Annotated in this window: 209 protein-coding genes, 1 tRNA gene and 2 pseudogenes (1 of these 212 cut by a window edge); 99 read left to right on the forward strand and 113 right to left on the reverse strand. The window is 71.4% G+C overall.

Annotated elements, in window-relative coordinates; translation table 11 throughout:
* Nucleotides 1–171, reverse strand: a pseudogene (locus O7629_RS01395) (betaine-aldehyde dehydrogenase); the annotation flags it as partial.
* A gap of 5 nt (nucleotides 172–176) precedes the next feature.
* The gene (gene deoC, locus O7629_RS01400) at nucleotides 177–1142 is read right to left on the reverse strand and encodes a deoxyribose-phosphate aldolase (protein ID WP_278166973.1); all 966 of its coding nucleotides are present in this window, start codon (nucleotides 1140–1142) and stop codon (nucleotides 177–179) included.
* 142 nt (nucleotides 1143–1284) lie between these two features.
* On the opposite strand from deoC, the gene O7629_RS01405 reads away from it, so the two are divergent.
* Entirely contained in the window at nucleotides 1285–2586 is a 1302-nt protein-coding gene (locus tag O7629_RS01405) for a glycosyltransferase (protein ID WP_278166972.1), read from the forward strand.
* Nucleotides 2587–3040: 454 nt separating this feature from the next.
* On the opposite strand, the gene O7629_RS01410 is transcribed toward O7629_RS01405, so the two are convergent.
* Both O7629_RS01410 and O7629_RS01415 read right to left on the reverse strand, forming a co-directional pair.
* Complete coding sequence (locus O7629_RS01410) at nucleotides 3041–3379, reverse strand: hypothetical protein (RefSeq protein WP_278166971.1); 339 nt, start codon at nucleotides 3377–3379, stop codon at nucleotides 3041–3043.
* A 5-nt stretch (nucleotides 3380–3384) separates the two neighbouring features.
* The gene (locus O7629_RS01415) at nucleotides 3385–4149 is read right to left on the reverse strand and encodes a GntR family transcriptional regulator (protein WP_278166970.1); all 765 of its coding nucleotides are present in this window, start codon (nucleotides 4147–4149) and stop codon (nucleotides 3385–3387) included.
* A 237-nt stretch (nucleotides 4150–4386) separates the two neighbouring features.
* On the opposite strand from O7629_RS01415, the gene O7629_RS01420 reads away from it, so the two are divergent.
* From O7629_RS01420 to O7629_RS01440, 5 genes are all read left to right on the forward strand, one after another.
* A complete protein-coding gene (locus O7629_RS01420) occupies nucleotides 4387–4560 on the forward strand; it encodes a hypothetical protein (protein ID WP_278166968.1) in 174 nt (57 codons plus the stop codon).
* Nucleotides 4557–4838 (forward strand): hypothetical protein, encoded by a 282-nt coding sequence (locus O7629_RS01425; RefSeq protein WP_278166967.1) that lies wholly within the window; start codon nucleotides 4557–4559, stop codon nucleotides 4836–4838. Before O7629_RS01420 ends, O7629_RS01425 begins: the two co-directional genes overlap by 4 nt.
* Nucleotides 4835–5026, forward strand: coding sequence for a hypothetical protein (locus O7629_RS01430; protein ID WP_278166965.1), 192 nt, complete (start codon nucleotides 4835–4837; stop codon nucleotides 5024–5026). The genes O7629_RS01425 and O7629_RS01430 overlap by 4 nt, the downstream gene beginning before the upstream one ends.
* 190 nt (nucleotides 5027–5216) lie before the next feature.
* Complete coding sequence (locus tag O7629_RS01435; RefSeq protein WP_278166964.1) at nucleotides 5217–5426, forward strand: hypothetical protein; 210 nt, start codon at nucleotides 5217–5219, stop codon at nucleotides 5424–5426.
* A 175-nt stretch (nucleotides 5427–5601) separates the two neighbouring features.
* Entirely contained in the window at nucleotides 5602–6027 is a 426-nt protein-coding gene (locus O7629_RS01440; protein WP_278166963.1) for a hypothetical protein, read from the forward strand.
* Nucleotides 6028–6085: 58 nt separating this feature from the next.
* Here the strand turns inward: O7629_RS01440 and O7629_RS01445 are convergent, their stop codons facing one another.
* From O7629_RS01445 to O7629_RS01645, 41 genes are all read right to left on the reverse strand, one after another.
* A complete protein-coding gene (locus O7629_RS01445; protein WP_278127510.1) occupies nucleotides 6086–6352 on the reverse strand; it encodes a hypothetical protein in 267 nt (88 codons plus the stop codon).
* A gap of 2 nt (nucleotides 6353–6354) precedes the next feature.
* Nucleotides 6355–6654 carry a hypothetical protein gene (locus O7629_RS01450; RefSeq protein WP_278127511.1) on the reverse strand — a complete coding sequence of 100 codons (300 nt, stop codon included), beginning with the start codon at nucleotides 6652–6654 and terminating at the stop codon, nucleotides 6355–6357.
* Nucleotides 6655–6679: 25 nt separating this feature from the next.
* Complete coding sequence (locus O7629_RS01455) at nucleotides 6680–7174, reverse strand: hypothetical protein (protein ID WP_278127512.1); 495 nt, start codon at nucleotides 7172–7174, stop codon at nucleotides 6680–6682.
* A complete protein-coding gene (locus O7629_RS01460; protein ID WP_278166962.1) occupies nucleotides 7174–8034 on the reverse strand; it encodes a peptidoglycan recognition family protein in 861 nt (286 codons plus the stop codon). Before O7629_RS01460 ends, O7629_RS01455 begins: the two co-directional genes overlap by 1 nt.
* A 117-nt stretch (nucleotides 8035–8151) precedes the next feature.
* A complete protein-coding gene (locus tag O7629_RS01465; RefSeq protein WP_278127514.1) occupies nucleotides 8152–8640 on the reverse strand; it encodes a hypothetical protein in 489 nt (162 codons plus the stop codon).
* Nucleotides 8637–11294, reverse strand: coding sequence for a hypothetical protein (locus O7629_RS01470; protein WP_278127515.1), 2658 nt, complete (start codon nucleotides 11292–11294; stop codon nucleotides 8637–8639). The genes O7629_RS01465 and O7629_RS01470 overlap by 4 nt, the downstream gene beginning before the upstream one ends.
* The gene (locus O7629_RS01475) at nucleotides 11291–13339 is read right to left on the reverse strand and encodes a phage tail tape measure protein (RefSeq protein ID WP_278166999.1); all 2049 of its coding nucleotides are present in this window, start codon (nucleotides 13337–13339) and stop codon (nucleotides 11291–11293) included. Before O7629_RS01475 ends, O7629_RS01470 begins: the two co-directional genes overlap by 4 nt.
* Entirely contained in the window at nucleotides 13284–13616 is a 333-nt protein-coding gene (locus O7629_RS01480; RefSeq protein WP_278166998.1) for a DUF4035 domain-containing protein, read from the reverse strand. The genes O7629_RS01475 and O7629_RS01480 overlap by 56 nt, the downstream gene beginning before the upstream one ends.
* Nucleotides 13617–13657: 41 nt before the next feature.
* Complete coding sequence (locus tag O7629_RS01485) at nucleotides 13658–14053, reverse strand: hypothetical protein (RefSeq protein ID WP_278148128.1); 396 nt, start codon at nucleotides 14051–14053, stop codon at nucleotides 13658–13660.
* 6 nt (nucleotides 14054–14059) lie between these two features.
* Nucleotides 14060–14497, reverse strand: coding sequence for a phage tail tube protein (locus tag O7629_RS01490; RefSeq protein ID WP_278148127.1), 438 nt, complete (start codon nucleotides 14495–14497; stop codon nucleotides 14060–14062).
* Nucleotides 14498–14501: 4 nt separating this feature from the next.
* Nucleotides 14502–15671, reverse strand: a complete 1170-nt coding sequence (locus tag O7629_RS01495) for a DUF4082 domain-containing protein (protein WP_278148126.1) — start codon at nucleotides 15669–15671, stop codon at nucleotides 14502–14504.
* A complete protein-coding gene (locus O7629_RS01500; RefSeq protein WP_278167006.1) occupies nucleotides 15671–16045 on the reverse strand; it encodes an HK97-gp10 family putative phage morphogenesis protein in 375 nt (124 codons plus the stop codon). The genes O7629_RS01495 and O7629_RS01500 overlap by 1 nt, the downstream gene beginning before the upstream one ends.
* Nucleotides 16035–16361, reverse strand: coding sequence for a hypothetical protein (locus tag O7629_RS01505; protein WP_278167005.1), 327 nt, complete (start codon nucleotides 16359–16361; stop codon nucleotides 16035–16037). Before O7629_RS01505 ends, O7629_RS01500 begins: the two co-directional genes overlap by 11 nt.
* 45 nt (nucleotides 16362–16406) lie before the next feature.
* Nucleotides 16407–16997, reverse strand: a complete 591-nt coding sequence (locus tag O7629_RS01510; protein WP_278167036.1) for a histone-like nucleoid-structuring protein Lsr2 — start codon at nucleotides 16995–16997, stop codon at nucleotides 16407–16409.
* Between the two features lie 5 nt (nucleotides 16998–17002).
* Nucleotides 17003–17353, reverse strand: a complete 351-nt coding sequence (locus O7629_RS01515) for a head-tail adaptor protein (protein ID WP_278167037.1) — start codon at nucleotides 17351–17353, stop codon at nucleotides 17003–17005.
* Nucleotides 17350–17796 carry a hypothetical protein gene (locus O7629_RS01520; protein ID WP_278167038.1) on the reverse strand — a complete coding sequence of 149 codons (447 nt, stop codon included), beginning with the start codon at nucleotides 17794–17796 and terminating at the stop codon, nucleotides 17350–17352. Before O7629_RS01520 ends, O7629_RS01515 begins: the two co-directional genes overlap by 4 nt.
* Nucleotides 17789–18505 (reverse strand): hypothetical protein, encoded by a 717-nt coding sequence (locus tag O7629_RS01525; protein ID WP_278167040.1) that lies wholly within the window; start codon nucleotides 18503–18505, stop codon nucleotides 17789–17791. Before O7629_RS01525 ends, O7629_RS01520 begins: the two co-directional genes overlap by 8 nt.
* Complete coding sequence (locus O7629_RS01530) at nucleotides 18505–19047, reverse strand: nitroreductase family protein (RefSeq protein ID WP_278167042.1); 543 nt, start codon at nucleotides 19045–19047, stop codon at nucleotides 18505–18507. The genes O7629_RS01525 and O7629_RS01530 overlap by 1 nt, the downstream gene beginning before the upstream one ends.
* Nucleotides 19047–19928: a phage capsid protein gene (locus O7629_RS01535; RefSeq protein WP_278167043.1), complete on the reverse strand. Its 882-nt coding sequence runs from the start codon at nucleotides 19926–19928 to the stop codon at nucleotides 19047–19049. Before O7629_RS01535 ends, O7629_RS01530 begins: the two co-directional genes overlap by 1 nt.
* Before the next feature lie 47 nt (nucleotides 19929–19975).
* Nucleotides 19976–20584, reverse strand: coding sequence for a hypothetical protein (locus tag O7629_RS01540; RefSeq protein ID WP_278148122.1), 609 nt, complete (start codon nucleotides 20582–20584; stop codon nucleotides 19976–19978).
* Between the two features lie 5 nt (nucleotides 20585–20589).
* Nucleotides 20590–21378, reverse strand: coding sequence for a hypothetical protein (locus O7629_RS01545; protein WP_278167024.1), 789 nt, complete (start codon nucleotides 21376–21378; stop codon nucleotides 20590–20592).
* Nucleotides 21362–22771 (reverse strand): phage portal protein, encoded by a 1410-nt coding sequence (locus O7629_RS01550; protein ID WP_278167026.1) that lies wholly within the window; start codon nucleotides 22769–22771, stop codon nucleotides 21362–21364. Before O7629_RS01550 ends, O7629_RS01545 begins: the two co-directional genes overlap by 17 nt.
* The gene (locus tag O7629_RS01555) at nucleotides 22772–24541 is read right to left on the reverse strand and encodes a hypothetical protein (protein ID WP_278167028.1); all 1770 of its coding nucleotides are present in this window, start codon (nucleotides 24539–24541) and stop codon (nucleotides 22772–22774) included. It abuts the gene before it with no gap.
* Nucleotides 24525–24962 (reverse strand): hypothetical protein, encoded by a 438-nt coding sequence (locus tag O7629_RS01560; protein ID WP_278167030.1) that lies wholly within the window; start codon nucleotides 24960–24962, stop codon nucleotides 24525–24527. Before O7629_RS01560 ends, O7629_RS01555 begins: the two co-directional genes overlap by 17 nt.
* 546 nt (nucleotides 24963–25508) lie before the next feature.
* Nucleotides 25509–25811, reverse strand: a complete 303-nt coding sequence (locus O7629_RS01565; RefSeq protein ID WP_278166992.1) for a hypothetical protein — start codon at nucleotides 25809–25811, stop codon at nucleotides 25509–25511.
* On the reverse strand, nucleotides 25808–26614 hold the full coding sequence (locus O7629_RS01570) for a hypothetical protein (protein WP_278166990.1): 807 nt from the start codon (nucleotides 26612–26614) through the stop codon (nucleotides 25808–25810). Before O7629_RS01570 ends, O7629_RS01565 begins: the two co-directional genes overlap by 4 nt.
* Complete coding sequence (locus O7629_RS01575) at nucleotides 26607–27764, reverse strand: hypothetical protein (RefSeq protein ID WP_278166989.1); 1158 nt, start codon at nucleotides 27762–27764, stop codon at nucleotides 26607–26609. The genes O7629_RS01570 and O7629_RS01575 overlap by 8 nt, the downstream gene beginning before the upstream one ends.
* Nucleotides 27765–27882: 118 nt before the next feature.
* Entirely contained in the window at nucleotides 27883–28203 is a 321-nt protein-coding gene (locus O7629_RS01580; RefSeq protein WP_278166988.1) for a hypothetical protein, read from the reverse strand.
* Entirely contained in the window at nucleotides 28204–28512 is a 309-nt protein-coding gene (locus O7629_RS01585) for a hypothetical protein (protein WP_278166987.1), read from the reverse strand.
* Entirely contained in the window at nucleotides 28505–28732 is a 228-nt protein-coding gene (locus O7629_RS01590; protein ID WP_278166986.1) for a hypothetical protein, read from the reverse strand. Before O7629_RS01590 ends, O7629_RS01585 begins: the two co-directional genes overlap by 8 nt.
* Entirely contained in the window at nucleotides 28725–29120 is a 396-nt protein-coding gene (locus O7629_RS01595) for a hypothetical protein (RefSeq protein WP_278166985.1), read from the reverse strand. Before O7629_RS01595 ends, O7629_RS01590 begins: the two co-directional genes overlap by 8 nt.
* The gene (locus tag O7629_RS01600; RefSeq protein WP_278166984.1) at nucleotides 29110–29343 is read right to left on the reverse strand and encodes a hypothetical protein; all 234 of its coding nucleotides are present in this window, start codon (nucleotides 29341–29343) and stop codon (nucleotides 29110–29112) included. Before O7629_RS01600 ends, O7629_RS01595 begins: the two co-directional genes overlap by 11 nt.
* Entirely contained in the window at nucleotides 29340–29606 is a 267-nt protein-coding gene (locus O7629_RS01605) for a DUF6011 domain-containing protein (protein ID WP_278166983.1), read from the reverse strand. The genes O7629_RS01600 and O7629_RS01605 overlap by 4 nt, the downstream gene beginning before the upstream one ends.
* Nucleotides 29603–30094, reverse strand: coding sequence for a hypothetical protein (locus tag O7629_RS01610; RefSeq protein WP_278166982.1), 492 nt, complete (start codon nucleotides 30092–30094; stop codon nucleotides 29603–29605). The genes O7629_RS01605 and O7629_RS01610 overlap by 4 nt, the downstream gene beginning before the upstream one ends.
* Entirely contained in the window at nucleotides 30091–31008 is a 918-nt protein-coding gene (locus O7629_RS01615; RefSeq protein WP_278166981.1) for a hypothetical protein, read from the reverse strand. The genes O7629_RS01610 and O7629_RS01615 overlap by 4 nt, the downstream gene beginning before the upstream one ends.
* On the reverse strand, nucleotides 31005–31319 hold the full coding sequence (locus O7629_RS01620) for a hypothetical protein (RefSeq protein WP_278166980.1): 315 nt from the start codon (nucleotides 31317–31319) through the stop codon (nucleotides 31005–31007). The genes O7629_RS01615 and O7629_RS01620 overlap by 4 nt, the downstream gene beginning before the upstream one ends.
* The gene (locus tag O7629_RS01625; protein ID WP_278166979.1) at nucleotides 31316–31735 is read right to left on the reverse strand and encodes a hypothetical protein; all 420 of its coding nucleotides are present in this window, start codon (nucleotides 31733–31735) and stop codon (nucleotides 31316–31318) included. The genes O7629_RS01620 and O7629_RS01625 overlap by 4 nt, the downstream gene beginning before the upstream one ends.
* Nucleotides 31732–32172 (reverse strand): hypothetical protein, encoded by a 441-nt coding sequence (locus O7629_RS01630; RefSeq protein ID WP_278166978.1) that lies wholly within the window; start codon nucleotides 32170–32172, stop codon nucleotides 31732–31734. Before O7629_RS01630 ends, O7629_RS01625 begins: the two co-directional genes overlap by 4 nt.
* Nucleotides 32169–32420 (reverse strand): hypothetical protein, encoded by a 252-nt coding sequence (locus tag O7629_RS01635; RefSeq protein ID WP_278166977.1) that lies wholly within the window; start codon nucleotides 32418–32420, stop codon nucleotides 32169–32171. The genes O7629_RS01630 and O7629_RS01635 overlap by 4 nt, the downstream gene beginning before the upstream one ends.
* The gene (locus O7629_RS01640) at nucleotides 32417–33112 is read right to left on the reverse strand and encodes a hypothetical protein (protein ID WP_278166976.1); all 696 of its coding nucleotides are present in this window, start codon (nucleotides 33110–33112) and stop codon (nucleotides 32417–32419) included. Before O7629_RS01640 ends, O7629_RS01635 begins: the two co-directional genes overlap by 4 nt.
* Entirely contained in the window at nucleotides 33109–34617 is a 1509-nt protein-coding gene (locus tag O7629_RS01645) for a hypothetical protein (protein WP_278166975.1), read from the reverse strand. Before O7629_RS01645 ends, O7629_RS01640 begins: the two co-directional genes overlap by 4 nt.
* Nucleotides 34618–34700: 83 nt before the next feature.
* Between O7629_RS01645 and O7629_RS01650 the strand changes: the two genes are divergently transcribed.
* On the forward strand, nucleotides 34701–34955 hold the full coding sequence (locus O7629_RS01650; protein WP_278166994.1) for a hypothetical protein: 255 nt from the start codon (nucleotides 34701–34703) through the stop codon (nucleotides 34953–34955).
* 194 nt (nucleotides 34956–35149) lie between these two features.
* On the opposite strand, the gene O7629_RS01655 is transcribed toward O7629_RS01650, so the two are convergent.
* Both O7629_RS01655 and O7629_RS01660 read right to left on the reverse strand, forming a co-directional pair.
* The gene (locus tag O7629_RS01655; protein WP_278167011.1) at nucleotides 35150–35341 is read right to left on the reverse strand and encodes a hypothetical protein; all 192 of its coding nucleotides are present in this window, start codon (nucleotides 35339–35341) and stop codon (nucleotides 35150–35152) included.
* Nucleotides 35338–35586 carry a helix-turn-helix transcriptional regulator gene (locus O7629_RS01660; protein WP_278167013.1) on the reverse strand — a complete coding sequence of 83 codons (249 nt, stop codon included), beginning with the start codon at nucleotides 35584–35586 and terminating at the stop codon, nucleotides 35338–35340. The genes O7629_RS01655 and O7629_RS01660 overlap by 4 nt, the downstream gene beginning before the upstream one ends.
* Nucleotides 35587–35729: 143 nt before the next feature.
* On the opposite strand from O7629_RS01660, the gene O7629_RS01665 reads away from it, so the two are divergent.
* On the forward strand, nucleotides 35730–36158 hold the full coding sequence (locus tag O7629_RS01665) for a helix-turn-helix domain-containing protein (protein WP_278167015.1): 429 nt from the start codon (nucleotides 35730–35732) through the stop codon (nucleotides 36156–36158).
* Here O7629_RS01665 and O7629_RS01670 read toward each other — a convergent pair.
* A complete protein-coding gene (locus O7629_RS01670) occupies nucleotides 36128–37570 on the reverse strand; it encodes a recombinase family protein (RefSeq protein WP_278167016.1) in 1443 nt (480 codons plus the stop codon). The genes O7629_RS01665 and O7629_RS01670 overlap by 31 nt on opposite strands.
* Nucleotides 37571–37586: 16 nt before the next feature.
* On the opposite strand from O7629_RS01670, the gene upp reads away from it, so the two are divergent.
* On the forward strand, nucleotides 37587–38222 hold the full coding sequence (gene upp, locus O7629_RS01675) for a uracil phosphoribosyltransferase (RefSeq protein ID WP_278167046.1): 636 nt from the start codon (nucleotides 37587–37589) through the stop codon (nucleotides 38220–38222).
* Nucleotides 38223–38232: 10 nt separating this feature from the next.
* Here upp and O7629_RS01680 read toward each other — a convergent pair whose 3' ends face one another.
* From O7629_RS01680 to O7629_RS01695, 4 genes are read right to left on the reverse strand one after another with little or no spacing between them, the layout of a single operon-like run.
* The gene (locus O7629_RS01680) at nucleotides 38233–38724 is read right to left on the reverse strand and encodes an 8-oxo-dGTP diphosphatase (RefSeq protein ID WP_278167049.1); all 492 of its coding nucleotides are present in this window, start codon (nucleotides 38722–38724) and stop codon (nucleotides 38233–38235) included.
* A gap of 28 nt (nucleotides 38725–38752) precedes the next feature.
* Nucleotides 38753–40699 (reverse strand): hypothetical protein, encoded by a 1947-nt coding sequence (locus O7629_RS01685; protein ID WP_278167050.1) that lies wholly within the window; start codon nucleotides 40697–40699, stop codon nucleotides 38753–38755.
* A gap of 56 nt (nucleotides 40700–40755) precedes the next feature.
* On the reverse strand, nucleotides 40756–42453 hold the full coding sequence (locus O7629_RS01690) for a phospho-sugar mutase (RefSeq protein ID WP_278167052.1): 1698 nt from the start codon (nucleotides 42451–42453) through the stop codon (nucleotides 40756–40758).
* A 3-nt stretch (nucleotides 42454–42456) separates the two neighbouring features.
* The gene (locus tag O7629_RS01695; RefSeq protein WP_278167054.1) at nucleotides 42457–44514 is read right to left on the reverse strand and encodes a serine/threonine-protein kinase; all 2058 of its coding nucleotides are present in this window, start codon (nucleotides 44512–44514) and stop codon (nucleotides 42457–42459) included.
* A 472-nt stretch (nucleotides 44515–44986) separates the two neighbouring features.
* Here O7629_RS01695 and O7629_RS01700 point away from each other — a divergent pair, with 472 nt between their 5' ends.
* The gene (locus O7629_RS01700; RefSeq protein ID WP_278167056.1) at nucleotides 44987–46246 is read left to right on the forward strand and encodes an amidohydrolase; all 1260 of its coding nucleotides are present in this window, start codon (nucleotides 44987–44989) and stop codon (nucleotides 46244–46246) included.
* An 8-nt stretch (nucleotides 46247–46254) separates the two neighbouring features.
* On the opposite strand, the gene O7629_RS01705 is transcribed toward O7629_RS01700, so the two are convergent.
* Nucleotides 46255–47418, reverse strand: a complete 1164-nt coding sequence (locus O7629_RS01705; RefSeq protein ID WP_278167058.1) for a DUF4349 domain-containing protein — start codon at nucleotides 47416–47418, stop codon at nucleotides 46255–46257.
* A 127-nt stretch (nucleotides 47419–47545) separates the two neighbouring features.
* On the opposite strand from O7629_RS01705, the gene O7629_RS01710 reads away from it, so the two are divergent.
* Genes O7629_RS01710 through O7629_RS01720 form a run of 3 tightly spaced genes read left to right on the forward strand, consistent with a single transcriptional unit; the run spans nucleotide 47546 to nucleotide 50014 of the window.
* Nucleotides 47546–48175: an MBL fold metallo-hydrolase gene (locus O7629_RS01710; protein ID WP_278167060.1), complete on the forward strand. Its 630-nt coding sequence runs from the start codon at nucleotides 47546–47548 to the stop codon at nucleotides 48173–48175.
* Nucleotides 48176–48186: 11 nt separating this feature from the next.
* Nucleotides 48187–49161, forward strand: coding sequence for a hypothetical protein (locus O7629_RS01715; protein WP_278167061.1), 975 nt, complete (start codon nucleotides 48187–48189; stop codon nucleotides 49159–49161).
* A gap of 55 nt (nucleotides 49162–49216) precedes the next feature.
* Nucleotides 49217–50014: a hypothetical protein gene (locus tag O7629_RS01720; RefSeq protein WP_278167062.1), complete on the forward strand. Its 798-nt coding sequence runs from the start codon at nucleotides 49217–49219 to the stop codon at nucleotides 50012–50014.
* Here O7629_RS01720 and O7629_RS01725 read toward each other — a convergent pair.
* Entirely contained in the window at nucleotides 49979–50434 is a 456-nt protein-coding gene (locus O7629_RS01725; protein ID WP_278167063.1) for a gamma-glutamylcyclotransferase family protein, read from the reverse strand. The two genes, O7629_RS01720 and O7629_RS01725, sit on opposite strands and share 36 nt — an antisense overlap.
* Nucleotides 50435–50567: 133 nt before the next feature.
* Between O7629_RS01725 and O7629_RS01730 the strand changes: the two genes are divergently transcribed.
* From O7629_RS01730 to O7629_RS01765, 8 genes are all read left to right on the forward strand, one after another.
* Nucleotides 50568–51971, forward strand: coding sequence for an NAD(P)H-quinone dehydrogenase (locus O7629_RS01730; RefSeq protein WP_278167064.1), 1404 nt, complete (start codon nucleotides 50568–50570; stop codon nucleotides 51969–51971).
* 426 nt (nucleotides 51972–52397) lie between these two features.
* On the forward strand, nucleotides 52398–53609 hold the full coding sequence (locus O7629_RS01735) for a helix-turn-helix transcriptional regulator (protein ID WP_278167065.1): 1212 nt from the start codon (nucleotides 52398–52400) through the stop codon (nucleotides 53607–53609).
* A 294-nt stretch (nucleotides 53610–53903) separates the two neighbouring features.
* Nucleotides 53904–54077, forward strand: coding sequence for a hypothetical protein (locus O7629_RS01740; protein ID WP_278167066.1), 174 nt, complete (start codon nucleotides 53904–53906; stop codon nucleotides 54075–54077).
* Nucleotides 54074–54337, forward strand: coding sequence for a hypothetical protein (locus O7629_RS01745; protein WP_278167067.1), 264 nt, complete (start codon nucleotides 54074–54076; stop codon nucleotides 54335–54337). The genes O7629_RS01740 and O7629_RS01745 overlap by 4 nt, the downstream gene beginning before the upstream one ends.
* A complete protein-coding gene (locus O7629_RS01750) occupies nucleotides 54301–54531 on the forward strand; it encodes a hypothetical protein (RefSeq protein ID WP_278167068.1) in 231 nt (76 codons plus the stop codon). The genes O7629_RS01745 and O7629_RS01750 overlap by 37 nt, the downstream gene beginning before the upstream one ends.
* A gap of 306 nt (nucleotides 54532–54837) precedes the next feature.
* Nucleotides 54838–56475 carry a circularly permuted type 2 ATP-grasp protein gene (locus O7629_RS01755; RefSeq protein WP_278167069.1) on the forward strand — a complete coding sequence of 546 codons (1638 nt, stop codon included), beginning with the start codon at nucleotides 54838–54840 and terminating at the stop codon, nucleotides 56473–56475.
* On the forward strand, nucleotides 56469–57422 hold the full coding sequence (locus O7629_RS01760) for an alpha-E domain-containing protein (RefSeq protein WP_278167070.1): 954 nt from the start codon (nucleotides 56469–56471) through the stop codon (nucleotides 57420–57422). Before O7629_RS01755 ends, O7629_RS01760 begins: the two co-directional genes overlap by 7 nt.
* Nucleotides 57419–58282 (forward strand): transglutaminase family protein, encoded by an 864-nt coding sequence (locus O7629_RS01765; RefSeq protein ID WP_278167071.1) that lies wholly within the window; start codon nucleotides 57419–57421, stop codon nucleotides 58280–58282. The genes O7629_RS01760 and O7629_RS01765 overlap by 4 nt, the downstream gene beginning before the upstream one ends.
* Nucleotides 58283–58318: 36 nt before the next feature.
* Here the strand turns inward: O7629_RS01765 and O7629_RS01770 are convergent, their stop codons facing one another.
* Nucleotides 58319–59755, reverse strand: coding sequence for a GuaB1 family IMP dehydrogenase-related protein (locus O7629_RS01770; RefSeq protein WP_278167072.1), 1437 nt, complete (start codon nucleotides 59753–59755; stop codon nucleotides 58319–58321).
* A 331-nt stretch (nucleotides 59756–60086) separates the two neighbouring features.
* On the opposite strand from O7629_RS01770, the gene O7629_RS01775 reads away from it, so the two are divergent.
* The 3 genes from O7629_RS01775 to O7629_RS01785 all read left to right on the forward strand — a co-directional run bounded on the left by O7629_RS01775 (nucleotide 60087) and on the right by O7629_RS01785 (nucleotide 82865).
* The gene (locus tag O7629_RS01775; RefSeq protein ID WP_278167073.1) at nucleotides 60087–71180 is read left to right on the forward strand and encodes a LamG-like jellyroll fold domain-containing protein; all 11094 of its coding nucleotides are present in this window, start codon (nucleotides 60087–60089) and stop codon (nucleotides 71178–71180) included.
* A 9-nt stretch (nucleotides 71181–71189) separates the two neighbouring features.
* A complete protein-coding gene (locus O7629_RS01780) occupies nucleotides 71190–71492 on the forward strand; it encodes a hypothetical protein (RefSeq protein WP_278167074.1) in 303 nt (100 codons plus the stop codon).
* A 204-nt stretch (nucleotides 71493–71696) separates the two neighbouring features.
* A complete protein-coding gene (locus O7629_RS01785; protein ID WP_278167075.1) occupies nucleotides 71697–82865 on the forward strand; it encodes a LamG-like jellyroll fold domain-containing protein in 11169 nt (3722 codons plus the stop codon).
* A gap of 99 nt (nucleotides 82866–82964) precedes the next feature.
* Here O7629_RS01785 and O7629_RS01790 read toward each other — a convergent pair whose 3' ends face one another.
* Nucleotides 82965–84716 carry a biotin carboxylase N-terminal domain-containing protein gene (locus O7629_RS01790; protein ID WP_278167076.1) on the reverse strand — a complete coding sequence of 584 codons (1752 nt, stop codon included), beginning with the start codon at nucleotides 84714–84716 and terminating at the stop codon, nucleotides 82965–82967.
* Nucleotides 84717–84823: 107 nt separating this feature from the next.
* On the opposite strand from O7629_RS01790, the gene O7629_RS01795 reads away from it, so the two are divergent.
* The 3 genes from O7629_RS01795 (at nucleotide 84824) to O7629_RS01805 (ending at nucleotide 87330) form a co-directional block, all read left to right on the forward strand.
* Nucleotides 84824–85471, forward strand: coding sequence for a PadR family transcriptional regulator (locus O7629_RS01795; RefSeq protein WP_278167077.1), 648 nt, complete (start codon nucleotides 84824–84826; stop codon nucleotides 85469–85471).
* 118 nt (nucleotides 85472–85589) lie between these two features.
* Complete coding sequence (locus tag O7629_RS01800; RefSeq protein ID WP_278167078.1) at nucleotides 85590–86549, forward strand: ATP-binding cassette domain-containing protein; 960 nt, start codon at nucleotides 85590–85592, stop codon at nucleotides 86547–86549.
* Nucleotides 86550–86565: 16 nt separating this feature from the next.
* Nucleotides 86566–87330, forward strand: coding sequence for an ABC transporter permease (locus tag O7629_RS01805; RefSeq protein ID WP_278167079.1), 765 nt, complete (start codon nucleotides 86566–86568; stop codon nucleotides 87328–87330).
* Nucleotides 87331–87450: 120 nt separating this feature from the next.
* Here the strand turns inward: O7629_RS01805 and O7629_RS01810 are convergent, their stop codons facing one another.
* Genes O7629_RS01810 through O7629_RS01820 form a run of 3 tightly spaced genes read right to left on the reverse strand, consistent with a single transcriptional unit; the run spans nucleotide 87451 to nucleotide 89030 of the window.
* Entirely contained in the window at nucleotides 87451–88104 is a 654-nt protein-coding gene (locus O7629_RS01810; RefSeq protein WP_278167081.1) for a class I SAM-dependent methyltransferase, read from the reverse strand.
* A 19-nt stretch (nucleotides 88105–88123) separates the two neighbouring features.
* Complete coding sequence (locus tag O7629_RS01815; RefSeq protein WP_278167083.1) at nucleotides 88124–88768, reverse strand: Maf family protein; 645 nt, start codon at nucleotides 88766–88768, stop codon at nucleotides 88124–88126.
* Between the two features lie 40 nt (nucleotides 88769–88808).
* Nucleotides 88809–89030, reverse strand: a complete 222-nt coding sequence (locus O7629_RS01820) for an acyl-CoA carboxylase subunit epsilon (RefSeq protein WP_278167084.1) — start codon at nucleotides 89028–89030, stop codon at nucleotides 88809–88811.
* A gap of 162 nt (nucleotides 89031–89192) precedes the next feature.
* Here O7629_RS01820 and O7629_RS33580 point away from each other — a divergent pair, with 162 nt between their 5' ends.
* From O7629_RS33580 to O7629_RS01840, 3 genes are all read left to right on the forward strand, one after another.
* Nucleotides 89193–91451 (forward strand): APA family fibronectin-binding glycoprotein, encoded by a 2259-nt coding sequence (locus tag O7629_RS33580; RefSeq protein WP_347403653.1) that lies wholly within the window; start codon nucleotides 89193–89195, stop codon nucleotides 91449–91451.
* Nucleotides 91452–91521: 70 nt separating this feature from the next.
* Complete coding sequence (locus O7629_RS01835; RefSeq protein WP_278167086.1) at nucleotides 91522–91767, forward strand: hypothetical protein; 246 nt, start codon at nucleotides 91522–91524, stop codon at nucleotides 91765–91767.
* 39 nt (nucleotides 91768–91806) lie between these two features.
* Nucleotides 91807–92535 carry a M50 family metallopeptidase gene (locus tag O7629_RS01840; protein ID WP_278167087.1) on the forward strand — a complete coding sequence of 243 codons (729 nt, stop codon included), beginning with the start codon at nucleotides 91807–91809 and terminating at the stop codon, nucleotides 92533–92535.
* Nucleotides 92536–92575: 40 nt separating this feature from the next.
* Here the strand turns inward: O7629_RS01840 and O7629_RS01845 are convergent, their stop codons facing one another.
* A complete protein-coding gene (locus tag O7629_RS01845; protein WP_278174361.1) occupies nucleotides 92576–94168 on the reverse strand; it encodes an acyl-CoA carboxylase subunit beta in 1593 nt (530 codons plus the stop codon).
* 154 nt (nucleotides 94169–94322) lie between these two features.
* Here O7629_RS01845 and O7629_RS01850 point away from each other — a divergent pair, with 154 nt between their 5' ends.
* From O7629_RS01850 to O7629_RS01860, 3 genes are all read left to right on the forward strand, one after another.
* The gene (locus O7629_RS01850; RefSeq protein ID WP_278167088.1) at nucleotides 94323–94868 is read left to right on the forward strand and encodes a hypothetical protein; all 546 of its coding nucleotides are present in this window, start codon (nucleotides 94323–94325) and stop codon (nucleotides 94866–94868) included.
* Between the two features lie 19 nt (nucleotides 94869–94887).
* Nucleotides 94888–95790 (forward strand): biotin--[acetyl-CoA-carboxylase] ligase, encoded by a 903-nt coding sequence (locus O7629_RS01855; RefSeq protein WP_278167089.1) that lies wholly within the window; start codon nucleotides 94888–94890, stop codon nucleotides 95788–95790.
* A gap of 95 nt (nucleotides 95791–95885) precedes the next feature.
* Complete coding sequence (locus tag O7629_RS01860; RefSeq protein ID WP_278167090.1) at nucleotides 95886–96482, forward strand: PH domain-containing protein; 597 nt, start codon at nucleotides 95886–95888, stop codon at nucleotides 96480–96482.
* 55 nt (nucleotides 96483–96537) lie between these two features.
* Here O7629_RS01860 and O7629_RS01865 read toward each other — a convergent pair whose 3' ends face one another.
* The 3 genes from O7629_RS01865 to O7629_RS01875 all read right to left on the reverse strand — a co-directional run bounded on the left by O7629_RS01865 (nucleotide 96538) and on the right by O7629_RS01875 (nucleotide 98357).
* Entirely contained in the window at nucleotides 96538–97035 is a 498-nt protein-coding gene (locus O7629_RS01865; RefSeq protein WP_278167091.1) for a MaoC/PaaZ C-terminal domain-containing protein, read from the reverse strand.
* Between the two features lie 9 nt (nucleotides 97036–97044).
* Complete coding sequence (locus O7629_RS01870) at nucleotides 97045–97752, reverse strand: GtrA family protein (protein WP_278167092.1); 708 nt, start codon at nucleotides 97750–97752, stop codon at nucleotides 97045–97047.
* A 68-nt stretch (nucleotides 97753–97820) separates the two neighbouring features.
* Nucleotides 97821–98357 carry a GtrA family protein gene (locus O7629_RS01875; protein ID WP_278167093.1) on the reverse strand — a complete coding sequence of 179 codons (537 nt, stop codon included), beginning with the start codon at nucleotides 98355–98357 and terminating at the stop codon, nucleotides 97821–97823.
* Between the two features lie 351 nt (nucleotides 98358–98708).
* Here O7629_RS01875 and O7629_RS01880 point away from each other — a divergent pair, with 351 nt between their 5' ends.
* The 4 genes from O7629_RS01880 to O7629_RS01895 are packed head-to-tail and all read left to right on the forward strand — an operon-like array spanning nucleotide 98709 to nucleotide 103502.
* The gene (locus O7629_RS01880) at nucleotides 98709–100556 is read left to right on the forward strand and encodes a phosphoenolpyruvate carboxykinase (GTP) (protein WP_278167095.1); all 1848 of its coding nucleotides are present in this window, start codon (nucleotides 98709–98711) and stop codon (nucleotides 100554–100556) included.
* A 20-nt stretch (nucleotides 100557–100576) separates the two neighbouring features.
* A complete protein-coding gene (locus tag O7629_RS01885) occupies nucleotides 100577–101536 on the forward strand; it encodes a hypothetical protein (RefSeq protein WP_278167097.1) in 960 nt (319 codons plus the stop codon).
* 12 nt (nucleotides 101537–101548) lie between these two features.
* Complete coding sequence (locus tag O7629_RS01890) at nucleotides 101549–102721, forward strand: geranylgeranyl reductase family protein (protein WP_278167099.1); 1173 nt, start codon at nucleotides 101549–101551, stop codon at nucleotides 102719–102721.
* A gap of 10 nt (nucleotides 102722–102731) precedes the next feature.
* Nucleotides 102732–103502, forward strand: coding sequence for an isoprenyl transferase (locus O7629_RS01895; RefSeq protein ID WP_278167100.1), 771 nt, complete (start codon nucleotides 102732–102734; stop codon nucleotides 103500–103502).
* A 38-nt stretch (nucleotides 103503–103540) separates the two neighbouring features.
* Here O7629_RS01895 and otsB read toward each other — a convergent pair whose 3' ends face one another.
* The 3 genes from otsB to O7629_RS01910 all read right to left on the reverse strand — a co-directional run bounded on the left by otsB (nucleotide 103541) and on the right by O7629_RS01910 (nucleotide 105458).
* Nucleotides 103541–104365, reverse strand: coding sequence for a trehalose-phosphatase (otsB, locus tag O7629_RS01900; protein WP_278167101.1), 825 nt, complete (start codon nucleotides 104363–104365; stop codon nucleotides 103541–103543).
* A gap of 104 nt (nucleotides 104366–104469) precedes the next feature.
* Complete coding sequence (locus O7629_RS01905; protein WP_278167102.1) at nucleotides 104470–104844, reverse strand: hypothetical protein; 375 nt, start codon at nucleotides 104842–104844, stop codon at nucleotides 104470–104472.
* 173 nt (nucleotides 104845–105017) lie between these two features.
* Complete coding sequence (locus tag O7629_RS01910; RefSeq protein WP_278167104.1) at nucleotides 105018–105458, reverse strand: XRE family transcriptional regulator; 441 nt, start codon at nucleotides 105456–105458, stop codon at nucleotides 105018–105020.
* Nucleotides 105459–105722: 264 nt separating this feature from the next.
* Here O7629_RS01910 and O7629_RS01915 point away from each other — a divergent pair, with 264 nt between their 5' ends.
* From O7629_RS01915 to O7629_RS01935, 5 genes are all read left to right on the forward strand, one after another.
* The gene (locus O7629_RS01915) at nucleotides 105723–106067 is read left to right on the forward strand and encodes a hypothetical protein (RefSeq protein ID WP_278167105.1); all 345 of its coding nucleotides are present in this window, start codon (nucleotides 105723–105725) and stop codon (nucleotides 106065–106067) included.
* Nucleotides 106068–106089: 22 nt separating this feature from the next.
* A complete protein-coding gene (locus O7629_RS01920) occupies nucleotides 106090–106533 on the forward strand; it encodes a hypothetical protein (RefSeq protein ID WP_278167106.1) in 444 nt (147 codons plus the stop codon).
* A 443-nt stretch (nucleotides 106534–106976) separates the two neighbouring features.
* Complete coding sequence (locus tag O7629_RS01925) at nucleotides 106977–108419, forward strand: PhoH family protein (RefSeq protein WP_278167109.1); 1443 nt, start codon at nucleotides 106977–106979, stop codon at nucleotides 108417–108419.
* Between the two features lie 380 nt (nucleotides 108420–108799).
* A complete protein-coding gene (locus O7629_RS01930; RefSeq protein ID WP_278167111.1) occupies nucleotides 108800–109480 on the forward strand; it encodes a transglycosylase SLT domain-containing protein in 681 nt (226 codons plus the stop codon).
* A gap of 146 nt (nucleotides 109481–109626) precedes the next feature.
* Nucleotides 109627–110274 (forward strand): rhomboid family intramembrane serine protease, encoded by a 648-nt coding sequence (locus tag O7629_RS01935; RefSeq protein WP_123605391.1) that lies wholly within the window; start codon nucleotides 109627–109629, stop codon nucleotides 110272–110274.
* Nucleotides 110275–110286: 12 nt separating this feature from the next.
* Here the strand turns inward: O7629_RS01935 and glpX are convergent, their stop codons facing one another.
* A complete protein-coding gene (glpX, locus tag O7629_RS01940; protein ID WP_278167114.1) occupies nucleotides 110287–111321 on the reverse strand; it encodes a class II fructose-bisphosphatase in 1035 nt (344 codons plus the stop codon).
* A 200-nt stretch (nucleotides 111322–111521) separates the two neighbouring features.
* On the opposite strand from glpX, the gene O7629_RS01945 reads away from it, so the two are divergent.
* The 5 genes from O7629_RS01945 (at nucleotide 111522) to hpxZ (ending at nucleotide 114703) form a co-directional block, all read left to right on the forward strand.
* A complete protein-coding gene (locus tag O7629_RS01945) occupies nucleotides 111522–112076 on the forward strand; it encodes a DUF4245 domain-containing protein (RefSeq protein WP_278167116.1) in 555 nt (184 codons plus the stop codon).
* Nucleotides 112077–112159: 83 nt separating this feature from the next.
* Complete coding sequence (locus O7629_RS01950) at nucleotides 112160–112825, forward strand: GntR family transcriptional regulator (RefSeq protein WP_278167118.1); 666 nt, start codon at nucleotides 112160–112162, stop codon at nucleotides 112823–112825.
* Nucleotides 112826–112914: 89 nt separating this feature from the next.
* Nucleotides 112915–113604: an isochorismatase family cysteine hydrolase gene (locus O7629_RS01955; protein WP_278167119.1), complete on the forward strand. Its 690-nt coding sequence runs from the start codon at nucleotides 112915–112917 to the stop codon at nucleotides 113602–113604.
* The gene (locus tag O7629_RS01960; protein WP_278167121.1) at nucleotides 113601–114299 is read left to right on the forward strand and encodes a cysteine hydrolase; all 699 of its coding nucleotides are present in this window, start codon (nucleotides 113601–113603) and stop codon (nucleotides 114297–114299) included. Before O7629_RS01955 ends, O7629_RS01960 begins: the two co-directional genes overlap by 4 nt.
* Nucleotides 114296–114703: an oxalurate catabolism protein HpxZ gene (hpxZ, locus tag O7629_RS01965; protein WP_278167123.1), complete on the forward strand. Its 408-nt coding sequence runs from the start codon at nucleotides 114296–114298 to the stop codon at nucleotides 114701–114703. The genes O7629_RS01960 and hpxZ overlap by 4 nt, the downstream gene beginning before the upstream one ends.
* A 117-nt stretch (nucleotides 114704–114820) precedes the next feature.
* Here the strand turns inward: hpxZ and O7629_RS01970 are convergent, their stop codons facing one another.
* The 3 genes from O7629_RS01970 to xseA all read right to left on the reverse strand — a co-directional run bounded on the left by O7629_RS01970 (nucleotide 114821) and on the right by xseA (nucleotide 118394).
* On the reverse strand, nucleotides 114821–116389 hold the full coding sequence (locus O7629_RS01970; RefSeq protein ID WP_278167124.1) for a pectate lyase: 1569 nt from the start codon (nucleotides 116387–116389) through the stop codon (nucleotides 114821–114823).
* A 451-nt stretch (nucleotides 116390–116840) separates the two neighbouring features.
* On the reverse strand, nucleotides 116841–117047 hold the full coding sequence (locus O7629_RS01975) for an exodeoxyribonuclease VII small subunit (RefSeq protein ID WP_278174362.1): 207 nt from the start codon (nucleotides 117045–117047) through the stop codon (nucleotides 116841–116843).
* Nucleotides 117048–117164: 117 nt separating this feature from the next.
* On the reverse strand, nucleotides 117165–118394 hold the full coding sequence (xseA, locus tag O7629_RS01980; protein WP_278167125.1) for an exodeoxyribonuclease VII large subunit: 1230 nt from the start codon (nucleotides 118392–118394) through the stop codon (nucleotides 117165–117167).
* A gap of 142 nt (nucleotides 118395–118536) precedes the next feature.
* On the opposite strand from xseA, the gene O7629_RS01985 reads away from it, so the two are divergent.
* Together O7629_RS01985 and O7629_RS01990 are read left to right on the forward strand one after the other, a co-directional pair.
* Nucleotides 118537–119544 (forward strand): 4-hydroxy-3-methylbut-2-enyl diphosphate reductase, encoded by a 1008-nt coding sequence (locus tag O7629_RS01985; RefSeq protein WP_278167126.1) that lies wholly within the window; start codon nucleotides 118537–118539, stop codon nucleotides 119542–119544.
* Nucleotides 119545–119549: 5 nt separating this feature from the next.
* Complete coding sequence (locus tag O7629_RS01990; protein ID WP_278167127.1) at nucleotides 119550–120014, forward strand: hypothetical protein; 465 nt, start codon at nucleotides 119550–119552, stop codon at nucleotides 120012–120014.
* 149 nt (nucleotides 120015–120163) lie between these two features.
* Here O7629_RS01990 and O7629_RS01995 read toward each other — a convergent pair whose 3' ends face one another.
* Nucleotides 120164–123421, reverse strand: coding sequence for a S8 family serine peptidase (locus O7629_RS01995; protein ID WP_278167129.1), 3258 nt, complete (start codon nucleotides 123419–123421; stop codon nucleotides 120164–120166).
* A gap of 192 nt (nucleotides 123422–123613) precedes the next feature.
* Nucleotides 123614–124813 carry a DNA recombination protein RmuC gene (locus tag O7629_RS02000; protein WP_278174363.1) on the reverse strand — a complete coding sequence of 400 codons (1200 nt, stop codon included), beginning with the start codon at nucleotides 124811–124813 and terminating at the stop codon, nucleotides 123614–123616.
* 89 nt (nucleotides 124814–124902) lie between these two features.
* Here O7629_RS02000 and O7629_RS02005 point away from each other — a divergent pair, with 89 nt between their 5' ends.
* On the forward strand, nucleotides 124903–125673 hold the full coding sequence (locus tag O7629_RS02005) for a hypothetical protein (RefSeq protein ID WP_278167130.1): 771 nt from the start codon (nucleotides 124903–124905) through the stop codon (nucleotides 125671–125673).
* Nucleotides 125674–125733: 60 nt separating this feature from the next.
* The gene (locus tag O7629_RS02010) at nucleotides 125734–126351 is read left to right on the forward strand and encodes a hypothetical protein (protein WP_278167132.1); all 618 of its coding nucleotides are present in this window, start codon (nucleotides 125734–125736) and stop codon (nucleotides 126349–126351) included.
* Nucleotides 126352–126392: 41 nt separating this feature from the next.
* Here O7629_RS02010 and O7629_RS02015 read toward each other — a convergent pair whose 3' ends face one another.
* Genes O7629_RS02015 through O7629_RS02025 form a run of 3 tightly spaced genes read right to left on the reverse strand, consistent with a single transcriptional unit; the run spans nucleotide 126393 to nucleotide 128498 of the window.
* On the reverse strand, nucleotides 126393–127151 hold the full coding sequence (locus tag O7629_RS02015) for an SDR family oxidoreductase (RefSeq protein WP_278167134.1): 759 nt from the start codon (nucleotides 127149–127151) through the stop codon (nucleotides 126393–126395).
* A gap of 7 nt (nucleotides 127152–127158) precedes the next feature.
* A complete protein-coding gene (locus O7629_RS02020) occupies nucleotides 127159–128160 on the reverse strand; it encodes an alpha/beta hydrolase (protein ID WP_278167136.1) in 1002 nt (333 codons plus the stop codon).
* A gap of 32 nt (nucleotides 128161–128192) precedes the next feature.
* Complete coding sequence (locus O7629_RS02025) at nucleotides 128193–128498, reverse strand: antibiotic biosynthesis monooxygenase (protein ID WP_278167138.1); 306 nt, start codon at nucleotides 128496–128498, stop codon at nucleotides 128193–128195.
* A 157-nt stretch (nucleotides 128499–128655) separates the two neighbouring features.
* Here O7629_RS02025 and O7629_RS02030 point away from each other — a divergent pair, with 157 nt between their 5' ends.
* Complete coding sequence (locus tag O7629_RS02030) at nucleotides 128656–129564, forward strand: AraC family transcriptional regulator (protein WP_278167139.1); 909 nt, start codon at nucleotides 128656–128658, stop codon at nucleotides 129562–129564.
* 60 nt (nucleotides 129565–129624) lie between these two features.
* On the opposite strand, the gene O7629_RS02035 is transcribed toward O7629_RS02030, so the two are convergent.
* Nucleotides 129625–130377: an SGNH/GDSL hydrolase family protein gene (locus O7629_RS02035; RefSeq protein WP_278167141.1), complete on the reverse strand. Its 753-nt coding sequence runs from the start codon at nucleotides 130375–130377 to the stop codon at nucleotides 129625–129627.
* Between the two features lie 369 nt (nucleotides 130378–130746).
* On the opposite strand from O7629_RS02035, the gene O7629_RS02040 reads away from it, so the two are divergent.
* Together O7629_RS02040 and O7629_RS02045 are read left to right on the forward strand one after the other, a co-directional pair.
* Nucleotides 130747–134676 carry an IPT/TIG domain-containing protein gene (locus tag O7629_RS02040; RefSeq protein ID WP_278167143.1) on the forward strand — a complete coding sequence of 1310 codons (3930 nt, stop codon included), beginning with the start codon at nucleotides 130747–130749 and terminating at the stop codon, nucleotides 134674–134676.
* Nucleotides 134677–134802: 126 nt separating this feature from the next.
* On the forward strand, nucleotides 134803–135630 hold the full coding sequence (locus tag O7629_RS02045) for a class I SAM-dependent methyltransferase (RefSeq protein WP_278167145.1): 828 nt from the start codon (nucleotides 134803–134805) through the stop codon (nucleotides 135628–135630).
* Here the strand turns inward: O7629_RS02045 and O7629_RS02050 are convergent.
* From O7629_RS02050 to O7629_RS02070, 5 genes are read right to left on the reverse strand one after another with little or no spacing between them, the layout of a single operon-like run.
* A complete protein-coding gene (locus O7629_RS02050) occupies nucleotides 135623–137584 on the reverse strand; it encodes an ABC transporter ATP-binding protein (RefSeq protein ID WP_278167146.1) in 1962 nt (653 codons plus the stop codon). The two genes, O7629_RS02045 and O7629_RS02050, sit on opposite strands and share 8 nt — an antisense overlap.
* Nucleotides 137581–139365, reverse strand: a complete 1785-nt coding sequence (locus tag O7629_RS02055; protein WP_278167147.1) for an ABC transporter ATP-binding protein — start codon at nucleotides 139363–139365, stop codon at nucleotides 137581–137583. Before O7629_RS02055 ends, O7629_RS02050 begins: the two co-directional genes overlap by 4 nt.
* Nucleotides 139366–139395: 30 nt before the next feature.
* On the reverse strand, nucleotides 139396–139920 hold the full coding sequence (locus O7629_RS02060; RefSeq protein ID WP_278167149.1) for a methylated-DNA--[protein]-cysteine S-methyltransferase: 525 nt from the start codon (nucleotides 139918–139920) through the stop codon (nucleotides 139396–139398).
* 4 nt (nucleotides 139921–139924) lie between these two features.
* Complete coding sequence (locus tag O7629_RS02065) at nucleotides 139925–141421, reverse strand: AlkA N-terminal domain-containing protein (RefSeq protein ID WP_278167151.1); 1497 nt, start codon at nucleotides 141419–141421, stop codon at nucleotides 139925–139927.
* Nucleotides 141422–141476: 55 nt separating this feature from the next.
* Complete coding sequence (locus O7629_RS02070; protein WP_278167152.1) at nucleotides 141477–142715, reverse strand: MFS transporter; 1239 nt, start codon at nucleotides 142713–142715, stop codon at nucleotides 141477–141479.
* Between the two features lie 319 nt (nucleotides 142716–143034).
* Between O7629_RS02070 and O7629_RS02075 the strand changes: the two genes are divergently transcribed.
* The 5 genes from O7629_RS02075 (at nucleotide 143035) to O7629_RS02095 (ending at nucleotide 145957) form a co-directional block, all read left to right on the forward strand.
* Nucleotides 143035–143505, forward strand: coding sequence for a hypothetical protein (locus O7629_RS02075; protein WP_278167153.1), 471 nt, complete (start codon nucleotides 143035–143037; stop codon nucleotides 143503–143505).
* A gap of 83 nt (nucleotides 143506–143588) precedes the next feature.
* Nucleotides 143589–144095, forward strand: coding sequence for a hypothetical protein (locus O7629_RS02080; RefSeq protein ID WP_278167155.1), 507 nt, complete (start codon nucleotides 143589–143591; stop codon nucleotides 144093–144095).
* Between the two features lie 33 nt (nucleotides 144096–144128).
* On the forward strand, nucleotides 144129–145214 hold the full coding sequence (ychF, locus tag O7629_RS02085) for a redox-regulated ATPase YchF (protein ID WP_278167156.1): 1086 nt from the start codon (nucleotides 144129–144131) through the stop codon (nucleotides 145212–145214).
* Nucleotides 145215–145325: 111 nt separating this feature from the next.
* Complete coding sequence (locus O7629_RS02090; protein ID WP_123605371.1) at nucleotides 145326–145565, forward strand: hypothetical protein; 240 nt, start codon at nucleotides 145326–145328, stop codon at nucleotides 145563–145565.
* The gene (locus O7629_RS02095) at nucleotides 145562–145957 is read left to right on the forward strand and encodes a PIN domain-containing protein (protein ID WP_278167157.1); all 396 of its coding nucleotides are present in this window, start codon (nucleotides 145562–145564) and stop codon (nucleotides 145955–145957) included. Before O7629_RS02090 ends, O7629_RS02095 begins: the two co-directional genes overlap by 4 nt.
* Before the next feature lie 54 nt (nucleotides 145958–146011).
* Here the strand turns inward: O7629_RS02095 and O7629_RS02100 are convergent, their stop codons facing one another.
* Both O7629_RS02100 and O7629_RS02105 read right to left on the reverse strand, forming a co-directional pair.
* Nucleotides 146012–146596 (reverse strand): Uma2 family endonuclease, encoded by a 585-nt coding sequence (locus O7629_RS02100; RefSeq protein ID WP_278167158.1) that lies wholly within the window; start codon nucleotides 146594–146596, stop codon nucleotides 146012–146014.
* A gap of 139 nt (nucleotides 146597–146735) precedes the next feature.
* On the reverse strand, nucleotides 146736–146915 hold the full coding sequence (locus O7629_RS02105) for a hypothetical protein (protein WP_278167159.1): 180 nt from the start codon (nucleotides 146913–146915) through the stop codon (nucleotides 146736–146738).
* 280 nt (nucleotides 146916–147195) lie between these two features.
* On the opposite strand from O7629_RS02105, the gene O7629_RS02110 reads away from it, so the two are divergent.
* Nucleotides 147196–147435, forward strand: coding sequence for a winged helix-turn-helix domain-containing protein (locus O7629_RS02110; protein ID WP_278174364.1), 240 nt, complete (start codon nucleotides 147196–147198; stop codon nucleotides 147433–147435).
* Nucleotides 147436–147767: 332 nt separating this feature from the next.
* Here the strand turns inward: O7629_RS02110 and O7629_RS02115 are convergent, their stop codons facing one another.
* Together O7629_RS02115 and O7629_RS02120 are read right to left on the reverse strand one after the other, a co-directional pair.
* Complete coding sequence (locus tag O7629_RS02115) at nucleotides 147768–148130, reverse strand: PH domain-containing protein (RefSeq protein WP_123605368.1); 363 nt, start codon at nucleotides 148128–148130, stop codon at nucleotides 147768–147770.
* A gap of 87 nt (nucleotides 148131–148217) precedes the next feature.
* The gene (locus O7629_RS02120; RefSeq protein ID WP_278167160.1) at nucleotides 148218–148529 is read right to left on the reverse strand and encodes a 4a-hydroxytetrahydrobiopterin dehydratase; all 312 of its coding nucleotides are present in this window, start codon (nucleotides 148527–148529) and stop codon (nucleotides 148218–148220) included.
* Between the two features lie 155 nt (nucleotides 148530–148684).
* On the opposite strand from O7629_RS02120, the gene O7629_RS02125 reads away from it, so the two are divergent.
* Nucleotides 148685–149146: a (deoxy)nucleoside triphosphate pyrophosphohydrolase gene (locus O7629_RS02125; protein WP_278167161.1), complete on the forward strand. Its 462-nt coding sequence runs from the start codon at nucleotides 148685–148687 to the stop codon at nucleotides 149144–149146.
* 19 nt (nucleotides 149147–149165) lie between these two features.
* Here the strand turns inward: O7629_RS02125 and O7629_RS02130 are convergent, their stop codons facing one another.
* Nucleotides 149166–150158 carry an AraC family transcriptional regulator gene (locus tag O7629_RS02130; protein WP_278167162.1) on the reverse strand — a complete coding sequence of 331 codons (993 nt, stop codon included), beginning with the start codon at nucleotides 150156–150158 and terminating at the stop codon, nucleotides 149166–149168.
* 119 nt (nucleotides 150159–150277) lie between these two features.
* On the opposite strand from O7629_RS02130, the gene O7629_RS02135 reads away from it, so the two are divergent.
* The gene (locus tag O7629_RS02135) at nucleotides 150278–150955 is read left to right on the forward strand and encodes an NAD(P)-binding oxidoreductase (protein ID WP_278167163.1); all 678 of its coding nucleotides are present in this window, start codon (nucleotides 150278–150280) and stop codon (nucleotides 150953–150955) included.
* Between the two features lie 35 nt (nucleotides 150956–150990).
* Here O7629_RS02135 and O7629_RS02140 read toward each other — a convergent pair whose 3' ends face one another.
* The 7 genes from O7629_RS02140 to O7629_RS02170 form a co-directional block, all read right to left on the reverse strand.
* Nucleotides 150991–151773 (reverse strand): hypothetical protein, encoded by a 783-nt coding sequence (locus O7629_RS02140; RefSeq protein ID WP_278167164.1) that lies wholly within the window; start codon nucleotides 151771–151773, stop codon nucleotides 150991–150993.
* 246 nt (nucleotides 151774–152019) lie between these two features.
* The gene (locus tag O7629_RS02145; protein ID WP_278167165.1) at nucleotides 152020–153072 is read right to left on the reverse strand and encodes a succinate dehydrogenase/fumarate reductase iron-sulfur subunit; all 1053 of its coding nucleotides are present in this window, start codon (nucleotides 153070–153072) and stop codon (nucleotides 152020–152022) included.
* Complete coding sequence (locus O7629_RS02150) at nucleotides 153072–155009, reverse strand: fumarate reductase/succinate dehydrogenase flavoprotein subunit (protein ID WP_278167166.1); 1938 nt, start codon at nucleotides 155007–155009, stop codon at nucleotides 153072–153074. The genes O7629_RS02145 and O7629_RS02150 overlap by 1 nt, the downstream gene beginning before the upstream one ends.
* Before the next feature lie 13 nt (nucleotides 155010–155022).
* Nucleotides 155023–155829, reverse strand: a complete 807-nt coding sequence (locus tag O7629_RS02155; RefSeq protein ID WP_278167167.1) for a hypothetical protein — start codon at nucleotides 155827–155829, stop codon at nucleotides 155023–155025.
* A 424-nt stretch (nucleotides 155830–156253) separates the two neighbouring features.
* Nucleotides 156254–157645 (reverse strand): metallopeptidase TldD-related protein, encoded by a 1392-nt coding sequence (locus O7629_RS02160; protein WP_278174365.1) that lies wholly within the window; start codon nucleotides 157643–157645, stop codon nucleotides 156254–156256.
* A gap of 14 nt (nucleotides 157646–157659) precedes the next feature.
* Nucleotides 157660–159096 carry a TldD/PmbA family protein gene (locus tag O7629_RS02165; protein WP_278167168.1) on the reverse strand — a complete coding sequence of 479 codons (1437 nt, stop codon included), beginning with the start codon at nucleotides 159094–159096 and terminating at the stop codon, nucleotides 157660–157662.
* A gap of 59 nt (nucleotides 159097–159155) precedes the next feature.
* Complete coding sequence (locus O7629_RS02170; RefSeq protein WP_278167169.1) at nucleotides 159156–161360, reverse strand: prolyl oligopeptidase family serine peptidase; 2205 nt, start codon at nucleotides 161358–161360, stop codon at nucleotides 159156–159158.
* Between the two features lie 78 nt (nucleotides 161361–161438).
* Between O7629_RS02170 and mshB the strand changes: the two genes are divergently transcribed.
* From mshB to O7629_RS02185, 3 genes are all read left to right on the forward strand, one after another.
* Nucleotides 161439–162332, forward strand: a complete 894-nt coding sequence (gene mshB / locus O7629_RS02175) for an N-acetyl-1-D-myo-inositol-2-amino-2-deoxy-alpha-D-glucopyranoside deacetylase (protein ID WP_278167170.1) — start codon at nucleotides 161439–161441, stop codon at nucleotides 162330–162332.
* Nucleotides 162329–162823 carry a hypothetical protein gene (locus tag O7629_RS02180; protein ID WP_278167171.1) on the forward strand — a complete coding sequence of 165 codons (495 nt, stop codon included), beginning with the start codon at nucleotides 162329–162331 and terminating at the stop codon, nucleotides 162821–162823. The genes mshB and O7629_RS02180 overlap by 4 nt, the downstream gene beginning before the upstream one ends.
* A 118-nt stretch (nucleotides 162824–162941) precedes the next feature.
* A complete protein-coding gene (locus O7629_RS02185; protein WP_278167172.1) occupies nucleotides 162942–163406 on the forward strand; it encodes a hypothetical protein in 465 nt (154 codons plus the stop codon).
* Here O7629_RS02185 and O7629_RS02190 read toward each other — a convergent pair.
* On the reverse strand, nucleotides 163375–164454 hold the full coding sequence (locus O7629_RS02190) for a GNAT family N-acetyltransferase (protein ID WP_278167173.1): 1080 nt from the start codon (nucleotides 164452–164454) through the stop codon (nucleotides 163375–163377). The genes O7629_RS02185 and O7629_RS02190 overlap by 32 nt on opposite strands.
* Before the next feature lie 80 nt (nucleotides 164455–164534).
* On the opposite strand from O7629_RS02190, the gene fdxA reads away from it, so the two are divergent.
* From fdxA to O7629_RS02215, 5 genes are all read left to right on the forward strand, one after another.
* Nucleotides 164535–164861: a ferredoxin gene (gene fdxA / locus O7629_RS02195; RefSeq protein ID WP_233606480.1), complete on the forward strand. Its 327-nt coding sequence runs from the start codon at nucleotides 164535–164537 to the stop codon at nucleotides 164859–164861.
* Nucleotides 164862–164878: 17 nt separating this feature from the next.
* Nucleotides 164879–166003: a succinyldiaminopimelate transaminase gene (dapC, locus tag O7629_RS02200; RefSeq protein ID WP_278167174.1), complete on the forward strand. Its 1125-nt coding sequence runs from the start codon at nucleotides 164879–164881 to the stop codon at nucleotides 166001–166003.
* Nucleotides 166004–166012: 9 nt separating this feature from the next.
* Nucleotides 166013–166675, forward strand: coding sequence for an SIMPL domain-containing protein (locus tag O7629_RS02205; RefSeq protein ID WP_278167175.1), 663 nt, complete (start codon nucleotides 166013–166015; stop codon nucleotides 166673–166675).
* A gap of 192 nt (nucleotides 166676–166867) precedes the next feature.
* Nucleotides 166868–169990: an EAL domain-containing protein gene (locus O7629_RS02210; protein WP_278167176.1), complete on the forward strand. Its 3123-nt coding sequence runs from the start codon at nucleotides 166868–166870 to the stop codon at nucleotides 169988–169990.
* Nucleotides 169991–170143: 153 nt separating this feature from the next.
* Nucleotides 170144–173587 (forward strand): S8 family serine peptidase, encoded by a 3444-nt coding sequence (locus O7629_RS02215; RefSeq protein WP_278167177.1) that lies wholly within the window; start codon nucleotides 170144–170146, stop codon nucleotides 173585–173587.
* A 100-nt stretch (nucleotides 173588–173687) separates the two neighbouring features.
* Here the strand turns inward: O7629_RS02215 and dapD are convergent, their stop codons facing one another.
* Nucleotides 173688–174644 carry a 2,3,4,5-tetrahydropyridine-2,6-dicarboxylate N-succinyltransferase gene (dapD, locus tag O7629_RS02220; RefSeq protein WP_278167178.1) on the reverse strand — a complete coding sequence of 319 codons (957 nt, stop codon included), beginning with the start codon at nucleotides 174642–174644 and terminating at the stop codon, nucleotides 173688–173690.
* Nucleotides 174645–174752: 108 nt separating this feature from the next.
* On the opposite strand from dapD, the gene dapE reads away from it, so the two are divergent.
* Entirely contained in the window at nucleotides 174753–175826 is a 1074-nt protein-coding gene (gene dapE / locus O7629_RS02225; protein ID WP_278167179.1) for a succinyl-diaminopimelate desuccinylase, read from the forward strand.
* A gap of 22 nt (nucleotides 175827–175848) precedes the next feature.
* Here dapE and O7629_RS02230 read toward each other — a convergent pair whose 3' ends face one another.
* Nucleotides 175849–175998 (reverse strand): hypothetical protein, encoded by a 150-nt coding sequence (locus O7629_RS02230; RefSeq protein WP_278167180.1) that lies wholly within the window; start codon nucleotides 175996–175998, stop codon nucleotides 175849–175851.
* A gap of 237 nt (nucleotides 175999–176235) precedes the next feature.
* Between O7629_RS02230 and O7629_RS02235 the strand changes: the two genes are divergently transcribed.
* From O7629_RS02235 to O7629_RS02260, 6 genes are all read left to right on the forward strand, one after another.
* A complete protein-coding gene (locus tag O7629_RS02235; protein ID WP_278167181.1) occupies nucleotides 176236–177156 on the forward strand; it encodes a TIGR00730 family Rossman fold protein in 921 nt (306 codons plus the stop codon).
* A 5-nt stretch (nucleotides 177157–177161) separates the two neighbouring features.
* The gene (locus tag O7629_RS02240; protein ID WP_278167182.1) at nucleotides 177162–177707 is read left to right on the forward strand and encodes a TIGR00730 family Rossman fold protein; all 546 of its coding nucleotides are present in this window, start codon (nucleotides 177162–177164) and stop codon (nucleotides 177705–177707) included.
* 82 nt (nucleotides 177708–177789) lie between these two features.
* Nucleotides 177790–181239 carry an ATP-dependent DNA helicase gene (locus tag O7629_RS02245; RefSeq protein ID WP_278167183.1) on the forward strand — a complete coding sequence of 1150 codons (3450 nt, stop codon included), beginning with the start codon at nucleotides 177790–177792 and terminating at the stop codon, nucleotides 181237–181239.
* Nucleotides 181236–184586, forward strand: coding sequence for a UvrD-helicase domain-containing protein (locus O7629_RS02250; protein WP_278167184.1), 3351 nt, complete (start codon nucleotides 181236–181238; stop codon nucleotides 184584–184586). The genes O7629_RS02245 and O7629_RS02250 overlap by 4 nt, the downstream gene beginning before the upstream one ends.
* Nucleotides 184587–184828: 242 nt before the next feature.
* Nucleotides 184829–185032: a cold-shock protein gene (locus O7629_RS02255; protein ID WP_123605346.1), complete on the forward strand. Its 204-nt coding sequence runs from the start codon at nucleotides 184829–184831 to the stop codon at nucleotides 185030–185032.
* 163 nt (nucleotides 185033–185195) lie between these two features.
* On the forward strand, nucleotides 185196–186533 hold the full coding sequence (locus tag O7629_RS02260; protein WP_278167185.1) for a DEAD/DEAH box helicase: 1338 nt from the start codon (nucleotides 185196–185198) through the stop codon (nucleotides 186531–186533).
* A gap of 82 nt (nucleotides 186534–186615) precedes the next feature.
* On the opposite strand, the gene O7629_RS02265 is transcribed toward O7629_RS02260, so the two are convergent.
* Nucleotides 186616–188016, reverse strand: a complete 1401-nt coding sequence (locus O7629_RS02265) for a glucose-6-phosphate dehydrogenase (RefSeq protein ID WP_278167186.1) — start codon at nucleotides 188014–188016, stop codon at nucleotides 186616–186618.
* Nucleotides 188013–189935 (reverse strand): glycoside hydrolase family 15 protein, encoded by a 1923-nt coding sequence (locus tag O7629_RS02270; protein ID WP_278167187.1) that lies wholly within the window; start codon nucleotides 189933–189935, stop codon nucleotides 188013–188015. Before O7629_RS02270 ends, O7629_RS02265 begins: the two co-directional genes overlap by 4 nt.
* A gap of 367 nt (nucleotides 189936–190302) precedes the next feature.
* On the opposite strand from O7629_RS02270, the gene O7629_RS02275 reads away from it, so the two are divergent.
* From O7629_RS02275 to nudC, 5 genes are all read left to right on the forward strand, one after another.
* A complete protein-coding gene (locus tag O7629_RS02275; RefSeq protein ID WP_278167188.1) occupies nucleotides 190303–190500 on the forward strand; it encodes a hypothetical protein in 198 nt (65 codons plus the stop codon).
* Between the two features lie 60 nt (nucleotides 190501–190560).
* Nucleotides 190561–191508: a hypothetical protein gene (locus O7629_RS02280; protein ID WP_278167189.1), complete on the forward strand. Its 948-nt coding sequence runs from the start codon at nucleotides 190561–190563 to the stop codon at nucleotides 191506–191508.
* A 46-nt stretch (nucleotides 191509–191554) separates the two neighbouring features.
* Complete coding sequence (locus tag O7629_RS02285) at nucleotides 191555–192862, forward strand: pitrilysin family protein (protein ID WP_278167190.1); 1308 nt, start codon at nucleotides 191555–191557, stop codon at nucleotides 192860–192862.
* A complete protein-coding gene (locus tag O7629_RS02290; protein WP_278167191.1) occupies nucleotides 192859–194241 on the forward strand; it encodes a pitrilysin family protein in 1383 nt (460 codons plus the stop codon). The genes O7629_RS02285 and O7629_RS02290 overlap by 4 nt, the downstream gene beginning before the upstream one ends.
* Nucleotides 194242–194311: 70 nt before the next feature.
* Nucleotides 194312–195295 (forward strand): NAD(+) diphosphatase, encoded by a 984-nt coding sequence (gene nudC / locus O7629_RS02295; protein WP_278174366.1) that lies wholly within the window; start codon nucleotides 194312–194314, stop codon nucleotides 195293–195295.
* Here nudC and O7629_RS02300 read toward each other — a convergent pair.
* From O7629_RS02300 to O7629_RS02315, 4 genes are all read right to left on the reverse strand, one after another.
* Complete coding sequence (locus O7629_RS02300; RefSeq protein ID WP_278167192.1) at nucleotides 195272–195511, reverse strand: hypothetical protein; 240 nt, start codon at nucleotides 195509–195511, stop codon at nucleotides 195272–195274. The genes nudC and O7629_RS02300 overlap by 24 nt on opposite strands.
* 250 nt (nucleotides 195512–195761) lie before the next feature.
* Entirely contained in the window at nucleotides 195762–195998 is a 237-nt protein-coding gene (locus O7629_RS02305) for a DUF397 domain-containing protein (protein ID WP_278167193.1), read from the reverse strand.
* 45 nt (nucleotides 195999–196043) lie between these two features.
* Entirely contained in the window at nucleotides 196044–197195 is a 1152-nt protein-coding gene (locus O7629_RS02310) for a helix-turn-helix transcriptional regulator (RefSeq protein ID WP_278167194.1), read from the reverse strand.
* A 161-nt stretch (nucleotides 197196–197356) separates the two neighbouring features.
* Nucleotides 197357–197602, reverse strand: coding sequence for a mycoredoxin (locus O7629_RS02315; RefSeq protein WP_278167195.1), 246 nt, complete (start codon nucleotides 197600–197602; stop codon nucleotides 197357–197359).
* 161 nt (nucleotides 197603–197763) lie between these two features.
* On the opposite strand from O7629_RS02315, the gene O7629_RS02320 reads away from it, so the two are divergent.
* The 4 genes from O7629_RS02320 (at nucleotide 197764) to O7629_RS02335 (ending at nucleotide 201217) form a co-directional block, all read left to right on the forward strand.
* Nucleotides 197764–199968 carry an ATP-dependent DNA helicase UvrD2 gene (locus tag O7629_RS02320; protein ID WP_278174367.1) on the forward strand — a complete coding sequence of 735 codons (2205 nt, stop codon included), beginning with the start codon at nucleotides 197764–197766 and terminating at the stop codon, nucleotides 199966–199968.
* Nucleotides 199969–200061: 93 nt separating this feature from the next.
* Nucleotides 200062–200445, forward strand: coding sequence for a hypothetical protein (locus tag O7629_RS02325; protein WP_278167196.1), 384 nt, complete (start codon nucleotides 200062–200064; stop codon nucleotides 200443–200445).
* Between the two features lie 138 nt (nucleotides 200446–200583).
* Entirely contained in the window at nucleotides 200584–200988 is a 405-nt protein-coding gene (locus tag O7629_RS02330) for a WhiB family transcriptional regulator (protein WP_278167197.1), read from the forward strand.
* Nucleotides 200989–201073: 85 nt separating this feature from the next.
* Nucleotides 201074–201217: a hypothetical protein gene (locus tag O7629_RS02335; RefSeq protein WP_199757942.1), complete on the forward strand. Its 144-nt coding sequence runs from the start codon at nucleotides 201074–201076 to the stop codon at nucleotides 201215–201217.
* 130 nt (nucleotides 201218–201347) lie between these two features.
* On the opposite strand, the gene O7629_RS02340 is transcribed toward O7629_RS02335, so the two are convergent.
* From O7629_RS02340 to O7629_RS02350, 3 genes are all read right to left on the reverse strand, one after another.
* The gene (locus O7629_RS02340) at nucleotides 201348–202676 is read right to left on the reverse strand and encodes an AarF/ABC1/UbiB kinase family protein (RefSeq protein WP_278167198.1); all 1329 of its coding nucleotides are present in this window, start codon (nucleotides 202674–202676) and stop codon (nucleotides 201348–201350) included.
* 10 nt (nucleotides 202677–202686) lie between these two features.
* Entirely contained in the window at nucleotides 202687–203793 is a 1107-nt protein-coding gene (locus O7629_RS02345) for a hypothetical protein (protein ID WP_278167199.1), read from the reverse strand.
* 258 nt (nucleotides 203794–204051) lie between these two features.
* Nucleotides 204052–204219: a DUF5679 domain-containing protein gene (locus O7629_RS02350; protein WP_233606684.1), complete on the reverse strand. Its 168-nt coding sequence runs from the start codon at nucleotides 204217–204219 to the stop codon at nucleotides 204052–204054.
* 484 nt (nucleotides 204220–204703) lie between these two features.
* Here O7629_RS02350 and O7629_RS02355 point away from each other — a divergent pair, with 484 nt between their 5' ends.
* Nucleotides 204704–205234 (forward strand): M48 family metallopeptidase, encoded by a 531-nt coding sequence (locus tag O7629_RS02355; protein ID WP_278167200.1) that lies wholly within the window; start codon nucleotides 204704–204706, stop codon nucleotides 205232–205234.
* Nucleotides 205235–205318: 84 nt separating this feature from the next.
* Nucleotides 205319–205915, forward strand: a complete 597-nt coding sequence (locus tag O7629_RS02360; RefSeq protein WP_278167202.1) for a hypothetical protein — start codon at nucleotides 205319–205321, stop codon at nucleotides 205913–205915.
* Between the two features lie 65 nt (nucleotides 205916–205980).
* Here the strand turns inward: O7629_RS02360 and O7629_RS02365 are convergent, their stop codons facing one another.
* A complete protein-coding gene (locus tag O7629_RS02365; RefSeq protein ID WP_278167203.1) occupies nucleotides 205981–207246 on the reverse strand; it encodes a zinc-dependent metalloprotease in 1266 nt (421 codons plus the stop codon).
* 104 nt (nucleotides 207247–207350) lie between these two features.
* Here O7629_RS02365 and O7629_RS02370 point away from each other — a divergent pair, with 104 nt between their 5' ends.
* The 3 genes from O7629_RS02370 (at nucleotide 207351) to O7629_RS02380 (ending at nucleotide 211709) form a co-directional block, all read left to right on the forward strand.
* Nucleotides 207351–208376: a PDZ domain-containing protein gene (locus tag O7629_RS02370; protein ID WP_278167204.1), complete on the forward strand. Its 1026-nt coding sequence runs from the start codon at nucleotides 207351–207353 to the stop codon at nucleotides 208374–208376.
* A gap of 109 nt (nucleotides 208377–208485) precedes the next feature.
* Nucleotides 208486–211482 (forward strand): UPF0182 family protein, encoded by a 2997-nt coding sequence (locus tag O7629_RS02375; RefSeq protein WP_278167205.1) that lies wholly within the window; start codon nucleotides 208486–208488, stop codon nucleotides 211480–211482.
* A gap of 150 nt (nucleotides 211483–211632) precedes the next feature.
* Nucleotides 211633–211709 (forward strand) — tRNA-Met (locus O7629_RS02380).
* 118 nt (nucleotides 211710–211827) lie between these two features.
* On the opposite strand, the gene O7629_RS02385 is transcribed toward O7629_RS02380, so the two are convergent.
* Entirely contained in the window at nucleotides 211828–215583 is a 3756-nt protein-coding gene (locus O7629_RS02385) for an RICIN domain-containing protein (RefSeq protein WP_278167206.1), read from the reverse strand.
* Between the two features lie 104 nt (nucleotides 215584–215687).
* Nucleotides 215688–217592, reverse strand: a complete 1905-nt coding sequence (locus O7629_RS02390; RefSeq protein ID WP_278167207.1) for a glycosyltransferase family 2 protein — start codon at nucleotides 217590–217592, stop codon at nucleotides 215688–215690.
* 144 nt (nucleotides 217593–217736) lie between these two features.
* Between O7629_RS02390 and O7629_RS02395 the strand changes: the two genes are divergently transcribed.
* Nucleotides 217737–218804 (forward strand): glycoside hydrolase family 6 protein, encoded by a 1068-nt coding sequence (locus O7629_RS02395; RefSeq protein ID WP_278167208.1) that lies wholly within the window; start codon nucleotides 217737–217739, stop codon nucleotides 218802–218804.
* Nucleotides 218805–218817: 13 nt separating this feature from the next.
* Here O7629_RS02395 and O7629_RS02400 read toward each other — a convergent pair whose 3' ends face one another.
* Both O7629_RS02400 and O7629_RS02405 read right to left on the reverse strand, forming a co-directional pair.
* Nucleotides 218818–220761 (reverse strand): galactose oxidase-like domain-containing protein, encoded by a 1944-nt coding sequence (locus tag O7629_RS02400; RefSeq protein ID WP_278167209.1) that lies wholly within the window; start codon nucleotides 220759–220761, stop codon nucleotides 218818–218820.
* 131 nt (nucleotides 220762–220892) lie between these two features.
* Nucleotides 220893–221753: a hypothetical protein gene (locus O7629_RS02405; RefSeq protein ID WP_278167210.1), complete on the reverse strand. Its 861-nt coding sequence runs from the start codon at nucleotides 221751–221753 to the stop codon at nucleotides 220893–220895.
* 199 nt (nucleotides 221754–221952) lie between these two features.
* Between O7629_RS02405 and O7629_RS02410 the strand changes: the two genes are divergently transcribed.
* The 4 genes and pseudogenes from O7629_RS02410 to O7629_RS02425 all read left to right on the forward strand — a co-directional run bounded on the left by O7629_RS02410 (nucleotide 221953) and on the right by O7629_RS02425 (nucleotide 226070).
* Nucleotides 221953–222768 (forward strand): hypothetical protein, encoded by an 816-nt coding sequence (locus O7629_RS02410; RefSeq protein ID WP_278167211.1) that lies wholly within the window; start codon nucleotides 221953–221955, stop codon nucleotides 222766–222768.
* A 268-nt stretch (nucleotides 222769–223036) separates the two neighbouring features.
* A pseudogene (locus tag O7629_RS02415) lies at nucleotides 223037–223666 on the forward strand (N-6 DNA methylase); the annotation flags it as partial.
* 181 nt (nucleotides 223667–223847) lie between these two features.
* Nucleotides 223848–224429: an N-6 DNA methylase gene (locus O7629_RS02420; protein WP_278167212.1), complete on the forward strand. Its 582-nt coding sequence runs from the start codon at nucleotides 223848–223850 to the stop codon at nucleotides 224427–224429.
* Between the two features lie 99 nt (nucleotides 224430–224528).
* Nucleotides 224529–226070, forward strand: coding sequence for a PIN-like domain-containing protein (locus O7629_RS02425; RefSeq protein ID WP_278167213.1), 1542 nt, complete (start codon nucleotides 224529–224531; stop codon nucleotides 226068–226070).
* 342 nt (nucleotides 226071–226412) lie between these two features.
* On the opposite strand, the gene O7629_RS02430 is transcribed toward O7629_RS02425, so the two are convergent.
* Together O7629_RS02430 and O7629_RS02435 are read right to left on the reverse strand one after the other, a co-directional pair.
* A complete protein-coding gene (locus O7629_RS02430; protein ID WP_278167214.1) occupies nucleotides 226413–227123 on the reverse strand; it encodes an SDR family NAD(P)-dependent oxidoreductase in 711 nt (236 codons plus the stop codon).
* A 4-nt stretch (nucleotides 227124–227127) separates the two neighbouring features.
* Entirely contained in the window at nucleotides 227128–228435 is a 1308-nt protein-coding gene (locus tag O7629_RS02435) for a transcriptional regulator (RefSeq protein WP_278174368.1), read from the reverse strand.
* 532 nt (nucleotides 228436–228967) lie between these two features.
* On the opposite strand from O7629_RS02435, the gene O7629_RS02440 reads away from it, so the two are divergent.
* Both O7629_RS02440 and O7629_RS02445 read left to right on the forward strand, forming a co-directional pair.
* Nucleotides 228968–229330, forward strand: a complete 363-nt coding sequence (locus O7629_RS02440) for a hypothetical protein (protein WP_278167215.1) — start codon at nucleotides 228968–228970, stop codon at nucleotides 229328–229330.
* Nucleotides 229324–229947, forward strand: coding sequence for a GNAT family N-acetyltransferase (locus O7629_RS02445; protein ID WP_278174369.1), 624 nt, complete (start codon nucleotides 229324–229326; stop codon nucleotides 229945–229947). The genes O7629_RS02440 and O7629_RS02445 overlap by 7 nt, the downstream gene beginning before the upstream one ends.
* A 42-nt stretch (nucleotides 229948–229989) precedes the next feature.
* Here O7629_RS02445 and O7629_RS02450 read toward each other — a convergent pair whose 3' ends face one another.
* Nucleotides 229990–230295: a helix-turn-helix transcriptional regulator gene (locus tag O7629_RS02450; protein ID WP_123605298.1), complete on the reverse strand. Its 306-nt coding sequence runs from the start codon at nucleotides 230293–230295 to the stop codon at nucleotides 229990–229992.
* A gap of 258 nt (nucleotides 230296–230553) precedes the next feature.
* On the opposite strand from O7629_RS02450, the gene O7629_RS02455 reads away from it, so the two are divergent.
* Nucleotides 230554–230686, forward strand: partial view of a DUF433 domain-containing protein gene (locus O7629_RS02455; protein WP_278167216.1) — the start only. It continues 530 nt past the right edge of the window; the window shows 133 of its 663 coding nt (coding positions 1–133); its start codon is at nucleotides 230554–230556; its stop codon lies beyond the right edge, outside the window.

The raw sequence follows: 230686 nt of genomic DNA on the forward strand, positions 1-230686 counted from the left end.
GCCGGGGCCGGCCTCGGCGACCTCGGCGAGGACCTCCTCGGTGGCCGGGTTGACGGTCTTGCGGGCCCCGCCGTCGGTCGGGTCGACGAACTCGCCGTCGATGAACAGGCCGTACGAGTCGCGGATGGTGACGACCGAGCGGGACTCGGGTGCCGGTGCGTAGTCGAACACGCTGATCAGTCCAGGGTGACGTAGTCGGGACCGGAGTAGACCCCGGTGTGCAGCTTCGACCGCTGCATCAGCAGGTCGTTGAGCAGGGTGGAAGCGCCGAACCGGAACAGGTCGGGGGTGAGCCACTCGTCGCCGGCGGTCTCGTTGACCAGCACCAGGTACTTGATCGCGTCCTTGGTGGTGCGGATGCCGCCGGCCGGCTTGACGCCGATCCGCCGCCCGGTGGCGGCGTAGAAGTCCCGTACCGCCTCCAGCATGATCAGGGTGACGGGCAGGGTCGCGGCGACCGGCACCTTGCCGGTGGAGGTCTTGATGAAGTCGCCGCCGGCCAGCATCGCCAGCCAGGAGGCGCGGCGCACGTTGTCGTAGGTGGCCAGCTCCCCGGTCTCCAGGATGACCTTGAGATGGGCGTCGCCGCAGGCCTGCTTGACCGCGACGATCTCGGCGTACACCTGCTCGTAGCGGCCGGCGAGGAACGCCCCCCGGTTGATCACCATGTCGATCTCGTCGGCGCCGGCGGCGACTGCCGCCCGGGTGTCGGCCAGCTTCACCTCCAGCGGCGCCTGCCCGGACGGGAAGGCGGTGGCCACGCTGGCCAGGTGCACGCCGGAGCCGGTGAGCGCCTCGGCGGCGGTCGGCACCATCGACGGGTAGACGCAGACCGCGGCGACCGGTGGGCAGTCCGGGTCGGTCGGGTCGGGGCGGCGGGCCTTGGCGCACAACGCGCGTACCTTGCCGGGGGTGTCGGCGCCTTCGAGGGTGGTCAGATCGACCATCCGGACGGCCAGGTCGATCGCCCACGCCTTGGCCGTCGTCTTGATCGACCGGGTGCCGAGCGTCGCGGCCCGCTGCCGCGCGCCGACCTCATCGACGCCGGGCAGCCCGTGCAGGAAGCTACGCAGGGTTGCCGCGTTCCGCCCCACCTCGGCCAGATCGTGGCGCGCGGGTGCCGGGGTGCTCACCGCTGCCATGCCGCGAGTCCTGTCATGCCCGCGAGTCTACGTCGCCAGCGAGTTCACGATCTTGGCCGTCGGCTGATCGGACGAGCAGACTTAACGGCGCTGTTGGCCTACCGTTACATCATGTTGGCCCCGGTGACCCACCGTGCCTGACGTGCGAGCAGTGCACTTCACCGACACGTACCTGCCCCGCCGCGACGGGGTGGTCACCTCGCTGCGGACTCTCGCGGCGGCGTCGGCCGCCGCCGGGCATCCCGGCCTGATCGTGGTGCCCCGGCACCCGGACCAGCCGACCGAGGCGGACGTGCTGCGGCTACGTGCGCTGCCCTGCGGAGTCGCCGACCTGCGGTTGTCGCCGTGGCTGCTGCGCGGCGCCGCCGCCACCGGCACCATCGCCGAGATCGCCGCCCACGCCCCGGACGTGGTGCACGTGCACACCCCCGGACCGGTCGGGCTGCTCGGCGTCCTCACCGCCCGCCGGCTCGGTCTGCCGCTGGTCCAGACCTACCACACCGACCTGCACGCGTACGCCGACGCGTACCGGGTGCCGGCCCGTGCGCTCAGCGCCGGCGTCCGGCTGTACGCCCGCCGGCTCGGCGTACCCCGCCCGGCGGCGGCACCGGCCGGCCACGCCCGTGACCACCGGCCGATGGCCAGCGGCGCCGTCGCCCGCCGCCGGGCCGCCATGGACGCCACCAACACCCTGCTGCTCGGCGGCGCCGACGCGGTGGTGGTGCCGACCCGGGCGGTGCTGGACCGAATCCACCTGCCGGTGCCCGCCGACCGGGTGCACCTGGTGCCGACCGGGGTCGCGGCCCGCCGCACCACCGCCGACGAGATCAACGCCTTCCGGTACGGCCACGGCATCACGCCCAGCGACCGGGTGGTCCTCTACGTGGGTCGGATCAACCGGGAGAAGGGCATCGACCTGCTGATCACCGCGTTCGAGCGGGTGCTGGTCGGCTGCCCGACCGCCCGGCTGGTGCTGGTCGGTGCCCTGTACGAGCCGCGCTGGCTGGCCGCGCTGCTGCGCACCATCGACCCTCGGGTGGCTGCCCGGATCACCCTCACCGGCCAGCAGGGTCCGGAGGTGGTGGCTGCGGCGTACGGGGCCGCCGAGGTGTTCGCGTTCGCCTCGCAGACCGACACCCAGGCATTGGTCCTGCAGGAAGCCGGCCTGGCCGGGGTGCCGGTGGTACTTGTCGACCGGGCGTTGCACGCGCACGGCGCGCTTGCCGGCGCCGCACTGCGCACCGAGCCGCAGCCGGGTGCGCTGGCCGGCGGGGTGCTGCGGCTGCTGCTCGACCCGGACACGGCCCGCCGGCAGGCGGCCGCGGCGGCGGCCCGCTGCGCCGAACACACCCCGGCCCGCTACGCCGAGGCGATCCGTGAGGTGTATGCGTCGGCCGCCGGGCTGGCGAGTAGGTTCAACGACCGTGGACGTACTCGTCGTTGATCAGTCGTCAACCATGACTGAGGGGCACCTAACTGGATGATCATCCGGTCGGACAGACGTATGACCCTCGCGTCCTGCTGGCTGGGATCCCGGCCGATCACCCGAGGTCAATGCCGTAGCGATCCACTTACGGTGAGATCTTCAAACGGGGACTCCACTGCCGGAGGCGCATCACCGATGATGCTCGAACGACTGTCCACACCGATTATCGCCGCCGCCGCGCTCGCGGCTGGCGTCGCGGCACACGCCGCGATCTCCCGCACCCGCAGCCGCGCCGTGGCACGCGCGTACGCGGATGGGTTCATGGACCGGCACCGCCTTGACCGGCACCGCCTTGGCCGGCCCGTCGTCCGATCTGGAGACTGAGCCGGGGCGGGGGGCGGGGGTGGGGCTGAACCCCTCATCGAGGACCCCCCCCCCCCCCGGCTCAATGTCAACTTTAGATCACTAGCAGTTACGTTGGGCCGGTGTGTGCAGGAGCTGCACCACAGTGCCGGGCGAGCGCCGCTGCGGCGGCCCGACCAGTGGAGAACGGGCCGAGCCGGTCTGACTCGTCCAGCCGTGCGGCTGTCCACCCGCCGAGCAGCCGCCCCGGCTCCGACCACAGGTACCCGAGCAGCACGCCGTCGCACGCCGCCACCCACCTGGTGGCCCGTTGGTCGACGGGCGCGTACCGCAGCCCTGGATGGGACATCACGGTGTCCAGCGCGGCAGCCGCCAGCATCTCAGCCTCGGCCTCGTCGACCGCCGTAGCGGCCGCGGTCAGCTTTTCCAACGCCTGGACCCGGTCCATGATGGTCACCTCTCGCCCCGTATCGGCAGATCGTCGTACACGTACGTCACCCGGCGGGCATCCGACACCACCTGCAACGCCTCCAGCGGCCGGCCGGTGACGTCTCGCGTCGTGCGCCACAGCTCAAGCACCCAGCCCACCGCCGCCAAGCCCAGGTCCGATTGCTCGGCCAACGCAGCAGGCCGCGCCGACAGCTCCTCGCTCGCGGTCGCCGGCCGCATGCCGGCAGCGGCCAACGCGGCGTACACGCCGCCGACCACCTTGCCCTGCCCGGCGAGCGCCGTGCCCGCCACCAGGTCACGCGGCATCCACGACTCATGCAGCTGGACGACACGGCCGTCCATCAAGTGGCGACGGCGGCGCAGCACCATTGAGGCGCCGGCAGGCAGAGCCAGCCGCGCGGCTACGCCGGGTGGTGCAGGTATGGCCTCCTCGACCGATACGACTTCCACCGACCCGTCGATGCCCTGGTCGGCGCAGGCGGTCTCCCACGGGCCGAGGTTCGCCCGAGTGCGGGCGGGGTCGGCGACGGCTGCGTACCGCGCCAGCGCCAGCCGCACCGGTGGCGCCGCGACTCGCGTTCCTGCGGCCCGGGCCGACTCGAGTACGCCGGCGGCGCGCAGTTCGGCCAGTGCCCGACGCACCGTCTCCCGTGACACGCCGTACCGCTCTGCCAGGGCGTGCTCGGTCGGGATCTGGGCGCCGGGCGCGTACTCGCCCGCCGCGATCGCCTCGCGGAGGTCCGCTGCGATCTCCCGATAGCCCGCCATGTGGCCCAGTTTAGGCGTACGCAAAGCCTTGACGTCGCGTCGTTACTGCGGTCACACTCAGTCCAACGCTTTGCGTACGCAAAGATGGGCGGGCCGCTCAGCCGCCCAGCCGGCCCGGTCCTGATCGGCATCCAGCGCGCGGATCCGCGGGGCCGGGCCACCCCGGATCGGCGGCGGTCCGGCCGGGTTCCCCCGTGCTCGCCGGGCCGCCGCCCCGCTGACTCGAGGAGCGCGAAGATGATCGGGAAGTGGTTCCTCCGCGACGCAGGCGTGGTCGACGTCGTCCGTCCGGTGCCCGGCCGCCGCCGGTGGGTCGACCAGCCCGCCCGGCCGACCGACACCCGGCCTGCGACCCGCACCGACCGTGCCGACCAGCGCGGCGGCAACGGCGGCCGCACCATCCTGCCGTGACCGGCACGTCCAGACCGGCCGCCCCGGCCGTCGAGCCGGCACACACCCCGCACCGGCCGACGTGGGACTGCGTCGTGTGCCCGGACGGTACGCCCTGGCCGTGTTCGCCGGCCCGCGTCCAGCTGGCGGAGGCGTACGCCAGCGAACCGCTCGCGCTGTCGGTCGACATCGGCGAGATGCTGACCGTCGCGGCTCGCGAGGCGGGTATCACCGACCCTGCCGAGCTGCACGAGCGGTTCGTGGCGTGGACCTGGATCGACGGGAGTCCAACGCGGTGACCGCGATGGACGACGGGCCGATCACCGATCAGGACATCGACGACGCGGCGGCCGGCGCCGTGCACGCACACGCCGCCGGCCACCGCTGTCACACCGACTGCCCCGGCACCGAGGACTGCCCGCAGCTGGTGTGGGCCCGTACCCGCCGGGCCATCGCCAAGTACCGCCTGGTGCGGCGATCCATATGACCGGGCCGATGGACGACGCCACGGCGGCGCGAATACTGGCCATCCACCACGGCCCGCCACCACCGGTCTGGCCACGATGCCCGGAGTGCGAGCCCGAGGGGTGCCCCGACCTGATCCGCGCGGTGCAGTGGCGCGCGGACCGACGGGATGAGCTGGACGATGCCGGCGTGGCCGACCATCCGCTGCTGTCGTGGCGGTGGCCACGCCGGACCACCCTGCTCTCAAGGCCATGGCGGTGCACCGTGCCGTCACGGCCGTGATCGTCGTCCGGGTCTACGGTCGGAGCGGGCAGCTGCTCTGCCTGGACGTGACCGCCGCCGCGCCGGGGGTGTGGCTGCGCGCCCAGACCGGTGAGCCGTGGTGGCCGGCGCGCTGGCGTGTCGTGGTGGAGTGGGCCTAGCCACGAGCATGCGGCGGTGCACCCGAGTCTCATCCCCGTAACGGTGGGTGTCGCCTGCCCGACGGTCCGATGGCGTGCTGCGGCCGCCGCTGGCACCGTGATCGCGCCCGCCCGTACCCCGACGGCCCCGCCCCGGCCGGCGACGGCGGGGCCCCACGAGAACCGAGGAGACGACGTGCGTAACAGAATGTTGGTGGCCGCGATCGTGGCGGCCGCCGTCACCGCTCTGGGCTGCGGTGCCGGCTCTGACGAGGACGCGGCCACGCCGGCCCCGACGTCGGCACCGGCGGACGACAGCCTTGCCTCCGCCGCTGCGGCCGCCGGGATCCCGCCTACCCCATCGCCTGAAGATTGGGCTGCCTACATCAGCGCGCTGAAGGACATCAACCCGGACATCGTCGGAGACAAGGACGAGAAGACGATCATCGACCGTGGCCGGAGCCAGTGCCAGTCAATCGGCAACGGCGAGGCAGACGAGGCAAAGCTCGTCCAGCTCACGAACTTGCGATTTTCGGCGCCGGGGTATCCGGACGGGTTCGGGGAGGAGACCGCCACCCAGATCCTGGCTGTGGTGCGGCAGTACATCTGTCCAGACTTCTGAGACATGGCGGAGCGGCCCCGCACCGGACTCGGTGCGGGGCCGCTGCTGTGTACGGAGGTCAGCGTCCAGGCGGGACCTCGTGTCGGGGTGCGGACGCCAGCCACGGCGCGTACCGCCGCATCCAGGCGTCGACGCCGGGGATGGCCATGACTCGGGTGATGGCGCCGGTGACCGCGACGACGCCGGCGACGGCCGGCACGGTGTCGATTCCGGCCTCGGTCGCGGCGAGCGGGATCAGCGGCAGCGCGGCGATCGCCGCGGCGACGGCCGTCCGGAGGGTGGCCCGCCACGGGTGGCGGGACTGGGTGGTGACAGGACTGGCCATGGTCATCGCTCCTCGTCGGTCGCGTCGACGGCCGCGCGGACAAGGCAGTCCTTCGCCTCGACCGCCCGGCGAATCGCGGTGGTCAGCTCCGGACCGTCCGGGAGGTCCGCGACGAGGTCGAGCACCGCGCTGCCGATGCGGGCAGATACGGCGGCCAGCGGTGGCGGCAGGTGCGACCAGGCAAGGTGCCGGGCGATCTGGACGGTCGACCGGTGTCGGCCGGTCAGCGCGGCCTCGATGCCGGCGCGGGTGCCGGCCGCCGCCTGCAGCGGATCGGCTGGATCGGTCGGGGTCTGTGGCACGAGGGTCTCCTATCTTTCACCGGCTCTATGCCGGCGATGGGCGGGCAAGGTGCAACTGTGCGGTCAGGTCCTCGACCTGGCCGCGCAGCTGCAGGATCGTGGCGTCGCGGGCGGCCAGGACCTCACGAAGCCGGTCCCGGTCGCCTTGGGTCCGGCGTAGCTCGTCGGCCAGGCCCGCCTCAGCGGTCGCCAGTTGCGCCAGCCGTGACTCCAGGTCGGTCACCCGCTGGCGAAGCCTCTCCTCTTCAGCACTGGTGAGCCGCAACGCCTCACGCAGGTCGGTGATCTGGCTCCGGGCCCGGTCCAGCGCGTCTCGCAGGTCACTTGTCAGCTGCTGGTAGACGTCCTGGCTGATCCGGGTCGTCTCGGCCTGCAGGTGCTTCGCCTGGGCGGCGGCGTGCTGGGCCTGGGCCTGGCGGAGCCGGCGGCCGACCATTGCGCCGGCGGCCGGCCCGCCGACCGCGGCGCCGAGCACCGCCGCGCCGGCGCCGACCAGCGCGGTGAGTAGGCCTGGGTCCATCAGTTGGTGGCGAGCAGCGCCCGGCCGAGCGCGGCGGCGCGCTCCTCGCCGAGGACCGCGACCAGGGCGGTCGCCGCTTCCTCCGGTGGCCGGGCGGCGAGCCCGGTCAGCACCCCGGCGATGATGGCGTCCTCGTCGACCCAGTCCCGGCCGAGCGCCTCCCGCACCTCCACCCGCAGGGTTGCGACGTCACGAACCGCTCTCGCGGCATCAGCGGCGGCACCACGGGCCGCCGTGTGCAGCGCCGGCCCATCCTTGGGGTAAATCCAGCCGTTGACCGCGATAGCGATCCTGCGGAGGTCTTCCTCACTGATCACGTCATCTCCTTCGACGATTTGCTTCGCCCTGGCCACGATCGCCGGCTTCTGGGCAACGATCGCCGGCCCCGGGCATTGGCTGTGTCCCCAGTCGTATCCGTTCTCGGCGCCCATGCTGTGGTGGCCGAGACCGCGGCCGTCAGGGGACGACGCGATCTGCAGCCGCACACCGTGCTCGGTGTGGGCACGGGCCAACAGCTGGGCGTTCGACTCCAGTTGCGGCGGGGTCAGCGGGTCCGGCAGGAAGCCTTCGTTCTCGATGCTGAGCCAGGTGCGGTTGCCGGCCCGCTGGGTCCATGCCCGGATGTCGGTGTCGACCATCTGTGCGATCCGGCCGTCCTTGGCCACGATGAAGTGCGACGACACCCGCGACGCCGGGTTGCGCTGCCAGGTGATGGTGCCGTCGAAGTATCCGGCGGCGATGTGCACCACGACGCCGTGATGCGCGTCCAGGCGGTCCGCCGGCTCGTCGGGTTTGCCGGTGCCGTTGCCGCTGTTCACGGTAGGGCCACGCCAGGTGGCGAGGTCTGTCCATCTGGCCAATTCAGGACACCTCCGGGAAGTCGTCGTCCCAGCCTGCTGCGTAGGCGAGCAGCCCGCCGACCAGGCCGACCAGCGCGGCGGCGGCGAGCACGATGAGCAGAGCCATGTCATTCCTCTCTACAGTGGCCGGCGGTAGTGGACATACAGCGCCGATGCCGCCTGGTTGGTGCCGGATTGCACGTCGAGCGGGGTGGCCGTGGCCTGCCGGACACGGACCTCCACGTAGTCGCCGGTCTCCATGCGCAGCAGCGGCGCGTGCGCCACCGACAGTGCCGTGTCCGACGTCGCCGGCCAGATGACTTCCCGCGAGCCGAGGACCGACACGCCGTTGAGCCACAGCCAGGCCAGGCGTCGGTCGGCGACGTACGGCTCCCACATGATGTGGCCGGAGACCTCGTACCAGCCGTCGACCTGGCACGTGTATCGGGTCGGCTCGCCGGAGTCCCAGCCGCCGTGCGTGTCCAGCTCCGCCACGTCCCATTCGACGCTCGTATCAGTGGACGCCAGGATCTCCTGCGCGGACGACATCCGCAGGACGGCGGCCGGCGGGTCGACCAGGGTCGCCAGGTCGTCGCCGGTGACGATCTGGCCGTCGGCGATGGTCATCGGGCGAGCCTCCACGGCGCTACGGGCCGGACCGGTGATCCGGCCAGGATGGTCTTGACCACGCCGTTGACCGGGGTGGCCGCGATGGTGAACGTCTGCCGGCCCGGCTCGAACAGTTCGGCGTCGTCGATGTAGGTCAGCACCCCCGACGTCGGGGTGCCGGTCAACCGGACCCGACCGGAGACCCGCGCCGCCGACGCCGGCGGGGACGAGGTCGCGGTGAGCTGGGTCCACGTGTCGGCGATGACGCCGGCCGTCACCGTGGTGGTGCCCAGCAGACCGCCGCCGTCGTCATACCACAGGATCTGCATGTCGATGACACGCGTCGACGCGCACCGCACCCACGCCGACCAGGTCCACGCGTACGCGCCGTCCAGGGCGTGCACCGGGATGACATCGGTGGCGGCGATCGCCTCGGCGCTGACCCCGTCGGGAGTCAGCAGCAGCGACGCCGACCCGGTGTGCGCCTGCGCGGTCGACCGGCCGACGGTGCCGCCGGTGCCGGACCAGCCCGACGCGTCAACCTCGAACGTTCCGTTGGGGTTGACGGGACCGGCCTGGGCGCAGCTGGTGGCGGTCAACCGCACCCCGGACACCAGCACCTCCATCGGGTAGTCCGGCGGCCGGACGGTCCACAGCGATCGGTTCCCGGCGGCTCTCGCCACCGGCAGCGCCGTGTCGACCCCGGCGTCGACGTCGGCGGTGGTCACCGATCCGCGGGTGCCCGTGCGGGTCGTTGACGCCAGCACACCGACCCGGTACAGCGCGGCGGGGCTCGTCGACCACGTGATCCGCAGCGACGACAGGTCGAACTCCTCCGCGTAGCCCTCGACGATCTGCTCGACCGGGTCCGGCGGCAGCCCGAACGCGTCCAGGCCCTGCAGCTGGACCAGGTCACCGACGTCGACGGCGGCGGCCGCGTCGCGGGCGGTGTCGTCCCACGCCAGCGACGTCAGATCCACCGGGATCTGCGGGAACCGGGTCTCGTCGATCGTGCCGGCCGACAGCATCCACCACGCCGCCGACTCCAGCTCGGCCGCGTCGGCGACGTTGCGGTCCAGCTCGACCGGCATCCGGCCGACCCCGTCCGGATCGTCCGTCGGATCCTGCACGTTCAGCGCACCTGTCTCCTGGACGATGCGTGTCTCGGCGCCGGCCGTGCTCCGCAGGGTGACGTCGTTGACGATCAGCTTGTCGTCGTCGACCGGCGTCAACGGGGACGCCAGCCGACCGGACCCGTGCGCCAGCACCAACGGCGTCTGGTTGTACAGGGTGGACCGCAGCCGCATCACCAGCGCCCGGGTGCCGCGCGCCTCGGTGAGGATCGCGTCGTCCGCGTCCGCGCACTCCTGCAGCAACTCCAGCACCGACAACCGCCGCTGCGGACCCATCGGCGCCGACGACGCGGCGTCACCGATCAGCGAGGAGCCGGGCACCGACTCCTCGGCGCAGAGCCGCTCGAACCGGTCCCCGGCGGTCTCGCCGGCGTGGCCGGTGGCAGCTGACACGGTGTCCGAGGTGCCCGGGACCGGTGACCAGATCGCGACGTGCCCCAGCGACGGCATCAGGTCGTCGCCGTTCTCCCGCTCACGCGGGTTGAGCACCCACTCCGTGACCTGCCCTACCGTGCCGGCAAGCGTGTCGCTGAAGCTGGCGACGGTCGCGGCCAGCAGGCCGTCCACCCAGACTCGGATCCGGATGTTGCCGCCGTCCTGGTCACCGTCGACCCGGTAGTGGTGCGGCAGCCCGTCGGCGATCGTGAACGCGGCCCAGCCCGACCCGAAGCTGGTCAACGCCCGACCATAGAAGACGGTGAGACCCTCAGGAGCGACGTTGGCCTCGTAGCGCATCGTCTCCTCGGACGGATGATCCGTGAACGCGTCGGTCGTCTCCCACCAGATCGGCGTCCGGGAGTCGGCCTGGTCCCGGGGCTGGGTCATCACCCACTCGACACGCCACCCGGACCCGCCCGCCGGCTGAGGCACCAGGCCCCGCAGGGTGCCGCCCCGGGACAGATCCACCACCGGCGCGGACCCCGGCCCGACATCACCGGTGCCGAACTCCGGCAGCCCGGCCGGAGGGATCGGCTCACCAGTGTTCGGCGCCTCGAACCGGGAGTAGCCGAACGGCCGCGCCGGCGGGCACCCGGGGATCGGTGACCGGGCCAGCGGCGCCCCCGCCGGATCCTCCAACGGCCAGTAGCCGGCCGGCCCGGTCGCCGGGATCGCACGCCGCAACGCGGACTGCAGCGGCGCGGCCGACACCGTGTGCCGCAGCCCGTACGCGGTGACCTCCACCCACCGCACCGACGCGGTCAGATCCCACTGCGCCGGCCACTCCAGCACATCGCCGACGAACCGCACCGGCGCGGTGGTCAGCTGCGGCACGGTGACCCGGATCGGCACCCGCCGACCGATCACCCCGAACAGATCCGAGCGCGGATTGCGCCGCGAATAGCGGCCCACCACGCCCGCCGCGACCCGCGACGCACCGTTGTTGATCATCAAAGTGCAGGTCGCCGCATCCGGCTCGCCGCCCTCGTTCTGCGTGCCCCGGGTGATCCGCACCTTCCGCTTGTTGAACACATCCGCCGAGATGTCATGCCACTCGCCGGCGTAGAACAGCTCAGTGACCGGCGTGAAACGGGTGCTCACCGGGCACCCCGCTGCCCGAACGCCAACTGCACGTTCCCGCGACCCTTGACCCGCACCAGCTCCCGGATGATCTCCAACAACAGGGCCATCAGTCGGCTGCCGTCGCCCTCGAACAGGACCGTCGTGTCCCCGCCGCCACCGTCCAGGTCGCGGGCACCGCGCGGCAACGGCACCACCGCCTCGTCGTACCGGCCCTCACCGATCACCGCCAGCCGGCCACCCGGCGTCGCCGGCACGATCCCACCATCGGCCAGGTACGGGATGTTCGGCGTCGACAGGGTCACCGACGGGATGTCCAGGCCGAGGACCGACCCACCACCCAACGTCAGCGAGAAGTTGTTCCACCGGGCGATCAGCCAGTTCAGGGCAGTGCGGAACGCCGTCTTCAGCCCGTCGAACATGCCCCGCGCGCCGCGCGACAATTTGCCGGGGAGTCCTTTGAAGAATGCAACGAACCGGTCGATCCTCGACTGGATCTCGTTCCACATCGCGACCGCGATCCGGCCGACACCCTTCCAAAAGCCGGAGAAGATGCCCCACCACGTCTTAAACAAGGCGATAAAGAACTTCCCGATCGTGATCCAAACGGTGGAGAAGACCGTCCACCACAGCTTGGCGAGGGTGATCACGGTATCGAACAGCCACGTCCAGCCCGTGACGATCCAGTCGACCGCCCACTTCACGACCGCCACGATCGCCGTCCAGATGACCGACCACAGGTCCTGGAACCACGTCGTCTGCGTCGCGATCCACACGATCACTGCGACCAACAGAGCGACACCGGCGATGATCAGCAGGACGGGGCCGAGGGTCGTCGCCATCACGATGCCCCACGCGGTCTGCACCGCCGTCCAAATCTTGACCGCGATAACAACGAGCGCGATCGCCGTAGCGAGAATGCCGAGGCCGGTCGCCAACGGCACCACCCAGTCCGAGTTTTTCTGCAGCCAGCCGAAGGTGGCTTCGATGTACGGCACGGCATCGGCCAGCGTGGTGACCAGGGCCAGTTCGGCCTTCCGGCGGAAGTTGTCGAGTCGCTGGCTGGCCGAGCCCTCCAGCGCGGCACCGGCCGAGTCGCTCGCCCCGGCCACGGTCTCCAGGCCGTCACCCACCGACGCCATCGACTGCAGAAACTGCGGGATGTCCGACTTGTTGAGGTCCTCCAACGGCGCGCCGAACAGCGCGATCGCCTGCTCTGCCTGGCTGGTCGGGTCCTTGATGGACGCCAGTCCGCCGACGATCTTCTGAAACGCGGCCTGGGCGCGGTCACCACCGGCCAACAGGTCGTTCGACATCTTGTGCGCGTCGAGCCCGATCGACTCGTACGCGGTCTTCGTCGAGTCGGACATCTCGGTGGCCAGGAGCGTCATCTCTTTGATGGCGTCGCCGGTCTTGTCCAGACCCCACTTGCCCTTGGTCGCGGCGTCGGTCAGCAGCGCGAACGTCTGCTCACCGCTGAACCCGACCGCACGGAAGAACTGGCTGTACTCGTCGGCGACCTCCAACACGTCCGGCACCAGTGCCTCCGGTACGCGCCGGCTCGCCGCGGTGATGAGGTCCAGGGCGTGCGTCGCGTCCCGCGCCAGCCCGGACCCGATCAACGTGGAGGCGTACTGCGCGGCCGCTGCGACGTCGACGCCCCACGCCGTCGCGTACGCCTGGGTCCGTACGGTCAGGTCCTCCAGCTTCGCGGCGTCCCCGTCCGGCACCAGTCCGGACGACAGCACGGCCCTGGTCGCGGCCATCGCGTCGGCAGCGCTGGCCGCGAAGCCTCTCCCGTAGACCTCGCCGGCGACATCACCCACCTTCGCCGCGAGCACCGGATCACCCAGCCGGGCCTCCAGCTGTGCGCGGGCCCGGTCCAGGTCCATCGCGCCGGCGATGCCGACGGCGAGGGTGGCGCCGATCGCGACCGCGCCGATCGCAGCGGACTTCTTGACCGCCTGCCACGTCCGGTTGAACGTCGACCGGATCGCTTTGGTGCCTTTCTCAACGCCGCCGGCGTCGACGCCGATCTTGACCATGAGGTCCGCCAGAGTCGCCACCCGGGTCACCTCCTCGACGTGTACGGCCGCCCATCTGGGCGTTGAGTTGTTTGATCAGCCGCAGGTGGTCGTGCTCGTCCTGCGGGCCGGCGGCCGCCTCCGGGCGGTCCCATTCCGGAATGAAGTCCTCCGGCCGGTACCGCTTCCCGCGTTTGCCCCGGTTCGAGTTCGCGATGGTCGACGCCACGATGGCGGCCTGGATGTCGCCGCGGGCCGGGCCGAGCGGCCCGGTCACCCGCTCGTACGCCATCCACCCGGCGACCTCGCGCGAGTCCATCGCCGCGAGCATCACCCCGACCGGCATGCCCAGGGCGAGCGCTAGTCGGTAGCGGAACTGTCGCTCTGGGCGCTGTCGAAATCCGCCGTGAGCTCGTCGACGTCGTCGTCGGACAGGCCCGCGATCCGCTGGCATGCGTCGTAGATCCGGTCCAACGGCTTCGCGTTCTTCCGCGACAAGGCGGCGATGTCGTCCTCGGTGAACATCTTCCGCCCGGTGCCGTCGACCGCACACAACACGATCAGCTTCGCGCGGGCGTTGCGCATGTTGACCTTGCGGTCCCGGCCCCGCTGCTGCAGCAGCGACTGCTCGAAGCTGTCCCGCTCGGCACCACTGATGCTGCGGATGCGGACGGTGCCGCCCCACTCCGGCACGGGCACCTCGTCGAAGGTGCGGTCGGACGCGCCGAGGATCTGGTCACGGCTCAGGAAAGTCATCGGTCGTCAGCTCCCGGTCGGGGTGAGGGTCGGCTTGCCGCTGATCTTGACGGTCAGACTGCGGCCCATCTTGTCGTCGTACGGGAACTCGTCGCCCAGCTCGGTGAGGATGCCGGCGAGGTCCCACGTGTGTTCGTCTGCCGTGTCCGGCAGGATCACGATCTGGTAGTTCCGCGGCTGGTCGTCGTCGAAGTCGTCGTCCAGGTCGTGCGTCGCCTCGGTCGGGTCGTAGTTGATCTCAAGGCTGACCTCGCCGCCGTCCTTGAGGCTGCCGACGAACTGCATCCACCCGTCCGGGCTGTCGTGGGCGGTGACGTCGATCGTCTCCCGCGTCCGCGCCGGCCCGGAAATGCTGGTCACGTTGGCGATGGCGGTGAACGCCTCGGTCGGCGTGGCACCGTCCCCGCGCTTGAACTGGGTGCCGAACGCGTCAAGTCCAGACACGCTGCTACTCCTCTACCTGCGATGTGATGATCCGGAACCGGATCACGTGATGACGCACCTGCGGGTCCGTGGTCGGCACCGCCTGGTCGAACTCGTTGCGGATCGACACCACCCGGTGCCCGGTCACCGTCAGCTCACGCGGCCGGTGATCCAGCAGCACCCCGATCCGCCGGGCGATCGCCTGCCCATCGGCGTTACCCCGCGCCTCGGTCCACACGTGCACGGTGACGGTGATGTTCCGGCCGAACCCGCCATGGTCGTTGTCCGGGATGGACAGGTGGTCACCGATCCGCACGTACGGCTTCACCGCCGGCTCGGGGACCTGGTCCCACACGCCGGTGACCATGCCCATCAGCGTGTTGTCGCCGGTCAGCCGGGCGTGGATCGCGGCCTGCACCGGGTGGATCGGCGACTGCGACCCGTCCCCGGGTGCGGCCTGCACGTCGACGGCGGCCGCCGCGTACCCGGACAGCCCACCGGCGTCGGTGACCCGGGCCAGGATCGCCTTCACGCCAAACGTGGCGTAGGCGTGCGTGAGGATCGGGGTCGACCCGGACGTGGTGGTGCCGTCGCCCCAGTCGACCCGGTAGGTGGCGTCGTCCAGGCCGTCCGGGTCGGTCGCGGTGATCGTCACCTCGACCTGCAGACCGTCCGACGCCACGTCCACCGCGGTGATCGTCGGCGCCGTCCCCGACGCCACACCCAGGTCGTACGCGACGTCGACGCCGTACCAGTTCCCGACCGACAGCGACGGGAACGATCCCGGGTTTTCGTTGTAGACACCGTTCGGCACCGCAGCGCTGGACAGCGTCGTCACGGCACCGTCGGCCGACACCACGGCGTCGTCCAGGGCGTCGACGAGTACCCCGTAATTCCCACCTGTCGGGTAGGACACCACGTACTGTTCGCCGGCGAGGCGCTCCACCGGTGACGACAGTTCGTGCGTCGACCAGCCCACCGGGAGACTGGTCGGCATCACCGCCGAGGCGAGGAGCACCCCGCTCGTGGTCCAGATCTTGCCGACCCGGCCGGGGTAGTCGATCTCGTTCTCGCCGGCCCACACCCGCACGTGCGTCAGGGTGATCGGCTCGTTCGCCTGCTGCCTGCTGCCGAGCTCGTAGTCTTCCGGGTCGGCGGCCTCCTGCGGGTCGGCGCCGGACCAGCCGACCGCCATCAGCGGGCCAGCTTCCGCAGCGACACGCCCGTCTCCTTCTTCACCCTGCGCGGGAACCGCCGCCGGGCCCGCTCGGCGGCCGGCTGCGCGAACGGCTGTTCCGGGGTGTCCTCGGTGCCGTGCTCGACGAACGTCGCATGCCGTGCCGTGGCCACCGCCCGGCCGGTCAGCCCGCCGGCGTCGATCTCCTCCTGCACCGACTCGGCCAGGGCGCCGGTGTCCCGGGGCGCGCCCTCACGCATGTCGTCGGCCGTCTCCCGCGTCTCCCCGATAACCGCCCGCCGGGCACCCTCCTGCACCGCTGCCGGCATCCGGTCCAGGCGGCGGCCGAGCAGATCCATCCCGGCGACCGACACCGTCGTGTCACGCGCCACCCGCATCCCCCTCCAGATCTGGTGACTCGAGTTCAGCGGCCGCGGACCGCAGCGCCAGCGCCAGCACCCGGCGCAGCAGACCGCCGTCGACGGACGCTGCCACCTCGTCGCGGTCGACGGTCACCGTGCCGATCTCGGTCTCCGCCGACCCGCCGATCCGGATGTAGACCGGCAACGACACCGACGCCATCAGCGGCGGCCCGGTCTGGGCGACGTCAGGTGGCGGCGGATAGCGGCCAGGTCGGCGGCGATGGCCAGCAGCGACCACGCCACCGACCCGGCCGGGTCCGACCCGTTCGCGCACTCCTCCGCCCATGCACGCGCCTGGCCGGGCTCGACCTGCGGCCGCCGGTGCGGCGGGCTATCCACTGTGCGCCTGCCGGTACGCGTCGACCAGGTCGGCCGGGATCTTCCCCCGCCGGGGCACCGGCAGACCCTGCCCGGTGGCCCACGCCCGGATCTTGGCCCGGTCGGCGGCGGTCAGCTCCGACCCGGCCAGGTCCGGGGCGGCCGGCTCGGCGGCGGCCGCCTCGTCCCGGGTGCCGTCGTCGGTTGCCGGGTCGGGCTGGCCGGCACCGGCCGGGCCTGGCTCCGGCGGTGTGCCGACCGCGTACGCGTCAGGGTCGTGGCGCAGCACCTCGTCGACCCGGTCCACCGCGTCGGCCACCTCGGCGGGCAGGCCGTCGCGGTGGCCGACGGCAGCCTCGACCAGGGTGGCCGCGACCGCCGCCAGGTGGTCCCGCATCAGCAGCACCGTCCGGGCGTACGCGCGGACCCGGTCCACCTCGGCCGCCGGGTCACCGCCGGCGGCCGGGTAGTCCACGGTCAGCGGGCCCCACAGTTTCGGGTGTTCGGCCACGATCGGATGGGCCTGGTGGGCGGTGTGCTGCCCTCGGCGGACCATCCGCCGGCTCCCGCCGATCGTCACGGTGCCGGTCCGCACCGCGATCATGATCGTCACGACGTCTCCTCACTCGGTGGCTCTGACTGGACCCACTCGCAGTCCGCGCGTAGGTACGCGGGCTCGGACGGGACGACGGTCGACGTCACCCGCCACACCTGGCCGCCGCCGCGCAGCTCGTCACCCCGGGCCACGTCGGCGTCCGGCCGCAGATACAGCGGTGTGGTGTGCCCCGCGCCGGCCTGCGCGGCCGCGACCCGCTCGGCCGTCGACGGCTGCGGCACCCGCGCCCACACCACACCCACCTGCGCATGGGTGACGGTCTGCCCGCCGGCGCCGTCGTCGACCAGCTGCGGCCGCCACACCGCCAGCTGACGGGGCAGGTCGTGCGTGCCGATCGGGATCACGAGCCGAGCAGACTCTCTGTGGTGTCGTCACCCGAGTACGGGGACACGAGGGTGACCGACCGGAACGACGACGCGGCCGCCGCCCGGCGCACGGACTTCTTCTCGGCGTCGGTCAGGTACACGGCGTCGCCGCCGTGGACCCGCGCCCGGTCGTACGACTGGTTCAGGTCCGCGATCGTCTTCTGTACCAGCGCCTTCGGGTTGTCGAACGCCCTGTACGCCACGGCCAGGCAGATCTTCTCCACCCGGCGGGGGACGTCGACCAGGGCGGTGCCGGCGTCGTTGACCCAGTCTTTCTCCGCCGCGTCGCGGATCAGCTCCGACGCCTCCTGCAGCAGCGCCAGCGCCCGGTCTTCCTCGGCCTGGGTCGGGTACGCCGCGTCCGGGTATCCGATCTTCGTGGCCAGCTGGGTGACGCTGGCCAGCGGCGGCAGATCAGCCACGCCGGCCCCCTTCCTCGTAGCGGGACGGGACCGGGAACCGTTTCCGTATCCACCGGCCGACCGTGCCCTGCCGAAACGAATAGTCCGACGTGGACACGAACGGTAGTTCGGCGGACGGGATCGCCCGGAAGTCGCGGATCTTCACGTCCTCGACCTGCGTACCGCCGATCCGCGCGTAGTTGCCGTACAAGGTCCTCTTACCGACCGGCTCCATCCGCACGGTGCGCACCTGCTCGGCGAGGGCGATGACGTCGCGCATCGCCGCCCGGTCGACCAGCAGCGGCACGTGCAACTCGTAGTCGAGCCGGCCCGGTACGCCGATCGCGTCGAGCAGCTCGTCGACGCCCAACCTCCGGTTCAACATCCGCCGGTTCCCGGTCCGGCGGTGGTTCGCGACCTGCCCGGCGATCGGACCCCGATGCCACACCGGCGGCCGGTCCATCCGGTGCAGCACGAAGAAGTCGTCATTCATCAACACGAACTGCGGCGACACCTCGGGGTGGTGGGCGGCAGTACGCAGGTTCGCCCACGTGCTGAAGTGCTTGCCGGGCCGGGGTGGCTGGACCGGGATGTGCAGGTCCGGCCGGCACCACACCGGCCGGTGCCCGACCACCACCAGCCGGTCCACACACCCCAACAGGGCCAGCGACCGCAGGCTGTACCGCAGCTCATCGGTCGACGCCGGGCCGACCAGGTACACGGCGTCCATCAGGATGTGTCTCCCACCCAGTCCGGCGGCGGCACGTGCGGCCAGCCGACCGCGAGCGCCCCGCAGAAGATCCCGGCGCCGAACCGGAACGCGAAGTGCTCCCGGTCGACCGGCCGCACGTTGGGGTTGACGTAGCAGGCGGCCAGCCCGCCGGCGGCCGCCGCCAGCCACAGGTGACCGACCATCACGCCGGCGTCCAGGTACGGCATGAACACCGCCTCACCGGCCGCCTTGTACGCCAGCGGGTCGCCGTACAGCAGCAGCACCACCGGCGCCCGATGCACCCAGCCGACCCCGCCCACGAGCAGCCCGCCCAGCAGGGCCTTGTCGTCCCGGTCCCGGACCACCGTCACACCCACCCCACGCCGGTCACACGACGACGGGGCACGCTCGGCGGCGGCCAGAACCGGGTCCAACTCGGCGGCCGTGACGTCCCGGTCCGCGAACCGGCGCGTCGAGTGCCGCTCGGCCAGGACCTCGGCGAGGACCCCGGCCTTACGGCGCTGATGCGCCAGATAACGGGCCTGGTACGGGTCCGTCATCAGGACTCGGCGGTGTCCATCACGACAACCCGGGGCGTGGTCTCCCCGGACTCGGCGTCCGTCACGACCGCCGCGCCGGCGAACGTCGAGATCACGCTGGCATCGCTGAGCTTGTCGGGCACGTACTGGAAGATCTGCCGCATCCCGACCCCGCCGGACTGCGCGGTCGCCGAGCTGGTCACACCCCGGGGCACCACCGGCACCCGGTTCGCGAACGCGAACCCGGACCGGTGGTACGCGACAGCCTTGCCCGCGTCCAGCCCGGTCGACTCGACCACGTTGAACCCGCGCCAGCGGGCGATGATCGCGTTGCGCAGCGCGTTGGTGTCGCCCGACGCGTCGACCCGCGACACCTCGTCCAGCGCCAGGATGAACGTGGCGACCTCCGGCGACACGGCCAGGTACCGGCCGTCCAGCGGCGCCTCCGCCCGGCCGAGCATCTCCCGGGCCTGCAGCACGATCGCGTCGATGTTGCCGCCGTCGGCGTCGATCGTCAGATCGGCCGGGAGGCCGTTCATGACCGTCGCCATCTGGTTCTCGGCGCCGGTGGCCACCGCCGCCACCTGCACCCGGGTGATCTGCCGCCCGAAGTCGGCCAGGTCCAGGCTCAGCTCCTGATCCGAGACGAGCTTGGCGTGGTACAGGTGCGACAGGGACACGTCGACCGGCACCTCGTCGACGTCGTCATAGGTGATCGTCGCACCCGGCGACGACTGGGTCCGCGCCGTCGACGGCTGCGGCACCCGCACCGTGATCGTGTCCCCGTTCGACCCGCTGAACTCCGCGCCCGGGATCCGCGACGCCGTCATCGGCAGAACGAGGGTGCGCGTCAGCAGCTCGATGGCGAGGGACGAGATGCCTTGCGCGGTCAGCACAGCCACTGCGCTACTCCTTTGCTAGTGACCCGACCACGGCGCGGACGCCGTGGTCAGAAGTCGGACTTGAGAATCGCCTCGGCCATCTCGGCCGGGCTCTTGTCGGCGGCCGCCGCCGGCACCGCGCCGGACGTCAGCCGCTCCTTCGGCCTGGTGGCCGTGCTCGCCGTACCGGCCGGCGGCATCCGGCCGCCGTCGCTGTCGCCACCGTCGCCGTTGCCGCTGTCGGATGCCTTGCCGTCACCGGCGGCACCGTCCTTGCCCGCGTCGCCGCTCGTACCGTCCTTGCCGGCCGGTTTGAACGACTCCAGCAGCTCGTCGGCATCCGCCAACAGGTCGTCCCGGGTGTCCCCGCGCAGGCGTGCCGCCTGCTTCGCGGTGAGACCCTTCTCCGCGGCGATGTCGGCGATCAGCGCCCGCCGTTCGGCGTCGCCCGCCCGCTTCTCCATCTCGGCCAGCTTCTCCATCACCTTGTCCATGTCGGACTTGGTGCTGTCGCTGGCCGCCTTCAGCCTCTCCAGTTCGGCGTGGTTGGCCTTGGCCTGGTCCTCGTGCTTACGCGCGAGGGCCTTCCACTTCTCGGCTTCCGCTTCCCAGTCCTTGCCGCCCGTGCCGGCCGGCTTGGCGGTCTGGTCGGTGGTGCCGGTGTTGTCGTCCGCCATCGCGGTCACTCCCGTGTCGGGTCGGTCCGGCCCGTGTCGGGCCGGAGGGTCTGATCACCGGCGAGGTACCGGCGGAACGCGTTCAACGCGTCGTTGCTGGTGCCCCGGCTCAGTTCGCCGGACTCGCGGGCCTGCCGCTGCGCGGCTTCCCATGCCCGGCGTAGCCGTTCGTTGCCGGGCACCGGCCGCGACCCCTCGTAGAACGGCTCGGCGGTGCAGGCGCAGTGGTCGTGGGCCTGGAACCGGGCACCGCGCTGCGACTTGAACGCCGGCCCCCGCGAGGCGATCATGGCGCAGAACGCGCACGGCGACCCCGACGTGACCCGCTGCCAGCCGGCCGCCTGCCGGTCCGCCCGCACCGAGTCGGTGACCGTACGCCGGCCGCCGCCGAGCACCATCCACACCGCCGACCCCGACGCCCGCACCAGGCCGGTCCGCGCCGCCGCCTGCGCCGACTGGCCGGCCGCCGCCGCCGACCGCATCCCGGCCAGCCCGGTCGCCCGCAGCACCGCCCGCACCGCCGGCGCGTCCGGTGCCTCGGCCAGCCGCGCCGTCGCCGACCCGGCCACACCCTCGGCCGTCCGGAACCGCTCGAAGTACGCGGCCGCCAGACCGGCCGAGTCGCCGTGCCGCTGCCGGATCAGGATCTCCGCCGCCACCGCGAACCGCTCGAAGTCGCCCGGCCCGATCAGCGACCACAGCTGCACCAGGTCCCGCAGCACATCCGCCCGCAACGTCAGCTGCGCCTGCCGGTGCGCCCGGGTCAACGCGGCGCCCTCAACCGTCAGCGCCACCAGCGCCACCCGGATCATCCGGGTCCCCGTCGTCGGGGCCGGTGGCCTGCCGGTCCAGCAGCGACGTCAGGTTGGCCAACGCGTCGCCCTGGGCGGCGGCCGCCTTGAACCGGCGGATGTCCTGCTGGGTGACACCCGGGATCCGGTCCCACAACTCCTGCGCGGGAACGCCGAGCATCTGCGCCAGCTTGCCCAGCCCGTCGACGACCGCGGCGAACGCGGCCGCCGACGTGTCCCGCCACACCACCTCGGCGTCGTCGGGCACCGGCACACCCATCAACGCGCCGACGACCTGGAACGACTGCTCGTGCGACTCGCCCATGCCGGTCTTACGCTCGTCGACCTTGCGGTCCCGGCCGGCCTCGGCCGCCGCCAACGCCTCCGCGGACAGGTTGACCAGCTCGCCGATCAGCTCATGCACCGGCGTCTGCGACAGCGTCGCCACGAACTTCGACGTCGACTCCCGCGACGCCAGATACCCGCTCAACTCCGTCTGCGAGAACTCACCCAGCCGCATCTCATCGGGCATCGCGTCGAACGTCCAGAACTGCGACGCGGCGGACCGCATCTTCGCGTCGCGGTCCTCCGGCGTCCACCCGATCGCCCACCGCTGCCGGAACGCGCTGTACCACTCCGCGCCCTTGAGCGAGAACGAGGTGAGGTCGAGCTGGTCCTGCATCGGCATCAGCGGCGCGACCTGCCCGACCACCACCCGGCACTGCGCACTCAACCCGCCGGAGAGCAACTCCGGCTCGGCGTCGTCGTCGGCGTCCAGGTCCTCCGCGTCGCGGTAGCGCACCACCGGCGGCCGGTCGAACCCGTGCTCATCCGCGCTGACCGCATCCAGCCGGCCGCCCCGCTCGACCAGCCCGTACACCACGGTGTTGTCGTAGAGCCGCCACCGGCCCGGCACCGGCAGCTTCTCCAGCGCGATCTCCGCCCAGTCCGGATCCTCGCCGTACATCGCCGTCACCTGCCGGGGCGACCGCGGCCGCATCACCGGATACGGATCACCGGGGGTGATCACCAGGTATCCGGTGCCGTACGCCACCGTCGCCCGGTGCAGACCGGCCTGATGCTTGTTCATCCGGTTCGCCAGCCACGCCGACCACACCGGCGGCGTCACATCGTCACCGGACTGCGGATCACGGGCCCGCAGCCCGTCGACGAACAACGCCTGCGTCAGGCTGTTGACCACGATGTCGATCACGTTCACCCGGGAGATCCGGGCCATCTCCCGCACCTCACGCGGCGCGTCGGACGGGATCACCGCCGGCAGCCGCTGCTTGCCCGTCCAGTAGCGGCGCAGCACGTCGAGCTCGGCACGCTCCGACTCGTGCGTGCGCCGCAGCTCACCCGCCCGGGTCGCGGCAGCCTCAGCCGTCAGCGCCAATCAGAACACCGCCTTCCCCGCCCCCGCGCGTCGTACGCGCACCTTGCCGCTGTTGAGCGCCAGCCTCCGACCCATCCGGGCCCCGACCATGCACACCGCCAGGTCGACCAACTTGGTCGAGTCGCGGGTGATCTTCCCCAGGCTCACGCCCCACGGGTTCGGCCGCCGGCGGGCCGCGTGCACGTGCATCCGCAGCGCCGCCTTGCCGTCATGGGTGAGCGTGCCGTGCTCGTCGATGTCCGCCGCGCACTGCATCGCCGACTGGGTGAACAGCCGGTTCCGTTCGACCGCGCCCGGTGTCTTGATCCGCATGTCGAACAGCACCGAATGACCGCGGGTGCCCGGGGTTGCCCAGACCGGCAGCTTGCGCCGGAAGTCCCGGTGCAGGCCGTCAATCATCTCCATCCAGTACAGCGACTCGTCCTCGTCGTCGCGGGCCGGCGACGGGTCGATCCCGCACCACACCACCCGGTACCGGTCGAACGCGGCCCGCACCGCCGCGTCGACCTCATGCCGGGGTGCCAGCCAGCCCTTCCCGCGATCGCCGTGCGGCCGCTGCCACACCCCCAACGTGATCACGTGCCCGTCGGAGATCCGGGCCCCCACCAGCCCGGTCGCGTCCGTACTTTTCGAGCAGTCCAGGAACAGGGCCAGCTGTTCCCGGTCGGCCACCACCAGGCCCGGCCGCGCCAACTCGTCGAACCGGCGCGGATCGATCCACGCGTCCTCCGCCGTCGCCAGACCCGACAGGTAGTAGCGGATGCTGTCCGCCTCCGACGTCGACGGGTCGAGCATCTCGTCGGACAACCGCTCCAGATCCGCCCACGGAGCGTCCATGTACGCGGCCCGCAGCCCGGCCATCCGCGACGCGTCGTCGTACAGGTCCGTCGTCGGCGGGGCCTCGATGCTGTCGTAGAGGATGTCGCGGCGTTTCGCCTGCCCGGACACCTGCTTCTGCCACGCCTCGTACGACCGTTCCGCCTCGGAGTCGCCGCCCTGCTGGTGAGCGTTCGTCATCTCACACAGCCGCGCCTGCAGATCCTTCGGCGACTTGCCGACGTTACGGCGGGCCACCGCCGCGACCTTGTGACCGCCGGAGCTTTCGGTCATGTGGTGCGACTCGTTGAGCAGCACGAACGTCGCCGGGTCACCTTCGGCGGTCTTCTCACTCGCGGTCAGGATCTCCAGCCGCCCACCCGACTCCTTCAGGATCGTGCGGGTCTCACCACAGTCGATACCGAAGAAATCGCGTGTCTCCTGGCACAGCATCGCGTTCGCCACCCGAAGCACGTCCTTCGACTGCGCTTCGCTGTTGCTGGCGATCTGGACCAGCGGCATCCGGTGCCGGACCCCGACCCACCGGCCGTCCCGGTTCACCAGCCGCGTCGGACCGATCAGCTCCGCATCGCACAGCGACGCCCCGAACGGGTCCTTGCCGGTGCCCTTGGCGCCCCTCTTGACCGCCCGCCGGTACAGCCACCGGCCCGTCCGCGGGTCGTACGCGTACCAGACGTGCATGTACCTGCGCTGACCCGGCGTGTACACCCAGCGGCGGCCGGTCTGGTGGTCGACCAGCCCCGGCACGCCGGTCCGGTCGTACGTCCGCCACTCCGCCCAGCCGATGATCTGCGGGCCGAGACTCGGCGGCAGATCCGCCAGGTCCTCCGGCCACGGCAACGTGCACCACGCCCCGGTCCCACGCCAGCGGTCCAGGTAGTACCCCGGCGGCAGCTCGACCAGGTCGTCAGTCAGCTCACCCGTAAAGGTCACGGTAGTCGTCGAGCTGGACGACGCCGGACTCGTCGCCCCCGCCGGCCGGCCCGGACGGCGGGTCGACGTACCGGATCCGCAGATCCCGCCGAGCGTTCAGCGTGGTGCCGAGCAGCTTCTCCCGGATCCGCAGCTCAGTCGCCGACGTCTCACCCGCCGCCCACCTCGCGTGCACCTCGGCCGTGTCGATCGCGAACTGCCAGTCCGACGACGTCCACAACCGGCAGTGCGGCATCGTCGACACCGTCTCCCACCACCGCCTGGTCGCGGCCGGCCACGACCCGCGCCGCGTCTCCCACGCCGGCGGCTTGTCGTCGACCTGGACCCGCACCATCCGCGTCGGCAGCGACGGACGGTCACCGTCGTAGGGGAGGTCCGGCACCTCCACCCAGTCATGCACCGCCGGTACGCGGTGCCGCACCTGGCTACGATCCGTCTTCGGTTTCCGACCCGCAACGGCCACGCTCAGCACCTCCCACCAGGGCAGATAGATTTGAGTTCTATACAGTGGCCGAGCCGCTAACCCCCACCGCTGAAGGCCCCCCGCCCCGGGGGGCACCCCCCACCCCTACCGTCACCGTCAGTGACAATCAGGCCAGGATGGGCGCCTCGATCCGGCCGCCGCCTCGTCGGCCGCGCCGCGTTGCTCGCTGCCGCGCCCTGCTGCCCGGTCCGATGCGCGTGACACCGCGAGCACACCCCGCGAAGGTTGTGGTCGCCGTGATCCTCCGGGTCGCCGATGTGGTCGACCTCGGTGGACTGTGCGCCCCTGCAATGCGTGCGCAACGTGCACGTGCGGTCGCGGCGCAGGATCCGCGGGACGATCCGGGTCCGCCACCCCCGGGGCAACGGGGCGGTACGCCACTGGCTGGGGGTCTTGCGGGGGCGGGGATCCATCACGCCGCACTTCCCGATCGTGGGCAGACTCCTGGCGCTGCACCAATGATGAGATTGGAACGCGATCTTGTCAAAGTGCCCTCCGTCGCCCTGGCCGGCCCGCGCGTCCGGTATGTGCCTCGACGTTCAACAACTGCTCAGCCTGATAGCCGTACACCCGGCCACGGCGTGCCGGCGGGTCGACGTGAGGGAACGCGGCCGCGTCGGGCGGGCAGGCCGGGCAGTCCGCCGGATCGGCACCGGCGACATGCCCGGCAGCACGGGACCTGCGCACCCAATCACCCAGGCAGTGGCGGGCCACCTGCAGCTGCAGCACGGCGTACGAGGTGGTCCACCACTGCCGGCCCTGCCCGTCGACGACCACCCCGCTCACCGTACGGTCCGCCGATCCGACCAGCCGCCATGCCCGGCCGCCGCCGAACCGGTCACCGGCCGCCCTTGCCGGGCGACCCGGTCCGCGATCGCCACCGCCTGCGCCAGCGTTGGCAGCTCCGCCCGAGTCCAGACGTGGGCGAGGCCCTGACGGCGGTCCCGCCGCAGACACCCGCACCCGGCACCCGCGCACCGGCAGGCCCGTCGGACACACGAGATGGTCCACAGCGACTTGTCCGCGCCCGGGTGGGCCAGCTGCAGCGACGGCGACCCGCAGGCCGGGCAGCGCCACGCCACCGGCCGCACCGGCTCTGCCACCACCCCGGCCGCCTGCCGGGCGGACGCGACGGCGGTCGCCAGCTCGTCGACGAGCCAGCTGAGTCGTCGGCGGTCGCGTAGCTCGTCGACGACCGCCGGCCGGCCCGGCCCGGCCTCGTCGAGCCAGGACAGCACCTGGTCGACGTCGGGCCCGCCGACCCAGCTGGCGTGCTGCCAGGCGGCCACCCGGTGCGCGATGTCCAGCACCCGCCGGCGTACGGAGGCCTGCGCGTCGACCACCGTGACCGAGGCGGCCGCCGGCGACGGGGGCAGAGCCGACAGGCCACGGGAGATGTTCCACTGCCGGTACGCGCGATCCGCCCGGCCCTGCGCCTCCAGCCGCTCCGCCTGGGCGTCATCGACCGGCCGGCCCGGCCGGCGCTCCCGGCCCGGCTCGACCAGCAGGGCCAGCCACGAGTAGGCCTCCCGCAGCGCCTCGATCTGCCCGCGCACCGCGTCCGGCGTCGGGTCGGTCTGGTTAGCCACCGGTGGGTTCCTCTCCGGGCGGACGGGTGGGCACCGACCCGGCGGGCCAGCGGTAGTCCGGTGGGCCGGGGTCGGGGATCGCTGGGTGGTCGGCTGGTGGTGGTGCGGTTGGTCTGGCAGGTCCGCGGCTGCGTCGGTGGTAGATGTCCGGGTACTCCTGGGACCTCACTGGCTGGCCGGTCCAGGCTGCGGCGGGCGGGGGTGGCGGTGCTGATGAGCGCGGTGGCCCGCCCCGACCCAGCCCGGACCCTTCCGGGCGCTGTTCCCTCATCGGGCCGTCGCTGGTCGGTGCTGGTGTTGGGTGCAGTGGTGGCGTGTGATCGTCGTTCGCATCACTGTCGGGACCGGTGATCGGTTCGTCATCGCGATCACTGGTCGGTTTTTGTTCGTGTTCGTGGTTCGTCGTTGATTGGTCGCTGATCGGTCGGTGATCCGCCGGGGCGGCCGGGATGGCGCTGGCCGGCGGCGGGTCGAGCACGACGGGGCCGCGCGCGTGCCACGCGGCGGCCTCCTCCGGGGTGGGCGGGGGCAGCAGCACCATGTCCGCCTCGTCGGGCGTCCTGTGCCCCTTGGACTCGTTGCACCGGCCACACGCCACGACGAGGTTGCGTCCCTCGGGGCCGGCCGGCGCGTCTGGGTCGACGTGGTCGTACTGCAGACGCTTGCGTGCGTCCTTCGCGCGGCCGCTCTTGGGGTTAAGTGGCCCGCTGTGGCAGAAGCGGCAGCAGCCGCCGTCGCGGCCGTACACCAGTGCCTTCAGCCTGCTGTCGCGCAAATCAGCCTTCTGCGCGCGGTTGCGGTTGTACTCCTTGCGCGACGGGTTCCGCTTTGAGAACGCATGGACGCGGTAGGCGTAGCCGTCGATCCACACGCCGTCGCCGAGGCACTCGCACTCATCACCACGCCGGTGGAGCAAGGGCGGCCGGTCCAGCACCGCCGTCGCCAGCAGCGCCAGGACCTTGGGCCGGCCCCGGCACTGAGTCAACGCGGCCTGCTCGGTGAGGTAGCCGTCCGCGAGCACGCCGGCGGTCGTGCTCTTGCATCGGACGTACGCGGACTGCAGCCGGTCCGCCATGTCGACGTTCCCTGCGCTGAGCACATCCCACACCGGCCAGTTCGGGAAGGCGTCGTCTTCGAGCCAGTAGGGCATTACCGCCCCCCGTAGATGATCATCAACGTCTATGGATTCCTGTGGATGCGATGCGGCCCGGCCCGCCGTTTCGGCAGGCCGGGCCACGGAGAACAGCAGCTGGGCAAGGGCGATGGACTCAGTCGGGCGGCGGGTCGTCGGCAGACGCCTCGGCCAGTTGCCGCCGCCAGCCCTCGGCCACGGCGAGCAGCAGGAACGGCCCGCCAAGTTGCCCGCCGCACCTGTCGAGGATCTGCTGGCATAGCCGGATAAGGGCGGTCCGCTGCTCAGTCAGGCGGGCGACCTGCGCGCGCAGCGCCTCCACCTCGTTGGCGGCGGCCGCCGTGCCGGGCATCACCGGCACCGGCACGCCGACCCGGCGGAGCGCCTGAACGGCGTCGCAGGCGAGGCGGCCGAGCTCGGCCCGGACCGCCGCCTCCACATCCTGCTGACTCGTCACTCAGCCCACTCCCGTCTCGATGTCGTCCAGTCGCACCGGCTGCGCGCCGGCGCAGGCCTCGCACAGCGAGCCCGGCTCGCCGACGTGCGGCCGGTAGCAGCCCGCGCAGGACACCAGTTCGTCCAGCACCGGCGGCCGGGCCGGCCGAGGCCCGGCGGTCGCCTGCGGTGGGTCCGGGACCGGTTCGCCGGCGAGCGCCCGCCGCACCAGCGCGGCACCACGGTGGGCACGCTCGGCGGCCTCGGCCGGTGTCCGGGCCCGCCGGGCGGCCAAGTCCTGCTGCACACGCCGGAGGTCGCGGTTACGCACCGCCGCCTCCGGTCAGGTGGTAGCGGCCGTGCCAGGAGTACCGGCCCTTGCTGATGAGCTGCGGATCGACCGGTGCTGGCTTGCCAGCCTTGGTGGTCGGCACGACGAGGAGGCCGATCAGCCCTAGGTGGTCGCGGACCCTGATGAGGTGGTCCCACGTGCTGTGCACCCAGACCTCAGTCCCCAGCTCCTGTCGCGCGGGCTTGGTCGGGTCACCCATCGGTCACCTGCGTCAGCAGGATCTGCGCGACCCGGGCAGCGCGGTCACACGCCGTCGCCCAGCGCCACGCGTGGCCGGTGACGGTGTGCTCGTCGCCGGACGGAGTGATCACCGTGGCGTGCCACCGCCAGCGCCGGCCGAGCCAACCCGCGCGCTCGACGCCCGTCGACGCCACGGCGGCCGCCGGCGACGCTGGCGCCGGTTCGGCGACGGCCGGCCGGGCCACCGGCTTGACGGGGGCGGGCCGGACCGGTGCCGGCGTCCGGAGGGCGGGCCGCCGGGCCTGGCCGAGTGACCTGCGGACGTCGTCCGGGTAGACGGCCTGACCCGGCCGGGCAGCCATCGCGGCCCGGTACGCCGTCTCGAACTCGTCATCCTCAATCGGCATCTCGTTCTCCCAAGATCGCGGCGTCCCGAGCCGCCGCAGCGGCGGCGAGGACCGGGGACACCGGGGTGGTTGGCAGGGTGATCGGGTGGTGCGCGTCGCCCGGCTCGCCGAGCAGCCCGCACACGACACAGACCCGGCGGCCACGGTGGTCCGCCGGCAGATCTCGTGTGGCCTGGTGGAGGTGCGGCGGTACCCGCGACCGGGCCGGGGTGCGGCGGGTCACCGGGATGCCTCCTCGATGACGCCGGCCGGGTCGACGAGCGTTGGTCCGTCGTGGCCGGCGTCGCGGCCGCCACGCACCCGCACCGGGTCGGGGAGCACCGAGGCGGCCGCCGCCTGTTCCTGGCGGCGGGCCTCGGCCCGCCGGCGCCGCCAGCACAGCGATCCGACCCGACGCGCCCGCGCTTTGGGGTCGGTGAGCGGCGTCGCGCAGTCCAGGCACAGCACCGGAGGCAGGTCCGGCCGGGCCGGCGGGCGCGCGGTCACGCCAGTCCCTGGGCTCTGAGCCGCAGCATCCGGTCCGCCTCGGCCGTCAGCAGGGCGGCGGCACGCACGAGGTCGGCGACGCGGTCACCGTGCTCCGGATAGCCATCGACGTACGGCCAGTCGAGCCAGGTCGACTCCGGATCGGCCCACCAGCACGCCATCTGCCACAGCTGGCCGGACGTGCGCTGGTCATCGTGGACGGCGTCGTACCGCTTGCGTTCGATCTGCCGGAGCCGTTCCTCCGCGACGCGCAGCAGGGCCGGCGACTGGCAGGACCGGGGCGCGGCCTCCGGCACCATCCGGGCCCGCAGCACATCGCGGACCCGACCAGCGGCGGCGACCGCCCGCGACCAGCGGCTCTCACCCGCTGCTGCGGCGTCCGCCGACTCGATCGCGGCCGCCAGGTCGACCAGCAACTCCGGTGACTCGAGCGCCGTCCGGGTCTCCGGCGGCACCCGCCACAGCGCCGGCTGGGTCTGCCCGGTCACTGGCTGACTCCCCGAACCGGTGAGGCGGCCATCCGGCGCAGCGTGTCGACGATCCAGTCGACTTCCTCCACCGGGCCGCCCGGCGGCCGCGACTGGTCGACCACGCCGGCCGACCCGATGTGTCCGCACCACTGGCTGTACTGGTGGCTCATCGCCCGCAGACGCGGCAGGTAGATCAGCCGCGTCCCCGGCCGGGGTGGCTGGACTCCGGCGTCCCGCAGGTCCCAGTCCAGGGCGGAGACCTCCCACTCCGACCAGGCCACGACCCGCCGACCGGTCACCCAGGCCGCCACGCCCGGCGCGGCGGCCTCGACGAGCCGGCCGCCGGCCGGCAGGTCCCGCTTGCGTTTCGGCCGCCGGTCCGGGATCAACGTGATGTGCAGCCGGTCCACCGCCGGATCGGCGAGCGACACGACGACGAGTTCGGCGACGGCGGTCCGCTTCACCGTCTGCCCCGGCCCGGCGGGGGCCAGGTCGATCGACCGGGTCGCCACCACCATGGCGGTCGGGTCAGCGAGTGCCTCGGCGGCCCAGGCGGAGGCCTCGGACCGCTGCTGGGCGCGCCAGGCGCGGACTTGGTCGTAGCGGTCCTCGGCGTCGCAGGCCGGGCACCGGTGCGCGCCACGGCCGTTCGACGGCAGCGGCCCGCCGGCGTCCCACCCGCACACCTCGCAGTGCCGGGGGTAGACGCGGCTGGCCTCGGCCGCCGCCCGCTGCCGGGCGGTCAGCGGCCGCATCGCCACGGTGTCGGCGACCGTGAACAGGTGCGTGGTGTCCTTGCCGCGGCTGTAGCGGAGGATGCCGGCCGGGGCCTGGTCGGGTGCGGGCTTGCGGCGCATCCGGCGCAGCATCGTCACCGTGGCCAGGCCGTCCGGGATCTCCCGCACGCCGTACACCGGCAGGTTGGCCGTCATCGGCTCACCTCTGTCTGTGTCTGGGGTGATGGCCAGCAGTGCGGGCACCAGGCCGCGCGGTAGCGCTCGGCGACCACGGCGGCCGCGAGCACCTGGCCCTGCTCCCGCTCGGCGGAGCTGACGAACCGGCCGCACACCGTCCGGCGCTGCTTGTCGTCGGTCGTCGGCCGGATCTTGTGGGCGGTGACACCGGCACGGGCGACCGCGATCCACACCTGTGCGCGTGCGCCGGCCGCGCCGGCGAGCTCCGCCGGTGGGGCCGGGGCCCGGGTGGCCGCACGGCGCGGCCACCCGGGCGTACCGGCGGTCACCACGACCCGCCCCGGGCCGTCGACCTGGCCACGTGCTGCGCGAACCACGGATTGACGCCTGCTGTGGCTGGGTTCGCGGCGGCCCACTGGCCGGTGCCGTCGTCCGGCGGCTCCGCCCGGCGCCGGCCCGTGTCCACGACGGGCACCGGAGCCGAGCGGTACACCCCGCCAGCGGGCGCCGTACGTCCGGTCACGGGCTCCGGCCAGCGTTCGCCGTCGACCGGCTCCGGCCACGGCAGGGCTGAGGCGGGCAGGTCCTGCGTCAGCTCGACGCGCAGCGCCGACAACTCCCCGGTGTGCATGTCCCAGCCCTCGTGCCGGTCCTCGGCGGCGGCGGTGCTGAGGAGGCCCCGGCGCACGGCGGCCGCGAGCGCGGCGACCACCAGGCAGGCTGCCGCGACGATCAGCAGAATCATTGCTGCTGTCCTCTCTGCTCGGTCTGGTCGTGGGCGGTGGTGCTGGGGCGGGCGAGGTCCAGGGCGTCGCGGACGTCGCGGGTCAGGCCCGCCACGCGGGCGGCACGGGCCCAGGGGTCGCCCCGGCCCGCACCGGCCACGGTGACCGCGATCAGCGCCACCACCGCGCCGATCACCGCGCTGACCGGTACCGACACCGCCACGGTGATCGCGACGACCGCCCAGGTCGACAGGTCGTGATGGCGCGGCCGGACGGCGAGGGCGGCGGTCACGGACGCCCAGTGCTCGTTCAGGCGGCGGGTCCGCCGGCGGCGCACCACCACGGCGGCCCGGAGCGCGCCCGCGAACAGCAGCAGCGCGGCCGCCAGCCACAGCGGGTGGATCGGCGCCGTCCACCATCCGGACCCGGCCCAGAAATGCGAGGCGAACACCTTCATCGGCGCGCACCTCCCGCCGGCTGGTGCTCGTCGAGCAGCGCGGCCAGGCGGTCGTGCCACGCCCGGTCGGCAGCGGCCCGCCGCGCCTGCCGGGCCGCCACCCGGGCCGCCCGATCAGCCCGCCGGGCGGCGGCCGCACGGCGTGCCCGACCGGCCAGCACCCGCACCGCGTGCCCGCCAGCGACGATCAGCGCCATGATCAGCAGCCCGCCGGCCTCGGGCAGCGCGGCTGCGATCCCCGTGGTCACCGGCGATCACCGCCCAGGGCGGTCCGGATCGCGCCGAGCACCAGGCCGGCCGTGTCCGGGGTCTCCCACATGCCCCACAGGGCTTGGCGGAGGCAGGCCGGGAGCAGTCCGCGGCTGCCCAGGCTGCAGGCCAGGGACAGAAGGTGGTGCTGGGCGTCGGTGATGTCGTCGCCCAGGGCGTCATCCAGTGCGGCCAGGTGCAGGGCGTTCCATCCGACGACGCCGGGTGAGGTGATGCGTCGGGTCACGGCCGGGTGGTCGAGCAGGCCGGCGCCGGCCAGCAGTTCGACGGCGGCGGCCTCGCACGGGTCGGTTGCCTCGGCCAGCAGCGCGGCGGTGACGTCGGCCGGCTGGCCCGGTGCCGGGGTGGCCGGGGGGCGTGGCGGGTCCTGCGCCAGCGGTGCCGGGCCGGCGGCCCGGCCGGCGGCGTGCGCCCGCGCCAGGAGGCCGATCACGACCTGCACGGTCGCGGTCTCCCAGCTGGCCAGCCAGGCGAGCACCCGGTGGTCCAGGTCGCCCAGCTCGACGCCGGCGTCGACGGCGGCGGCGATCAGGGCTGCCCGGCGCGTGCCCTCGGCCGTGCCGTCACCGGGCCGGATGCGGCCGGTGGTGTGCAGTTCGGCCAGTTGCCGGGGCAGTGGCGCGGCCAACGCCTCGTCCTCGCTGTTGTACGGTCCGATCTTGGCGGTCACAGGTCACCCCCGGTCGGCTGTGCCGGCACCACCACGGCGGCGGTTCCCCGCGCAGGCGGGGCCGGCTGGTCGGCGGGGTCGGCGTCGTTGTAGACGTACATCTCGATCGACAGCGGCGCGGACGACCCGCCGAGGTCATCGGCCGGACCGCCGCCGGTCAGCAGCTCGGCGACCAGGCGCTCACCGACCGGGACCACGTCGGAGCCGAGCTCGGCGGCGAACGCCTGCAGACCGGCGAGGTTGGCGGCGCGGCCGGTCACCTGCAGCCGGTCGACCGGCAGGATCGACGGGTCCCGCTCGGCGGCCGCGACCAGGGCGCGCAGCCCGTCCAGCATCAGCTGACGGCGGGTCCGCACACGCAGCGCCTCGGCAGCGGCGGCCACCGTCTCCTCGTCGACCAGCGGCACCAGGTCGTCGGCGTGGTGCTCGGCGTACTCCGGGCCGGCCAGGAGCACCCCGACCAGTCCGGCGGCGCCAACCTCGACGGCGCGGACCTCGACACCGGGCACGTCGTCCCGGCCGGTCGCCACCCACATCCCCGGCCGCAGCTCGGTGGCACGCACCGACGGAATCGCGTCGTCTGGGGCCCGGCCGGCGTCGACGGCGGTGACGTTCGCAGCTGCGAGCACCGCCAGGCGCGGCCACGCGCCGGCCGGCACGTCGGCCAGGTCAACTCCCTCGGCGGAGATCTCGCCGCACCGCACCCGCTCCGGAGCGCCGACCAGCCCGGTGTCCAGCCCGCCGGTCCGGGCCTGTTCCGTCACCACGTCCTCGTGCCCGGCGCAAACCCAGATGGTGCCCGCGTACGTCCGTGGGCCGGTCCAGCGCAGCGGGTGTGGCTGCGTCGCCACACCGGCCACCGCCGGCCGGCCGCACCGCTGGACGACGTCGACGGCGACGTCAGCGGCCGGGGACACCGGCACGTCCTCCGGCGAGTCGGCGGTGGTGGCGCCGGCGATGTGCTCGTCCAGCAGCGCCAGCGCCGGAGCCATGCTGTCGAATCCGTCCACGGCCAGCCCGCAGAGGCACCTGGCGCCGCAGCCGGCCGGGCCGGACCAGCCGCCCGCCACCCCGTGCCCGCCGGCGTCACCGGCCGGGTCGGGGTCGGGGGTCGGGTCGACCGGTGCGGTCTCCGGACCGGGGCCGGTGCCCGCCGCCGCCCGCTGCAGCGCCTGGTGCTCCGGTCCGCCGTCGGGGGTGAGCACCGAGTCGGCGGCGACCCGCCAGATCTCGCCGCACACCGCCGCCGTCGGGATGATCGGCGCGAACACATCGACCACGAGGCCGGCGGCGCGCAGGCCGGCGGTGGCCTGGTCGACGTGCGCATCGCACGTCGAGACGGTGCCGGCGTACGCCCCGGTCCGGATCACACCCGGGCGGATCGGGGTCGGCTGGCCGGAGTCGTCGTTGGTGGTGGCCACCACGGTGTTGACGGCCGGCTGGCCGCAGATGTCGGACCTGGTCGGTACGGTGTCCGGTTGGTTTTCGGTACTCTCGTGTTCCACGTCGACCTCTCACGTCGATGGTTGGGATGGGTGGCCCTTGCCGATGTCGCGGCGAGGGCCGCTGCCGTTTGTGGATGGGGTGCGTGCGCCGGCCCTCCCCGGCACGGCGCACGCACCCGACGACGCCCGGACCGCCGTGGGGAAGACCGGCGGACCGGGGCGGTGGCGGCGAACAGCACCAGGGCGCCGGCGGCGGCCAGGGCGGCCGGGTCGACCAGCCCGCGCGTCAGCAGCTCGGCGCCGCCGACCGCGACCAGGCCGACCAGCGCGCCCAGCACGAGGGCCACGCCGAGCAGCAGGCGCAGCGCACGAAGTGCTCCCCGGCCGGCCGGTCGTAGCGACCGCTGGAGTCGGCCCGTGGGGACCACTCCAGGTCCCGGCCGGCCGGGGAAGACCGGGGTTACCCGGCCGGCGGCGGCGCCCTCCCAAGCAGCCGCCGCCGGCCGAGCTGGACCAGCCACCAGGAGGGCCGGTCCATCCACCAGGGCGGAACGTGAGACAGCGCCCCTGGTGGCCGTCTTGTGGATGGTGATCATGCCGCGCCCCTGCCCCGCCAGCCCGAGGCGGCCGGCGAACCGAGGACGCGGGTCGCGGGCCGAGCCAGCGGCCGGGACTCACCGAGGACGGGCGGCAGCAGCAGCCGGATCTGGGCGAGCTGATCGGCGGTCGGCTGCGGCGCACTGGCGACGGCGGCCGACACGAACTGGCGCAGGTCGACGGTCATGACCGGGCCGGCGGCATCAGGTCGCTGGCGGGCACGCCGAGGGCTTCCGCGAGCGCGACGAGGGTGCGCGGGCCGGCGTTGCGGGTGTTGTTCTCCAGCTCGGCCAGGTGGCTCGGCGAGATGCCGGCAGCCTTGGCAAGAGCAGGGCGGGACAGCCCGGACGCGACCCGGTGCCGCCGGAGGGCCTCCGGGCTGTGGTCGCGGGGCAGGCGACCCCGTGAGCGTGTCGGGTGCGTAGCTGTCATGCGTAGGACGCTACGCCGCTACGCAGCACTACGCAAGGCTACGCACGATAAACGCGCAGCGTGGCGTAGCGCCTATCTGACAGTGACCATTCATACACGAGCACGATTGCGTAAGATTGCGCAATCGTGCGTACGATGCCGGCATGACCAACCGGCTCACCGAGTTCGGCCATCACGTCGAACTGGCGCGCGGCCAAATGGGCCTATCCGGCCGCAAAGCCGCCGCACGGGCAGGCATCAGTGAAGGACGCTGGAGACAGATCGTCACCGGCCACGGCGGCAAAGACTTACCACCCGCCAAGACGGCGGCCGCCATGCTCGCCGCCGTCGACCTCGACCCCGCCACCGACCTACCCCGCTGGTACGGAGCCGACGACGTCAGCCGCGCGCTCCGGCTCCTCGCCGCCGACCACCCCGATACAGCAGCCGACACCAGCCTCCGCGACCGGGTCGCCCGCATCCGAGCCCTCGACATCGACCCGCAGACGCGAATGGAACTCCTCGACGCGCTACTCGACGCGCACGAACAGCTCCACGGCGATCAGGACGGCAAGCCGGCCTCACGCCAGTAGTCGCCCCACGTCCGACCATCTACGTCGCCGACCCACCTCGACGGACCCAGCCGCCACGGATCGAACCGACGCGCACCACCACGCCGCCCCGCAGCGAACCGCACATCCGCAACCGTCCGGATCACCACCCGCTGCGGCGGTATCCCCGCCGCAGCCCACCGGGCAGCCACATCCTCACCTGGTGCCAGCAGGTCACGCAGCTCCGGCGGCAGACCCGCCGCCAGGGTCCGAGACTCCGCCGCGCGGATCCGGTCAGTCAGGCCGGCCTCGATCACTGCCAAGCTCTCCGGCGACGTCCGGCCGGCGATCGCCGACCGCCGCCACCCGTCCAGCTCGCCCCGCAGCCGAGCGGCCTCCGCCTCCGCCTCGATCACCTCGGCATCACTGATCGCCGTCGCCGACCGTAGCCGCTCGTGCACGTCCGGCCGGGCCAACCAACCCAGCACCACCGCCTCCACGAACGCGTCCGTGGCGGGCTGGACGATGGTCGCCCCGCAGCCCTCGCACCGGTAGCGGCCGCGCGCAACGCACGGAGGACCCTCGCACTGGTCGCAGCGCATCAGGTAGGACAGCAGGTGCCGCCACCGGCCCGGCCGTGACGTGCGCCGGGTCGGGTCGGACAGGATCCGCTGTGCAGCCCACCACGACGTTTCACTCACGATCGGCGGCCAAGCCGCCGCTGTGGTGCTGCCGTGGTGCCGGCGGAGTCCGACGTACGCCGGGTTGCTCGCGATGTCCCGCACCCGCACCCGATGCCACCGGCCGCCGCCCGGGGCCGCGATCGCCGCAGCGTTGAGCCGATCGGCGATCGTGGAGATTGGGGTGCCGGCGGCGACCTGGTCGACGATGTCGGCGACGATCGGGGCGGTGTCCGGGTCTGCGACCTGCCCGGCGAGCCTGCCCGTGTCGGGGTCGTAGACGCGCCGGTATCCGTACTGCGTTCGGCCCGGAGTCGGCCGGCCGGCGGCGGCCGCGCCGGCTTGGCCACGGCGTGCCCGCAGCGATGTCTTGTCCGACTCGTAGGCGGAGTCGATGCCGTCCTCGGCGAGGGTGCGCCAGTCGCGGGGGTTTTCGAGCCGGTAGGTCCGCTCGTGGGTGACGACATGGATGCGTACCCCGGACTCACGGCACGAGCTGAGGAACGCGAACCACGTCTCCGGCGTACGGTCGCCGCGTGAGCTCTCCCAGAGAATGAGGACGTCGATCCGCCGAGCGGCGATGTCGTCGAGGACCTTCGGCCATCCGTCGCGGGCCTTCCGAGCGAACCGGCTGGCACTCGCGCCGTCGGAGTATTCAGCGACGATGGTCCAGCCTTCGTCGGCGGCCGCCGTCCGGATCTCTTCGGTCTGCTCGGTGATGCTCTTGTGCTTCGCGGCAGACTGGCGGGCGTAGCTACCTGCGCGGGTGGGCATCTGGTTAGATTACCGGGTGCGTAACGTTCTAGTCGTTGATCACCCTCTCGCCCAGTCCCGGCTGACCGCGATGCGCGACGCCCGGACCGACTCGGCGGCGTTCCGCGCCGCGCTGCACGAACTCACCACCATGTTGGTGTACGAGGCGGCCCGATCCTTCCCGGTGGAGTCCTTCCCGGTGACCACCCCGGTGGCGCCGACCGACGGGACCCGGCTGGCCAACCCGCCGCTGCTGGTGCCGGTGCTGCGCGCCGGGCTCGGGATGGCCGACTCGGCGTTGGCGCTGCTGCCGGAGTCGTCGATGGGCTTCGTCGGGCTGGCCCGCGACGAGGAGACCTACGAGCCCCGGGCCTACCTGGAGTCGCTGCCGGTCGACCTGGCCGGCATCCCGGTGCTGGTGCTCGACCCGATGCTGGCCACCGGCGGCTCGCTGGAGCACTGCTGCCGGCTGCTCGCCGACCGGGGCGCCACCGAGATCACCGTGCTGTGCGTGCTCGCCGCGCCGGCCGGAATCGACCGGCTGGACCGCTCCGGCCTGCCGTTGCGACTGGTGACCGCGTCGATCGACGAACGGCTCAACGAGAAGATGTTCATCGTGCCGGGGCTCGGTGACGCCGGTGACCGCCAGTTCGGCGGGATGCCGCGCTTCTGACGGGTACCGGTCAGCTGGCGGCGGTCCAGCTCCAGCTGGTCGCCACGCCGTCGGTGAACGGCATCACGCCGTGGAAGACGGTCGGCTGCTCGGCGAAGACCAGCGGCAGGAAGTGCCGGTCGCTGGGCCACATCGGCACCCGGCCGGCGAGGACGTCGGCCAGGTCGGTCCAGACCAGGGTGCCTTCCGGGCAGTCCGGCCGGGGCTCGCCGGACCAGGTCGGCACCCGGAACAGGAATCCGAACCAGTTCTCGCTGTGCCGGCCGAAGCCTGGCCAGGAGATGGTCCCGGCCAGCTCCACCCGCCCGCACTCCAACCCGGACTCCTCCCTGATCTCCCGGCGCATGCCGGCGATGACGTCCTCGCCCGGCTCCAGCTTGCCGCCCAACCCGTTGTAGTAGCCGTAGTGGATGTCGTCCGGCCGGGTGTCGCGGCGCAGCATCAGCACCTGACGTCCGTCGGGGGAGAGTACGTAGCCGAGGGTCGCGATGATCGCCTGCACCTGGTCACCATAGGTACCCGGTGGCCGGTCAGCCGCAGCGGTGTCCCACCAGCACCTCGGTGGCCGGGACCGGGTCGGCCGCAGACAGCGGGTCCGGCTGTGCGGGATACCCGGTGTCGCGGTGGCGGGCCTGCTGCGGCGCGCCGGCCTGCTGCGGCGCGTCGGCCTGCTGTAGCTGCGGTCCGGCCGGGAACCGACCGACCGGCGGGCGCAGCAGGCGCTGCGCCAGCTCGGTGGCGGTGAACGGAGCGCGGGCCGCTGCGGTCTCCGCGTCGACCTCGAACGGTGACGGGGTCGGGAAGTAGCGGTTGAGGAACTCGACCCGCAGCCGGCGGGCGACGGAGTCGACCGCGTCGGCGAGCTCGGTGTCCAGCCCGAACGTGTCCACGTCACGCCGGTCGAGCAGTCGGTGTAGCCGCAGCGCGGCCTCGGGAGCGGCCGGGTCGACGCGGTGCCGGCGCAGCGACCCGGGGATCGCGGTGCCCCGCAGGTACGACCAGTGCGGGTGCAGCGAGCGGATCAGTGACACGTCGTCCGGTTGCCGGATCTGGTGACCGCGAATCCGGGCGACCATCTCGGGACTGCTGGCGCAGATCTCGGCCAGTGTGGAGCGACGCACCGGCAACGGTACGCCGAGCGGGGTGCCTGAGTCGACGAGGCGGTCGAACTGGTCGGCGAAAACGCGCCGCGCGGCGGCCACCGCCGAGGTGTCACCCGGATCGAGCAGCACCTTCGGGATCCCGTTGGCCTCGAAGAACGTGGTCCGGTCGACCGGCCGGCCGAAGAAGACGTTGCCGGGCAGGTAGAAGAACCGTTCCGCCAGACCGTCGATTTCGTGCACCGCGGATTCGACGGCGTACGGGTTGAAGGTGGGCAGCACGGTGTGGCCACCGAGCAGGTCGCGGTGGTCGACCACGGTCAACCGTGGATCGTCCACGTCGAGCCAGCCCGGCACCTGGTCTGCGGTGATCAGGAAGATCCGCCGGATCCAGGGCGCGTGCAGGTGCACCGAGCGGAGCAGGTGACGCAGTTCTTCGCTGCCGTCCCAGCCGACCCATTCGTCGCCGGCGTGCCCCGCCGGGCCGGCACCGCCGGCACCGCCGCTGCGGCGGTGCCGGTCGGCGCGCCGGGCTCGTGGCACCGGCCCGGCGGTGCGGGCGATGGCCCGCTGCCGGCGGGACCGCCACCGCGGGTCGGTCGGGTCGGTCCAGCAGCAGACCAGGTCGACCGGAAAGTCGGGCCAGGTCGCCGGCCGACGGGTGAACGGGGTACGGGTCACGTGCCGAGCGATCCGGTCCTCCGGCGCGAAGGAGCAGGCCTCGGCTTCGGTCAGCCGTACCGGGGCCGACCGGGCCGGGACCACGGCGGTGACGTCGTTGCTCCGGGGCGCGTGCAGCCGGTCACCGTCGACGGTCCAGAACTCGATCTCGCAAGCAGCCTGCCCGCCGTAGGTCAGCTGACCGTCGACGCTGGTCACCGGCTGGAAGATCCGGATCACCGGGGTCCGGCGCAGCCGCCAGCCGGGCCGGGCCGGCAGTCGTCGGTGCCGGTGTCCGGCGCGCGCCACGGCCAGGCCACCGACGCGGCCGAGGGCCCGCAGCGCGGCGGTACGCTCGCCGGCCGGCACCCCGACCCGGCTGCTGAGCCCGGATGCAGCCGGGATGACGAAATGGTCCACCCCGGCCCGGGCCAGCGCGTCGGTGACGAGGTGCAGGTTGCGCCGGTGGGCGTTGAGCGGGCTGATCGTGTCGTCGACGACGGCCAGGATGGGGCGCCCGTCCAGTACGGACCATCGCCGGGGGAGACCGGCGGCGGTTGGTCGGGCCGGCCGCAGACGTCGGGCCAGCCAGCATCGGGCGACCTGGCCGGGCCGCCGGGCCAGCCGGAACAGGGCGGTCTGCCGGTGGAAGGGGAGCAGCGCGTACCGCCGGTGCGTCGCGGCGGTCAGGTAGGCGAAGCAGCGGCTAGCCAGCATAACCAGCTAAACGAGCAGCAATATGAATTGGTCGCGCCTAAAGGGCTAACCGGACATCATTTGATGTTCAGGGCGGCCGATGTCTCCGTCCGCAGCCGTGCCAACGCCCGGTCAGCCCGTTCGCGGGCCGCGGCCGGGTCGCCGTCGCGTACCGGCTGGACCACCTCCAGGTACGCCTTGAGCTTCGGCTCCGTACCGGAAGGACGGACCACGACCCGGGCGGTGCCGGTACGCAGGATCACCACGTCGGCGTCGGGCAGCAGATCCTGCGTCGCGGTGACCGGCTCGCCGAGCAGCGTCGTCGGCAGGTTCGCCCGCAGGTACGCCGTCGCGGCGGCAATCTCACTCAGCTCGTCGACCCGCACCGCAAGCTGGTCGGTCTGGTACACCCCGAACTCGGCGGCCAGTTCGTCGAGCCGGTCGGTCAGGCCCTGACCGGCCGCCTTGAGCTCGGCCGCCAGCTCGGCGAGGAGCAGCGCGGCGGTGATGCCGTCCTTGTCGCGTACCTGGTCGGGCGCCACGCAGTAGCCGAGCGCCTCCTCGTAGCCGTAGACCAGCGGCACCTCGGCGGTGTCCGCGTGGTCGCTGCCGGCCCGGACGATCCACTTGAAGCCGGTGAGGGTCTCGGCGTACGGCTCGCCGCGCGCCGCGCACAGTGCACCGAGCAGCGACGACGAGACGATGGTGGTGGCGTAGCGGCCGTGCCGGCCCCGCCGGATCAGCTGATCGGCGAGCAGCACCCCCAGCTCGTCGCCGCGCAGCATCCGCCACCCGTCGTCGCCGTGCGGCACCGCGACCGCGCACCGGTCGGCGTCCGGGTCGTTGGCGATCGCCAGGTCGGCTCCTTGTGCCCGGGCCAGCGCGACGACCCGGTCCATCGCGCCCGGCTCCTCCGGGTTGGGAAACGCCACGGTCGGGAACTGCGGATCCGGCTCGGCCTGCTCGGCGACGACCAGCGGTGCCGGGAATCCGGCACCGACGAACGCCTCCCGCAGCACCGCCCCACCGACGCCGTGCAGCGGCGTGTACGCCACGGTCAGCGCCCGGGGGGTGGCCGGGTCCACCACCGCCACGGCGGTCCGTAGGTAGCCGGCGACGATCTCGTCGTCCAGCGTCTTGCCGGGGCCGCCGAGCGGCACGTCGACCAGCTTTCCGACCGCCCGGATCGCCGCCTCGATCTGTTGGTCGGCCGGCGGCGCGATCTGCGCGCCGGCACCGGCCGGTCCGCCGAGCTGAGCGCCGAGATAGACCTTGTAGCCGTTGTCCTGCGGTGGGTTGTGGCTGGCGGTGACCATCACTCCCGCCACCGCGTCGAGGGCGCGGATCGCGTACGCCAGCACCGGGGTGGGCAGCGGGCGGGGCAGCAGGTAGGCGTCCCGCCCGGCGCCGGTGACCACCTCGGCGGTGCGCACCGCGAAGGCCCGTGACCCGTGCCGGGCGTCGTAGCCGATCACCACCGGCCCGGTGCCGCCCTGCTCGGCCAACCAGCTCACCAGCCCGGCGGCGGCCCTGGTGACGACCTGCAGGTTCATGCCGTTCGGGCCGGCCCGCAGCGGGCCGCGCAGCCCGGCGGTGCCGAACGTCAACGGCCCGGCGAACCGGTCGGCCAGCTCGTCGGCGCTGCCCGGCAGCTGGTCCAGCAGCGTCAGCAGCTCGGCGCGGGCGGCCGGGTCCGGCTCGTCGCCGAGCCAGGCCGCCACCCGCGCCGGCAACGTCGCCGGGTCGCCGGCTGCCGCCGGCTGGTCGATGGGCATCGGTCAGCCGGCCTCGGCGAGCTGGAAGGTCCGGACCATCTCCTCGAAGACCGGCAGGCTCTCCTCGAACCGCGCGTCCGGGGTGGTGAGGAAGAACGAGTACGCCTTGCCGTTGGCCACGACCGCCCGCCACACGCCGTGCCGCTTGTTGTCGCCGTCACCGCAGGTGTACTCGAACTGGGCAGCCTGCCGACCGGCCAGCTCGATGTCGGTGGCCATGTCGAGCTGGGCGTACGGCCGGGCGCAGGACTGTGATTCCGGCCGCTTCAGGCCGTTCTCGGCGACCTCGGCCCAGCGCTGCACCGACGAACCGAACGGCTCGACCACGATGCGGACCTTCCGGCCCGCGTCGTCCGGGTCGGTGAAGTCGGTGTACAGCCCGCCACTGGCCTTCTCCCAGTTTTCCGGCACGTCGACGGTGACGCCGCGCTCGTTGACGGTCTTCGTCGGGATGGCCGGCGCGGGCTCCTCGGTGATCTGCGGCGCGGTCAGCGTCGGCTGCTGGGGATCGCCGGAGCCGCTGTTGAACAGCACGGTGGAGATCAGCAGGATCAGCAGGGTGGCACCGGCCGCCGCGCCGATCTGCACCTTCCGGTCCCAGCTCTTCACCTTCTCGACGGCGCTGCCGGTGCCCTGCCGGAGCCCGGCGATCGCCTTGTCCAGCATCGCCCCGGCGGTGGTGGCACCTCCCGGTGCCGGCCGACCGGCCGCCGGTTGATCCCAGCCCGGCTGCCCGTCGCTCCAGCTCGGCGCCGGCATCGCCCCGGTCGGGCTGAGCAGCGCGTCGCCCTGACTGTTCTGCTGGCCCTGGCCGCCTTGCTGGCCGTGACCGCTCTGCTGGCCTTGGCCGTGCCGGCCCGGCTGCTGCCCACGCGGACCGGGTACGCCGGCCTGGCTGATCGGCATCGCGGCGGTCGCTCCGGCCGCCGGCGAGGTCGGGTTGGCGTTGTCCAGCCCGGCGGCGGACCACTGCGCCGCGCTCGGCATCTGCCGGCCGGCCTTGCGCAGCTCGGCGAGGCGGTCGGTGAGCGACTCGTCCGGGCCGATCATCGCCCGGCCACCGATCTTGCCACTCGGCTGGGGCTGCGCCGGTGGCGCCGGTCGGGCCTGCTGCTGCCAACTGGGCGGTCGCTGCACCGAGACCACCGCGTACGGGTCGGTGACCAGGTTGGCCGGGGCCTTGCTGGCCAGCGGCCCGGCGAGCAGTTCGCGCAGCATGCTCCGGGCGGTCGGTACGTCGAAGCGTCGCGCCGGGTCCTTCTCCAGCAGGCCGAAGAGCACCTCGGTGAGCGGGCCGGAGCGCACCGGGACGGCGGGCGGGTCCTCGACGACGGCGTGCATGGTCTCGATCGGGTCGCCCTTGTCGAAGGGCGGGCGCCCCTCGACGGCGGTGTAGAGCGTGACGCCGAGGGAGAACAGATCGCTCGGCGGCCCGAAGTCCTGACCCATGGCCCGCTCGGGGGAGATGAAGTGCGGCGAGCCGAGCACCATCCCGGGCGTGGTGAGCTGGACGTCGGTGGGCATCCGGGCGACACCGAAATCGGTGAGTACGCAGCGACCGTCGGTGCAGATCAGCACGTTGGCCGGCTTGACGTCGCGGTGCAGCACGCCGATGGCGTGAGCGACCTCCAACGCGCCGAGCAGCGCGATGCCGATCTTGGCGACCGCGCGCTGGGCGACCGGGCCGTCCTCGATGACCATGTCGGCGAGGCTGCGGGCGTCCAGCAGCTCCATCACGATCCACGGTCGGCCACCCTCGGTGACCACGTCGTAGACCTGGACCACGGCGGGGTGTTGCAATGCGGCCGCCGCGCGGGCCTCCCGCAGGGTGCGTTCGTACATCGCGTCGCGGTCGCTGGGGGCCAGCCCTGGGGGGAGGACGACCTCCTTGACCGCCACGTCGCGTCGGAGCAGGGTGTCGGTGGCGCGCCAGACGGTGCCCATGCCACCGTGCCCGACCGCGGCACGCAGCGAGTACCGGCCACCGATGGTGGTGCCGGGTGCCGCCCGTGCGCTGGTAGAGCTGACTGGTCCGCCACTCCACGTCGGAATCTGAGTCACAGGAAATGCCGCCGAGAGAAATTGAGGGGCCGGGGAACCAACCCCTCTATCTTGCTGGGTCGCTCGGCGGAACGAAAGCTACGCGCCGAGGTTGGTGAGAAGTCCACTCTGTGTCGTTGTGTGGTAGCCCAATGTACACCGGATCGGACTCTAGGTGCGCAACCCGTCACGGTGTCGTTATCAGATGGCAGGCCCGGACCGGGGGGTGTCGCGACAGTCAGATATCTGTCAGTTTTTGGCCGAACCGGCAGCCGGGTCGCTGCGTGGCTCGTTACTCGGCGTAGGAGGTGTGGGACCCATGGCTGCCTACGATGGTGACATTCGGGGCGGACCGCAGTGGTCCGATCGCCTCTACCAGGCATTCCATGACAATACGCGATGCGGTCACTACCCGAATGACGTTGCGCAGCGTTACCGTCCCCGGTCTAGGCTGTCGGAGTCCCATCCCATCCACAGTGATCGAGAATCTGACGTGACGAGTGCGTTGACGTTGCCCACCGGCAGCGAGATGGCGTCGTCCTGGCCCGATCCACTGCCAGGTGCCCACCCCCTGCCGGCCGGGCTGGACCAGTTGCTCGATGTCCGCGGGCGGCAGTTGACCGCGATCCGGCGGCACCTGCACGCCCACCCGGAGCTGTCCGGCCACGAGTTCGAGACCGCCGCGTTCATCGCCAACCAGCTCACCAGGATGGGGCTCACCGCCCGGCTGTTGCCCAAGGGCAACGGCGTCATCTGCGACATCGACGCCGGCCCCGCCGACGGCCCGGTGGTCGCGCTGCGCGCCGACATCGACGCGCTGCCGCTGGCCGACGTCAAGGACGTGCCGTACCGGTCGACCGTGCCGGGCGTCTGCCACGCCTGCGGGCACGACGTGCACACGACTGTACTGCTCGGCGTGGCGATGCTGCTCGCCCAGCTCGCCGACCGCGGCGAACTGCGCCAGCGGGTCCGGCTGATCTTCCAACCGGCGGAGGAGATCCTGCCCTGCGGCTCGCTGGAGGTCATCGCGGCCGGCGGGCTCGAGGACGTCACCCAGATCTTCGCGCTGCACTGCGATCCGAACCTGCCGGTCGGCCGGGTCGGGCTGCGGGTCGGCCCGATCACCGCGGCGGCGGACAACATCAGCGTGCGGCTGACCGGGCCGGGCGGTCACACCGCCCGCCCGCACCTGACCGTCGACCTGGTCAACGCCCTGGGCCGGCTGGTCACCGAGGTGCCCGCGCTGGTCAACCGGCGGGTGCCGGCCAACGCCGGCCTGCTGCTGGTCTTCGGCCAGGCGTCCGCCGGCACCCAGTACAACGTGATCCCCAACGAGGCGAGCGCCGCCGGCACCCTGCGGGTGCTCGACCGGCCGACCTGGGACGCCGCACCGGACATCGTCACCCAGATCATCCGGGAAGTGGTCGCCCCGACCGGCGCGACGGTCGACATCGAGTACCTGCGCGGTCGACCACCGGTGATCAACGATGCCGCCGCGATCGGCGCGCTCACCGCCGCCACCGCAGCGGCCCTCGGCCCCGCCGCCGTCGCCGACACCCCGCAGAGCATGGGCGGCGAGGACTTCTCCTGGTACCTGGAGTACGTGCCGGGTGCCCTGGCCCGCCTCGGCGTCGGCCGCGCCGAGGCCGGCAGCGACCTGCACCGCGCCTCGTTCGACGTGGACGAGCGGGCGATCGCCGTCGGCGTCCGCCTGCTCGTCCACACCGTGCTGCAGCTGGCCGAGGCCGGCTGACCGGCGAATCAGCTGGCCGTCGGGTCGCCGCCGATCCGGCCGCCGACCGCGCGGTCACCGTCCGCGTCGTTGCCGTCCGCGCTGTTGCCATCCGTGCTGTCGTCGTCACGTCGCGGTGCTGGCACCGGGCCGCCGGCCGCCGCTGCCGCCGGTGCGCCGCCGGCCGGCGCGGTGGCGGCCGGGACCGGCCGGGACCGGCCCCGCTTCGTTCGGATCAGCCAGAACACCCCGAACGCGGGTACGCCGAGAGCGATCAGCCACGGCAGCAGCGCGCCGAGCACGGTGACCAGTACCTGCATGGATCCGACGAATGCCCGCCAACCGGCCCCCAGCCCGGCCAGGAAACCCAGCTCCGACTCATCGTCGACCGGTGGCGTCGCGTCCGGGCCGACCAGCTCGACGGTGATCCGCGACAGTGTCACCAGGTCGTCCAGGCCACGTTTGCGGGCCTCCAGCGACGCCAGGTCCGCCTCCCGTTTGGCCAGCTCCGACTCCAGCATCACCAGGTCGGCCAGGGTCTCCGCCTCGGCCAGCAGGGCCCGCCCGCTGCGCACCCGGGCCTGCTGGGTGGTGATCCGGGCGTCCAGGTCGAGCACCTCCTCGGTGACGTCCTGGGTGGTCAACTCCCGGCTGATCTCCTCGCCGAGGCGGGACAGCCGGTCGACGACCTGGTCGAACTGCTCCGCCGGCACCCGTAGCTCCAGCGTGGCCCGGCCGTACGACTCGTACTCGGAGCGCTGGTCGCGCCCGACGAACCCGCCGACCGAGGTGGCGATCGTCGCCGCCTCACCGGCCTTCGCCGGCACGTCGGTCACCCGCACGGTGATCGACCCGGAGTAGATGATCGACCGGTTACCCACCGCCAGGTCGACCGGCGAGGTCCCGTCCGGCCGGTCAACCTGGCCGCCCCGCTCGCCACCGCCGGCCGCGTCCGCACCGGCCGCCTCCTCGCCGCCCGCGTCGTCCCCGCCGGTCAGCCCGCCGTCGCCCGGGGCACCACCCTCCGGCGCCGGCTCGGCCCGCTGCGGCATGTCGGCGGTGCTGCTGACACCGGAGTCATCCGACCCCGAGCAGCCGGTCAGGATCAGCAGGGCGGCGAGCAGGGCAGCCGTACCGGTCGACGCGCCGCGCCGGCCAGGTAGGCGCCACCGGCCTCGTCTTGCGTTGTTCATAGTCAAGGGGTGCTCCTCGGAATCGTCATACGCTTTCACCAGGTGTCGTTCAGACGCGCGGCGCGAGCCGGCTGGTTCCGGCAGACTGCGAGGCGGCAGATCACGATTCGGCTCACAGGGGGTCACGGTGCGACTGACCAAGTTCGGGCATTCCTGCGTACGGGTGGAACACGACGGCGCGGTACTGGTGATCGACCCGGGCGCGTTCAGCGAGCCGGCCGCGCTCGACGGCGTAGACGCGGTCCTCGTCACCCACGAGCACTTCGACCACCTCGACGTCGGCCAGTTGACCGACGCGCTCGCCCGACGACCCTCGGTGACCATCCACACTCATCCCTCGGTGGTGTCCAAGCTGGGCGATCTCGGCGAGGTGGCGACCGCCGTCGAGTCCGGGGAGCGCTTCGAGGCCGCCGGCATCCCGGTCCGGGCGTACGGGGGATGGCACGCCGAGATCCACCCCGACCTGCCCCGGGTGCCCAACCTCGGCTTCCTGATCGCCGACTCGGTCTACCATCCGGGTGACTCGTTCGACGTGCCGACCGACGCCGAGGTGGACACCCTGTTCGTGCCGGTCTCCGCGCCCTGGCTGAAGCTCTCCGAGGCGGTCGAGTTCGTCCGCGCGGTGGCCCCGCGCCGGGCGCTCGCCCTGCACGACGGGCTGCTCAACGACGCCGGGCACAAGGTCACCGACGGCAACATGACCAAGCTGGCCGGCTGCGACTACGCCCGGCTGCCGGCCGGCACCTCGGTACGCTGAGCCGGGCCGCCGTGACCGGCAGCGCAGTGCCCGCCGAGGTGGTGCGACAGCTGTACGCGGTACCGCCCGTGCGGTTCGTCGCGGCCCGTGCCGAGGCCGTCTCGGCCGCCCGGGGCAGAGACCCGGACACCGCCCGGGCCATCGGCAAGCTCCGCAAACCGACAGTGGCCGCCTGGCTGGTCAACCTGCTCGCGCTGCGCCGCGCCGACCTGCTCGACGGCCTGGTGGAGCTGTCCGGGCAGTTGCGCGCCGCCCAGCGGGAGCTGCGGGGTCCCGCCCTGCGGGAGCTGTCGACCCGGCGGCGGGCGTTGGTCGACGGGCTGGTGGCCGAGTGCCGGGAGCTGGCTGTCGCGGAGGACCCGGCGGTGGCGTCGACGAAGCTGCCGTTGGGCGAGGTCGAGGCGACCCTGTCCGCCGCCCTCGCCGACGAGGAGATCGCCGCCCAGGTGCGGTCCGGCCGGCTGGTCCGTGCGGTCGACTACGCCGGTTTCGGTGAGGTCCCGCGGCCCCGGTTGCGGCTGGTCGGCCCGGACGACGAGGTGGTTGTCGCCGATCAGCCGACCCGGGCGGCCGAGCCCGCGCGGGCGGCCGATTCCGCGCGGTCGGCGGACTCTTCGCAGACGGCGGATTCTTCGCGGGCGGCGCAGCGGGAGCGCGAGCGGGCGGCGGACAAGGCTGCTCGCGCGCTGGCCGCCCGCCGGCAGCGGTTGGTCGACGAGCTGGACAAAGCCGAGGCCGGCCAGCGGGCCGCCCGCGCCGAACTCGACCGTGCCGTCGCCGCCGAGCAGGCCGCGGCCGACGCCGTCGCCGAGGCGCAGCGTCAACTGGCCGAATGGGAACGGCGACGCTCAGCAGCCGAGCGGGAGCATGTCCGTCGTAAGGTGGCGCGCAAGACTGCGGAACGGGCAGCCGTCGCCGCCCGACGGTACGCCGGCGACGTGGCAGCCGCGCTGGAGGACCTGCCCGGGCCGCAGACCGACCGCTGACCGGAAAGTCGGTGGCGGTGACCGGCCGGGCGGGTGGGCGAAAGGCGATGACGCGGTGATTCCCGATCAGGCGGCCGGCGCGTGCCGGCGCAGCCTGCACGAGTTGAGTACGGCCTACCAGGAGTGCCCGCGCACGTTGAGCCGGGCGCGCCAACTGGGGCTCAGCGGCTGGGCGTTCCACATCGCCGGCCGGGCCGGGGTGCTCGGCGGCGTACCGGCCGAAACGGTCGCGGCCGTGCTCGGGTTCATCGCCGCCGACGCGGTGGCCGACGGCTGGCAGGCCGCCAGCGCGGTGACCGACCCGTCCGAGGTGGCGACGGTGAGCATGGCCGAATGCTGCCGGTGGGGTGTCGAGCAGCTCGGCGACTGCCCGCAGGTGGACCGGCTGGTCGAGCTGGCCGAGGCGGTGGTGGGGGCGGCGGACGCAACCGCGATGCCGCTGTTCGCCGCCTGGCGGGCGATGTCCCGGCCGGACGACACGGCCGGGGCGCGGGCCGCCGTCGCGGTGCGGCTGCTCGCCGAGCACCGCTCCGGGGCACACCTGATGGCGGTACGGGTGGCCGGGCTGACGCCGGTGGAGGCGCTGCTGGGCGGCCCGGACGGGACGAAGGCCGCGGTTGCGGCCGGGTGGTCGCCGCCGTGGCCGCCGGTCGGCCCGCTGATCCGCCGCCGGTTGTGGGCGGACCGGGTGACCAACCGGATCACCGGTCAGGCGTTCGCCGCGCTGCGCGCGGAGCACCGGCGTGAACTCGTCGAGTTGCTGCACGCTGCGCTGTCCCACGTACGGCCGGCGACCGGTCGGCCGGTGGAAGGCAGGTCAGGCGGTGGCGGTACGGGTGGGTCGCTTCCGTAGCTCGGCGACGTAGTCGTCCGGCGCGCCGGCCTTCTCGGCGGCATTGGCGATCTCCGACAGGTACCAGGCGGTGGGCAGCCCGCCCTCGTACCCGTCGAAGACGTAGACCCAGGCGGTGACCGCACCGTCCAGGGTGACCGCCCGGACGGTCAGCCGCCGGTAGGTGCCGGACAACGCGCCCTCGACCTCGTCGAGCTGCGCGGCGTCCCACGGGTGCACGTCGTAGAGTGCGACGAAGACCCGGTCGCCGGGCGACTCCACGATGGTGGTGACCGCTCCCTCCCAGCCGATCACCCCCTCACCGGCGAAGGTGAGCCGCCAGCCTTCCAGCCAGCCGGTGCCCACCATCGGCGAATGCGGACAGTAAGCACGCATCCGAGCAGGGTCGAGGTTTGAGCCATACGCGGCGTAGTGACGCACGGCGATGACGATAGCCCGGCAGAGGGGTGGGGGAGAATACGAGTGAGCGTGTCGCGTGTCGGGCAACCGGTCGGCGGCCGTAGTCAGCCGGGTGGTTCGTCAGCATAAGTTCAAGTTTGGGGAGAGAGTCGTTTTGAAGCGGATAGTGATAATCGGCGGTGGCCCGGCCGGCTACGAGGCGGCGTTGGTCGCGGCGCAGCTGCGGGCTGACGTCACGGTGGTCGAGGCGGACGGGGCGGGCGGCGCCTGCGTACTGTCCGACTGCGTCCCGTCCAAGACCTTCATCGCCAGCTCAGAGGTGGTCACCGGGTACCGGGACACCGAGGAGTTCGGCATCGACTCCGACGGGCTGGACGCGGTCACCGTCGACGCGACCGCGGTGCACGCCCGGGTCAAGCGGCTCGCGCTGGCCCAGTCGGCCGACGTGCACAGCAAACTCGTCAAAGCTGGTGTGACATTCGTCGCCGGCAGCGCCCGACTCGGTGAGGACACGCTCGGTCACACCCACCGGGTACTCGTCAGCCCCGACAACGGTGACGCTGAGTACCCGATCGAGGCGTCGACCGTACTGGTCGCCACCGGCGCCACGCCCCGGCAGCTGCCCACCGCCGTGCCCGACGGCGAACGCATCCTGACCTGGCGGCAGGTGTACGACCTGCCGGCCCTGCCCGAGCACCTGGTGGTGGTCGGCTCCGGGGTGACCGGTGCCGAGTTCGCCAGCGCGTACCTGGCGATGGGGGTGCCGGTGACCCTCGTCTCCAGCCGGGACCGGGTGATGCCGCACGAGGACGCCGACGCGGCGATGGCGATCGAGCAGGTGTTCCGGGCCCGGGGCATGACGATTCTGAACAACTCGCGCGCCGACGCGGTCACCCGGGTCGGCGACGGCGTCGAGGTGCGGCTCAGCGACGGCCGTACGGTGACCGCCTCGCACGCGTTGATCGCGGTCGGCTCGGTGCCGAACACGGCGGACCTGGGGCTCGCCGAGTACGGGGTGACCGTCGCGGACAGTGGGCACGTGCCGGTGGACCGGGTGTCGCGTACCAATGTGCCGGGCATCTACGCGGCCGGCGACTGCACCGGCGTGCTGCCGCTGGCCAGCGTCGCGGCGATGCAGGGCCGGATCGCGATGTGGCACGCGCTCGGCGAGGCGGTGGTGCCGCTGCGGCTGCGTACCGTCGCGGCGAACGTTTTCACCGATCCGGAGCTGGCCACCGTCGGGGTGTCCCAGGACGAGGTGGACGACGGGCGGGTGCAGGCCCGGCAGGTGATGCTGCCGCTGGCCGGCAACGCCCGGGCGAAGATGGCCGACCTGCGGGACGGCTTCGTCAAGCTGTTCTGCCGCCCGGCCAGCGGGCAGATCATCGGCGGGGTGGTGGTGGCCCCCAAGGCCAGCGAGTTGATCATGCCGATCACCGTCGCGGTGGAGAACCACATGACGGTGAGCCAGTTGGCGCACACAATCACAATTTATCCTTCGTTGTCCGGATCAATCGCTGAAGCCGCACGTCAGCTCATGTGGCATGACGAAGAGTGATTGATTAGGAACTTTCGGGGGCGGCGCGGATCGGCCAGGAAGGCGTACGGTTGACACGGCAACATCTGCTACCCCCGGATCCCCCGTTCCCGGCGGTCGCGGACGACGCCCGGGCTGCCGGCAGGTCCCGTGCCGGCAGCCCGCCTCCGCTTCGCGGTGCTGGTCGAACTGGCGAGGGCGAGCCTGCGTCGCGTGGCCATATGCCGAGGGAACCCACATTGTTGTCTCGGGCCCGTTTTGACGACAATGACGGTTCCCTCGACGGCCCGAATCAACTGGCGAGCACGCAGACGAGACGGTGGGGCCGGTGTGCAGGCCGACCCCTGCCGAGCAGCGTAGCGGCGGTGGTCGGTCCGGCGTACCGTCGCGATGAGAGCGCTGGTCGGTGCGGTCGCCAGCCATCAACCCTCGTGCGGGAGGGCGACGATGAACATCGGGGAGGCTCTGGCTCGGAAGCGTCGACGGGCTGGATTCACTCAGGAGGGCCTCGCGGAACGGAGCGGCGTCAGCACCTCCGTGATTCGCAAGCTGGAACGCGGCGACCGGGACTCCGCCTCGCTTCCGACCCTGCGCCGCCTCGCCGCCGCACTCGGTGTGACCACAGTCGACCTGTTCCACCCCGGACCGGTCCAGATGCAACCGCCGACCGACGACCGTGACGAGCTCTACCAGATCCGCCGAATGTTGCAGCCAGCCAGAACTGCCACCGGTGACCTGGTTGCCCTGGCAGACGATGCTCCGCCGAGCCTCGACGATGTCGTTGATTCCGTGCGCGAGATCAACGGCATGTTCCGAGACAGCGACTACGCCGGTGCTGTGGCGGCACTTCCCATGGCCATCAGTCATGCCCGCACTGGTGTGGCCGAGGCTGATGAACAGCAGAAGCACAGCATGTGGGGCCAGCTTGCGCAGGTCTACCAGACCGGCGCTCTGGTGCTGACCCAGCTGCGGAAGGACGATCTCGCCTATCACGCGCTCGGGCTGGCGATGGACGCTGGCCGCCGCGCTGGCGACGATGTCCTGACAGCCTCCGTCGTGTGCAGCGAGGGGTGGCTACTGACCCGCCAGGCTCGGTTCGACGACGCCGAACGCGCCGCGCTCGACACTGCGGAACAGATCGAACCGAGTCTGACGAAGTCACCGGCGAGCCAGGTCGCGGTGTGGGGGTGGCTGAACCTCGGTGCGGCGGCTGCCGCCACCCGCAACAACCGGATGGATGTGGCCGCAGACGCCCTTCGCCGTGCGCACGCGGCCGCGCACGTCGCCGCTGGTTACATCTCGCCGCACGTCGCGCACTGGACCACGTTCGCGCCGGCGGTTGTGGCCATGCGTGAGGTCGAGCTGGCGATGGTGACCGGGGACGCCGGCCGCGCGACCCGGGTTGCGCGCACCGTTCCACCAGGTGCGCGGCCGGCCGTGACGTATCAGCGGTTCCGCTTGGACGTCGCCGCTGCCGCGATCGATCGCCGTGACCGGGACGAGGCTTTGGCGATTCTCCTGCAACTGCGTGAAACGGCGCCGGAGTGGCTGCGCTATCAGCGGTACGCCCATCGCCTGACTGATCGTCTGCTGCATGCCAACTCCAGAACTGTGCCGCGCAAACTGCGCGACCTAGCGGACTTCCTGGACATCACCTGACCAGGACCGCTGCCCCGTAACGGGTCAGTTCACGTTTGAGCGTCCGTCGAATTGTCCCTTCCTGTACATGTCGCTACTGGTCGTGCGGTGACAGTGTGTGTGGAGCGCATCCATGCGTGGTCCGAGAGGTAGGTGGGGCCGGTCCGCGCAGCGCCCGTACGGCCCGGTCCTGCCCGGTACCCCGCGAATGCCCTCGCGTGGGATCCGCGGGGCCGGGCCCCAGATCGGCGGCGGTCTGGCCGGGTCCCCCCGTGCCCGCTGGGCCGCCGCCCCCGCTGACAGAGGAGCGCGAAGATGATCGGCAAGTGGTTTCTCCGGGTCGACGCCGTGGTCGACGTCGTCCGTCCGGTGCCCGGCCGTCGCCGGTACGCCGACCAGCCGACCCGGCCCGGGACCGGTCGGCCGGCGACCCGTACCGACCGAGCTGACCGGCGGGGCGGCAACGGCGGCCGGTACTACCTGTCGTGACCGGCCGACCCGGGCCGGTGCACACTCCGCAACGCCCGGCGTGGACGTGCGCGGTCTGCCCGGTGGACACCCCGTGGCCGTGTCCACCGGCCCGTGTTCAGCTGGCCGAGGCGTACGCCGGTGAGCCGCTCGCGTTGTCGGTCGACCTCGGCGGGATGCTGCCGCTCGCCGCCGCCGAGGCGGGTATCACCGATCCGCGCGAACTGTACGAGCGGTTCGTGGCATGGACCTGGATCGACTCGGCGAGGGCCGGTCGGTGACCGCGATGGACGACGGGCCGGTCACCGACCGGGACCTCGACGAGGCGGCGGCGAGCGCGGTGCAGGCCCACGACGCCGGCCGCCGCTGCCACACCGGCTGCCCCGGCACCACCGACTGCCGGCAGTTGTCGTGGGCGCGTACCCGCCGGGCCGCTGCCGACTACCGCCACACCCATGGTGCTTTTCAAGGCTGATGCCACAGGTGCATCAAGATGCACCTGTGGCATCAAGGTCAGTCGGACACCCCGACCAGACGAGGCAACGCCATGTAACTCGTTGGTTCCCGGAGCCAGCTGCGGGCACCGGAATCGCGCGGGACCGGCGGCCCGTTCCCTCACCGGGCGTCCGGTCGCGTTACTCGTACGCAACGAGCCCGGCGTACCGTGCGGGGACCGTGAAGATGCAGGCTGCCGCGCTCCATGGTGTGATGCAGGCAGGTGTGATAACCATCGGGGACAGGGAGCGGACCGCAGTCGTCGGATGAAGGGCGGGGCTGGCCGATGGCCGATCTGTTCGAGGACTACCACCTCGGCCCCGGCTGGGACGAGATGTTCGGCGAGCCGGGCATGCCCCGCCATACCTACGAGGCGTTGCACGCCACCCTGCAGCCCTTGTCCAGCGCCGAGCTGGAGGTACGGGCCGACGTCCTCGCCCGGGCCTTTCTTGACCAGGGCATCACCTTCGCGCTCAAGGGCGTCGAGCGGCCGTTCCCGCTGGACATCGTGCCCCGGATCATCGCCGCCGACCAGTGGCGCACCGTGTCGGCCGGCGTCGCCCAGCGGGTACGCGCGTTGGAGGCGTTCCTCGCCGACATCTACGGCCCGGCCCGGGTGCTCGCAGACGGCGTGGTGCCCCGCCGGCTGGTGGTGACCAGCGCCCACTTCCACCGGGAGGCGGCCGGCATCGTGCCGCACAACGGGGTGCGCATCCACGTCGCCGGAGTCGACCTGATCCGTGACGAGCAGGGCACCTTCCGGGTCCTGGAGGACAACGTACGGGTGCCGTCCGGGGTCAGCTACGTGATGGAGAACCGGCGGGCGATGGCCCACGTACTGCCGGAGGTCTTCGCCTCGACCCGGATCCAGCCGGTGGAGTCCTACCCGGCGCAACTGCTGCGGGCGCTGCGGGCCGCCGCACCGGCCGGCGTCGTCGACCCGACGGTGGTGGTGCTCACCCCCGGGGTGCACAACTCGGCCTACTTCGAGCACGCGCTGCTGGCCCGGGAGATGGGCGTCGAGCTGGTCGAGGGGCGCGATCTGGTCTGCGTCGGCAACGAGGTGGCGATGCGTACCACCGGCGGCGAGCAGCGGGTCGATGTGATCTACCGGCGGATCGACGACGACTTCCTCGACCCGGTGCACTTCCGGGCCGACTCGGTGCTCGGCGTCGCCGGGCTGCTCAACGCGGCCCGCGCCGGCCGGGTCACCATCGCCAACGCGGTCGGCAACGGCGTCGCCGACGACAAGCTGCTCTACACGTACGTGCCGGAGCTGATCCGCTACTACCTGGCCGAGGAACCGATCCTGCCGAACGTCGAGACGTACCGCCTCGATGACGGCCCGGACGTGCTCGACCACGTCCTCGACCGGCTCGATCAGCTGGTGCTCAAGCCGGTCGACGGCTCCGGTGGCGCCGGCATCGTGATCGGCTCGCAGGCCAGTGACGAGCAGCTGGCTCAGGTCCGCGAGCGGATCCTGATCGACCCCCGCGGCTGGATCGCCCAGCGCGAGGTGGCCCTGTCGATGGTGCCGACGCTGATCGGTAACCGGCTGCGGGCCAGGCATGTCGATCTGCGTCCGTTCGCGGTCAACGACGGCGACCGGGTCTGGGTGCTGCCCGGTGGCCTGACCCGGGTGGCGTTGCCCGAAGGCGCCCTGGTGGTCAACTCCAGCCAGGGCGGTGGCTCCAAGGACACCTGGGTGCTGGCGTCGCCGACCGCAACGCCGCACCCGGACGACGCGCCGGTGCTCGCCGACCTGACCGTCGGGGGTGTCGACCAGTCGCCGGCCGCGCCGACCCCGGACCCCGGCCCCGGCATCGCCGAGACCTCCGCCCGACAGCAACAGCAGCAACAACAACAGCAACAACAACAGCAGGAACAAGGACCACAGGTACGCGGGGAGGGTGGTCGATGCTGAGCAGGATCGCCGAGTCGCTCTACTGGATCGGCCGGTACGTGGAGCGGGCCGAGGACACCTCCCGCATCCTCGACGTACACCTGCACCGGATCATCTCCGATCCGTGGGTGGCCGAGGAGACCGCCTGCCGGTCGCTGCTCGGCGTGATGGGCGTCGACGTCGATGACCAGCCGGTGTCGTCGGCGCGGCTGGTCGGCCTGCTCGGTCTCGACGGACGTAACGCCAGCTCGGTCGTCGGGTCGCTGGCCGCCGCCCGGGAGAACGCCCGTGGTGCCCGGGAGACGATCTCATCGGAGATGTGGGAGTGCCTCAACGCCACCTGGCACGGGCTGCCCGACGCCCGTCGTCGGGTCGAGCAGCAGGGGGTGCACGCATTTTTCCGCTGGACCCGGGAACGCTGCGCATTGATGGCAGGGCTCACCGACGCCACCATGAGCCGCGACGAGGGCTGGCTGTTCCTGGTGCTCGGCCGCAACATCGAACGGGTCGACATGACCGCCCGGCTGCTCTCCACCCACGTGCGGGCCGGCGGCAGCATCCCGTCCTGGCTGACCCTGCTGCGCTCCTGCGGTGCCTGGGAGACCTTCCTGCGCACCTACCGTGGCTCCCTGGACGACCAGCACGCCGCCGAGTTCCTGCTGCTGGACCGGCTCTTCCCCCGGTCGGTGTTCGCCGCATTGACCGCCGCCGAGTCGTGCCTGGCGGAGCTGGAGCGGACCGCCGGCTCCGGGGCGACCGGCCGGTCCGGGGCGGTCACCGACGCGCAGCGGATCATCGGGCGGGCCCGGACCAACCTGGAGTTCCGCGGCGCCGACGAACTCCTCACCGACCTGGCCGCCGTACTGGCCAGCCTGGAGCGCACCTGTTCGCACCTCAACGAGGCGGTGTCCCGGCGGTACTTCCGGCAGACCGCGGCGGTGCTCTGGCTCCCGGAGGCGGTGGCGTGAGCGTGCACTCCTGGCGGCTGAAGGTGGAGCACCGCACCGGGTTCAGCTACGCCGGTCCGGTCGGGTCGTCGTACAACGAGGCCCGGATGTCGCCGCGCAACGAGGCCCGCCAGGCGGTGCTGGAGGCCCGCGTCGAGGTCTTCCCGCCGGCCCGCACCTACCGGTACGAGGACTACTGGGGCACCGGGGTGACCGCCTTCGACGTGCACTCCCCGCACGACGCGCTGGAGGTCGCCGCGATCTCCACGGTGGAGACCCTGCCGCCGGGTGACCTGCTCGACGCGGCAGACTCGGCCGGCTGGACCGATCTCGCCCGACCGGAGCAGGTGGACCAGTGGCACGAGTTCCTGCTGCCCACTCCGCGTACCGCCGTGGACGAGGAGCTGACCGGGTTGGCCGAGTCGGTGCGGGCCGCCCACCCGACCCCGCACGCCGCCGCGTTGGCTGTCTGCGAGCAGGTCCGTGAGCAGGTCGCCTACACCACCGGTTCGACCGGGGTGCAGACCGACGCGGTGCACGCCTGGCGGCAACGCAAAGGTGTCTGCCAGGACATCAGCCACCTGGTGGTCGGGCTGCTGCGGGTCGTCGGCACGCCGGCCCGGTACGTCTCCGGCTACCTGCACCCCAGCCCGGACGCGGCGATCGGTGAACGGGTCGTCGGGCAGAGCCACGCCTGGGTGGAGTGGTGGGCCGGCCGGTGGACGGCGTTCGACCCGACCAACGGGATCCCGGTCGGCGAGCGGCACGTGGTGGTCGGCCGGGGCCGGGAGTACGGCGACGTGCCCCCGCTCAAAGGGGTGTACGCCGGCCCGGCGAACACCGGTCAGGGCGTCGAGGTGGCGATCACCCGGCTTCGCTGAACCGGCCCGCTGCCGAGCCCGACCGCCGTACTACGGTCACCAGCTGCCGGCTACCGGCAGTCCTTCCGTGTAGCCGGCGGTGCTCTGCACCCCGACGACCGCCCGGTCGTGGAACTCGGCCAGGGTCGCCGCCCCGACGTAGGTGCAGGCACTGCGTACCCCGGCGACGATCTCGTCGATCAGGTCCTCGACGCCGGGCCGGGCCGGGTCGAGGAACATCCGCGCCGACGAGATCCCTTCCTCGAAGACCGCCTTGCGGGCCCGCTCGAACGGGCTGTCGTCGGCGGTGCGGGCGCTGACCGCCCGAGCCGACGCCATGCCGAAACTTTCCTTGTAGCGGCGGCCGTCCGGGTCGGTGTACATGTCGCCGGGCGACTCGTAGGTGCCGGCGAACCAGGACCCGATCATCACGTTGGCCGCACCGGCGGCCAGGGCGAGCGCCACGTCGCGCGGGTGCCGCACCCCGCCGTCGGCCCAGACGTGCTGCCCGCGTCGGCGGGCCGCCGCCGCGCATTCCAGTACGGCGGAGAACTGCGGTCGGCCGACCCCGGTCATCATCCGGGTGGTGCACATCGCGCCCGGTCCGACGCCGACCTTGACGATGTCGGCACCGGCGTCGATCAGGTCGTCGACCCCGGCGGCGGTGACCACGTTGCCGGCCACCACCGGCACCGCCGGGTCCAGTTTGCGCACCGCGCGTACCGCGGCCAGCATCCGTTCCTGATGGCCGTGCGCGGTGTCCACCACGATGGTGTCCACCCCGGCGGCGAGCAGCGCGGTGGCCTTGCCGGTGACGTCGCCGTTGATGCCCACGGCGGCGGCCACCCGCAACCGGCCGGCGGCGTCGACTGCCGGCCGGTACAGGGTGGCGCGCAGCGCGCCGGCCCGGGTCAGCACCCCGACCAGCCGACCGGCGTCGTCGACCACCGGTGCGGCCCGCCGCCGGCCCTGCGCCATCAGGTCGAATCCGGTACGCGGGTCGGTGGTCTCCGGCACGGTCAACGGCTCGCGTGACATCACGTCGTGTAGCTGGGCGAAGCGGTCGACGCCGGCGCAGTCGGACTCGGTGACGATGCCGACCGGACGCCCGGCCTCGACCACGATCACCGCGCCGTGGGACCGCTTGGGTAGCAGATGGATCGCGTCGCCGACGGTGTCGGTGGGAGCCAGGGTCAACGCCGTGTCGTGCACCAGGTGCCGTCGCTTGACCCAGGCGACCACCTCGGCGATCACCTCGATCGGGATGTCCTGCGGGATCACCGCCAGGCCGCCCCGCCGGGCGACGGTCTCGGCCATCCGCCGGCCGGCCACCGCGGTCATGTTGGCGGCGACGATCGGGACGGTGGTGCCGGTGCCGTCCGTGGTGGCCAGATCGACGTCGAGGCGGGACGCCACGTCGGAACGGTTGGGCACCAGGAAGACGTCGTTGTAGGTGAGCTCGTGCCCGCCGGGCACGTCGGAAGTGAACCGCACCCGGCCATCATGCCCTCCCGGGCGGCCCGGCGCGGCGGTTCCGGAGCCGATCGCGAGCACAGCAGGTCCAGGTCATGCCCTGGCGATCAAGAGTCGGAGACGTTTCCTCAGAACTTCTGAAAGCGAACCCCCAGGCGATCCTCAGCATTCCCTCAAGTTCCGGCATCGTCCTCCGTAGATGATTCCTGACGGTCGACCGCTGTGCGACCGAATGTTTCGAGGTGGGAAGAGGTAGCCGCTGATGTCTGCGAGTCGTGCTGTTCACCGTCGGCGTCGCTTGAGGACAGCGGGGACGTTCGTTCGGTGGCGGCGGTGGGCTGGTGGGGTCGCGGTGGTGGTCGCGGCGCTGGTGGGGTTGTCGTCGTCGGTGCCGCCGGGTGCGGTGCCGGCGGACGGTGAGTTCCCGGTGGGGTGGTTGTCGTCGTGGTTCACCGGTCGGTCGGGGTGGTTGCCGTGGGGCGGGCCGGCGGTGGAGTTGCCGGCGGCGCGGGTCGGTGACGGTGCCGGTTCGGGTGGGTATGTGGGGTCGGCGGCGACGCGGGCGTCGGGTGGGGCGGGTTCGGCGCAGCGGTTGGTGAACGGTCTGTCGGGGTATGCCGGGGAGCCGGTGGTGGGCGAGTCGGTGTCGCCGGTGACGGTGGGCCGGTTCGATCCGGAGTCGAGTGTGCGGGACGCGGTGGCGTCGGGGGCGAATGCCGACGTGTACGCCAATGCGGATGGTTCGACGACGGCGGAGTTGAGTACGGGGCGGGTCAACTACGAGGCGGCGGATGGTTCGTGGCGGCCGGTGGATTCGACTCTGGTGCGTCGGGGTGACCGGTGGGTGGTGACGGAGAACTCGCTGGGTGTGTCGCTGGCGGAGACTTCTGTAGGCGGCTCGTTGGTGGAGTTGTCGTTGCCGGGTGGCGGTTCGGTGGGCTGGGGTCTGGCTGGTGCGGCGGCGGTGGTGCCGGCGGTCGACGGCAGGACGGCCACGTATCCGGAGGTGTTCGCGGACACCGATCTGGAGGTGGTGGCGCGGCCGGACGGGGTGAAGCAGGGGCTGGTGCTGGCGTCGCCGCAGGCCGGGTCGGAGTGGGTGTTTCCGCTGACGCTGGACGGTGTGTCGGTCCGGTCCGGTGACGGTGGGTCGGTCGATGTGGTCGACGACGCCGGGTCGGTGGTGGCGTCGATCCCGCCGGCGGTCATGCAGGATTCGTCGGTCGATCCGGAAACAGGGCTGCCGGCGCGGTCGCCGGCGGTGGCGATGGAGCTGGTGGAGGTCGACGGTGCCCCGGCGCTGAAGCTGGTGGCCGACCGGGAGTGGTTGACGGATCCGGCGCGGGTGTTCCCGGCGCGGGCGGACGTGGGCGCGCTGATCTCGACGAGCGGGGACGTGTTCGTCGACACCGATCCGGACACCGGCCCGGCCGTGCAGAACGGTGACCGTCTCGCGATCGGTAACCGGGACGGCGTCCTGTCCCGGACGTTTCTCAAGTTCACCATCCCAGCGGAGTTTGCGAAGTCGGGCTGGTTCATCTCCTCGGCGAACCTGCGGCTGTACCTGAACTACCGGGCGAGGTGTGACGTCCAGCGGGTCAAGGTCGGGCTGGTCGAGGAGGAGTGGACGGTCGGTGATCTGCGGACCGCAGCCCATCCGGGGCCGAAGATCGATCTGGGGCCGAACCACTACAGGTACTACACCGACAACGGGCGGGCGTGTGAGAACCCGAACGCGAATCCGTCCGTCGGCCAGTGGGTCGAGGTCGACGTCCGGGACCTGATCTCGGGCTGGGCGCTCGGTCAGCCGAATCTTGGTCTGGCGCTGTTGGACGAGGAGGACTTGTCTGCGGCGGCGGCGGCCTTGTTCGCCTCGGCGAACTATGCCGGTGGTGACTACGCGCCGCGGTTGCAGCTGACCTTGTCGAACAATCTGCCGCCGCAGGTGGACCAGCGAGCGCCGGCCCACGGTGCGGTGGTGTCGACGTTGACACCCCGGTTGTATGTGCGCGGCCGCGATTTCGACGAGTCCGGCACCGTGCGCTACAAGGTCTGGATCTACGACAGCGCCGGGACCCTCATCCACGTCAACGAGGGCACCAAGTCGTACTACGACGTCCCGGTCGGGTTGTTGGAGACGAACAAGCAGTACTCGTGGGCGGTTCAGCCGTTCGACGGGGCTGTCTACGGCGCCCGCTATCCGAAGTACGTGTTCTACACGCGGATGTCGCAGCCGGCGTTGGGGTCACGGCTGGTGCAGAACCCAGGGGTGGGCTATCACCCGGAGATCGGCAACTACACGTCGGCGGTGACGGACGCGCAGGTGGCGGGGGTGGGGCCGGCGTTGGAGATCGCCCGGTCGTACAACACTCTGGACACCCGGCGGTCGGGGGCGTTCGGGCAGGGCTGGTCGAGTCTGTTGGACGCGCGGGTGACCGAGCGGACGAACTCGGCGGGTGCGGTGCTGGGTGTGGTGGTGCGGTATCCGGACGGGTCGGAGGCGGTGTTCGGGCCGGGGTCGGACGGGTCGTTCGTGGCGCCGTCGGGGCGGTACGAGGTGCTGACCGCAGTGAAGTCCGGTTCGTCGGTGACCGGGTACCGGTTGACCGTCAAGCACGGGACGACGTACGTGTTCTCCCGCGCGGCCGGGGGTGGCGCGTTCAAGGTCACGTCGGTGACGGACGCCAACGACCAGACCTTGACGTTGACGTACAACGGCAGTGGGCTGGTGTCGAAGTTGACCAGCGCGTCGGGGCGGTCGTTGGCGTTGACCTGGGCGGGGACGGCGAGTCCGTCGGTCGGGTCGCATGTGACGAAGGTGACGACGGACGCGCCGACCGCCGGTGGCAGTGGCTACGTGTGGACGTACACGTACGGCAACCATGACCGGTTGACTAAGGTGTGTCCGCCGACGGCGTCGTGTACCACGTACACCTGGGGTAACAGCGCCAACCAGGGGGCGAACGCGGTGCTGAATCATGCGCCGTCGTCGTTCTGGCGGTTGAACGAACCTTCCGGGTCGACCCTGGCGGCCAGCAGCGTGCTGGACAACGGCGGCACCGACGTGGCGTTCTACGAGGGTACGACGCCGGGCCCGACACCGGGGGCGTGGCCGGGATCGACGTCGACGTCGACGGCCTTCGACGGCACGTCGTCGCGGGTGCGGCTGCCCAGCGGGCTGGTCAACGACAGCGCGTACCAGTCGGTCAGTCTGTGGTTCCGGACGGGGACGGCGTCCCAGGCGGGGGTGTTGTTCTCGTACCAGCATGATCCGATCTCGGACGGTACGACGTCGCGCAACTACACGCCGTCGATCTATGTCGGGTCGAGTGGGAAGTTGCACGCGAAGTTCTATGACGGCAACTCGACGACGATGCAGTCGTCCGGTCGGGTGGACGACGGGCAGTGGCATCACGTGGTGCTGGCCGGGGCCGGCTCGAGTCAGTCGCTGTATGTGGACGGGCTCCGGCACGCGGGCCGCAACGGCCTGATCGAGATGTTCGACGCGGGTGGGTCGGCGCATGAGTACGTGGGTGCCGGTTTCGTCGGCGGGAACTGGCCGGACCAGCCGCATCATGGTTCGCCGAACTACCACGGGCATGCGAACTTCTTCGACGGGCAGATCGCCGATGTGGCGTTCTTCGACCGGACGTTGACCTCGGCCGAGGTCACTGAGATCAACGCGACGGCGCGGGGTCAGAGCCGGCAGTTGTCGAAGGTGACCAGCCAGGAAGGTCGGGTACTGGCGTCGTTGTCGATGGATTCGGTGACGGGGAAGCTGGCGTCGGTGACCGACAGCAACGGTGGGACCTGGGCGTTGGGGACGCCGCGGGTGGCGGGGACGAGCGGGGTGTACGCGGCGGCGGTGCTGGGGTCCGCGCCGACGGACTACTGGCGGTTGCGGGATGAGGCCGGTGTTCAGGCGGTCAACGAGACCTGGCAGACCACCGCGACGTTCAGTTCGGTGACGTTGGGGGCGGCGGGTCCGTTCGCGGACGGCACGGCGGTGTCGTTCGACGGGTCATCGTCGCTGGTGTCGGTGCCGGGGGAGCGGTTGGCGCCGGCCGGGACGCGGTCGCAGGAGCTGTGGTTCAGGACCACTGGTACCGGCGATGTGCTGGCGGGAGCGCAGGACGCGGCGGTGGACGGGACGCCGTCGGTGGGATCGCCGGTGTTGTGGATCGACTCCGACGGCCGGTTGCGGGGGCTGTCGGCGTCGGTGGATCCGACCGGGCCGTTGACGTCGGGGCTCGCCGGCAAGTGTGCGGAGTTGGCGGCCAACGGCACGAAGGTGCAACTGAGCACCTGCGACGGTGCGACGGCGCAGAGCTGGCGCTACGTCGGCAGCAGCCGGCAGCTGCGTCGAGGTGACAAGTGTCTGGGCCTGGCAGGTCAGGCGACCAGCAACGGCACCCTGGTCCAGGCGCAGACCTGTTCGAGCAGCGCGAACCAGAAGTGGGAACCGTCCGGGAACGGTTGGCGCAACTCGGGGGCGGGCCGGTGCCTGGAGGTGCCCGGCTCGTCGGCCACGGACGGTACCCAGTTGGCGATCCGCAACTGCAACGACCAGGCCAATCAGTGGTGGGCGTTGGCGTTGGTGTCGGCGGCGCCGGTCAATGACGGCAAGTGGCACCACGCGGTGCTGACCAAGACCGCCGCCGGCGACGACACCGTCCAGGCGTTGTACCTGGACGGTGTGCGGGTGCAGTCCAGCACCGGTGCCCTGGCCGGCGGGGTCGAAAGGCTCAGTCACGGGTATCTGGGCGCGGGGTACACGGGCAACGGTTGGCCGGGGCTGCCCTCGGAATCGACGGCGTACTACGCGGGTTCGTTGGCGGAGGTCGCGCTCTACGACCGGACGTTGAGCGCGGACGAGGTGGCGTTGCACTACCAGTCGGTGGGTCGGACCGTGCCGTTGGTGGTGACCGCGGCGGGTGACGGGGCTGCCGAAGCCCGGTTGTCGGAGACAGCGGCGGGTGGGTTGCCGGTCGAGGTGTTGCCGCCGGGTGCGGTGCAGGTCGACGAGGCGGCGGAGCACGTGCAGACGACGACGGTGTCGACCCCGGTGAAGATCGTGTCGGTGACCGATCCGGGTGGCAACGAGGTGTCGTACTCGTACGACCTGGTGTCGGGGCGGAAGGTGTCGCAGACCGACGCGTTGGGTCAGACGACGTTGTACGGCTATGACACGGGTGGGTTCACGAGTCTGGTGTACGACCCGAACGGGATTGTGACCCGGTCGGTGCAGGACGAGCGGGGCAACACGGTCCAAGAGGTGACCTGCCAGGACCAGGCCGCCGACAAGTGCTCCAGCAGCTACTACACCTACACCTTGTACAGCAGCGACCCGACGCACCCGAAGAGCGACCGGCTGACCCACGTGCGGGGGCCGGGCTCGCAGAGCGCCCAGGACGACACCTACCTGACGACGTACGCCTACGACAACTACGCGGGCAACCTGCGCAGCGTGACGGACCCGCTCGGCCGGGAGACAGAGATCGAATACACCGACGGTACGGATGTGCCTGCGGTCGACGGCGGGTACGCCCCGGCCGGTCTGCCGTGGAATGTGTTGGATCCGTCGAAGGGGTGGATGGCAATCACGTACACCTCGGCGGGTGACGTGGCGACGGTGTCGGACGCGGCGGGGGCGGAGACGACGTTCACGTACGACCGGTTGGGTCGGACGTTGACGGAGACGGTGGTGACGTCGTCGTATCCGCAGGGGCGGACGACGTCGTACACGTACGACTCGGTGGGTCGGGTGGTCACGCGGACGGGTCCGGCGGTGACGGACCGGGTGTCCGGTGCGGTGCATCGGGCGGTGACGCGTTACTCGTACAGCGTGGACGGGTTCCTGGTGGAGGAGCGGGTCAGTGACGCGTCGGGTGGGGATGTGGCCCGGGTCAGTACCTGGTCGTACGACGGGCATGGTCGTCGGTCGGCGTCGGTGGACGCCGAGGGCGCGGTGACCGGCTACGGCTATGACGTGTACGGGCACCTGGTGGAGCAGACCGATCCGGACGGGGTGGTGAACGCCTACGAGGCGGATGTCAACGGGAATGTGTTGTCGCGGACGGTGAAGGGGTTCACCGGGGATCCGAACGATCCGACGGATCCGGTGGATCTGGTGGTGGAGTCGAACGTGTACGACCCGGCGGGTCGGTTGGCGTCGAGCACCGACGCGATGGGCTACGTCACGAGTTACACGTACACCGACGACGGGCGGACCGCGTCGGTGACCCGCACGGACGGTGACAACTCGTTTCTGTTGGAGAGCAACGGCTACGACGAGGCGGGGAACCTGGTTGAGCAGGTCACCGACAACGGTGCGACGGTGACGGCGTTCGAGTACGACGCTGCGGGTCGGCAGGTGCGGAGTGTGCTGGATCCGGGCGGCCTGGAGCGGGTGACCGAGGTGGCGTTGTCGCCGGCCGACCGGGTGTTGTCGCGGGTGGATCGCGACGCTGCGGGGGAGGCGTTGTCGGTCGTCGACTACGCGTATGACGTGTTGGGTCGTCCGCTGTCGCAGACGGGTTACCTGTCGGCGGACCGGTCGGTGACGCCGGTGGCGCGGTGGCGGTTGGACGAGACGGGTGGGACGACGGCCGCTGACTCGGCGGGTAACAGTCCGGGTACGGCCACGGACGTGACCTGGGCGTCGGATCCCGAGCGGGGTCGGGTCGCGTCGTTCGATGGTTCGTCGTCGTTGATCACGACCGATGCACCGGTGGTGGACACCACCCGGCCGTACACGGTCGCCGTCTGGGTGCGATTGGACGATCTGCGAGCGCCCGTCTCGGTGCTGGCGATGCCCGGCCGCGCCCGGACGAGCGTGTCCGGGTGGGGCGGACCGGCGTTCGCGCTCAACTACGACCACACCGACGACGCATGGCGGGCGCTGACGAACGAGCAACTCGTGTTCAAAGGCGGCGGCGTGCTACAACGCCGCCGCACCTTCGGGCAGGGCTCGACACAGGCGGGCAAGTGGCAGCACCTGGCGGTGGGCGTGGACCCGCAGGCCGGCCGGTGGATTGTGTTCCTCGACGGCGAGAAAGTCGACGACTTCACCGGCAGCAGCTTCCACAGCGTGGCGGCTGGCGGGGTGCGGATCGGCTCGGGCCTCGAGGGGGCAATCTCTGATCTGCAGGTGTATCAGGGGGTGCCGGACGACGCCGGCTGGGTTGCCGGGGTGATGGCGGGTGCGGTGCCGGCGGCGGACGCGGGGGTGTCGCGGACCAGTTACGTGGTCGATGAGGCGGGTCTGGCGACGTCGGTGATCGATCCGTTGGGTCAGGCGACGTTCGTGGAGTACGACGAGGCCGACCGGGCGGTGGTGACGACGGGTCCGGCGGTGCAGTCGGAGACGGGTGAGTTGGACGGTCCGGTGGTGACGGCCCGGCCGGTGGAGCGGGTTGGTTACAACACGTTCGGTGAGGTGGTTGCGGAGTCGGATCCGAACGGGGCGGTGACGACGTTCGGGGTGGACCGGGTGGGTCGGCCGGTGGAGGTCCGGCTGCCGAGCTACACGCCGCCGGGTGGGTCGTCGGCGGTGACGCCGGTGGCGTCGGCGAGCTACGACAGCCTGGGTCAGGTGGTGTCGCAGACCGACCCGCTCGGACGGTCGACCACCTTCACCTACGACCAGTTGGGCCGGGTGGTGACCCGGGTGGCGCCGGACGGTGGCACGTCGACGGCGCGCTACGACCTGATGGGCAACCTGTTGGCGACGACGGATCCGACGGGTGCGGTGACCGGTAGCGGTTACGACTTCCTGGGTCGGGTCACGAGTGTGAGTGAGGCGGTGCGGCAGACCGGTCAGGTGCACACCACGACGGTGGGCTACGACTCCGCCGGTCGATTGTCGTCGGTGCGGTCGCCGGCGGGGGTGACGACCGGGTACGGGTACAACGCGGCCGGTGAGGTGACCGGTGTGGTCGACGGTGCCGGGCAGACCAGCGGTGTCGTCTACGACGGTCTGGGCCGGCCGGTGAAGCAGGTCAGTCCGGACGGAACCTACACCACCACGGGTTACGACATGTTGTCCCGGCCGACCTCGACGGCGGCGTTCCGGGCGTCCGGTGGGGCGGCGTTGGCGACGGCTGCCTCGACCTATGACGCGGCGGGCAACACGGTGTCGGTGACGGACGCGCGGGGCACCGTGACGCGGTTCGGCTACGACGCGACGGGGTTGTTGCGGACGCAGCGGGAGCCGGTCGACGGTGACACGGTCATCGAGTCGTCGTTCGGTTATGACCTGGCGGGGAATCCGACCCGGTTCACCGATGGGGAGGGGCGGGCGTTCCGGTCGACGTACAACGTGTGGGGGTTGCCGCAGTCGCGGATCGAGCCGGTGACGGCGGCGTATCCGGATGCTGCGGACCGGACGTTCACGACGGTGTACGACGTGGCCGGGCAGCCGGTGTCGCAGCGGGTGCCGGGTGGGGTGGCGCGGACCCTGGTCTACGACGACGCGGGCCGGTTGGTGCGTCAGTCCGGGTCGGGCGCGGAGGCGGCCACGGCGGATCGGACGTACGGGTACGACGCCGCGGGTCGGTTGGTGGAGTTCTCCGCGCCGGGTGGCACCAATCAGGTCGTGTACGACGATCGGGGGTTGCCGTTGTCGGTGACCGGTCCGTCGGGGAACGCGGTGTTCACCTACACGGCGGACGGGTTGATGGCGTCGCGGGACGACGCGGCGGGGTTGACGCAGTACGGGTATGACGGTGCGGGCCGGCTTGCGTCGGTGGACAACGCCGACATGGGTACCGCCATCGGCTACACGTACGACGTGATGTCGGCGGTGTCGTCGATGACGTTCGGGACGTCGGGGAACCGGCGGGTGTTCGCCTATGACGATCTGCACCGGTTGACCAGTGACCGGTTGGTGTCGTCGGGTGGGTCGACGATCGCGTCGATCACCTACGGCTGGGACGCCAACGGCAACGAGACCAGCAAGACCGTCACCCGTGGCTCGTCGACGGTCCGCAACACGTACAGCTACGATCTGGCGGACCGGTTGACGTCGTGGGACGACGGGAACACGACGGTCGGTTACCGCTACGACAAGGCGGGCAACCGGACCGGGGTCGGGGACGTCGACTACGTCTACGACGCCCGTAACCGGCTGATCTCGGACAGCACCGGTGTCGGTTACCAGTACACGGCGCGGGGCACCCGCAGCGCGGCCGGTGCGGCGAGGACGGTGTCGGACGCGTTCGACCAGGCGGTCGAGCACACCCCGGCCGGCGGTAACGCCCGGGTGTTCGACTACGACGCGTTGGGTCGGGCGTTCCGGGACGGCTGGGAGTACACCGGTCTCGGTAACCACCTCGCCCGGGACAGTTCCAACGCGTTCTTCACCCGGGATCCGGGTGGTGGTGTGGTCGGGGCGCGGCACAACAACACGCGCCGGTTGGTGTGGACGGATCTGCACGGTGACGTGGTTGCCCAGATGAACCCGGCCGGGGCGACGGTGACCGGCAGCCGCACCTATTCGCCGTTGGGCGAGGTGACCGCGGACAGCGGCATGCTCGGTGACCTCGGCTACCAGTCGGAGTGGACCGACATTCGTAGTGGGCAGGTCAACATGCACTCCCGCTGGTACGACCCGGTAACCGCCCAGTTCGGTGCCCGGGACAGCCTGACTGTCAGCCCGGTGCCGGATTCGATCCGGGCCAACCGCTACCAGTACGGCGACGGGAACCCGTTGACGGTGGTCGACCCCACCGGCCACTTCGGAGAACGGTTCGCGAATGCGTGGGACGACGTCACCGACTGGGTCGGCGACCGGTACGAAGACATCGAGGACGCTTACCACGACACCGTCGACTGGTTCGGCGACCGGTTCGAAGACTTCACCGACTGGGTCGGCGACGGCCTGGGGGCGGTCACCAGGTGGACGCAGGAGCAGCTCGTCGAGGCGGCCAACGTCATCAAGCAGACGGTGGAGCAGAACTATCAGGATCTGATCAAGGCCGGTGAGGCGCTGAAAGCCGCCGCCGAACAGGTGGGCCAGTGGGCCCGTACGGCCAGGGACTGGATCGTCGAACACAAGGCCGAGATCGTCGGCGCGATCGTCGGCATGGTCGTCGAGGCCGGCTGCCTGGTCGCGATCGGCTGGACCGGTGTCGGCGTGGTCGCCTGCGGCATGGTCGGCGGTATCACCGGTGCCCTGGTCACCGGCGGCATGCAGGGCAAGACCGGCATGGATCTGCTGCAGGACGCGGTGATCGGCGGCCTGGCCGGTGGTCTCGGCGCTGCCCTACCGATGATGGGCCCGGTCGCCGGCAAGGCGTTGAGCAAGGCCGCCTCCACCGGGGCGAAGAAGCTCGCCGGCACGAGCCTCGGCAAGGCCGCCGCCCGGGTCGGCGCGAAGGCCGTCGCCGGGGCCCGGTCGTTCAGCCGGGCGGTCACCCGCAAGGCCGACGACGCGTCCCGGGCGGTGTCCCGCGGCACCAACCGGTCCACCCGGGAGGCCGCCGAACGCGCCGACGACGCCGCCCGGGCCGGCGGGAGCCGGGCCGACGGGGCCGCCAGCTGTGTGCGGCACAGTTTCGCCCCGGACACCCGGGTACGGATGGCCGACGGCACCACCAAGCCGATCGCCGATGTCGAGCTCGGCGACGAGGTGCTGGCCACTGACCCGCAGACGGGGCGGAGCTCCGCGCGGGCGGTACGGGTGCTGCACGGCCACGCCGACCGGGAGTTGACCGATGTCACGGTCACCGACACCGTCACCGGTGAGAGCACGGTGGTCGAGACGACCGCGCACCACCCGTTCTGGAACGCCGACACCGGGCGGTGGACCGACGCCGCCGATCTGCGTCCCGGTGACCGGTTGCGCAGCCCGGACGGCGAGACCACCCAGCAGGTCACCGCGGTTCGGGTCTGGACCGGCCTGAAGTGGATGCACGACCTCACCGTCGCCGGCGTCCACACCTACTACGTGGTGGCGGCCGACCGGCCGGTGCTGGTGCACAACTGCGGCGGTTACACGGATCTGTACCACGGGACGAGCCGGCAGGCGGCGGACAACATCCGGGCCAACGGCGTGGACCCGAGCTTCTCCACCCGGTCGCGAATGGACTTCGGCAAGGGTTTCTACACCACTCGTTCCCAACAGCAGGCACAGAAATGGGCCAGCAAGCGATTCGGCGCGGACGGGATGGTTCTTCACTTCAAGGTGCCGAACGCGAGACTCAACGCCATGCTCACGAAGACGTTCAACCGGCGCGGTGGCCGAGACCTGGCCGCCACCGTACGCCGCTACCGCACCGGTGCCGGAGGAAACCTGTCAAATAATTACAGTGTGGTCGAGGGGCCCATGCTCATGAACGTCGACGGGTTTCTGAGGTTGGGGGCGCCGCCCCGCTGGTCCGGCAACCAGGTCGTCTTCTACGGCAGGGACGCCGGCCAGGTCCTCACCGACGCCCTACAGCCGTAGGAGAAGATGATGGACGTCTATCAGATGGATCTGTCGGCCGAGGTCCGGGAGTTACTGGACGCGACGGCGGCCGAGATGGTCGAGTTGTTCGACATCTCGCGTGCCGAAGCCGTCGCCCGGATCAACGAGCAGTGGCACGGGCAGGACTTCTCCGGCGACGACGAGATCGTCCTGCACGAGGACCGGCGCTACTGGGCGATGATCATCTACTTCGGCGAGGTTCCGGACTGGAGCGACGACGCGGACCGATCGGGCTGGGTCGCCCGGCCGGCACCGGCCCGCGACTCCGGGCACTGGACCGTCCCGGGGTGATCAGGTCGGGCGCGGGTGCGCGCCGGTGATGAGCTGCACTCTGTCCATCATGCCCGGCCGGCTGCCGGCGCGCTCAGCGCTTCCCTGGTATTCCCCAACGTCTTCCTCAGATTTCCCTCATTACTCGGCGGCCCCGAGCCGGCACGATCTGTGTTTGGTCCTAACTGGGCGAACGGCGTATCGCAGCGAGAAAGGCCGCCACCGATGGGAACGATTCAGGATCCGCACCGCCGTCGTCGAACAGGGACCACCCGGACGTTCGCCCGGTGGCGGCGGTGCGCCGGTGGGGTCGCGGTGGTGGCTGCAGCGCTGGTGGGGTTGTCATCGTCGGTGCCGCCGGGGGCGGTGCCCGCCGACGGTGAGTTTCCGGTGGGTTGGCTGACGTCGTGGATCACCGATCGGCCGGGCTGGTTGCCATGGGGCGGCCCGGCGACGGCTGAGCTCCCGGTGTCGCCGGTCGGCGACGGTGCCGGCCCCGGCGGGTACTCCTCGGCGGCGGCAACCCGGGCCGCCGGCGGGGCGGGCGCACCGCAGCGGCTGGTCGACGGGTTGCCGGGGTACACCGGTCAGCCGGCGGTGGACGAATCGGTGACACCGGTGACGGCGGCGCGCCACGACCCGGCGACGAGCCGCCGCGACGCCCGGTCGTCGCGGTCGACCATGACGGTGTACGACAACGCCGACGGTTCGACGACGGCGCAGCTGAGCACCGGTCAGGTCAACTACCGGGCGGCGGACGGGTCGTGGCGGCCGATCGATCCGACCCTGGTGCGTCGGGGTGACCGGTGGGGGGTCACCGACAACCCGATGGGGGTGTCACTGGGGTCGACATCCGGTACGGCTGCGGCGTCCGGGGCGGGGGCAGCGGCATCCGACATGGCAGCGGGGGAGCCGCTGGTCGAGTTGCCGCTGCCCGGCGGTGGCGTACTCGGGTGGAGCCTGGCCGACGCGGCGGCGGTGACCCCGGAGGTCGACGGCGCGACGGCAACGTACCGGCAGGTGCTGCCCGGCACGGACCTGGAGCTGGTGGCCCGGCCGGACGGGGTGAAGGAGACGCTGATCCTGGCGTCGCCGCAGGCCGGGTCGGCGTGGGTGTTCCCGCTGACCCTGCGGGGGGTGACGGCCCGCATCTCCTCGGCCGGGTCGGTCGAGCTGGTCGACGACGCGGGCACCGTCGTGGCGTCGATCCCGCCGGCGTACATGGAAGACTCGTCGGTGGACGCGAAGACCGGGCTGCCGGCGCGGTCGGCGGCCGTCGCGATGGAGCTGACCGAGGTCGACGGCGGGCCGGCACTGAAGCTGATCGCCGACCGGTCCTGGCTCGCCGACCCGGCACGGGTCTTCCCGGTACGGGTGGATCCGACGGTCACCACCGGCCCCGACGGGGACGTGTTCGTCGACTCCGACCCGGCCACCGGCGCGACCGTGCAGAACGGCAACCACCTGCAGGTCGGCTACAACGGGGGAGTTGGTTCCCGGACCTTCCTCAACTTCGACATCTCGTCCGCGCTGACCGACGCCAAGCCGATCATCGCCTCGGCGTACCTGCGGCTGTTTCTGAACCACCGGGTGCGCTGCGACGTCAAGGACCTGCAGGTCGGCCTGGTCGAGCAGGAGTGGACGGTCGGTGAGTTGGCGACCGCCGCGCTGCCCGGGCCGGACCTTGAACCCGGCTCGGTGCGGTACCGCTACTACACCGACAACGGGCAGGCGTGCGCCAACCCGTCGGCGGGGCCGACGTCCGGCCAGTGGGTGCAGGTCGACGTCCGTGAGCTGATCTCGGGGTGGGCGATCGGGCAGCGCAACCTCGGTCTCGCGCTGATCGACGACGAGCAGGTCCTGGCCGCGGGGGCGAGGTTCACCTCGGCGAACTACGGCAACGGGGCGTACGCGCCCCGGCTGGAACTGACCATGACGGCCAACCTGCCGCCGCAGGTGAGCCAGCGGTCCCCGGTGCACGGCGCGGTCGTGTCGACGCTGACCCCCCGGTTGTACGTGCGCGGCCACGACCCGGACAACTCCGGGACGGTGAGCTACAAGCTCTGGCTGCACGACGACGCCGGCACGGTCCTGCACGTCACCGAGGGCACCGGCTCCTACTACGACGTCCCCGCCGGCCTGCTGCGCTCGAACAAGCAGTACTCGTGGGTGGTGCAGCCGTTCGACGGTGCCGTCTACGGGGCCCGGTATCCGAGGTACACGTTCTACACCCGGGTACCGCAGCCGGCGTTGGGATCCCGGCTGGCGCAGAACCCGGGGGTGGGCTACAACCCGGAGATCGGCAACTACACGACCACGGTGACCGACGCTCAGGTGGCCGGGGTAGGCCCGGAGCTGGCGATCACCCGGTCGTACAACACGCTGGACACCCGGCGGTCGGGGGCGTTCGGGCAGGGCTGGTCGAGTCTGCTGGACGCCCAGGTGACCGGGCGGACCAGCACGAACGACGCGCTGCGTAGTGCCGTGGTGACGTACCCGGACGGTTCGGAGGCCGGGTTCGGCCCCACCTCGGACGGATCGTTCGTGCCGCCACCAGGGCGGTACGAGGTGCTGACCGAGGTCAGGTCCGGCACGTCGATCACCGGGTACCGGCTGACCGTCAAACACGGCACGACGTACGTGTTCGGCCGGTCCGCCGGCAGCGGGGTCTTCCGGCTCACGGCGGTGACCGACGCCAACGACCGGACCCTGACGGCGACCTACAACGGCAGCGGACTGATCTCGAAGCTGACCAACGCCTCAGGTCGGTCGCTGACGCTGACCTGGGCGGGCACCGCCAGCCCGTCGGTCGGGTCGCACGTGACCAAGGTGACGACGGACGCGCCCACCGCCGGCGGCAGCGGCTACGTGTGGCAGTACACCTACGGCAGCCACGACCGCCTGACGAAGGCGTGTACGCCGACGTCGGCGTGTACCACGTACGGCTGGGGCAACAACGTCAATCAGGGGGCGAACGCGGTACGCAACCACGCGCCGTCGTCGTACTGGCGGTTGAACGAGCCCGCCGGGTCCACCTGGGCCGCCAGTGACGTGCTGGAACGCGGCGGCACCGACGTGGCGTTCTACGAGGGTACGACGCCGGGCGCGACGCCGACGGTGTGGCCGGGGTCGACGTCGACGTCGACCGCGTTCGACGGCACCTCGTCACGGGTGCGGCTGCCCAGCGGGCTGGTCAACGACAGCGCGTACCAGTCGGTCAGCATGTGGTTCCGCACCGGCGCGTCGTCGCGGGCCGGGGTGCTGTTCTCCTACCAGCACGACCCGATCTCGGACGGCACGACGTCGCGCAACTACACGCCGGCGATCTACGTCGGGACGAGTGGGAAGCTGCACGCGAAGTTCTACGACGGCTTCGCCGGCACCACCATGCAGTCGTCCGGTCGGGTGGACGACGGCCAGTGGCATCACGTGGTGCTGGCCGGGGCGGGGGCCAGCCAGGCCCTCTACCTGGACGGCACCCGGCAGGCGACCCGCGACGGCCTGATCGAGATGTTCGACATCGGCGGGTCGGCGTACGAGTACGTGGGTGCCGGGTTCGTCGGTGGGAACTGGCCGGACCAGCCGCACCAGGGCTCAGCCAACAACACCGGGCACGCGAACTTCTTCACCGGCCAGATCGCCGACGTGGCGTTCTTCGACCGGACGTTGGCCGCCGCCGACGTCACCGAGATCAACGGTACGGCGCGCGCGCAGAGCTGGCAGTTGTCCACGGTGACCAGTGCCGAAGGGCGGCCCCTGGCGTCGCTGTCGATGGACCCGGTCACCGGCAAGCTGTCGGAGCTGACCGACAGCAACGGTGGGACCTGGACGATGGGCACGCCACGGGTGGCCGGCACCAGCGCCCTGTACGCGGCGGCCGTGCTGGGCTCGGCACCGACCGACTACTGGCGGCTGCGTGACGCCGCCGGTGTCGACGCGGTCAACGAGACGTGGCAGGAGACGGCGACGTTCAGCGCGGTGACCCTGGGCGCGGCGGGTCCGTTCGCCGACGGCACCGCGGTGTCGTTCGACGGGACGTCGTCACTGGCGTCGGTGCCCGGCGGCCGGGTCGCGCCGACCGGCGCGAAGTCGCAGGAGCTGTGGTTCAGGACCACCGCGACGGCCGGGGTGCTGGTGGGCACGCAGGACGCGGCGGTGGGCGGTACGCCGTCGGCGGGATCGCCGGTGCTGTGGATCGACGCCGACGGTCGGCTGCGCGGCCTGGCCCCGTCGACCGAGCCGACCGGGCCGTTGACGTCAGGGCTCGCCGGCAAATGCGCCGAGCTCGCCACCAACGGCACCAAGGTGCAGGTCGGCACCTGCGCCGCCACGTCCGCCCAGAGCTGGCGGTACGTCGGCGGCAGTGGACAGCTGCGGCGCGGTGACAAGTGTCTGGGCCTGACCGGTCAGGCCACCGGCAACGGCACCCTGGTCCAGGCGCAGACCTGCTCGACCAGCGCCAACCAGAAGTGGACGCCGCACCAGGGCGGCTGGCGCAACACCGGGTCGGGCCGCTGCCTGGAGGTGCCGGGCTCGTCCACCACGGACGGCACCGCGCTGGCCATCCGCAGCTGCGCCACCGGCCAGGCCAAGCAGCGGTGGGCGTTGGCGCTGACGTCGCCGTCGCCGGTCAACGACGGCGCGTGGCACCACGCCGTACTGACCACGACCGACGCCGCCGACGCCACGACGCAGGTGCTGTACCTCGACGGGGTGCCGGTGCAGTCGAGCACCGGGGCGCTGCCGGCGGCCGGACCGCAGGGCCAGGGGTACCTGGGTGCGGGGTACACCGGCAACGGCTGGTCGGGGCTGGCGGCCGGGGCGACGGCGTACTACGCGGGGTCGCTGGCGGAGGTGGCGTTCTACCACCGGGCGTTGGGCGCCGACGAGGTGACGTTGCACCACGGGTCGGTCGGGCAGACGGTGCCATTGGTGGTCACCGCCGCGACCGGCGGCGGTACCGACACACCGTCCCTGTCGGAGACAGCAGCCGGCCAGTTGCCGTCGGACACCCTGCCGCCCGGCGCGACGCAGGTCGACACGGCGGCGCAGGACACGCAGACCACGACGGTGGCCAACCCGGTGACGATCGTGTCGGTCACCGACCCGGGCGGGCATCAGGTGTCGTACTCCTACGACCTGGTCTCCGGGCGGAAGGTGTCGCAGACCGACGCGCTGGGCCGCACCACCCTGTACGGGTACGACACCGGCGGGTTCACCAGTCTGGAGTACGACCCGAACGGGATCGTCACCCGGTCGGTGCAGGACGAGCGCGGCAACACCATCCAGGAGGTGACCTGCCAGGACCAGGCCGCCGACAAGTGCTCCAGCAGCTTCTCCACCTACACCTTCTACAGCAGCGACCCGACGCATCCGAAGAGCGACCGGCTGACGGCGGTACGCGGGCCGGGCTCGCTCAGCGCGCAGGACGACACCTACCGGACGCAGTACTTCTACGACAGCTCCAACGGCAACCTGCGCAGCACGGTGGATCCGCTCGGCCGGCGTACGGAGATCGCCTACACCACCGGCGGGAGCGTTCCGGCCGGGCTGCCCACGCATGTGCTGGACCCGTCGAAGGGCTGGCAGCTGATCACGTACACCTCGGCCGGTGACGTGGCGACGGTGGTCGACCCGGCAGGCGCGACCACCACGTACACGTACGACCGGTTGGGTCGGGAACTGACCGAGACGGTGGTGACGCCGTCGTTCCCGCAGGGGCGGACCACCACCTACACGTACGACGCGATGGGGCGGGTGGCGACCCGTACCGATCCGGCGGTGACCGACCGGGTGACCGGCGCGGTGCACACGGCGGTGACGCAGCACTCGTACAGCCCGGACGGGTTCCTGACCGAGCAGCGAGTCAGCGACGCCACCGGTGGGGACGTGGCCCGGGTCAGCGAATGGTCCTACGACGGCCACGGCCGCCGGTCGCAGGCCGTCGACCCGATGGGTGCCACCACCGGCTACCGCTACGACGTCTACGGGCACGTGGTGGAGCAGACCGATCCGGACGGGACGGTCAACGCCTACCAGGTGGACGTCAACGGCGACTTGCTGTCGCGCACGCTGAAGGGCTACACCGGGGACCCGAACGACCCGACTCCTGCTGCGGATCTGGTGGTGGAGTCGAACTCCTACGACCCGGCGGGCCGGCTGGCGTCGACCACCGACGCGATGGGGCACGTCACGGAGTACACGTACACCGACGACGGGCGGCCCGCGACGGTGACCCGCACCGACGGGGACAGTTCGTTCCTGCTGGAGGCCAACAGCTACGACGCGGCCGGGAACCTGGTCGAGCAGCGCACCGACAACGGGCAGACCGTCACGACGTACGCCTACGACGCGGCGGGCCGGCAGACCCGCAGCGTGCTCGACCCCGACGGGCTGCACCGGGTCACCGAGACCACGCTGTCGCCGGGTGACCAGGTGCTGTCCAGCGTCGCCCGGGACGGCTCCGGCGCGACGCTGGCTGTCACCGACCACGCGTACGACATCCTCGGCCGGGAGGTCTCGCAGACCCGGTACCGGTCGACGGACCGGACGACGACGCCGGTGGCCCGCTGGCGGCTGGACGAGACCGGCGGTACGGCGGCCGCCGACTCGGCCGGCAACAGCCCCGCTACGGCCACCGGCGTGACCTGGGAGAACGACGCCGAGCGGGGGCGGGTCGCGGCGTTCACCGGTGCGTCGTCGTCGCAGATCACCACGGCCGCCCCGGCGGTGGACACCACCCGGCCGTACACCGTGGCCGCCTGGGTGCGGGTCGACAACGACGGCAAGTCCGGCGCGGTGCTGACCGTGCCCGGTGCCGCGCGGGTGAGTGCGTCCCCCGCAAACCGCGACTTCGCCTTCCAGCTCCGGTTCGACCACACCATCGACGGATGGCGGGTGGCCACGAACGAGCAGCAGATGGGCTCGATCATCCGGTGCGAGTGCCCCTTCGGGGAAGGCACGGTGCAGGAGGAGCAGTGGCAGCACCTGGCTGTCGGCGTCGACCCGCAGGCCGACCGGTTCACCGTGTTCCTCGACGGTGACAAGGTCGACGAATTCACCGGCGCGCGCTATCACAGCATGGCGATGGGCGGGCTGCGGATCGGCTCCGGGCTCGACGGGGCCATCTCCGACCTGCAGCTGTACCAGGGCGTGTCGACCGACGCCGGCTGGGCCGACCGGGTGGTCGCCGGCACCGTACCGGCGGCCGACGCCACGGTGTCGCGCACCAGCTACGTGCTCGACGACGGTGGTCTGGCCACGGCGGTGCTGGATCCGCTGGGCAACACCACGAACGTGGCCCACGACGAGGCCGACCGGCCGGCGGTGTCGACCGGCCCGCAGGTGCAGGCCGAGACCGGTGAACTCGACGGTCCGGTGGTCACGGCGCGGCCGGTGGAGCGGATCGGCTACAACACGTTCGGTGAGGTCACCGCGGAGTCCGACCCGAACGGCAACGTGACCCGGTACGCGTTCGACCGGGCCGGCCGGCCCTACGAGACCCGGCTGCCCGCGTACACCCCGCCGGGCGGGTCGACCCCGGTCGTCCCGGTCTTCACGGCGGCGTACGACAGCCTCGGCCAGGTCGTGTCGCAGACCGACCCGCTGGGTCGGGTCACCGGGTTCACCTACGACCAGCTGGGCCGGGTGGTGACCCAGGTGGCGCCGGACGGTGCCACCACGACCGCCCGCTACGACCTGGCCGGCAACCTGCTGGCGGTGACCGACCCCACCGGGGCGGTGACCGGCAGCACGTACGACCTGCTGGGCCGGACCACCAGCGTCAGCGAGGCGGTCCGCCAGACCGGCCAGACGCACACCACCACGATGGCCTACGACACCGCCGGTCGCCTGTCGACGGTGGTCACGCCGGCCGGGGTGACCACCGGGTACGGCTACACCGCCGCCGGTGAGCTGGCCAGCGTCGTCGACGGTGCCGGGCAGACCAGCAGCGTCGACCACGACGCCCTGGGCCGGCCGGTGAAACAGACCAACCCGGACGGCACCTACACCACCACCACGTACGACCCGCTGTCCCAGCCGACCGCGACGGCGGCGTACCGGGCGACCGGCGGGGCCGCCCTGGCTACCTCGGCCTGGACCTACGACGCCGCCGGCAACATGGTGGCGGCGACGGACGCGCGGGGCAGCACGACCCGGTTGAGCTACGACGCGACCGGGCTGCCGCGCACCCAGTCCGAGCCGGTGGCTGCCGGCACCACCATCGAGTCGTCGTTCGGGTATGACCTGGCGGGGAATCCGACGCGGTTCACCGACGGGCGCGGGCAGGCGTTCCGGACGACGTACAACGTGTGGGGGTTGCCGCAGTCGCGGATCGAGCCGGCGACGGCGGCGTACCCGAACGCGGCGGACCGCACGTACACCACGGTGTACGACGTGGCCGGTCAGCCGGTGTCGCAGCGTGCCCCGGGCGGGGTGACCCGGACCCTGATCTACGACGACGCCGGTCGGCTGGAGCGCCAGTCCGGGTCGGGTGCCGAGGCCGCGACCCAGGACCGGACGTACGGCTACGACCCGGCCGGTCGGCTGGTGGAGTTCTCCGCACCGGGGGGCACCAACCGGGTCGTCTACGACGACCGAGGGTTGCCGTTGTCGGTGACCGGCCCGTCCGGCGACGCGGCGTTCACGTACACCCCGGACGGGTCGATGGCCTCGCGGGACGACGCGGCCGGGCTGACTCAGTACGGCTACGACAGCGCCGGCCGGCTGGCGTCGCTGAGCAACAGCAGCGCCGGGGTGTCGGTCGGCTACTCCTACGACGAGATGTCGGCGGTGTCGTCGATGTCCTACGGCGGCACCAACAACCGGCGGGTGTTCGCCTACGACGATCTGCACCGGTTGACCAGTGACCGGTTGGTGCGGTCCAACGGGCAGGTCCTCGGGACGATCACCTACGGGTGGGACGCCAACGGCAACGAGACCAGCAAGACGGTCACCCGTGGCTCGTCGACGGTCAGCAACACCTACACCTACGACCTGGCCGACCGGCTCACCTCCTGGGACGACGGCAACACCACGGTCGGCTACCGGTACGACGCGGCCGGCAACCGGACCGGGGTCGGCGACGTCGACTACGTGTATGACGCCCGTAACCGGCTCGTCTCCGACAGCACCGGCACCACCTACCGGTACACGGCCCGGGGCACCCGTAAGCAGACCGTCACCGGTGGCACCACGGCGGTCGGGGTCGCGGACGCGTTCGACCAGATCGTCAGCCAGCAGCCGACCGGTGGTGGCAACGCCCGGGAGTACACCTACGACGCGTTGGGCCGGGCGCTGCGCAGCGACTTCCGGTACTCCGGCCTGAGCAACGACCTCGCCATGGACGGCGCGGCGAAGTACCTGCGGGATCCGGACGGCGGCGCCGTCGCGGTCCGGGACGGCAGCACCAGCCGGATGCTCTGGACCGACCTGCACGACGACATCGTCGCCCAGTTCAACACCGCCGGTACGTCGGTGACCGGTCACCGTACCTACTCGCCGTTGGGCGAGGTGACCGCCGCCAGCGGCATGGAGGGCAATCTCGGCTACCAGTCGGAGTGGACCGATCCCCGGTCGGGTCGGGTCAACATGCACGCCCGCTGGTACGACCCGGCCGTCGGTCGGTTCGACAGCCGCGACAGCGTCACCGTCAGCCCGGTGCCGGACTCGATCCGGGCCAACCGCTACCAGTACGGCGACGGCAACTCGCTGACCGTCACCGACCCGACCGGGCACTTCGGCAAGCGGCTGCGCAACGCCTGGAAGAAGGTCTCCTCCGGCGTGCAGAAGGCCTGGAACACGGTCAAGGCCGGGGTGCGGCAGGCGTGGGAGCAGGTCTCCGAGTGGGCGCAGGCGGCCCGCGAACAGATCGCCGAGAAGATCAACGACGTCAAGCAGGCCATGTCGAAGGCCTACCAGAAGATGGCCGAGGCGATCAAAGGGGCCGTCGACCAGGTCGGCCAGTGGGCCCGGACGGCCAGGGACTGGATCGTCGAACACAAGGCCGACATCGTCGGCGCACTGGTCGGGTTCGTCGTCGAGGCCGCCTGCATGGTCGCGATCGGCTGGACCGGGGTCGGCGCGGTCGCCTGCGGGGTGGCTTCCGGCGTGACCGGTGCCCTGGTCACCGGTGCCATGCAGGGCCAGACCGGCGTCGAGCTGCTGCGCACCGCCGTACTGGGTGGTGTCGCCGGTGGTCTGGGCACGGCGCTGCCGATGATGGGCCCGGCAGCGGGTAAGGCGTTGAGCAAGGCCGGGTCCGCCGGGGCGAAGAAGGTCGCCGGCACCAGCGTTGGCAAGGCTGCGGCGTCGGCCGGCAAGGCAGCGGCGTCGGCCGGTAAGGCGGTCGGGCGCAAGGTCGACGACCTGTCGCGGGCGGTGTCCCGCGGCTCCAGCCGGGCCACCCGGGAAGCGGCCGACTACGCCGACGACGCCGCCCGGGCCGGCGGCAGCCGGGTCGACGACGTCGCCGGCGCGGCCGCCAGCTGTGCGCGGCACAGTTTCGTTCCGGACACCCGGGTGCGGATGGCCGACGGCAGCAGCAAGCCGATCGCCGAGGTCGAACTCGGCGACGAGGTGCTGGCCACCGACCCGCAGACGGGGCAGAGCACCGCCCGGCCGGTGCGGCTGCTGCACGGCCACGCCGACCGGGAGTTGACCGACGTCACGGTCACCGACACCACGACCGGCGAGAGCACGGTCATCGAGACGACCGCGCACCACCCGATCTGGAACGCCACCACCGGGCGGTGGACCGACGCCGAAGACCTGCGCCCCGGCGACCGGCTGCGCAGCCCGGACGGCGAAACCACCCAGCAGGTCACCGCGGTCCGGGTCTGGACCGGCCTGACATGGATGAACGACCTCACCGTCGCCGGCGACCACACCTACTACGTGGTGGCGGCCGACCGGCCGGTCCTGGTGCACAACTGCGGCGGCTACACGGACCTGTACCACGGGACGAGCCGGCAGGCGGCGGACAACATCCGGGCCAACGGCGTGGACACCGGATTCTCGTCACGGTCTAAGATGGACTTCGGAAAGGGGTTCTACACCACCCGGTCGCGGCAGCAGGCGGCCGACTGGGCGGGGAGTCCGCGGTTCGGTGGGGACGGCGTGGTCCTGCACTTCAAGGTGCCGAACGCGAAGCTCGACGCCCTGGCGACGAAGAAGTTCACCGCGACCAGTCCCGATCTGGCCGACGTCGTGAAGCACTACCGCACCGGTGCCCGGGGCAACCCGCTCGGCCGGCATCAGGTGGTGGAAGGGCCGATGCTGATGAACGTCGACAAGTTCGTCCGGCAGGGACTCCCCGCGCACTGGAAGGGCAACCAGGTCGTCTTCTACGGCAAGGACGCCGGTCGGATACTGACTGCGGCCCTGCAGCCGTAGGAGAGTGACGTGAACGTGCACTACTGGGCGCTGTTCGTCTACCACGACGGCAAGAGGCTCCGGGCACTGGACCGTCCCGGGGTGATCACACCGGGACGGTCAGCTGATCAGGCAGATCGTCGCGCCGGCGGTGACCACCGCGCCGGCCTCGGCGGCCAATCCGCTGACCGTACCGGCCTTGGGCGCGTTGATCGGCTGTTCCATCTTCATCGCCTCCAGCACCACGATCAGGTCGCCCTCGGCGACCTGATCGCCGTCGGTGACGGCGATCTTGATGATGGTGCCCTGCATCGGCGAGACCAGCGCGTCACCGCTGGCGGCGGCCGCCGCGCTGGCACCGCCGCGGCGGCGGGCCGGCTGCCGGGCGGCGGTCGGCGCGGCGGGCGTACCGCCGCCGAAGCCGGCGGGGAGGCTGACCTCCAGCCGCTTGCCGCCGACCTCGACCACGACGGTCTCGCGGGCCTCGGCCGGCGCGTCGGCCGCCGCCGGCGGGGTGAACGCCGGCACGGTGTTGTCGAACTCGGTCTCGATCCACCGGGTGTGTACGGCGAACGGCTCGCTGGTGAACGCCGGATCCCGAACCACCAGGCGGTGGAACGGCAGGGCGGTGGCCATCCCGTCGACCACCATCTCGTCCAGTGCCCGCCGGCCGCGTTCCAGTGCTTCGGCGCGGGTCTCGCCGGTGACGATCAGTTTGGCCAGCAGCGAGTCGAAGTTGCCGCTGACGACGTCACCCGCGACGACGCCGGTGTCCACCCGTACGCCGGGGCCGGTCGGCAGCCGCAGCGCGGTGATGGCACCGGGCGCGGGCAGGAAGTTGCGGCCCGGGTCCTCGCCGTTGATCCGGAACTCGATGGAGTGCCCGCGTGGGGTCGGATCCTCGGTGAACCGCAGCGGCTCGCCGTCCGCGATCCGGAACTGCTCGCGGACCAGGTCGATGCCGGCGGTCTCCTCGGTGACCGGGTGCTCCACCTGCAGCCGGGTGTTGACCTCCAGGAAGGAGATGGTGCCGTCGACGCCGACCAGGTATTCGACGGTGCCGGCACCGTGGTAGCCGGCCTCGCGGCAGATCGCCTTGGCGCTGGCGTGGATCTCGGCACGCTGGGCGTCGGTGAGGAACGGCGCCGGTGCTTCCTCGACGAGCTTCTGGTGGCGGCGTTGCAGCGAGCAGTCCCGGGTGCCGACCACGATCACGTTGCCGTGCTGGTCGGCGAGGACCTGCGCCTCGACGTGCCGGGGGCGGTCCAGGTAGCGCTCGACGAAGCATTCGCCGCGACCGAACGCGGCGACCGCCTCACGGGTGGCCGACTCGAACAGGTCGGCGATCTCGGCCATCTCGCGGGCGACCTTCAGCCCGCGTCCGCCGCCGCCGAACGCAGCCTTGATCGCTACCGGCAGGCCGTACTGCTCGGCGAAGGCGGTCACCTCGTCCGGGCCGGCGACCGGATCGGCCGTGCCAGGGACCAAGGGCGCGCCGGCCCGCTGGGCGATGTGCCGGGCGGTGACCTTGTCGCCGAGGTCGCGGATCGCCTGCGGGCTGGGCCCGATCCAGGTCAGCCCGGCGTCGATGACCGCGGCGGCGAAGTCGGCGTTCTCGGAGAGGAACCCGTAGCCGGGGTGGACGGCGTCGGCGCCGGACCGGGCGGCGACGTCGAGCAGTTTGTCGATCCGCAGGTACGTGTCGGCGGCGGTCTCCCCGCCGAGGGCGTACGCCTCGTCGGCCAGCCCGGCGTGCACCGCCGAGCGGTCCGGGTCGGCGTACACGGCGACGCTGGCCAGCCCGGCGTCCCGGCAGGCGCGGATCACCCGGACCGCGATTTCGCCCCGGTTTGCGACGAGAACTTTGCGCACGCCCTGTTCTCCTTTGCTCACGGATCAAGCCGGAGTCTAACGGCCTGCTTGATCAACTGAACCGGCGCTCAGTGTGGGATGACACACTGGCGATTAGGCTCCCGGATGTGTCTGCCACCCGGATGATGATTCTCGGTCTGGTCAAATGGATGCAACCGGTGCACGGCTACGACGTGCGCCGTGAGCTGCTCAGTTGGCGGGCGGACAGCTGGGCCAACATCGCACCGGGGTCGATATATCACGCGTTGCGCAAGCTCGCCGAGGAAGGGCTGCTCCGCCAGGTCGGCACCGCCCAGGTGGGTGCCCGGCCGGCCCGGACCAGCTACGAGATCACCCCCACCGGGGTCGACGAGTTCGACTCGTTGCTGCGGCAGCACTGGCGCGACTGTCGGCCGTCGGCCGATCCGTTCCTCAGCGCATTCGCCTTTCTGCCGGCGCTGCCCCGCGCGGAGGCGGTCGCGGCGTTGCGGGGTCGGGCCGCGATGCTGCGGGCCGGCAACGCGGTGGCCCGTGACGACCTGGCCGCCGGATGGTTGCGGCAGAAACCGTCGTACGTCGGCTGGATGCTGGAGCTGACCATCGCCCGGGTCGACGGGGAGATCGCGTGGTGTGACCGGATCGCCGCGCTGATCGAGTCGGGGGCGTCGTATCACCCGGCGGAGGAGCCGGCTGACGGCACCTGGGCCGGGTGGCAGGCTGACCTGGACGCCGCCGACCGGGAGTCGGTTAGATCACCCGGTAATAATCAACGTTGACTAGCTTGATCGCCGGGGTCTAGCGTGCCAGACGCAGCGTGGGGAGCTGGGCGGCCCGGCCTGCCCACGGGGGAGAGCGGCCGGCGGCCGGCCGGCTCGGCAAGCCAGGAGACACTTCATGATCGAGACCAAAGGGCTGCGGAAGTCGTTCCGTTCCCGACAGGGGCGCGGCGCCAAGACCGTGGACGCGGTCCGAGGCGTCGACATGCTGGTCGAGCAGGGGGAGATCTTTGGCTTCCTCGGCCCCAACGGCGCCGGCAAGACCACCACGCTGCGGATGCTCGCCACGCTGATCGAGCCGGACGGCGGGGAGGCGGTGATCGCGGGGGCCGACCTGCTGCGCGACCCCGGCGAGGTACGCCGGCGGATCGGCTACGTGGCCCAGGGCGGCAGCACCTGGGACGAGGTCACCGGCCGCGAGGAGCTGGTGATGCACGCCCGGATGTACGGCATCGGCAAGGCCGAGGCGCAACGTCGGGCCACCCGGGCGCTCGCCGCCTTCCAGCTGACCGAGTACGCCGACCGCAAGTGCAAGACGTACTCCGGCGGTCAGCGCCGCCGGGTCGAGATCGCGCTGGGCATCATCCACGAGCCGAAGGTGGTCTTCCTCGACGAGCCGACCACCGGGCTGGACCCGCAGAGCCGGGCACACATGTGGGACGAGATCCGCCGGCTGCGTGCCGAAGGCATGACCGTCTTCATCACCACCCACTACCTCGACGAGGCGGACGCGCTCTGCGACCGGATCGCGATCATGGACCACGGCGAGATCGTCACCGAGGGCACCCCGGCCGCGCTCAAGCGCGAGGTCGCCGGCGAGGTGGTCACCGTCGGGCTGCGTCCGGACGAGTCGGCCGCCGCCGCGCAACTGCTCGACAGCCAGCCGTACGTCAGCAAGCTGGAGACTCCCGACGACGGCGGCGTACGGCTCTTCGTCGACGACGGCGCCACCGCCATCCCGCAGATCCTGCGCACCATCGACGGCGCCGGTCTCGAACTCGGCTCGATCGAGCTGCACCGGCCCAGCCTCGACGACGTGTTCCTCACCAAGACCGGCCGTTCGCTGCGTGAGAGCTGACCATGGAGACCGCACGATGAAGTTCTTCCGCGACACCTGGCTGATCTTCCAACGGCAGGCGTTGCTGCTGCTGCGCAACCCTGTCTGGATCTTCGTCGGGGTGTTCCAGCCGATCATGTACCTGGTGCTGTTCGCCCCGCTGCTCAAGCCCGCCCTGGCCCCGATGGGGGCGACCACCAACGCAGAGGTCTACCGCCTCTTCGTCCCCGGCCTGCTGGTGCTGCTGGCCATCTTCGGCGGGTTGTTCCAGGGCTTCGGCCTGATCGCCGAGCTGCGCGCCGGGGTGATCGAGCGCTCCCGGGTCACCCCGGTCAGCCGGCTCGCCCTGCTGCTCGGCCGCAGCCTGCGCGACGTGGTGTCCCTGCTGCTGCAGGCCGTCATCATCACGGTGCTGGCGATCCCGTTCGGGCTCACGGTGCACCTCGGTTACCTGCTGCTGGCGTACCTGCTGCTCGCCCTGATCGCGCTGATGACCTCGGCGGTGTCGTACGGCGTGGCGTTGCTGGTGCGCAGCGAGGACGCGCTCGCCCCGCTGATGAACACGGTGGCCCAGCCGGTGCTGCTGCTCTCCGGCATCCTGCTGCCGCTGGCCTTCGCGCCGCTGTGGCTGCAGCGGGTGGCGCAGTGGAACCCGTTCTCCTGGGCGGTCGACGGCACCCGGGCGCTGTTCGCCGGCAACCTCGGCGACGACGCGGTCTGGCAGGGTCTGCTGATCACCCTGGCACTGGCCAGTCTCGCGGTCACCTGGGCGGCCCGCGCCTTCGCCCGCAGCGTCCGGTAGTCCCGCTCTTCGATAGCCGGGCACGGGGCTGCCCTCTGCGCACGGCAACGGCACAGAGGGCAGCCGCTCCAGGCTACCGCCGTCCCGGCCGGCCCGCTGTCACCTGCGCCGACCCGGCTGTCACCTGCGTCGGGCCAGGGTCAGCCCGTCGGCGATCGCCAGCATCACCACGTCCACCCGGTCGTCGGCGGCCACCTGCTGGTTGAAGGCGACCATCGCCTCGTCCTCTTCGCTCTGCGGGGCCAGCACCCGACCGTGCCGCAGCACGTTGTCGATCACGATCAGCCCGCCGGGCCGCATCCGGGGCACCAGCTCACCCCAGTAGACCGGGTAGCTGATCTTGTCGGCGTCGATGAATGCCAGGTCGAGGTGCGGCTCGCCCGGCAACGCCCGCAGCGAGTCGGCCGCCGGACCGATCCGCAGGTCGATCCGGCCGTCGACCCCGGCCCGCTGCCAGTAGCGCCGGGCCACCGCGGTGAACTCCTCCGACACGTCCAGACAGATCAACTGTCCGTCCGCCGGCAGACCACGGGCGATGGCCAGCGCGGACAGCCCGGTGAAGGTGCCGACCTCCACCGCCCGGCGGGCGTTCACCAGCCGGGTCAGCAGGGTCATCAGCGCCGCCTGCTCCGGCGCGACCTGCATCTGCGCGTTCTCCGGCAGGGTGCTGGCGGTCTCGGCGATGAGGTCACTGACGATCTCGTCCGGCGGGGTGCCGTGGGCGATGACGTACGCCTGCAGGGCGTCGGTCATCGGCAAGGTCTTGGTGGTCATGGGCATGACGCTAGTCCGGCTACCGCCCGGTGTCGGGCTCGCCCCACAGATCCGTGATCCGGTAGCCGACCTCGGTGACCAGCCGGCGCAGCAGCGGCAGCGACAACCCCACCACCGTGCCGTGGTCGCCTTCGATCCGCTCCAGGAACGGCCCGCCCAATCCGTCGATGGTGAACGATCCGGCCACCTGTAGCGGTTCGCCGGTCGCCACGTACGCCGCGATCTCGTCGTCGGTGACCTCGGCGAAGTGCACCACGGTCGCGGCGGCGGCCCCGGCGTACCCGCCGGTGGCCAGACTGGTCAGCGCGTGGCCGGTGTACAACACCCCGGACCGCCCGCGCATCCGCCGCCACCGCGCGGTCGCGTCGGCGGCGTCGGCCGGCTTGCCGAGGATCTCCCCGTCGAAGTCGAGCACCGAGTCGCAGCCGAGGACCAGCAGGTCGGTGCCGTCGTCGGCGAGGTCGGGCCGGAGCCGATCGGCGACGGCGGCCATCTTGCGCCGGGCCAGCTCCAAACACAGCTCGTCGGCGCGGTCCAGCGTCACCGCCTCCTCGTCGACGCCGCTCACCAGCACCTGAGGAGTGATTCCGGCGGCCTGCAGCAGTTTGTGCCGGGCCGGGCTCGCCGAGGCGAGCACCAGACGCGGACGCAGGGAGGTAGCCACGGGTGGTCAGGCTACCGGCCGCAGCATGCGGTACCGATGATCAGTGGGGCAGAGCGCTGGCGCGCCAGGCGTCCGGGCCGAGCCGGCCGGGGAAACCCGGCGTGGGTCGGGCGCTGCGGGCCCACCGCGACGGTGCCGACCGGTCGGTGCCACTGTCGGCAATCGGACGGGTACGGGCGACGAGCACGCCCACCAGCGCCGCCAACTCCTCGGGGGTCGGGGTGCCCCGGACGATCCGCCAGGCCGGCTCCGCGTCGCTCATCGGCCGAGCGTACGTGCCGACCAGGCCGGCCGGCGAGTGGTGATCATTACTGGCGCGCTACCGTCGGCGTCAGGTTGCCACCCCGGTACCATATGACGCGCGGCTCACACCGGCCGCGTGCCGATCGTGTGGCACCCAAACCTTCCGGGTACGGTCATTTGGATGTCCGCTGTGCCCCCGCAACTAGTTGCAGACCGTTACCGGCTGGTCGAGCCGCTCGGTCAGGGCGGCATGGGCCGGGTCTGGAAGGCCCGCGACGAGGTGCTGCACCGGGACGTGGCGATCAAAGAGCTGGTGCCGCCGCCGGGCCTCACCGACCAGGAACGCCGCGAGATGCGGGAGCGCTCGCTGCGCGAGGCGCGGGCGATCGCCCGACTCAACCACACCAACGTGGTACGCGTCTTCGACGTGCTGCGCACCGACGGCGACCCGTGGATCGTGATGGAGTACGTGCCGTCCCGGTCGCTGCAGGACGTGCTCGCCCAGAACGGCCCGGTCCCGGCGACCCGGGCCGCGGAGATCGGCCTCGGCGTGCTCGGCGCGCTCCGGTCCGCCCACCTGTCCGGGGTGATGCACCGGGACGTCAAGCCCGGCAACGTACTGCTCGGCCACGACGGCCGGGTAGTGCTCACCGACTTCGGCCTGGCCACCGTGCCGGGCGACCCCAACGTCACCCGTACCGGGCTGGTGCTGGGCTCACCGGCGTACATCGCCCCGGAGCGGGCCCGTACCGGCAGTGCCGGGCCGGAAGGCGACCTGTGGTCGCTCGGCGCGACGCTGTACGCGGCCGTCGAGGGGCAGTCGCCGTACGCCCGGCAGACCGCCATCGCGACGCTTTCCGCGCTGGCCACCGAGCCGCCGCCGCCCGCCCGCCGGGCCGGTCCACTCAAGCCGGTGCTGGCCGGGCTGCTGCGCAAGGACCCGTACACCCGGATGAAGGCCGACGAGGCGGAGCGGCTACTGACCCGCGCCGCCGGGCGCGGTCCGCGTCGCGGTCGCTCACTGCTCGACGGGGTACGCCGACCCAGCCCGTACGGCAGCCGGGAGGTCCGCCCCGGCGAGTCCCGGTCGGGGATCGTGCCCGGTCCGCGCGGCGGCACGCCGCGCACCCCGGTCCCGTCGGAGCCGGTGTCGCCGCCGGTGGCCCCGTTGCCGACCGCGTTGCCGGTGGTCCCCGGCCCGGCCAAGTACGGCCCGCCGGTCACCCGGCCGAGCAACTCGGCGGACCCGACCAGGGTGGTGCCGCCGACCGACCAACCCGCCGGCGCGGCGACCGCAGCTGCGGGCGCAGCCGAGACGAGTGTGTTGCCGACCAAATCCGGTGAGCCGCCGTCGGAGACCACCGTGCTGCCCCAGGCAGAGCGCACCCAGGTGGTGCCGGGTCGCAAGGAGACGGCGCCGAGCCGTAAGCCGGCCGAGCGGGCACCGGCCGCCGAGCCTGCCGAGCAGCCAGCGGTTGAGCAGCCGGCGGCGGCCAAGGCGGCTGAGCAGCCGACGGCGACGGCCAAGGCGGCTGAGCAGCCGACGGCGACGAAGCAGCCGACGGTCGCCGAGCCCGCCGAGCGGCCACCGGTCCAGGAACAACCCGAGTCGGTGCCGGCCGCCACCGCGTCGGACCGGCGAAACTGGTCCATCCCGGCCCTGCTGCTCGACCGCGCCGCGCGGGCTGTCCGGTCCGTCACCAAGCTGCCCCGTACCTGGCTGATCGGCGGTGTGGCCGCTGTCGTCGTACTGGCGCTGCTGGTGACCGTCGCGCTGCTTGCCACCGGCGACGAGGACGAGCCCGACGGGCAGCTTGGCACCGGTCCGGCCGCCTCGGCCACGCCGTCGGCCCCGGCCCCGGCCCCGACCTCCGGCGCGCCGAGCGCCGAGCCGAGTGTCGAACCGAGTTCACCGGCGGCCGAGACGTCGCCCGAGGTGCCGGCGGTGCCGCCGCAGAACGGCGAGTCGCCCCAGCCGCCGGACCCGCAGTCGCCGTTGCCCGACGGCTGGCGGCTGCACGAGGACCAGACCGGGTTCTCGGTGCCGGTGCCGGAAGGCTGGTCGGTCAGCCGCGAAAGAACCCGGGTGGAGTTCCGGGAGAACGGTGGACTCGGTCGCCTGATCATCATCGACCAGACCGACAACCCGAAGCCGGATCCGGTCGCCGACTGGCAGAACCAGGAGCAGAACCGGCGGGGCACCTACAACGACTACGAGCGGGTGCGGATCGAAGCCGTCGACTACTTCCTCGACGCCGCCGACTGGGAGTTCCGCTACACCAGCAACCAGGGCAACCGACTGCAGGTGCGCAACCGGGGGTTCGTCACCGCACCGGACAAGGCGTACTCCATCTACTGGTCGACCACGGCCGAACGCTGGCAGCAGGACCTGGTCTACTTCGAGCTGATGGCGAGCAGATTCCAGCCCGCCGGGAGCTGAGCCACGGCTCAACCGCATGAACTTCCGATCTTCCGGGTACAACCGGAGCGCGACGGAAGGAGAGTGCGACATGGTCAACCGTCGACGGATCGCCAAACCGAGCGTGGCACTGTGGATGCTGGTGGCCCTGGCCGATGCGGCCCTGCTGGTCGCCAGCGTCGGTCTGATACCCGTACTGCTGGTGCTGTCCGGCGGTGCGGCCGTGACAGTCGCCGCCGTGGCCGCGTACCGCGTGACCGTCAGTGACCGGGCCGGCGCCGAACCTACGGTCCTGCCGGCCGGCGGACGGTGGTCTGGTGGGCGTGGCGAGCGGTGAGTAGGCTCGCTGGCTGTGTCGATCACCGGGCTGACGGAAATGTGGGACCGCCTTTTCACGGCCCAGACCGACCCGCCGCCACTGCTCGTGCTCATCACCGCCGCCGTAGCGCTCGTCGCGGTGCTCACCCGGCTGCCCTGGCGGATCGGCCGCAACGCGATCACCATCGCCCACGAAGGCGGGCACGCGCTGATCGCCCTGCTCACCGGCCGCAAGCTCAAGGGGATCCGGCTGCACTCGGACACCTCCGGGCTGACCCTGTCCGCCGGCCGGCCGACCGGGCTGGGCATGATCCTCACCCTGCTGGCGGGCTACGTCGCGCCGTCGCTGGTCGGGCTGGCCGGGGCCCTGCTGCTCGGCGGCAACCGGATCACCCTGCTGCTCTGGATCGCCGTGGCGCTGCTGCTCGCCATGCTGGTGATGATCCGCAATCTCTTCGGGATCGTGTCCATCCTGGTCACCGGCGGTGTGGTCTTCGCCGTCTCGTGGTTCGCCGGCCCGGACGTGCAGGCCGCGTTCGCGTACACCGGGGTGTGGTTCCTGCTGATCGGCGGGGTGCGGCCGGTCGGTGAGCTGCAGCGGCTGCGGGCCCAGGGCCGCTCGCCGGAGTCGGACGCCGACCAGCTCGCCTGGCTGACCCGGGTGCCCGGCCTGGTCTGGGTGGGGTTCTTCGGCCTGATCAACCTCGCCGCGCTGTTCCTCGGAGCACTGCTGCTCGCCAGCCCGTGGCTGGCCGACCTGGACCTGCCGACGCCGCCGGGCGGGTGACCCGTACCGCTGCGACTGGTACCCCTGCGACCCGTACCGGTCAGAGCGGTATGTTGCCGTGCTTCTTCGGCGGCAGGGTCTCCCGCTTGCCACGCAGCATCCGCAGCCCGCGCGCCACCTGCACCCGGGTCTGCGACGGTGCGATGACCGAGTCGACGTAGCCGCGCTCGGCGGCGACGTACGGGTTGGCCAGCCGCTCCTCGTACTCGGCGATGCGCTGCGCCCGGGCCGCCGCCGGGTCGTCGGCGGCGGCCAGCTCGGCACGGTAGAGGATGTTCACCGCGCCCTGTGCGCCCATCACCGCGATCTGCGCGGTCGGCCAGGCGAAGTTCAGGTCCGCGCCGAGATGCTTCGACCCCATCACGTCGTACGCGCCGCCGTACGCCTTGCGGGTGATGACGGTGACCTTCGGGACGGTCGCCTCGGCGTACGCGTAGATCAGCTTCGCGCCGCGCCGAATGATGCCGTCCCACTCCTGGTCGGTGCCGGGCAGGAAACCGGGCACGTCGACGAAGGTCAGCACCGGGACGTTGAACGCGTCGCAGGTGCGCACGAACCGGGCGGCCTTCTCCGAGGCCCCGATGTCCAGGCAGCCGGCGAAGTGCATCGGCTGGTTGGCGACCACCCCGACCGGCCGGCCCTCGATGCGGCCGAAGCCGACCACGATGTTCTGCGCGTACAGCGGCTGGACCTCCAGGAACTCGCCGTCGTCCAGGACGTGTTCGATCACGCGGTGCATGTCGTACGGGTGGTTGGCCGAGTCGGGGACGATGGTGTCCAGCTCACGGTCGGTCTCGGTGACCGCCGGCTCCGCCTCGGTCGGCAACGCCGGTGGTTCGTCCAGGTTGTTGCTCGGCAGGTACGCCAGCAGCGCCTTGACGTAGTCGACGGCGTCCTCTTCGTCGGTCGCCAGGTAGTGGGCGTTTCCGCTGGTGGCGTTGTGGGTGCGGGCGCCACCGAGCTCCTCCATGCCGACGTCCTCGCCGGTGACCGTCTTGATCACGTCCGGGCCGGTGATGAACATGTGCGACGTCTGGTCGACCATGATGGTGAAGTCGGTGACCGCCGGGGAGTACACCGCACCACCCGCGCACGGCCCCATCACCAGGGAGATCTGCGGGATGACGCCGGAGGCGCGGACGTTGCGGAAGAAGATGTCGCCGTACAGCCCGAGGCTGACCACGCCCTCCTGGATGCGCGCGCCGCCGGAGTCGTTGATCCCGATCACCGGGCAGCCGATCTTCATCGCCAGGTCCATCACCTTGACGATCTTTTCGCCGAAGACCTCGCCGAGCGAGCCGCCGAAGACGGTGAAGTCCTGCGCGAAGACGCACACCTGCCGGCCGTCGACGGTGCCGTAGCCGGTCACCACCCCGTCGCCGTACGGGCGGGTGCGCTCCAGCCCGAAGTTGGTCGACCGGTGCCGGGCCAGCTCGTCCAGCTCGACAAAGGAACCCTCGTCGAGCAGCATCGCGATCCGTTCCCGGGCGGTCTTCTTCCCCCGGGCATGCTGTTTCTCGACCGCGCGGGCCGAGCCGGCATGCACCGCCTCGTCGACCCGGCGCTCCAGGTCCGCCAGCTTGCCGGCGGTGCTGTGGAGGTCGGTTCCGGTCCCGGACTGCTCGCTCGTCACGCCCACACCGCGGATGCTATCGACGTCGCGACCGCCGGTCAGGGGCCGACGGTGTGCGGTTTCCCTCAGTACGCCGTCGTCGGGCCGGCCCCGGCCCGGGTCGATCGACCCCGGGACGACGTTTCCTGCCTGTTGCCCGATTCGTTACCACCACGTGACAGTGTTGGGAGTTGCGCTGATCGCGTCCGGTCTGACGGTGCTGCTGGTGATGCGGCGGACGCTCTGGCCGGCGCGGGCGGCCACCGTCGGCAGCCGCAGGGCCGGAAGTCTGGACGCCGCGCCGCATCGGCGCCGTCGAGGGCGGGGGCGACGTCGGGCCACCCGCACCGGGCTGTTCCGTCGCCGGGCGACGCCCGGTGGACGCCACACGGTCGGCGTGACCGTGCCGCGTCAACGTCGGGGTGGCCGACCCGCCGTCGTGCTGCCGGAGCCGCCGGTGGCCGCTGTGCCGCCCGTCGTTGTGCCGCCGGTTGCCGCGCCGCCGGCTGCTGCTGCTGACGAGGATTTTGACTGGTTCGACCGGCCGACGGACGCCTACGCACAACCCGTACGAGCGTCGGACCGGGCCGTTCCCACGTCGGACTCGTCCGTCCCCGCGTCGGACCCGCCGGCAGCGGTGCCGGTGGTCGGTACGACCGTCACCGGGCACCCGTACCGTGGCGTGGCACCGGTGCCGCAGCGGTACGACCATCGGCAGTGAGCCGCCGTAGGGTGGGCGGATGGCCGGCTCACCGTACACCGATCTGGACCGTCCGCCGTTGGACGAGCGTGGGCTGCGTCGCGCGTTGATCGTTACCGACGGCCTGTGGACCGACGTGCAGGTCCGGGCGCAGACCGGCTCGACCAACGCGGACGTGCTCGCCGCCGCGCGAGCCGGTGCCACCGAAGGGCTGGTGATCGCGGCGGAGCAGCAGCACGCCGGGCGCGGGCGGCTCGGCCGCGACTGGACCTCGCCGCCGCGGGCCGGCCTCGCCGTCAGCGTGCTGCTGCAGCCGGCGGCGGCTCGGCCCGCCCGGTCGTGGCCGGCGGTGCCGGGGTCCCGGTACGGCTGGTTGCCGCTGCTGGCCGGCGTCGCGCTGGCCGAGGCGGTGGCCCGGCTCGCCGAGTTGCCGGCCGGGTTGAAGTGGCCCAACGATCTGTTGATCGACGAGGCGAAGTGCGCCGGGATCCTCGCCGAGGCGGCCCCGGACGGGGCGGCCGGCCCGGCCGTGGTGCTGGGCATCGGGCTCAACGTGACGCTGCGCGTCGACGAGCTGCCGCCGCCCGGCAGTGGCCTGCGGGCCACCTCGCTGCAGCTGGCCGGAGCGGCGGCGACCGACCGGGACCCGTTGCTGCGGGCCGTGCTGCGCGGGGTGGCCGACTGGTACGGGCGGTGGCGGGCCGCCGGTGGCGACCCGGTCGAGTCCGGTCTGCGGGCGGCGTACCTGCGGCACTGTGTGACGGTGGGCCGGCAGGTGCGGGTCTCGTTGCCGTCCGGCACGGCGCACACCGGGCTGGCCGACACGGTCGACGAGGACGGTCGCCTGGTGGTCCGTACGGCCGGCGGCGAACTGGCGGTCGCGGCAGGGGACGTGGTGCACGTGCGGTCCGGCGACGCGCCAGGAAACGGTACGCCCGGTTGACTGTCCGGGTGGCGGTCAACCGCTACGGTCACCCCGGCGGCCGGTGTACGGACCGCCGGCCGGGTCCCCCGCCCGGCCCGGGCTAGGAGGTTGCCGTGGCATTTCCCGAAGACATGCTCACCGCGGACGAGCATGTCGTGTTGCACCTGCACCCGCACTGGAAGGCGCTGGTCCGGCCGGTGGCGGTGACGGTGCTGGCGGTCGCCGCCGTGGTGGCCGGGTTCCTGCTGCTGCCGGAGAGCACCGCAGCCACCGTCGTGTGGTACGTGATCGTCGCGCTTGCGCTGGTCGCGGTGCTCTGGTTCGCCGTCCGGCCGTTCACGGTCTGGCGCAGTACGCACTACGTGTTCACCAACGAGCGGGTGGTGCTGCAGCACGGGGTGTTCTCCCGGGAGCGCCGGGACATCCCGTTGAACCGGGTCAACGACCACTCCATGACGCAGCGGTTCAGCGAGCGGCTGCTCGGCTGCGGGACGTTGACCATCGAGTCGGCCGGTGAACGCGGGCAGACCGTGCTGCCCGACCTTCCGGGGGTCAGTCAGGTGCAGACGCAGCTCTACGAGCTGGTCGAGGCGCACCACGATCTGCACAGCCTGGGCGACGGTGAGCTGCGGGAAATTCTCGACGAGGCACGCACCGGGCCGGACCAGGCGGCCCCGGCGCGACCGGACAACGCCTCGCCCGGCCGCTGACCGGGCGACGGCTGGCCAGCACTGCCAGGCGGGCCTGGCCCGCTGGCCAGCCGGGTCAGGTCGTCGGCCCGGCGCCGCGTAGCGCGAACCAGCCACGGAACCGGGTGCGCAGCACCTCGCGCTCCGGCCGGTCGTAGGTGTCGAGCCGGGTCAACGACCCCAGCAGGGTGACCGTGCCCAGGCCGGGCCGGGCGTCGGACAGCTTCCTGGTGAGCACGTCCAGCCGCCCGGCGAGCCGGTCACCGGCGTACACCGGGGCCAGCCAGCGCAGCTCCTCCAGGCCGGGGGAGGTGTCGGCGGCGGCCCGGGACAGCACGGCGTCCACGTACGCCCGCATGAACAGGCTGACGGTGAAGAATCCGCTGGCGATCACGGTGCCGTACGGGCTGGCCTGGGCGAGGTCCGGCTCGACGTGGTACCACTGCGGGTCGAAGCGTTCGGCGAAGCTGACCATTTCGACGCCGTCCACGGTGGTGATGCCGAGGTCGAAGGAACCGCCCGGGGCGAGATCCTCGAAGAACAGGTCGGCGTCAGCACCGGTGCCGGAGCGCACGGTCGTCGGTCAGCGCCTGGCCGGGCGGGTCGCTGCGGCGATCTCCGCGTCCAGTTCGGCGATGATCTTCGCGTCGATCTCGGCGGCGAGTTCGGCGTCGAGCTGGTCGGCCAGAGGTGCCGTGCTGTCGAGGGCCTGCATCGACTGGCCGGTCGGTGGCTGCCCGTCCCGCTGGATCTGCTGCGGGACCGGGCCGCCCGCCGCCGGTTCGGTCCCGGCCCCGGGTTCGGCCCCGGGTTCGGCCCCGGTGGTCGGGCCGGTCCCGGTGGTCGGGTGGGCGGCGGGTGCCGGGCGGAAGACGAACGTGCGGTACGCCCAGAAGCGGAAGATGGTGCCGAGCACCAGTCCGATGATCTTGACGATGTTCAGGGCCAGCAGCCCGCTGATGCCGAAGCCGTACTTGGCCAGCCCCAGCACCCCGACCTCGATCGCCAGGCCGGTGAGGTTGAACAGGAAGAACAGTACGTACTCCCGCCGGATGGCCGACTTCGGCCGGTCGCGGTAGGTCCAGTGGCGGTTCATGAAGTACGAGCTGGTGGTCGCCACCAGCGCGGCGACGACGGTCGCCTTCAGCTGACCGTCGGCGAGCACGGTCAGTGCCAGAGCGTTGAACACCGCGAAGTTGACCGCGGTGTTGATGCCACCGACGGTGCCGAACTTCAGCGCCTCGCGGATGAACCTCTGCCAGCGCTCGGGCAGAAGGCGAAGTATTCGCATCAGATCACCATACGGCAGGTCGACGGGCCGTTCGGGTTGACTGGCGGGTAGGGCGGCACCGGGTGGGGCTAGTCACGGTCGCTGGCGGCGGCCGCCACCACGGCGGGTGCCGCGACGGTGAACACGAACCTGCGGTACGCCCAGAACCGGAACAGGGTGCCGACCGCCACGCCGACGATGTTGGCCGCGATGTTGTCGGCGAGCAGTGTCTGGAACACCCCCGGCCAGATGCTGCCCAGCCCGTAGTGGCTGATCCCCAGGCAGGCCAGGCCGATGCCCAGGCCCACGGCGTTGAAGAAGAAATAGAGGCCGTACTCGCGGGCCAGCCCGGACCTGACCGAGTGCCGCCAGGTCCAGAAGCGGTTGCCCACGAAGGCCACCGAGGCAGCGATCACCGTCGACAGCGTCTTCGCGCTGAGCGGGCCCATCCCGAGCACGCCTGAAGCGATGTTGAACAGGGTGATGTCGACGATGAAGGCGATCCCGCCGACCACCCCGAACTTGCCGATCTCGCGGACCAGCAGACCGAACCGGTCCCGGAGCCGGCGGATCAACCCCGGACTGGAGGCGGGCGCGGACGGCTCGCCGGCGGCGTGGACGGGCACGTGGTCGAGCGTAGCGGGTTCCCGCCCGCCGATGTGTCGGCACCGCCCGAGTTTCCGGCCGCGCCACGCTTTCGCCACTCGAGTCGCGAACACGCAGAGTGACTGAGGTGGGGGTTGGTCGAGCGCCGGAAGATCTTGCGTACAACTGCGCGTGAGAGCGAGAAACAGCTCGTCAGATTGCATGCGTCGACAACTTGTGCACTTCTTCACAAGCTCCTCGGCTGCCCTGAACGATCAATCGGTTTACCCTGAGTCCAACTCCCGGACTTGTATCCCGGCGGGTGGGCCCGACCATCCGCCGGTGCCGTGCACTCCAGGAACGAGGTCAGCGCCGACCACGAGGAGATCGCCATGACTGCAACGGCCACCGCGTCCGTACCGTCGAACGTCCCCGGCCCCGCCCCGACCAGCCACGCCCGCCTGCTCGACTGGGTCCGTCAGATCGCCAACCTCACCACACCGGACCGGGTCGTCTGGGCCGACGGTTCGCTCGCCGAATGGCACCGGCTCACCGACGAACTCGTCGACTCCGGCACCCTGGTCCGGCTGGACAGCGAACGCCGTCCCAACTCGTTCTGGGCCCGCACCGACCCGACCGACGTGGCCCGGGTCGAGGAACGTACCTTCATCTGCTCACCCGACGAGTCCGACGCCGGCCCGACCAACAACTGGGTGGACCCCGCCGAGATGAAGCGGGTGATGACCGAGCTGTACCGGGGGTGCATGCGCGGCCGGACCATGTACGTGGTCCCGTTCTGCATGGGCCCGTTGGACGCCCCGGAGCCGATGTTCGGGGTGGAGATCACCGACAGCGCGTACGTCGTCGCCTCGATGCGGATCATGACCCGGATGGGCGCAGAGGTGCTCGCCGCGATGGGCGACGACGCCGCGTTCGTACCGGCCCTGCACTCGGTCGGCACCCCGCTCGCGCCGGGCCAGGCCGACGTGCCGTGGCCGGCCAACGAGACCAAGTACATCTCGCACTTCCCGCAGACCCGGGAGATCTGGTCGTACGGATCCGGCTACGGCGGCAACTCGCTGCTCGGCAAGAAGTGCTACGCGCTGCGGATCGCCAGCGTGATGGCCCGCGACGAGGGCTGGCTGGCCGAACACATGCTGATCCTCAAGCTGACCGCGCCGGACGGGCGGGTCCGCTACGTCGCCGGCGCGTTCCCGTCCGCCTGCGGCAAGACCAATTTGGCCATGCTGGAGCCGACCATCCCCGGTTGGAAGGTCGAGACCATCGGCGACGACATCGCCTGGATGCGGTTCGGCGACGACGGCCGGCTGTACGCGGTCAACCCCGAGTACGGGCTCTTCGGCGTCGCCCCCGGCACCGACTGGCGGACCAACGCCAACGCGATGCGGACCCTCGACCGGGGCAACTCCATCTTCACCAACGTCGCGCTGACCGACGACCGCGACGTGTGGTGGGAGGGGATGGGCGAGCCACCGGCGCACCTGACCGACTGGCGGGGCGAGGACTGGAACCCCGACCGGGGTACCGACGCCGCCCACCCGAACAGCCGGTTCTGCACCCCGATCACCCAGTGCCCGATCCTGGCCGACGAGTACCACGACCCGCGCGGCGTACCGATCGACGCGATCCTGTTCGGTGGCCGGCGACGCACCACGGTGCCGCTGGTCACCGAGGCCCGCGACTGGGTGCACGGCGTCTACCTGGGCGCCACCCTCTCCTCGGAGACGACCGCTGCGGCGGCCGGCAAGGTCGGGGTGGTCCGGCGGGATCCGATGGCGATGCTGCCGTTCATCGGCTACCACGCCGGTGACTACTTCCGGCACTGGATCGAGATGGGCAAGGGCACTGACGGCGACGCCGCCAAGCTGCCCCGGATCTTCTACGTCAACTGGTTCCGCCGCGACGACGACGGCCGGTTCCTCTGGCCCGGCTTCGGGGAGAACTCCCGGGTGCTCAAATGGATCGTCGAGCGGCTGGACGGCACCGGCGCGGCGGTGGAGACCCCGATCGGCAACGTACCGACCGTTGACGCGCTCGACCTGTCCGGCCTGGACGCCGACCCGGCCGACGTGGCCGCCGCGCTCGCCGTCGACCCGGCGCAGTGGCGCGCGGAGCTGCCGCAGATCACCGAATGGTTCGAGCGGTTCGGCGACAAACTGCCCGGGGTGCTCTGGGCGGAGCTGGACGCGCTACGGGCCCGGTTGGACGCCGCCGACTGACCGTTGGATAGCCTGCGCCGGTGGCGGCAGTCGATCCCGGTGCGGGCCGCGCCGGACCGGTCCGCCCGGCAGCGCTCCGCCTGCCGCCGCCGGTCCGCCGGCTGGTCGGGTTGCTCGCCGTCACCGCCGCTGCCACCGTCGTGGTCGACCTGCTCAACTGGTGGTACGCCCCGGAGCGGGACGTCGGTGTGGCGGTCCGCTCCGGCTGGGCGCTGCTGCGGGCGTTCGGGTTCCTGGTCCTGATCCGGCAGGTACGCCGGGGCCGGGCCGGGGCCCGACCGTTCGGGCTGATCCTGGCGGTCACCACCGTCTTCGCGCTCGGCCGGCTGGTGGTGCCGCGCTCCGGCGTACCGCCGCTGCCCGGGGTGGTCGGGTTCGCCCTGCTCGCCGGGCTCTGCCTGGCCGTGGTGTGGCTGCTGTACCGGTCCCCGGCGGTCGGTGCGCAGCTGACCCGACACCCGGCCCGGCTGGTCCGCGACGGCCGGCGGCTGACCTGGCGCGAGGCCCCGCCCCGGCGGCCGCCGGTCGCCGCCTGGCTGCTCGTCGCCCGGGTCTCGGCCTTCACCTACCCACCGTTGATGCTGGTGCCGGCGCTGGTCTCGATCGGGGTGCTGCTCGACGGCCGGCTGGTCGCCACCCCGGCGGTGGTGGCCTGGATCGCGGTCGCCACCGCCACCAGCTGGCTGGTGCTGCTGGTGTCGTTCTTCATGCTGCGCGGCCGACGCTGGGCACGCTGGCTGCTGGTCCTGGTCAGCCTCGGGGTGCTCGCCGTCGACCTGCCGCTGTGCTGGTGGCTGCTCGGCGTGGACGGTCTGGTCCGCGACGGCGCGCCGCTGGTGGTGGCGGTGGCGCTGGCCTTCTACGGTGTGTGGCGGGCCGGTCGCGTCGAGCGTGGCCGGGAGGCGGGCAGCGCCGAGCCCGGCCGGGGGACCGTCGGTGCCGGGCCCGGCCGGACGGCAGCCGGCACCGAACCGGCCTGACGGGAGGTCCAGGTGGACGGTACGTCGGTCGTCGACGTCGCGGTGGTCGGTGCCGGGCCGGCCGGTGCCGCCGCCGCGATCGCCGCCCGCCGGGCCGGTGCCCGGGTGCTGCTGCTGGACCGGGCCGACTTTCCCCGCGACAAGCCGTGCGGCGACGGCATCGCACCGCACGCCCTCGACGTACTGGCCGGGCTGGCCGTGCCCGACCCGGTCGACGGGTTCGCCCCGGTCGGCCGGCTCCGGCTGGTCGCCCCGCACGGCGGGCAGGTCGCCGCCGAGCTGGTCCGTCCGGCGTACACGGTGCCCCGGGCCGTCTTCGACGCCCGGCTGGTCGCCGCCGCGGTCGCCGGCGGCGTGCGGCTGCGGCGGCACACCGTACGGCGGGTCACGGTCCGCGACGACCTGGTGCTGCTCGACGGCGAGATCGCGGCGCGGGCGGTGGTCGGCGCGGACGGCGCGGGATCGGTGGTACGCCGGGCGTTGGGCCACGGCGCCAACCCGGACGGACATCTGGCCCTGGCGATTCGCGGCTACGCGCCGGTCGGGGCCGTCACCAGCCCCGGCGAACAGCGGATCGTCACCACGGCGGCCGGTTGGCCGGCGTACGCCTGGGCTTTTCCGATCGGTGACGGGCGGGCGAACATCGGGTACGGGGAGGTGCTGCGCGGCCGGCCGTTGACCCGGGCCCGGCTGCTGGACCGGTTGTGCGCGCTGCTGCCCGGCACCGACCTGGCGCAGGTCACCGATCTGCGGGCGCATCATCTACCGCTGTCCACCCGGCGGCCGCCGGTGGGTGCGGGTCGGCTGGTGCTGGCTGGCGACGCGCTGTCGCTGATCAACCCGTTCACCGGCGAGGGCATCTTCTACGCGGTGCTGTCCGGTGCGCTGGCCGGTGCGGCGGCGGCCGGTACGCCGGCGGCCGCCGCCCGCCGCTACCGGCAGGCGCTGCGCCGACGCCTCGGTGGGCACCTGCGGCACAGTGCCCTCGGCGCCTGGCTGGCCCGGCGGCCGACGACGGTGGACGCCGCCGTCGCGGCGGCGGCGCGGGACCGGCGCGTCTTCGACACCATCGTCGAACTCGGTCTCGGCGACGGCCGGCTGGACGCGGTCACGGTGCGCCGGCTCGCCGCACAACTGACGATCCGCCGGGCGGCCGATACCGCGCGACGGCGCTCCGGTCGCTAGTCTGCTTCTGATGACTCTGCGGGAGCTGCTCTACTCGGTCTATGAGCGACGGCTCATGGCGAGACTGGCGGGCAAGCCGGTGCCCGGCCACGTGGGCGTGATGTGCGACGGTAACCGCCGGTGGGCCCGGGAGATGGGGTTCGTGGATCCCAACGACGGGCACCGGGTTGGCGCAGCGAAGATCAAACATCTGTTGAACTGGTGTGACCAGGCCGGTATCGGTCACGTCACGCTGTACCTGCTGGCCACCGACAACCTGCGTCGGCCGGCCCGCGAGCTGGATCCGCTGCTGAGCATCATCGAGGATCTGGTCACCGAGCTGGCCGAGGAGGGCAACCCCTGGCGGCTGCGCATCGTCGGTGCGCTGGACCTGCTGCCGGATTCCACCGCGACGGCGTTGAAGGCCGCGCAGGAGCGTACCCAGACCCGATCCGAGGGCGCGCAGGTGAACATCGCGGTCGGCTACGGTGGCCGCCGGGAGATCGCCGACGCGGTCCGCTCGCTGTTGCACGAGCACGCCAAGTCCGGCGGCACCCTGGAGGAGCTGGCCGAGGTGCTCGACGTCGACCACATCGCCGAGCATCTCTACACCCGCGGCCAGCCGGACCCGGACCTGGTCATCCGGACCAGCGGTGAGCAGCGACTCTCCGGCTTCCTGCTGTGGCAGTCGGCGCACTCGGAGTTCTACTTCTGCGACGTGAACTGGCCCGACTTCCGTCGGGTGGACTTCCTGCGGGCGTTGCGGTCGTACGCGAACCGGCAACGCCGGTATGGCGCCTGACGACCGGCCCTCGCCGGGGCCGTCCCTACCGGGTGGCGTCAGTCCAGGGCGTGCACGGCGGAGGTCAAGAAGTCGCCGAGCGCTTCCGGCGAGTCGATGGTGAGGTCGGCGGCCGCTGACACATCGTGCCCGGTCTCGGCGTTGGCCACCGCCACGCAGACGCCGAAGAAGTCAGGGTTGGCGCTGGCGTGTGCCCGGAGAGCGGCGAACGCCTTGATGTCGGAGACGTCGTCACCGAAGTACCAGGCGCAGCCGGCGGTGCCGACCGCGTCGCCGATGACCATGCCTTTGTCCCGGTCGACCGGCGGCTTGATCTCGATCACCATCCGCCCGCTCTGCACCCGCAGGCCGAGCTGTTCGGCCTGGGCCTGCCCCCACGATTCGACGGTCTCGGCGAGCTCGGGCGCGGTCCGGTAGTGCAGCGCGACGGACAGCCGTTTGTACTCGACCAGTGCGCCGGCGGGCAGCTCGGCGCGGGCCCGGTCGGCCAGCTCCTGCATCGCCGGGACCCAGGGCAGCGCGGCCGGCTCGGTGACCGTCGGTCCGGATCCGTGGCTGTGCTCCAGCCCGTACAGCCCGTACAGGTCGACCTCGCTGATCGTGGCGAACTGGGCTCGGAGGAAGTCGACCGGTCGGGCCGACACGATCGCTATCCGCTGCACCACCCCGGCGAGTGACTCGATCGCCGCCAGCACCTTGGGCGCGGGCTGCACCGACGTGGGATCGTCACCGACCGGGGCGAGGGTGCCGTCGAAGTCGAAGAACAGCACGCACCGGTCGGCGCGATCGATGGTGGCTCGCCATGCCTGCTCCGCGGTCAGCGGACGGGCCAAGCGCTGGTTTCCTACCTCGAACGGCCGCACGGGCGTCAGCGTACCTGCTGCCGCCGCAGGTGCCAGACCTCTCGGCGGATGAACGTTCGGGGACGTCGGCGCTGGTGACTACGGTCCGCGAACCACCCGGCGGGTCAGTCGTCACCGCCGCTCATCAGTCGCCGACCGTGCATCCGCGGTGGAAATTGCACGACTGCCGCGTCGTGTTGCTGCCCCTGCCGGAGCAAATAGCCCTCGACGAAGCCGGAGTTGCGGTCTGCGACGTGTGAATCGACTTCATTGAGCCGGGCGACGAGGAATTCGGTGAGCGCGGTCAGCCGTCCCTGCTGTCGGTCGTTGAGGTGCGCGATGACCGCCACCAGCGTGGCGACGGACGCGCAGGCGATGACGAACAGGTTCACCACCGCTGGCACCTCGCCGCTACTCAGGACGGCGACCACGATATTCGTGGTGCCGTAAAGCGTGATCGCGACGGCCGCGATCACGACTGCCGACCATTTGAGGGTCATCGGGTATCGACCCTCCCTCCTGTCCCGCAGGGCTGTGTCCGGGCTGTGTCCGGCCTTGTCCCGTCCCCGTGGATGACGAGCCCAAGCAGTACGGAGAGGAACGCTATCGTGACTCAGCGTGCAAGTGGGACAGAACCGGGCCGCTTGATCGGCTTTCTTTCGCCATCTGAGAACTACCCTGCCCGCTTGGGTCCTTTGCGAGGTTCGGCCGGCAGTGGGGGCCGATAGGCGAGATAGCGGATCGTCTCCCTGATGTGAAATTTCTCCGCATCTGAAACGTTTGGGTCGACCAGCCGGCGGAGCAGTGCCTCCACGTCCGGGTCCATCGGCGGCGCCGAGGGTGCGGGCCGGGCGCTGGTGGCGCGATCCCAGCCGAGGACGCCGAACGCGATCGTCGGGCTGATCCCCAGTCCCTCGCAGAACGAGACCACCCGCTCGGCCTCCGGATCACTGGACCACTCGCCGCGTACCCACCGGTTGATGGTCTGGCGGGACACGCCGGTGCGCCGGGAGACCTCCGAGCCGGTCCAGGCGCGGGTCGCGCGCGCGTCGGCGAGCGCCTTGCGTACGAAGGCGGCGAAGGCGATCTTTCGCGCGGCGGAGCTGTCCGGCACCGGCCGACGGTACGGCGAATCACCGCTTTTCCTGGGGGCAGGAAGCCTTCTGTACTGCGTTTGTGACAGAGCTTTGTGAATCTCTGTCGGGAAATCTTCCCTTGTCACGAGGGGTGCCACGGGTGCAGTCTAAGGACGAAGTGGGGTGGCGCTAATCACCCGAAAAGACGATGCTGTCACTTGCGCGTGACGCTTTACTCTACGTCACGTGCTTGAGACGCTGAGTGAGTGGAGTTGTCGCTTACACGTGACGGAGACGGTGCGGTGACCGAACTCGCTACCCGGGCCCAGGCCTTCGGCCTGATCGCGGACGCCGTCGCCGGCGGCTTGACCGCGCCGTGGCGGCTGTACCTGGCCCGGGGGTGTCGTCACCTGTCGCTCAACGTGGGGGACCGATCCGAGTGGAACGCGTGGCGGGCGCACCTCGGCTGTCCGGAGTTGAGTGTGCGGGTCTACGACGCCGGAGGGGAGATCCGGCGGGCCTCGGTGGCCGAGGTGGTGCTGGGCGGTTGCCGGATCAGCGTCGAACTGGTCGAAGAGGTGAGGACCGACGACATCGATCGGCTGCTCACCGACGACCCGACGTCGTTCGAGTCGGAGGAGACATGATCCCAGAGATCGGGGCGACCGGATGAGCTCGTTCTTCGCGGTCTTCCTGGTGTTGCTGCTGGCCTCGGCCAGTTACGCCGCCGGCCGGCTGCACGGCCAGCTCAGCTACCGGATCGGCTACCGGTTCGGCTACCGGCAGGGGTACTTCGACGGTGACCGCGGGGCGTGGACCCGGCGGCGCCGGGAGACCCGGGCCGCGATCGCGTCGGTGTTGCCGGAACCAGCCCGTCCGGAGACCCGTCCGGTGGCCACCGGAGTCGACCTGGCGGTCCGTCCGGTGGCCCGTCCGGTGGCTGCCGGAGTCGACCTGGCGGTCCGTCCGGGCACCACCTACACCGGCGCGGCCTTCGTCGGTGGGCCTGACCTCGGTGGGCCTGACCTCGGTGGGCCAGGCCTTGGTGGGCCTGACCTCGGTGGGACCGGTGGCCGGCACTCGACGGAACTGCTGGCCGGCCGACATCCCTGACCGGCCGCGGCCGCAGCCATCCGGCCGCAGCGATGAGCTTTCCCCGAGTGCGGTGTCGTGTTGAGGCGGACGCGACACCGCCTGGGAACCCCGGCGTCACCGCGCCGGAGTTCCTCCCGGCCGGGATGCGTGCAGGGGGTGCGCATCCCGGCCGGCCGCCTGCGCGGCTCGGATGTGTCCGTCGCGTGACCGGAGTGTGTCGGACCTGGGTACGGATCGCCATTTGCCCCGCTCACCTCCGGTGTGTGGGCCGAAGATCGGCTCTGACGCCTAGCCGAGGTCGGGATCCGGCGGCTAGCGTCTAGTCATGGTCCGGGGTCGTCCCGGGCCAGCCGGACGGTCCGGACCTGCAGTCGCATGGGTTCCGCATCCGACCCGTGCCTTCGGGCCCCGGTGGAGCCGGATCGCGGGCGGATCGGGTGCACGCCCGACGGAGCAGGCCTGTGACGAGTCGACGTACCACCCCCCGGGCCGATCAGAGCCCGACCGCCGCCGCTGTCCCGTCCAGCCGTAGCCGGACCCGCCGAGCCCCGGACGCCGCCGCGTCCGAGTCGGCCGACCGGTCCGCCGGCCCAGCCCAACCGGAGCCGCCAATCACCGCCCGCGCGTACGTCCTGGACACCTCGGTCCTGCTGTCCGACCCAGGGGCGTTCCACCGGTTCGCCGAGCACGAGGTGGTGATCCCGCTGGTGGTGATCTCCGAGCTGGAAGGCAAGCGGCACCATCCGGAGCTCGGCTGGTTCGCCAGGCAGTCCCTGCGGATGCTGGACGAACTCCGGGTCCGCCATGGCCGGTTGGACCAGCCGGTGCCGGCCAACGAGTCGGGCGGCACGTTGCGGGTCGAGCTCAACCACGCCGACACCGACGTACTGCCGCCGGGGTTCCGCAACGAGTCCAACGACACCCGGATCCTGTCGGTCGCGCTCAGCATGGGCGCGGAGGGCCGGGACGTGGTGCTGGTCAGCAAGGACATGCCGCTGCGGGTCAAGGCCGCCTCGGTCGGTCTGGTCGCCGACGAGTACCGGCACGGCCAGGCCAGCGACCCGACCTGGACCGGAATGGCCGAGCTGGAGTCCACCGACGAGCAGGTCAAGCAGTTGTACGCGGGCGAGGCCGTCGACCTGGACAGCGCCGCCGGGCTGCCCTGCCACACCGGCCTGGTGCTGCACGGCACCGGCGGCGCCGCGCTCGGCCGGGTGATGGCCGACAAGACGGTACGGCTGGTACGCGGCGACCGGGAAGCGTTCGGGCTGCGTGGTCGCTCTGCCGAGCAGCGGATCGCGTTGGACCTGTTGCTCGACGAGTCGATCGGGATCGTCTCGCTGGGCGGTCGGGCCGGCACCGGCAAGTCGGCGCTGGCGCTGTGCGCCGGGCTGGAAGCGGTGATGGAACGGCGCCGGCACAAGAAGGTCGTCGTCTTCCGTCCGCTGTACGCCGTCGGCGGTCAGGAGCTCGGTTACCTGCCCGGGTCCGAGTCGGAGAAGATGTCGCCGTGGGCCCAGGCGGTCTTCGACACCCTCGGCGCGGTGGTGCACGAGAACGTGATGGAGGAGGTGCTCGCCCGCGGCATGCTGGAGGTGCTGCCGCTGACCCACATCCGGGGTCGCAGCCTGCACGACGCCTTCGTGATCGTGGACGAGGCCCAGTCGTTGGAACGCAACGTCCTGCTCACCGTGCTGTCCCGGATCGGACAGGGCTCCCGGGTGGTGCTCACCCACGACGTCGCGCAGCGGGACAACCTGCGGGTGGGTCGGCACGACGGGGTGACCGCGGTGATCGAGGCGCTGAAGGGGCATCCGCTGTTCGCCCATGTCACGCTGACCCGTTCGGAGCGTTCTCCCATCGCCGAAATGGTTACTGATCTGTTGGAGGACATCCCGCGCTGACTTCGCCCGGTGTGGGGCTATGCCCCACTTTAGGGTGAAAATTTGCGTGACCAGTATCACATTCAAAGTCCCGCGTTTCCCAATGGCCTCACCGTGAGCGATGGTGGTCGACGAGCGCGCGCACCGGCGACGACCGATATCCGGGTCGTCGGTGGTGGTGCGTCAGCCGACCACCATCGCGGCCGGCCGACGCGCGACCCACCCGGTCGGGCGCTCACGGCGTGCCCGAACCAGCCGCACCGCCGCACCGCACGTGACGGTCGCGCCGCACCTGGCGGCGGCCGTAGCGAGCCGCCGTTCAGCCGGCCGGCCACGCGGTCGCGAGCGGTGTCGACCGGCCCGGCCCGCCGTGCCCTTGCCCCCGACGAAGGGACCACTTCGTGAGTCGGCTGTGGAGCCGGTTCGGTGTCCGGGCACTCGCCGTCGGCCTGCTCGTGACAGGCGTCGCCGGCGGGTTCTACCTGGAGAGCGACCGGGAGACCCAGCAACGCATCAGCGACGCCCGCCTGGCCGCCGAGGCCGAGCAGGTCGAGCTCGAACTGCTGCGCCAGCGCCGGGCCGAACACCAGCGGATGACGGTGCAACGCCGTACCGCCGAACGGGAAGCCACGGAGAAGGCCCTCGCCACGGCCAAGGCCGAGGCGGCCAAGGCCAAGCGGGCGGAGCAGGTGACCCAGCAGAAGCAGCAGGAGGCGGCGGCCCGGCCGCCGGCGGCGACGGTGCCCTTCACCGGCGAGATCCCGGAGTCCTGCGACGAGTTCAGCGGCAACCGGGCGATCGGCTGCGCCCTCACCCTGGAAAGGGGGTGGGGTCTCGACCAGTTCGCCTGCCTGAACAAGCTGTGGAACAAGGAGAGCGGCTGGAACCACAAGGCCTACAACGCGGCGTCCGGTGCCACCGGTATCCCGCAGGCGGTGCCGGGCAACAAGATGTCCGCGGCCGGCGCCGACTGGCAGACGAACCCGGCGACCCAGATCAAGTGGGGCCTCGGGTACATCAAGAATCGCTACGACACCCCGTGTGGCGCGTGGCAGCAGTCACAGAACGCCGGCTGGTACTGATCCGGCCCGGACTGTCGGCAGCACCTGTCGCACTCGTCACCGGCGGCGGTACGGACCTGATCGTCCGTACCGCCGCCGGTGTTTTTGTATGGTTTTCGCCAGCTGTCGGCTGGCGTCGGTTGCGCGGACCTGATAGCTACTAGGAGATGGCGTACATGGGGACCTCCGGTGGTGACCCGAACCGGTTCGGCACCGAGGCCTTCTACGCCTCGCTGGGCCGGGCGTTCGTCGCGATGTGCGCGGTCGTCCCCGTGCTGTTCGTCATCGAGGCGTTCGACGTCTGGCTGAGCGCCGGCTTCGACCTGGCCGCCGGCATCATCCCCCGGCGCATCGACGGGCTGGACGGGGTGTTCTTCGCCCCGTTCCTGCACCACGGCTTCGACCACCTCTACAGCAACAGTGTCCCGCTGATCCTGCTCGGCACCTTCGTCCTGGCCGCCGGGGTCCGCCGGTTCCTCTACTCCACCCTGGTGATCATCCTGGTCAGCGGGCTCGGCGTGTGGTTCACCGGTGCCCCGAACACCGTGGTGGTCGGCGCCAGCGGGGTCGTCTTCGGCTACCTCGGTCTGGTGCTGATGCGCGGCATCGTCGAGCGCACCTGGTGGAACCTCGGCGTCGTTCTGCTGGTCGGCCTGCTCTACGGCTGGCAGCTGGTCGGCATCCTGCCGACCGACGCGTTGATCTCCTGGCAGGGCCACCTCTTCGGGTTCGTCGGCGGGGTGCTCGCCGCGATCCTGTTCCGCCGCCGACGCGACTACGACCCGTACGACCCGGATCCGCTCACCATGCCCTGACCGCGCCCCGGGTCAGAGGTCGAGCTCGGCGATCGGCCGGCCGTCGAAGTCGACCGCCGAGTAGAGCGCCAGCTTCTCCAACCGGTGATGCGAGTCGATCACCCGGATCGTGCCGCTCTTGGAGCGCATCACGATCGACTGGGTGTACGCCCCACCCGAGCGGTACCGCACCCCGTGCAGCAGGTCACCCGAGGTGACCCCGGTGGCGACGAAGAAGCAGTTGTCGCCGGTGACCAGGTCGTCGGTGCGCAGCACCCGGCCCAGGTCATGCCCGGCGGCGATGGCCTTGTCCCGCTCCGCGTCGTCGCGTGGCCAGAGTTTCGCCTGCATCGCGCCGCCCATGCACTTCAGCGCACAGGCGGCGATGATCCCCTCCGGGGTGCCGCCGATGCCCATCAGCACGTCGACGTCGGACTCCTCGCGGGCCGCCGAGATCGCGCTGGCGATGTCACCGTCGGACAGGAACCGGATCCGGGCACCGGCGTCGCGGATCTCCTGCACCAGCTCGGTGTGGCGGGGCCGGTCGAGGATGCTCACCGTCACGTCGGAGACGCTCGACTTCTTGACCCGGGCAATCCGCTGCAGGTTCTCCCGCACCCCGGCCTCGATGTCGATGACGTCGGCGCAGTCCGGGCCGACCGCCAGCTTCTCCATGTAGAAGACCGCGCTGGGGTCGAACATGGCGCCCCGCTCCGCCACCGCCAGCACCGCGAGAGCGTTCGGCATGCCCTTGCTCATCAGGGTGGTGCCGTCGATCGGGTCGACCGCGACGTCGACCTCCGGCCCGGAGCCGTCGCCGACCCGTTCTCCGTTGAACAGCATCGGGGCGTTGTCCTTCTCGCCCTCGCCGATCACGACGACGCCACGCATCTGGATCGAGTTGATCAGTTTGCGCATCGCGTCGACTGCGGCGCCGTCGCCGCCTTCCTTGTCTCCCCGACCCACCCACCGGCCGGCGGCCATCGCCGCGGCTTCGGTCACCCGGACCAGGTCCAGGGCCAGGTTACGGTCGAGATTCTGCGGGTTGCGGGTGCCGGTTCCAGTCATCGGTGCTCCTCCTCGCGACGGTGCGGGGCGCATCCCGGAGCACAGCGTCGCCGGCTCCGGTCCTGAGGGAATCCTGGCACGTCAAGACGGTGCCAGGTGGTCGTGGGGTGGTCGCGGAGTGGTCCGGCCGCAGGTCGGTCCGCGTATCGCTCCGCCAGTCCGTGCGTCGGTCCGCGCCGAGGAGCTGGGAGGATGGGCGGATGGAGACGACCGGACCGGCGAGGCCGGCGCGCGACCGGGCCGAACGCACCCCGAAGGACATCACCCTGTCGCTGCTCGTCCTGCTGGTACCGATCCTGCTGGTGTTCGGGTTCTACCGGGTCTTCCTCGGTGCCGACGACCCGGTGGCGGTGGATCCCGGGCCGGCGTACGAGCAGGCCGGCGCGGCGGGCGAGTTCCCGGTGCACGCGCCGGTCGGCCTCGGACCGGACTGGGTCGCGGTGAGCGCGGTCTTCCGGCCGTCATCGGCGGCGGACGGCCCGACGCTGCGGGTGGGCTACGTCACCCCGGCCGGGGCCGCCGTCCAGGTGGTGCAGAGTTCACGGCCGGCACCGGAGCTGTTGGTGGCGGAGCTGACCGCGACCGCGCAGCCGCAGGGCGACGTGGCGATCGGGGCGACGACCTGGCAGCGGTACGCGGCCCGGCCCGGCGAACGCGCGCTGGTGTGGCTGGCGCCGCAGCACAGTGTGCTGGTGGTCGGCACGGCCGACTCCGACGAGTTGCGGCTGATGGCCGAGGCGCTCACCCCTCGCTGATCCGTCGGCGGGTCCGGCCCGTCCAGGGCGGTTGCCTGGGCCGGGAATCCGGTTTCCGGGCTGCGGATGGCAGACTCGACGGGGTGAGCGACGTGGCCGCATCGTCGGTGGATGGTGAGCTGGAGAGCCTGAGCCTGGTGGAGTTGGCGGTGCGGCGGCTGCGTCGCGAGATCCTCAGCGGCAAGACCGACCCGGGGGAACGGCTCGTCGAGGAGCATCTGACCCGCCGGCTGGGCATCAGCCGGGCGCCGCTGCGCGAGGCGCTCCGGCTCCTCGCCGAGCAGGGCCTGGTGGAGCACGTGCCACGGCGTGGCGTGCGGGTGGCGACCTTGTCCGACCGCGACGTTCAGGAGCTGTACGCGGTGCGCGACCTCCTGGAGCGGCACGCGGTGGAGTCGGCGCTGCCGGTACGCCGGGACGCCGCCCTCGGTGGCCTGCGGGCCGCGGTCGACCAGATGCGGCTGGCCACCACGGTCGGTGACCGGCTGCGAGTCGCCGAGGCGCATCGGCGGTTCCACGTCGAGCTGGTCGGCCTGGCCGGCAACCGGCAGCTCACCGGGGTGTACGAGTCGGTGCTGTTGAAGCTCCAGCTGTACATGGCGATCAACCTGCGGCGGGAGGCCGAGGTGGCGCAGCCGGTCGACGGGGTGCACCGGCACGAGCGGCTGCTGGCCGCGATTGAAGCCGGGGATCCGACCGAGGTGCTCCGGGAGTTGGCCGAGCACGGTGCCCGTACCTATCTGAGCTGAACAGTGATCACGTCACACGTTCGTTACCAGGGGAGCCGCTTTCGGAAACAGTACGGTCGACAATCGACTGTATCGACGAAGGAGGCGCGATGGCCCTGATCGGTCCGGTCAAGGCGGAGCCCTACGCCTGGCCGTACGACGGAACCGTACGGGTCGAGCGGGCCGCGCTGCTCTGCATCGACTGGCAGACCGACTTCTGCGGCCCCGGCGGTTACGTCGACGCCATGGGCTACGACATCGGCCTGACCCGGGCCGGCCTGCCGGCCACCGCCCGGCTGCTGGCGCACGCTCGCTCCCTGGGCATGCTGGTCGTGCACACCCGCGAGGGGCACGCCCCCGACCTGTCCGACCTGCCGGCCAACAAGAAGTGGCGGTCGGCCCGGATCGGCGCCGAGATCGGCGGGCCCGGCCCGTGCGGCCGGATTCTGATCAAGGGCGAGCCGGGCTGGGAGATCGTGCCCGAGGTCGCCCCGGTCGACGGTGAGGTGATCGTCGACAAGCCGGGCAAGGGTGCCTTCTACGCCACCAACCTGGATTTGGTGCTGCGTACCCACGGGATCACCCACCTGCTGCTCACCGGGATCACCACCGACGTCTGCGTGCACACGACGATGCGGGAGGCCAACGACCGCGGCTACGAGTGCCTGATCCTCGCCGACTGCACCGGCGCCACCGACCCGGGCAACCACACCGCCGCCCTGAAGATGGTGACCATGCAGGGCGGGGTCTTCGGCGCGGTGGCCACCGCCGACGACGTGATCGCGGCGACCGGGCGGTGAACGGTCCGGAGGCGGAGCGGTCGGTGCGGGTGCCGGCCCGGCCGGCCACGTACACCTTCGAGCCGGCCACCACCGCGTTGCTCGTCATCGACATGCAGCGCGACTTCCTGGAGCCGGGCGGATTCGGTGAGAGCCTCGGCAACGACGTCACGCAGTTGCGCCGTACCATCGCTCCGCTGCGGCGGGTGCTCGCCGCCGCCCGCGCGGCCGGCCTGACCGTCGTGCACACCCGGGAAGGGCACCTGCCGGACCTGTCCGACTGCCCGCCGGCGAAGCTGCGGCGGGGCGCGCCGCGCCAGCGGATCGGCGACCCCGGTCGGTTCGGTCGGATCCTGATCCGCGGCGAGTACGGCCACGACATCATCGACGAGCTCGCGCCGGTCGGCGGCGAACTGGTGATCGACAAACCGGGCAAGGGTGCCTTCTACGCCACCGAGCTCGACGGACTGCTCGGGGAACGGTCGGTTACCAGCCTGCTGGTCACCGGGGTGACCACCGAGGTCTGCGTGCACACCACGGTCCGGGAGGCCAACGACCGCGGCTACGAGTGCCTGGTGCTGGCCGACTGCGTCGGGTCGTACTTCCCCCGGTTCCACTCGATCGGCCTGGAGATGATCGCCGCGCAGGGCGGCATCTTCGGTTGGGTCGCCGACTCGGCGGACCTGCTCGCCGCCCTCGCCCCGGCCACGCCGTGACGCGCGAGGTGAACCGTCCGGCGACGCGCGCCGAGGTCCGGGCGGCCTTCGCCGGCTACGAGAAGGCACTGGTCGACAACGACGTCGCGGCGATCGTCGGCTTCTTCTGGTCGTCGGAGCACACGGTGCGGTTCGGCGTCGCCGACCACCAGTACGGCATCGAGGAGCAGCGCCGGTGGCGGGCTTCCCAGCCACCGCTGCCGCCCGGCCGGCGGCTGCACGACGTGCTGATCACCACCTTCGGCACCGACTTCGCGGTGGTGACCTGCCGGTTCGACTATCCCGGCGGCACCGTCTCCGGCCGGCAGTCGCAGACCTGGGTACGCTGCGCGGCCGGCTGGCGCATCGTCAGCGCCCACGTCTCCGAGCCGGCCACCACGACGACCGGTGATCCGCCGGCATGAGCCGAACACCAGATACCTGATCCGAGGTCGGAAAGGTATCTGGTGTTCGGCTCGTCGTCAGGCGTGCCTCGTCAGGCGTGCCTCGTCAGGCGTGCCTTGTCATGCGCGTACCCCTCGTCAGGCGTACGTCTCGAATTCGGCGACCCTCGGCGTGCCGCTCGATCCGGTGATCTCGAAGCTGATCTTGCGTAGCGCGGTCGGCGCGAAGGTGATCACGCCGGCTCCGCTTCCGGTCGCCAGCGTCGCGCCGCTGTCGTGGTCGTACAACCGCCACGACCCGATGTTGCCGACCGCACCCGACGCCTCCCGGATGTTGACCGAGGAGACGACGATGTCGGCGTCCCACTTGATCGAGATGCGTCCGGTGGAGCCGTTCGGCGACCAGTAGCTGCCCATGTCGCCGTCGCGGACGTCGCCGTAGCTGGTCCCGCTGGCCTTGCTCGAGCCGTCCGAGCCGGCCCCGATGCTGAGGTTCGTCCCGCCCGGCGGGTTGGTCGGGTTCGGCGGGGGAGTGGTGGGGTTCGGCGGCGGGGTGGTCGGGTTCGGGCCCGGGGTGGTCGGGTCCGGACCCGGCGTCTGCGGGCTGCAGCTGCCGTTGGACACCCGGTTGCCCTTGTTGGCGCCGGCCAGTTGGCGGACCAGGTTCGGCACGCAGCTCGCCCCGTCCAGGCTGTACGGGTACGGGATGCTGACGCTGGTGTTGGACTGCGGGTTCGGCCCGGCCGGGTTGGTGTCGCCACTGCGGGACGACCAGGTCACGTTGTCGTAGATGTTCCCGCTGACCTGCCAGTAGCCGGCCTCGCTGGTGTAGAACGTGCCCAGCACGTCCTTCGAGTCCTCGAAGTAGTTGTTGTCCACCTTGGCGCGTCCGCCGGCCCGCGAGTTGATGCCGGACTCGTGCAGGTCGACGTAGTAGTTGTTGTAGATGTGCGAGATGCCGCCGCGCAGCAGCGGGGTGCGGGAGTCGATGTTCTCGTACAGGTTGTGGTGGAACGTCACGTAGCCGTTGGACCGGTCGCTCTCGCTGGACCCGATCAGGCCGCCCCGGCCCGAGTTGCGCAGGGTGCTGTACGACAGGGTCACGTACTGCGTGTTGTTCTTCATGTCGAACAGGCCGTCGAAGCCCTCCGACTCGCCGCCGGAGGCCTCCAGCGTGACGTGGTCGACCCAGATGTTGCGGACGTCGGCCTCCATGCCGATGGCGTCGCCGCCGTTGGAGGTCGGCGAGCCCGACTTCTTGACGTTACGGACCGTCACGTTCTGAATGATGATGTTGCGGGCCTCGCGGATGTGGATGCCGATCTGGTCGAAGACCGCTCCGCTGCCGACGCCGATGATCGACACGTTGCTGATCTGCTTGAGCTCGATCACGTCGTCGGCGGTGTTGCAGCTGTCGCCGGAGACCTTGCTGGTGTTGCCGTGGTTGATCGTCCCCTGGACCTCGATGACGATCGGGGTGCTGCTGCTGGCCCGGTTGCACAGGGCCGTGTGCAGGGCGGTACCGGTGCTGACCCGTACGGTCTGGCCGCCCGCGCCACCGGTGGTGCCGCCGTTCTGGGTCGCGAAGCCGGTGGCGCTGCCGGTTGCCGCCGAGGCCTGCGGGATCGCCAGTGCCAGGCCGATCGTGCCGGCCACGGCCGTGGTGGCCAGCCCGGCGAGGAGTCGCAGCGCGACTGGTCGTCTCATCGTTGTCTCGCCTTCATCTTGACTGCTGGAATCGGTTCGACTGCTGGAGGAGTCGTGCCGCCCGGTAAAGCCGGTGCGGCACGCGGTTGCAGCCCGTGGTCAACCTGCCGGCAGCGCCGGTGTGGCCGTTGCCCGGCCGTCGACGGACGGCCATCGGCCCGCGACGGCGGCGGCTGGGGCAGGGACGCCTCGACCCAGGTGCGGTGCTCTTGGTGATGTGGACGAGCCGGCGGCTCATCGGGCCCCGTGGACGCGGGGTCGTCAGTGTTGAGGGCGCGAGGTCACCCGGACCGTCCTCACGTCCCACGCCGCCGGTGTGCTGCAGCACACCGTTGCCCAATCTTCGGAAAGCGCTTTCCTCCTGCGAGGATAAGATGACGTCTATCGATTTTGCAAGATCGTGACCGGATTGCGGCGAAATGCCGTTGTACGTGAGTGAGTTCCGGACCGCTCAGCTGTCGGTGGAGCGGGCACCGCGGGCGGCGTCGAGTCGCTGGCGGGCCCCGTCCAGCCAGCGCTGACAGGCGGCGGCCAGCTGCTCGCCGCGCTCCCACAGCGCCAGCGACTCCTCCAACGTGGTGCCGCCGGACTCCAGCCGCTCCACCACCGAGGCCAACTCGGCGCGGGCCTGCTCGTAGCTCAGCGAATCCGCCGCCAGCGCGCCGCCCGCCGGTCCAGCCGCTGCGCCGCCCGCCGGTCCAGCCGCTGCGGCGTTCCTCGGTCCGGTCGCCGTACCGCGGTCAGCTGCCTTCTTCGTGGTCACCTGATGCCTCACTCATTCGGGTCGGGCCGCGACGGCCGGCAGCTCGCCGCCGGCCAGTCGCAGCCGCAGCGGGTCGCCGGCGGCGACGTCGGCGGGGGAGCGGACCACCGTGCCGGCGGCGTCCTGCACGATCGCGTACCCCCGGTCGAGGGTCGCGGCCGGTGACAGCGCGCGCAGCCGGGCCAACGTGTGTCCCAGCTCGGCGGTGCCGGCGGACAACCGGTGCGCCAGGCAGCGGGTGGCCCGGTCCCGCAGCGCGTCGACCTCGCCGGCCCGCCCGTCCAACAGCACCTGTGGCCGGGCGAGCACCGGCCGGGACCGGATCATCTCCAGCCGGTGCGTCTCCCGGTCGAGCAGACCGGTCACCGCCCGGTCCAGCCGGTGCCGGGCCAGGGCGATCAGCCGTAGCTCCTCGGCCAGATCGGGCACCAGCCGTTTGCCGGCGTCGGTCGGCGTGGACGCCCGGACGTCGGCCACGTAGTCGAGCAGCGGTGTGTCCGTCTCGTGACCGACGGCGCTGACCACCGGGGTGCGGCAGCCGAACACCGCCCGGCACAGCGCCTCGTCGGAGAACGGCAGCAGGTCCTCGACGCTGCCGCCGCCCCGGGCGATGACGATCACGTCGATCGACGGATCCGCGTCGAGCACCGCCAGCGCGTCGATCATCTGGGGCACCGCGCCGGAGCCCTGCACGGCCACGTTGACCACCCGGAAGTCGACCGCCGGCCAGCGTCGGCGGGCGTTGGTCAGCACGTCCCGCTCGGCGGCCGACGCCCGGCCGGTGATCAGCCCGATCCGCTGCGGCAGGAACGGCGGGCGGCGCTTGCGGGCCCGGTCGAACAATCCCTCGGCGGCCAGCAGCTTCTTCAGCTTCTCCAGCCGGGCCAGCAGCTCACCGAGGCCGACCTGGCGGATCTCGTCGGCGCGCAGGCTGAGCGTGCCCCGGGCCGGGTAGAACTCCGGCTTGGCGCGCAGCACCACCCGGGCGCCGTCGGTCAGCTCCGGCGCGCCGAGGTCGAGCACGTCACGGTTGGTGGTGATGGTCAGGCTGAGATCGGCCGACGGGTCACGCAGGGTCAGGAACACCGTGGTCGCGCCGGGCCGCCGGCTGATCTGCGCGACCTGCCCGTCGACCCACACCCAGCCGAGCCGGCCGATCCAGGCGCTGATCTTCTGGCTGACCACCCGGACCGGCCACGGCTCGTCCGCGCTGCTGCGCGGCGTCGCGTCGGTGTCGGTCACCCGGCAAGGGTACGGGCGGGCGGTGACACCATCGCCGCTCGCCCCGCCGGTCGGCGAATGCCGGTCGGCCCCGGTCAGCCCCGGTCGGTCCCGCCGGTCGGCCACGCTGCCGTCGTGGTCCACGGCACGTAGACTCGGCCGGGTGAGCGAGCCTGACGCGAAACCGGTCCACCGCAAGCGGGTGCTGCTGGCCAACCCCCGTGGCTACTGTGCCGGCGTCGACCGCGCGGTGCAGACCGTCGAGGAGGCGCTGAAGCTGTACGGCGCCCCGGTCTACGTACGCAAGCAGATCGTGCACAACAAGCATGTGGTTTCGACCCTGGAGGCCAAGGGCGCGATCTTCGTCGAGGAGAACGAGGAGGTCCCGCACGGCTCGACCGTGGTCTTCTCCGCGCACGGCGTCGCCCCCGAGGTGCACCGGCAGGCGAAGGCCCGCTCGTTGAAGGCGATCGACGCCACCTGCCCGCTGGTGACCAAGGTCCACCAGGAGGCCCGCCGGTACGCCGCGCAGGACTACGACATCCTGCTGATCGGCCACGAGGGCCACGAGGAGGTGGTCGGCACCTCCGGCGAGGCCCCGGCGCACATCCAACTGGTCGACGGCCCGGACGACGCCGACAAGATCACCGTACGGGACCCGGACAAGGTGGTCTGGCTGTCGCAGACCACCTTGTCGGTCGACGAGACCATGGAGACGGTCGCCCGCCTCAAGCGACGGCTGCCGATGCTGCAGTCGCCGCCGACCGACGACATCTGCTACGCCACCCAGAACCGCCAGCAGGTGATCAAGCAGATCGGGGCCGAGTGCGACGTGGTGCTGGTGGTGGGTTCCCGTAACTCGTCCAACTCGGTGCGGCTGGTCGAGGTGGCGATCGACGCCGGGGCCCGCGCCGGCTACCTGATCGACTTCGCCCACGAGATCGACGACGCCTGGCTGGCCGACGCGACCACCGTCGGTCTGACCTCCGGTGCCAGCGTTCCCGACGAACTGGTGCACCAGGTGGTCGACCACCTCGCCGCACGGGGTTTCACCGACGTCGAGCAGGTCACCACGGTCGAGGAGACGATCACCTTCTCGCTGCCGTCGGAGCTGCGCCGGGACATGAAGGCAGCGGCGGCGGGAACGGACGTCCCGGCCACCGCGTCCTAGCCGGTATGAGAGTCACTCGGATCGGCGTACCCCTGTTGCTGACCTGCCTGGCGCTGCCGGCGTGCGGCACCGGTGAACCCACCACCGAGCCCGACCCCGACCCGGTGCCGACCGTGACGGTCGCGCCGTCCACGCCGCCGGCAGCCGAATCACCGAGCGGAGGTGCCACGGTGAGCACAGCACCGCAGACCCCTGGACCGCCCGAAGACCTGCCCACGTCGGTGCCGGGGGGCACCCCGGGGCCGGGAAAGTCGCCCGGGTCGTCGCGGCCGATGACCCTGACCGGCACCGTCGAGGCCGGGGTGGAGAACGACTGCTACCTGCTCGACGGCTATCTGCTGGTCGGCGGCTCGCGTGACCTGATCCGTCCGGGTGCCCGGCTGAGCGTCACCGGTCACGTCCAGGCCGACCTGATGACCACCTGCCAGCAGGGCACCCCGTTCATGGTGCAGCGGGTCGAGCCCGCCTGACCGGCGGCGCGACCACCGACCCTGACCCGCGCCGGCCATCGACCCTGGCGCCCGCGCCGGTGCCGCTGCCGGTGCTCGCAGGACACAGCGAAGGGGCCCACCCCGACTCGGGGTGGGCCCCTTCTGCCGTCGTACGGCTGAGCCGACGGTCAGCTCACCGAGCTGACCGAGACCCCGCCGCGGCCGACGACCGCACCCTGGTCGGTGACGACGAGCATCTCACCGAACAGCTCCCGGCCCGCCTCCGGAGTGGCGTCCACCGTGACGCTGCCGCTGAGCGTGGCGCTGGCGCCGTTGGCCAGCTCCGTCGAGCCCGATTCGACCGAGATGGTGCCCAACCCGGTCGAGTAGAACACGTCCAGGTAGTCGTACTCGGTGGTGCCGGCCGGCACCGAGTACCCGTCGACCTCGATGTCGTAGACACCGGGTGCCGGGTTGTTGATCGTGACAGCCTCCTCGGAGTCGCCGTCGGCGGTGTACGCGATCAGCGAACCGCCCCGGTAGACGAACAGGTCCAGGTCGGCACTGAGATCGCTGGTGTTGCCGATCTTCGCGAACAGCTGGGTCGCCCCGGCCGGGACCGTCACCTGGAAGGTCTGCACCTCCAGGTCGGCGATGGTCGGCCGGTCGCTGTTCGCCGAGCCGAGCGAGCCGCCCTGCCCGGAGACCATCACCGGGCCGAAGGTGTTCTCCACCGTCCAGCTGAGCGGGGTGGGCTCACCGAGGGTGACGTCTTCGAGCACCGTGGTGGCCGGGTCGACGGTGACGCCCTGCACCTGGGCGGTCAACTCGAACGGGTTCTGCAGCATCGGCGAGGTCCGCCGCGACTCCACCTCGATCTCCCAGACCCCCGGCAGCGGGTTCTGGTAGTCCCGCTCCTCCGGCTTGCACAGGCTCGGGTCGGAGAAGTTGGTGTAGCAGCGCAGACTGCTGGAGCTCTCCAGCGGTACGCCGTACGGGTCGATAGCGATGAACCGGGTCTGCGAACCGTCCGCGATGCCCGACAGGTTGACCTGCAGCGCCGTCGCGCCTTCCGGCACCGTGACGAAGTACGACGTGTACGCGTTACGCGCCACCTTGCCGGAGGTGCTGAACTCGTACTCCGGGCTGGTCATCGCGGTCGACGCCACCACGGTGTTCATGATCTCGAAGTCGACCGTGGCGGTGAACGGGTTGTCCACCCGGAGGATGGCGCTGTGCACGCCGGCGTCCGGGGTGGCCCGAACGTTGAACGTGACGGCCTCGTTCAGCGGCAGCACCACCTGGCCGGGGGCGGCGAAGGTGCCGTCGTTGCCGACCCACTTGAGCTTGTGCAGCAGGTCGACGTCCGGGCCGCTGGTCCGGGTGATGGTGACCGGGTAGGACTTGAACTGGCCCGGCCGGTGACCACCGGCGTCGGCGGCGCACCGGTTGTAGACGCCGGTGCCCTCGTTCGGGGTGGCCAGGTACTCCGAGATCGGGGTGCAGACCGGAGCGGTGACGTCGTAGCCGTTGACCTCGATGCCCTCGCGCAGCAGCTTCCAGGTGTCGGCCACGTGCAGCATGCCGTTGCCCTGCTCGTGGGCGGAGGCACCGTTGATCCAGCGGGCACCGCTGTACAGCGCCCGACGCAGCTGCATCGGGGTGACGTCGAGATCCTTGGCCTTGACGCCCGACATCAGCAGGGCGACCGCGCCGGTGGCCTGCGGGGCGGCCATCGACGTGCCGTTGTACATGGCGTAGCCGGGCGGCAGCGGGTAGCCGGCCTCGGGGACCGGGTCGCCCTCCTCCCAGCCGGCAACGGTGGAGATGGCCGAGCCGGGGGCACTGATGCTCGGCTTGAACCCGCCGTCCTCGGCCGGACCGCGCGACGAGAACGGGAACAGCGAGTTGCGGGTACGCACCTCGGAGCCGTAGTTGGCGGCCCAGGTCTCCCGGCTCACGCTCGCGGCGACGCTGACCACGCTGGAGGCCACCGACGGGTCACCGATGGTGTTGGTGCCCGGGCCGGAGTTGCCGGCGGAGATGAACATCTGCACGCCGTACACGTCGATCAGGATGTTGTACAGCTCGGCGCGGGCGTTGTTGCCGTCGTTGAGCGCCGGCAGACCACCGATCGACATGTTGATGATGTCGACGCCCCGGTTGATCACCAGGTCGACCATGCCGTCGGTCAACGCGGCCGCGGTGCAGCCGCCAGCGAAGGTGCAGGCCCGCGAGGAGACCAGCTTGGCGCCGGGCGCGGCGCCGTCGAAGTCCTCGTTGCCCAGCATGTCGTTGGCGGCCACGATGCCCGCCACGTGGGTGCCGTGCGACGACGAGATCAGGCCGATGTTGACGTAGTCGATCAGCCCGGGGCCGCCGACCGGAGCGGTGTCGACGTCGGTGCGGAACTCGACGACGAACGGCACCTGCTCGGCGATCGGGGTCGCCGGGTCGTCCGTGCCGAAGTGGCCGATGTCGAAGTTCTCCTGGTACGGGCGCATCACCGGCTCGTCGGTGAAGTCGAAGTCCTGGTCGACGTCGACCCGTACGTCGTTGGTGGCCGGGTCGTACAGAATGCCGAACCGGTCGCTGGTGTCGCCGTCGCGGTTGACGTCACCGTCGGCCGCCCCGCCAGCGGTGATCGACTCCGAGAACAGGTTGATCATGTAGTCGCCGGCCGGCGCGGACCAGCTGACCCCGGCGTAGCTGAAGCTCGGGCCGCTCACGCTGGTGAGCATCGGCCGCCAGCTGCCGTCGTTCTCGTACACCGGGTCGATGGGGGTGACCCAGTCGATGACCTTCCGCTCCCCGGTGGTGGTGGTCTGCAGCGCCGGGTGGTCCAGGTCGATCCCGGAGTCCATGATGCCCACGACGACGTTGCGGCCGTCCCAGCGCGGGTGGCTCTTCTTGAACGAGACCGCGCCGGTCTCGCTGGTCGGCATGTAGGGGTTGACCGCTCCGGTGTCCGGCCCCGGGCCGGTCGCCGCGATCGCCACGGAGGAAGCCGCCGCCATGCTCTCCGGTGCCGGGTCCGGCATCGGGATCGTCTCGTTCAGGTCGACCGCCGAGACGCCGGGCAGCTTCGACGCCGCGACGACGTTCTTGACCGGGACGCGGGCCCGGACGTAGCCGACCTCGTCGACCTGGTTGCCGATCACGCCGCCGAGCTTCTTCAGCTCGGCCGCGACCTTCGGCGCCGCGCCCTGCTCGGTGGCGACCAGCAGGGTGACACTCTGCTCGCTCTTCGCCTCCGCCTCGGCGAGCAGGTCGAGATCGTGCGACCCCAACGTATCGGTAGGGGTGTCCTTCAGTACGTCGGCCTTGGTCGACGGGTTGGCGCTCGCGGTGGACGCACCACCCGCCAGCGTCACGGCACCGGCCACCATGACGGATGCCAGGAGCGCGGCAGAGGTTCGCCGTCTCCAGATGCGGGGTTTACTCACGTTCTCTTCCTCCGGAAGAACTGGGCCCTGTGGTGCAGGGCACGTGTGACCGCATCCTTTGTGTTCCGGTGGATCGCTGTCACTACCTAGCCAAGCGTTGTGACCAGCCCGTGACATGCACTTCCCTGAATGGGTGGCGTGGTCGTAGTGAAATGCCTGCAATGAGTAATGTCAATCCGGGGTTTTCCCAGCTCAACTGGTCCACTCGGGACGTGTCCGATGCGCCCGGTCGTCGCCGGTCGACGGCGTTTCCAACTCCGGCGCCTGCACCTGACGGGGTGCCACTTCCACCTGTGGCGGTGACGTCAGATCCGTGCCGGAAACCCCGAGATCGGCGAGTTTGCGCGCACTCACCAGGACCCGCCCTTCCAACGATCCCACCGCCCGGTTGTACGCGGTGACCGCGCCCCCCAACGCGTTGCCCAGTTTCGTGACATGCTCGCCCAGCGTGGCCAGCCGCCCGTACAGTTCACGGGCCAGCCCGTGCACCGCCACCGCGTTACGGGCCAGCGCCTCCTGCCGCCACGAGTACGCCACCGTGCGCAGCAGGGCCACCAGCGTCGCCGGAGTGGCCAGCACGATGTCCCGGCTGAACGCGTGTTCCAGCAGAGTCGGGTCGCGCTGCAACGCGGCGTCCAGGAACGAATCGGCCGGTACGAACAGCACCACGAACTCCGGCGTCTGATCGAACGCGGACCAGTACTGCTTCGCGGCGAGCGCGTCCACATGGGTCCGCAGCTGCCGGGCGTGGCTGTCCAGGTGCTGATCCCGGCTGCGCTCCTCGCGAGCCTCCATCGCGGACAGATAGCCGTCGAACGGTGCCTTGGCGTCGACCACCACGCTGCGCCCGCCGTGCAGCCGTACCACCAGGTCCGGACGGACTGTCTGCTGCTCGGTCCGCGCGGTCACCTGCTCGGCGAAGTCGCAGTGCTCCAGCATCCCGGCCGCCTCGACGATGCGCCGCAGCTGGTGCTCCCCCCACCGGCCACGCACCTGCGGCGCGCGCAGCGCCGCGACCAGCTGTTTGGTCTCGGTACGCAGCTCAGCGGAGACCCCGCCCATCGCCCGGACCTGCTCACGCAGCTCGGCGTACGCGTCGACCCGGTCGTGCTCCAGCTCGGCCACCCGCTGCTCGTAGCGGCGCAGCGCGTCGTGCAGCGGAGCCACCGCCCGCGCCACCGCCTCCTGCGACTGGGCGGTCGCCTCGTACGACAGCGCCCGCATCGACTGCTCCAGCCGGCCCTCGCCGTCGCGGGTGGCGCGCAGCGTCGCGTCCAGTCGGGCGATCTCGGTCGCCGACCGGGCCCGGGCGGCCAGCCAGCCGAGCGCCGCGCCGCAACCGAGACAGACGACCACCACCACTACCGTCGCGACATCCACGCCGGAAAGCATGTCAAACAGGTACGCCACCCGCCCGCCGACGCCCGGTCACCGGCCGTCGTTGTGGCTGGTGGTGGATCAGTGCGGCTACCGTCGTAGCCATGGAATTTCTTCTGCTCCTGGTCTTGGTGGCGTTGTTCGCCGGCGGCCTGCTGTGGTGGCGGGGGGAGAGCACCGCCCGCAAGGAGCGGGCGCTGGCCGACGCCCGGGCCGAGGCACAGCGCTGGTACGAGCGCCTCGGCGGCCAGGTGATGAACCTGCACGGCGACCAGCCGGCGGTCCGGCAGTCGCTGCTCGACGCCGGCGAGCGCTACACCGCGGCCGGCTCCCAGCTGGAGCAGGCTCGCAGCGTCAAGCAGTTCGAGCTGGCCCGGGAGACCGCCCTGGAAGGCCTGGCCTACGTCCGGGCGGCCCGGGTGGCGCTCGGCATCGACCCCGGCCCCGAGCTGCCCCCGCTGGCCGCCGCCCGCGGCGCCGGGCAGCTGACCAAGGAGCGGGAGGTCGACGTCCAGGGGCAGACCTTCCGGGCCGGGCCCAACCCGGGCCCGCAGACGCCGCACTACTACCCGGGCGGCTACCACCAGGGTCGGCCGGTGCCCGCCGGCTGGTACTCGCAACCGCTGTGGAAGCCGGCGTTGGCCGGGGCGGCCGGCGCGATCGGCGGCATGCTGGTCTTCAGCGCGTTGTTCTCCCCGGCGTTCGGCGACCCCGGTTACGACGCCGGGTACGCCGCCGGTCTGGAGGACGGCGGCGCCGGTGACGAGGACTTCTCCGGCGGGGAGGACTTCTCCGGTGGCGAGGATTTCGGTGGCGGCGACTTCGGCGGTGGGGATTTCGGTGGCGGCGACTTCGGCGGGTTCGGGGATTTCTGACCTTCGGAAGTAGGGCTACCCGGATGGTCCGCCGACCGGTGAGCGGGCAGGCTCGTCACCGTGGACACCAAGCGACAGATTCAGCGCGGCTGGCTCGCCGGTCTCGGCGCGGCGGCCCTGGCCACCGGGGCGGCGACCGCCGCCGCCCAGTCGTCCGGGCGGTTCCACTGGTGGGCCGGCTTCGTCCTGGTACCCGGCGCGTTGATCGCCGCCGCCGGTGGCCCGCTACTGGCCCGCGGTGGCGGCCGGGCCTTCGGTGGGTACGTCATCGCCGGCATCGGCGCGATCGTCTTCACGGTGGGTGCGCTGCTCATGCTGGGACTGATGGGTGACGGCTGGCCGTTGCTCGTCGTGCTGTCCTGCCTGGCGGTGGCCGGCACCTACCGCTGGCGTCCGGATCATCCGCTCGCCCGAGGGTTGCACCGCACCGTGGCCCTGCTGGCCGTCACCGGCGCCGGGGTCGGCGTCACCCTCGGGCTGATCGTGACCGGTCTGGTCGACTTCGGCGCCACCGGCTGGTGGGGCGGTTTCATGATGCTCGCCGCCGCCGTGGTGTTCGCCAACGCACTCGAACTCGGCCGGCACCGGATGCCGTACCGGCTGCAGGCGGTGACGCTGCTCGTCGGGCCGTCGGTGGTGGCCTTCCTGCTCGGCCTGCGCTTCCTGCGCGGCTGGTGACCAGGCCCCCCGGGGCCCGGTCACCAGCCGCGCAGCGCCGGCTAGAGGTTGTAGCCGCCGGACACCTCTATGTCCTGCGCGGTGATCCAGCGGCACTCCTCGGACAGCAGGGCCGCGATCACCATGCCGATGTCGTCGGGCTCGCCGATCCGGCCGAGTGCGGTCCGGGCGGCGAGCGCCGGGATCACCTCGGGGTGGCGCTCGAAGGCGTCGTCGCCGATCCGGGTACGGGTCGAACCGGGCGAGACGGAGTTGACCCGGATGCCCCGTGGGCTGAACTCCTTGGCCAGATAGCGGGTCAGCACGACCAGTCCGCCCTTCATCGTGCCGTACGCGGAGTAGCCGGGCTCCAGGCCGGAGAATCGGGCCGAGTTGCTCGTGGTGTTGACGATCGCGCCCCCATCGGCCAGCAGTGGCAGCAGGGTCTGGGTCAGGAAGTACGGTCCCTTGAGCAGCACCCGCATCAGGGTGTCGAACGCCTCCTCGGTGGTGTCGGCGAACATCGCCAGGTGACCGAATCCGGCGTTGTTGACCAGGAAGTCGAAGCTGTCCCGCTGCCAGGTGTCGCGCAGCGCCGCGACGACCGACTCCCGGAAGGCCGGGAACGTCTCCGAGTGGCCGACGTCCAGCGGCAGCGCGACGGCCGTACCGCCGTCCTTCTCGATCCTGGCCACGGTGTCCAGCGCACCGGACTCGTTGCCCTGGTAGGTGCAGACGACGCCGGCTCCCCGCCGGGCGACCTGGATGGCGGCACTCTGTCCGATACCGGAGCTGGCACCGGTGACGATAGCGACCCGCATGACTGACCTACCTGTCCATTCGAGGGGTGGATGAGCGTGGTGCGTCGGTCGGCGAAGCCGACAGGACCCGGTCGAGCCAGTCGCTACGGGTACGGCGGGCCGTGGCCGAGATGGACGCCTGCGGGTACAGCGCGTCGAATCCGTGACAGCCGCCCGCCCAGACGTGCAGCTCCGCCTGGCCACCGGCGGCCCAGATCCTGGTGGCGTAGGCGACGTCCTCGTCGCGGAACACCTCGGCGCTGCCGGCGTCGACGTAGGTGGTGGGCAGCCCGGAGAGGTCGTCGGCGACGGCGGGTGATACGTAGCCGGGCACCTCACTGTCGGCGAGGTCACCGAGGACCGCGGCCCAGCCGAACTGGTTCATTTCCCGGGTCCAGACCCCCGGGCCACCGGAGAACTGCTGGCTCGACGTGGTGTCGCAGCGGTGGTCGAGCATCGGGCAGATCAGCACCTGGGCGGCGATCGGCGGGGCCGCGAGGTCGCGGGCGAGCAGCGTGACGCCGGCCGCCAGGCCACCGCCGGCGCTGGCCCCCGCGACCACGATGCGGGCGGGGTCGACGCCCAGTTCGTCGGCGTGCTCGGCGGTCCAGAGCAGCCCTCGGTAGCAGTCGTCGACCAGTGTCATCCCGGTGGCCTCCGGCGCGAGCCGGTAGTCCACCGAGACGACCACGGCACCGAACCGGTCGAGCCAGTCGAGGGGGATGTCGAGTTGGGAGTAGCGGTCGCCCATGACCATGCCGCCGCCGTGGATCCAGTAGATGCACGGTGCCGGCGTGCGGCGACCGGCCCCGGCGGGGATGAACACCGACAGCGGGATCGGCGAGCCGTCCGAGGCGGCGATGGACACCTCCCGGTGGTCGACCGTGTGACCGTGCAGGAGGGTATCGACCGGCGCCGATGGAAGCTGTCGCAGTTGGGTGAGGATCTCGACGCTGAGCTCGGACATCAGCGGCAGATCGGCGAGCAGGGTACGCAGTTCGGGGTCGAGGTCGGGGCGTACGGGTGCCACGGTGGTTCCTTCCAGCGGGAGGGGACAGGCGGTCAGAAGGCGGCCTTGCCGCCGACCGGCACCGTGTCGGCGTAACGGGACTCGCCGGCCAGCAGCGGTTGCAGCTTCGCGACCAGCGCCTGCGCCGGCCCGGTGGCGAAGAAGACGCTGTGCGCCTCCTGACTGGTCCAGCCCTCCGTGACGGTGACGGTGTCCGGGTCGCCGGCCGAGCGACCGACCAGGAAGACGACGCAGTCGGGGTGCGGCAGCGACGGCGCGTCGAGCAGCAACTCGACCAGCTCGTCACCCTTGCCCGGCTGGGCGGTCATGGTGGCGTGGAAGCCATGGTTGACGATCATCAGGGGTGTCTCCTCGCTTGTCGGTTGCTACCGCAACTTCGTTTCTTCGACACGCCCATCGAAGCATCGCCAGCTGCTGAAACGGTAGAAACATCCTCCTGGTTACTTGCCCGATCCTCTCGTTGTCGAGAGGATCGAATGATGCTTGAATCGGTCTGTGGACCTCGATGAGCTGCGCGGACTGATCGTCCGTCACGCCCGCCCCGACACGACGACCGCGATCGACGACGTACTGATCTCCAAGGTGGACCGGGCTGCGCCGCCGTCGCCGTCGATGACCGGCACCGTCCTGGCGCTCATCGCCCAGGGCGCGAAACGGCTCGCACTGGGCGATCGGGTGTACGAGTACCACGCTGGGCAGTACCTGATCGCCTCGGTCGATCTGCCGATCACCGGACACTTCACCGAGGCCGATCCGCAGCGGCCGGCGCTGGGGTTCGGTCTCGTCCTGCGCCCGACGATCGTCGCCGAGCTGCTCCTGCACGCCGTACCCGGAGATCTGCCACCCGTGGCCGGCGGCACCCCGTCCGGCCTGGCGGTCAGTGACGCGCCCGCCGAGCTCGTCGACGCGGCGATCCGACTGCTGCGCCTGCTCGACCAGCCACGCGACCGCGCCGTACTCGCGCCGCTGATCAAACGGGAGATCCTGTGGAGGGTCATGACCGGTGAGCAGGGCGCCGTCGTCCGCCAACTCGGCCTCGCCGACAGCAGCCTGAACCACATCGCGCGGGCGGTGCAGTGGATCCGTGACCACTACACCCGGTCGTTCCGGGTCGAGGACGTGGCACGGATGTCCGGGATGAGCAACTCCGCGTTCTACCGCAACTTCCAGGCGGTCACCGCGATGAGCCCGATCCAGTTCCAGAAGCAGATCCGGCTGCAGCAGGCCCGGCTGTTGCTCGCCACCCACCCCACCGACGTCACCGGCGTAGGTAGCCGGGTCGGCTACGACAGCCCGTCTCAGTTCAGCCGTGAGTACCGCCGGCAGTTCGGCGTACCGCCCAGTCAGGACGCCGCCCGGCTGCGCGGCCTGCCCTCCGGCGTCGTCGACCCGGCCCTGGTGTGACGCATCGTCGCGCCGACGATGTTGCCGGTGCGGTGCGGTGCGGTGCGGTGCGGTCGCGGGTCAGCCGGCCTGGACCGGCACCCAGTCGACGTACTTCGCGGTCCGCCCGTCACCGGACGAGCGGCCGCGCAGCCGGCGGTGCACCCAGGGCACCACGAACTCCCGGTAGTAGCGGGCCTCGGCGAGCAGGCTGCGCCGGCCGACCGGGGCCGGGTCGACCACGTGCGCCTCGGTGGGGTGGCCCAGCCCGTCCAGCACCAGGCTGGCGACCCGGCGGTGGCCGGCCGAGTTGAGGTGCAGGCGGTCGGGCGACCAGTACGGTTCGCGGCGGATCTCCACGTCGCTGAACACGTCGATGAAGTCGAGGCCGTGCCGGGCGGCGAGTTCGGCGGTGGCGGCGGTCAGCGCCAACCCGCGTCGCCGCATCGTCGCGCCGAACGGCAGCCGGGCACTCGGGTCACCGCCGCTGAGCAGCACCAGCCGTACGCCGGCGTCGGCGCAGCGGCGTACCGCGTCCTCGGTCAGCGCGACCAGCCGGCCCAGATCCGTGCCGGCGCGCATCATGTCGTTGCCGCCGCCGTTGAGCGTGATCATCGTCGGGAGCGGGGACAACGACAGCGCCCGGTCGAGCTGCTCGGTGACGATCGGCTCCAGTAGCCGTCCCCGGATCGCCAGGTTGGCGTACCGCACGCTACCGCCGTTCGCGGCGGCGAGCCCGGCGGCGACCAGATCGGCCCAGCCGCGCACGGTGCCGTCCGGAAGTTCGTCGCCGAGTCCTTCGGTGAAGCTGTCCCCGATCGCCACGTACCGCACCCGCGACCTCCCCGTCCCGCGTAACCAGCGGCACCAAGTTACCTCCCGGTACCGGTAGGTGCTGTGACGTGGATCCCGCTGCGGCCGCCGGCATCGCATCGCTCCTGCCCGGACAGCGGTCGGAGATCGGCCAGTTGAGCTTAGGGACTCGCCGGTGGTGCGTCCGGTGAACGGTGGAAGTCGATCCGATCGGCGGACGCCGTCCTGCCTGGCCGGGTACGGCGCGCCAGACAGGCGCATCCACTCAGGCGAACTTTTGGTGATTTGCACTACTTGACCGTTTTGTTGTCGTTCTCGTTTTGGGGTGGGCACTCCGGCCCGTCCAGTTCACGCTGCAAACGAGACGAGGAAAGAAACGTGCAGTCAACGATGAAACGAGTAGCCGGCCTTTCCCTGGCCGCGCTGCTCGGGACCGCTGGCGGCTTGGCGGTCACCGCCACGCCGGCCCACGCCGCCCCCGGTGATGCGCAGGCCAGAGGGGTGGTCGTCGACCTGTCCGCAGAGGTCCTCGGGGTTCCTGTGGTCCAGGCGAATGCCGTGATCGGCTCGGCGACCGCCCCGCCCGGCGGTGGCACCGACACCGAGACCCTGATCGACATCACCCTGCCCGGTGCCATCGGCGTCACCGCCGACGGCACCGTGCTGGAGGTCAGCGCGACCAGAGGTCCGATCTCCTCGTTCGCCTCATCGTCGGTCGCCGATGTGTCGTTGAACATTCTTGGCCTGAACGTGCTGACCGCCACGGCCGTCGAGGCTGCGGTCAGTTGCCCGTACCTCGGTCCACAGACCGCTGACACGACGCTGACCGGACTGACCGTGTTCGGCTCGGCGGAAGTCCTGGTCCCCAACGGGCCGAGCCTCGACGCGAGCGCCGCCGTGACGGTGCCGGGGCTGGTCGGGGCGAGCCTCGACGTGTCGTTGTCGCGTGTCGAAACCGTAGCCGCCGACAGTGCGGCGGCGGCCACCATCGTGCTCACCGCCGAACTCTCGGGTGAGATTCTCGGTGTGCCGGTGGTCATTCCGGTCGGAACCGTGATCATCGCGGAGGCCACCTGTGAGCGCCCCGCCGCGCCGGCGCCGCCGACGGCGTCGTCGATTGATCCGGATTCTGGTCCGCAGTCTGGTGGTCAGACGGTGACGATCACGGGTTCGGGGTTTGTGCCGAATGGTACGTCGGTGACGTTTGATGGGGTGCCGGCGACGGATGTGGTGGTGGATCCGTCGGGTACGTCGTTGACGGCGGTGACTCCGCCGGGTGCTGTTGGTCCGGCGGATGTGGTGGTGACCACTGATGGTGGTTCGACTGATCCGTTGGCGTACACGTATCTGGCTGATGGTTCGGATGCGGTGGTGACCGGGCTGGATCCTGATTTCGGGCCGACGTCTGGTGGGACGACGGTGACGATCACGGGTTCGGGTTTCACTGGGGCGACCGGTGTCACGTTCGATGGCGTGGCGGGTTCGGGGTTTGCGGTGAATCCGGCTGGTACGGAGATCACGGTGGTGACTCCGCCGGGTGCTGCTGGTCCGGCTGATGTGGTGATCACGTTCCCGGCTGGTACGGCGGACGCGGGAATCTTCACCTATGTGCCGCCGACGCCGACGGCGTCGTCGATTGATCCGGATTCTGGTCCGCAGTCTGGTGGTCAGACGGTGACGATCACGGGTTCGGGGTTTGTGCCGAATGGTACGTCGGTGACGTTTGATGGGGTGCCGGCGACGGATGTGGTGGTGGATCCGTCGGGTACGTCGTTGACGGCGGTGACTCCGCCGGGTGCTGTTGGTCCGGCGGATGTGGTGGTGACCACTGATGGTGGTTCGACTGATCCGTTGGCGTACACGTATCTGGCTGATGGTTCGGATGCGGTGGTGACCGGGCTGGATCCTGATTTCGGGCCGACGTCTGGTGGGACGACGGTGACGATCACGGGTTCGGGTTTCACTGGGGCGACCGGTGTCACGTTCGATGGCGTGGCGGGTTCGGGGTTTGCGGTGAATCCGGCTGGTACGGAGATCACGGTGGTGACTCCGCCGGGTGCTGCTGGTCCGGCTGATGTGGTGATCACGTTCCCGGCTGGTACGGCGGACGCGGGAATCTTCACCTATGTGCCGCCGACGCCGACGGCGTCGTCGATTGATCCGGATTCTGGTCCGCAGTCTGGTGGTCAGACGGTGACGATCACGGGTTCGGGGTTTGTGCCGAATGGTACGTCGGTGACGTTTGATGGGGTGCCGGCGACGGATGTGGTGGTGGATCCGTCGGGTACGTCGTTGACGGCGGTGACTCCGCCGGGTGCTGTTGGTCCGGCGGATGTGGTGGTGACCACTGATGGTGGTTCGACTGATCCGTTGGCGTACACGTATCTGGCTGATGGTTCGGATGCGGTGGTGACCGGGCTGGATCCTGATTTCGGGCCGACGTCTGGTGGGACGACGGTGACGATCACGGGTTCGGGTTTCACTGGGGCGACCGGTGTCACGTTCGATGGCGTGGCGGGTTCGGGGTTTGCGGTGAATCCGGCTGGTACGGAGATCACGGTGGTGACTCCGCCGGGTGCTGCTGGTCCGGCTGATGTGGTGATCACGTTCCCGGCTGGTACGGCGGACGCGGGAATCTTCACCTATGTGCCGCCGACGCCGACGGCGTCGTCGATTGATCCGGATTCTGGTCCGCAGTCTGGTGGTCAGACGGTGACGATCACGGGTTCGGGGTTTGTGCCGAATGGTACGTCGGTGACGTTTGATGGGGTGCCGGCGACGGATGTGGTGGTGGATCCGTCGGGTACGTCGTTGACGGCGGTGACTCCGCCGGGTGCTGTTGGTCCGGCGGATGTGGTGGTGACCACTGATGGTGGTTCGACTGATCCGTTGGCGTACACGTATCTGGCTGATGGTTCGGATGCGGTGGTGACCGGGCTGGATCCTGATTTCGGGCCGACGTCTGGTGGGACGACGGTGACGATCACGGGTTCGGGTTTCACTGGGGCGACCGGTGTCACGTTCGATGGCGTGGCGGGTTCGGGGTTTGCGGTGAATCCGGCTGGTACGGAGATCACGGTGGTGACTCCGCCGGGTGCTGCTGGTCCGGCTGATGTGGTGATCACGTTCCCGGCTGGTACGGCGGACGCGGGAATCTTCACCTATGTGCCGCCGACGCCGACGGCGTCGTCGATTGATCCGGATTCTGGTCCGCAGTCTGGTGGTCAGACGGTGACGATCACGGGTTCGGGGTTTGTGCCGAATGGTACGTCGGTGACGTTTGATGGGGTGCCGGCGACGGATGTGGTGGTGGATCCGTCGGGTACGTCGTTGACGGCGGTGACTCCGCCGGGTGCTGTTGGTCCGGCGGATGTGGTGGTGACCACTGATGGTGGTTCGACTGATCCGTTGGCGTACACGTATCTGGCTGATGGTTCGGATGCGGTGGTGACCGGGCTGGATCCTGATTTCGGGCCGACGTCTGGTGGGACGACGGTGACGATCACGGGTTCGGGTTTCACTGGGGCGACCGGTGTCACGTTCGATGGCGTGGCGGGTTCGGGGTTTGCGGTGAATCCGGCTGGTACGGAGATCACGGTGGTGACTCCGCCGGGTGCTGCTGGTCCGGCTGATGTGGTGATCACGTTCCCGGCTGGTACGGCGGACGCGGGAATCTTCACCTATGTGCCGCCGACGATCGATTCGGTGGTGCCGGATTCGGGTCCGAACACGGGTGGTACCACGGTGACGATCACGGGTTCCGGGTTCACTGGGGCGACTGATGTGACGTTCGGTGGTGTGCCGGGGACCGATCTGGTGGTGGATCCGTCGGGTACGTCGTTGACGGTGGTGACGCCGCCGGGGCCGGTGGGTCCGGTTGATGTGGTGGTGGTGTTGCCGGGTGACGACGCGGTCGCTCCGGACGGGTTCACCTACTCGGGTGGCCCGGCACCGGTGATCGACTCGGTCGACCCTGGACAGGGACCGGCCAACGGCGGGACCACAGTGGTCGTCGGAGGCGGCGGGTTCATCCCGGGTCAGACGACCGTGACGATCTGCGGCAAGACGATTCCAGCAAACAATGTCACGGTCAACAGTTCCGGGACCTCGCTGACCTTCGTCACTCCGCCGTGCGACGTCAAGAACACGACCATCACGGTGACCACACCGAACGGCACCTCGAACGAGATCGCCTTCCGGTACGTGGGGCTGCCGGTCACCGGTACGGCGACCACGAACCTGATCACCAGCGGTGGCGCGCTCGTGGCGCTCGGTATCTCGTTGCTCCTGCTCACCCGCCGTCGGGCGAACAGGGCGTGACACGCAACAACTGAGAGCGCGGGTGGCCCCGGGAGCGGATGAGCGACCGGGGCCACCCCGCTGTCACCGGTCCCACCGGACGATAACGGGGTGCCAGCGGCATCAGATCATGCGATCGTCGGCGGCATGACCGACTATCTGGCGCTCAACCGGGCCAGCTGGGACGAGCGCGCGCCGGCGCACGCCGCCTCACCGGACTACCGGGTGGCGCAGCTGATCGCCGACCCGGCACTGCTCAGCGAGGTGGTGCGGTTCGACCTGCCGAGGCTCGGCGACCTGACCGGCGTACGCGGGGTGCACCTGCAGTGCCACATCGGCACCGACACGCTGTCGCTGGCCCGGCTCGGCGCGACCATGACCGGCCTGGACCTTTCCGGCGCGTCCCTGGCCGAGGCGCGGCGGATCGCCGCCGCGACGCAGACCCCGATCGAGTACGTCGAAGCCGATGTCTACCGCGCCGTCGAGGTGCTCGGCGCGGGCGGCTTCGACCTCGTCTTCACCGGGATCGGCGCGCTGTGCTGGCTGCCGAGCGTGACCCGGTGGGCGGAGACGGTGGTTGGGCTGCTGCGGCCGGGTGGCCGGCTGTTCCTGCGGGAAGGGCACCCGGCGCTGTGGGCGGTCGACGAGACCCGCCCGGACGGCCTGCTCGTGCTCGACCTGCCGTACTTCGAGACGGACCGACCGCTGGTGTGGAACGAGGACGGCACCTACGTCGACACCGACACAAGTTTCACCCACAACCTGACCCACTCCTGGAACCACGGCGTCGGGGAGATCTTCACCGCGCTCACCGGTGTCGGGATGCAGGTGACTATGCTGGTCGAGCACGACAGTGTGCCGTGGAACGCGCTGCCCGGCCGGATGGTCAAGGGCGATGACGGCGAGTGGCGGTTGACCGAACGACCGGAGCGGTTCCCGCTCAGCTACACCCTGCAGGCGGTACGGGTCAGCTGAGGCTGTCCCGCCACTGGTGGTGCAGCACGGCGTACCGGCCGCCGTCGGCGATCAGGTCGGCGGGCCGGCCGTCCTCGACGATCCGCCCGTCGTCGAGGACCAGCACCCGGTCGGCGATCTGCACCGTCGACAGTCGATGCGCGATGACCAGCGCGGTACGCCCGTGGCCGGTCGGCCGGCCGTTGGCCCCCAACCCGTCCCCGTTGCGGCCACCGTCGCTCTGGTCGCCGTTGAGCATGGTCTGCAACGCCCGCTGCACCAGGCGCTCGGTCGGCACGTCCAGCGAGGAGGTCGCCTCGTCGAGGATCAGCACCGCCGGGTCGGCCAGCACCGCCCGGGCGAAGGCGACCAGCTGCCGCTGCCCGGCGGACAGCCGCCCGCCGCGTCGGTGCACGTCGGTGGCGTACCCGTCGGGAAGTCCGGCGATGAACTCGTGCGCGCCGATCGCTCGCGCCGCGGCCTCGACCTCGGCGTCGGTCGCGTCCGGGCGGCCGAACCGGATGTTGTCCGCGACGCTGCCGGCGAAGAGGTGGTTCTCCTGCGTCACCATGATCACGTTTCGCCGCAGGTCGCGGCCGGCGATCTCACGCAGGTCGACACCGTCGAGGGTGACCGACCCGCTGACCGGGTCGTAGAGTCGGGCCACCAGCTTGGCGATCGTCGACTTGCCGGCCCCGGTGGCCCCGACCAGCGCGACCGTCTGGCCGGCCGGGATCCGCAGGGTCAGCTCGGGCAGCACCAGACGGTCCGGCCGGTAGCCGAACGAGACGGCGTGCAGCCGCACCGCGCCGCGTACCGGCTGCGGCAGCGGACGCGGCCGCGCCGGCTCGGCGACGTCCGGCCGCTCGTCGAGCACGCCGGAGAGCTTCTCCAGCGCCGCGGTCGCCGACTGCAGCGAGTTGTAGAACTGGCTCAGCTCCTGCATCGGCTCGAAGAACCGGCGCAGGTACAGCAGGAACGCGGCGAGCACGCCGATCTCGGTGCGGCCCTGCAGCACCTGCCAACCGCCGAAGGTGAGCACCATCGCGACAGCCACGTTGCCGATGCCTTTGAGACTCGGTGAGTAGATCGCGATCAGCCGGAACGCATGCAGGCTGGCCCGCTGGAAGCCAGTGTTGACCTCGGAGAAGATTTCCTGGTTGCGGGGCTCGCGCCGGAACGCGTGCACGGCCCGGACCCCGCCGAGCGACTCCACGAAGTGGACGATCAGCAGCGCCACGGTCTCCCGGGTACGCCGGTAGGCGACGGTGGAGGCGCGGGCGAACCAGATCGACATCCACACCAGGAACGGGAACGCCAACAGCGTCACCAGGGCCAGCGGCAGGTCCAGCCAGAGCAGGATCGCCGCCACCGAGACCACCGACAGCCCGGCGAGCACCAGATCGTCGATGCCGCCGTTGACCAGCTCGGAGATCGAGTCCATGTCACTGGTCAGCCGGGCGACCACCCGGCCGGAGGTGTACCGCTCGTGGAAGCTGACCGACAGGTTGAGGAAGTGCCGGTACACCCGCTGACGCAGGTCGAGCAGGATCGCCTGACCGATCCGGGCAGACAGGATCAGGAAGCTGCGCTTGCCGACGTACTCGGCGACGGTGGCGACCGCGAAGGCGACGGCGATCGCGACCAGCGGCCCCGCGTCGCCGTCGTCGGTCAGCGGCGGGATGGCCCGGTCGATGCCCAGCATCACGAGGTACGGACCGGCCATCGCGGCAGCGTTCTGCAGCAGCAGCAGGCCGACCGCCACCGCGATCATCCGCCGGTGCGGCCGGGTCAGCGAGCCGAGCAGCGCCCGGCTGCGGGCCCGGACCCGGGCGTTGTCGACCGGACCGCCGTCGTCTGCGCCGCTGACCTCGTCCGCCGCCCGGTCGGAGACGCCGCGCCAGTCCGGCTGACCATCGTCGGACCTGCTCGCGTCACGGTCCGCGGTGCCGCCGGCATCGTCGGTCCGGCTCACCGGGACCTGACCAGGCCGGGCCCGTCGGCGGAGAGTACGGCCCGGTAGGCGGGCACGGTGGCGAGCAGTTCGGTGTGGGTGCCGACGGCCGCGATCCGGCCCGCGTCCAGCAGCGCCACCCGGTCGGCCAGCGCGACCGTGGACGGCCGGTGCACCACCAGCAGCGCGGTGGTGCCTACCAGCACCCGGCGCAGCGCCTGCTCCACCAGCGCCTCGGTGTGCACGTCCAGGGCGGACAGCGGGTCGTCGAGCACCAGCACCCGGGGTCGGCCCAGCACCGCCCGGGCCAGCGCGAGTCGTTGCCGCTGCCCGCCGGACAGTGAGAGCCCCTGCTCGCCGATCCGGGTCCGCAACCCCCAGGGCAGGTCGTGGACGAAGTCGGCCTGCGCCAACCGGACGGCGGCGTGCACCTCCGCGTCGGTGGCGTCCGGCCGGCCGAGGGTCAGATTCTCCCGAACCGACATCGAGAACAGGGTGGGATCTTCGAACGCCACGCCAACGCACCGGCGCAGCTCGTCGAGGCGCAGGTCGCGCAGGTCGTGACCGTCCAGGGTGATCCGACCGCCGGTGACGTCGTACAGTCGCGGCACCAGCGACACCAGGCTGGTCTTGCCGCTGCCGGTCAGGCCGGCGATGGCCAGCGTCTCACCCGGCCGTACGGTGAGGTCCACGCCGCGCAGCACCGGCTCCGGCGTACCCGGGTAGCCGAAGGTGACGTTGTCGAAGCGCAGCTCGCCGCGGACCTCGGCGACCCGGATCCGGACGGCGTCCGGCCGGTCGACGATCGACGGCGGGGTGTCCAGCACCTCCTGGATCCGGTCGGCGGCGGTCATCGCCTCCTGGGCGTGCGAAATGATCCAGCCCAGCGACTTGATCGGCCAGATCAGCATCAGCTGCAGGGTGACGAAGGCGACCAGCTGACCGATGGTGAGCTGCTGGTCGGCGACGGCGCCGGCCCCGGCGACCAGCACGACCGCGAGGCTCGCGTTCGGCACCAGGTCGTAGCGGGCCGACGCGTGGGCGAGCAGCCGGCCCTTGCCGACCGCGGTGTCGTGCAGCTCTCGGGCCAGGTCGGTGAAGCGTGCGGTGAGGTACGGCCCGCGCCCGAACGAGATGATGGTCCGCAGCCCTTGCGCGGACTCCTCGACCAGGGTGGCCAGGTCACCCTGCTGGTCCTGCATTCGTCGGGACACCCGCAGGTAGGCGCGGGTGAACTGGCGGCTGAACAGGTAGAGCGGTACGGCGCTGGCCGCCACCACCAGCCCCAACGGCCAGTGCAGGTGCAGCAGCAACGCCACCACGGTCAGGTAGGTCGCCGAGTTGAGGATCAGGAACAGCAGACCGAAGGAGAGGAAGCGTCGGATAACCGACAGATCGCTGATCGCCCGGGACAACAACTGCCCGGACTGCCACTGGTCGTGGAAGGTGACCGGGAGCCGCTGCAGGTGGGTGTAGATGTCGTCGCGGATGGTGCCTTCCATCCCGATCGACGAGGCACTCTGTGTCCACCGCCGGATGAAGATGAGCACCGCCTCGACGACGCCGAGCAGCAAAGCGAGTCCACCGAGGAGCAGCAGACCGGCGGGATCACCGGCGGCCACCGGGCCGTCCACCACCTCGGCGATGACCAGCGGGATGGCGATGCCGGCTCCGGTCGCGGCTGCGGCGGCCGCCAGTAGCCAACCGAGTTGACCGAGGTACGGGCGCAGGTAGCGGCGCAGCCGCCAGAGATTGTGGACGGCGCGCCGCCGGGGCGAAGATCGGTCGGGTACGGCGTCCACACCACGACGGTAGCCGGTGCCGGCACCGGTTCACTGCCCCGCGAAGGTCACCTGCGATTCATGGTCGAGCAGCCACTTCTTGATCGGCAGACCCCATCGGTAGCCGCCCAGCGTGCCGTCGCCGCGTAGCACCCGGTGACAGGGGACCACCAGCGCGACCGCGTTGCGGGCGCAGGCGCCGGCCGCCGCCCGGACCGCTGCTGGACGGCCGGAGCGCAGGGCGAACGCCGTATAGCTGACCGGCTCGCCGGGCTTCACCTCACGCAGCGCCGACCAGGCGGTGCGCTGGAACGGGCCGCCGTGCTGACAGACCGTGAGCTGGTCGATCGCGGTCAGCTCACCGGACAGGTAGGACCGTACGGCGCGGGTGACGTCGCCGAGGTCGGCCCGGCGGCGCACCGGCCCGCGCAGGTCGGGGTGGACCAGGGCGAGCAGGTCGTCCGGGTCGGCGGTGAACCCGGCGGCCCGTAGCGCCCCGTCCGGGTCGGCGATCAGCGTCAGCGGCCCGACCGCCGTGGCGACCGTACTCGTGTCCAGTGTCGAAGGCGTTGTCACAGGTTCACTCCGATGTAGATTTCGTTGGCGTGGCGGACCGCCACAGCCGCAGGTTGGCGTAGGACCGCCAGGGCCGCCAGTGCTCGGCGTGGGCGGTCAGGTCGGCGGGGGAGGCGGGCAGGCCCAGCGCCGCCGCGCCGCGCCGTACCCCCAGGTCGGTGCCGAGCAGCACGTCCGGGTCGCCGAGCGCCCGCATCGCCACGTAACCGGCGGTCCACGGGCCGATGCCGGGCAGCGCGGTGAGCCGGTGCGACAGCTCGGCCCGGTCGCTGCCCGGGTCGAGTCCGATGCCGCCGTCGGCGACCCCGGCGGCCAGCGCGCGTAGCGTGCCGCGCCGGGCGGCCGGCATCGCGAAGGCGTCGTCGGGCAGGGCGAGCAGGTCGTCCGGGCCCGGGAACGGCGCCAGGCCGTCCGCAGGCGCCGCTGTTCGCGACCCGGTTGACCCGGTCGCGGGTGGGGCTGTTCTCGACGCGGTCGCCGCGCAGAGGCGGGCCAGCACCCGGCGGGCGGCGGACACCGAGATCTGCTGCCCGACCACGGCCCGTACCGCCAGTTCGAAGCCGTCCACCGCGCCCGGCACCCGGACCCCGGGCTCGGCTGCGACGGCAGCGGCCAACGCCGGATCGGCGCCCAGCACGGCGTCCACCGCCGCCGGATCGGCGTCCAGGTCGAACAGCCGGCGGCAGCGGGACACCGCCGGTGCCAGATCGCGCAGGTCGGCGAGGTGCAACGCGGCGGCGAGGAAGCCGTCGTGCGGGGTGAGCGCCACCGTGCCGGCACCGTACGGCAACCGCAGCGCACGCCGGTATCCGCCGCCGTCGGCGGACTCCACGCCGGGCACCGCCCGGTCGGCCAGGAATCCGAGTACGGCGTCGACCGCCATCGGCCGACGGAAGGCCAGCCGTACGGTGATCACCCCGGCCCGGTCGGGCGCACCGGGCCGTACGCGGCCGCGCAGCGTCGACGGCGGGCCGCCGTACACCGTCCGGAACGTGTCGTTGAACTGCCGTACGCTGCCGAACCCGGCCGCGAACGCGATCTCGGCGACGGTCAGGGCGGTCCGCTCCACCAGGATCCGGGCCGTCTGCGCACGCTGCGCCCTGGCCAACGCCAGCGGGCCGGCACCCACCTGCTCGGTCAGCACCCGGGTGAGATGCCGTTCGGTGTAGCCGAGCCGGCGGGCCAGCCCTGGCACGCCGTCGCGGTCCACCACCCCGTCGCCGATCAACCGCATCGCCCGGCCGACCAGGTCGGCGCGGCGGTCCCAGTCGGGCGAACCCGGGGTGGCGTCGGGGTGACAGCGTCGGCAGGCGCGCAGCCCGGCCTGTTGCGCGGCGGCCGCTGACGCAAAGAACCGGACGTTGTGCCGCTTCGGGGTGACCGCCGGGCAGGACGGCCGGCAGTAGATGCCGGTCGACGTCACGCCGGTGTAGAACCAGCCGTCGAAGCGCTGGTCGCGGCTGTCCACCACCCGGTAGCACCGCTCGAAGTCGAGCTCCATGGGTCGATCCTGCCTGCTGCCGGGCCCGGTCGGCTGGCGGGAATCGGACCTGCAGTCACGAGCCCTGGCCCGTGCCGCCCGGCCGGCTCGTGCCGGCCGTGCCGCCCGTGCCGGCCGGCCGGGTCGCGCCGGCGGCCAGCAGGCCGATCGCCAACGCCCCGAGCACCACCAACAGCGATCGCAGGATGCCTACCTGCTCGGCCAGGAAGCCGATCAGTGGCGGACCGGCCAGGAACGAGGTGTAGCCGATCGAACTGACCACCGACACCCGTACCGCCGCCCGGTCGGCCTCGTCGGCGGCCGCGCTCATCCCGACCGGGAAGCCGAGCGACGCCCCCGCGCCCCACAGCAGCGCCCCGAGCAGCGCCAGCGGCAGTGTCGTCCCGAAAACCACCAGGGCGAGGCCGACCAGTGCGAGCACCGCCGTTGCCTGCAGCACCGTCACCCGGCCCCAGCGTTGCAACGCCGTACCGCCGACCATCCGGGCGGCGGTCATCGCCGCGACGAACACCCCGAACGCCACCGCGCCGACCGCGTCACCGACCCGGTAGCCGTCGACCACGGCCAGGGTGAGCCAGTCGTTCGCCACCCCTTCGACGAACGCGAAGGCCAGCACCAGCAGACCGATCAGCAGGGTGCGCGGCTCCCGCCAGGCACGCAGCACCCCGGACCGGGGTGCTGCCGCGCCGGGCACCCGCGCCGGGACCGGCAGGAACATCCGTACCGCTGCGGCGATAGAGGCGATCACCAGCAGCGCGGTGACGGCGAGTTGCCAGTCGACCGGCACCGCGAGCCAGGCACACCCGGCCCCGAGGAGCGCGCCGGTCACCGTACCCAGGCTGAAGCCGGCGTGGAAACGGGGCATCAGCGGGCGGTCGAGCCGGCGCTCGACGTCGGCACCCTCGACGTTCATCGCCACGTCCCAGCTGCTCAACCCGGTGCCGGTCAGCAGCAGCCCGGCGCCGGCCAGCGGCGGTGAGACGACCGCCACACCGACCGCGACGGCGAGCATCCCGACGGTCACGGCCGAGGCGCCCAGCAGCACCGTCCGGTGCGGCCCGATCGCGTGCACCAGCGGACCGGACAGTGGCAGCGCACTGACCGCCCCCACCGACGTGCACAACAGCAGCAGCCCGAACTGGGCGTTGGTCAGATCGAGGGCGTCGCGGATCGCCGGCGTACGGGAGATCCACGAGGCGAACGCCAGACCGCTGACCCCGAACGCGATCGCGACCGCGATCCGCGCCCGTTCCACCACCGGCCGCGCCAGCGTCGCCGCCCCGTTCGCCACCACGCCACCCGCTCCCCGCTCCCCGCTCGCCCGGACCTTGCCGTCCGCCCGGACGTCCGTCCGGGCGGCAACGGTACGCCGCCCGCAGCGGCTATCGCCCGGTGCTGACGGGTCTGGCCGCGCTGGGCACACGGCGCCGTCGCCCTGCGCAGACGGTAGAGCACCCGACACCGGTAGGTAACATGACGATGCTCACCCTCAACTGCTGGCAGCGGCGCTCTTGCCATCTGTTTTGGTCGATGGGCTCCGTTCGGCGACCTGGCTCCTGGATCGATAGAGTGGCACAGTTTGGTGCACCTCGATAAAGGAGTCGGTAGATATCATGCGTCGCCTACTGGCCAGCGCCGTCCTCGGCTCGGCCCTGATCCTCGGATTCACCGGCTGCGGCACCGAGCCGCCGCCGACGGGCGCGCCGTCGCCGACCGGCGGCAGCACCACCGCCAGCGAGGCCGACATCCTCGCCGCCACCAATGCCGCCTGCAATCAGGCAGTATCGATGAGCAGCGACTTCGCCGCCGGTTTCCAGCGTGACGTCAACCAGTTCGCCGATCCGTCCGCCAGCGCGGAGGCGCCGGCGGACGCCGAGGACAACTTCGAGGCACAGATGCGCGGCTGGTCGGCGACGCTCACCTCGCTGGCCACCGGCCCGGTGTCGGACGAACTGCGGACGGTGCTGACCGAGAGTACGGCCGCGATCGAAGCGGCCACCGAGATCGGTGAGACCCCGCTCAGCGACGAGCAGGTCGCCGCCGTGGTGGCGATCCCGGACAACTTCCGCGCCGTCTGCGAGTGACGTCCACGAGGGGCCGGGCGGGCCGGGAGCAGGCGTCCGTTAACCTGCTCCGGTTTGCTCGCCTCTCAATGGACGGATTCCCGATGCGACGTACCCTGATCACCGCCGCCGCTGCGACGGCGCTCGCGTTCACCCTGGCCGGCTGCGGCGGTGGCGACAGCGATGTCGACGCCGCTTCCGGTCAGACGTCATCGCCGACGGCGACCGCGTCGGCCGACGCGGAGTCGGCCGGCTCCGCCGCCGACGGGGCCGCTGCGGCCACGAAGGAGGCGTGTGACATGGCGGTGCCGGTCAGCGAGGAGAACACCGCGAACATCGAGGACGACTTCGGCAAGCTGATCGCCGCTGCGGTCGAGGGCGGATCGGCGGCGGAGACCGCCGAGTCCGAGTTCCGGAGCAAGCTCGCCGGCTGGTCCGGGATGCTGCAGTCGCTCGCCGTCGACCCGGTGGACGCCGACGTGCAGCAGGCGCTGACCGAGGCCGCCGACGTCGTCGCCCAGATCAACGACCCGGACGACAACACCCCGATGGGTCAGGTGGCCGACCTGCTGGCCGAGGCGACCGGCAAGCTCAAGACCGCCTGCGCCTGACCCGCCACCGGACGCTGCGTAGACTCGACCGACGTGAGTCTCACCATCGGCATCGTCGGCCTGCCCAACGTCGGCAAGAGCACCCTGTTCAACGCGCTCACCAAGAACGACGTTCTCGCGGCGAACTACCCGTTCGCCACGATCGAACCGAACGTCGGGGTGGTGGGACTGCCGGACGGGCGGCTGGGCAGGCTGGCGGAGATCTTCGGCTCGGAGAAGATCCTTCCGGCGCCGGTGTCGTTCGTCGACATCGCCGGTCTGGTGCGGGGCGCGTCCAAGGGACAGGGCCGAGGCAACGCCTTTTTGGCCAACATCCGCGACGCCGCCGCGATCTGCCAGGTCGTGCGGGTGTTCTCCGACCCGAACGTGGTGCACGTCGACGGCAAGGTCTCCCCGGGGGACGACATCGCCACGATCAACACCGAGCTGATCCTGGCCGACCTGCAGACCTTGGAGAAGGCGCTGCCCCGGCTGGAGAAGGAAGCCCGGCTGCGCAAGGACCGGGCGGCGATCCACGCCGCCGCGAAGGCCGCCGCCGCGCTGCTCGACGGCGGCACCACGCTGTACGCGGGTGCGGCCGCCGCCGGCATCGACGTCGCCGAACTGCGCGAGCTGCACCTGCTCACCACCAAGCCGTTCCTGTACGTCTTCAACGTCGACGAGGACGAGCTGGGCAACGCCGAGCTGCTCGCCGAGCTGCGGGCGCTGGTCGCCCCGGCCGAGGCGGTCTTCATGGACGCCAAGATCGAGTCTGAGTTGATCGATCTGCCGGACGACGAGGCGATGGAGCTGCTGGAGTCGACCGGGCAGAGCGAGCCGGGGCTCAACCAGCTGATCCGGGTCGGCTTCCGCACCCTCGGGCTGCAGACGTACCTCACCGCCGGGCCGAAGGAGGCGCGGGCCTGGACCATCCCGGTCGGGGCGACCGCGCCGGAGGCCGCCGGGGTGATCCACTCCGACTTCCAGCGCGGCTTCATCAAGGCCGAGATCGTCTCCTACGACGACCTGGTCGCGGCCGGCACGATGGCGGCGGCCAAGGCGGCCGGCAAGGTCCGGATGGAAGGCAAGGAGTACGTCATGCAGGACGGCGACGTCGTCGAGTTCCGCTTCAACGTCTGATTCCGGCATGCTGGGCACGAGCCGGCGTGTGGCGCGCCCCAAGGTTCGCGGTGTCTGCCAGGGGGTAGCAGCTGTGCCCAGCTCGCGGTAATACCGTGGTATGGTTGCTGGATGGCGAGGACGAGGAAGGTTACGATCACGCTGCCGGTGGAGCTGCTGGAGAGCATGAAGTCGCACACCGACAACGTCTCCGGCTACCTCACCGAGCTGGCCGAGCGGGCTGAGCGGCGAAGGCTTCTCCGGGAGGAGTTGGACCGCTATCAAGCTGAGTCCGGGGCGTTCACCGATCAGGAGATGGCCGAGGCCCAGGCGCTTCTGTACGGGACCAGGGAGACGGACCGGGCGGCGTGAGCCTCGAATCGCTTGTGCTCGACTCGCAAGGCTTCTCGGGATGGATCGGCCGGGATCGCATGGTGATGCGACTGCTGGAGCAGGCGGAGCGTGACGGGGCTGATCTGGCCATGTCGGCTGCCACGATCATCGAGGTTTCCCACACCGGCGTGGACACCGCTCGGCTGACCTGGCTGTTGTCCCGCATTCGTGTGGAGGCGGTGACGAAGGAAAGCGCCCGTCGCAGTGCGGGGCTGTTGAAGGCGGCGGGGCTGCACGGGCACAAGTACGCCATCGATGCCATGGTCGCCGAGATGGCGCTACGACTACCCGCGCCGGTCGCGGTCCTGACGTCGGATGTCGACGACATGACCAAGTTGTGCGGGCATCGGGTTCGGGTCATCAGGCTGTAGATCGGCCCTGCGGTCATGGCGGAGACGTGTCAGGCAGTTGAGCGGCTGCCCGGCTCAGCTTTTGCGACCGGGCACAAGCCCGTCCAGATTCAGCTTGAGCTCGAACGGCGTCGTGGTGTGCAGCTCGTGGCGGTGGATCCCGGTCGCGACGTACGACCGGGTGGGCTCGTCGAGCTCGTAGGCGTGGACCACCGGTGATCCACCCTCGTCTTCGACGCGCCAGTAGTGCGGGATGCCGGCTTCCGCGTACTTGCGCAGCTTGACCGTCCGGTCGCGGTGGGCCGACTCTGGCGAGACCACCTCGACGACCAACAGCACCTGGTCGGGTGTGTAGAAGGTGCAGTCCGGGTCGTAGTAGGGAGCCCGCGTGGCGAGGAGATCGGGCTCGGGGCGGTTCCGTTCGTCGAGCCGAATCGTCATCTCCCGCTCGATCTCGACGCCTGCTGGCGCCTGCTCCATGAGGGCGAAGAGCAAAGCGGAGACAGCTCGGCCGTGCCAAGCCCGCTGGGGGGACATCATGAAGACGAGTGCTCCGTCGATCAGCTCGGTGTGACGCGGCGCCTGAGGGAGCTGGTCGAGGTCGTCGGCGTACCACCCTTCGGGGCGGGGCGGTCGCATCCACTCGGGCACCGCAGTCATGTTCCTCACCGTAACATCCGGCTTCTGTTGACCTACCGTCGTTCAGTCTCGATGTCTGCGCCGCATCGAGGTGAGGCTCAGACACCTTACGAGGCGGTTTTAAGGTGCGTGAGCCTCACCTCGACGCTGAACGGAGGGGTCAGCCTCGGTGGTGGGACGTCTCCAGCCGGTACAGGGCCTTGACGCCTTCGCCGGAGTCGATCTCCGCCAGTCGGAGGCGGTCGACGGCAACATCCACCCGCTGACCGGTTCCGCCTGAGCCGGCGTCGGCCCAGATCTGCACCGTCCCGTGCCCCGGCAGCACTCTCGGACCGACCACCAGGATCCCCGGCTCCTGAGCCGGCGTCGCACCGCCGCGCGCTTCGCCTGGGGACTCGCGGTGCGGGTGGGTTTTGGGCTGGTCGTCGGGTGGCGGTGTTTCGGGCAAAATGTTCACGGGCGCGACCTCGCTTCGCGTCAAGGCCCTCGGCGAGCGCTGCCACGCGAGCCGAGGGCCGCCTTTGTCTGCCGATCCAACGCTAGTCCAACAGGTTCATCCTGTCCATCAGATGAACTGAATGGACAGCATCGGTCGGCTGGACAGGTGGCAGCCTGTGAGCATGGTCGACCCGTGGTCGCCGCGTTCGTTTGCCGAGCAGGTGGCCGATGCGCTCAAGGCGAAGATCGATAGCGGCGATTGGCTGCCGGGGCGCAAGCTGCCTGGTGAGGTGACGTTGGCGCAGACGTACGGCGTGGCGCGCGGCACCGTGCGGGCCGCGCTCGACGTGCTGCGCGAGGAAGGCCGAGTGGTCACCTTCGCCGGTCGCGGCACATTCGTCACGCCAGACCCGAAGCCCTGAGGCACTTCCGCCGTGGCAGGTGACCTTGAGGCGGCAGCGGAGGCGTACCGGGCTGCGTTCCAACGCGTGCAGGATGGGCTCGCGGAGGTCGCTTCAGCGCGTGCCGAGGTGCCACGGGTACGAAAGCGGCTTGCGGCCGCAATCGTGACTGCATACCAAGGCGGAGCCCGCGTGGGCGAGATCGCTCGGGTGACTGGCTACGGCCGGGAACAGGTCCGGCGGATCCTGCGAGCCGGCGGTGTCGAGCCGGAGAAGCCGGAAACCGCTTAGGTTGAGCGCGGGATGGACAGGATCGAGCGGTCAGCCCTGCTGGCTGTCGGTCCCGCAGTCGGTCACGAGATGTAGTGCAGGATCACGTTGTGCACGTGGTGGGACTTCTGGTCGCCACGGAACTCGACCTCGTAGGTGTGGGTGCCGACGTTGATCGCGATGGCGCCGGACGAGAAGTACGAGCCGCCCCAGGACTTGTTGCTCACCACGCTCACGCTGGTGATCTTCGAGTACGGGATGCTGGTGATGGCGACCTTCTTGCCGACGAACGACTTGTCCTGGATGATCACGCGGCGGTTGGTCAGCCCGATGAAGCCGGTGCCGGTGCCGATCGCGTCGTAGACCGCGATCACCTGCTCCCCGTCGAGCAGCCCGCTCTCGATCTGCCGAAGTTGCTCCCGCCGGTCGTACGCCACGTTCGCCATGTGCCCGAGGGTAGGCGGCGGGCACAACCATGCCAGCGAAGCGCGAGGTCGCTGCGGTCAGCGGTGGTCCGAGCGCAGGATGCGGGGTCAGCGAAGGTCGACGACCGTACGGTAGGCGTCCTCGATGCGGGCCGCGAGTGCGACGTCGCCGTCGGTGATCTTGTCGCCGTCGGGGGAGCCGAGCCGGATCTGGGTCTGCCCCTCGGCCCGGCGTACGTCGGGCCGCAGGTGCAGGGCGTCGGCTGCTACCTTGATCCGCTCGGTGAGCTCGGCGTGCTGGCTGTCGTCGAGCAGCAGGGTTCGCCGGAGCTGGTGGCCGTCCTGCGTCCACCCGTCCAGTTGGGTAAGGGCATCGCTAAGGTAGTCGCGGCCGGTCCGGCTGGACCAGAGTGCTCGCAAAGCCACACCTCCCAGGCGTCGTTGCCGGCTTGTGGCCAAATCGTCGCCATCCTGTGTCTTGGTCGGTGGTCCCCAGTCTGGCCGCTAACTGGTTGGTGTGTCCACGTCCACCCTTCCGTCATCTGCTGTCCTAGCAGTCAGCAGGGTTACCCGAAATGCTGATTGATCTGGCAGGCTCATCTGCTGTGCGGAGCGGGCGGGCGAGGCGTCAGGTGGTGGTCGGGGCGGCGATCGTCGTTGACGGTCGGGTGCTGGCGTGTGCCCGGACCCATCCACCGGGCGCGGCCGGCAAGTGGGAGTTTCCCGGCGGCAAGGTGGAGAGCGGCGAGACCGAGACCGATGCCCTGATCCGTGAGTGCCGCGAGGAACTCGGGGTTGCGATCACGGTGGGTGACCGGGTCGGCCCCGACCAGCCGCTCGGCCACGGCCGGTCGGTGCTGCGGGTCTACCTTGCCGGACTGCTCGGGCCGGCGCAGCCGACCGCGCTCGAGCACTCAGCTCTGCGCTGGCTGGCGGCCGACGAACTCGATCAGGTCACCTGGCTGCCCGCAGATCAGCCGATCGTCGCCGAGCTCCGTCCGTTGCTGCATGCCGGCAGCAGGCCGCACGACGGCTGATGCGGCCGGGTGCTGTGGTTCAGTGCGGGCTGGCGCTCGGGTCGCGGCCACTGCGGACCGAGCCGGGAGCGACTCCGATCATGCGCTTGAACGCCCGGCTGAACGCGGCCTCCGATCCGTAGCCGGACTGGCCGGCCAGTTCACGAACCGTCGTCTGGCCCTGTTCGAGCCTGGCGAGCGCGACGTGCATCCGCCACCGGGTGACGTACTGGAGTGCCGGTTCACCGACGAGCCGGGTGAACCGGGCCGCGAACGACGACCGCGACATCGCGGCTACGCGCGCCAGCGAGGCGACGGTCCAGGTACGGCTGGGTTCGCGGTGGATCGCCGCGATGGCCCGCCCGATCAGTGGGTCTGACAGCGCGCCGAGCCATCCGGCTCGCGCTTGCGGGTCGTCGCTGTCGATCCATGATCTGATCGCCTGGATCACCAGGATGTCAGCGAGTCTGGTGGTGACAGCTTCCCCGCCCGGGCGAAGGTCCGACACCTCGCTGGTCAGCAACGCGAGGGTGGCACCGATCCAGCCACTGGTCCGCGGGTCCGACCCGGTCGCATGGATGACCGGTGGCAGCAGCCGTACGAGTTGGTGAGCGGCCGGCCCCTCGAACGACACCACTGCGCAGACCAGCGTGGACGTCTCGCCGCCTCCACCGTGACGGAGTATCGAGTAGTGCGCATTGAGATGTTCCTGTGGTAGCAGATCGACCCGTCCGGCCCGTCCAGCCTGTCCGGCCTGTGGGCTGCTGAGCAGCAGATGTCCACGGCCATGCGGCACGAGCGCGAGGTCACCGGCGCTCAGCTGTCGTGGTGGTGCGTCCCCGACACGTAGCCAGCAGCCACCGGACGTCACGACATGGAAACTCAGACAATCACCGAACGGCGGCATCTCCAGCGCCCATGGGGCGCTGACCTCGGTCCGGCAGTAGAAGATCCCGGTCATCCGCAGCAGGTGCAGCGCTTCCCCGACCGGGTCCACCGACACCCACGGCGCATCGACCTCGAGTTTCGCCATCGCGGTCCCTGGACGATCGAGCATACTTTCGCGTTTCCCGATCATATCCTCGCCGGCCCCGAACTGATTTTGTCGATGGGGAGCCGCTCGCTGGCGGCAGCGACGACAGGGGAGAAACGATGAAGGTACTGGTGGTCGGTGCGTCCGGTGGGTCCGGCCGTGCCACGGTACGGGAACTTGGCCGCCGGGGTCACGAGGTCACCGCGTTCTCGCGGAACGCGTCGACTGTGGCCGGTCCGGTCGATGGCGGCTCGCTGCGCGGGTTGAACGGCGACGCCACCGACCCTGACGATGTCGACGATGCGGTGCGTGGTCAGGACGCGGTGATCGTCACGCTCGGTATCAGCGAGAACCCGGTGCGGGTCAGGCTGCGTGGTCCGGCGCATACGTCGTTGGATGTCCGTTCCCGGGGGACCGGTGTCGTTGTCGAGGCGATGCGCCGCCACGGCGTACGCCGGTTGGTGGTGCAGACGTCGTACGGCGTCGGACCCACCCGAACGCACCTGCCCATGCTCCAACGACTGGTCTTCTGGGCGCTTCTGCGACCGCAGATCGTCGACACCGAGCGGCAGGAGCGGATCGTACGGTCCAGCGGCCTGGACTGGACCGCCGTTCAACCGGTGAACCTCACCGACGACGACACGACCGAGCCGCCGTTCGTCTCGACCACTGGTGCGACCCGCAGCATGAAGGTGGCCCGCGCGCAGGTCGCGTGGCTCCTGGCGGAGTCGGTCGAGAACGACGACCACATCGGCTCGACACTTGCACTCTCGGCCGGCAAGCTGCGTCCCGCTTGACCCAGCTTGACGACTGACGACGCGCCCGACTCTGCTCAGAGGTTGATCGCGACCTGGAACGACCGCGAAGTGAGCCCGGCACCGCCGTGCCAGATCTCGAAACCCGCCTCGACCCCGCTGAGGTACCAGTCCCGGTCGAGGTAACCCCGGCCCACCGCGTCCCGGGCGAACGCCGCCAACTCCAGGTCCCGCGCCTCGTCGACCGGCGTGGTACGCACGTACGCCACGTAGTTCCAGTGCCAGTCGGCGTAGTAGACGTCCCAGGTCGCCCCGGCCAGGGTCACTCCCCGCGCCACCAGCGTCCCGGCCGGCTCGGCCCCACCGGCCCGGTCCAGCCAGACCATCAGTTCGGCGCCGTCGGGGGAGCGGTGGGCGTTGGCGTCGGTGTGGAACCACAGGTCGTACGTGGCGTTCCAGCGGCCGGTGGCGCCCTTGGTATCGATCGCCCAGTTGGACCGGGCGGAGCGCAACTGCGTCACCTTGATCGGCAGGCCGCTGCCGACGGTGCAGTTGCCCCAGTGGCAGCCCTGGTAGATGGTCGGGTAGGCGGCGGCGGAGCCGTCCCGCTTGTCGTGCTCGGTGTGGGTCACCTCGAACCGGCCGGCCGCGTCGACCGTCAGGCACTGCGGAGTGTCCGCACCCCAAACGTTGTTCATCACCACGTACCGCTTGTCGGTGATGTCGACCGTGTCGGCCCGCCCGCAGAGTTCGCCAGCGTCGGCGTCCGGTGCCAGCCAGACGACGGTCACGCCGGCGACGACGAGGGCGGCGACGACGAGCGCGGGCAGGCGGTAGCGCCGGAGTCGGAGCGGGATCATGGTGGCTGAGTCCTTCGGCGAGCAGCCCGCAGTACGGGCTGGTGCCGTGGGCCCGGCGCCCCTACGCCGCCCCACGACGGAAACGGTGGACAGGTCCGTTCCCGGCTCCGCCGAGGATGTTACGACTGTCGATGGCTAGCCGGCAACCCCGGTGGCGCAGCCGGCAATCCGGAAAAAAAACCGCCCCTCCCGGCGCACGAAGCACCGGGAGGGGCGGTCAGCGGTCCTGGTCCGGGTGAGACCGGCTCAGCGGTCCTGGTCCGGGTGGTGGTAGTTGAGTGACTTGTCCGGCAGCGGGAAAGTGACGTCCTCGCCGAACGGCGACGGCGCGGCCGGCTTGTCGAACGCCAGCTCGCTGATCGGCAGGTGGCCCTTCTCGTCCACCGCCGCCGCCTGCGGGCGGGGCACCTGCTGGTGCCAGTTGACCCCGCGCTCGGCGTCGGCCGCCGCGCTGTGGTCACCGTCGGCCGGCAGCCCGGCGGTCGTGGCGGCCGGCTGGTCCAGGCCGGACTCACCGAGCGCCGGTCCACTCGCCGCCGCGCCGTTCTGCCCCCGCCGGAAGATCTTGCTGCCGAGCCACACGAGGGGATCGTACCGCCGGTCGACGACGCGCTCCTTCATCGGGATGATCGCGTTGTCGGTGATCTTGATGTGCTCGGGGCAGACCTCGGTGCAGCACTTGGTGATGTTGCAGTAGCCGAGCCCCTGCTGCGCCTGCGCGTACTGCTTGCGGTCGGTCCTGGTGTCCAGCGGGTGCATGTCCAGCTCGGCGGCGCGGATGAACACCCGGGGACCGGAGAACGCGGTCTTGTTGTCCTCGTGGTCACGTACCACGTGGCAGGTGTTCTGGCAGAGGAAGCACTCGATGCACTTGCGGAACTCCTGCGAGCGTTCCACGTCGACCTGCTGCATCCGGTACTCACCCGGCGCGAGGTCCTCCGGCGGGCTGAACGCCGGCGTCTCCAACGACTTCTGGTAGTTGAACGAGACGTCGGTGACCAGGTCGCGGATCACCGGGAAGGTCCGCAGCGGGCTGACGCTGATCGTCTCGTTCTCCTCGAACGTCGACATCCGCGTCATGCAGCCCAGCTTCGGCATGCCGTTGATCTCCATGGAGCAGGAGCCGCACTTGCCGGCCTTGCAGTTCCACCGGCAGGCCAGATCCGGAGCCTCGGTGGCCTGCAGCCGGTGGATGACGTCGAGGACGACCTCGCCCTCGTTCACCTCCACCTGGTAGTCCTGCAGTTCGCCGCCGGTCTCGTCGCCCCGCCACACCCTGAAGTGGCGCTTGGTGCCCATCAGTTGTCCGCCTCCTCAGCGAGCGCGTCCTGCGCCAGCGCGTCGAACTCCGCCAACTCCTCGTCGGTCAGATACTTGGCCAGCTCCGCCCGGTCGAAGAGCTTGATCAGCTCCGGGCGCATCTTCGGCAGCGGCTTGTGCTCCAGCTTGACCGTGTCACCGTCCAGCGAGCAGACCAGGTTGACCGTGCGCCACGTCGGGGCCATGGTCGGGTGGTCCTCGCGGGTGTGCCCGCCCCGCGACTCGGTGCGCTCCAGCGCGGCCTTGGCGGTGCACTCCGAGACCACCAGCATGTTGCGCAGGTCCAGCGCCAGGTGCCAGCCCGGGTTGTAGCGCCGGCCGCCGGCGGCGCTGACCTTGGCCACCCGCTCACGTAGCTCGGCCAGCTTGACCAGCGAATCCGCCAGCTCACCCTCGCGCCGGATGATGCCGACCAGGTCGCCCATCACCGCCTGCAGGTCCTGCTGCAGGGTGTACGGGTTCTCCCCGGTGTCGCGCGACAGCGGTGCCAGGGCCTGGTCCACCGCCTGCTCGACCTCGTCGGCCGAGACCTTCGGCCGCCGGTCCAGCCCGCCGACGTACGTGGCCGCGTGCTCGCCGGCCCGCTTGCCGAAGACCAGCAGGTCGGACAGGGAGTTGCCGCCGAGGCGGTTGGAACCGTGCATACCGCCGGAGACCTCGCCGGCGGCGAACAGGCCGCTGATCCGGCCGGCCGCCGCAGCGGTGTCCGGGTCGACCTCGACGCCACCCATCACGTAGTGGCAGGTCGGCCCGACCTCCATCGGCTGCTTGGTGATGTCGACGTCGGCCAGCTCCTTGAACTGGTGGTACATCGACGGCAGCCGGCGACGGATCTCCTCTGCCGGCAGCCGGCTGGCGATGTCCAGCAGTACGCCGCCGGACTCCGTACCGCGACCGGCTTTGACCTCGCTGTTGATCGCCCGGGCGACCTCGTCACGGGGCAGCAGCTCCGGCGGACGCCGGTTGTTGTCCGGGTCGGTGTACCAGCGGTCCGCCTCCTCCTCGGTCTCCGCGTACTGCTTGCGGAACACGTCGGGGACGTAGTCGAACATGAACCGCTTGCCGTCGGTGTTGCGCAGCACCCCGCCGTCGCCCCGGACCGACTCGGTGACCAGGATGCCCTTCACCGAGGGCGGCCAGACCATGCCGGTCGGGTGGAACTGCAGGAACTCCATGTTGATCAGGGTGGCGCCGGCCCGCAGGGCGAGCGCGTGCCCGTCGCCGGTGTACTCCCAGGAGTTCGAGGTGACCTTGTACGACTTGCCGACCCCGCCGGTGGCCAGCACCACGGCCGGCGCCTCGAACAGGACGAACTCGCCGCTCTCCCGGTAGTAGCCGAAGGCACCGGCGACCCGGGGACCGTCCGGCCCGTCCTCCAGCATCAGCTCGGTGATGGTGGTTTCGGCGAAGACCTTGATCCGGGCGTCGTGGACGCCGTACTCCCGCTTGTCCTCCTGCTGCAGCGAGACGATTTTCTGCTGGAGGGTACGGATCAGCTCCAGGCCGGTGCGGTCACCGACGTGGGCCAGTCGCGGGTACTCGTGGCCGCCGAAGTTGCGCTGCGAGATCTTGCCGTCCTTCGTACGGTCGAACAGCGCGCCGTACGTCTCCAGCTCCCAGATCCGCTGCGGTGACTCCTTGGCGTGCAGCTCGGCCATCCGGAAGTTGTTCAGGAACTTGCCGCCGCGCATGGTGTCGCGGAAGTGCACCTGCCAGCTGTCCCGGCTGTTCACGTTGCCCATCGCGGCGGCGGCGCCGCCCTCGGCCATCACCGTGTGCGCCTTGCCGAACAGCGACTTGGAGATGATCGCGGTGCGTTTGCCGGCCAGTCGGGCCTCGATCGCCGCCCGCAGTCCGGCGCCGCCGGCGCCGATGACCACGACGTCGTAGTGGTGTCGTTCGATTCGGGTAGTCATATCGTCCAAGCCCTCAGTTGAAGAACCGCAGGTCGCTGAACCAGCCGGCGGACAGCGCCATCACGTAGAAGTCGGTCAGCGCCAGGGTGCCGAGCGTGATCCAGGCCAGTTGCATGTGCCGGACGTTGAGCTTGGAGATGAACGTCCAGGCCCGGTACCGCACCGGGTGCTTGGAGAAGTGCTTCAGCCGGCCGCCGGCGATGTGCCGGCAGGAGTGGCAGGACAGGGTGTACGCCCAGAGCATGACCACGTTGCCGAGCAGGATGACGTTGCCCAGTCCGACCCCGAAGCCGTTCTCCCCGTCGAAGGCGAGCACCGCGTCCCAGCTGTTGATCAGCGAGATGATCACCGCAGCGTAGAAGGCGTAGCGGTGCGCGTTCTGGAAGATCAGCGGGAAGCGGGTCTCACCGGTGTAGCGCTGGTGGCCGTCCGGCACCGCACAGGCCGGCGGGGAGAGCCAGAACGCCCGGTAGTAGGCCTTGCGGTAGTAGTAGCAGGTCAGCCGGAACAGCAGCAGGAACGGCAGGGTCATCGCCGCGTCGGGGATGATCCACCAGCCGGGTAGGAACCGCCCGAAGTGCGCCGCCTCCGGTACGCAGCGTTCGGTGACGCACGGTGAGTAGAACGGGGTGAGGTAGTGGTGCTCCTGGACCCAGTAGAAGTCGTGCATGAAAACACGGACAGTGGCGTAGGTGACCCAGGCACCGAGTCCGATCACGGTGATCAGCGGGGGTAGCCACCACCGGTCGGTGCGCAACGTCTTCGCCGCGATGGCGGCGCGCGCCCGCGCCTGCCCCGGCATCGTTGCCGTAGTCGTCATCCTGTCTCCCTGACGGGGCCCGACCCGCGCAAGGGTGGACCCGGATATCTTCGGCCGGTCTGTGGCGTAGCAGGGCAGAGCCCAGATTGCCGTGCGACCGCGTGCTCCGGAACCCGCACCACACGCATCGGCGGGCGCTGGTCCGGTGCACACGTTACGCCCAGTACCGGCGGCCGTATGCGCAAGGGAGTCTCGCCGGTATCGCGTCGGTTACGAAAGCCCGGCCCGCCGCTACGGGGGTGGATGTGCAGAAGCTCACTGGATCCCGAGCGGCGTCGGTCACAGATTGACAGCGAACGCGTCGTCAGGGGTGACGGGCGGTGCGGTCGACCAGCCCGCACCGCCCATCGCGGACCCACCAGAAGTGAGGTATGGCTAACCTAAGCAATCCGCGTAGCGTCGTCAATCTCGCAATTCGCCGAGGTCAGCCGGCGGCGCCGCCGGTGATCTGCCAGTCCGCCAGGTGCAGGGCCGGCGCGTGCCAGGAGGTGTCGTCCCAACTGTCCGGCAACCGGCTCAACTCAGAGCCCAGACCCAGCACCGCACCGGGCGCGAGCGCCTGCGGATACGACTGGGTGAACCGCAGACTGCGGACCGCCGCCACGATCTCGCCTGACTCGACCAGCCACGCACCGTTACGGGTCAGGCCGGTCACCACCAGGCTGCGTGGATCGAGAATCCGGGTGTACCACAGGTCGGTGACCAGCAGACCACGCTCCACCCCGCCGAGCAGCGCCGCACTGCCCCCGGCCGCCGGCCCGTCGCCGCTGGCGGACTGCCAGCCATCGGCCGGGAGCAGCCGCAGATGCTGACCCACCGGCCCCCACGGGACGCTGCCCGGTGCCGCGTGTCCGGTCGAAGCGGTGCCGGCCGCCGCCGCGGTCCGTCGGTCGTGGGTGAGCGCCGTCGATCGGCCGGCGTCCACCAGCACCGTACGGCCGGTCGGGGTGCCCTCGGCGTCGAACGGCAGCCCGCCGCCGGTGGCCGGGTCGTCGACCAGCGAGATGGCCGGGTCGAACTGGGCCTCGCCGAGCCGGACGAACGACCGCCGTTCGTGGTGCGCCTTGCCGGCGAAGCCGTGCCGGGCCAGCATCTGCAACAGATCCAGCACCGCGGTCGGTTCGAGCACCACCGGGTAGCGCCCCGGCGGCAGGTCGACCGGGTGCCGGCCGGCCCGGGCCTTCACCGCGGCTCGGGCACCCAGCGCCGCGCCGTCGATCTCGGTCAGCCGGTCGGCCGCCTGCCGGGCCACCCCGTCGGCGCCGTCGGTCCGGGCGATCCCGTCCATCGCGGCCTCCGCCGACCGGCCACCGGCGGTCTGCCCGGCGCTGTTGGCGAACCCCGTCGACCGGTGCACGGTTCGGCAGAATCCGGCGCATTCCAGACCACCTGCGGCCGCGACGAAGTCCCGCACCCGGGCCGCCCGCTCCGCCGGACCGGCCTGCGCGGTCGCCTCGTCCCACGAACCGGCCGCGTGTAGCGGCGCCGGCCCGGCCAGCCCTGGCCAGGCCGGATCCGGCGGGCAGAGCCGGGCTGCCGCCAAAGTGCGCTCGACCAGGTCGGCCAACCCGTCCGGGCCGGTCAGCGTGGTCGAACCGATCGCGGTCCGGCCGTCGACGTGCAACCGCAGCCACACCGTGGTGACCGCCTCGGCGACGTTCTGGTGGATGAACGAGTTGGCGAACCGGGTCAGTGCCAGCGCCCGATGGCTGACGTACGCCTCGGCCTGCGCGTCCGGTCCGGCGGCCCGCCGGACCAGTTCCACCACCCGGAGGGCCAGGTCGGTTTCGGCGGGCGACGTCGCCGCGCCGGTCAGCCCCGCGTCCAGACTCACCCGCGTACCCCCACCCGGACGTTGGTGAACCGGGCCGGCGCCGCCGGGTGCCCGGTGTGCCCGACCTGGCCGGGCTGGCCCTTGCCGCAGTTCGGCGTCCCCCAGGCGACGCTCTCCGACGACAGCATGTCCATCGACCGCCAGAACACCGGGCCGATCCCGGTGTACGTCGGGTTGCGCAGCATCCGCCCCAACTTGCCGTTGCGGATCTCCCAGCCGATCTCACACCCGAACTGGAAGTTGAGCCGCTTGTCGTCGATCGACCAGGACCGGTTGATGTCCATCAGTACCCCGTGGTCGGTCGCCGCGATCATCTCGTCCAACGTGTGCGGCCCCGGCTCCAGACCGACGTTGGTCATCCGGACCATCGGCAGCCGCGACCAGCCGTCCGCCCGCACGCTGCCGCCGTGGTCCAGGCCGGCGACGGCGGCCGAGTCCCGACCGGCCAGTACGCCGACCCACCGGCCCTGCCGGACCGCGTCCCGCTTGACCGCCGGGCTGCCCTCGTCGTCGAACCCGAAACTGCCCAGCGCGCCCGGGATGGTCGGGTCGATCGTCACGTTCATCAGCTCGGATCCGTACCGCAGGCTGCCGAGTTGGGCCAGGTCCAGCCAGGACGTGCCGGCGAAGGCGGCCTCCCAGCCGAGGATCCGGTCCAGTTCGATGGCGTGCCCGACCGACTCGTGGATCTGCAACGCCATCTGCTCCCCGCCGAGGATCAGCGTGGTCTCCCCGGCCGGGCAGGCCGGCGCGGTGAGCAACGCCCGTGCCTCCTCGGCGATCCGGGCGGCGTGCGCCGGCAGGTCCAGGCTGTCGACCAGTTCCCAGCCGCTGGTGCCGTACTGGCCGCGGTGGCTCGGATAGGAGCGGCGCTGGGTCTCCCCGTCACCGATCACCGTCGCGGACAGCCCCGCACCGCACTCGCGGATCCGCTGGTCGATCCGGTGCCCCTCGCTGGAGACGAACCACTTCTCGGTGTCCCAGATCTGGTACAGCCCTTCGGCCAGGTCGGCGCCGTGGTCGAGCATCGTGCGGGTGGCCGACACCAGCAGATCGCCCTTGTCCGGCAGCGGCACCGACAGCGGGTCGATCCGGCACGGGCTGGACCAGCTCGCGGTGCCGGCCCCGGCCGGCACCAGGTCGATCGGCGGCCCGGGCACCTGGGCGCTGGCCGCGGCGATCTTCGCCGCCCGACCACCGGCGGCCCGCGCCGCCGCCGGCGACGGATCCGGTACGGCGTAGAAGCCCCAACTGGAACCGACCAGTGCGCGGACGCCGAGACCGGCGTCGCTGTGCTGGACCAGCGCCTCGATCTCGCCGTTGCGCGCGGTCATCGACTCGTAACGGCGGTGCATCACCCGCGCGTCGGCGTACCGGGCGCCGGCGTCGAGTGCCGCCTGCACGGCGGCCGTCGCCACCTCGAACTGGGTCACCCTGTGACCTTATGCGACATCGGCTCGGCCGAGCGATCCCGACGCCCGCTGACGACCGCTCAGCCGAGCGGTCCCAACGCCTGCCGGATGAACCCGAGTTCGGCGCGCAGCACGGTGGCCGCGTCCGGGTCGGTGCCGGCGGCCAACGGCAGCACCGCATGCGGTCGGCCGGCGGCCAGCAGCGCGGCGGACAACCGCAGGGTGTGCGCCACCGGCACGGCGTCGTCGGCCAGCCCGTGCACCAGCAGCAGCGGGCGGAGCTGGTCGCTGCCGGTCACCGGCTCGGCGGCGACCTCCACCAGGCTGTGGTGCGGGTAGATCTCGCCGCCCTCCTCGGGCAGGCCGAGGAACCGTTCGGCGTACCCGCTGCGCAGCAGCGCCCAGTCGGTGACCGGGTCGCGCGCCACGGCGGCCCGGAACACGTCCGGGCGGCGCAGCGCGGCCAGCCCGGCCAGCCAGCCGCCGAACCCGGTGCCCCGCACCGCCACCCGGTCCAGGTCGAGGTCGGGATGTTTTTCCGCGATCGCGGTCAGCGCGTCCACCTGGTCGGCGAGCAGCACGTCGGCCAGCCGTCGGTGCACCACCTTCTCGAAACTCGGCGCGACACCCGGCGTACCCCGGTTGTCGACAATCACCACGGCGAAGCCGGCGTCGGCCCACCACTGCCGGGCCAGCCAGCCCGCCCGTTCGGCCCGGACCTGCTGGTGGCCCGGTCCGCCGTGCACCTCCAGCAGCACCGGTAGCCGCCGGCCGGCGACATGCGACTGCGGGTACAGCACACCGGACGGCAGCCGGCGGTCGGTGACCCGTTGCAGCGTGGGCCGGGGCGTCACCGCCGGGGTGGCCGCCAGGCTCCGCAGCACGCCGAGTTCGGTGTCGTCCCGGCAGATCGTCCAACGCACCCCGGGCTGGTCCAGGGTGGCCGAACCGACGGCCAGTACGGCACCGCCGACCGCGGCGACGTGCCAGCCGGGGCTGCTGGTGAGCCGGACCGCGTCCAGACCACCCGAGGATGCCGCGGTGCGGACCCGGTAGAGGTGCTGTTCGCTGGGTTCCCCGTCACTCGCCTCGATCAGCAGGTCCGGGCTGGTGTGCCGGCCGGGCAGCCGGCCGACCACCCGGCGTACGTACAGCGCCGCCGGGGTGAGCAGGGTGCCGTCGGCGAACAGGCAGCGGGCGTCGTACCCGTCGTGGGCGAGTTCCCCGCCGACCAGCACCCGGCCGTCGGACAGGTGGCAGGGGGTGCCGGGGATCGGCTCCACCCACCGGGGGTCGGCGAGCTCGGCGTGCACCTGGGTCTCCCCGGTGCGTGGGTCGATGGACAGCACCAGACCGTGCTGCTGCAACCGGCGCAGCACGGTGATCAGCGGACCGCCGTCGGACCAGTCGACCGACACCAGGTACGGGTAGGTCTCCCGGTCCCAGTGCACGTCGACCCAGCCGCCGTCGAGGTCGAGCAGGTGCAGGGTCACCTCGGCGTTCGGGCCACCGCACATCGGGTACGGCCGGCTGCGGGCCGGCAGCTGCGGCCGCGCCGGGTCGGCGTACTGCCAGCGGGGCAGCCGGGACTGGTCGGTCCGGGCGGCGAGGATGCTCTGGCCGTCCGGTGACCACCAGTAGCCACGGTCCCGGCCGAAGTCGGCCGCCGCCGGGTCGGGCAGCGCCCAGGTGATGTCGCCGTCCTCGCCGGCGAGCAGCACGTCGCGGCCGTCCGGGTGGACGACCCGGAGCTTGCCGGATCCGTCGCGGTCCGGGCCGCCGCCCGGCCCGTTGCCGCTGAATCCGTCGTGGGCCGTTCCATCGCGGCCGGATCCGCCGGTCGCGCCGGCCGGCCCGACCGGATCCGCGTCGCTGTCCGACACGTACGCGATCCGGCTGCCGGTCGGGTCCGGCCGGGCGTCGGTGACCGAGCCGACCACCGGTACCTCGATCACGTCGCCGGTCACCAGGTCGGCCCGGAACAGCCGGCCGGCCAGGACGAACACGGCGACCCGGGCGGCCGGGTCGGTGGCGTACCGGGTGATTCCCGCACCGGCGGTGTTCCCGGCACCGGCGGTGTTCCCGGTGCCGAGCAGGACCGTCGGGTCGGCGATCCGGCGGTGTTCGCCGCTGTCGACCTCGAACGACCAGAGACCAGCGGCCGGGTCGTGCGGGCCGGTGGAGCGCAGGAACACCACGCGGGCGCCGTCGGCGCCCACGGTCACCGCGTGCGGGGCGCCCCGGACGGGTCCACGGGTACGGGCGGCAGGTTCCGGAGATTCCACTCTCGGATCGTAGAACCGGCTGATCAGCGATGAGACCAGTAATCCACTCCGGTGCCCATCCGGCGTAAAGTTGCCGGAGTGACCGACCCCGCCGCCGCGCGACGGCTTCTCCTGGTTCATGCCCATCCGGACGACGAGACGATCGGCACCGGCGCCCTGATGGCCCGGTACGCCGCCGCCGGAGCGCAGGTCACCCTGGTCACCTGCACCCTCGGCGAGGAAGGCGAGATCCACCTGCCGCGCCTCGCCGGGCTGGCCCCCGATCAGGCCGACCAGCTCGGCGGGTACCGGATCGCCGAGCTCGACGCCGCCTGCGCGGCGCTCGGAGTGACCGATCACCGGTTCCTCGGCGGTGCCGGCCGGTACCGGGATTCCGGGATGATGGGCCTGCCGACCAACGACCACCCACGGGCGTTCTGGCAGGCCGACCTTGACGAGGCCGCCGGGTTGCTGCTCGAGGTGCTGCGGGAGACCCGGCCGCAGGTGGTGGTCACCTACGACGACAACGGCTTCTACGGTCACCCCGACCACATCCAGGCCCACCGGGTGACGATGCGCGCCGCCGAACTGGCCGCCACCGAGGGTGTCGCCCCCGACAAGATCTACTTCACCGCGATGCCGAAGAGCGTGCTCGCCGCCGGCATCGACGCGTTCCGGGGCGCGTCGAACAACCCGTTCGCCGGCGTCGAACACGTCGACGATTTGCCGTTCGGCACCCCCGATCCGCAGATCGCGGCGCGGATCGACGGCACCGCCCACTACCAGGCGAAGCAGGCCGCCATGCGGGCGCATGCCAGCCAGATCCCGGCCGATTCGTGGCTCTACGCGCTGGCCGGCAACGTCGGCGGCGAGTTCATGGGCTACGAGTACTTCGTCCTCGGCGCCGGCCGGCAGGGTCCGGGCGACGGCCCGTACGGCTGGGAGACCGACCTGTTCGCCGGGCTGCCGGCCGCCGAGGTGCCGCTGCCGTGACCTCGCCCGGTGTCTCCGGCCAGGTGTCGGCGGTGGAGCCGTCGCCGCCGGTGGCGACGGCTCCGGCCCCCACCCGCCTGCGTGAGCTGGTGGACCTGGGGCTACGGACGGTCGGCGGGGTGGTCGCGGTGGTCGCGGCGGTGCTGTCCGCGGTCCTGGAGCTGCTGCTGGCCACGGTACGGGTCGGCGGGCACCTGGTCGGAGCGTCGGTGCTGCTGGCGATCGCCGGCAACGTGCTGGTGAGCTGGTTCGCGATCCGCGCGGTGGGTGCCCGGTGGGCGATGACGTTGCCGGCGGCGGCCTGGTTCGCGGTGATGGTGCTGGCCGCTGGCGGCACCACCGAGGGGGACATTCTGCTGGCCGGCGACAACTGGGTGGGCTTCGCGGTGATCTTCACCGGGGCGATCGCCTTCGCCGTACTCGCGTTCCGGATGATCCTGGCCCAGCCGGCCCAGCCGGCCCAGCCGGCCCGCCGCAGCGACGGAGGCTGACGCGGCCGGCTGCCGGCTCCTACAATCTTCGGTACGAAAATTCTGGTCTGTTCCGGAGGACACCTGTGCGGTCCGGCGTGCTGTGGACGCGGTGCGGGTCTAGGTGCGGGAGGTGGAGATGAGGCAGCGCTGGCTGCCGGTCGGCGTACTCGCCGGGGTGCTGTTCGCGGCCAATGTGGTGGCCCGGTTGGTGGTCCGCTTCTGGTTCGACGCCGACCCGCAGATGCAGGACCGGCTCTCGTTGGCGATGTTCGTGGTGATCGGCGTCGTGCTCGGCTCGGTGGCCTTCGTCTGGGGCCGGGACCGGCCGGTCGAGCGGTGGAGCGGTGACGTCGCGGCGGCGATCCTGGCGGCGTTGGTGCTCACCGTTTTCGTCGGGCCGTTCATCAACGGCGACCATCCGTTCTCGGCCGGGGCGGGCGCGTTCTTTTCCCAGGTGTGGCTGTACGGCGGCTTCTCCATCGGCGGGGTGCTGCTCGGCTATCTGGTGCTGATCACGCTCGGCTGGGACCACCGGTCCAAGTCGCTGGAACGGTACGCCGAGACCAAGCTCAACAAGCCCCGTCGGGTGGTTCGTCGCTGACCGCCGGCTGCCATGGCAGATAGACGTGGTGGGTGGTGAAGCCGAGCCGGGCGTACAGGGCGGTCGCCGGGTTGTGCTGTTCGACCTGGAGGAACGCGGTCGGCGCGGCCAGTTCGTCGGCGGCCCACCGGCCGACGGCCCGCAGCACCCGGGTGGCGTGCCCCCGCCGCCGGGCCGCCGGCTGCACCTCCAGCAGCGCGATCTGACACCACCGGTGGTCGGCGTCGACAGCGCCCCGGGCGATGGCGACGAGCTGGCCGTCGGCGTACAGGTGGGCGAAGCGCACCTGTGGTGCGTCGGTGAGCAGCCGGTGGGCGGCGGCCGGCAGCGGGTCGCCGGCCGATTTGCGGGCCGCTACCAGGGCGAGCCACTCCGGCGACGGCGCGTGGTCCAGCCGTACCGTCGGCCCGCCGTCGGGTGAACCGCCTGCGCCGCCGGGTGAACCGTCGGGTGAACCGCCCGCCGGGTCCTCGCCCGGCCCGGCGGTCCGGGCCAGCAGGTCGGCCAGCGGCACGGTCTGCACCAGCACCAACGGTCCGCTGCGCCAACCTCGGCGGGCGAGTTCGCCAGCGACCTCGGCGGCGGCCGGCAGCGGCACGTTGACCTGTGCCGGCAGGCCACGCTCGGCGTACCAGGCGGTGACCGCGTCCACCGCCGCCGGCAGCGGGCAGCCGGGGTCGCCGAGCGGCAGCGCCGAGTTCGCCCGGCCGGTCCAGCCGTCGGCGGCGCGCAGCAGCCAGTCGCCGAGCCGCTGCTGCACCGGCGCCGCCCAGGTCTGGTTCGCGGCCCGTTCCAGCTCGGCGACGGCGGCGGATTCGCGGTCCGCCGCGCGCCGGGCCGCCGGATTTGCGGTCGGCGGCACCAGCTTGCTGCGGTGCACGTCGGCGAGGGCGACCCGGCGTGGCCCGTTGCGGGTCAGCACCGTGAGTTCGGTCTCGGTCAGCTCGGCCAGCAGGCCGAGTAGGTCGGTATAGAGCGGACGATCTCCGCCAACACCTATAATTTTTCGGACTACCACGCGGTGTCCCACATCTTGTGGCCGGAGCACGATCGACCCCCTCCCCGGCGAGATACTAGGCTCGTCAGTGCCGCGGGCGATCGCGGCATGTCGTGCGGGAAGGAAGGCCAGTGACCTACATCATCGCCGAGCCGTGCGTCGATGTGCTCGACAAGGCGTGCATCGAGGAATGCCCGGTCGACTGCATCTACGAGGGCAATCGGATGCTGTACATCCACCCCGATGAGTGTGTCGACTGCGGTGCATGTGAGCCGGTCTGCCCGGTGGAGGCGATCTTCTACGAGGACGACGTGCCGGAGCAGTGGAAGGAGTACACCACCGCGAACTACGAGTTCTTCGAGGATCTCGGCTCGCCGGGCGGTGCCTCCAAGGTCGGCAAGATCGAGAAGGACACCCCGTTCGTCGCGGCCCAGCCGGCGCGCGGGGACGCGCACTGACCGGGGCGCGGGCGGGCTTGGCCGCCGGGCGGTCCGCGCCGACCGGCGGCGGGTCACCGGCCGCCGGCCTGCCGGACTTTCCGTGGGATCGGCTGGCCCCGGTCAAGGAGCGTGCCGCCCGGCACCCCGACGGCATCGTGGACCTCTCGGTCGGTACACCGGTCGACCCGGTGCCGGCCGTGGTCCAGCAGGCGCTGGCTGCCACCACGGACACCCCGGGTTATCCGATGACGGCCGGCAGCCCGCGACTGCGCGAGGCCATCCGGGACTGGTGCGTGCGCGAGTGCGGTGCCGTCGGCGGCCGGATCGGTGTGCTCCCGACGGTCGGTTCCAAGGAACTGGTCGCCTGGCTGCCCACCCTGCTCGGGGTCGGTCCCGGTGACGTGGTGGTGGTGCCGTCCGTCTGCTACCCGACCTACGAGGTGGGCGCCCGGCTCGCCGGGGCCGAGGTGGTACGGACCGACTCGCTGACCGCGCTCGGGCCGGCCAGCCGGGTCCGGCTGGTCTGGGTCAACTCGCCGGGCAACCCGACCGGCCAGGTGCTGCCCAGTGGGCATCTGCGCAAGGTCGTCGACTGGGCGCGCGAGCGCGGGGCGGTGGTGGCCAGCGACGAGTGCTACCAGACCCTCGGCTTCGAGGCGCAGCCGGTCTCGGTGCTCAGCGACGACGTCTGCGGCGGTGATCCGACCGGTCTGCTCGCCGTGCACTCGTTGTCCAAGCGGAGCAACCTGGCCGGCTACCGGGCCGGGTTCGTCGCCGGTGAGCCGCGGCTCATCGACGACCTGCTCGCGGTGCGCAAGCACGCTGGCATGATCGTGCCGGCTCCGGTGCAGGCGGCGATGGTCGCCGCGCTCACCGACGAGCGGCACGTGGCCGACCAGCGTCGGCGGTACGCGGCCCGCCGGGACCGGCTCCGGGGGGCGCTCACCGCGGCCGGCTTCACCATCTCCCACTCGACCGCTGGTCTCTACCTGTGGGCCAGCCGGGACGAGGACAGCTGGTCGACCGCCGACTGGCTCGCCGCCCGCGGCATCCTGGTCGCGCCGGGTGCCTTCTACGGCCCGGCCGGGCAGCGCCATGTGCGGGTGGCATTGACCGCCACCGACGAGCGGGTGGCGGCGGCGGTCGCCCGGCTCGGCTAGGCTGGCCGGATGGATGCTCCGGTGGTGGCGGTGCGCGGTGAGGTGACCCGGGAGGTCCCACCCGAGTTGGCCCGGTTCGGGGTGACCGCCGTCGCCCGGGGCAAGGACCGCTCCGGCACCCTCGCCCGGCTCGCCGAGCGGGGCGACGCGGTCCGTACCTTGATCGACGGGTACGGGCCGGCGATCGAGCGCCGGGAGTCCGGCGCGCTGCTGGTGCGGCCTGAGTGGCGACGCTCCGGGGAACGGGTCGTCGCCTACCACGCCAGCGTCACCACCACCGTCACGGTTGTCGACTTCACTGTGCTCGGTGAGCTGATGATGCGGCTGGCCGGTCAGGACCAGGTCCAGGTCAGCGGGCCGTGGTGGTCGCTGCGGCCGACCAGCCCCGAGCTGGGCCAGGCCCGTCGGGCGGCGATCGCCGAAGCGATCACCCGGGCACGCGACTACGCCGACGCGCTCGGGGCGGAGGTGACCGGCCTGGTGGAATTGGCCGACCACGGGATGTCCGCGCCGCAGCCGGTGACGTTGCGCGGTGCCCCCCGGGCGTTCGCCGCGACCGAGATGGCGGATTCCGCGCCGCAGCTCGACCTCGACCCGCAGGTGCAGACGGTGCAGGCGGTCGTGGAGGCCCGATTCACCATCTCTGCTCCGGCGGTACTGCGTCCAACGTGACCGGCGAACTGCCCGATCCGGATCGACGTCTCATCGTTGCCGACCATTGCCCGGCAGAAGTATGGCCAACGCGTTGTCGGACTGGTAAACCGAGCGGTGGATGTGTTGCCCGGCGGTGAATGGATCGCTCGGGCGTCGACGGGTCAGTTGTAGGCGTCGCCACGCGTTGACGTCCGGCCTGAGGGGAGGCCCGTGTCGGTCCGGAAGCTCACCAGTGGATATGCCACGGTGATGATCCTGCTGTCCGCCGGGATCCTCCTCGCCCCCGGCTGGCATCCGGTGCTGTGGCCGGCGCTCGGTCTGATGAGCGCCGGTGGAATCTTCTTCGGTATCCGCCGCTACCGGCCGAAACGGGCCGCTGCGTGGTGGAGTCTCGCCGCCGCAGTGGTGATGCTCGCCGCCGGCGACACGACATACGCGATTCTTCCCGGCTCAATCGTCACCGAGCTGTGCTATCTGACGGTATTCGCCCTCACCGCCGTCGGCCTGTTCATGCTGACCCGGGGCAACCAGATGCTTGGCGACCGGTCGCGGCTGCTCGACGTCCTCACATTTCTGTGCACCGCCGCGCTTCTGGCCTGGATCTTCATCATCGGTCCGTACATCACCGCTCCCGGGATGGATCCGTTCGAACGATCGATCCTCGCCGCGTACGCCCTCGGTGATCTGTTGATTCTGGCCGTGATGATTCGCCTGCTGGCGACGAATCCACGGACCCCGGCCCTGGTGTTGCTGCTCGTCGGGGGCGCCGGCATGCTCACCGGCGACATCCTGTACGGACTGACGACGCTCGGTGAGCAGTGGCAGCCCGGCGGGCCGATCGAGCTCGGCTGGCTGCTGACGTACCTGACCTGGGGAGCGGCCGGGCTGCATCCGTCGATGGCGCAGCTGTCCGAGCCGGCGGAGATCGAGCCGGGCAAGATCAGCCGGCCGTGGGCGGTGCTGCTGGTCCTGGCAACCATGATCTCGCCGTCGATTCTGCTGATCGAGGCGATGACCGGGCGGATCCGCGACGGGGCGATGCTGGCCATCACCTCGGCGGTGGTCTTCGCGTTGGTGCTCAGCCGGTTCGGTGACGTGCTCGCGGCACACCGTCAGACGGTCCGCCGGGAGCAGGGGCTGCGGGACGCGTGCGCCGCCCTGGTCTCGGCGGCCGACGCGGCGCAGGTGGATCGTGCGGTGCGGTCCGGGCTCGCCCGGATCGTGCCGGAGGGCGTCGACCACCGCCTGGTGCTGGTGCTCAACCGCACCGGCGGGGTACCGGCGCTGGCCAGCAGCGTCTGGGGTCCGTCGGTGCCGGCGACGGCGACCGGCACGTTGCTGCCGTCGACCGCCGCGGTACGGCGTACCCGGCTGCTGCGTCGGCCGACCCTGACCCCGATGCTGGCCCACCAGCTCGGGTCGTTTCCGTTCGCGTTGCTCTGCCCGTTGGTGCTGCCGGAGCAGCGGCCACCCGGTCCGGTGCCGGCACAGCCGCGGCCCGACGTGACCGGTCCGCGAGCCGGGGTGCTGCTGGTCTCAGCCGAGACCAGCGTCCTCAACGCGTTGCGCGACGCCATCGAGGTGCTGGCCAGTCACGCCACGATGGCATTGGAACGGATCCGGCTGGGTGACGAGATCAACCGGCGGGACGCGGAGGTGTACTTCCGGGCCCTGGTGCAGAACAGCGTGGACATCATTCTGATCGTCGACGACTGCGACGCGGTCCGGTACGCCAGCCCGGCGGTGCAGACGGTGCTCGGTCGGCCGGCACCGGACGGCGGCCCGCTGACCGACCTGGTCGATCCGCCGGACCACGGGCGGGTGCTCGAAGGGCTGGCCCTGGTCCGCTCCTCCGGTGAGCCGCACGACTGGCCGGACTGGCGGCTGCGGCACGCCGACGGTAGCACCGTGCAGGTCGAGGTGAGCTGCCGTGACCTGCGGTCGGACCGGGCGGTACGCGGTCTGGTGCTCACCCTGCGGGACGTCACCGAGCGACGTCGGCTGGAGCAGGAGTTGACTCACCGGGCGTTCCACGACTCGTTGACCGGTCTGGCGAACCGGGTGCTGTTCCACGACCGGGTGCAGCAGGCAGTGGCCCGCGCCCAGCGCGGCGGGCACGCGGTCGGCGTACTGTTCATCGATCTTGACGACTTCAAGGTGGTCAACGACACGATGGGCCATCAGGCCGGCGACGAGTTGCTGGTCGCGGTGGCGAACCGGTTGGCGGCCACGCTGGGATCGGCCGACGCGGCCGCCCGGCTCGGCGGTGACGAGTTCGCCGCGCTGGTCGACGACGCGACCGACCCGGCCGAGGTGGAGCAGACGGCGCAGCGGGTGGTGGCGGCCTTCACCGAGCCGTTCCGGCTCGCCGGCCGGATGGTCGGTGGCGCGGTCAGCGTCGGGGTCGCCGCCACCTCGGACGCCGAGGGCACCGACGAGCTGCTGCGGCACGCGGATCTCGCCCTCTACGTCGCCAAGGGTGCGGGCAAGGGACGCTGGCGGCGGTACCAGCCGGCGTTGCACGTGAGCCTGATCCGGCGGATGGAGCTGCGTACCGCGTTGGAACGGTCGGCGCCGGAGTCCGACTTCGCCGTCGTGTACCAGCCGGTCGTCGAGCTGGCCAGCGGCAACGCCGTCGGGCTGGAGGCGTTGCTGCGGTGGCGGCACCCGAGCCTGGGGCTGCTGCGGCCGGACCAGTTCATCGACGTGGCCGAGGAGACCGGGCTGATCGAGCCGATCGGCGACTGGGTGCTGGGCCGGGCGCTCGCCGCTGTCACCCAGTGGCGGGCCGCTCTGCCGGTGGGTGAGGCTCCGTATGTCAGCATCAACGTCTCTGCCCGGCAGTTCCGGGTGGCCGGCTTCACCGGCAAGGTCCGTCGCGAGTTGATCGCCGCCGGGTTGCCGGCGGACTCGGTGATGCTGGAGCTGACCGAGAGTCTGCTGCTGCAGAACGACGACCAGGTCTGGTCGGACCTGGCACAGCTGCGCGAGCTCGGTGTCCGGCTGGCCATCGACGACTTCGGTACGGGGTTCTCCTCGCTCAGCTACCTGCGTCAGCTGCCTATCGACGTACTCAAGATCGACCGTTCGTTCACCGCGGAGATGGCCTTCTCGCAACGGCAGCGGTCGTTGGTGGACGGGATCATCCGGTTGGCGCACTCGCTCGGGCTGCAGGTGGTGGCGGAGGGCATCGAGACGGTCGCCGACCGGAACCTGCTCGGTGATCTGGGCTGTGGCTTCGGGCAGGGTTATCTGTTTTCCCGGCCGCTCGCCGAGGCGGACGCGGCGGCCTGGCTGGCCGGTGGCCGGCCGGTCGGGTTGACCCACCCATAGATGATCTATAAGTAGTCGTGTGGCGACTTAGAGTGCAATCGTGTCCATATTGCCCCGAGTTTCGGGCCGGGTCGATGCATACCAGGTATGCAATCCTGGGGCTTCGGAATCACGACCCTGACGCCGCTGCGGCGTCTACCGGGGAGGTTCACGATGTCCAATCCATCCAGGAGAGTCCAAGCCGCCGCTCTCGTCGCCGTACTGGCCGCGACGCTGATCGGTGTCGGACGGCCGGGACCGGCCGCCGCCCGCCCGGCACCGACCCCCGACGACCCGGTCAGCCGGGTCCGTACCGACCCCGCGACCGTGGTCACCCTGGTCACCGGGGACCGGGTCGTCGTCACCAGCGCCGGCACCGCCGTCCAACCCGCCCCAGGCCGCAACCACCTGCGGTTCCACACCTACCAGAGCTCCGACGGCCGGTACGTCGTACCAGCCGACGCGCAGCCGCTGATCCGCACCGGCGTGCTGGACCGGCGACTGTTCAACGTCACCGACCTGATCTCGTACGGTTACCACGACGCCGCCACCGCTCGGCTGCCGCTGCTCGTCGAGTACGCCGCCCCGGCCGACGCCGCCCGCCGGGACGCCGGTGGCCTTGCCGGCGCGCGGATCACCCGGGACCTGCCGGCGATCGGTGGTGCCGCGCTGACCGCCGACAAGCACGCGGCGACCGACTTCTGGGCGGCGGTCACCGGCACCGACCCGGCCGCGCCCGGCGGGGCCACCGGCACCGACCCGGCCGCGTCCGGCGGGGCCACCGGCCGCGCCGGGGCCCTGGCCACCGCCTCCGGCCTGGCCCGGGTCTGGCTGGACGGCAGACGACGGTTACTGCTCGACCGCAGCGTCGGGCAGATCGGCGCGCCGGCCGCCCACGACGCCGGATTCACCGGGGCCGGGGTGATCGTCGCGGTGCTGGACAGCGGGGTCGACGCAGACCACCCCGACCTGACCGGCAAGGTGGCCCGGTCGGAGAACTTCACCGACGACCCGGACCCGGCCGACCGGGTCGGCCACGGCACCCACGTCGCCTCGATCATCGCCGGCAGCGGTGCCGCCTCCGGCGGGGCGAACCGTGGTGTGGCCCCCGACGCCACCCTGATCTCCGGCAAGGTGTGCGAGTCGTCCTGGTGCACCGAGTCGGCGATCCTGGCCGGCATGCAGTGGGCCGCGACCGACCAGCGGGCCACCGTCGTCAACCTCAGCCTCGGTGGCCCGGACACCCCGCAGACCGATCCGCTGGAGAAGGCGGTTGACACGCTCACCGCGCAGACCGGCGCGCTCTTCGTGATCTCAGCCGGAAACTCCGGCGCGGACCGCACCGTCGGCTCGCCGGGCAGCGCCGACGCGGCGCTGACCGTGGGCGCGGTGGACCGCGACGACACGCTCGCCGACTTCTCCAGCCGGGGACCACGCACCGGTGACGACGCGGTCAAGCCGGACATCACCGCCCCGGGCGTCGGGATCGTCGCGGCCCGCGCCGCCGGCACCACCCTCGCCGATCCGGTCGACGAGCACTACGTCGCCGCCTCCGGCACCTCGATGGCCGCGCCGCACGTGGCCGGAGCGGCCGCGCTGCTCGCCCAGCGCCGGCCGAACTGGACCGCCGTGCGGTTGAAGGCCGGCCTGATGGCGTCGGCCGCACCACGCTCCGGCACCGGCGCGTACCCGCAGGGTGCCGGCCGGGTGGACGTCGCCCGCGCCGTGACCCAGGAGCTGATCAGCCGACCGGCCAGCGTGTCGTTCGGCCGCGCCGACTGGCCGCACCACGACGACCCGGCGATCGTCGAGAAGGTCACCTACCGCAACACCGGCAGCAAGCCGCAGACCCTGACCCTCACCGTCGAAGCCGTCGGCCCGACCGGCCGCAGCGCGCCGACGGCGATGTTCCGGGCCGGTGCCGACACGCTGACCGTACCGGCCGGCGGCACCGCCGCTGTCACCCTGACCGCGGACACCAGCGTCGGTGGCCCGGACGGCTACTACTCCGGCCATCTGGTCGCCACCGGCGCCGGCCAGCGCGTCGTCACCCCGTTCGGCGTCCACCGCGAGGTGGAGAGCTACGACCTGACCTTCGTCCACGTCGACCAGGCCGGCGTGGCGACCGACGACTACTGGACCGTCGCGGTCGGCCTGGACCAGCCGGTGGACGCGATGCCGTGGACCTCGGACGGCTCCGGCCGGGTCGCCACCCGGCTGCCCGCCGGCCGGTACGGACTGTCCAGCGTGATCCAACGCCAGACTGGCGAACAGGAGTACGAGCTCGCCGTCCTGGTCCGGTCGAACCTGCGGCTGGACGGTGACCGCACCGTACTGTTCGACGCCCGTACCGCCCGGCCGGTCCGGATGACCGTGCCCGAGTCGACCGCCCGTCCGGCGCTGGTCGACGTCAGCTTCCAGTACCGCACCCCGGACACCGGTGCCGGGATCGGGGTGCTGGCCGACACGTTCGACGGGCTCTCCGCCGCCCATGAGGGCGGTCCGTCGGGCACGGGCGAGTTCACCGCCAGCATCGCCAGCCAGTGGCTGCGACCGGACGGCGCGGACGGGTTCACCGCCAGCCCGTACTTCTACGGGTTGAGCGAGCTCTTCGTCGACCGGCTGCCCACCGGGTTCACCCGGCACTACCGTCCCCGGGACCTGGCCACCGTCCGGCACCGGTTCCGTGGGGTCAGCCACGGCGACCGCACCGACCGGCTGGTCTTCCCCGGCCACGGCGAGCGGGACATCGGGGGATGGGCGCTGGTGACCCCGGTCGAGCTGCCCAGCGTGCGGGTGGAGCACTACAGCGTGTCGAGCACGTCGACCTGGGAGAGTTCCCTGGAGTTCGGCCGGACGGTGGACGGTCAGCTCTGGCCGGAGTACACCGCCGTGCTGGTCTCGCCGCCGAGCCGCCACCAGCCTGGCAAACGCACCCTGGACACCTGGAACCTGGCACCGTACGGGCCGGTGTTCCCGGCCGTCGCGGGTGACGGTGCCTGGGTCAGCCGGCGGGGCAACGTCGTCGAAGTCCAGGTGCCGATGTTCGGCGACGCGCAGGGCCACCCCGGCGGGGTGGTGACGGAGACCGCGCGGACCGCGCTGTACCGCAGCGGCAAGCTGATCGGGGAGAGCCCGGAGCCGGGCTACGGCTGGTTCCCGGTACCGCGGGCCCAGGCCGACTACCGGTTGGAGGTGTCGGCGACGCACGACGTCGGGGACTTCTCCACGTCGGTCAGCGGGGCGTGGACCTTCCCGTCCGGTCCGGTGACCCGTGACCAGGTGGCGGCGCTGCCGGTGATGGCGGTGCGGTTCACCCCGTCGGTGGACGCCGGCAACACCGCCGTCGCCGGGCGGGCGATGGAGATCCCGTTCACCGTCGCCCACCAGCCCGGAGTGGTCGGGATCGGGATCCGTCGGCCGACCGTCGAGGCGTCCTACGACGGCGGGCGGACCTGGCAGCCGGTCGACGTACGGTCCGCCAAGGCCGGCTGGACCGCCACGGTCCACCATCCGGACCGGGACGGCTACGTGTCACTGCGGGCGTCGGTCACCGACCGGGCCGGCAACACGGCACGGCAGACGATCGTCCAGGCGTACCGGATCGCGCGGCGCTGACCCGCGCCGGCCGGTGCCCTGCCCGTCGCCACGGGGCGGGTGGGGCACCGGCCGACCTCGGCGGAGCCGCCACCGGCTCACCGCACCGGCCGGTCCGCGGTCAGCTGTTGGCGTGCAGTGCCTCGTTGAGCTGGATGCCGGCACCGGTACGCGGCCGGGCCTCCAGCGCGCCGGTGACCGAGTTGCGCCAGAACAGCAGCCCGTCGACGCCGGACAACTCGCGGGCCTTGACCACCCGACCGTCCGGCAGGGTCACCTTGGAGCCGGCGGTGATGTAGCAGCCGGCCTCCACCACGCAGTCGTCGCCCAGCGAGATGCCGATGCCGGCGTTCGCGCCGAGCAGACTGCGCTCGCCGATACGTACCTTTTCGGTGCCGCCACCGGAGAGGGTGCCCATGATCGACGCGCCGGCGCCGACGTCGGAGCCGTCGCCGACCACCACGCCGGCGACGATCCGCCCCTCGACCATCGAGGTGCCGAGCGTGCCGGCGTTGAAGTTGCAGAAGCCTTCGTGCATGACGGTCGTCCCGGACGCCAGGTGGGCGCCGAGCCGTACCCGGTCGGCGTCGGCGATCCGCACCCCGGACGGCACCACGTAGTCGGTCATCCGGGGGAACTTGTCCACCCCGTACACCGCCAGGTGCCGCCCGGCGGCCCGCTCGATCAGCCGCAGCTCGTCGACCCGGTCCGGCGGGCACGGACCGGCGGAGGTCCAGGCGACGTTGGCCAGCCGGCCGAAGATGCCGTCCAGATTGAGCTCGTTCGGCCGGACCAGCCGGTGGGAGAGCAGGTGCAGCCGCAGGTACGCGTCGGCGGCGTCGGCGATCGGGTCGGCCAACGAACCGATCTCGACGACCACGATCTCGGTACGCAGTCCGGGCAGTGCCCGGGGGCCGACCACAGCGCCGGGCAGCCCGGCCGGTGTGCTGCCGTTCGCGGCTGGCGGACGCTCGCCGAGCCCCAGCTGGCCGACCGGATACCAGGTGTCCAGCACCTGCCCCTGCTCCGTGCAGGTGGCCAGGCCGATGCCCCAGGCGGGCTGCGTCGAAACCGTCACCGAACTGTCGCCTTCCGATCGGGGTACGAGTCACCACCGGGCCGACGTCCGGGCGATCCGGGTGATCAGCGGACGAGTCGACCCTGCCGAGACGGTACCGTGCCAGCCATGGTGAACCCGCTGACCCCCGAGGTCCTGGCCGATCCGGTGACCCTGACCCGCGCGTTGGTCGACATCGAGTCGGTGTCGCGCAACGAGCAGCGGATCGCCGACTGCGTGGAGCAGGCGCTGTCCGTCGTGCCCTGGCTCACCACCGGGCGGTACGGCAACACGGTGATGGCCCGGACCGAGCTGGGGCGTTCCCGACGGGTGGTGCTCGCCGGGCATCTGGACACCGTGCCGCTGGCCGACAACTTCCCGTCCCGGGTGGTCGACGGCCTGATCTACGGCTGCGGCACCTCGGACATGAAGTCCGGGGTGGCGCACGCGTTGCATCTGGCGGCCACCGTCGCCGAGCCGAGGTACGACGTCACCTACCTGTTCTACGAGGCGGAGGAGATCGACTCACGGTTCAACGGGCTGCGTCTGGTGGCCGAGGCCCACCCGCAGTGGCTGTCGGCCGACTTCGCGGTGCTGCACGAGCCGACCCACGGCGTCGTCGAGGCCGGTTGCCAGGGCACCCTGCGGGCGGTGGTCGGCACCACCGGCCGCCGGGCCCACTCCGCCCGGTCCTGGCGTGGGGTGAACGCCATCCACGCCGCCGGTGAGGTGCTGCGCCGGCTGGGCGACTATTCGGCGCGGACCGTCACCATCGACGGATGCGAGTACCGGGAAGGGCTGAACGCGGTCCGGATCGGCGGCGGGGTGGCCGGCAACGTGATCCCGGACCGGTGCGACGTCGAGGTCAACTTCCGGTTCGCGCCGGACCGCGACGGGCAGCAGGCGGAGCAGCACGTCCGCGAGGTCTTCGCCGGGTTCGACATCGAGGTGGTCGACTGCGCCGGCGGGGCGCTGCCCGGACTGACGTCGGCACCGGCGCGGGAGTTCCTCGCGGCGGTCGGCGCGCCGCCGGTCGCGAAGCTGGGCTGGACCGACGTCGCCCGGTTCGCCGCGCTGGGCATCCCGGCGCTCAACTTCGGCCCCGGCGACCCCAACCTGGCGCACGCCCGTGACGAGCACGTGGAGATCGACAAGATTCAGCAAGGTGCCGAGACACTCCGGCGTTGGCTGACGCCGGAGTGAACCGGGATCACCACAGCCGGGATCACCGCAGCAGTGCCGGCTCCTGCTCGACGGCGTCGTCCACCGGCTCAGCCGGAAGCGCTCGCCCGCCGGCAACCCGGCGCTCGGCCACCACGACACGGATCCGGCGGTGCATCTGCCGCCGGACCCGGATGAGTTCGCTACGTGTCATCATGACTACTCCTCCCCCCGAAGGTGCCGTGACGGCGTCCTCCCCACCGTCCGGCGCACCCAGTATCTGTTAATGGAGACGTAGCCGCAGCCGATTTGGTTGCACTTGACGCAAGATTGACATCACCTTTTTCGTCGTGGGCCGGGTGAGTGCCGCAGCGGGGCGGTTCGGCGTCCGCACTGGACACGCGCGGGCGGCCACGTCAAGCACGGCACGCCGCCCACTACGGTTGTCCAGATGGACCAGTCGAACAACTATCGCGCGCCAGACGACCAATCCCGACCGGGACCGGACCGGGTCGGCCCGACACCCGACGAACCGGGGTCGGAGCGGCACCGGGGCGCGGTGACCCTGCGCCGGGAAGCGGTCCGCCGCAGCACCGCCGATCAGGGTCTGCTCGATTCACGGGCCCGTGGCGAATGGAAGACCAAGGATTCCTGGCGGGCGCTGCGAATCCTGTCGGAGTTCGTCGAAGGGTTCGACACTCTCGCTGATCTGCCGCCGGCTGTCAGTGTTTTCGGGTCGGCCCGCAGCGCGCCGGACAGCCCTGAATGCCGGCTCGCCGAAGAACTGGGCCGGGCGCTCGCCGGTGCCGGCTACGCCGTGATCACCGGCGGCGGTCCCGGTGTGATGGAGGCGGCCAACCGGGGTGCCACCGAAGCCGGCGGCGTGTCGGTGGGGCTCGGCATCGAATTGCCGTTCGAGCAGGGCATCAACGAATGGGTGGAGGTCGGCATCAACTTCCGCTACTTCTTCGCCCGCAAGACCATGTTCGTCAAGTACGCCCAGGCGTTCGTGGTGCTGCCCGGCGGGTTCGGCACCATGGACGAGTTGTTCGAGGCGCTCACCCTGGTGCAGACCGGCAAGGTGACCAGGTTCCCGGTGGTGCTGATGGGCACCGGGTACTGGTCCGGACTGGTCGACTGGCTGCGTGACACGATGCAGGCGCAGGGGCGGATCGGCGACGCCGACCTCGACCTGCTCTGCCTGACCGACGAGGTCGCCGAGGCGGTACGGCACATCGTCGACGCGGACGCCGCACTCGCCGCCGAGCAGACGGCGCTGCGTCAGACGGCGCACGCCCAGATCGAGGCCGAGCGGCAGGCCGGCGAACGGGCACCGGCCGGGTACCACCGGCCGGCGGAAGGAGAGGAGTAGCACGGATGGCCGCGATCGGAGTCTTCTGCGCCTCGTCGCGCACTCTCGAGCAGCGGTGGCTCGACCTGGCCGCCGAGACCGGGCGGGAGCTGGCCCGACGTGGGCACACCCTGGTCTCCGGCGGCGGCTGTGTCGGCATGATGGGTGCGCTCGCGGACGGTACCCGGGCCGGCGGCGGCTGGACCCTCGGGGTGATCCCGCAGTCGCTGGTCGACCTGGAAGTGGCCGACACCCACTCCGACGAACTCGTCGTCACCGACGGGATGGCCAGCCGCAAGACGCTGATGATCGAAAAGTCGGATGCGTTCGTCACCCTCCCCGGCGGCCTCGGCACCCTGGACGAACTGTTCGAGGTGTGGACCACGGCGGTGCTCGGGCTGCACCGCAAACCGGTGGTGCTGGTCGACACCGACGGCTTCTACCAAGGGCTGCTGGACTGGCTGACGGCGTTGGCGGAGACGGCTTTCGTCGGGCGGTCGGCCCGGGAGATGCTGATCGTCGTCGATTCGGTGCCGGCGGCGCTGGACGAGATCGAGGCCCGGTTAGGTTGACCGGGTCCGCGCCGTCCGGTGTGCCCACCTCCCGGCGTGCCGGCCACCCGGCTGCCGACAGCTGTCCCATCGTCGTGGTGAGATGAGCGGCGTGCAGGCGTACCGGCTGGTCCGCCGGCCGGCGCAGGCCGAGCCGGCGCGCTTCGACGACCCCGCGCAGCAGGCGGTGGTCGCGCACACCGACGGGCCGCTGCTGGTCGTCGGCGGTCCGGGGACCGGCAAGACCAGCACCCTGGTCGACGCGGTCGCCGCCCGGGTCGCCGAGGGGACCGACCCGGAGCGGATCCTGGTGCTCACCTTCAACCGGCGGGCCGCCGTGGCACTGCGCCGGCGGATCGAGGCGGCGATCGCCGCCGGCTCCCGGCGGGTGCTGCACGAACCCCTGGTACGCACGTTTCCCGGCTACGCGTTCGGCCTGTTGCGCCGGGCCGCCGCCGAACGGGGCGAGCCGTCGCCGCGGCTGCTCACCGGCCCCGAGCAGGATCTGATCATCCGCGAGCTGTTGGACGTGGCCGGCCCACAGCCGGGGGCCGTCGGCCCGGACGGCCCGGCCGCCAACACCGGCTCCACCGGACCGGCCGGCGATCAGACCGGTGACCAGATCGGCGACCCGGTCGGCTGGCCGCCGGAGCTGCGCGCCGCCCTACCCACCAGGGCGTTCGCCACCCAGCTGCGAGACCTGCTGCAGCGGGCCACCGAACGCGGTGTCGGGCCGGTCGAGCTGGCCCGGCTCGGTGAACGGCTGGGCCGGGCCGACTGGCCGGCGGCGGCCCGCTTCCTGCGCCAGTACGTCGCGGTCCTCGCGCTGCGCGACGTCAGCAACCGGGGCTCGATCGGCTACGACCACGCCGAGCTGGTCCGGGCCGCCACCGGGTTGCTCACCGACGATCCGCCGCTGCTGGAGGCCGAACGAGGCCGGCTGTCCTACGTCTACGTCGACGAGCTGGCCGACACGGACCCGGCGCAGGTCGAGCTGCTCGGTCTGATCGCCGGTGGCGGGCGGCCGCTGGTCGCGTTCGCCGACCCGGACTCCTCGACGTACGCGTTCCGGGGTGCCGATCCGGGCATCGTGCCGGCGTTCGGGCACCGGTTCCGGACCGCCTCGGGCGCTCCCGCCCGGCAGATCCTGCTGCCGGTCTGCTACCGCACCGACCCGGAGCTGCTGGCGGCCACCGCCCGGGTGGCCCGGCGGCTGCGCGGCCCGGCCGGCCACCGCGACCTGCGCCCCGCCCCGGACACCGGCGCGACGGCCGACAGCGGCGACGCCGTGGCGGTACGGGTGTTCCGCTCGTCGACCAGCGAGGCCGGCTACCTGGCGCATGCGCTGCGGGTGGCGCATCTGATCGACGGGGTGCCGTGGTCCCGGATGGCGGTGATCGTGCGCTCGACCACGCTGCAGCTGCCGCCGCTGCAGCGGGCGCTGCACGTCACCGGCGTGCCGACCGTGGTGCACGCCGAGGACCTGCCGCTGCACCGGCAGCCGGCGGTGGCGCCCCTGCTGTTGCTGCTGCGCTGCGCGTTGGAGCCGGACCGACTGGACGAGGAGGCGGCGGTCGCCCTGCTGCACTCCCCGCTGGGCGGGGCGGACCCGCTGGCCGAGCGGCGGCTGCGGCAAGGGCTGCGGGCCCTGGCGCTGGCCGCCGGTGACCGCCGTCCCTCCGGTGAGTTGCTGGTCGACGCGTTGCGGGATCCGGCGGAGCTGGCCGCGATCGAACGCCGCTGGGCGGCACCGGCGCAGGCGGTCGCGGCGCTGCTGGCCACCGCCCGGGACACTGCGGCCCGGCCGGGTGCGACCGCCGAGGATGTGCTCTGGGCGGTGTGGCAGACCAGCGGGCTGGCCGACCGGTGGTTCGGCGCGATTCTGCGCGGCCGGACCCCGGCCGGGCCGGCCGGCACCGTACCGGTCGGTGGGGTGACCGACGCCGGGGCGCGGTGGCGGGCGGCTGCGGCGGACCGGGACCTCGACGCGGTGATGGCGCTGTTCGACGCGGCTGCCCGGTTCGTCGACCGGCTGCCGGGTGCCCGCACCGAGGTCTTCCTCGACCATGTGCTCGGCCAGCAGCTGCCGGCCGACACACTGGCGCCGAGCGGCGATCGCGGCGAGGCGGTCCGGCTACTCACCGCGCATGCCGCGAAAGGCCTGGAATGGGACGTGGTGGCGGTCGCCGGGGTGCAGGAGGGCGTCTGGCCGGACCTGCGGCTGCGCGGCAGCCTGCTCGGTTCGGAACGGCTGGTCGACGTGCTGACCGGCCGGGTCGACGGTGCCGGGCTCACCGCGTCGCTGGTCGCGCAGACGTCGGCGCTGCTCGACGAGGAGCGGCGGCTGTTCTACGTGGCGGTGACCCGGGCCCGCCGGCGGCTGCTGGTCACCGCGGTCGCCTCCGCCGGGGTCGGCGGGCTGGACCACGAGGAACAGCCGAGCCGGTTCCTGCACGAGCTGGGCGTGTCGACGGTGGACGCCGACGGCGAGGAGCTGCCGACCCTGCCGGTCGGCCGGCCGCCCCGGTCGCTCACCCTGCCGGCGCTGGTCGCCGAGCTGCGTACCGTGGTAGCCGACCAGACGGCGCAGCCGCAGCGCCGGCAGGAGGCGGCCGCGGTGCTCGGCCGGCTGGCGGTCGCCGGGGTGCCCGGTGCCCACCCGGATGACTGGTGGGGGCTGCGGCCGCTCTCCGACGACCGGCCGCTGGTCGACGAGGGCGAACCGGTCCGGGTCACCCCGTCGACCATGGAGAGCGCGCTGCGGTGCAGCCTGCGCTGGCTGTTGGAGCGGCACGGCGGCCGGGGCGAGCCGAGCGCGGCGGCCGGCGTCGGCAACCTGGTGCACGCGGCGGCGATGCTCGCCGAGGACGCCAGCGTCGACCGGGCGAAACTGCTGGAGTACGTCGCCGCCCGGTTCGACGCCATCGACCTGGCCGCCCGCTGGATGGCCGGCCCGGAGCTGGCCCGCGCCGAAGGCATGGTCGACAAGCTGCTGCGCTGGCTGGCCAGCAACCCGCGTCGGCTGCTCGCCATCGAGCACGAGTTCACCGTACGGCTGGACGACCCGCGGCAGCCGGTGGAGCTGACCGGCCGGGTGGACCGGTTGGAGATCGACGCCGACGGCCGGCTGGTGGTGATCGACCTCAAGACCGGCAAGTCGACCTCGGTCACCGCCGCCGAGCTGGCCGAGCATCCGCAGCTCGGCGCCTACCAGGCGGCGGTCGAGGCGGGGGCGTTCGCCGAGTACGGCGACGACGCCGGTGGCGCGGCGCTGGTCCAGCTCGGTACCCCGGTGAAGGAGGCGAAGGAGCAGCAGCAGGAGCCGCTGGCCGACACCGACGACGCCGGTTGGGCGAGCGCGATGGTCCGCCGTACCGCCCAGACGATGGCCGCGTCGACGTTCTCCGCGGTGGCCAACTCCAGCTGCCGGGTCTGCCCGGTGAAGACCAGCTGCCCGGTCTCCGGCAAGGGCCGGCAGGTCGTCGAGCCGCCGGCCGGCGGGCCAACCTCGGGCGGGCCGCCGGCCGCCGAGCCACCCGGGGAGCACGGATGACCCAGCAGTCGCTGTTCGCCGCCGCGCCGCCGCCGCGCCGCCGCCCCGACGCCGGGCCCCGCTACACCCCGCAGGAGCTGTCCCGGCTGCTGAAACTGCCGCCACCGACCCCGGAGCAGGCGGCGATCATCGCCGCCCCGGTGGAGCCGCTGCTGGTGGTCGCCGGGGCCGGGTCCGGCAAGACCGAGACGATGGCCGCCCGGGTGGTCTGGCTGGTCGCCAACGACCAGGTACGCCCGGAGCAGGTGCTCGGCCTCACCTTCACCCGTAAGGCCGCCGGTGAGCTGGCCCACCGGATCCGGACCCGGCTCGGGCAGCTGGTCCGCCAGCTCGGCCGGCAGGGTCGCCGGGCGGAGGAGGATCCGCTGGCCGGCGAGCCGATGGTGGCCACCTACCACTCGTACGCCGCCCGGGTGGTCACCGAACACGGGCTGCGGGCCGGGTACGAGCCGTCGGCCCGGCTGCTCACCGAGGCGTCCCGCTGGCAGATCGTCGACTTCCTGGTCCGCAACTACGACGGCGACATGTCCGAGGTGGACCGGGCGCCGGGCACGGTCACCGACGCGGTGCTGGCGCTCGCCGGGGAGCTGGCCGAGCACCTGGTCACCCCGGACCAGCTGGCCGGCTGGACCGGCCGGTTCTTCGCCGAGGTGCAGTCCCGGCCCGGCCGGGTGTACGCCGACGTGCGGCGGGCGCTGACCATCCAGCAGATCCGGCTGCGCCTGCTGCCGCTGGTCCGGGCGTACCAGCAGCGCAAGGCCGATTTCGAGGCGATGGACTTCGCCGACCAGATGTCCCGGGCGGCGCAGGTGGCCCGGGACCATCCGGCGGTGGGCGAGTTGGAGCGGGACCGCTACCGGGTGGTGCTGCTCGACGAGTACCAGGACACCAGCCACGCCCAGGTGGTGATGCTGCGGTCGCTGTTCGGCGGCGGGCATCCGGTGGTCGCGGTCGGTGACCCGTGCCAGTCGATCTACGGCTGGCGCGGGGCGAGCGCCGGCACCCTGGACCGGTTCCCCGGCGAGTTCGCCCGCGCCGACGGCACCCCGGCCCGGTCGCTGACGCTGACCACCAGTTGGCGTAACCGGCCGGAGATCCTCAGCGTCGCCAACCAGCTGTCCGGCCCGCTGCGGACCGCCGGGGCCCGGGTGGCGGCGCTGGCCGCCGCCGCGAAGGTCGCCCCGCCGATCCCGGGCCGTACCGCCCGGGGCGCGCCGGCCGCGACGGTGCACTGCGCGCTGCTGGACACGGTGCTCGACGAGGCCGAGTGGATCGCCGACGGCATGTTGGCGGCCTGGCGGGGGGCGGCCGGCGTCGAGCCGGGTCGCGGCGACGAGATCCCGGTCGACGCCCGGCCGACCAGCGCGGTGCTGGTCCGGGTGCGCAGCCAGATCCCGGCGGTCGAGGCGGCGCTGCGGGCCCGCGGCCTGCCGGTCGAGGTGGTCGGTCTCGGCGGCCTGCTGGACACCCCGGAGGTCCGCGACGTCGTCAGTACGCTGCGCGTGCTGGCCGATCCGACCGACGGCGCGGCGCTGCTGCGGCTGCTGACCGGGGCCCGGTGGCGGATCGGTCCCCGGGACCTGGTGGCGCTGCACCGGCGGGCCCGGGCGATCGCCGACGCCCGGCGGGAGCTGCCCCGGGCCGGGGCGGCCGAGCCGGAGATCGTCGTCGACCGGCTCGACGAGGCCAGCCTGGTCGAGGCGTTGGCCGATCCGGGGCCGGCCCAGCTGTACTCGGCGGAGGGCTACGCCCGGCTGCGCGGGTACGGCCGGGAGCTGGCCCTGCTGCGGCAACGCCTGGACCAGTCGTTGCCGGACCTGATCGCCGACGTCGAGCGGACCACCGGCCTGGACGTGGAGGTGGCGGTGCGGGCCGGCGGGGCCGGCGGCGGTGACGCCGGGCTGGCCCGCGGGCACCTGGACGCGCTCGGCGACGTCGCGGCCCGGTTCGCCGGTGAGTCGGACACCGCGACCCTGTCGGCGTTCCTGGCGTTCCTGGACGCCGCCGAGGACGAGGAACGCGGGCTGAGCCCCGGCGAGATCGACGTGGTGTCCGGCGCGGTGCAGATCCTCACCGCGCACGCCGCCAAGGGCCTGGAGTGGGACGTGGTGGCGGTGGCCGGGCTGACCCGCGACGTCTGGCCGGGCGCGGTGCGTGGCTCGGACCATTACCTGTACGGCCTCGGGGTGCTGCCGTTCCCGTTGCGCGGCGACGCGGACGGCCTGCCGGCGCTGGACCTCGACGACGCCGAGGACCAGAAGGCGGTCGAGCGGGAGCTGACCGAGTTCGGTAAGCGGTGGCGCGAGCACGACGAGCGGGAGGAGCGGCGGCTGGCGTACGTGGCGGTCACCCGGCCGCGCCGGCTGCTGCTCTGCTCCGGCTACTGGTGGGGCGCCGGGGTGAAACGGCACCGCGGACCGTCGGTGTTCCTCAAGGAGATCCACGACGACTGCCTGGCCGGCGCGGGGGTGGTGGACCACTGGGCGCCGGAGCCGCTGCCGGGTGCGGCGAACCCCATCGACGAGGTGACGGTACGGGCCGAGTGGCCGGCCGACCCGCTGGGCGCGCAGCGGCCCCGGATGGCGGAGGCGGCGAACCTGGTCCGCCAGGCGATGGACCGGCCGGTCGACCCGCCGGACGATCAGCCCTCGGCGGGGTGGTGGGCGGAGGCCCGGATCCTGCTCGCCGAGCGGGACCGGCTGGCCCACGGGGTCGGGCCGGTGGACGTGCCGTTGCCGGACCAGTTGTCGGTGTCGCAGCTGGTGGCCCTGCGCCGGGACCGGTTCGGGCTGGCCCGCACGCTGCGCCGGCCGCTGCCCGGTCGACCGGACCCGTACGCCCGCCGGGGGACGGCGTTCCACACCTGGCTGGAGCAGCGCTTCGGCGCGGACCGGCTGTTGGATGTCGACGAGTTGCCCGGTGCCGCCGACGCCGACGCCGCACCCGATGACGCCCTGTTGGAGCTGCAGGAGCGGTTCCTGGCCAGCGAGTGGGCCGGCCGGGTGCCGGTCGAGGTGGAGGTGCCGTTCGCCACGGTGATCTCCGGGGTGGTGGTCCGTGGCCGGATGGACGCGGTGTTCGCCGGCCCGGGTGGCCGCTACGACGTGGTCGACTGGAAGACCGGCCGGCAACCGACCGGGGTGGCCGAGGCCGCGGCGGCGGTGCAGCTCGCCGCGTACCGGCTGGCCTGGGCGGACCTGGCCGGGGTGCCGGTGGAGCAGGTCCGGGCGGCGTTCCACTACGTGCGCGACGGCGTCACCGTGCGCCCGGCGGACCTGCTGGACCGGGCCGGGCTGGCGAAGCTGATCAGCGATCTGCCGTTGCTGGGTGACGCGCCGGATTCGTGATAGCCTGACGCTGTTGCAGTATTGGTTCCCCGTGCCGCCCCCGGTGCTACCCGCCGGCCGGCCGGTCACAGTGACAGTGCGAGCGCCTGTGGGGTCTCGGCCCAGGCGCTCTTTGTTGTGTCCGGGCTCTGTTCCGGATGGGGCGATCAGCACCGCGACGCCGGTCCGCGTAGGAAGCGCGGATCTCACATCGGCCCGCAGGCAGTCTCGGGTCCGATCGTTCCATCAAGGAGAAGAGTTACATGGCAGTAGGCACCGTCAAGTGGTTCAACGCGGACAAGGGTTTTGGTTTCATCACCCCGGATGAGGGCGGTGCCGACGTGTTCGCCCACTTCTCCGCCATCCAGTCCTCCGGCTACCGGAGCCTGGACGAGAACCAGCGGGTCGAGTTCGAGATCACCCAGGGCCAGAAGGGCCCGCAGGCGGCCAACATCCGCCCGCTCTGAGCTGTTCGGTACGAACGGTCCGGCTCCCGCCGCTCGGCGGCGGGAGCCGGACCGCAGCAAGTCCCACCCTGGTTCGTGCTTGTGACCCGCTGCTGGCGACCTTCGTCGCCCGGCGCCTTCCTCGCTACGTGCCACCTAGCTAGCGGAAGGCCGATCCGGTCAGATGAGCACCACCACGATTCTTCACGCCCAGACGCCCTCGTTCGCCGACCTCGGTGTGCCGGCGAGCCTGCTCGCCGCGTTGACCGCGAACGGCATCAACGAGCCGTTCCCCATCCAGGCGGCGACGCTGCCCGACTCGTTGGCCGGCCGCGACGTCCTCGGCCGCGGCCGCACCGGCTCCGGCAAGACCCTCGCCTTCGGGCTGCCGCTGGTGGCCCGTACCGCCGGGCGACGCGCCCGCCCCGGCCGGCCACTGGCCCTGGTCCTGGTCCCCACCCGTGAGCTGGCCCAGCAGGTGACAGCCGCGGTGGAACCGTATGCCCGGGCGGTGCGGCTGCGCTGCGTCACCGTCGTCGGCGGCCTGTCGATCCAACGCCAGGCCGACGCGCTGCGCTCCGGCGCGGAAATCGTCGTCGCCACCCCGGGCCGGCTCAACGACCTGGTCAACCGGGGCGCGTGCCAGCTCGACGACGTCACCGTGGCGGTGCTCGACGAGGCCGACCAGATGGCCGACATGGGCTTCCTGCCGCAGGTCACCATGATCCTGCGCAAGGTCGCGCCGGGCGGGCAGCGGATGCTCTTCTCGGCCACCCTGGACCGTGGGGTGGACCGGCTGGTCCGCGAGTTCCTCACCGACCCGGTGTCACACCAGGTCGACCCGTCCACCGCCACCGTCGGCGCGATGAGCCACCACCTGTTGCACGTCAGCGCCGCCGACAAGCCGGCGACCACGGCGGCCATCGCCGCCCGGGACGGCCGGGTGATCATGTTCATCGGCACCAAGCACCGTGCCGACCGGCTGGCCCGCCAGCTGCTCGCCAGCGGGGTACGGGCGGCCGCCCTGCACGGCGGCAAGTCCCAGGGGCAGCGCAACCGCATCCTGGAGCAGTTCAAGACCGGTCAGGTCACCGCGCTGGTCGCCACCGACGTCGCGGCCCGCGGCATCCACATCGACGACCTCGACCTGGTGCTCAACGTCGACCCGCCGGCGGACCACAAGGACTACCTGCACCGGGGCGGGCGTACCGCCAGGGCCGGTGCCGCCGGCGTGGTGGCCACCCTGGTCCTGCCCGAGCAGCGGCGGGACATGGACCGCCTGATGGCCGCCGCGAAGATCCGTCCACAGCGCAGCTCGGTCGGCCCGGCGGACACGGAGCTGGCCCGGGTCACCGGCGCCCGCACCCCGTCCGGGGTGCCGGTCACGCTGCCCACGCCGACCCGGGCCGCGGCGGCGAAGAACACTCCGGCCGGCACCGCCGGCGGCACCGGTACCGGTCGGCGCCCCGGGCGCCGTCCGGGCGGCCGGCGTCGCCCGGCCCGCCGTCCGGCGGCCCGTTGACCGGCAGACCCGGATCAGGCCCGGACCGGGCCGGACCCCGATGCGGTCCGGCCCGACCGGGACCCGGAGACGGTCCGGCCGGTCAGAGCCGTGGGCCGGTGCTGCCGGCCGGATAGTCACGTAGCGGTGTCCGACCCTGCGCCCAGCCGGCGAGCACCGGTTCGATGATCCGCCAGCTCTCCTCGGCCTCCTGCGCCTGGGCGCTGAGCCGGGTGTCACCTTCGATGATGGCCAGCAGCAGCTGCCCGTACGGGCTCGGTGCCTGCCGGGCCAGTTCGGTGACCATCTCGACCGGCTCCAGTTCGAACGGGTCGCCGATGCCGTTGACGTTGAGCCGCAGCGACATCCGGTCCGGGTCGAGTTGCAGCCGCAGCTCGTTGCACGGGCTGTTCCGGCCGGTGAAGATCGCGTGTGGCACGTCGGCGAACCGGATCACGATCTCGCGCCGGTCGGCGGCCAACGCCTTGCCGGTACGCAGCTTGAACGGCACTCCCGACCACCGCCAGTTGTCGATGTGGACGGTCAGTTCGGCGTACGTCTCGGTGTTTCGGGCCGGGTCGACCCCGGCGCCGTCGACGTAGCTGGCCACCTTCTGCTCGCCGCGCCGGCCCTGGACCACCCCGGCGGTGTACCGACCGCGTACCGTGCAGGCGGCCACGTCGGCGGCCCGGATCGGGCGGACCGCCCGCAGCACGTCCAGTTTGCGCACCGCCAGGTCGGCCGGGTCGACGGTCAGCGGCGGCTCCATCGCGACCAGGGTCAGCAGCTGCAGCAGATGGTTCTGCACCATGTCGCGCAGCGCGCCGGCGTGGTCGTAGTAGCTGGACCGACCTTCCGCGTCGACCGTCTCGTCGAAGACGATGTCGACCCCGGTGATGTGCGTGTTGCTCCACAGCGGCTCCAGCACCCGGTTGGCGAACCGCAGCCCGAGCAGGTTCAGCACGGTCTGCTTGGCCAGGAAGTGGTCCACCCGGAACACCCGGTCGTCCGGCAGCACCTGGTGCAGCACCGTGTTCAGCCGCCGGGCGCTGGCCAGGTCCTCGCCGAACGGCTTCTCCACCACCAGCCGGATGCCGGCCGGCAGGTCGCAGCGGCCCAGCGCGATCGCGACCGGCTCGAACAACCGGTGCGGCAGGGCCAGGTAGACCACCACGGCGTCGTCGCCGTGACTGGCCCGCTCGCCGTTCCGGGCGATCCCCAGCGCCGTCGCCAGCACCTCCGGGTCGGTCACGTCACCGTGGACGTAGCTGGCCGTCTCGGCGAGTTCGCTGCGGGCCCGGCTCGCCACCTCGGGGGCGTGTTCGCGCAGCGCGGCGCTCACCCGGTGCCGGAAGCCACGGTCGTCGAGCTCGTCGCGGGCCACCCCGATCAGTCGCATCCCGCCGGCCGGCCGGCCGAGCTCGCGCAGCTGGGCCAGGCCGGGCAACAGATAACGGGTGGTGAGGTCGCCGGTGGCGCCGAGCACGATCACGTTCGCTGTCACGTCCGCATCCTTCCGTACCGGGCCAGGTTGACCGCGCTGCTGATCAGCCCGATGTGACTGAACGCCTGCGGGAAGTTTCCCAGGAAGGCGCCGGTCGCGGGGTCGATCTGCTCGGGCAGCAACCCGACGTGGTTCACTCGGCCGCAGAGCTGTTCGAACAGTTCCTGGGCCCGGTCCAGTTGGCCGCTGCCGGCCAGGTTGTCCACCCACCAGAAGGAGCAGAGCAGGAAGGCTCCCTCGCCGCCGCCGACCCCGTCCGGCGACTCGGCCGGCAGGTAGCGGTAGAGCAGGTCGCCGCCGGCGCCGAGGCGTTGCTGGACGGCGTCGACGGTGGCGACCATCCGGGGATCGGCGGGGTCGACCACCCGGCGCAGCGGCAGGGCGAGCAGGCTGGCGTCGACGGTGCCGGGCTGGCCGAGGTGCTCGGTGAAGTGCCCGTTGTCGTCGTCCCACGCCTCGGCCAGCAACGCCGAGCGGATCTCCTCGGCCGCCCGCCGCCACGGCTCGACCTCGTCGCGTCGGCCGGTGGCGGTCGCCAGCCGGGCCATCCGGTCCGCCGCCACCTGGCACATCGCCACCGAGTAGGTGAACGGGCGGCCCTCGTGGCGGATCTCCCAGATGCCGTGGTCCGGGGTACGCCAGTGCTGCAACGCCGAGCGGCCCAGCCGGGTCAGCCGGGACCAGCGCCGGTCGTCGACCGCACCGCCGGCCCGGGCCCACTGCCAGGCGCAGTCGAGGATCTCGCCGTACACGTCGTGCTGGATCTGATCGGCCGCCGCGTTGCCCCAGCGCACCGGCCGGGAACCGCGGTAGCCGGACAGGTCCGGGTCGATCCGTTCGGGGGCCGGCCGGGTGCCGTCCAGGGTGTAGAGCACGTGTGGTCGGCCGTCGCGGGTGCAGGCCTGCAGCACCCAGGACAGGAACGACTCGGCTTCGGCGGCCATCCCGATCCGGCGCAGCGCGTAGACGGTGTACGCGGCGTCGCGTACCCAGGTGAACCGGTAGTCCCAGTTGCGGCGGCCGCCGATCGCCTCCGGCAGCGACGACGTGGGGGCGGCGACCACCGCCCCGCTGTCGTGATCGTCGCAGAGCTTGAGCGTGATGGCGCTGCGGCGGACCAGGTCGGCGTGCCGGCCGGCGTAGTTGATCTGGCGGCTCCAGGTCCGCCAGGCCGCAGCGGTGCGGTCCAGCGCGGCGGCGAGCTGATCGGCGTCGCGGTGCCGGGTCGGACCCTGCGCCCAGCGCAGCACCAGGCCGAGCCGGTCGCCGGCGGTCAACCGGATCCGGCCGGCCAGCCGGTCCAGGCCGGGTACCGGCCGGCTGGCGGTCAGCCGCAGCCGGCCGCCGTCCCCGGCCAGGAACTCGATGCCGATCTCCTCGGCGGTGGGAGTGGTCCGCAGCCCGCCCCGGCCGGTCAGTCCGATCTCCAGGTCGACCGTGCCGTCGATGACGGTGACCAGGCGGCCCAGCTCGCCGCAGGCCGCCCCGAGCTCGGTGCCGAGCGGCCGGTCGCTGACCGGTCCGGCCCCGTCGGGCCGCCCGCCGGTCCCGTCGGCCGGCTCGTCCGCCGGCTCGCTGGACGCGGCGGTGATCAGCAACGCGTCGCGGATCTCCAGGCGTCCGGTGGCGGTGTGCAGTTCGGTACGCAGTACGGCGGTGTCCGGCAGGTACTCCTGCCGGACGGCGCGCAGGCCGGCCGGCCGCAGCGTCCAGGCACCGCCCCGTTCGGCGTCGAGCAGTGCCGCGAACAGCGCCGGGCCGTCGAATCTCGGCAGGCAGAGCCACCGTACGGTGCCGTCCACGCCGACCAGCGCGGCGGTCTGGCCGTCGCCGATCAGGCCGTGGTCGGCGATGGCCGGATAGCCGTCGGTGAGTTCGGGCACTGGCAGCGCTTTGATCTCCGCCAGATGGTCCGTCACTGGTGTCTCCTCCGCATGGTGGGTCCGTCCGGCACCACTCTCCCCGGTGAGCCGTGGTGCCGACAGGCATGTGGGTCCCTCTACCCGGTGCCGGACCGGTTGACGCCTGCGACGGAGCCGGTAGCCGCGCCGTCCGCCGTCCGTTCGTCGTCGCGGCCGGCCGTACGTTCTAGCGGAGCCGCCGGTGTCGACGGACAGTGACGCCCGTACGGATGAGCAGGGTCGTCCGTACGGGCGGCGGCATCCGCGAGACATCCACGCTTTTCGTCCGATGGCTGACTGCACGTCGCGCCCGCCGCCGGGATCCTTTCCGTGGCGGACGAGGCACGGCCGCCGGGACGCCCCCGGGCAGAGAGGTCGGGTGGAGATGACAGCCGAGACCAGCGCGACGAGGGAGATCCTGCTCGTCGTCGGCGTCGCGATGCTCGGCGTGCTGCTGGCCCTGGCCTCTGTCGTCACTCCCTGGTACACCGGTCCGACCGCCGGCGCCGGGCCGGTCGTCGTCGAACTGCACGCACCCGACCCGCCGGTACGGTCCACCGACATCGAAGCGGCCCCGCGCTGATCCACCGGACCGGTCGGGGCGCTGCCGGTTTTCCCGCCGTCGAGTGCTTCACTAGGAGAGATGTCTGCTCCGCTGCCGTCTGACCGGTCAACGTCCGGGACCGCCGTGGACTGGTCCGCCGGGCCGGTCACCCGGTCTGGCCGCCCGTACCCGGCCGCCGGTGCCGGTGCGGGCCCACCGGCCGGGCCGCCGACCGGCCCGGGTGCCGGGGGGTCGGGGCCACCGCCGACCGACCCACGGCGCGGCGGCCGGGACGGGGTACGACTGTGGTGGTTCGGCGGTGCCGCCGCCGTGGTGCTCGCCGGTGGACTGGTCGCCGTGCTGGTGCTGGTGCTCAGCGGCAACCCGGACCCGTTCGGCAGCCCGGACCCGCCGCCGGATGTCCGGCCGCCGCTGGCCCAGCTCTGCCCCGGCCCCAGTGGCGGACCGGGCGGGCAACCCTCGCCGGCCGACCCGACGCCGGCTCCCGCGCTGCCCGAACCGACCGGGCCGCGTACCGTCGACCCGGACGCCGGCATCTCGTACACCGAGTACGGCGAACCGTGGCGGCCGTGGTCGACGGTGTGGAACGCCGGGGCGCTGCAGGTGCCGTACAAAGTGGGGCAGCACTTTGTGACCGAGGCGGACTACAACGGGTTCAGCGACTACCACGCCTCGATCCTGTCCGCCGCCGTGCCGGCCGCCGACAACGACGCGCTCTCCCTCGACCTGGAGTGCGTCGGCCGGCAGGTGGCCGCCGACGTCCGTGCCGAGTACTACCCGCAGCCCAACCGGATGGACCTGATCCGCGACGAGCGGACCCCGATCGGTGGGCGACCCGCCTGGCTTACCGTGTTCCGGCTGCACTTCACCCAGCCCGGCCTGCAGGCCACCGACGAACTGGTGGCGGTCGCCTGTATCGACGTCGGACGCCCGACCGCCGCGGTGCTGTTCGTCTCCATTCCCGGCACCCACCGCCAGCTCGACTGGGTGGTCGACGACCTGTACGCATCCGTACGCGTCGAATGATCCGGCGGTGCGCCGAGGACTGTCGACGACAGGTTAGGGTCGGTGCGTGGCGCGTACAGTGCGGATCCCGGCGACCGCGTACCCGGTGGAGCGGTTCACCCTCCCCAACGGCCTGCGGGTGGTCCTGGCGCCCGACCGCAGCGCGCCGGTGGTCGGCGTCGCGGTCGTCTACGACGTCGGGATCCGGTCCGAGCCGCCGGGGCGTACCGGGTTCGCGCACCTGTTCGAGCATCTGATGTTCCAGGGTTCGGCGAACCTGGAGAAGCTGGCGCACTTCCGCCACGTGCAGGGCTCCGGCGGCACCTTCAACGGCAGCACCCACCTGGACTACACCGACTACTACGAGGTGCTGCCGAGCAACGCGTTGGAGCGGGCGCTGTTCCTGGAGGCCGACCGGATGCGCGGTCCGCAGTTGACCGAGGAGAACCTGCGCAACCAGGTCGACGTGGTCAAGGAGGAGATCCGGGTCAACGTGCTCAACCGGCCGTACGGCGGATTTCCCTGGCTGCGGCTGCCGCCGGTGCTGTTCGACACCTTCCCCAACGCGCACGACGGCTACGGTTCCTTCGAGGATCTGGACAGCGCCACCGTCGGGGAGGCGGCCGAGTTCTTCACCCGCTACTACGCCAGCGGCAACGCGGTGCTCGCCGTGGCCGGTGACTTCGACGTCACCGCCGCGACCGGCCTGATCGAGCGGCACTTCGGGGACGTCCCGGCCCGGCCGGCGCCGGCCCGTCCCAGCTTCGCCGAGCCGGACCTGACCACCGAGCGGCGCACCACGTACCCCGATCCGCTGGCTCCGCTGCCGGCGGTGGCCGCCGCCTGGCGGGTGCCGGACCCGGTCGACGACCTGGCCGGCTACCTGCCGTACGTGGTGCTCGCCGAGGTGCTCACCGATGGTGACGCGGCCCGGCTGGTGGAGCGGCTGGTGCGTGGCGACCGTACGGTGACCAGCCTCGGCGGCTACCTGTCGTTCGAGGGGGAGCCGTTCGACGTACGGGACCCGTCGGCGTTGGTCCTGCAGGCGCACCTGCCGCCCGGCGGCGACGTCGACAAGGTGCTCGGCGCGGTCGACGAGGAGCTCGACCGGCTCGCCGTCGACGGCTTCGCCCGGGGCGAACTGGCCCGGGTGCAGGCCCGGATGGCCACCCACCTGCTGCGCGACACCGACGCGGTGCTCGGCCGAGGGCTGCGGATGGCGGTGCTGGAGCAGCAGCGGGGCACCCCCGAGCTGCTCAACGAGTTGCCGCGGATGCTCGGCACGGTCACCGAGGCGCAGGTCCGTGCGGCCGCCGCCACCCTGCGCCCGCACCGCCGCGCCACGATCGAGGTCGTCCCCGGAGGAGCCCAGTGACCGCCGCCCCCGCCCGGAGGCCGTTGCCGCCGCTCGGACCGACCCGTCGACCGCCGTTGCCCAAGGTGGCCGAGCGGACGCTGGACAACGGGCTGCGGGTGATCGCCATCCGCCGGCCGTCGGTGCCGCTGGTCGAGATCCGGCTCTGGGTGCCGTTCGCGCGGGCCCCGCTGGCCAGGGCGACGGTGCTGTCGCAGACCCTGTTCTCCGGCACCGTCGACCGGTCCGGCGTGGAGTTGGCGGCCGAGCTGCAGGCGGTCGGCGGCGGTCTGTCCGCCGGGGTGGACGCCGACCGGCTGCTGGTCGCCGGTGCCGGGCTGGTCACCGGGCTGCGGCGGATGCTCGAACTGCTCGGCGAGGTGCTGACCGGGGCGACGTACCCGGCCGGCGAGGTGGCCATCGAGCGGGCCCGGCTGGCCGACCGGATCCAGGTGGCGCTGAGTCAGCCGGCGCACCTGGCCCGCGCCGCGCTGTCCCGGCGGATGTACGGTCGGCACCCGTACGCCGAATCGGTGCCCGGGGTGGACCAGGTCCGCTCCGTCCGGCCGGCCGGGCTGCGCGCTCTGCACGCCGACCGGGTCCGGCCGACCGGGGCGCACCTGGTGCTGGTCGGCGACGTGTCACCTGCCCGGGCGTTGGACACCGCCGAGCAGGTGCTCGGTGGCTGGCCGGCCGGTGGCCGGCAGTTGACGCTGCCGGCGGCGCCCGCGCCGCGTCCGGCCCCGTTGCTGCTGGTCGACCGGCCCGGGTCGGTACAGTCGTCGATGCGGATCGCGTTGCCGGCGGTGGACCGGCGGCACCCGGACCACGCCGCCCTGCAGCTGGCCAACATGGTGTTCGGCGGCTACTTCTCGTCCCGCTGGGTAGAGAACATCCGCGAGGACAAGGGCTACAGCTACGGCCCGTACTCGATGGTCGAACACTCGGTGGCCGGATCGGCGCTGATGCTCGCCGCCGACGTGGCGACCGAGGTGACCGCGCCCGCGTTGCTGGAGACCCTGCACGAGCTGGGCCGACTCGCGGTGCTGCCGCCCGACGTCGACGAGCTCGAACAGGCCCGGCAGTACGCGGTCGGCAGCCTGCAGCTGGGCATGTCGACGCAGGCCGGGTTGGCCGGGCTGGCCAGCACCTACGCCGGGTTCGGCCTGCCGTTGGAGTTTCTCGCCGAGCACACCGCGCGGCTTGCCTCGGCGACCCGCGACGAGGTGGCGGCCGCCGCGACCCGCTACCTGGCGCCGGCGCTGACGATGGGGGTGGTGCTCGGCGACGTCGCGCGGATCGCCGGTCCGGTCGCCGCGTTGACCGAGGTCGAAACGTCCGACGCGTCGGCCACCGGCGTGGTCGGGCCTGGTGCGGCAGTGCCCGATGCCGCCGGGTGACACCTCCGTCGGACCGACCGCCGGTACGCAGCCGATCGCCGGTACGCAGCCGCCGCTGGCCCGCGCCGCGATGGACCGGGCGGCGCCGTACCGCCGGGATCCGCAGTGGTTGACGCGGGCCTGGCCACGTTCGCTGGTGCTGGTGGTGGACGGCGCGGCGGGTGGCCGGGCGCTGGTGCGTGACGGCGCCGACGGGACCACCCTGGTGCTGGTGCGCCCGGACCAGGCACCCGCCGTCGAGGTCACCGACCGCATTTTCATCGGTACGGTCGACGACGGCACTCCGGTCTTCGCGGTCGACGCCGTACCACCGTCGTCCGTGGCTGAGCCGTCCGTGGCTGAGCCGTCCGTGGCTGAGCCGGGCCTGCGGTCGGTGACCGTCCGGGAGGTCGGCCATCTGCTGTCGGACCGGGACGCCGGGCTGTTCACCACCGCCGCGGCGATGGTCAGCTGGCACGCCCGGCACCGCTACTCGGCGGCGTCCGGTCTGCCGACCCGGGCGACCGATGGTGGCTGGTCCCGGGTGGACGACACCGGTACGCGGAGCTGGCCTCGGACCGATCCGGCGGTGATCGTGTTGTTGACCGACGGCGGTTCCGGCCCGGACGGGCGGTGCCTGCTGGCCAACCACCACGCCCGGCGTGGGGACGGGTCCAGCCGGCTCTACTCCTGCCTGGCCGGGTTCGTGGAACCCGGCGAGTCGGCCGAATCGGCGGTCGCCCGCGAGGTGGCCGAGGAGGTGGGTCTGACGCTGACCGCGACGCGGTACGTCGGCAGCCAGTCCTGGCCGTTCCCGGGCACTTTGATGCTGGGCTACCTCGGCCGGGTCGACCCGGAGCAGCGGCTGCGGCCGGACCCGGAGGAGATCATCCGGGCGCGCTGGTTCACCCGGGCCGAGGTGGCCGCCGGGCTGGCGGGTGAGCGGCTCGATTCCGGCGACGGGTACCGGGTCCGGTTCGCGCCACCGGCGTCGATCGCCGCTTTCCTGATCCGCAGCTGGGTGGCGGAGACCGCGCCGGACCCCGGCCGGTCAGCCGATCGGCGGGACCGGTAGCACCTTCACCCGTTGCCGGCCGGAGCGGACCGGACCGACGGTGGACAGTGCGCGGGCCAGGTGCATGGCCGCTTCGAGGTTCTCCGCGCAGACCGTCTGTCGGCGTGGCTCGGGTGCGGTCCGCTCGTCGCGAATGCGTTGGCCGGTGCGGACCGCGGCGATGAGTTCGTCGTGTGCCACCGCGCGGATCTCCGTGCGGACGATCAGGTATCGCATGAACGACTCCGAGCAACCGGTGACCTGGGTAGGACGGCCGATGGCTCAGGTCGGGACAAGCTCCTGCTGGAAATTCCATCGGTTGTCTCCGCAGGAGGAGAACCCGTTGTGGTGGCCGGTCAAACCTGACGAACGGATCGATCCCGATGTCCGTTCGGTGGAGGCGGTGCCGGGGTCGAGGCGGTGCCGGGTCGAGCCGGGTCGGGGTGGCACTGGCCACCCGGCTCGACCTGCCGTCCGGTGCCGGCGGTCAGACCAGGTCGAACTCGCCGTCCTTGGCGCTGTCGATGAAGTCACGCCAGGTGGTGCGGTCGAACGACAGCACCGGCCCGCTGCGGTCCTTGCTGTCGCGCATCAGCACCGGTGCGCGGTGACCCGCGATCGCCCCGACCTCGACGCAGTTGGTGCTCTGGCTGCGGCTGCTCTTGCGCCAGGCGGGCGGGGTCGGACCGGGGACGCGCACGCTGGACTGATCTGCTGGGTTCATTCCTGCTCCTTGCTGGTCAAGCGGACCGGGCGGGCGGACCGTCGGTCAGTCCGGGATCGCCTGGCCGGTCCGGCGCGTGGTCCGCTCGTGCGGTCCACGCTGGATCGGCGGCCCGGCCGGTCGGCCGGGGCCTGCCCCGCCCGCAGCGGGCGGGGACAGCGGGGCAGGGGTGGTGGGGGAGGAGGGGTCGGCGCCGTCGGGTACGGAGTCGAGCTCGGTGGCACCGGCGGCGACGTGCCGGGCCACGGCGTCGCTGAGCCAGTCGATCGACTCCTGCGGGCTGCGGGCGGCCTCGCAGAGCCAGTCGAAGACCTGGCCGTACCGTTCGAGCACCGGCACGTCGTTGACGATCATGTCGGCGGCGAGCGTCTCGATCGCCACCGCGCTCAGGTCCTCCGGGTCGGCGAAGTGGTAGATCGAGAACGCGGTCTCCGACAGGTACCAGGAGGCCACCGTGGCGTTGGGGGGCAGCACCCGCAGGGTGACGTTGGGCAGCTGCGCCATGGTGAGCAGATGCTTCAGCTGCGCCACCATCACGTCGGGCGGGCCGCAGCGCAGACTGACCGCCGCCTCCTCCAGCACCGCGGTGTACTTCGGTGCCCCGTTCTCGCGCAGCAGCATCGACTGCCGGGACTGCCGGGCCGCGACCTCGGTGTCCGGGTCGTCGGCGTTGCGCTTCTGGTTGGCGGTCCGGTGGTTGGTCGCCTTCTGCAGGATCGTCCGGCGCCCGGCGGTCCGCTCGTCGACCATCTCCACCAACGGACGCGCCGAGAGGATGCGCACCTTCGCGTAGGCGGAGGTCTGCAACAGGCCCGGGATGATCACCGCGCCGTACTCCTGGATCTCGGTGCAACCAGCCTCCAACTCGGCGTACGCCCGTTGGAGGCTGGTCATCACCGCGTACGAGTTGAGAAAGGCCCGGGTGTTGCCGGCGTCGCGGGCGATGCCGACCAGATCGTCGCGTTCGGTGCCGGTCACGCCGTACAGGTCGAGCAGGTCCATCACGTCGCCGACCCCCGGCCGACTGCGCCCGTTCTCGAGCCGGGAGAGCTTGGACGCGGACGCCCACTTCACCCGTTCGATCACCTGCTCACCGGTCAGTCCGGCGTGTTCCCGCAGCCGCCTCAGCTCGCCGCCGAGGCGACGACGACGCAGGTTCGGGCTCGGTATGGGCTGCTCGGGCTCCTCGGGCTGCACCGGAAACCACCCCCGATCCGTTTGGTGACCGCCAATGTCGCGGCGATGTGGGTCACGGCCCGAAACAGTATGGCCCGATTGCTGCCTCGGTGGGGTCCTCTGGTGGGCGTGTTAGCCAAATGCGACGTTGTGCACGGCGGCGGACGGACCGTGAGTGCGACTCAGCTCGCCGCGAGGTCGCTGAGCCGCTGCCGAACCTGAACGATACTCGGATTCGTCAATGCCGAACCGTCCGGGAAACGGACCGTCGGAACCGTCTGATTGCCGCCGTTGACCCCCATCACGTACGCCGCCGCCTCGGTGTCCTGCTCGATGTCGACCACCTGGTACGGAATCCGCTCCCGGTCGAACTGCGACTTGAGCCGGTGACAGTAGCCACACCAACTGGTCGAATACATGGTCAACATCAGCAGATCCTCCGCGGTCGTCGGGCCACGGCGGGCGCTCGCCCGCCGGGTCGCCGGCCCCGGGCGGCGCCGGGGCACAGTAGTTCCGGCCCGGGCGGCACCCGGGCTAGCCGGTGCAACGTCGGGCGAGGCTGCGATGATTCCTACCCGTGGCGGCCGACATCAACTCAGACCCAGGACCAGGCCGAGTGCTCGCCGGGCTGGACCCGGAGCAGCGTACGGCGGTGACCGCTCCGGCCGTGCCGGTCTGCATCCTGGCCGGCGCCGGCACCGGGAAGACCCGGGCGATCACCAGCCGGATCGCCTACCGGGTGCTCTCCGGCGAGATCGCCGCCCGGCACGTACTGGCGGTCACCTTCACCGCGCGGGCCGCCGCCGAGATGCGGGCCCGCCTCGGCGCGCTGGACGTGGGCGGGGTGCAGGCACGGACGTTCCACGCCGCGGCGCTGCGCCAGGTCCGCTACTTCGCGCCCCGGCTGCTCGGCGGCCGGGAGATGCCGGAGCTGCTGGACAGCAAGGTCCGGCTGGTCACCCTCGCCGCCGGTCGGGTCGGGGTGCGCACCGACCGGGCCGCCGCCCGGGACCTGGCCGGTGAGATCGAGTGGGCGAAGTCGGCGATGGTGGAGCCGTCCGAGTACGCCGTCGCGGCGGCGAAGGCGCTGCGGGAGACTCCGCACGAGCCGGCCAAGGTGGCCGAGGTGTACGCCGGGTACGAGCAGATCAAGCGCGGCAACGGCGTGATCGACTTCGAGGACGTGCTGCGGGCGGCGATCTGGGGCATCGAGGAGCACCCGGACGTCGCCGAGCAGGTCCGGGCCCAGTACCGGCACTTCGTGGTGGACGAGTACCAGGACGTGAACCCGTTGCAGCAGCGGTTGCTCGACGCCTGGCTGGGGGAGCGGGACGACCTGACCGTGGTCGGCGACGCGAGTCAGACGATCTACTCGTTCACTGGGGCCACGTCGGCGTACCTGGTCGACTTCGCCCGTCGGCGCCGGGCGGCGGTGGTGGTCCGACTGGTCCGCGACTACCGGTCGACGCCGCAGGTGGTGGGGCTGGCCAACACGGTGATCAGGCAGGCCCGGGGCACCGAGGCCCGGCTGCGGCTGGAGCTGGTCGGCCAGCGCGAGCCCGGCCCGGAACCGGACGTGCGGATCTTCACCGACGAGCCGGCCGAGGCGGCGGCGGTCGCGGCGCGCTGCGCCGAGCTGATCGCGGCGGGTACGCCGGCCGCCGAGATCGCCGTGCTGTTCCGGACCAACGCCCAGTCCGAGGCGTACGAGAAGGCCCTCGCCGAGGCGGCGGTGCCGTACGTGGTGCAGGGCGCGGAGCGGTTCTTCGAACGCGCCGAGATCCGGCAGGCGATGGTCGCGCTGCGCTCGGCGGTCCGGTCGACGCCCGGGGAGACCCCGTTGGTCGAGGCGGTCACCGCCGGTCTCGCCGCGGTGGGTTGGACCCCGGACCAGCCGCCGCCGGGCGGGGCGGCGCGGGAACGCTGGGAGGCGCTCGCCGCGCTGGTCCAGTTGGCCGAGGAGTTCGGCGCCCAGCCGGTGCTGGTGCCGGTGGGGGAGGCGGCGGTCAGCGAACGTCCCGTCCCGCTCGCCGACTTCTGCGCGGAGCTGCAGCGGCGGGCGGCGGCGCAGCACGTGCCGACGGTCGCCGGGGTCACCCTCGCGTCGCTGCACTCGGCCAAGGGCCTGGAGTGGGACGCGGTCTTCCTGGTCGGGCTCGCCGACGGGACGCTGCCCACCACGTACGCCCGCACCGCCGAACAGCTGGAGGAGGAGCGCCGGCTGCTCTACGTCGGGGTGACCCGGGCCCGGCAGTGGCTGTGGCTGTCCTACGGTGCCGCTCGGTCGCCGGGCGGGCGGGCCCGCCGGCCCTGCCGGTTCCTGCCGCAGCTGGACCGCTCGGGCGGTGGTGCCGGCGGTGCTCAGCGCGGCGGTCCGGGGGCGGGCCGCTCCGGCGAGCGCCGCCGCGGCCAGCCGGTCTCCTGCCGGGTCTGTGGTACCACGTTGCTGGCCGGCGTCGACCGCAAGCTGGGCCGGTGCGCCACCTGTCCGTCGGATCTGGACGAGGAGCTGCTGGACCGGCTGCGGGCATGGCGGTCGCGGGTCTCCGGCGAGCAGCGGGTGCCGGCGTACGTGGTGTTCACCGACGCGACCCTGCTGGCGATCGCCGAGCGGCGGCCCGGCAGCGACGCTGAGCTGCTGGCGATCGCCGGGATCGGCCCCCGCAAGCTGGGGCTCTACGGTCCGTCGGTGCACGCTCTGGTGGGCGGCGCGGCCGTAGATGATCTTGACTGGCAAAAAAGTTCGGAATCCGACCCGGAAAATGGTTTGCCCCCGGCGTCGCAAGAGGCTTAGCCTCAGGTCACACCTCGCGAGCAGTGGGCGTTCTCGCTGCTCCGCCGGGGTGGAGGGTTTTTCCGTGACGAGTCCAGGCAGGAGGTGACGACGGTGCTGAGCTACGAGACTTCCGTGCTGTCGACGCTGACCGCTGCCTGCGCTCCGACGGTCGGTGGCTATCTGGCCGCCGTCGCGCCCATCGGTCACTCGGCAGGGGCGCACCAGATCCAGATCCAGATCCAGGTCGAGCAGACCCACCGGCTCCGGCTCGCCGTGCCGACGACGGTGCCCGCCGGTCCGACCGGGCAGCACCGCACGGTCACCGGGTGGGCTGGCGTCGATCAGGGCTGGGTCCGGCTCCGGGGTGCGTCCGTAGTCGCGGCGACCAATGGCACCAGCAGCTCCGAAGGCAGCGTTCGCACCACCATCCCGGCGGCCAAGAAGCCGTTCATGGATGCTGCCCGCGGTGTTCCACCTCGAGGAAGGCCGGTCTGACACCAGACCACACCGGCTCACCTCGAGGCCGCGGAACCCGCAACCGGGATCCGCGGCCTTAGTTTTTGCCGCCGCACAGGTACGAGCAAGTCGGAAGCGATCCACGAGATCGAAGCGAAAGAAAGAGGTGACCGGGCGATGAGTCTGGCGTTTGCCACTCTCGACCGCAGCGACTACCAGCCGGGGTGCCGGCCGGCCGCAACGGGCCAGCCGGACGTCGTGGCGGAGCTGCCGTGCCGGAAGTTCGACCCTGACCTGTGGTTCTCCGACTCCCCGACGGAGCTGGAGCTGGCCAAGTCGCTCTGCGTGGACTGCCCGCTGCGGGTGGAGTGCCTCGCCGGGGCGATCGAGCGGGCCGAGCCGTGGGGCGTCTGGGGCGGCGAGATCTTCGAGCGGGGTGCGGTCGTGCCGCGCAAGCGGCCCCGGGGCCGGCCACGCAAGGAGGACCTGGCCCGCGACGCCGCCCTGCGGGGCGAGGTCGAGGCACGCATGGCGGCCAACGGGGTCGCCGGCTCCCGCGGCACCGTCCGGCTGGCGGCCTGACATGCATCGGATCACGTCGACCGCCGGCCGGGCGCCGGCACAGACAACCCACACCGCAGCACCGACCATCACAGGAGAAACCGTCATGCACTTGCTCTACGAAGCGCTCTCCCGGGCGCGAATGCAACCGCCTCAGGCCGGCACCGCGCGTACTGAGGCACCCCGATCCGCCCGCACCGTCGCCATGCAGGCCCGGCACCTCTGGGCCCGCAGCCTGAGCGGGCGCTGACCGAGCCCGGTCCCCGCTGAGAACACAGCGGGGACCGGGCACCATCCGTCTACCAGGCCGTGAGGGCGTGACCACGGCCCCGGCTCCCCGGCCGCGAGGGTCTGACCACGGCCCCGGCCGTCCGTGCGGGTCAGCCGGTCGGGGCGAAACCCGGCAGCCAGCGCCGCACCACGTCCCGGTACCGGGCCCGGGCCTCCAGCTGGCTGAGCACACCGATCGAGCCGAGCGTCACCCGGTGGATCAACAGATAGGCCGGCGGCAGGTTGAGATGCCGGCTCAGCTGGTACGCCGGTGACTTCGGGTTGGCCAGCCGGGCCGCCTCGTCGCGCAGCCACTGCCGGGTGAACTGGAACTCCTCGGCTGCCAGCGGCGCCAGCATCGGCAGCAGGAAGTCGAGCACCGCCGGGGCGTCGATCGGGTCGTCCGGTTTGATGAAACCCTCGTCGCGCAGCCCGGCCACCACCGCGTCGGAGTCCCCGTCGAGCGCCAGCCGGACCAGCCGGCCGATCGGCTCGGGGTGCCCGCCGGGCAGCCGGGCCACGGCGCCGAAGTCGACCACGCCGAGCCGGCCGTCGTCGAGCAGTCGGAAGTTGCCCGGATGCGGGTCGGCGTGCAGCAGCCCGGCCCGAGCCGGCGCGGAGAAGTGCAGCACCGCCATCAGCAGCCCGGCCCGGTCGCGTTGGTCCGCCGTACCGGAAGAAATGATCTTCGAAAGCGGGACGCCGTCGATCCACTCGGTGACCAGCACCCGGGGCGCGGCGGCGAGTACCGCCGGCACCATGATCTGGTCGTCGTCGGCGTACGCGACGGCGAACGCCCGCTGCGACTCCGCCTCCAGCTCGTAGTCCAGCTCCTCGGCCAGCCGGTCCCGTAGCTCGTTGAGCAGCGGCTTGATGTCCAGCCCGGGCTGGATCGCCCGGAACATGGTGCTCAGCCGGGACAACTGCTTGAAGTCGGCGAGCAGGGCGTCGCCGGCCCCCGGATACTGCACCTTGACCGCCACCGGTCGGCCCGCTGCGGAGCCGTCGCGCCACACCGCCCGGTGCACCTGGCCGATGCTGGCCGCGGCGGCCGGCCGGTCGTCGAACTCGACGAACCGTTCCCGCCAGTCGGCGCCGAGCTGCTCGGCCAGCACCTTGTGTACCGATCCGGCGGGCAACGGCGGAGCGGCCTCCTGCAGCTTGGTCAAGGCCTGGCGGTACGGGGCGGCGAGCTCCTCCGGCAGCGCCGCCTCGAACACCGACAGCGCCTGTCCCGCCTTCATCGCACCACCCTTGAGCTGCCCGAGTACGCTGAACAGCTGCTCGGCGGTGCGTTCCTGGATCTCGGTGGAGATCACGTCGGAGGCGAGCCCGGTGACCCGCTTGCCCAGCCCGAGGACGGTGCGGCCGGCGAAGCCGATCGGCAGCGCGGCGAGTTTGGCGGTCCTGGACACGGCCCAGCGCGGGATTTCGGTCACCTGGCCATTGTTACCGACGATCGCGTACCGTGACCCCTCCCTGAGCGTGGCTCATGCCACCGGCGCCCGGCGCGTGGCCCACGCCATCGGCGGGGCTGCGCACCGGTGTGCAGCGGCGCGGCCGGCGCCGGTGGCAGTGGCAACCCTGGTGGGCCGGCCAGGCCCGGCGCCGCAGCCGGGCCGGGGCGTGCACCTCGATCGCCGCCCCGATCGTCTCCGGGCTCCCACCGTCGACGAACGCCAGGATCTCGGCCGTCCCGACACTCACCGCGGCCAGCAGGGTCGCCGAGTCGCAGATCGTCGCCGGGCCGATCGCGCACAACTGGGACGCCAGCTGCGGCCAGCCCGGATCCCGGTCCCGACGGTGCAGGTCCAGGCAGTTCAGGCACGGGGTACCGGTCGGCGGCACGAGCGGGCCGACTACCGGCGTCCGGTCCCGGATGTCGACCAGCAGGTGGGCCTGCCGGTGCCGGGCGTAGCTCGCGGCGAGCAGGTTGGCCGGCCGGTCGGCGCCGAGCAGCACCGTCAGGGTGGCCTGGCCGCGCCGTACCGGGCGGGTCTCGACTCCCGGGACGGCCCGGCTGACGGCGGTGGCGACGGCGTCGCGGGCATCGCGCGTGCCGGCCAGGTCGATGGCGACGTGACCGATCCCCGCCTCGGCCACCGCGACGGCCAGCGGCCGGGCCAGCCGGCCCCGGCCGGTCAGCACGATCCGGGCGGCGGCACGTCGCCGCAGGATCTGCGCCGGGGTGCCGGGAAGCTCGTCGCGGCGCAGCGCCAGGGCGGTCGCCTCGGCGGTCAACCGGTGCCGGGCGTGCTCCGGCAGGTTCGCTGGCAGCAGAGTGTGCGCGCCGACGATCAGGCCCCGGGCGATCAGCATGTCCAGCAGATGCCGGGCCTGGTCGGCCGGGACGCCGAGCCGGGCGGCGTGGTCCAGTACGGCGCGGGTCGACCGGCTGCCGTCGAGGAGGTCGAGCAGCCGGGACTGTGCCGGGTCGGTGAGGTCGAGCAGTACGGCGTGCGCCGGATCCGAGCCGAGCTGCAGGGTGGCGCGGTCCCGCCAGAGGCGGGCCAGGCCGGGCAACAGAGTCGGCCTGAGCAGGGGATTGGTGGGCATGAACAACAGACTGTCACCGTAACGAAACGCTCGTTGGCTCGTTATCCACAGCCTGTGCCCCGCACATCCTCGGTTATCCACAGGTTCCGGCGGGTTTTCCACAGCCCGGTCGGGGTGGTGTCGCGGCTCGGACATGACGCAGCGTGTAGTGGTGTGCCACTCGATGTTGGTCGGGGTGTTCTGTGGTGGGCCGTCGGGCGGGGCCGGCCACGCGTCGAAGGGGCGGCTCCGGCCGCCCCTTCGACGCAGCGCCGCGAGTCAGACCTTGGCTTTGCCCAAGATCCGGTTGACTGTTGTGCCGCAGACCGGGCACTTGCCCTTGGCCATGTTCATGCCGGTCTTCGACACCTCGACGGTGCCCTCGAAATCGCGCTTCTCCTTGCACTTCACGCAGTAACCGTTGTAGGTCTGGGCCTGGTCGGCCACGGTGCCCCTCCTCGTCTCCTCGCCGGGTGGTTGCAGACCCGGCGTGCACCCGCTCGCGGCGACCGTCGGCGGCGCCGCGCGCTGGGATTTTCTCCGCGGCCACTGTTGACCGCCGGTCCGCGGACCCTACCCAGGACTGGGCGGTTCCATGTCAACAATTCACCGACACTGTGAGTAAGTCGACGTCGAGAGTGTGCATGCCGCAATAGATCGGATAAGTCAGATTCGCAGTGACACGCCGGGAGAAGATCCGCAGGTGGTCACCGGCCGGGGGGTGGAGGTGAAAACTTCTTCGTGATCGCCTACGGTGATCCTGGGCGGCTCGGGCGCGACGTACGGCGGTCGAGTGGGTAACTTTTTTCGCGACAATCGGCCCCAAAAGGGGTGATTCACCCTCGCTACGCCGTGTTGCCTCTTGCGTTCCCCTGGTCAGTACGGATTAGCGTGCCATCGTGAGCGAAACCCGGGGCTGCGCGGGCCGCTGATGGCAGGGGCGCGTAAGCCGGTCGTCGAGGTGCGGCGCAGCCAGCGCCGACGCCGGACGGTGTCCGCGTACCGGGAGGGCGAACGCGTCGTCATCCTCATCCCGGACCAGTTCTCCCGGGCCGAGGAGACTGAGTGGGTGGACCGGATGCTCGCCCGGCTGGCGGCCCGGGAGGAACGCCTCCGCCGGTCGGACAGTGAGTTGATCGGCCGGGCCCGCCGGCTGGTCGACCGCTACCTGCCGGAACACGCCCGGGTGGTGGTCCCGGCGAGCGTCCGGTGGGTGACCAACCAGAACAGCCGCTGGGGGTCGTGCACCCCGGCGGACCGGACCATCCGGATATCCCACCGGATCCAGGAGATGCCGGACTGGGTCATCGACTACGTCCTGCTGCACGAGTTGGCGCACCTGGTCGTGCCGAGCCACAACGCCCGGTTCTGGGAGCTCGTCGGCCGCTACCCCAAGGCGGAACGGGCCCGCGGCTACCTGGAAGGGGTGGCGGCGGCCAGCGGCTTCGTCCTGGCCGACTGACCGACCTGCCGGCTGCACCGACTACGCCAACCACGCCGGGTGCGCCCCGGACCTGCCGAGTGCGCCGCCGCTAGAGTGGGTCAGATGCGCCGCGCCGTGGTCATCCTCCTGCACCCGGTCGACTGGTCCCCGCCCGGCACCGACCCCGCCACCTGGCGGGCCGCCCTGGCCGAGGACCTGGTCGACCTGCTCGCCACCCTGAGCCAGGTGGAACCGGCGATCGCCGCGACCGCAGCCGACCTGCCGTTGGCCAGGTCGATCGCCTGGCCCGACATGCCGATCCACCAGCTGCCGGAGATCTCGGTCAACGCGGCGCTGGCCGCCGCCGCATCAGCCGGCTACGACCAGGCTGCGGTGCTCGCCGCCGACGCGCCGGACCTGCCCGGCCTGCTGATCGGCAAGCTGCTGCGGCCGATCACCACCCGGCCGGTGGCGGTGGCACCGGCCGGCGGTGACGGCGGGGGACTGCTCGGCGTGGCGGCCCAACTGCCCGCGCCGGGCTGGTTGCCGACGCTGGACCTCGCCGCCGACCCGCAGGCCGTGCGGGCGGCGGCGCCGCACCCGGGGCAGGTGGCGGTCACGCCGCCCTGGCGTCGGCTGCGCGGCCCGGCGGACCTGGCGGCCCTGAACCCGGCCGTCGAAGGCTGGGAGACCACCCGCGCACTGCTGACCGCCGGCTGAACCCGGCCGGTCGGTCAACAGGGCTAGTCGGTCAACGGGGCCGGTCGGTCAGCGGGGCCGGTCGGTCAGCGGGGCCCATCGGCCGGCGGCTCCGGCTGCGGCGGCTCCGGCGGGTCGCCGCCGAAGTCGATGTCACCGAGGTCGAAGTCGGTCTTCGCCTGGGCGAACGCCTCCGGGTCGGCGAAGTCGTCGTCCGATGGCAGCAGGTCGGGGTGGCTCCACAGCGCGTCCCGGCCGTCGATCCCACGGTGGGCGTCCAGCGCGGCCCACAGCGCGGCCGCCTCGCGCAGCCGGCGGGGTCGCAGCTCCAGCCCGACCAGGGCGGCGAAGGTCTGCTCCGCCGGTCCACCGGCCGCCCGCCGACGCCGGAACGCCTCGGCCAGCTTCACGACGTTCGGCAGCCGGTCCCCGGCGGCGCTGTCGACGACGTGACACACCCAGCCCTCGATCAGCGCCAGGACCGTCTCGATCCGGGCCAACGACGCCTGTTGGGCGGGGGTGTCCTCCGGAGTGAAGATCCCCTCCATGGCGATCTCCTGCATCGACTCCGGATTCATCGGGTCGACTCGCCCGAGGGCGTCCTCGATCGCCTCCCGGTTGACCGTGATCCCGGACGCGTAGGTCTCCACCGCTGCCAGCACGTGCCCCCGCAACCACGGCACATGCTCGAAGAGGCGCTGGTGGGCCGCCTCCCGCAGCGCCACGTACAGCCGGACCTCCTCCTCGGGCAGCTCCAGGCCGGACCCGTACGCCCGAATGTTGGCCGGCAGCAGCGCGGCGGTGCCGGCCGGGCCCAGCGGCAGCCCGATGTCGCTGGCCGACAGCACCTCGGTGGCGAGCGAGCCGAGCGCCTGGCCTAGCTGACCGCCGAACAGGGCCCCGCCAAGAGTGGTCATCATGGCGTGCATCGGGCCGAGCTGGCTGCGGGCCTCCGGCGGAACGAGGTCGCCCATCGCGCCGACCATCCGACCGGCCACCGGGTCGCAGAGCTTGCGCCACACGTCGAGCGTCCGGTAGATCCACTCGTTGCGGTTCCACGCCGCCGACGTGCGGGTCCCGGACGGGAACGTCGACGACGACTCAAGCCACAGGTCGGCGACGCGCAGCGACTCCTCGACGGTGTGCCACTCGTGCGGGTTGACCGACGGGTCACCCTCGGCGGCGAGTTGGCTGGCCGCCACCTGCCGGGCCAGGTCCCAGTTCACCGGACCGCTGCCCGGAGCGGCGAGCAGCTGCTGCAGCTGCGCCATGAACTGCTGCATCTGCCGTGGGTCGTTGGGGTCCGGAGGCTGGCCGCCGGGGAGCTGGAAGCCGAACGGAATATCAGGCACGCCCTCCACGGTACGCGGGCCACCGGCCGCAACGCCGCCGGTGCGTTCCGCTCAGCGCGAAGCTCCGCGTCACCGGCGGGACCGCAGTCGGTACGCTCAGGCGCATGAGACGTCGCGGTGTCACGGTCATCCTCGGCGCGCTGCTCACCGCACTGCTCGCCTACGCCGTGCTCGCCGCACCGGTCCCGTACGTGGTGCTGGGCCCCGGCCCGACGGTCGACACACTCGGCACCGACGACGGCGCGGACGTCATCCAGATCACCGGGACCGACACCTCGACCTCGGCCGGTCAGCTGCGGCTCACCACCGTCGGTGTGCGCCCCAACGTGGGGCTGCGGGAGGCGGTCGCCGGCTGGTTCAGCGACGCCGAGGCGGTGGTGCCGTACGAGGTGATCTACCCGCCGGGGCAGACCCAGGAAGAGGTCGAGGAGCGCAACGCCGAGGACTTCGCGGCGTCGCAGACCAGCGCCGAGACCGCGGCGCTGCGCCAGCTCGGCTACCCGGTGCAGGTGCTGGTGAGGGCGGTCACCCCGGACGGGGCGTCGGTCGGGCTGCTCGACGTCGACGACGTGATCACCTCGGTCGACGGCACGCCGGTCAGCTCGGCGACCCAGCTGACCGAGCTGATCCGGGCCGAGCCGGAAGGCAGCACGCTGACCATCGGCTACACCCGCGACGGCCAGTCGGCCACCGCCGAGATCACCACCCGGGCCAGCGACGGCGGCCCACCCCGGATCGGCATCGAGATCACCGAGGAGCAGCCCAGGCCGTTCGAGCTGACCATCGACCTCGACGAGATCGGTGGGCCGAGCGCCGGGCTGATGTTCGCCCTCGGCATCATCGACAAGCTCGAACCCGAGGACCTCACCGGCGGCAAGATCATCGCGGGGACCGGGACCATCGACAACGAGGGCAACGTCGGCGCGATCGGTGGCATCCCGCAGAAGCTGGTCGGCGCCAAGGAAGCGGGCGCGGTCGCCTTCCTCGTCCCGCAGGCCAACTGCGCCGAGGCGGTCGCGAACGCCGTACCCGACCTGCCGCTGCTGCGGGTGGCCACCCTCGACGAGGCGCTCGACGCGCTGGCCCGGCTGCGTACCGGCGAGAAGCCGACGCTCTGCGGCAGCGACTGACACCCCGGTCAGGTCCACCTCAACCGGCCCTGAGGTGGACACACCCCGTAGTCTTGGTGCCTGATCGCCCAGCGGATCACACCAACGTGCGGAGTACCTAGTCGTGGTCATGCGTAGCAGCCCAATGCCCGGAATGAGCCGACGTGGCCGGGTCACCGTCGGCGTACTCATCGGGATCTTCCTTCTGTTCACCCTGCTCGGCTGGGGGGTGAACGCATGGACCGACTGGTTGTGGTTCGAGGAGGTCGACTACACCCAGGTCTTCACCGGCGTGCTGTTCACCCGGCTGCTGCTGTTCGCGGCGGTCGGCCTGGCCATGGCACTGGTGGTCGCGGCCAACCTGTGGCTGGCGTACCGGCTGCGGCCGACGCTGCGGCCGCACTCGCCGGAACAGGTCAGCCTGGAGCGCTACCGGATGCTGCTCAGCCCCCGGATCGGCATCTGGATCACCGCGGCCGCAGCCCTGGTCGGCGTCTTCGCCGGGCTGTCCGCGCAGAACCGGTGGAGCCAGTGGCTGCTGTTCCGCAACTCCCAGGAGTTCGGCGTCACCGACCCGGAGTTCGGCATCGACATCGGTTTCTACGTCTTCGAGTACCCGTTCCTGCGCTACCTGCTCGGCCTGGCGTTCACCGCCGTGGTGCTGTCGGTGATCGGCGGGCTCGCCGTGCACTACCTCTACGGCGGCGTACGGCTGCAGGGCATCGGTGACCGGATGACCACCGCCGCGCGGGCCCACCTGACCACGCTGGTCGCCGTCTTCGTCCTGCTCAAGGCGGTCGCGTACGTGCTGGACCGGCGCGGCATGCTGCTGGAGTACAACGAGCAGGCGCGCATCTACGGCGCCGGCTACGCCGACATCAACGCGCTGCTGCCGGCGAAGGAGATCCTGGCGTACATCTCGATCGTGGTGGCGATCGCGATCATCGTGTTCTCCAACGCGGTGATGCGCAACCTGGTCTGGCCGGGCATCTCGCTGGCGCTGCTCGGCATCTCCGCCGTGGCGATCGGTGGCATCTACCCGTGGGCGGTGCAGACCTTCGAGGTCAACCCGAGCCTGCGGGACAAGGAGGCGGCGTTCATCGAACGGGGCATCGTCGCCACCCGGGAAGCGTTCGGGCTGGACATCAGCCAGCAGACGCCGTACCCGGCGACGAACCTGACCCCGCCGGAGAGCCTGGCCACCGACACCGCGGTGGTGCCCAACATCCGGCTGCTCGACCCGCAGCTGGTCTCCGAGACCTACACCCAGCTGCAGCAGGTGCGTGGCTTCTACGACTTCGGCACCAAACTGGACATCGACCGCTACACCATCGACGACGAGACCCAGGACTACGTCGTCGGCATGCGGGAGATCAACTACGGCGAGCTGACCGAGCAGCAGAGCAACTGGATCAACCGGCACACCGTCTTCACCCACGGGTACGGCATGGTCGGCGCGCCGGCCAACCGGGTGGTCTGCGGCGGGCAGCCGTACTTCGTCTCCGGCTTCCTCGGCGACCAGGCCCAGGAGCAGTGCTCCTCGGCCACCGAGGAGATCCCGGTCGAGCAGCCGCGGATCTACTACGGCGAACAGATGGACGGCACCGACTACGCCATCGTCGGCTCGCCCGGCGACAGCAACGTCGAGTTCGACCGGCCCACCTCCAGCGGCGGCGAGCAGTACTACACCTACACCGGCACCGGCGGGGTCGAGGTCGGTTCGTTCGGCCGCAAACTGCTGTACGCGATCAACGAGCAGGAGACCAACTTCCTGCTCTCCGAGGCGGTCAACGAGAACTCCAAGCTGCTGTACATCCGCAACCCACGGGACCGGGTGGAGAAGGTCGCCCCGTTCCTGACCATGGACGGCGACCCGTACCCGGCGGTGGTCGACGGCCGGATCCAGTGGATCGTCGACGGCTACACCACCTCGGCGACGTACCCGTACTCGGAGCGGGTGAACCTGCAGGCGGAGACCGCCGACGAGCTCACCGGCCAGGGCACCTTCGTGCTGGCCCGGGAGAACGTCAACTACATCCGCAACTCGGTCAAGGCCACCGTCGACGCGTACGACGGCACCGTCCGGCTCTACGAGTTCGACGAGAACGACCCGGTGCTCAAGGCGTGGAACGCGGCGTTCGGCGGCGACCTGGTCATCCCGAAGGCGGAGACGCCGCAGGAGCTGGTCGACCACTTCCGCTACCCGGCGGACCTGTTCAAGGTGCAGCGCAACCTGCTGGCCCGCTACCACGTCACCAACCCGGCCGAGTTCTTCTCCGGGCAGGACTTCTGGGAGGTGCCGAACGTCCCGGACTCGCCGGACAGCGGGGTCAAGCAGCCGCCGTACTACCTGATGACCCAGCTGCCGGAGCAGGACGAGCCACGGTTCCAGCTGACCTCGGCGGTGACCCCGGCCGGCCGGCAGAACCTGGCCGCGCTGATCTCCGGGTCGTACGTCGACGGGCAGCCGCAGCTTCAGGTGCTGGAGCTGCCCGACCAGACGGCGATCTCCGGCCCGGTGCAGGTGCACCAGCGGATGACCAACAACGCGGCCATCCGGCAGCAGTTGAACCTGCTGTCGTCGAACCAGGCGCAGGTGCAGTACGGCAACCTGCTGTCGCTGCCGTTCGGCAACGGCATGCTCTACGTCGAGCCGGTCTACGTGAAGAGCAACCAGACCAACGCGTACCCGCTGCTGCAGCGGGTGCTGCTCTCCTACGGTGACGGCGGTTCGTACGTGGTGCTGGCCAACAGCGTGCAGGACGGCATCCGGCAGCTGATCGAGCAGGCGGAGGCGGGTGGCGCGCCGACGACCCCGCCGGAGGGCGAAGGTGAGGGTGAGGGCGAGGAGCCCGGTGGCACCCCGACCCCGACCCCGCCGGCCACCGGTGACCCGGGTCTGGTGACGCCGGAGCTGCAGGCGGCCGCCGCCGAGGTCAGCGCCGCGATCGACGAGGCCCGCGCCGCGCAGGCGGCCGGTGACTTCCAGCGGTACGGCGAGGCGCTGGCCCGGCTGGACGCCGCGATGACGGCGTTCCAGGCGGCGCAGCAGGCGGCCGGGGTGGGCGGTGCCCAGCCGCCGACCACCGACCCGTCACCGGGCGCCGATCCGTCGCCGACCGGCTGACACCCAACTGACTGACGCCGAAACCGGCCTCGGTGATCCCGACTTGTCCGCTTTTGTGGGTGGATCAGGGCGGGATCACCGAGGCCAGTCGGTCAGTACGGGGGTCGTTTTGCGGCGGGCTGACGGTATGCGCTAGGGTTAACTCATCGCCGCGGGGTGGAGCAGTTCGGTAGCTCGCTGGGCTCATAACCCAGAGGTCGCAGGTTCAAATCCTGTCCCCGCTACCACGGTGAACGGCCCGCCAGGGATCTCCCTGGCGGGCCGTTTCGCGTCTGCTGCTCGGGCCTTCCGCGATGGCTGCTCAGCCCTGTCCGGGCCGGCTGCTCGGGCCGGCTGGCCCGGCGGTCAGCTTGCCGCCTCCCACAGCCAGGTTTGGATCAGTTGCGGGTCGCCCTGTTCGACGGTGAGCTGATTGCCGACACCGTGATCGGACAGGTACAGGTCCTGCGGCACCCCGGCCACGACGGTGCGGTTCGCCAACGCGATCGACAGTGACCCCTGGCTTTCGCACCACAGGTAGCCGTCGGTGTTGCCCCGGAAGCGGTGCAGCGCGACCGGTGCCCCGTCGACGGACACCCCGGCCGGCGCGGCGCTCAGGTAGCCGCCGGCGTTGGCCAGGTAGTAGCAGTCCTGGCCATCGGTTTGCCCGGCGGGAATGACGCTGAACCGCTGGTTGTCACCGTCGTTCTCGGCGTGCAGGATCGCCGGCGTGCCGTCGGCGTTGCCGCCGCCGGAGATGTCGACCACCAGGTCGGTCTGCTGCTGCGGCGGGAAGTGGTTGATCTCCCGCAGGTCGGACATCGACTCCTCGCTCTGGAAGAACCAGCGTTGCTCGGCCGACCCGTTCCAGTCCCGCCCGGCCAGCCGGTGCGAGCCGGGTAGCGCGGTCAGCAACTGGTCGGTGACCATGTTGCGCAACGTCCACGTCCCGTCGCCCTGGTAGTCGGGCCGCCAGAGCTGATCCGCCGCCTCGTTGGGCCACTGCACCACCGGCGCGTCCGTCACTGAGCCCTCCTGGCCCAGAAAGTTGCCGGTGAGCAGGTGGACCAGCCGGTAGTAGGACGGGAACTCCGCGCTCGGGTCCAACCACCACCGCTGCTGGAAACCCGAATGGAACGGTACGTCGAGGATCTCGTTGTCGCTGCCGAAGCGGTCGATGTCGGCGACGTTGGTGGTGCCGGCGTTGCGCAGCACCGCGTTGCCGGGCGGGGTCGGCTGCGCCACCAGCTCCGGCGGGTCGGCCGCGGCTTCCAGGACCAGCCGGAACCGGGCCGGCAGATGATCCGACAGCAGGATCTGCGACAGGGTCTCGGAGCCGGTGACCCGGGGTACGTTGCCGGTGTCCGGCACCACCGCGTAGTCGAGGAACCGCTGCGGATCCCGGGTCGGGTGGGTCGGCGTCGGCGGGGCGTGCACCCGGAACTGCCCGGCGGGCAGCGCGTTGGCCAGGTTGTCCGGATCACGGTTGAAGTCGCCCATCGCGACCCAGTCCAGCGGCTGGTTGCCCGGCCCGGCGGTGAGCATCCGCTGCCGGATCGCGCCGAGCAGTCCCGGCATGTCGTTTCCGTTGCCGGAGAACCCGTGCACGGTGAAGAAGACCGTGCCGCCGACGTTCACCCCCAGCGCCGGCCGGCCGCCCATCGGCGAGGCGACCACGAAGATCCCGTCCGCGGGCACCTGGTGGCGGGTGGCGACGGCCAGGTTGACCCGGCCCGGCCCGTTCGCCGAGGTGTCCGTGTGCAGCCAGTAGAGGTAGCCCTGGGGGCGGCGGGCGGTCCCACCGTGGCGGTACTCCCGCACCGGCGGGAACGTCCCGTCGGCCCGCTGGAAGTCGACCTGCTGGTGGTCGGTCGGCGGCCCGGCACTGGGCGGTGGCGCACCGGCCTCCTGCAACGCGATCACCGTGGCGCCGCCCACGGCCAGCGGCAGGACTCCGTTGACGTACTTGTCCTCGTATTCGCCGTCCTGGCCGGTCCAGCCGCCGGACGTGCCGGCACCCTGCATGTTCCAGGTGGCCGCCTGGCGGACCTCCTCGATGCGGGGTTCGAGCTGCCCGACGTCGTTCAGGAACAGTGACGGGTGGCGGTACCCGGTGGCGGCGACGACGCCCTGCCCGCCCGTGTAGTCGAGGGTCTCCCGACCCGACCAGTCGGGGATCACCGACCCGGCTGCGCTCAGGTGGCGGAACCGGCGCGGGTGGGCCGGGTCGGAGCCGAACTGGTAGATCGTGTCTCCCGGGTCGGTGGTGCCGGTCACCGAGTACGGCTCGTACGTCACGTACGGACCGCCGGGGGTGAGTTGTTTGGACAGTTCGTTGTGGTAGAAGACGTTCTGCGGCCCGGCCGACCCGGACCACTTGATCGCCTTCGGCCCGGCCGCCCACCAGATCGGATACCAGGTGCCTTCGTCGACCTGGCCGCCCTCGCCACCGCAGTTGGCGGTGCAGCTACCCGAACTGTGCTCGTACGGCACCCGCACGGTGTTGCCCTCGAACAGGTTGTACCGTTCCCAGCCGCCGTGCAGGTTCAGGTCGGAGTCGAGGTCGTTGCGGAACACCACGTTGCCGCTGGCCGACCACTGGAAGGTGAAGTGCCGCAGGTTACGGCTGGTGTTGTACGCGTACAGCGAGTCCCAGACGCGGCTGCCGCGCAGGTAGCCGTTGCCGCCCTTGCCTTTGTTCCACGCCCCGTCGAAGGTGTTGTCCTCGATCTGCAGGTTGCGGGCGACCTCGGTGACCACCGGGTGGGATCCGGTCATCGTGCCGGACAGGCCACGGACCCAGCTGTTGGCCGCCCATTTGAACAGCACCCCGTTCATGGCGTACTCGGGGGCGAGGTTGCCGTAGTTGTGGACCGCGTCGGTCGGGTCGAGGGCGTACGTGCCGCCGCCGAGCTTGGGCAGCCCGGTCATCTCCTGGGTGAAGGCGAAGTTCTCCAGCCCGACGCCCTCGACCGCGGTCAGCGGGGTGACCTTGCTGGCGAACGGTGTCTCGGTCAGCAGCGGCGGCGAGCCGTCGGAGACCGAGTCGACCGGCAGGTCGTACTCCAGCGGTCGGTCCAGGGTGATTGTCTTGGCGGACGTGTCCACCCGGGTCACCCGGAACATCTGCTGTCGCATATGGAGGTTCTCCATCATGCTGGCGTGTTCGGCGTAGGTGACGCCCTGCTGTTCGTAGAAGTTGATGCTGTTGGCCGCGCCGACCCAGACGTAGCCGCCGGCCGAGAACTTCGACATGTTGGTGTTGCCGGCCAGATGGATGACGGTCTGTCCGGCGCGGGCGGAGAATCCAGGGTCGTCGCTGCGGCCGGCCAGCTTCTGTCCGGAGACCCAGTGCTGGTTGACGGATCCCTCGAACAGGTCCTTGCGGTTGGCCGGCGCCGCCTGCCACTCGTCCTGGTAGCGGCTGGCCACCTGGCGGGTCTGCACCTTGAACAGGGCCCGGCCCGGCCAGATCCAGCCGCCCTTGCCGACGTCGTTGCCGCTGCCGTAGCTCATTCCGTTCGGCTCCCAGCGGCTGCCGTCGCTGCTGAGGGTGTCGTATCGGGTGTCGGTGTCTGGTCGGAACACCACCTGGGTGCCGCCAACACCGGCTCCCTGGCCGCGCAGGATCAGGAAGTTCGCGTCGACGTAGATCTGCCGGGACACGTCTATCCGGCCGGCCGGCAGGCTGATCAGTGACAGCCGGCGGTGGTTGGCCGACGGCGAGCAGACGTCGCGGACGTGATCGATGGCGGCCTGCAGGCCGGCGCTGTCGTCGAGGCCGTCGTCGGCGATCACGCCGAACTCACCGGCCAACCGGCTGGGGTCGAGGCGGCAGGCCGCGTCGGTGGTCGTCAGGTGGTCGCCGGGCAGCGGCTGCCCACCCTGGTAGCCCACCCGCGACCAGTCGGGCAGCCCGTCGAGGCCGCCGCTGATCCGGTTGACCATGCTCAGGTTCGGGCGACTGGTGGACTGCGGGCCGTTCGCGGTCGCGGCGGTGCCGACGGTGGCCGCGCCGGCGGCGGTCGCCGGCGGGCCGGCCTGCGCCATCAGCGGCGGGCTCCACGTCGGACTGGTGAGCGCGGCCGCGAGTACGGCGGCCAGCAGCAAGCGGTGTGTCATCACCCGGCCAGCCTCGCTCGACAACTGCCTGTGAGTCATCAGTGGCGGTGTGTGTTATTCGCCATCTGTCGATCTCTGCTTTTGCCCTGGTCCGGTCCGTTGGCTCATGGTGTGCCCTTGTCGCCCTCCTGAACCGGTTCGTCGGGCTGACCGTCGACCGACCGATTCGCCAGGTGCGCCGCCAGCAGTGCACGGGGGATCTCCATGGTGATGTCGCCGGCCCGGTCCGGACTGCGTACCTCCGCGATCGTCGCCGGTCCGTCGTCGGTTTCGCCGTCGCGTGTGGGCGCCGGGCGGGAGCGCAGGCGCAGGTCCCGCCGCCACAGCACGACCGGCAGCAGACAGACCAGCAACGCCACCCCGGGCCAGAGCAGCGACGGCAGGCTGGCGTAGTCGCGGGCGACGGCGACCGCGACCGCCGTGGCGAGCACCAGCAACCAGCCCAGGTGCGCCCGGAACGTGTACAGGCCGTCGCTGCTGCTGTGCGCCCCTTTCGGGGTGACCACGAACCGGGCCGGCCGGCGCAGCAGCGTACTCACCAACTGCCCGGCGTAGATCGGCGCGGAGATGATCGACATCAGCATGCCCTTGAGGCCGCGGGAGCCGGGTGCCTCGTACGGGCTGACGTTGTACCGCCGGTTGTGCAGGTAGAGCCAGAGCGAGAAGGCGGTCGCGTCGGTGTAGAGGGCGAACCAGATCTGCGGTGAAATCGTCATGCCGCTGACGCCGAGCGCCAGGAACAGCACGGCGTTGACGATGCCGAGCAGCCAGGCGACGGCCATCGACGGGTAGAAGGTGGTGATCAGCGTGTAGTGCAGCATCCCGCCGGCGGACAGCCGGGGGAAGTGCCGCCAGTAGCGGCCGACCAGCAGTTGGAAGGTGCCCCGCGACCAGCGCCGCTGCTGCGAAAAGTAGTCGCTCCAACTGGCCGGGCCGTCGCCGGCGGACAGCACGTCCGGGGTGTACACCGACTTCCACCGCCGACCCGTCGACGGGTTGCGGGTGGTGTGCACAGCCAGCCCGGTCGCCATGTCCTCGGTGATCGAGTCGGCCAGCCCGCCGACGCTGCGCAACGCGCTGATCCGTACCGCGTTGTTGGTGCCGACCAGCATCGACGTGCCGTACGCGTTCGCGGCCCGCTGGATGACGCTGTGGAACGGGAACTGCTGCGACTCGGCGGCCCGGGTGACGAACGACTCGCCGTTCTTGTAGCACTGCGGGCCGACGACGTACGCCACGTCCGGGTCGCGGAAGTAGCCGAGGATCCGTTCGGCGAAGTTGGCCAGCGGCACGTGGTCGGGGTCGACGGACAGGAACACGTCGTAGCGGTCGCCGTGTGCGTCGACCCAGGCGTTGTAGTTGCCGTGTTTGGTCCGGGCCCGGAACGGCCCGCGACGCTGGTTGTACCGCTCGACACCGTTGCGGGTGAAGTGCCGGATGCCGAGTTCGTCGCAGACCGCCTTGACCTCGTCGTCGTCGCCTTCGTCGAGCAGCCAGATGTCGAAGACGCCCCGGTGGCGGATCCGCTTCGCCGCGCGCAGCGTGTCGCGTACCACCGCGATCGGCTCCTTGCTCGGCACGATCGTGGTGAGGAAGGCGACCCGCAGCCCCCGGGGTGGGACGACCGGCACCGGATCCCGCGCGATCACCGAGGCCAGCGACAACGACAGTACGTTGACCAGCCGCAACGCCTCGACGATGGCGATCGAGCAGATGACGAAGATGTTGGCGACCCGGGCCGCCTCGGCTACCGGCCCGGGGTTGGTGTCGGCGAAATGCCCCGGCTGCAGCAGCCAGACGAAGAAGAACACCTCGAAGCAGATGTTCGCCAGCGCGATCGCCACCGCGGTGACGATCCGCCGGTTGCCGTGCGCCCCGTGCAGGCTGCGGTAGCGCACCCGGTAGGGCGCGTCGCCCGGCGGCTCGTTCAGCGGGCCGGCGAGTCGGCTATAGGATTCGAGCCGAGCCCAGGACCGGCCGTACACCGGGATGTCGAATTGTTCCGCCACAAGCCGTAAGCCGCCCCGCAGTCGCGCCCACCGGCCCACGCCCGGCCGCTGGTTTCGACGATCCTAGGCACCGGGAAGGCCTGCCCGGATCAGCCGGTTGAGCTAGTCTCGGCCGTGCTTTGCGCCAGTGACGGAGGACGAACGGTGCTGCTGTCGATAGTCCGCCAGTCGAGGTTTGCCCTGCCCATCGGCTTGTTCCTGGGTCTGTTGGCGGGTTGCGGCACTGCCCCGTCGGAGTCGGCCGGTGGTCTCGGCGACCAGATCACGGACGCCCGGACCGCCGGCACCACCGGGCAGCCGGTCGAGGTGCCGCTCGCCGGAGCGGAGCTGTTCGTCGATCCGACCGGTGCCGCCGCCGACCAGGTCACCGCATGGGCGGCGGCCGGCCGCACCGGTGACGCCGACCGGCTCCGGCGGATCAGCGACCAGCCGATGGCGGTCTGGGTGACCAGCGGCACCGCAGCGGTGCGCGCCGATGTCGACGCCGTGCTGACCCGGGCCGACGCCGTCGGCGGCATGCCGGTGCTGGTGGCGTACCACATCCCGGACCGGGACTGCGGCAGCTTCAGCGGTGGTGGTGCGCTCGACGGCGACGACTACCGGGCCTGGGTCCGCGAGTTCGCGGCCGGGATCGCCGGCCGCCCGGTCACCGTGGTCGTCGAACCGGACGCGGTGGCGCACAGCCTGGACAGCTGCGGCGCGGGCACCGCCGACGAACGGTTGGCGTTACTGGCCGACGCGGTCGCCGTGCTCAAGCAGACCGGCAGCGCCCAGGTGTATCTCGACGCCGGCCATGCCCGCTGGGTGGCTGACTTGCCGAAGCTGGCCGACGCGCTGCGCCGGGCCGGGATCGAGCGGGCCGACGGCTTCGCGCTCAACGTCTCCAACTTCATCGGTACGCAGGAGAACGTCGACTACGGCCGCCGGCTGTCCGACGAACTCGGCGGGCGTACCCGGTTCGTCGTCGACACCAGCCGCAACGGTGCCGGGCCGGTCGACGGCGCCACCATCGACGGCGGCCCGTCCTGGTGCAACCCGCCCGGCCGGTCGCTGGGGGAGGCGCCGACCACGACGACCGGACTGGACCGGGTCGACGCCCTGCTCTGGATCAAGCGTCCGGGCGAGTCCGACGGCGACTGCCGGCCGGGCGAGCCACCGGCCGGCCGATGGTGGCCCGAGTACGCGCTCCAACTGGTCGGCCAGCCAGGGTGAGCGTGGGCAGGGCTCAGCGCACCATCACCGGTACGCCGACCGACGGCACCCCGTCGGCGTCGACGGCGAACAGCAGGTAGGGCCCGGACGGCAGGATCGTCGCCTCCTCGGGCAGGTCCAGCTTCAGCCGCCCAAGGGTGGTGGCGGTGAAGTCGACCGCCACCGACCGTTGCTCGTTGTTGAGCATGTGGGTGGCGGCACCCGGCCGGATCAGCCGCACCCGGTCGATCCGGTCGGCGTGCGGGCTGATCACGGTGACGCTGCCGCCGCGTTCGACCCGATCCGGCACGCCGGCGAGGACCGGACGCACGCCGCCGAAGAGGTACGGCGGGGAGTACAGCTCCAGCCGCTGCTCGAACTCGCCGCTGATGCTGTTCTTGGCGTCGCGGAACAGTGGGTCGGAGCCGACGGTGAGCACCCGGCCGTCGGGCAGCAGCAGTGCCGCCGAGTGGTAGTTGCGGCCGACGCGCGGGTCGGCGGCGACCGTCAACGTGTTGCTGTCCGGGTGGTAGATCCGGGCGGTGTGGTTGTCGCTGAGGCCGCGGCCCCGGTAGTCGCTGGAACCGTTGGTGATCAGCACGGTGTCGTCGGGTAGCTGCACCAGGTTGGGGTAGCGGGTGCCGGCCGGCAGGTCCGGGCCGGCGGTGAACCGGGGATTCTCGGAGGTCAGGTCGATGAGGTCGATCCGGTCGCTGGACAGGGCCGACTCGCCGACCCCGCCGCCGCCGACGACCATGATCCGCTGGTCCTGCACCGGGCCGGCCCAGGCGCTCATGCTGGTTTCCAGCTGGTCGGTGTCGCGTAGCCCGTCGACCTTGGTGAACGTGTTGTCGCTCAGGTCCCAGAGGCCGGGGTCTCGGCCCTGGTCGTCGGGGCCGTAGCCGGCGTTCGACCCGGTGTAGAACAGCAGGTCGGGCGTTGCCGTCTGGAAGAGGCTGGGGTACGTCGGGAAGTACCGCTCCAGGTCGGGGCGCAGCGTCCAGCTCCTGGTCTGCGGGTCGTAGATTTCGTGCTGCGTGCCGTCGAGGACCTGGCCGCTGCCGTCGAGGCCGGCGACGGTGAGTACCTGCCCGTCGGGCAGCGTGGTCAGCGTCGGGTACCAGCGTTTGACGTGCATGTCGTCGACCCGCTCGTACCGTTCGGTCCACGGGTTGAACTCGAACGCGGCGTCGAGTCCCTGGTAGTCCTGCTTGTCCATGGTGATCGCCTCGGCGAGGCCGTAGATGTCCTGCACCTCGTCGCCGACCAGGCCGTTGACCCGGTACTGGGTCTGCCGGTCGACGACGTACTCGTCGCCGAAGCCGGCAGCATCGACCCAGACCTCCGTCTCGCTGGCGGTGACGACGACCCGGTCGCCCGGTTCGTCGGTCTTGGTGGCCGGCGGTACGACGAAGTCGTGCCCGGCGGAGTAGCGCCGCCCGTCCGGGGCGACGAATTCGGTGCCCTTGACGAAGCTGCGCGGACCGCCGTCCGGGGATTCGTTCTTGACCAGCATGGTGCCGCCGGCCCGTTCGATGTCGGGTTCGAGGACCTCGTACCGTTGGGTGCCGCCGGCGACGAGCAGGTTGCCGTCGGCCAGGAACGAGTGCCCGGAGCAGAACAGGTCCTCCGGGGTCGGCACGAGTTCGGTCCGTTCGGTCGCCGGGTCGAACAGCAGGGTCTTGAACGTGCCGGCGTCGAACTGCTCCCGGTCGTTGCCTGAGCCGGCGATCAGCAGCACCTTGCCGGTGGGCAGCAGCGCGGCGTGGATGGCGTTGACCCGCTGGTCCTCGGGGAGTTCGAGGACCTGCCAGTAACCGTGCTCCCGCTGGTACTCGACGCTGTTGAGCTCGTGTTCGTGCAGCCAATCGCTGGTGAAGCCGTACAGCGGCGGCACGTTGGCGCTGAGCAGGACCGATACGCCGATCACGGGCAGCAGGACGCGGTGGCGCAGGGTCGCACTGGTGAGCCGCTTCACCCGTCGAACGCTAGCCGTCAAGATCACCGACCTGGAGCGGCTGACCGGTCGGTGAGCCGGGCCGTCCGCCGGAGCGGCAGTGGTTCATCGGCCCAGTCGTGGTCAGCCGTTCGAGGCCGTGCCGGATCGGCCTATTCGGCCTGCTCGGCCTGCTCCCGTATCGACTCCGCCACGTCGAGTAGCTGACCGATGGTGCGGGGCTTGCCGGCCGCCGCGTCGTCCGCCGCCATTCCGGTGTCGGCCCGGAACCGCTGCCGTAGCTCGGCGGTGACCGCCAGCCCGTCGCCCTGCAGCAGGCCGAGCAGTGCGGTGTCCTTGTCGGCGGCGGGCAACTGAGCGATCCAGTCGGCCAGCCGGGCCGGGTCAGCGGCGGCACCTGAGGCGTCCGGCGCGCTGGCCTGCGCCGCGGCGGCGATCAGGGCGGGGTCGATCAGCAGGAACTCGGCGAACTCGTGCAGCGCGCCGGTCAGGTCACCGAGCCCGGCCGGCACCGGCGGTTCGGTCGCCTCGTCGCCGAACTCCCCGTCCTGGATCAGGAACAGCCAGGCCAGGTAGAGGGCACGGTAGTCGCCGGCGGCGAGCTGGTCGCGGACGCCGACGATGCTGGCGAGCCAGCCGTCGCCGTCGCGCTCGAAGTCCTCGACGCCGTCCGGGTCCTCGCGGAAAAAATTCAGGATCAGGTTGTCGCCCGACTGGTACGCCTCGGCCGGCTCGGCCCAGCAGTACTGCTGGGCGGTCGCCAGGTCGAGCAGCCGCAGCGGCAGCCGCAGCACCAGTTGCCGGGTGCCCCAGTTGGTGATGTAGAGGTGCGCGTCGAAGTACTCCTCGACCATGGCCAGCGGATCGCCGCCGAAGCTACCGAAGTGGTACACGTTGGTGAAGCTGGTACGGGTGATCTCCGCCCGGGTGGACAGCGTACGGAGCTCAGCCATCTGCTGCTCGTCGAGTGGCCGGTCGATGGCACGGAAGTCGTAGTACTGGTACTCGCTCACCCGGCCATCATTCACCCGGTCGCTGCCGGCTGCTGCCCGGGGTCAGTCCCGCATCCAGGACGCTGTGTCAGCGCTCAACACCGGTCCGTCAGCTAGGTGTGTAGCACGTTGCCATACTGGTCGACCGGAGAGCGAACAGATGCCGATGCAACAGTGCCCCGTCACCGACGTCACCCAGATCGCAGGGTTCTACGCGCAGATGACCGGCGTACTGGCTGGATTCGCGTTCACCGCAATGGTGGTTCTCCTCAGCCCTACTCAGGTGGACGAACGAGCCGAGGTGGGCAGGAAGGACGAACAGGTCCTGGCGGCGCTCTTCGCCGCCTTCATCGCCCTCGTCGTGGCGACCCTGAACTACTCGCTGCTGGCCGGTGAGCCTGCGGACGCGTCGCAGCGGGCCCACAGCATGCGACTGATCGACGGAGTGCCGTTCGGCATGGCGGCGGTGATGCTCTTCCAAGGCATCACGCTGTTGCTGATTGCAGGTCGGATGGGCCGACTGCTGGTGCGGACCGGACGCGCCTTCACCGTGGTGATCGGGCCCGCTCTCGCCTACTACTACCTGGTGAACGGCACGTCCGACATCGCAACCCTGCGGGCGGCGGGATCGGATGTCTGCGAGCCCCAGGCCGCAGCCCTGCTGGGGCAGATCCTCAACGTCGTTCTGGTGGCCGTCCTCGCAGCCTCCACGGTTCGGAGGTTGCAGCCGCCCCGGGGGCGCGACCTCGCACGACGACTGTCGAACATGCCAGCCGTGGCGGTGCTGGCCACGACGGTCATCGCGGCTGTGGCCAGCGGGTACGTAGGCTCTCGGCCGCCGGAGTTTCTGCTGCCGACGGCAATGGTCGACCTTTACCTGGTCGCGGTCTTCGCCGTGTTGCTCTTCGTCGGATTGACGATCGCACTGAGCGCACGCGATCAGCCGGCCGGCAGCCCGGTCGTCGTCGCTGCCGCTCGCGGGCGGACAGCACGGTGGCGGCGAAACGCGCAGCGATGGCCCCTGCCCCGGCGATGAGCGTGACCAGGCATACAGCCGCTACCACCTCGATGGACCGGCAGAGCCTGCCCGATCGGTATCGGATCGATGCTTTCCGGCTGATGGCGTCCCCATCCGGCCATAGATATGCTCTGGCGTTCTACATCGGTCACGTGCCCTGTGGAGAGTTGTGGATCATCAACGCATTCGTAGTCTCGCCGACCAGTCCGCCAACTTCGGGTTCCTTGTGGATCATCCGTTGCTGGTCTGGTACGGCGTCGGTGCCGAGTCGTTGATCTTTCTGAAGATGTCCGACGAGCGAGCGCGCCGGCCGCTCAAGCCGGAGCAGATTGTGCCGGTGGACCTGAGCTGGCAGACGTTGCTCGACCGCGAAGGTGTCCGGCTGGAGGTGCAGTACCGCAACATTCTGAGCGGGCTCGGGCAGGAGTCCGGCACGCTCGGCACGATCTTCCGCAAGGCGCAGAACAAGATCCAGGACCCGGCGAAGCTCAAGAAGCTGATCGTCGACCTGATCGACAAGGAGCAGTGGTCGCAGGCTGGCGTCGACGTCAAGGGCGACGCGTACGAGGAGCTGCTGGCCAAGGGCGCGGAGGACGCCAAGTCGGGTGCCGGGCAGTACTTCACACCGCGTGCGCTGATCGAGGCGATCGTCGACTGCGTGCAGCCGACCCCGGACGACACCATCACCGACCCGGCATGCGGCACCGGCGGGTTCCTGCTGTCGGCGTACGACCATATCCAGCGGCACCACGGCGACAGCCTGACCCGCGACCAGGCCCGGCACCTGGCTAACGGTGGGATCACCGGCACCGAGCTGGTCGACGGCACCGCGCGGCTCGCGGCGATGAACATGCTGCTGCACGGCATCGGTACGCCGAGCGGCCCGTCGCTGATCGACGTGCGCGACTCGCTCGGGCGGGAGCCGTCGAGCAAGGTCAGCCTGGTGCTGGCCAACCCGCCGTTCGGGCGTAGCTCGTCGATCCGCGTGATCGGCGAGGACGGGCGGGCCAGCCGTGAGGAGCGGGAGAACGATCGGTCCGATTTCTGGACGACGACATCGAACAAGCAGCTCAACTTTCCTGCAGCACATCGCGTCGATGCTGGAGATCGACGGGCGAGCCGCGGTGGTGCTGCCCGACAACGTGCTCTTCGAAGGCGGGGCGGGCGAGACGATCCGACGGCGGCTGCTCAAGCAGTACGACCTGCACACCATGCTGCGGCTGCCGACCGGCATCTTCTACGCCGGTGGGGTCAAGGCCAACGTACTGTTCTTCGAGCGCAAGCGCGCCCGCGAGGAGCCCTGGACCAGCAAGCTCTGGGTGTACGACTTCCGGACAAACAAGCACTTCACGCTCAAGCAGAACCCGCTGCGCCGGGAGCATCTGCAGGAGCTCGTCGACTGCTACCTGCCGGGCAAGGATCGGGCCGAGCGGGTGGAGAGCGAGCGGTTCCGCGCGTACGACTACGACGAGCTGCTCAGCCGCGACAAGGTCAACCTGGACATCACCTGGCTGAAGGACGCCTCACTGGAGGACGCCGACGCACTGCTGCCACCCGAGGTCATCGCCCAGGAGATCGTCGAAGACCTACAAGCCGCCCTACGCGAGTTCGCCGCCATCGCCGACGCGCTCACAAATCGACCAGGCGCCAGAGTCGAATCGTCATCTGCGGCATATTAAACGACTGCGTCCCGAGGTGATTCGTTGCTGAGTGGCGACACGATGGTGAAATGATAGCCGGCCAGTGATATTCATGGTTGATATTGAGAAGGTGTGGTAATGGTAGGAATATTCGATGGCTTTGAAGGTTATCGTGTTGTTGGTGATGATGAGAAGCGTGGCGCGCTGACGTCTGCGCTGGTCGCGGTTGATGCCAATGTGCTCCTTAATCTCTACCGCTACAACTCTCGTACCACGAACGACCTGCTGGCAATTTTCGAGAAGCTGGGCAACCGTCTCGTTGTTCCTTATCAGGCGGTTCTTGAGTTTCATCGCAATCGCCTCAAGGCGATTGGGAATCCGGAACAAGCTACCAACGATGCGCGTGCTGCGCTAGACAAGAGTCGGCAGAGTGCGGTTCGTGCCCTTGATGCGTGGTCCAAGAAGGTTGCGTTGAATGAGTCCGAATTGCAGGACATGTGCGCCTCGTTGGATCGGGTGTTCCACTCTCTCCAGGAGGCCATTGATCGCGCTGCGCCGGATTTGATTCACCCATCTACTCCAGCGGACACAGACTCGGTTCTGGGCAAGCTGGCAGAGCTGCTAAATGGCAAGGTGCTTGCTCGGCCGGACGACGAGCGCTGGAACGATCTCATCGCCGAGGGAAATAGGCGGGCTGACGATTCTGTACCTCCGGGTTACATGGATTCCGATAAAGTTGACCAAAATGTGGAGGGTGCGGCGGGAGACTTCTTGGTCTACATCCAGGCATGTGAGGAGGCGGCCAGGCGTCAGATGGATTTACTCATTGTTACCAATGATGAGAAGGAGGATTGGTGGTGGCGGCGAGGGGTGGATCTGATCGGACCGCGCCAGGAGATGGTGAAGGAGTTCTTCGACCTTACGGGTCGGCATCTTTTCCTGATGCGCCCTAGAGATTTGCTGGTCTACTCGGATGCTCTCGATGTCCAGGTCAATCCAGGGTCTGCCGAGGATGCGGGTGCCAGTCGTACGGACATCGACGAGAGTGGGGAGTGGACGCAAGAAGCTGTAGACAAGCTGCTGGAACGGTTGCGCGCGGAGGGTCGCCGGGATCTCGCTGACGTGATTCTTGAGGCTGCTCGTCAGGGTGGGACAATTGACCGTGACGCTGTTTATGTGCTTTGTGATTACAGTGAGGATCGATTGCTGCGCGGGTTCACGCGGCCGACCGCTCGCATCACGGCCGATCTGCAAGCCGAGAAGCTCATCCCTGCTTCGGTGGCGCCCATGCTCACCCCACTGTATCGTGGACCCGGTCGGCTTCATGCGGTACGAATCCCTCCGGAGGTTACCGAGATCCTTGGTTTGAGGGCATCTCCTATTCTCGCTGACGCGTCCTCTCGCGATGTGGAATCGCAAAATGTGGAGGTGGAAGCTGTTGGAAAATATAAGCCGTTGACCGACTATCTTGATGCGCTCGATACTGATTCAGTAAGAATGACATTTGGGAAAGTTGAGGATATCATTGGGGATGCGCTCGCGCCCTCGGCAAGGAGACATCTTCCGTACTGGTACTCGGTGCAGAATTCCCTAGGAAAGGCCATCAGTGCGGCCGGGTTCAAGTCGCGCGGCGTTCGGATCGATGCCGAGTCGGTCGAGTTCTACCGACCCAAGGTTTAGTGTTTGGATCGGTTGGGTGGATCGAAAGCAGGTGCCTGCGGCGGAGAATCGGGATCTCGAGCGGATCGGATTGGTGACCCAACTTGTCTATCTGCCCTGCCGCGTTCAAGGTGCAGCAAGTGGCGGCCTGATGCTATTGGCCCATGGATTCTCGCGTTCGGGTTGTCTATGCTATCGCGTTGGTGGGGCTGGTTGTTCTCGGATTCTTGCTGGATCTTCCGATTTGGGCTGCGGCTTTGATTGGAATTGCAATTATGATCCCAATAGTCGCAGTGGACATGTGGGTGAGTAGATCGGGCCGAGTCAACCGGTGACGCAGCGCTCGATCAATCCAGCCCTGCTCTACCAGGCGAGTGGGTCGCGGTTGTAGAAGAGTTGGCCAGTGGGTCCGTCGTCGGGAAGCGTGGCGAGCCAGGTGAAGGTGTCGGCTGCTTCGTCGGGGGTGTGGTTGGCTTTGCCGTAGGCGAGGCGGGTGTCGACCTTCCCCGGGGATGCGGCGTTGACGAGGATGTTGTGGTCTTGTAGCTCGGCCGCGAGGATCTGGGTGAGCGCGTTGACACCTGCCTTGGAGACTCGGTAGGAGACGCTGCCGGTGCCCATCTCGGCGGACGTGCCCATGTGGCTGGTGACGTTGACGATCCGGCCGTACCCGTTCCGCTTCATCTCGGGGATGGCGGCGGTGCAGCAGCGCCAGGTGCCCACCAGATTGGCGTTGAGGGTCGCGATGACCTTCTCCATGTCGGCGGCGCTGGCGGCCTGGCCTCGGTCGATAGCGATGGCGGCGTTGTTGACGAGGACGTCGAGTCGGCCGTACTGGTAGCCGACGTCGGCCATGGCGCGGGCGACGCTGGCGGGGTCGGTGATGTCGAGCTGGTGGCCGGAGGCGGACAGGCCGAGTCCGGTCAGCTCGGCGGCGGTCCGTTCTGCGGCTTCGTCGCTTCTGGCGGTGACCACGACGTGGAGGCCGGCCTGTGCGAGCTGCTGGGCGATTGCCTTGCCGAGCCCTCGGTTGGCTCCGGTGACGACGGCTACCCGCTGGACGTCCGATGTCATGGTGCTATGCGACCAGACTCCGTACGCGTTCGTCCAACTCGCGGGTGGCGGGGGTGTCGTACTTGGCAAGCCGGCTGTGGATGCCCATCAGCCGGTGGTGATTTCGTAGCGAGCGGGTCTTCACGACCGCGGGTGCTGCGCGGTGTACGTAGGCGCAGGCTTGTTCGACGTCGCCGAGGCTGGCGGTGACGTCTGCTCGCCAGATCAGGTAGGTGGCGCGGTCGCGGCTGCGGGTCGTGGGTTGCAGGTCCAAGGCTTGGGCGAGCCAGCGGTCGGCGTTCTGGTGGCGTTCGAGCATGAGGTAGCAGGCCGCCACCTGTGCGCAGTACTCGGCCTGGTCGAAGTAACCGGCCCAGGCTGGGCTGGGCTCGTCGTCTGCTCGGGCCATGTGCGTTTCGGCGCTGGTGAGGCAGCGCTCCGCTGCACTGGCGTCGTTGAGGGCGGCGTGGGCGCGGGCCTGGCGCGTGGCGAACATCGCCAGGACCCGCGCGGGAGCGTCCCCGGCTCCGTCGACGGCGGCGGTTGCCAGTGCGAGTGCTTCGTCTGCCCGGTCGCTGTCGACTCGCTGCAGACTCATGCACTTTAGAATGTTCGCGCCAGCGGTTCGGTCGTCGGCGAGGTGCGCGGTGTGGAGCGCGGCGACCCAGTAGCGCTCGGCTGCGGCCTGGTGGCCGGCGTCGAAGCTGGCCCAGCCTGCGATCCTGCCGAGTTCGGTGGCGACTGCGAACATCCGTCGGCCGATGCTGTCGGCGTAGGAGCTGTTGTTCAACAGGTCGGTGACGAGTCGCAGCTCCGCGTCCACGACGTCACGGACGCTTCCGCCGCCGAGGAGCGCGTCGATCTGCCGGAGAGTGGGGAGGCGCTGCTCGAAGCAGTCGACGAGCGAGGCGTCGAGTGGGCCGCCGTCCAGCGCCGAACGCAACGGTGGCGGATCAAGCGTGAGCCACTGCTGTGCGAGTGTCGCCGCCGCGCCGACGCCGAGGATCATGAACCCGCGCCGATCCATCACTGCTGCTCCCGCCGTCTCTCTCAACAGCGTCAATCCGCCGTCGATCGTCCAAGGGGTGTCGGTATCGATCCGCTGACCGACCGGTAGCCAATGGGGCCAGCCCATCTCGCGGACCGCCTGTCGCGGTATGCCCAACTCGTCGGCGAGCGCGCACTGAGTTGCGAGGTCGGGCACGACGCCCCAACGCTCCCAGCGCCACGCCTTCTCACGTCGGGCAGCGGTGTTCAGCCGCCGGGCGATCTTGTCGACCAGATCCTGCTGACTCCAATTTCGATCATGCCGAACGTAGGCCAGCGGGTGCACCAAGATTCGCGACTGGTTCTGGGAAGGATCGCTTCTCACGGTTCCCCTCTCGTCTCGGATCAACCTACCGGAGACTGTGACGATCGAGCCGCACTAAAAGGACGTTTCATGTTCGGTCGGGTGTGGAGACAACACCAAGACAACAGCTGACGGGTGGAACGTCGATCCGTAGCAGCGCTTTGCTGAGTGGGCGTCAAGCCGCCCTACCAATAGCTGATCATGACATGAGGGCGCAGGCGCACCACCTTCACGATCTGACAGAAGGGCGTCCAGTGCCTCAGATTCTCCTCTCCCTACTCGCAGGAACCATCGTCGGCTTCGTCGCGGGGTTCCTACTCAACGTTGCACGTCGCCGCTGGTGTCCGGTGTGTGGGGCGACGTTGCGGTGTCCGGAGTGTGCGCCTCGGCGTTCGATGCGGTTCAGCCCGACGGGGCCGGCCTGCGTGCCCGGTGCGGCGGGTGCTGGTCGGGCGGGTGCGGTCGGGCGGGCGGCGGTGGAGGCTGCTCGGGTGAACCGTGGTCGGTGGTCGCGGTGAAGGGGCGGTTGCGGGAGCTGGCCGCTGCTGGTGGTGGGGTGCTGGTCGTCCGGCACGACGGGCAACCTGGGGTCGGTCGGGTCGCGGGTTCGGCGTACCGCGATGTGACCGGTGCGGACCCGGCGGCCGACAGCGGCGGTGGTGGTCATGTGCCGGTGCGGCCGTCGTGGTCGTGTGCCGGCTGCGGCGGAGCGTGGCCGTGTCTGGTGGCGCGGGTCGAGCTGGCGGGGGTGTTCGGGCCGGTCGCGTTGGCGACGTACATGGTGGAGCGGATGACCGAGGCGGCGTTCGACCTGCCCGACGTCACCGCGGCCGAGCTGTTCGACCGGTTCCTGGTGTGGACGTGGCGGCCATGCTGACCGTACGGACCGCCACGTCCGCCGACGTCGAACCCCTCGCGGAGTTGATGGCGCAGGCGTGTGTGCTGGACCCGGTGGTGGCGTGGCTGATCAATGATCACGCCCTGCGGTACCTGACGATGCACCGGTTCTTCACCGCCGAGTTGGAGTTCGGCGTACGGCACGGGATCGTCGATGTGGTCGGCCACTGCGACGGGGTGGCGATCTGGTACCCGCATCCGTTCGACCGGCTGCTCGGTGCGGAGCATCAGCGGCGGCGGTTGCGGGCCTGCGGTGACCGCCACGGCCCGTACGCGCACTACACCTTCACCGCTGGCCGCATGGAGGCGACCGGCCGACACCACCATTTGGCGTTCCTCGCGGCGGCACCCTGGCTGAGGCGTAAGGGCATCGGGGCGACACTGCTCGCCGCGCATCATGCCCGGCTGGACCGGATCGGGATGCCGGCCGTGGTCGAGGCGAGCAGCCCACGGTCCCAGGCGTTCTACCTGCGCCACGGCTACCGGATCGTCCGGGTGGCCCACCTGCCGGCCGGCGGCCCGCCGTTGTGGGCGATGCGTCGGGGCGGCGCACCACCCGACCAACCACCGATGGCCGCAGCCCTGCGGGTCGGTTGAGTCGGACGCTGGCCTGCGGCCACGTTGTCGCAGGCCAGCGGGTCACGAAGCGAGAGGGAACTCCGCGCGGGTGCTGGTGCCGGTGATCTTGATGTCCAGCTCGCCCTCCAGCGCTCCGGCCAGGCGATGCAGCAGCGGGAGCGTCGGCGTGACCGCGCCACCTTCGAGCCGCGAGATCACGGTCTGCGTGGTGCCAGCCCGAGCGGCGAGCTCGGCCTGGCTCAGGCCGAGCGCGACCCGGCGGTCGTAGACGGCCTGACCGAGGGCGATGCGGGCACCGGCCTCGACGTACTCAGGACTTGCCCGGTGCTCGTCCGGAACAGTCCACCTGGTGTGGTATCCCTCCATGGCCTCATCCTCTCCCGATCGCAGGAATGCGGCGCTGGCTGATGCAGGTGCGTACAACCAACGGCGGATCTGCTGATCAAGGGCGATGCGCCGATCCGGCGACCTGGTCGACCGACCACCGATGGCCGCCGCCCTGCGCGTTGCCCGAACCAGCGTCGACGGCGCCAGAGTATGTTTCGTGACACGGAGCGGGAGCTGATGCGACGGGTGGACTTCACGTGCAATGCTGACGACCGGTCGGGACGTTGAGGGGGTGGAATGAGCGACATCCGGTTCACCGAGGGAATCCTGAACTTCACCCAGGCCGCACGGCACCTGCGGGTGCCGCAGCAGACATTCCACCGCTGGGCGAAGGGCTACCCCCGGGGTGGGCCGCTGCTGCACATCGCGG

Source organism: Solwaraspora sp. WMMD792 (assembly GCF_029626105.1).
GTDB lineage: Bacteria > Actinomycetota > Actinomycetes > Mycobacteriales > Micromonosporaceae > Micromonospora_E.

Bases quoted from the DNA above. Each gene is read 5' to 3' on its own strand.
- O7629_RS02090 (WP_123605371.1), top strand. From the start codon at position 145,326: ATGGCGAGGACGAGGAAGGTTACGATCACGCTGCCGGTGGAGCTGCTG.
- O7629_RS01785 (WP_278167075.1), top strand. From the start codon at position 71,697: ATGGGAACGATTCAGGATCCGCACCGCCGTCGTCGAACAGGGACCACC.
- O7629_RS01415 (WP_278166970.1), bottom strand. From the start codon at position 4,149: ATGGCGGGCTATCGGGAGATCGCAGCGGACCTCCGCGAGGCGATCGCG.
- O7629_RS01840 (WP_278167087.1), top strand. From the start codon at position 91,807: ATGTGGGACCGCCTTTTCACGGCCCAGACCGACCCGCCGCCACTGCTC.
- O7629_RS01505 (WP_278167005.1), bottom strand. From the start codon at position 16,361: ATGGGCGGAGGAGTGCGCGAACGGGTCGGACCCGGCCGGGTCGGTGGC.
- O7629_RS01820 (WP_278167084.1), bottom strand. From the start codon at position 89,030: ATGAGCGACGCGGAGCCGGCCTGGCGGATCGTCCGGGGCACCCCGACC.
- O7629_RS02360 (WP_278167202.1), top strand. From the start codon at position 205,319: ATGCGCCGCGCCGTGGTCATCCTCCTGCACCCGGTCGACTGGTCCCCG.
- O7629_RS02345 (WP_278167199.1), bottom strand. From the start codon at position 203,793: ATGCCCACCAATCCCCTGCTCAGGCCGACTCTGTTGCCCGGCCTGGCC.
- O7629_RS02000 (WP_278174363.1), bottom strand. From the start codon at position 124,813: ATGCTTTCCGGCGTGGATGTCGCGACGGTAGTGGTGGTGGTCGTCTGT.
- O7629_RS02305 (WP_278167193.1), bottom strand. From the start codon at position 195,998: ATGAACCCAGCAGATCAGTCCAGCGTGCGCGTCCCCGGTCCGACCCCG.
- O7629_RS02045 (WP_278167145.1), top strand. From the start codon at position 134,803: ATGACCGACTATCTGGCGCTCAACCGGGCCAGCTGGGACGAGCGCGCG.
- O7629_RS02230 (WP_278167180.1), bottom strand. From the start codon at position 175,998: ATGACACGTAGCGAACTCATCCGGGTCCGGCGGCAGATGCACCGCCGG.
- O7629_RS01935 (WP_123605391.1), top strand. From the start codon at position 109,627: ATGGCGTACATGGGGACCTCCGGTGGTGACCCGAACCGGTTCGGCACC.
- O7629_RS02075 (WP_278167153.1), top strand. From the start codon at position 143,035: ATGCGTCGCCTACTGGCCAGCGCCGTCCTCGGCTCGGCCCTGATCCTC.
- O7629_RS02335 (WP_199757942.1), top strand. From the start codon at position 201,074: ATGCACTTGCTCTACGAAGCGCTCTCCCGGGCGCGAATGCAACCGCCT.
- O7629_RS02215 (WP_278167177.1), top strand. From the start codon at position 170,144: ATGTCCAATCCATCCAGGAGAGTCCAAGCCGCCGCTCTCGTCGCCGTA.
- O7629_RS01740 (WP_278167066.1), top strand. From the start codon at position 53,904: ATGATCGGCAAGTGGTTTCTCCGGGTCGACGCCGTGGTCGACGTCGTC.
- O7629_RS01810 (WP_278167081.1), bottom strand. From the start codon at position 88,104: ATGACCACCAAGACCTTGCCGATGACCGACGCCCTGCAGGCGTACGTC.
- nudC (WP_278174366.1), top strand. From the start codon at position 194,312: ATGGACCGGGCGGCGCCGTACCGCCGGGATCCGCAGTGGTTGACGCGG.
- O7629_RS01905 (WP_278167102.1), bottom strand. From the start codon at position 104,844: ATGACCCTCAAATGGTCGGCAGTCGTGATCGCGGCCGTCGCGATCACG.
- O7629_RS01945 (WP_278167116.1), top strand. From the start codon at position 111,522: ATGGAGACGACCGGACCGGCGAGGCCGGCGCGCGACCGGGCCGAACGC.
- O7629_RS01420 (WP_278166968.1), top strand. From the start codon at position 4,387: ATGATCGGGAAGTGGTTCCTCCGCGACGCAGGCGTGGTCGACGTCGTC.
- O7629_RS02425 (WP_278167213.1), top strand. From the start codon at position 224,529: ATGGTAGGAATATTCGATGGCTTTGAAGGTTATCGTGTTGTTGGTGAT.
- O7629_RS02145 (WP_278167165.1), bottom strand. From the start codon at position 153,072: ATGGGCACCAAGCGCCACTTCAGGGTGTGGCGGGGCGACGAGACCGGC.
- O7629_RS01445 (WP_278127510.1), bottom strand. From the start codon at position 6,352: ATGGCCAGTCCTGTCACCACCCAGTCCCGCCACCCGTGGCGGGCCACC.
- O7629_RS01510 (WP_278167036.1), bottom strand. From the start codon at position 16,997: ATGATCGCGGTGCGGACCGGCACCGTGACGATCGGCGGGAGCCGGCGG.
- O7629_RS01540 (WP_278148122.1), bottom strand. From the start codon at position 20,584: ATGGCGGACGACAACACCGGCACCACCGACCAGACCGCCAAGCCGGCC.
- O7629_RS01780 (WP_278167074.1), top strand. From the start codon at position 71,190: ATGGACGTCTATCAGATGGATCTGTCGGCCGAGGTCCGGGAGTTACTG.
- O7629_RS01800 (WP_278167078.1), top strand. From the start codon at position 85,590: ATGATCGAGACCAAAGGGCTGCGGAAGTCGTTCCGTTCCCGACAGGGG.
- O7629_RS02100 (WP_278167158.1), bottom strand. From the start codon at position 146,596: ATGACTGCGGTGCCCGAGTGGATGCGACCGCCCCGCCCCGAAGGGTGG.
- O7629_RS02410 (WP_278167211.1), top strand. From the start codon at position 221,953: ATGACCGGCGTACTGGCTGGATTCGCGTTCACCGCAATGGTGGTTCTC.
- O7629_RS02130 (WP_278167162.1), bottom strand. From the start codon at position 150,158: ATGGCGAAACTCGAGGTCGATGCGCCGTGGGTGTCGGTGGACCCGGTC.
- O7629_RS02140 (WP_278167164.1), bottom strand. From the start codon at position 151,773: ATGATCCCGCTCCGACTCCGGCGCTACCGCCTGCCCGCGCTCGTCGTC.
- O7629_RS02375 (WP_278167205.1), top strand. From the start codon at position 208,486: ATGCGTAGCAGCCCAATGCCCGGAATGAGCCGACGTGGCCGGGTCACC.
- O7629_RS01615 (WP_278166981.1), bottom strand. From the start codon at position 31,008: ATGACGGCCAACCTGCCGGTGTACGGCGTGCGGGAGATCCCGGACGGC.
- O7629_RS02125 (WP_278167161.1), top strand. From the start codon at position 148,685: ATGCTGATTGATCTGGCAGGCTCATCTGCTGTGCGGAGCGGGCGGGCG.
- O7629_RS01760 (WP_278167070.1), top strand. From the start codon at position 56,469: ATGCTGAGCAGGATCGCCGAGTCGCTCTACTGGATCGGCCGGTACGTG.
- O7629_RS02280 (WP_278167189.1), top strand. From the start codon at position 190,561: ATGTCTGCTCCGCTGCCGTCTGACCGGTCAACGTCCGGGACCGCCGTG.
- O7629_RS02110 (WP_278174364.1), top strand. From the start codon at position 147,196: ATGGTCGACCCGTGGTCGCCGCGTTCGTTTGCCGAGCAGGTGGCCGAT.
- O7629_RS01755 (WP_278167069.1), top strand. From the start codon at position 54,838: ATGGCCGATCTGTTCGAGGACTACCACCTCGGCCCCGGCTGGGACGAG.
- O7629_RS01705 (WP_278167058.1), bottom strand. From the start codon at position 47,418: ATGAACAACGCAAGACGAGGCCGGTGGCGCCTACCTGGCCGGCGCGGC.
- O7629_RS02275 (WP_278167188.1), top strand. From the start codon at position 190,303: ATGACAGCCGAGACCAGCGCGACGAGGGAGATCCTGCTCGTCGTCGGC.
- O7629_RS02240 (WP_278167182.1), top strand. From the start codon at position 177,162: ATGGCCGCGATCGGAGTCTTCTGCGCCTCGTCGCGCACTCTCGAGCAG.
- O7629_RS01955 (WP_278167119.1), top strand. From the start codon at position 112,915: ATGGCCCTGATCGGTCCGGTCAAGGCGGAGCCCTACGCCTGGCCGTAC.
- O7629_RS02235 (WP_278167181.1), top strand. From the start codon at position 176,236: ATGGACCAGTCGAACAACTATCGCGCGCCAGACGACCAATCCCGACCG.
- O7629_RS01525 (WP_278167040.1), bottom strand. From the start codon at position 18,505: ATGGACGCCGTGTACCTGGTCGGCCCGGCGTCGACCGATGAGCTGCGG.
- O7629_RS01575 (WP_278166989.1), bottom strand. From the start codon at position 27,764: ATGCCCTACTGGCTCGAAGACGACGCCTTCCCGAACTGGCCGGTGTGG.
- dapE (WP_278167179.1), top strand. From the start codon at position 174,753: ATGGTGAACCCGCTGACCCCCGAGGTCCTGGCCGATCCGGTGACCCTG.
- O7629_RS02300 (WP_278167192.1), bottom strand. From the start codon at position 195,511: ATGCGATACCTGATCGTCCGCACGGAGATCCGCGCGGTGGCACACGAC.
- O7629_RS33580 (WP_347403653.1), top strand. From the start codon at position 89,193: ATGTCCGCTGTGCCCCCGCAACTAGTTGCAGACCGTTACCGGCTGGTC.
- O7629_RS01485 (WP_278148128.1), bottom strand. From the start codon at position 14,053: ATGACTTTCCTGAGCCGTGACCAGATCCTCGGCGCGTCCGACCGCACC.
- O7629_RS01895 (WP_278167100.1), top strand. From the start codon at position 102,732: ATGACTCTGCGGGAGCTGCTCTACTCGGTCTATGAGCGACGGCTCATG.
- O7629_RS01660 (WP_278167013.1), bottom strand. From the start codon at position 35,586: ATGACAGCTACGCACCCGACACGCTCACGGGGTCGCCTGCCCCGCGAC.
- O7629_RS01690 (WP_278167052.1), bottom strand. From the start codon at position 42,453: ATGCCCATCGACCAGCCGGCGGCAGCCGGCGACCCGGCGACGTTGCCG.
- O7629_RS02150 (WP_278167166.1), bottom strand. From the start codon at position 155,009: ATGACTACCCGAATCGAACGACACCACTACGACGTCGTGGTCATCGGC.
- O7629_RS01455 (WP_278127512.1), bottom strand. From the start codon at position 7,174: ATGGACCCAGGCCTACTCACCGCGCTGGTCGGCGCCGGCGCGGCGGTG.
- O7629_RS01595 (WP_278166985.1), bottom strand. From the start codon at position 29,120: ATGCCGATTGAGGATGACGAGTTCGAGACGGCGTACCGGGCCGCGATG.
- O7629_RS01665 (WP_278167015.1), top strand. From the start codon at position 35,730: ATGACCAACCGGCTCACCGAGTTCGGCCATCACGTCGAACTGGCGCGC.
- O7629_RS01410 (WP_278166971.1), bottom strand. From the start codon at position 3,379: ATGGACCGGGTCCAGGCGTTGGAAAAGCTGACCGCGGCCGCTACGGCG.
- O7629_RS02420 (WP_278167212.1), top strand. From the start codon at position 223,848: ATGCTGGAGATCGACGGGCGAGCCGCGGTGGTGCTGCCCGACAACGTG.
- O7629_RS01805 (WP_278167079.1), top strand. From the start codon at position 86,566: ATGAAGTTCTTCCGCGACACCTGGCTGATCTTCCAACGGCAGGCGTTG.
- O7629_RS01880 (WP_278167095.1), top strand. From the start codon at position 98,709: ATGACTGCAACGGCCACCGCGTCCGTACCGTCGAACGTCCCCGGCCCC.
- O7629_RS01750 (WP_278167068.1), top strand. From the start codon at position 54,301: ATGGACCTGGATCGACTCGGCGAGGGCCGGTCGGTGACCGCGATGGAC.
- O7629_RS01920 (WP_278167106.1), top strand. From the start codon at position 106,090: ATGAGCTCGTTCTTCGCGGTCTTCCTGGTGTTGCTGCTGGCCTCGGCC.
- O7629_RS01970 (WP_278167124.1), bottom strand. From the start codon at position 116,389: ATGAGACGACCAGTCGCGCTGCGACTCCTCGCCGGGCTGGCCACCACG.
- O7629_RS02450 (WP_123605298.1), bottom strand. From the start codon at position 230,295: ATGGAGGGATACCACACCAGGTGGACTGTTCCGGACGAGCACCGGGCA.
- O7629_RS01530 (WP_278167042.1), bottom strand. From the start codon at position 19,047: ATGACGGACCCGTACCAGGCCCGTTATCTGGCGCATCAGCGCCGTAAG.
- O7629_RS02015 (WP_278167134.1), bottom strand. From the start codon at position 127,151: ATGCGGGTCGCTATCGTCACCGGTGCCAGCTCCGGTATCGGACAGAGT.
- O7629_RS01625 (WP_278166979.1), bottom strand. From the start codon at position 31,735: ATGATTCTGCTGATCGTCGCGGCAGCCTGCCTGGTGGTCGCCGCGCTC.
- O7629_RS02080 (WP_278167155.1), top strand. From the start codon at position 143,589: ATGCGACGTACCCTGATCACCGCCGCCGCTGCGACGGCGCTCGCGTTC.
- O7629_RS02385 (WP_278167206.1), bottom strand. From the start codon at position 215,583: ATGACACACCGCTTGCTGCTGGCCGCCGTACTCGCGGCCGCGCTCACC.
- O7629_RS02155 (WP_278167167.1), bottom strand. From the start codon at position 155,829: ATGACGACTACGGCAACGATGCCGGGGCAGGCGCGGGCGCGCGCCGCC.
- O7629_RS02025 (WP_278167138.1), bottom strand. From the start codon at position 128,498: ATGATCGTCAACCATGGCTTCCACGCCACCATGACCGCCCAGCCGGGC.
- O7629_RS01870 (WP_278167092.1), bottom strand. From the start codon at position 97,752: ATGCGAATACTTCGCCTTCTGCCCGAGCGCTGGCAGAGGTTCATCCGC.
- O7629_RS02370 (WP_278167204.1), top strand. From the start codon at position 207,351: ATGAGACGTCGCGGTGTCACGGTCATCCTCGGCGCGCTGCTCACCGCA.
- O7629_RS01855 (WP_278167089.1), top strand. From the start codon at position 94,888: ATGGCCGGCTCACCGTACACCGATCTGGACCGTCCGCCGTTGGACGAG.
- O7629_RS02115 (WP_123605368.1), bottom strand. From the start codon at position 148,130: ATGGCGAACGTGGCGTACGACCGGCGGGAGCAACTTCGGCAGATCGAG.
- O7629_RS02185 (WP_278167172.1), top strand. From the start codon at position 162,942: ATGAGGCAGCGCTGGCTGCCGGTCGGCGTACTCGCCGGGGTGCTGTTC.
- O7629_RS02260 (WP_278167185.1), top strand. From the start codon at position 185,196: ATGAGCACCACCACGATTCTTCACGCCCAGACGCCCTCGTTCGCCGAC.
- O7629_RS01465 (WP_278127514.1), bottom strand. From the start codon at position 8,640: ATGACCATCGCCGACGGCCAGATCGTCACCGGCGACGACCTGGCGACC.
- O7629_RS02255 (WP_123605346.1), top strand. From the start codon at position 184,829: ATGGCAGTAGGCACCGTCAAGTGGTTCAACGCGGACAAGGGTTTTGGT.
- O7629_RS01670 (WP_278167016.1), bottom strand. From the start codon at position 37,570: ATGCCCACCCGCGCAGGTAGCTACGCCCGCCAGTCTGCCGCGAAGCAC.
- O7629_RS02430 (WP_278167214.1), bottom strand. From the start codon at position 227,123: ATGACATCGGACGTCCAGCGGGTAGCCGTCGTCACCGGAGCCAACCGA.
- O7629_RS01590 (WP_278166986.1), bottom strand. From the start codon at position 28,732: ATGGGTGACCCGACCAAGCCCGCGCGACAGGAGCTGGGGACTGAGGTC.
- O7629_RS02250 (WP_278167184.1), top strand. From the start codon at position 181,236: ATGACCCAGCAGTCGCTGTTCGCCGCCGCGCCGCCGCCGCGCCGCCGC.
- O7629_RS01655 (WP_278167011.1), bottom strand. From the start codon at position 35,341: ATGACCGTCGACCTGCGCCAGTTCGTGTCGGCCGCCGTCGCCAGTGCG.
- O7629_RS02315 (WP_278167195.1), bottom strand. From the start codon at position 197,602: ATGTTGACCATGTATTCGACCAGTTGGTGTGGCTACTGTCACCGGCTC.
- O7629_RS02355 (WP_278167200.1), top strand. From the start codon at position 204,704: ATGGCAGGGGCGCGTAAGCCGGTCGTCGAGGTGCGGCGCAGCCAGCGC.
- O7629_RS01835 (WP_278167086.1), top strand. From the start codon at position 91,522: ATGGTCAACCGTCGACGGATCGCCAAACCGAGCGTGGCACTGTGGATG.
- O7629_RS02445 (WP_278174369.1), top strand. From the start codon at position 229,324: ATGCTGACCGTACGGACCGCCACGTCCGCCGACGTCGAACCCCTCGCG.
- O7629_RS01685 (WP_278167050.1), bottom strand. From the start codon at position 40,699: ATGCTGGCTAGCCGCTGCTTCGCCTACCTGACCGCCGCGACGCACCGG.
- glpX (WP_278167114.1), bottom strand. From the start codon at position 111,321: ATGACTGGAACCGGCACCCGCAACCCGCAGAATCTCGACCGTAACCTG.
- O7629_RS02040 (WP_278167143.1), top strand. From the start codon at position 130,747: ATGAAACGAGTAGCCGGCCTTTCCCTGGCCGCGCTGCTCGGGACCGCT.
- O7629_RS02205 (WP_278167175.1), top strand. From the start codon at position 166,013: ATGGATGCTCCGGTGGTGGCGGTGCGCGGTGAGGTGACCCGGGAGGTC.
- O7629_RS01735 (WP_278167065.1), top strand. From the start codon at position 52,398: ATGAACATCGGGGAGGCTCTGGCTCGGAAGCGTCGACGGGCTGGATTC.
- O7629_RS01630 (WP_278166978.1), bottom strand. From the start codon at position 32,172: ATGAAGGTGTTCGCCTCGCATTTCTGGGCCGGGTCCGGATGGTGGACG.
- O7629_RS01495 (WP_278148126.1), bottom strand. From the start codon at position 15,671: ATGGCGGTCGGCTGGTCCGGCGCCGACCCGCAGGAGGCCGCCGACCCG.
- O7629_RS02065 (WP_278167151.1), bottom strand. From the start codon at position 141,421: ATGGAGCTCGACTTCGAGCGGTGCTACCGGGTGGTGGACAGCCGCGAC.
- O7629_RS02005 (WP_278167130.1), top strand. From the start codon at position 124,903: ATGGAATTTCTTCTGCTCCTGGTCTTGGTGGCGTTGTTCGCCGGCGGC.
- O7629_RS02245 (WP_278167183.1), top strand. From the start codon at position 177,790: ATGAGCGGCGTGCAGGCGTACCGGCTGGTCCGCCGGCCGGCGCAGGCC.
- O7629_RS01990 (WP_278167127.1), top strand. From the start codon at position 119,550: ATGAGAGTCACTCGGATCGGCGTACCCCTGTTGCTGACCTGCCTGGCG.
- O7629_RS02330 (WP_278167197.1), top strand. From the start codon at position 200,584: ATGAGTCTGGCGTTTGCCACTCTCGACCGCAGCGACTACCAGCCGGGG.
- O7629_RS02135 (WP_278167163.1), top strand. From the start codon at position 150,278: ATGAAGGTACTGGTGGTCGGTGCGTCCGGTGGGTCCGGCCGTGCCACG.
- O7629_RS01480 (WP_278166998.1), bottom strand. From the start codon at position 13,616: ATGGACTCGCGCGAGGTCGCCGGGTGGATGGCGTACGAGCGGGTGACC.
- deoC (WP_278166973.1), bottom strand. From the start codon at position 1,142: ATGGCAGCGGTGAGCACCCCGGCACCCGCGCGCCACGATCTGGCCGAG.